The sequence below is a fragment of the Rhodococcus gordoniae genome (assembly GCF_001646655.1).
Taxonomy (GTDB): domain Bacteria; phylum Actinomycetota; class Actinomycetes; order Mycobacteriales; family Mycobacteriaceae; genus Rhodococcus; species Rhodococcus gordoniae.
The window spans coordinates 55495-269959 of the sequence record NZ_LPZN01000002.1 but is presented as its reverse complement, the minus strand read 5'-3'; the positions used below and the strand labels follow the sequence as shown (position 1 = coordinate 269959).

At 66.9% G+C, this 214465-nt stretch carries 206 protein-coding genes, 1 tRNA gene and 1 pseudogene (1 of these 208 cut by a window edge); 113 read left to right on the top strand and 95 right to left on the bottom strand.

Going from position 1 to position 214465, the window contains the following annotated elements:
• Positions 1 to 159 precede the first annotated feature (159 nt).
• The 3 genes from A8G18_RS01815 to A8G18_RS01805 all read right to left on the bottom strand — a co-directional run bounded on the left by A8G18_RS01815 (position 160) and on the right by A8G18_RS01805 (position 5029).
• Positions 160 to 609 (bottom strand): YdcF family protein, encoded by a 450-nt coding sequence (locus tag A8G18_RS01815; protein WP_342433357.1) that lies wholly within the window; start codon positions 607 to 609, stop codon positions 160 to 162.
• Positions 610 to 939: 330 nt separating this feature from the next.
• Positions 940 to 1710, bottom strand: a complete 771-nt coding sequence (locus A8G18_RS01810) for a hypothetical protein (RefSeq protein ID WP_064062508.1) — start codon at positions 1708 to 1710, stop codon at positions 940 to 942.
• A gap of 124 nt (positions 1711 to 1834) precedes the next feature.
• A complete protein-coding gene (locus A8G18_RS01805) occupies positions 1835 to 5029 on the bottom strand; it encodes a type I restriction endonuclease subunit R (protein ID WP_064062507.1) in 3195 nt (1064 codons plus the stop codon).
• A gap of 135 nt (positions 5030 to 5164) precedes the next feature.
• Between A8G18_RS01805 and A8G18_RS01800 the strand changes: the two genes are divergently transcribed.
• The 4 genes from A8G18_RS01800 to A8G18_RS01785 all read left to right on the top strand — a co-directional run bounded on the left by A8G18_RS01800 (position 5165) and on the right by A8G18_RS01785 (position 7582).
• The gene (locus A8G18_RS01800) at positions 5165 to 5653 is read left to right on the top strand and encodes a hypothetical protein (protein ID WP_084421353.1); all 489 of its coding nucleotides are present in this window, start codon (positions 5165 to 5167) and stop codon (positions 5651 to 5653) included.
• Positions 5654 to 5684: 31 nt separating this feature from the next.
• On the top strand, positions 5685 to 6317 hold the full coding sequence (locus A8G18_RS01795; protein ID WP_064062506.1) for a DUF4352 domain-containing protein: 633 nt from the start codon (positions 5685 to 5687) through the stop codon (positions 6315 to 6317).
• 88 nt (positions 6318 to 6405) lie between these two features.
• A complete protein-coding gene (locus A8G18_RS23645; RefSeq protein ID WP_064062505.1) occupies positions 6406 to 7017 on the top strand; it encodes a DUF2510 domain-containing protein in 612 nt (203 codons plus the stop codon).
• 52 nt (positions 7018 to 7069) lie between these two features.
• Complete coding sequence (locus A8G18_RS01785) at positions 7070 to 7582, top strand: DinB family protein (RefSeq protein ID WP_064062504.1); 513 nt, start codon at positions 7070 to 7072, stop codon at positions 7580 to 7582.
• A gap of 512 nt (positions 7583 to 8094) precedes the next feature.
• Here the strand turns inward: A8G18_RS01785 and A8G18_RS01780 are convergent.
• From A8G18_RS01780 to A8G18_RS01755, 5 genes are all read right to left on the bottom strand, one after another.
• The gene (locus A8G18_RS01780; RefSeq protein ID WP_064062503.1) at positions 8095 to 9267 is read right to left on the bottom strand and encodes an ATP-binding protein; all 1173 of its coding nucleotides are present in this window, start codon (positions 9265 to 9267) and stop codon (positions 8095 to 8097) included.
• Between the two features lie 814 nt (positions 9268 to 10081).
• A complete protein-coding gene (locus A8G18_RS01770; RefSeq protein WP_147290699.1) occupies positions 10082 to 10507 on the bottom strand; it encodes a DUF6508 domain-containing protein in 426 nt (141 codons plus the stop codon).
• Between the two features lie 234 nt (positions 10508 to 10741).
• Positions 10742 to 11872, bottom strand: coding sequence for a restriction endonuclease subunit S (locus tag A8G18_RS01765; RefSeq protein ID WP_167352066.1), 1131 nt, complete (start codon positions 11870 to 11872; stop codon positions 10742 to 10744).
• Positions 11869 to 13479 (bottom strand): class I SAM-dependent DNA methyltransferase, encoded by a 1611-nt coding sequence (locus tag A8G18_RS01760; protein ID WP_064062525.1) that lies wholly within the window; start codon positions 13477 to 13479, stop codon positions 11869 to 11871. The genes A8G18_RS01765 and A8G18_RS01760 overlap by 4 nt, the downstream gene beginning before the upstream one ends.
• Before the next feature lie 2 nt (positions 13480 to 13481).
• Positions 13482 to 15551, bottom strand: a complete 2070-nt coding sequence (locus A8G18_RS01755) for a hypothetical protein (protein WP_064062499.1) — start codon at positions 15549 to 15551, stop codon at positions 13482 to 13484.
• A gap of 176 nt (positions 15552 to 15727) precedes the next feature.
• Here A8G18_RS01755 and A8G18_RS01750 point away from each other — a divergent pair, with 176 nt between their 5' ends.
• The 8 genes from A8G18_RS01750 to A8G18_RS01720 all read left to right on the top strand — a co-directional run bounded on the left by A8G18_RS01750 (position 15728) and on the right by A8G18_RS01720 (position 24566).
• The gene (locus tag A8G18_RS01750) at positions 15728 to 16576 is read left to right on the top strand and encodes an RNase H family protein (RefSeq protein ID WP_064062498.1); all 849 of its coding nucleotides are present in this window, start codon (positions 15728 to 15730) and stop codon (positions 16574 to 16576) included.
• Positions 16577 to 16613: 37 nt separating this feature from the next.
• Entirely contained in the window at positions 16614 to 17072 is a 459-nt protein-coding gene (locus A8G18_RS01745) for a hypothetical protein (protein WP_064062497.1), read from the top strand.
• Positions 17073 to 17304: 232 nt separating this feature from the next.
• Entirely contained in the window at positions 17305 to 18462 is a 1158-nt protein-coding gene (locus A8G18_RS22700) for a hypothetical protein (RefSeq protein ID WP_147290700.1), read from the top strand.
• Between the two features lie 963 nt (positions 18463 to 19425).
• Positions 19426 to 20220, top strand: coding sequence for an enoyl-CoA hydratase-related protein (locus A8G18_RS01740; RefSeq protein WP_064062496.1), 795 nt, complete (start codon positions 19426 to 19428; stop codon positions 20218 to 20220).
• A 31-nt stretch (positions 20221 to 20251) separates the two neighbouring features.
• Positions 20252 to 20983 carry an SDR family NAD(P)-dependent oxidoreductase gene (locus tag A8G18_RS01735; RefSeq protein WP_064062495.1) on the top strand — a complete coding sequence of 244 codons (732 nt, stop codon included), beginning with the start codon at positions 20252 to 20254 and terminating at the stop codon, positions 20981 to 20983.
• 26 nt (positions 20984 to 21009) lie between these two features.
• Positions 21010 to 22680: a class I adenylate-forming enzyme family protein gene (locus A8G18_RS01730; RefSeq protein ID WP_064062494.1), complete on the top strand. Its 1671-nt coding sequence runs from the start codon at positions 21010 to 21012 to the stop codon at positions 22678 to 22680.
• Positions 22677 to 23825, top strand: a complete 1149-nt coding sequence (locus tag A8G18_RS01725) for an acyl-CoA dehydrogenase family protein (protein WP_064062493.1) — start codon at positions 22677 to 22679, stop codon at positions 23823 to 23825. Before A8G18_RS01730 ends, A8G18_RS01725 begins: the two co-directional genes overlap by 4 nt.
• 78 nt (positions 23826 to 23903) lie before the next feature.
• A complete protein-coding gene (locus A8G18_RS01720; protein WP_064062492.1) occupies positions 23904 to 24566 on the top strand; it encodes a TetR/AcrR family transcriptional regulator in 663 nt (220 codons plus the stop codon).
• A 51-nt stretch (positions 24567 to 24617) separates the two neighbouring features.
• On the opposite strand, the gene eutC is transcribed toward A8G18_RS01720, so the two are convergent.
• From eutC to A8G18_RS01705, 3 genes are all read right to left on the bottom strand, one after another.
• Positions 24618 to 25391: an ethanolamine ammonia-lyase subunit EutC gene (eutC, locus tag A8G18_RS01715; RefSeq protein ID WP_064062491.1), complete on the bottom strand. Its 774-nt coding sequence runs from the start codon at positions 25389 to 25391 to the stop codon at positions 24618 to 24620.
• Positions 25388 to 26800, bottom strand: coding sequence for an ethanolamine ammonia-lyase subunit EutB (locus tag A8G18_RS01710; RefSeq protein ID WP_064062490.1), 1413 nt, complete (start codon positions 26798 to 26800; stop codon positions 25388 to 25390). The genes eutC and A8G18_RS01710 overlap by 4 nt, the downstream gene beginning before the upstream one ends.
• 120 nt (positions 26801 to 26920) lie before the next feature.
• A complete protein-coding gene (locus A8G18_RS01705) occupies positions 26921 to 27787 on the bottom strand; it encodes an SGNH/GDSL hydrolase family protein (protein WP_064062489.1) in 867 nt (288 codons plus the stop codon).
• 156 nt (positions 27788 to 27943) lie between these two features.
• Between A8G18_RS01705 and A8G18_RS01700 the strand changes: the two genes are divergently transcribed.
• Complete coding sequence (locus A8G18_RS01700) at positions 27944 to 29266, top strand: serine/threonine protein kinase (protein ID WP_064062488.1); 1323 nt, start codon at positions 27944 to 27946, stop codon at positions 29264 to 29266.
• Positions 29267 to 29272: 6 nt separating this feature from the next.
• Here A8G18_RS01700 and A8G18_RS01695 read toward each other — a convergent pair whose 3' ends face one another.
• Positions 29273 to 30280 (bottom strand): LacI family DNA-binding transcriptional regulator, encoded by a 1008-nt coding sequence (locus A8G18_RS01695; RefSeq protein WP_425337682.1) that lies wholly within the window; start codon positions 30278 to 30280, stop codon positions 29273 to 29275.
• Positions 30281 to 30424: 144 nt separating this feature from the next.
• Between A8G18_RS01695 and A8G18_RS01690 the strand changes: the two genes are divergently transcribed.
• Both A8G18_RS01690 and A8G18_RS01685 read left to right on the top strand, forming a co-directional pair.
• Positions 30425 to 31612: an acyl-CoA dehydrogenase family protein gene (locus tag A8G18_RS01690; RefSeq protein WP_064062486.1), complete on the top strand. Its 1188-nt coding sequence runs from the start codon at positions 30425 to 30427 to the stop codon at positions 31610 to 31612.
• Positions 31609 to 32721: a CaiB/BaiF CoA transferase family protein gene (locus A8G18_RS01685; protein ID WP_064062485.1), complete on the top strand. Its 1113-nt coding sequence runs from the start codon at positions 31609 to 31611 to the stop codon at positions 32719 to 32721. Before A8G18_RS01690 ends, A8G18_RS01685 begins: the two co-directional genes overlap by 4 nt.
• Positions 32722 to 32734: 13 nt before the next feature.
• Here the strand turns inward: A8G18_RS01685 and A8G18_RS01680 are convergent, their stop codons facing one another.
• The 3 genes from A8G18_RS01680 to A8G18_RS01670 all read right to left on the bottom strand — a co-directional run bounded on the left by A8G18_RS01680 (position 32735) and on the right by A8G18_RS01670 (position 34606).
• Positions 32735 to 32947, bottom strand: a complete 213-nt coding sequence (locus tag A8G18_RS01680; RefSeq protein WP_064062484.1) for a DUF4287 domain-containing protein — start codon at positions 32945 to 32947, stop codon at positions 32735 to 32737.
• Between the two features lie 108 nt (positions 32948 to 33055).
• Positions 33056 to 33814: a 3-oxoacyl-ACP reductase FabG gene (fabG, locus tag A8G18_RS01675; RefSeq protein WP_064062483.1), complete on the bottom strand. Its 759-nt coding sequence runs from the start codon at positions 33812 to 33814 to the stop codon at positions 33056 to 33058.
• Between the two features lie 30 nt (positions 33815 to 33844).
• Positions 33845 to 34606 carry an SDR family NAD(P)-dependent oxidoreductase gene (locus tag A8G18_RS01670; RefSeq protein WP_016931583.1) on the bottom strand — a complete coding sequence of 254 codons (762 nt, stop codon included), beginning with the start codon at positions 34604 to 34606 and terminating at the stop codon, positions 33845 to 33847.
• Positions 34607 to 35125: 519 nt separating this feature from the next.
• Here A8G18_RS01670 and A8G18_RS01665 point away from each other — a divergent pair.
• From A8G18_RS01665 to A8G18_RS01640, 6 genes are all read left to right on the top strand, one after another.
• Positions 35126 to 36403: a PPE domain-containing protein gene (locus tag A8G18_RS01665; RefSeq protein ID WP_064062482.1), complete on the top strand. Its 1278-nt coding sequence runs from the start codon at positions 35126 to 35128 to the stop codon at positions 36401 to 36403.
• A gap of 4 nt (positions 36404 to 36407) precedes the next feature.
• A complete protein-coding gene (locus A8G18_RS01660; protein ID WP_064062481.1) occupies positions 36408 to 37142 on the top strand; it encodes an ESX secretion-associated protein EspG in 735 nt (244 codons plus the stop codon).
• Between the two features lie 49 nt (positions 37143 to 37191).
• A complete protein-coding gene (locus tag A8G18_RS01655) occupies positions 37192 to 37665 on the top strand; it encodes a DUF309 domain-containing protein (protein ID WP_064062480.1) in 474 nt (157 codons plus the stop codon).
• On the top strand, positions 37665 to 38285 hold the full coding sequence (locus tag A8G18_RS01650) for an LON peptidase substrate-binding domain-containing protein (protein WP_064062479.1): 621 nt from the start codon (positions 37665 to 37667) through the stop codon (positions 38283 to 38285). Before A8G18_RS01655 ends, A8G18_RS01650 begins: the two co-directional genes overlap by 1 nt.
• Before the next feature lie 100 nt (positions 38286 to 38385).
• Complete coding sequence (locus tag A8G18_RS01645; protein WP_064062478.1) at positions 38386 to 38868, top strand: nuclear transport factor 2 family protein; 483 nt, start codon at positions 38386 to 38388, stop codon at positions 38866 to 38868.
• Positions 38868 to 39698 carry an SDR family NAD(P)-dependent oxidoreductase gene (locus A8G18_RS01640; RefSeq protein ID WP_064062477.1) on the top strand — a complete coding sequence of 277 codons (831 nt, stop codon included), beginning with the start codon at positions 38868 to 38870 and terminating at the stop codon, positions 39696 to 39698. Before A8G18_RS01645 ends, A8G18_RS01640 begins: the two co-directional genes overlap by 1 nt.
• Here the strand turns inward: A8G18_RS01640 and A8G18_RS01635 are convergent.
• From A8G18_RS01635 to A8G18_RS01610, 6 genes are all read right to left on the bottom strand, one after another.
• The gene (locus tag A8G18_RS01635; protein WP_064062476.1) at positions 39660 to 40694 is read right to left on the bottom strand and encodes an ABC transporter ATP-binding protein; all 1035 of its coding nucleotides are present in this window, start codon (positions 40692 to 40694) and stop codon (positions 39660 to 39662) included. The two genes, A8G18_RS01640 and A8G18_RS01635, sit on opposite strands and share 39 nt — an antisense overlap.
• Positions 40691 to 41677, bottom strand: a complete 987-nt coding sequence (locus tag A8G18_RS01630; protein WP_064062475.1) for an ABC transporter ATP-binding protein — start codon at positions 41675 to 41677, stop codon at positions 40691 to 40693. Before A8G18_RS01630 ends, A8G18_RS01635 begins: the two co-directional genes overlap by 4 nt.
• A complete protein-coding gene (locus A8G18_RS01625; RefSeq protein ID WP_084421346.1) occupies positions 41674 to 42576 on the bottom strand; it encodes an ABC transporter permease in 903 nt (300 codons plus the stop codon). Before A8G18_RS01625 ends, A8G18_RS01630 begins: the two co-directional genes overlap by 4 nt.
• On the bottom strand, positions 42573 to 43520 hold the full coding sequence (locus A8G18_RS01620; RefSeq protein WP_016931573.1) for an ABC transporter permease: 948 nt from the start codon (positions 43518 to 43520) through the stop codon (positions 42573 to 42575). The genes A8G18_RS01625 and A8G18_RS01620 overlap by 4 nt, the downstream gene beginning before the upstream one ends.
• Positions 43521 to 43584: 64 nt before the next feature.
• Positions 43585 to 45123, bottom strand: a complete 1539-nt coding sequence (locus A8G18_RS01615) for an ABC transporter substrate-binding protein (RefSeq protein ID WP_064062474.1) — start codon at positions 45121 to 45123, stop codon at positions 43585 to 43587.
• 31 nt (positions 45124 to 45154) lie between these two features.
• On the bottom strand, positions 45155 to 46699 hold the full coding sequence (locus tag A8G18_RS01610) for an ABC transporter substrate-binding protein (RefSeq protein WP_064062473.1): 1545 nt from the start codon (positions 46697 to 46699) through the stop codon (positions 45155 to 45157).
• Positions 46700 to 46900: 201 nt separating this feature from the next.
• On the opposite strand from A8G18_RS01610, the gene A8G18_RS01605 reads away from it, so the two are divergent.
• Together A8G18_RS01605 and A8G18_RS01600 are read left to right on the top strand one after the other, a co-directional pair.
• Positions 46901 to 46977, top strand: a tRNA-Met gene (locus A8G18_RS01605).
• A 131-nt stretch (positions 46978 to 47108) separates the two neighbouring features.
• On the top strand, positions 47109 to 48239 hold the full coding sequence (locus A8G18_RS01600) for an AI-2E family transporter (RefSeq protein WP_064062472.1): 1131 nt from the start codon (positions 47109 to 47111) through the stop codon (positions 48237 to 48239).
• 75 nt (positions 48240 to 48314) lie between these two features.
• Here the strand turns inward: A8G18_RS01600 and A8G18_RS01595 are convergent, their stop codons facing one another.
• Together A8G18_RS01595 and A8G18_RS01590 are read right to left on the bottom strand one after the other, a co-directional pair.
• Entirely contained in the window at positions 48315 to 48962 is a 648-nt protein-coding gene (locus A8G18_RS01595; protein ID WP_016931568.1) for a CoA transferase subunit B, read from the bottom strand.
• The gene (locus A8G18_RS01590) at positions 48959 to 49705 is read right to left on the bottom strand and encodes a CoA transferase subunit A (RefSeq protein ID WP_016931567.1); all 747 of its coding nucleotides are present in this window, start codon (positions 49703 to 49705) and stop codon (positions 48959 to 48961) included. Before A8G18_RS01590 ends, A8G18_RS01595 begins: the two co-directional genes overlap by 4 nt.
• Before the next feature lie 154 nt (positions 49706 to 49859).
• Between A8G18_RS01590 and pcaB the strand changes: the two genes are divergently transcribed.
• From pcaB to A8G18_RS01570, 4 genes are read left to right on the top strand one after another with little or no spacing between them, the layout of a single operon-like run.
• A complete protein-coding gene (pcaB, locus tag A8G18_RS01585) occupies positions 49860 to 51209 on the top strand; it encodes a 3-carboxy-cis,cis-muconate cycloisomerase (protein WP_064062471.1) in 1350 nt (449 codons plus the stop codon).
• On the top strand, positions 51206 to 52375 hold the full coding sequence (gene pcaDC / locus A8G18_RS01580) for a bifunctional 3-oxoadipate enol-lactonase/4-carboxymuconolactone decarboxylase PcaDC (RefSeq protein ID WP_064062470.1): 1170 nt from the start codon (positions 51206 to 51208) through the stop codon (positions 52373 to 52375). Before pcaB ends, pcaDC begins: the two co-directional genes overlap by 4 nt.
• On the top strand, positions 52372 to 53193 hold the full coding sequence (locus A8G18_RS01575) for an IclR family transcriptional regulator domain-containing protein (protein WP_064062469.1): 822 nt from the start codon (positions 52372 to 52374) through the stop codon (positions 53191 to 53193). Before pcaDC ends, A8G18_RS01575 begins: the two co-directional genes overlap by 4 nt.
• A gap of 22 nt (positions 53194 to 53215) precedes the next feature.
• Positions 53216 to 54427 carry an acetyl-CoA C-acetyltransferase gene (locus A8G18_RS01570; RefSeq protein WP_064062468.1) on the top strand — a complete coding sequence of 404 codons (1212 nt, stop codon included), beginning with the start codon at positions 53216 to 53218 and terminating at the stop codon, positions 54425 to 54427.
• Positions 54428 to 54518: 91 nt separating this feature from the next.
• On the opposite strand, the gene A8G18_RS01565 is transcribed toward A8G18_RS01570, so the two are convergent.
• The 9 genes from A8G18_RS01565 to A8G18_RS01530 all read right to left on the bottom strand — a co-directional run bounded on the left by A8G18_RS01565 (position 54519) and on the right by A8G18_RS01530 (position 63850).
• Positions 54519 to 55550, bottom strand: a complete 1032-nt coding sequence (locus A8G18_RS01565) for an NADP-dependent oxidoreductase (protein ID WP_064062467.1) — start codon at positions 55548 to 55550, stop codon at positions 54519 to 54521.
• Positions 55551 to 55635: 85 nt separating this feature from the next.
• Complete coding sequence (locus A8G18_RS22950) at positions 55636 to 55800, bottom strand: hypothetical protein (RefSeq protein WP_165369179.1); 165 nt, start codon at positions 55798 to 55800, stop codon at positions 55636 to 55638.
• 164 nt (positions 55801 to 55964) lie between these two features.
• Positions 55965 to 58451: a glycoside hydrolase family 2 protein gene (locus tag A8G18_RS01560; protein ID WP_064062523.1), complete on the bottom strand. Its 2487-nt coding sequence runs from the start codon at positions 58449 to 58451 to the stop codon at positions 55965 to 55967.
• Between the two features lie 14 nt (positions 58452 to 58465).
• Positions 58466 to 59425, bottom strand: coding sequence for a DUF1839 family protein (locus A8G18_RS01555; protein WP_064062466.1), 960 nt, complete (start codon positions 59423 to 59425; stop codon positions 58466 to 58468).
• Positions 59422 to 60378, bottom strand: coding sequence for an amino acid--[acyl-carrier-protein] ligase (locus tag A8G18_RS01550; RefSeq protein WP_064062465.1), 957 nt, complete (start codon positions 60376 to 60378; stop codon positions 59422 to 59424). Before A8G18_RS01550 ends, A8G18_RS01555 begins: the two co-directional genes overlap by 4 nt.
• Complete coding sequence (locus tag A8G18_RS01545; protein ID WP_064062464.1) at positions 60375 to 61562, bottom strand: acyl-CoA dehydrogenase family protein; 1188 nt, start codon at positions 61560 to 61562, stop codon at positions 60375 to 60377. Before A8G18_RS01545 ends, A8G18_RS01550 begins: the two co-directional genes overlap by 4 nt.
• Positions 61559 to 61801 (bottom strand): acyl carrier protein, encoded by a 243-nt coding sequence (locus A8G18_RS01540; protein WP_016931556.1) that lies wholly within the window; start codon positions 61799 to 61801, stop codon positions 61559 to 61561. The genes A8G18_RS01545 and A8G18_RS01540 overlap by 4 nt, the downstream gene beginning before the upstream one ends.
• Positions 61798 to 62229: a holo-ACP synthase gene (gene acpS / locus A8G18_RS01535; protein ID WP_064062463.1), complete on the bottom strand. Its 432-nt coding sequence runs from the start codon at positions 62227 to 62229 to the stop codon at positions 61798 to 61800. The genes A8G18_RS01540 and acpS overlap by 4 nt, the downstream gene beginning before the upstream one ends.
• A 247-nt stretch (positions 62230 to 62476) precedes the next feature.
• Entirely contained in the window at positions 62477 to 63850 is a 1374-nt protein-coding gene (locus A8G18_RS01530) for an NAD(P)/FAD-dependent oxidoreductase (protein WP_064062462.1), read from the bottom strand.
• 155 nt (positions 63851 to 64005) lie between these two features.
• Between A8G18_RS01530 and A8G18_RS01525 the strand changes: the two genes are divergently transcribed.
• Positions 64006 to 64902 carry a LysR family transcriptional regulator gene (locus tag A8G18_RS01525; RefSeq protein WP_064062461.1) on the top strand — a complete coding sequence of 299 codons (897 nt, stop codon included), beginning with the start codon at positions 64006 to 64008 and terminating at the stop codon, positions 64900 to 64902.
• A 95-nt stretch (positions 64903 to 64997) separates the two neighbouring features.
• On the opposite strand, the gene A8G18_RS01520 is transcribed toward A8G18_RS01525, so the two are convergent.
• Positions 64998 to 67121, bottom strand: a complete 2124-nt coding sequence (locus A8G18_RS01520; protein WP_064062460.1) for an oxidoreductase — start codon at positions 67119 to 67121, stop codon at positions 64998 to 65000.
• Between the two features lie 71 nt (positions 67122 to 67192).
• Positions 67193 to 67822, bottom strand: coding sequence for a TetR/AcrR family transcriptional regulator (locus A8G18_RS01515; protein ID WP_064062459.1), 630 nt, complete (start codon positions 67820 to 67822; stop codon positions 67193 to 67195).
• A 251-nt stretch (positions 67823 to 68073) separates the two neighbouring features.
• Here A8G18_RS01515 and A8G18_RS01510 point away from each other — a divergent pair, with 251 nt between their 5' ends.
• Together A8G18_RS01510 and ygiD are read left to right on the top strand one after the other, a co-directional pair.
• The gene (locus tag A8G18_RS01510) at positions 68074 to 68913 is read left to right on the top strand and encodes an alpha/beta hydrolase (RefSeq protein WP_064062458.1); all 840 of its coding nucleotides are present in this window, start codon (positions 68074 to 68076) and stop codon (positions 68911 to 68913) included.
• Between the two features lie 20 nt (positions 68914 to 68933).
• Positions 68934 to 69775 (top strand): annotated as a pseudogene (ygiD, locus tag A8G18_RS01505) (4,5-DOPA-extradiol-dioxygenase).
• A 4-nt stretch (positions 69776 to 69779) separates the two neighbouring features.
• Here ygiD and A8G18_RS01500 read toward each other — a convergent pair.
• From A8G18_RS01500 to catA, 5 genes are all read right to left on the bottom strand, one after another.
• The gene (locus A8G18_RS01500) at positions 69780 to 70748 is read right to left on the bottom strand and encodes an alpha/beta hydrolase (RefSeq protein WP_064062457.1); all 969 of its coding nucleotides are present in this window, start codon (positions 70746 to 70748) and stop codon (positions 69780 to 69782) included.
• A 75-nt stretch (positions 70749 to 70823) separates the two neighbouring features.
• Positions 70824 to 71960, bottom strand: a complete 1137-nt coding sequence (locus A8G18_RS01495; protein ID WP_064062456.1) for an alkaline phosphatase family protein — start codon at positions 71958 to 71960, stop codon at positions 70824 to 70826.
• Positions 71961 to 71995: 35 nt separating this feature from the next.
• The gene (catC, locus tag A8G18_RS01490) at positions 71996 to 72277 is read right to left on the bottom strand and encodes a muconolactone Delta-isomerase (RefSeq protein ID WP_064062455.1); all 282 of its coding nucleotides are present in this window, start codon (positions 72275 to 72277) and stop codon (positions 71996 to 71998) included.
• A 37-nt stretch (positions 72278 to 72314) separates the two neighbouring features.
• Positions 72315 to 73442: a muconate/chloromuconate family cycloisomerase gene (locus A8G18_RS01485; protein WP_064062454.1), complete on the bottom strand. Its 1128-nt coding sequence runs from the start codon at positions 73440 to 73442 to the stop codon at positions 72315 to 72317.
• Between the two features lie 149 nt (positions 73443 to 73591).
• Positions 73592 to 74443, bottom strand: a complete 852-nt coding sequence (gene catA, locus A8G18_RS01480; protein WP_064062453.1) for a catechol 1,2-dioxygenase — start codon at positions 74441 to 74443, stop codon at positions 73592 to 73594.
• Between the two features lie 192 nt (positions 74444 to 74635).
• Between catA and A8G18_RS01475 the strand changes: the two genes are divergently transcribed.
• A complete protein-coding gene (locus tag A8G18_RS01475; protein WP_064062452.1) occupies positions 74636 to 75433 on the top strand; it encodes an IclR family transcriptional regulator domain-containing protein in 798 nt (265 codons plus the stop codon).
• Positions 75434 to 75444: 11 nt separating this feature from the next.
• On the opposite strand, the gene A8G18_RS01470 is transcribed toward A8G18_RS01475, so the two are convergent.
• A complete protein-coding gene (locus tag A8G18_RS01470) occupies positions 75445 to 76371 on the bottom strand; it encodes an AraC family transcriptional regulator (protein ID WP_425337684.1) in 927 nt (308 codons plus the stop codon).
• A gap of 245 nt (positions 76372 to 76616) precedes the next feature.
• Between A8G18_RS01470 and A8G18_RS01465 the strand changes: the two genes are divergently transcribed.
• The 3 genes from A8G18_RS01465 (at position 76617) to A8G18_RS01455 (ending at position 79422) form a co-directional block, all read left to right on the top strand.
• The gene (locus tag A8G18_RS01465; RefSeq protein ID WP_064062451.1) at positions 76617 to 77183 is read left to right on the top strand and encodes a flavin reductase family protein; all 567 of its coding nucleotides are present in this window, start codon (positions 76617 to 76619) and stop codon (positions 77181 to 77183) included.
• A gap of 35 nt (positions 77184 to 77218) precedes the next feature.
• Complete coding sequence (locus A8G18_RS01460) at positions 77219 to 78832, top strand: 4-hydroxyphenylacetate 3-hydroxylase family protein (RefSeq protein ID WP_016932773.1); 1614 nt, start codon at positions 77219 to 77221, stop codon at positions 78830 to 78832.
• A gap of 95 nt (positions 78833 to 78927) precedes the next feature.
• Positions 78928 to 79422 (top strand): hypothetical protein, encoded by a 495-nt coding sequence (locus A8G18_RS01455; RefSeq protein ID WP_064062450.1) that lies wholly within the window; start codon positions 78928 to 78930, stop codon positions 79420 to 79422.
• 76 nt (positions 79423 to 79498) lie between these two features.
• Here the strand turns inward: A8G18_RS01455 and A8G18_RS01450 are convergent, their stop codons facing one another.
• Entirely contained in the window at positions 79499 to 80422 is a 924-nt protein-coding gene (locus A8G18_RS01450; RefSeq protein ID WP_064062449.1) for an AraC family transcriptional regulator, read from the bottom strand.
• 167 nt (positions 80423 to 80589) lie between these two features.
• Between A8G18_RS01450 and A8G18_RS01445 the strand changes: the two genes are divergently transcribed.
• The 9 genes from A8G18_RS01445 to A8G18_RS01405 all read left to right on the top strand — a co-directional run bounded on the left by A8G18_RS01445 (position 80590) and on the right by A8G18_RS01405 (position 92822).
• Positions 80590 to 81801: a cytochrome P450 gene (locus tag A8G18_RS01445; RefSeq protein ID WP_016932776.1), complete on the top strand. Its 1212-nt coding sequence runs from the start codon at positions 80590 to 80592 to the stop codon at positions 81799 to 81801.
• Positions 81789 to 82793 (top strand): 2Fe-2S iron-sulfur cluster-binding protein, encoded by a 1005-nt coding sequence (locus A8G18_RS01440; RefSeq protein ID WP_064062448.1) that lies wholly within the window; start codon positions 81789 to 81791, stop codon positions 82791 to 82793. Before A8G18_RS01445 ends, A8G18_RS01440 begins: the two co-directional genes overlap by 13 nt.
• Positions 82794 to 83061: 268 nt before the next feature.
• Positions 83062 to 84435 (top strand): benzoate 1,2-dioxygenase large subunit, encoded by a 1374-nt coding sequence (gene benA, locus A8G18_RS01435; protein WP_064062447.1) that lies wholly within the window; start codon positions 83062 to 83064, stop codon positions 84433 to 84435.
• Positions 84436 to 84449: 14 nt separating this feature from the next.
• The gene (gene benB / locus A8G18_RS01430) at positions 84450 to 84953 is read left to right on the top strand and encodes a benzoate 1,2-dioxygenase small subunit (protein ID WP_064062446.1); all 504 of its coding nucleotides are present in this window, start codon (positions 84450 to 84452) and stop codon (positions 84951 to 84953) included.
• Positions 84954 to 84984: 31 nt separating this feature from the next.
• On the top strand, positions 84985 to 86604 hold the full coding sequence (gene benC, locus A8G18_RS01425; RefSeq protein ID WP_064062445.1) for a benzoate 1,2-dioxygenase electron transfer component BenC: 1620 nt from the start codon (positions 84985 to 84987) through the stop codon (positions 86602 to 86604).
• Entirely contained in the window at positions 86601 to 87398 is a 798-nt protein-coding gene (benD, locus tag A8G18_RS01420) for a benzoate diol dehydrogenase BenD (protein WP_064062444.1), read from the top strand. The genes benC and benD overlap by 4 nt, the downstream gene beginning before the upstream one ends.
• Before the next feature lie 100 nt (positions 87399 to 87498).
• On the top strand, positions 87499 to 88842 hold the full coding sequence (locus tag A8G18_RS01415) for an MFS transporter (RefSeq protein ID WP_064062443.1): 1344 nt from the start codon (positions 87499 to 87501) through the stop codon (positions 88840 to 88842).
• Complete coding sequence (locus A8G18_RS01410; RefSeq protein ID WP_064062442.1) at positions 88839 to 91568, top strand: helix-turn-helix transcriptional regulator; 2730 nt, start codon at positions 88839 to 88841, stop codon at positions 91566 to 91568. Before A8G18_RS01415 ends, A8G18_RS01410 begins: the two co-directional genes overlap by 4 nt.
• A 12-nt stretch (positions 91569 to 91580) precedes the next feature.
• Entirely contained in the window at positions 91581 to 92822 is a 1242-nt protein-coding gene (locus A8G18_RS01405; protein WP_064062441.1) for a benzoate/H(+) symporter BenE family transporter, read from the top strand.
• On the opposite strand, the gene A8G18_RS01400 is transcribed toward A8G18_RS01405, so the two are convergent.
• From A8G18_RS01400 to A8G18_RS01390, 3 genes are all read right to left on the bottom strand, one after another.
• Positions 92812 to 95211, bottom strand: coding sequence for an ATP-binding cassette domain-containing protein (locus A8G18_RS01400; protein ID WP_064062440.1), 2400 nt, complete (start codon positions 95209 to 95211; stop codon positions 92812 to 92814). The genes A8G18_RS01405 and A8G18_RS01400 overlap by 11 nt on opposite strands.
• An 82-nt stretch (positions 95212 to 95293) precedes the next feature.
• Entirely contained in the window at positions 95294 to 95704 is a 411-nt protein-coding gene (locus A8G18_RS01395) for a VOC family protein (RefSeq protein ID WP_026003156.1), read from the bottom strand.
• A 5-nt stretch (positions 95705 to 95709) separates the two neighbouring features.
• Positions 95710 to 96159: a helix-turn-helix transcriptional regulator gene (locus A8G18_RS01390; protein ID WP_064062439.1), complete on the bottom strand. Its 450-nt coding sequence runs from the start codon at positions 96157 to 96159 to the stop codon at positions 95710 to 95712.
• A 158-nt stretch (positions 96160 to 96317) separates the two neighbouring features.
• On the opposite strand from A8G18_RS01390, the gene A8G18_RS01385 reads away from it, so the two are divergent.
• The 4 genes from A8G18_RS01385 (at position 96318) to A8G18_RS01370 (ending at position 100975) form a co-directional block, all read left to right on the top strand.
• Positions 96318 to 97325, top strand: a complete 1008-nt coding sequence (locus A8G18_RS01385) for an NAD(P)H-dependent glycerol-3-phosphate dehydrogenase (protein WP_064062438.1) — start codon at positions 96318 to 96320, stop codon at positions 97323 to 97325.
• A gap of 109 nt (positions 97326 to 97434) precedes the next feature.
• Entirely contained in the window at positions 97435 to 98109 is a 675-nt protein-coding gene (locus A8G18_RS01380) for a nitroreductase (RefSeq protein WP_064062437.1), read from the top strand.
• Positions 98110 to 98277: 168 nt separating this feature from the next.
• Entirely contained in the window at positions 98278 to 99504 is a 1227-nt protein-coding gene (aztD, locus tag A8G18_RS01375) for a zinc metallochaperone AztD (RefSeq protein WP_064062436.1), read from the top strand.
• 232 nt (positions 99505 to 99736) lie between these two features.
• The gene (locus A8G18_RS01370; protein ID WP_064062435.1) at positions 99737 to 100975 is read left to right on the top strand and encodes a glycosyltransferase 87 family protein; all 1239 of its coding nucleotides are present in this window, start codon (positions 99737 to 99739) and stop codon (positions 100973 to 100975) included.
• Here A8G18_RS01370 and A8G18_RS01365 read toward each other — a convergent pair.
• Positions 100945 to 101274: a branched-chain amino acid transporter permease gene (locus A8G18_RS01365; protein WP_016933208.1), complete on the bottom strand. Its 330-nt coding sequence runs from the start codon at positions 101272 to 101274 to the stop codon at positions 100945 to 100947. The two genes, A8G18_RS01370 and A8G18_RS01365, sit on opposite strands and share 31 nt — an antisense overlap.
• Positions 101267 to 101965 carry an AzlC family ABC transporter permease gene (locus tag A8G18_RS01360; protein ID WP_064062434.1) on the bottom strand — a complete coding sequence of 233 codons (699 nt, stop codon included), beginning with the start codon at positions 101963 to 101965 and terminating at the stop codon, positions 101267 to 101269. Before A8G18_RS01360 ends, A8G18_RS01365 begins: the two co-directional genes overlap by 8 nt.
• A gap of 53 nt (positions 101966 to 102018) precedes the next feature.
• On the opposite strand from A8G18_RS01360, the gene A8G18_RS01355 reads away from it, so the two are divergent.
• Positions 102019 to 102750, top strand: coding sequence for a M50 family metallopeptidase (locus A8G18_RS01355; protein ID WP_064062433.1), 732 nt, complete (start codon positions 102019 to 102021; stop codon positions 102748 to 102750).
• On the opposite strand, the gene A8G18_RS01350 is transcribed toward A8G18_RS01355, so the two are convergent.
• Positions 102719 to 104503 (bottom strand): 2-isopropylmalate synthase, encoded by a 1785-nt coding sequence (locus A8G18_RS01350; RefSeq protein ID WP_064062432.1) that lies wholly within the window; start codon positions 104501 to 104503, stop codon positions 102719 to 102721. The genes A8G18_RS01355 and A8G18_RS01350 overlap by 32 nt on opposite strands.
• Positions 104504 to 104690: 187 nt before the next feature.
• Here A8G18_RS01350 and A8G18_RS01345 point away from each other — a divergent pair, with 187 nt between their 5' ends.
• Positions 104691 to 105362, top strand: coding sequence for a FadR/GntR family transcriptional regulator (locus A8G18_RS01345; protein ID WP_064062431.1), 672 nt, complete (start codon positions 104691 to 104693; stop codon positions 105360 to 105362).
• Between the two features lie 49 nt (positions 105363 to 105411).
• Here A8G18_RS01345 and A8G18_RS01340 read toward each other — a convergent pair whose 3' ends face one another.
• Positions 105412 to 106062 carry a cyclase family protein gene (locus A8G18_RS01340; protein ID WP_064062430.1) on the bottom strand — a complete coding sequence of 217 codons (651 nt, stop codon included), beginning with the start codon at positions 106060 to 106062 and terminating at the stop codon, positions 105412 to 105414.
• Positions 106063 to 106081: 19 nt separating this feature from the next.
• The gene (locus A8G18_RS01335; RefSeq protein ID WP_064062429.1) at positions 106082 to 106888 is read right to left on the bottom strand and encodes an acyl-CoA thioesterase domain-containing protein; all 807 of its coding nucleotides are present in this window, start codon (positions 106886 to 106888) and stop codon (positions 106082 to 106084) included.
• 41 nt (positions 106889 to 106929) lie between these two features.
• Here A8G18_RS01335 and A8G18_RS01330 point away from each other — a divergent pair, with 41 nt between their 5' ends.
• Both A8G18_RS01330 and A8G18_RS01325 read left to right on the top strand, forming a co-directional pair.
• Positions 106930 to 108024 (top strand): nucleoside hydrolase, encoded by a 1095-nt coding sequence (locus A8G18_RS01330; protein WP_064062428.1) that lies wholly within the window; start codon positions 106930 to 106932, stop codon positions 108022 to 108024.
• A gap of 38 nt (positions 108025 to 108062) precedes the next feature.
• Complete coding sequence (locus tag A8G18_RS01325; RefSeq protein WP_064062427.1) at positions 108063 to 108461, top strand: histone-like nucleoid-structuring protein Lsr2; 399 nt, start codon at positions 108063 to 108065, stop codon at positions 108459 to 108461.
• A 62-nt stretch (positions 108462 to 108523) separates the two neighbouring features.
• Here A8G18_RS01325 and A8G18_RS01320 read toward each other — a convergent pair whose 3' ends face one another.
• Positions 108524 to 109936, bottom strand: a complete 1413-nt coding sequence (locus A8G18_RS01320) for an FUSC family protein (protein WP_064062426.1) — start codon at positions 109934 to 109936, stop codon at positions 108524 to 108526.
• Between the two features lie 70 nt (positions 109937 to 110006).
• Here A8G18_RS01320 and A8G18_RS01315 point away from each other — a divergent pair, with 70 nt between their 5' ends.
• The gene (locus A8G18_RS01315; protein WP_064062425.1) at positions 110007 to 110519 is read left to right on the top strand and encodes a MarR family winged helix-turn-helix transcriptional regulator; all 513 of its coding nucleotides are present in this window, start codon (positions 110007 to 110009) and stop codon (positions 110517 to 110519) included.
• A 13-nt stretch (positions 110520 to 110532) separates the two neighbouring features.
• Here A8G18_RS01315 and A8G18_RS01310 read toward each other — a convergent pair whose 3' ends face one another.
• Both A8G18_RS01310 and A8G18_RS01305 read right to left on the bottom strand, forming a co-directional pair.
• The gene (locus A8G18_RS01310; protein WP_064062424.1) at positions 110533 to 111012 is read right to left on the bottom strand and encodes a hypothetical protein; all 480 of its coding nucleotides are present in this window, start codon (positions 111010 to 111012) and stop codon (positions 110533 to 110535) included.
• A gap of 32 nt (positions 111013 to 111044) precedes the next feature.
• Positions 111045 to 111857 carry a DUF72 domain-containing protein gene (locus tag A8G18_RS01305; protein ID WP_064062423.1) on the bottom strand — a complete coding sequence of 271 codons (813 nt, stop codon included), beginning with the start codon at positions 111855 to 111857 and terminating at the stop codon, positions 111045 to 111047.
• 98 nt (positions 111858 to 111955) lie between these two features.
• Here A8G18_RS01305 and A8G18_RS01300 point away from each other — a divergent pair, with 98 nt between their 5' ends.
• Positions 111956 to 112537, top strand: a complete 582-nt coding sequence (locus A8G18_RS01300; protein ID WP_064062422.1) for an HdeD family acid-resistance protein — start codon at positions 111956 to 111958, stop codon at positions 112535 to 112537.
• Positions 112538 to 112561: 24 nt separating this feature from the next.
• Here the strand turns inward: A8G18_RS01300 and A8G18_RS01295 are convergent, their stop codons facing one another.
• Positions 112562 to 112969, bottom strand: coding sequence for a PPOX class F420-dependent oxidoreductase (locus A8G18_RS01295; protein ID WP_064062421.1), 408 nt, complete (start codon positions 112967 to 112969; stop codon positions 112562 to 112564).
• Between the two features lie 130 nt (positions 112970 to 113099).
• On the opposite strand from A8G18_RS01295, the gene A8G18_RS01290 reads away from it, so the two are divergent.
• Entirely contained in the window at positions 113100 to 113429 is a 330-nt protein-coding gene (locus tag A8G18_RS01290; protein ID WP_026002754.1) for a GYD domain-containing protein, read from the top strand.
• A gap of 50 nt (positions 113430 to 113479) precedes the next feature.
• Here the strand turns inward: A8G18_RS01290 and A8G18_RS01285 are convergent, their stop codons facing one another.
• The 5 genes from A8G18_RS01285 to A8G18_RS01265 all read right to left on the bottom strand — a co-directional run bounded on the left by A8G18_RS01285 (position 113480) and on the right by A8G18_RS01265 (position 118665).
• Complete coding sequence (locus tag A8G18_RS01285) at positions 113480 to 115177, bottom strand: AMP-binding protein (RefSeq protein WP_064062420.1); 1698 nt, start codon at positions 115175 to 115177, stop codon at positions 113480 to 113482.
• Positions 115174 to 116049, bottom strand: a complete 876-nt coding sequence (locus A8G18_RS01280; protein ID WP_064062419.1) for an alpha/beta fold hydrolase — start codon at positions 116047 to 116049, stop codon at positions 115174 to 115176. Before A8G18_RS01280 ends, A8G18_RS01285 begins: the two co-directional genes overlap by 4 nt.
• Positions 116046 to 116786: a hypothetical protein gene (locus tag A8G18_RS01275; protein WP_064062418.1), complete on the bottom strand. Its 741-nt coding sequence runs from the start codon at positions 116784 to 116786 to the stop codon at positions 116046 to 116048. The genes A8G18_RS01280 and A8G18_RS01275 overlap by 4 nt, the downstream gene beginning before the upstream one ends.
• The gene (locus A8G18_RS01270; RefSeq protein WP_064062417.1) at positions 116783 to 117979 is read right to left on the bottom strand and encodes an acyl-CoA dehydrogenase family protein; all 1197 of its coding nucleotides are present in this window, start codon (positions 117977 to 117979) and stop codon (positions 116783 to 116785) included. Before A8G18_RS01270 ends, A8G18_RS01275 begins: the two co-directional genes overlap by 4 nt.
• A gap of 86 nt (positions 117980 to 118065) precedes the next feature.
• Positions 118066 to 118665, bottom strand: a complete 600-nt coding sequence (locus tag A8G18_RS01265; RefSeq protein WP_016931642.1) for a TetR/AcrR family transcriptional regulator — start codon at positions 118663 to 118665, stop codon at positions 118066 to 118068.
• Between the two features lie 123 nt (positions 118666 to 118788).
• Here A8G18_RS01265 and A8G18_RS01260 point away from each other — a divergent pair, with 123 nt between their 5' ends.
• The 3 genes from A8G18_RS01260 to A8G18_RS01250 are packed head-to-tail and all read left to right on the top strand — an operon-like array spanning position 118789 to position 121270.
• Positions 118789 to 119286, top strand: coding sequence for a nuclear transport factor 2 family protein (locus tag A8G18_RS01260; protein WP_064062416.1), 498 nt, complete (start codon positions 118789 to 118791; stop codon positions 119284 to 119286).
• Positions 119283 to 119657: a DUF485 domain-containing protein gene (locus A8G18_RS01255; protein WP_064062415.1), complete on the top strand. Its 375-nt coding sequence runs from the start codon at positions 119283 to 119285 to the stop codon at positions 119655 to 119657. The genes A8G18_RS01260 and A8G18_RS01255 overlap by 4 nt, the downstream gene beginning before the upstream one ends.
• A complete protein-coding gene (locus A8G18_RS01250; RefSeq protein WP_064062414.1) occupies positions 119654 to 121270 on the top strand; it encodes a solute symporter family protein in 1617 nt (538 codons plus the stop codon). Before A8G18_RS01255 ends, A8G18_RS01250 begins: the two co-directional genes overlap by 4 nt.
• Positions 121271 to 121274: 4 nt before the next feature.
• On the opposite strand, the gene A8G18_RS01245 is transcribed toward A8G18_RS01250, so the two are convergent.
• The 4 genes from A8G18_RS01245 to A8G18_RS01230 form a co-directional block, all read right to left on the bottom strand.
• Complete coding sequence (locus A8G18_RS01245; protein ID WP_064062413.1) at positions 121275 to 122618, bottom strand: phosphotransferase; 1344 nt, start codon at positions 122616 to 122618, stop codon at positions 121275 to 121277.
• A gap of 79 nt (positions 122619 to 122697) precedes the next feature.
• Complete coding sequence (locus A8G18_RS01240; RefSeq protein ID WP_006553115.1) at positions 122698 to 122880, bottom strand: hypothetical protein; 183 nt, start codon at positions 122878 to 122880, stop codon at positions 122698 to 122700.
• 42 nt (positions 122881 to 122922) lie between these two features.
• Positions 122923 to 123309 (bottom strand): VOC family protein, encoded by a 387-nt coding sequence (locus A8G18_RS01235; RefSeq protein WP_064062412.1) that lies wholly within the window; start codon positions 123307 to 123309, stop codon positions 122923 to 122925.
• 13 nt (positions 123310 to 123322) lie between these two features.
• The gene (locus A8G18_RS01230) at positions 123323 to 124081 is read right to left on the bottom strand and encodes an arsenate reductase/protein-tyrosine-phosphatase family protein (protein WP_064062411.1); all 759 of its coding nucleotides are present in this window, start codon (positions 124079 to 124081) and stop codon (positions 123323 to 123325) included.
• Positions 124082 to 124149: 68 nt separating this feature from the next.
• Between A8G18_RS01230 and A8G18_RS01225 the strand changes: the two genes are divergently transcribed.
• Positions 124150 to 125436, top strand: coding sequence for an APC family permease (locus A8G18_RS01225; protein WP_064062410.1), 1287 nt, complete (start codon positions 124150 to 124152; stop codon positions 125434 to 125436).
• A gap of 192 nt (positions 125437 to 125628) precedes the next feature.
• Here A8G18_RS01225 and A8G18_RS23290 read toward each other — a convergent pair whose 3' ends face one another.
• Both A8G18_RS23290 and A8G18_RS01215 read right to left on the bottom strand, forming a co-directional pair.
• Complete coding sequence (locus tag A8G18_RS23290; RefSeq protein ID WP_064062409.1) at positions 125629 to 126144, bottom strand: carotenoid oxygenase family protein; 516 nt, start codon at positions 126142 to 126144, stop codon at positions 125629 to 125631.
• 513 nt (positions 126145 to 126657) lie between these two features.
• Positions 126658 to 127137: a TspO/MBR family protein gene (locus A8G18_RS01215; protein ID WP_064062408.1), complete on the bottom strand. Its 480-nt coding sequence runs from the start codon at positions 127135 to 127137 to the stop codon at positions 126658 to 126660.
• A 97-nt stretch (positions 127138 to 127234) separates the two neighbouring features.
• Between A8G18_RS01215 and A8G18_RS01210 the strand changes: the two genes are divergently transcribed.
• A complete protein-coding gene (locus tag A8G18_RS01210; protein WP_064062407.1) occupies positions 127235 to 128233 on the top strand; it encodes an MBL fold metallo-hydrolase in 999 nt (332 codons plus the stop codon).
• A 7-nt stretch (positions 128234 to 128240) separates the two neighbouring features.
• Here A8G18_RS01210 and A8G18_RS01205 read toward each other — a convergent pair whose 3' ends face one another.
• Positions 128241 to 130616: an FdhF/YdeP family oxidoreductase gene (locus A8G18_RS01205; RefSeq protein ID WP_064062406.1), complete on the bottom strand. Its 2376-nt coding sequence runs from the start codon at positions 130614 to 130616 to the stop codon at positions 128241 to 128243.
• A gap of 122 nt (positions 130617 to 130738) precedes the next feature.
• Between A8G18_RS01205 and A8G18_RS01200 the strand changes: the two genes are divergently transcribed.
• Positions 130739 to 132310: an FMN-binding glutamate synthase family protein gene (locus tag A8G18_RS01200; RefSeq protein ID WP_172506065.1), complete on the top strand. Its 1572-nt coding sequence runs from the start codon at positions 130739 to 130741 to the stop codon at positions 132308 to 132310.
• A gap of 844 nt (positions 132311 to 133154) precedes the next feature.
• On the opposite strand, the gene A8G18_RS01190 is transcribed toward A8G18_RS01200, so the two are convergent.
• Together A8G18_RS01190 and A8G18_RS23285 are read right to left on the bottom strand one after the other, a co-directional pair.
• Positions 133155 to 134354 (bottom strand): cytochrome P450, encoded by a 1200-nt coding sequence (locus A8G18_RS01190; protein WP_245207757.1) that lies wholly within the window; start codon positions 134352 to 134354, stop codon positions 133155 to 133157.
• A 72-nt stretch (positions 134355 to 134426) separates the two neighbouring features.
• Positions 134427 to 134588 carry a hypothetical protein gene (locus A8G18_RS23285; RefSeq protein ID WP_245207756.1) on the bottom strand — a complete coding sequence of 54 codons (162 nt, stop codon included), beginning with the start codon at positions 134586 to 134588 and terminating at the stop codon, positions 134427 to 134429.
• Between A8G18_RS23285 and A8G18_RS01185 the strand changes: the two genes are divergently transcribed.
• Both A8G18_RS01185 and A8G18_RS23280 read left to right on the top strand, forming a co-directional pair.
• A complete protein-coding gene (locus A8G18_RS01185; RefSeq protein WP_425337683.1) occupies positions 134512 to 135342 on the top strand; it encodes a helix-turn-helix domain-containing protein in 831 nt (276 codons plus the stop codon). The genes A8G18_RS23285 and A8G18_RS01185 overlap by 77 nt on opposite strands.
• Positions 135343 to 135603: 261 nt before the next feature.
• Positions 135604 to 135951, top strand: a complete 348-nt coding sequence (locus A8G18_RS23280) for a nitroreductase family deazaflavin-dependent oxidoreductase (RefSeq protein ID WP_245207754.1) — start codon at positions 135604 to 135606, stop codon at positions 135949 to 135951.
• A 33-nt stretch (positions 135952 to 135984) separates the two neighbouring features.
• Here A8G18_RS23280 and A8G18_RS01175 read toward each other — a convergent pair whose 3' ends face one another.
• Entirely contained in the window at positions 135985 to 136629 is a 645-nt protein-coding gene (locus A8G18_RS01175; RefSeq protein ID WP_016932203.1) for a TetR/AcrR family transcriptional regulator, read from the bottom strand.
• A gap of 296 nt (positions 136630 to 136925) precedes the next feature.
• On the opposite strand from A8G18_RS01175, the gene A8G18_RS01170 reads away from it, so the two are divergent.
• On the top strand, positions 136926 to 137636 hold the full coding sequence (locus tag A8G18_RS01170; protein ID WP_084421323.1) for a hemerythrin domain-containing protein: 711 nt from the start codon (positions 136926 to 136928) through the stop codon (positions 137634 to 137636).
• Between the two features lie 94 nt (positions 137637 to 137730).
• Here A8G18_RS01170 and A8G18_RS01165 read toward each other — a convergent pair whose 3' ends face one another.
• The 3 genes from A8G18_RS01165 to A8G18_RS01155 form a co-directional block, all read right to left on the bottom strand.
• Entirely contained in the window at positions 137731 to 138390 is a 660-nt protein-coding gene (locus tag A8G18_RS01165) for a TerD family protein (protein ID WP_016932205.1), read from the bottom strand.
• Between the two features lie 122 nt (positions 138391 to 138512).
• Entirely contained in the window at positions 138513 to 139619 is a 1107-nt protein-coding gene (locus A8G18_RS01160; protein ID WP_016932206.1) for a DUF475 domain-containing protein, read from the bottom strand.
• A gap of 102 nt (positions 139620 to 139721) precedes the next feature.
• Complete coding sequence (locus A8G18_RS01155) at positions 139722 to 140297, bottom strand: TerD family protein (protein WP_064062400.1); 576 nt, start codon at positions 140295 to 140297, stop codon at positions 139722 to 139724.
• Between the two features lie 293 nt (positions 140298 to 140590).
• Here A8G18_RS01155 and A8G18_RS01150 point away from each other — a divergent pair, with 293 nt between their 5' ends.
• The 14 genes from A8G18_RS01150 to A8G18_RS01085 all read left to right on the top strand — a co-directional run bounded on the left by A8G18_RS01150 (position 140591) and on the right by A8G18_RS01085 (position 155606).
• The gene (locus A8G18_RS01150; RefSeq protein WP_064062521.1) at positions 140591 to 141712 is read left to right on the top strand and encodes a serine/threonine-protein kinase; all 1122 of its coding nucleotides are present in this window, start codon (positions 140591 to 140593) and stop codon (positions 141710 to 141712) included.
• 29 nt (positions 141713 to 141741) lie between these two features.
• On the top strand, positions 141742 to 142899 hold the full coding sequence (locus A8G18_RS01145) for an HpcH/HpaI aldolase/citrate lyase family protein (RefSeq protein WP_016932209.1): 1158 nt from the start codon (positions 141742 to 141744) through the stop codon (positions 142897 to 142899).
• Positions 142896 to 144173: a phosphoribosyltransferase family protein gene (locus A8G18_RS01140; RefSeq protein ID WP_064062399.1), complete on the top strand. Its 1278-nt coding sequence runs from the start codon at positions 142896 to 142898 to the stop codon at positions 144171 to 144173. The genes A8G18_RS01145 and A8G18_RS01140 overlap by 4 nt, the downstream gene beginning before the upstream one ends.
• Positions 144170 to 145276, top strand: coding sequence for a cysteine protease StiP family protein (locus tag A8G18_RS01135; protein ID WP_064062398.1), 1107 nt, complete (start codon positions 144170 to 144172; stop codon positions 145274 to 145276). The genes A8G18_RS01140 and A8G18_RS01135 overlap by 4 nt, the downstream gene beginning before the upstream one ends.
• A gap of 8 nt (positions 145277 to 145284) precedes the next feature.
• Positions 145285 to 146118: a hypothetical protein gene (locus A8G18_RS01130; protein WP_064062520.1), complete on the top strand. Its 834-nt coding sequence runs from the start codon at positions 145285 to 145287 to the stop codon at positions 146116 to 146118.
• A 42-nt stretch (positions 146119 to 146160) separates the two neighbouring features.
• The gene (locus tag A8G18_RS01125; protein ID WP_064062397.1) at positions 146161 to 147381 is read left to right on the top strand and encodes a TerD family protein; all 1221 of its coding nucleotides are present in this window, start codon (positions 146161 to 146163) and stop codon (positions 147379 to 147381) included.
• A 3-nt stretch (positions 147382 to 147384) separates the two neighbouring features.
• Positions 147385 to 148878, top strand: a complete 1494-nt coding sequence (locus A8G18_RS01120) for a TerD family protein (RefSeq protein WP_064062396.1) — start codon at positions 147385 to 147387, stop codon at positions 148876 to 148878.
• 153 nt (positions 148879 to 149031) lie between these two features.
• Positions 149032 to 150597 (top strand): AMP-binding protein, encoded by a 1566-nt coding sequence (locus A8G18_RS01115; protein WP_064062395.1) that lies wholly within the window; start codon positions 149032 to 149034, stop codon positions 150595 to 150597.
• Positions 150594 to 151658: an MBL fold metallo-hydrolase gene (locus A8G18_RS01110; RefSeq protein WP_064062394.1), complete on the top strand. Its 1065-nt coding sequence runs from the start codon at positions 150594 to 150596 to the stop codon at positions 151656 to 151658. The genes A8G18_RS01115 and A8G18_RS01110 overlap by 4 nt, the downstream gene beginning before the upstream one ends.
• Before the next feature lies 1 nt (position 151659).
• Positions 151660 to 152421, top strand: a complete 762-nt coding sequence (locus A8G18_RS01105) for a crotonase/enoyl-CoA hydratase family protein (protein ID WP_064062393.1) — start codon at positions 151660 to 151662, stop codon at positions 152419 to 152421.
• A gap of 2 nt (positions 152422 to 152423) precedes the next feature.
• Positions 152424 to 152618 carry a hypothetical protein gene (locus tag A8G18_RS01100; RefSeq protein WP_064062392.1) on the top strand — a complete coding sequence of 65 codons (195 nt, stop codon included), beginning with the start codon at positions 152424 to 152426 and terminating at the stop codon, positions 152616 to 152618.
• Between the two features lie 44 nt (positions 152619 to 152662).
• Positions 152663 to 153532, top strand: coding sequence for a LysR family transcriptional regulator (locus A8G18_RS01095; RefSeq protein ID WP_064062391.1), 870 nt, complete (start codon positions 152663 to 152665; stop codon positions 153530 to 153532).
• A 4-nt stretch (positions 153533 to 153536) separates the two neighbouring features.
• Positions 153537 to 154430: a LysR family transcriptional regulator gene (locus A8G18_RS01090; protein WP_064062390.1), complete on the top strand. Its 894-nt coding sequence runs from the start codon at positions 153537 to 153539 to the stop codon at positions 154428 to 154430.
• 75 nt (positions 154431 to 154505) lie between these two features.
• Positions 154506 to 155606, top strand: a complete 1101-nt coding sequence (locus A8G18_RS01085; protein ID WP_064062389.1) for a methyltransferase domain-containing protein — start codon at positions 154506 to 154508, stop codon at positions 155604 to 155606.
• A 239-nt stretch (positions 155607 to 155845) separates the two neighbouring features.
• On the opposite strand, the gene A8G18_RS01080 is transcribed toward A8G18_RS01085, so the two are convergent.
• Together A8G18_RS01080 and fabG (A8G18_RS01075) are read right to left on the bottom strand one after the other, a co-directional pair.
• Positions 155846 to 157057: an acetyl-CoA C-acetyltransferase gene (locus A8G18_RS01080; protein ID WP_064062388.1), complete on the bottom strand. Its 1212-nt coding sequence runs from the start codon at positions 157055 to 157057 to the stop codon at positions 155846 to 155848.
• 39 nt (positions 157058 to 157096) lie between these two features.
• On the bottom strand, positions 157097 to 157837 hold the full coding sequence (gene fabG / locus A8G18_RS01075; protein WP_064062387.1) for a 3-oxoacyl-ACP reductase FabG: 741 nt from the start codon (positions 157835 to 157837) through the stop codon (positions 157097 to 157099).
• 167 nt (positions 157838 to 158004) lie between these two features.
• On the opposite strand from fabG (A8G18_RS01075), the gene A8G18_RS01070 reads away from it, so the two are divergent.
• Positions 158005 to 159189, top strand: a complete 1185-nt coding sequence (locus tag A8G18_RS01070; RefSeq protein WP_064062386.1) for an acyl-CoA dehydrogenase family protein — start codon at positions 158005 to 158007, stop codon at positions 159187 to 159189.
• Between the two features lie 54 nt (positions 159190 to 159243).
• Here the strand turns inward: A8G18_RS01070 and A8G18_RS01065 are convergent, their stop codons facing one another.
• From A8G18_RS01065 to A8G18_RS01050, 4 genes are all read right to left on the bottom strand, one after another.
• On the bottom strand, positions 159244 to 160845 hold the full coding sequence (locus tag A8G18_RS01065; protein ID WP_172506129.1) for a class I adenylate-forming enzyme family protein: 1602 nt from the start codon (positions 160843 to 160845) through the stop codon (positions 159244 to 159246).
• 68 nt (positions 160846 to 160913) lie between these two features.
• On the bottom strand, positions 160914 to 161678 hold the full coding sequence (locus tag A8G18_RS01060; RefSeq protein WP_064062384.1) for an SDR family NAD(P)-dependent oxidoreductase: 765 nt from the start codon (positions 161676 to 161678) through the stop codon (positions 160914 to 160916).
• Between the two features lie 69 nt (positions 161679 to 161747).
• Positions 161748 to 162878 carry a thiolase family protein gene (locus A8G18_RS01055; protein ID WP_064062383.1) on the bottom strand — a complete coding sequence of 377 codons (1131 nt, stop codon included), beginning with the start codon at positions 162876 to 162878 and terminating at the stop codon, positions 161748 to 161750.
• A gap of 166 nt (positions 162879 to 163044) precedes the next feature.
• Positions 163045 to 164391: an MFS transporter gene (locus tag A8G18_RS01050; protein ID WP_064062382.1), complete on the bottom strand. Its 1347-nt coding sequence runs from the start codon at positions 164389 to 164391 to the stop codon at positions 163045 to 163047.
• 301 nt (positions 164392 to 164692) lie between these two features.
• Between A8G18_RS01050 and A8G18_RS01045 the strand changes: the two genes are divergently transcribed.
• From A8G18_RS01045 to A8G18_RS01005, 9 genes are all read left to right on the top strand, one after another.
• Positions 164693 to 165937: a CoA transferase gene (locus A8G18_RS01045; protein ID WP_064062381.1), complete on the top strand. Its 1245-nt coding sequence runs from the start codon at positions 164693 to 164695 to the stop codon at positions 165935 to 165937.
• Complete coding sequence (locus tag A8G18_RS01040) at positions 165934 to 167127, top strand: acyl-CoA dehydrogenase family protein (RefSeq protein ID WP_064062380.1); 1194 nt, start codon at positions 165934 to 165936, stop codon at positions 167125 to 167127. The genes A8G18_RS01045 and A8G18_RS01040 overlap by 4 nt, the downstream gene beginning before the upstream one ends.
• A 56-nt stretch (positions 167128 to 167183) precedes the next feature.
• Positions 167184 to 168341: an acyl-CoA dehydrogenase family protein gene (locus tag A8G18_RS01035; protein WP_064062379.1), complete on the top strand. Its 1158-nt coding sequence runs from the start codon at positions 167184 to 167186 to the stop codon at positions 168339 to 168341.
• An 83-nt stretch (positions 168342 to 168424) separates the two neighbouring features.
• Positions 168425 to 169045, top strand: coding sequence for an AIM24 family protein (locus A8G18_RS01030; RefSeq protein WP_064062378.1), 621 nt, complete (start codon positions 168425 to 168427; stop codon positions 169043 to 169045).
• Positions 169046 to 169051: 6 nt separating this feature from the next.
• Entirely contained in the window at positions 169052 to 169756 is a 705-nt protein-coding gene (locus A8G18_RS01025) for an AIM24 family protein (protein ID WP_064062377.1), read from the top strand.
• Positions 169753 to 170511 (top strand): AIM24 family protein, encoded by a 759-nt coding sequence (locus A8G18_RS01020; protein ID WP_064062376.1) that lies wholly within the window; start codon positions 169753 to 169755, stop codon positions 170509 to 170511. Before A8G18_RS01025 ends, A8G18_RS01020 begins: the two co-directional genes overlap by 4 nt.
• Before the next feature lie 142 nt (positions 170512 to 170653).
• Positions 170654 to 170851, top strand: a complete 198-nt coding sequence (locus tag A8G18_RS01015) for a (2Fe-2S)-binding protein (protein WP_026002802.1) — start codon at positions 170654 to 170656, stop codon at positions 170849 to 170851.
• Between the two features lie 48 nt (positions 170852 to 170899).
• Positions 170900 to 171376, top strand: coding sequence for a bacterioferritin (bfr, locus tag A8G18_RS01010; protein ID WP_016931957.1), 477 nt, complete (start codon positions 170900 to 170902; stop codon positions 171374 to 171376).
• 93 nt (positions 171377 to 171469) lie between these two features.
• Entirely contained in the window at positions 171470 to 171760 is a 291-nt protein-coding gene (locus A8G18_RS01005; protein ID WP_064062375.1) for a GNAT family N-acetyltransferase, read from the top strand.
• 76 nt (positions 171761 to 171836) lie between these two features.
• Here the strand turns inward: A8G18_RS01005 and dmpG are convergent, their stop codons facing one another.
• The 4 genes from dmpG to A8G18_RS00985 all read right to left on the bottom strand — a co-directional run bounded on the left by dmpG (position 171837) and on the right by A8G18_RS00985 (position 175510).
• Entirely contained in the window at positions 171837 to 172892 is a 1056-nt protein-coding gene (dmpG, locus tag A8G18_RS01000; RefSeq protein ID WP_064062374.1) for a 4-hydroxy-2-oxovalerate aldolase, read from the bottom strand.
• Positions 172889 to 173821: an acetaldehyde dehydrogenase (acetylating) gene (locus A8G18_RS00995; RefSeq protein WP_059384407.1), complete on the bottom strand. Its 933-nt coding sequence runs from the start codon at positions 173819 to 173821 to the stop codon at positions 172889 to 172891. Before A8G18_RS00995 ends, dmpG begins: the two co-directional genes overlap by 4 nt.
• A complete protein-coding gene (locus tag A8G18_RS00990; protein WP_064062373.1) occupies positions 173818 to 174663 on the bottom strand; it encodes a 2-keto-4-pentenoate hydratase in 846 nt (281 codons plus the stop codon). The genes A8G18_RS00995 and A8G18_RS00990 overlap by 4 nt, the downstream gene beginning before the upstream one ends.
• Before the next feature lie 91 nt (positions 174664 to 174754).
• The gene (locus A8G18_RS00985; RefSeq protein ID WP_060652563.1) at positions 174755 to 175510 is read right to left on the bottom strand and encodes an IclR family transcriptional regulator; all 756 of its coding nucleotides are present in this window, start codon (positions 175508 to 175510) and stop codon (positions 174755 to 174757) included.
• A 116-nt stretch (positions 175511 to 175626) separates the two neighbouring features.
• Here A8G18_RS00985 and A8G18_RS00980 point away from each other — a divergent pair, with 116 nt between their 5' ends.
• Positions 175627 to 176163 (top strand): DnaJ family domain-containing protein, encoded by a 537-nt coding sequence (locus A8G18_RS00980; protein WP_064062372.1) that lies wholly within the window; start codon positions 175627 to 175629, stop codon positions 176161 to 176163.
• On the opposite strand, the gene A8G18_RS00975 is transcribed toward A8G18_RS00980, so the two are convergent.
• The gene (locus A8G18_RS00975; RefSeq protein ID WP_059384403.1) at positions 176150 to 176803 is read right to left on the bottom strand and encodes a CoA transferase subunit B; all 654 of its coding nucleotides are present in this window, start codon (positions 176801 to 176803) and stop codon (positions 176150 to 176152) included. The genes A8G18_RS00980 and A8G18_RS00975 overlap by 14 nt on opposite strands.
• A 3-nt stretch (positions 176804 to 176806) precedes the next feature.
• Complete coding sequence (locus A8G18_RS00970) at positions 176807 to 177568, bottom strand: CoA transferase subunit A (protein WP_064062371.1); 762 nt, start codon at positions 177566 to 177568, stop codon at positions 176807 to 176809.
• Between the two features lie 202 nt (positions 177569 to 177770).
• Between A8G18_RS00970 and A8G18_RS00965 the strand changes: the two genes are divergently transcribed.
• Positions 177771 to 178544 (top strand): IclR family transcriptional regulator, encoded by a 774-nt coding sequence (locus A8G18_RS00965; RefSeq protein WP_064062370.1) that lies wholly within the window; start codon positions 177771 to 177773, stop codon positions 178542 to 178544.
• Between the two features lie 7 nt (positions 178545 to 178551).
• Here A8G18_RS00965 and A8G18_RS00960 read toward each other — a convergent pair whose 3' ends face one another.
• The 5 genes from A8G18_RS00960 to A8G18_RS00940 are packed head-to-tail and all read right to left on the bottom strand — an operon-like array spanning position 178552 to position 184631.
• A complete protein-coding gene (locus A8G18_RS00960) occupies positions 178552 to 179373 on the bottom strand; it encodes an HpcH/HpaI aldolase/citrate lyase family protein (protein WP_064062369.1) in 822 nt (273 codons plus the stop codon).
• Entirely contained in the window at positions 179370 to 179864 is a 495-nt protein-coding gene (locus tag A8G18_RS00955) for a MaoC family dehydratase (protein ID WP_064062368.1), read from the bottom strand. The genes A8G18_RS00960 and A8G18_RS00955 overlap by 4 nt, the downstream gene beginning before the upstream one ends.
• Positions 179861 to 181024, bottom strand: a complete 1164-nt coding sequence (locus tag A8G18_RS00950) for an acyl-CoA dehydrogenase family protein (RefSeq protein WP_059384399.1) — start codon at positions 181022 to 181024, stop codon at positions 179861 to 179863. Before A8G18_RS00950 ends, A8G18_RS00955 begins: the two co-directional genes overlap by 4 nt.
• Complete coding sequence (locus A8G18_RS00945; RefSeq protein ID WP_064062367.1) at positions 181024 to 183027, bottom strand: acetyl-CoA carboxylase biotin carboxylase subunit; 2004 nt, start codon at positions 183025 to 183027, stop codon at positions 181024 to 181026. Before A8G18_RS00945 ends, A8G18_RS00950 begins: the two co-directional genes overlap by 1 nt.
• An 8-nt stretch (positions 183028 to 183035) precedes the next feature.
• Positions 183036 to 184631, bottom strand: coding sequence for a carboxyl transferase domain-containing protein (locus tag A8G18_RS00940; RefSeq protein WP_064062366.1), 1596 nt, complete (start codon positions 184629 to 184631; stop codon positions 183036 to 183038).
• A gap of 89 nt (positions 184632 to 184720) precedes the next feature.
• On the opposite strand from A8G18_RS00940, the gene A8G18_RS00935 reads away from it, so the two are divergent.
• From A8G18_RS00935 to A8G18_RS00920, 4 genes are all read left to right on the top strand, one after another.
• Entirely contained in the window at positions 184721 to 185398 is a 678-nt protein-coding gene (locus tag A8G18_RS00935) for an SACE_7040 family transcriptional regulator (protein WP_064062365.1), read from the top strand.
• A complete protein-coding gene (locus tag A8G18_RS00930; protein ID WP_064062364.1) occupies positions 185395 to 186165 on the top strand; it encodes a thioesterase family protein in 771 nt (256 codons plus the stop codon). Before A8G18_RS00935 ends, A8G18_RS00930 begins: the two co-directional genes overlap by 4 nt.
• 318 nt (positions 186166 to 186483) lie before the next feature.
• On the top strand, positions 186484 to 188121 hold the full coding sequence (locus A8G18_RS00925) for a sensor histidine kinase (protein ID WP_064062363.1): 1638 nt from the start codon (positions 186484 to 186486) through the stop codon (positions 188119 to 188121).
• A gap of 10 nt (positions 188122 to 188131) precedes the next feature.
• On the top strand, positions 188132 to 188584 hold the full coding sequence (locus A8G18_RS00920) for a response regulator (protein WP_026003108.1): 453 nt from the start codon (positions 188132 to 188134) through the stop codon (positions 188582 to 188584).
• A 30-nt stretch (positions 188585 to 188614) separates the two neighbouring features.
• On the opposite strand, the gene A8G18_RS00915 is transcribed toward A8G18_RS00920, so the two are convergent.
• Positions 188615 to 188860: a DUF6480 family protein gene (locus A8G18_RS00915; protein WP_064062362.1), complete on the bottom strand. Its 246-nt coding sequence runs from the start codon at positions 188858 to 188860 to the stop codon at positions 188615 to 188617.
• Positions 188861 to 189087: 227 nt separating this feature from the next.
• On the opposite strand from A8G18_RS00915, the gene A8G18_RS00910 reads away from it, so the two are divergent.
• Positions 189088 to 190269 carry a zinc-dependent alcohol dehydrogenase gene (locus A8G18_RS00910; protein WP_064062361.1) on the top strand — a complete coding sequence of 394 codons (1182 nt, stop codon included), beginning with the start codon at positions 189088 to 189090 and terminating at the stop codon, positions 190267 to 190269.
• Positions 190270 to 190325: 56 nt separating this feature from the next.
• Here A8G18_RS00910 and A8G18_RS00905 read toward each other — a convergent pair whose 3' ends face one another.
• On the bottom strand, positions 190326 to 190751 hold the full coding sequence (locus tag A8G18_RS00905) for an Hsp20/alpha crystallin family protein (RefSeq protein ID WP_064062360.1): 426 nt from the start codon (positions 190749 to 190751) through the stop codon (positions 190326 to 190328).
• Positions 190752 to 190901: 150 nt separating this feature from the next.
• On the opposite strand from A8G18_RS00905, the gene A8G18_RS00900 reads away from it, so the two are divergent.
• The 9 genes from A8G18_RS00900 to A8G18_RS00860 all read left to right on the top strand — a co-directional run bounded on the left by A8G18_RS00900 (position 190902) and on the right by A8G18_RS00860 (position 199907).
• Positions 190902 to 191234 carry a MerR family transcriptional regulator gene (locus A8G18_RS00900; RefSeq protein ID WP_064062359.1) on the top strand — a complete coding sequence of 111 codons (333 nt, stop codon included), beginning with the start codon at positions 190902 to 190904 and terminating at the stop codon, positions 191232 to 191234.
• Positions 191235 to 191594: 360 nt separating this feature from the next.
• Positions 191595 to 191807: a hypothetical protein gene (locus A8G18_RS00895; RefSeq protein WP_016931738.1), complete on the top strand. Its 213-nt coding sequence runs from the start codon at positions 191595 to 191597 to the stop codon at positions 191805 to 191807.
• A gap of 111 nt (positions 191808 to 191918) precedes the next feature.
• On the top strand, positions 191919 to 192812 hold the full coding sequence (locus A8G18_RS00890; protein ID WP_064062358.1) for an AAA family ATPase: 894 nt from the start codon (positions 191919 to 191921) through the stop codon (positions 192810 to 192812).
• Positions 192809 to 193921, top strand: coding sequence for a vWA domain-containing protein (locus A8G18_RS00885; RefSeq protein WP_064062357.1), 1113 nt, complete (start codon positions 192809 to 192811; stop codon positions 193919 to 193921). Before A8G18_RS00890 ends, A8G18_RS00885 begins: the two co-directional genes overlap by 4 nt.
• Positions 193914 to 195056, top strand: a complete 1143-nt coding sequence (locus A8G18_RS00880; RefSeq protein ID WP_016931735.1) for an XdhC family protein — start codon at positions 193914 to 193916, stop codon at positions 195054 to 195056. Before A8G18_RS00885 ends, A8G18_RS00880 begins: the two co-directional genes overlap by 8 nt.
• A gap of 212 nt (positions 195057 to 195268) precedes the next feature.
• Complete coding sequence (locus A8G18_RS00875; RefSeq protein ID WP_064062356.1) at positions 195269 to 195763, top strand: (2Fe-2S)-binding protein; 495 nt, start codon at positions 195269 to 195271, stop codon at positions 195761 to 195763.
• Positions 195760 to 198159, top strand: coding sequence for a xanthine dehydrogenase family protein molybdopterin-binding subunit (locus tag A8G18_RS00870; protein ID WP_064062355.1), 2400 nt, complete (start codon positions 195760 to 195762; stop codon positions 198157 to 198159). The genes A8G18_RS00875 and A8G18_RS00870 overlap by 4 nt, the downstream gene beginning before the upstream one ends.
• Positions 198156 to 199010, top strand: a complete 855-nt coding sequence (locus A8G18_RS00865; RefSeq protein ID WP_064062354.1) for an FAD binding domain-containing protein — start codon at positions 198156 to 198158, stop codon at positions 199008 to 199010. Before A8G18_RS00870 ends, A8G18_RS00865 begins: the two co-directional genes overlap by 4 nt.
• 51 nt (positions 199011 to 199061) lie before the next feature.
• A complete protein-coding gene (locus A8G18_RS00860) occupies positions 199062 to 199907 on the top strand; it encodes an SRPBCC family protein (protein WP_064062353.1) in 846 nt (281 codons plus the stop codon).
• Positions 199908 to 199978: 71 nt separating this feature from the next.
• Here A8G18_RS00860 and A8G18_RS00855 read toward each other — a convergent pair whose 3' ends face one another.
• Positions 199979 to 200905, bottom strand: coding sequence for a LysR family transcriptional regulator (locus A8G18_RS00855; RefSeq protein ID WP_064062352.1), 927 nt, complete (start codon positions 200903 to 200905; stop codon positions 199979 to 199981).
• Positions 200906 to 201188: 283 nt separating this feature from the next.
• On the opposite strand from A8G18_RS00855, the gene A8G18_RS00850 reads away from it, so the two are divergent.
• From A8G18_RS00850 to A8G18_RS00825, 6 genes are all read left to right on the top strand, one after another.
• On the top strand, positions 201189 to 203279 hold the full coding sequence (locus A8G18_RS00850; protein WP_064062519.1) for a sensor histidine kinase: 2091 nt from the start codon (positions 201189 to 201191) through the stop codon (positions 203277 to 203279).
• A 162-nt stretch (positions 203280 to 203441) separates the two neighbouring features.
• Positions 203442 to 204353 (top strand): ABC transporter substrate-binding protein, encoded by a 912-nt coding sequence (locus tag A8G18_RS00845; RefSeq protein ID WP_064062351.1) that lies wholly within the window; start codon positions 203442 to 203444, stop codon positions 204351 to 204353.
• A gap of 16 nt (positions 204354 to 204369) precedes the next feature.
• Entirely contained in the window at positions 204370 to 205497 is a 1128-nt protein-coding gene (locus A8G18_RS00840) for an ABC transporter ATP-binding protein (RefSeq protein ID WP_064062350.1), read from the top strand.
• Positions 205494 to 206138, top strand: coding sequence for an ABC transporter permease (locus A8G18_RS00835; protein ID WP_064062349.1), 645 nt, complete (start codon positions 205494 to 205496; stop codon positions 206136 to 206138). Before A8G18_RS00840 ends, A8G18_RS00835 begins: the two co-directional genes overlap by 4 nt.
• Entirely contained in the window at positions 206135 to 206809 is a 675-nt protein-coding gene (locus A8G18_RS00830) for an ABC transporter permease (RefSeq protein WP_064062518.1), read from the top strand. The genes A8G18_RS00835 and A8G18_RS00830 overlap by 4 nt, the downstream gene beginning before the upstream one ends.
• Positions 206810 to 206910: 101 nt before the next feature.
• Positions 206911 to 207375 (top strand): hypothetical protein, encoded by a 465-nt coding sequence (locus A8G18_RS00825; RefSeq protein ID WP_064062348.1) that lies wholly within the window; start codon positions 206911 to 206913, stop codon positions 207373 to 207375.
• 119 nt (positions 207376 to 207494) lie between these two features.
• Here the strand turns inward: A8G18_RS00825 and A8G18_RS00820 are convergent, their stop codons facing one another.
• Together A8G18_RS00820 and A8G18_RS00815 are read right to left on the bottom strand one after the other, a co-directional pair.
• Positions 207495 to 208502, bottom strand: coding sequence for an alpha/beta fold hydrolase (locus A8G18_RS00820; RefSeq protein ID WP_245207753.1), 1008 nt, complete (start codon positions 208500 to 208502; stop codon positions 207495 to 207497).
• A gap of 214 nt (positions 208503 to 208716) precedes the next feature.
• On the bottom strand, positions 208717 to 209985 hold the full coding sequence (locus A8G18_RS00815; RefSeq protein ID WP_064062347.1) for a glutaminase: 1269 nt from the start codon (positions 209983 to 209985) through the stop codon (positions 208717 to 208719).
• Between the two features lie 87 nt (positions 209986 to 210072).
• Between A8G18_RS00815 and A8G18_RS00810 the strand changes: the two genes are divergently transcribed.
• Positions 210073 to 210753 carry a hypothetical protein gene (locus A8G18_RS00810; protein WP_064062346.1) on the top strand — a complete coding sequence of 227 codons (681 nt, stop codon included), beginning with the start codon at positions 210073 to 210075 and terminating at the stop codon, positions 210751 to 210753.
• Here the strand turns inward: A8G18_RS00810 and A8G18_RS00805 are convergent.
• Together A8G18_RS00805 and A8G18_RS00800 are read right to left on the bottom strand one after the other, a co-directional pair.
• The gene (locus A8G18_RS00805; protein WP_064062345.1) at positions 210746 to 211240 is read right to left on the bottom strand and encodes a hemerythrin domain-containing protein; all 495 of its coding nucleotides are present in this window, start codon (positions 211238 to 211240) and stop codon (positions 210746 to 210748) included. The genes A8G18_RS00810 and A8G18_RS00805 overlap by 8 nt on opposite strands.
• A gap of 70 nt (positions 211241 to 211310) precedes the next feature.
• Positions 211311 to 212168 carry a LysR family transcriptional regulator gene (locus A8G18_RS00800; RefSeq protein WP_064062344.1) on the bottom strand — a complete coding sequence of 286 codons (858 nt, stop codon included), beginning with the start codon at positions 212166 to 212168 and terminating at the stop codon, positions 211311 to 211313.
• An 84-nt stretch (positions 212169 to 212252) separates the two neighbouring features.
• Between A8G18_RS00800 and A8G18_RS00795 the strand changes: the two genes are divergently transcribed.
• From A8G18_RS00795 to arsB, 3 genes are all read left to right on the top strand, one after another.
• Positions 212253 to 213242, top strand: a complete 990-nt coding sequence (locus tag A8G18_RS00795; RefSeq protein ID WP_172506066.1) for a bile acid:sodium symporter family protein — start codon at positions 212253 to 212255, stop codon at positions 213240 to 213242.
• Between the two features lie 194 nt (positions 213243 to 213436).
• Entirely contained in the window at positions 213437 to 213796 is a 360-nt protein-coding gene (locus A8G18_RS00790; protein WP_064062343.1) for an ArsR/SmtB family transcription factor, read from the top strand.
• A protein-coding gene (gene arsB, locus A8G18_RS00785; RefSeq protein WP_064062342.1) for an ACR3 family arsenite efflux transporter crosses the window boundary here: on the top strand, positions 213793 to 214465 show its 5' portion. The gene runs 407 nt beyond the window's last position; only the first 673 of its 1080 coding nucleotides appear in the window; the start codon lies at positions 213793 to 213795; the stop codon falls past the right edge of the window. The genes A8G18_RS00790 and arsB overlap by 4 nt, the downstream gene beginning before the upstream one ends.

Below are 214465 nucleotides of genomic sequence, written 5' to 3'. Positions count from 1 at the left end.
CCCCCGGATGAGACGCCACTCCTACGCCCGTCCCGCCGTTCCAGAACTGATCGACTCCTTCTTCCGGGACTTACGCTGCGACGATGCCCGCGACGGGAATACGCGCGTCGACCGCCTGCCGGAAGTTGATCATCGCGCGTTCGAGGTGGTCGCGGTTCGTCACGAGTACAGCGGTTCCGGTGGAATCCCCCGTGCCACCAACCAGTCCTTCATCGCCCGCGCTTCGGTGACGCCGTTGCGCGGCACACCACCGGTGACGACGATCGGTGCTTCCGGATAGCGGTGCGCTGCACGCAAAGCCGTGTCGAGACGTTCTTCGAGCACCGGCCTGATCTTGCCGTCCTCGGTGAGTCCGGCCCCGAGCACGACGAGATGCGTACCCCTCGGATTCAGGTCGAGCATCAGCGGAAAGTGCGGCGTGAGCTTCTCGAGCTCGGTACACGCGACAATGAGTGCGTCGATGGTTCCCTGGCACAGCGGGGTGATGGACAGTACTCCGTTCACCACGGTGTCGACTGCCGGCGTCGCCGCCGCCTGCCCTGTCGATCCTCCTACTGCAGCTGTGGCCGCGACTGCCGTCGCCACCACCGTCCGTCGCACAGCTCCCATGCGAGTCCCCCTTGTCTTCTCGGATGTCGGCCGTGCCGCACTGTGCCATCTGGACGCGCGCCTGGGGGAAATCGGGACCGACGCGAGGAAGTCTCACCGCATGCCGCAGCCGGATCGATGACGTCTGACAATCGGCTTTACATCCGCACCACTGGACTATCCATGAACAACAGCGGCGATCGTTGCAAGGCGCACTATTCGTACGTGCCCATATGCCCAGGTGTGCGCACGAGCAGAACGCGAGCGCGTCGACGCAGCCCGTCGCTCGTCCCACAGTCCGACGTCAGCGCGCCCACCGAAGATCTCGCCCGCACCGGAGCAGCCGATGACCTAACACCCGCTGAATTCGTCCTCTTTCAGAACCGACAGCACTGGGTCGCCTTCACCGATCGATGCCCCCACCGAGGGAGCCTGGTCGACGACGACCCAGTTCATGTCCCAAACCTGCGTGCGTTCCTGACCGCTCGCATCGATGCTCGTGGAGTAGAACACGCCCGCAGCCTGGATGGCGTCTTGTGCCGCCTGGAGATTCATGCACACGACATTCGGCATCACCGCGGTGGACGCGACCGCCGCGACCTGCGTGGTGGAGACCTTCGTCGCGGGAGCGGTTTCCGGAGCGACGGTCCGCGCCGTGGTGGCGGCCGACGTCGTGTACTGCGTGGTGGTCGTCGGTGCGGCGCGAGGAGTCGTACTCGCGTCGTCATTCGTGGGTGAGTCCAGCCCGTCCGAGATATCGCCGATGATTCCCATGAGGACGATCAGTCCGGCGACGGCAGCGGCGATGACCACCCCGCGGCGGATCCGCGGGCGCTTCGGCGGCTCGGGCGGCGGTGCCATCACCGCCCGCACATCCCCCGCGAGGAACGCGCGGTGGCCGGCTTCGGCGCGTGCGGCGATCGCGTCCTGCTCGGCCTTGATCCGCTTGCGGCGGTCGCGCAGGGGCTTGCCGATGGCGAGATATCCCAGGCCGGCCGCGAATGCCAGGAACAGGATCGCGTCGGCCACGTTGCCGTTGAGTACTTCTACGATCGCCAGCCACAGCGTGATGGCGGCGAACATCCCCGCTACGACGCGCAGGTAGGGGACGACGAACTTCATGTTTCTCCTTCAACCCGGCACCAGGCCCCGTGTGCCGCTTTCCCGGTCGCACACGCGCTGAATGCCCTCCTGAACTGGTGTCGGAGCGTCACCCCTCGTCGTTACGGGAGGCCGTTGATGGAGGTCATGCGGCCATGGTGGGTGCGATGGCCTCCATCTGCTCGATAACGAGCTTGGTAGCACTGGTACGCCGGTCCGGCGGGTACTTGTAGCGCGCCAGCAAGCGTTTGACCTGCGACCGCAGCTTCGCCTTGACGTCTTCACGCACGCTCCAGTCCGTCTTGACGTCGCGTTGCATGATCCCGATCAGCTCGCGCGCGATCTGGGCGAGCACGTCCTCCCCCATTTCGAGGAGGGCCGCCTCGCTCTGCGCGATCGCGTCGTACAGCGACAGCTCGTGATCGCCGAGGGGCGGATCGAACCGTTGCCCGCGCTTCGCTTCGTCCTGCACTTCCTTGGCGAGCACCACCAACGCGGCGATGATCTCCGCCGAGGTCAACTGGCTGTTGGTGTACTTGTTCATGAGCTCACGGAGCTTCTGCGAGAACGCTCGCTGCCTGACCAGATTGTGACGCGAAACCTTTCGCGATTCGGAGGCGACGAGGTTGCGCAACGCTTCGATCGCCAGCGACGGGTGCTTCGCTTGCACGGTGCGTTCGAGGAAATCACCGTTCAAGTCTGCGAGCGAGGGCTTGGGCATCCCGGCAGCGTCATAGATGTCGAGCACTTCCTCCGACTCGACGGACGCCGCCATCAAGGCCCGCAGCGCACGCTTGACGTCGTCGGGCACCGCGGCGCCGTTCGCGCGTCGCTCCTCCGCGTCACGTTTCGCCATCTGCACGCGCACCTCTTCGAAGAAGCGAGCGTCGCGAGCAAGTGGTTGGACATCTTCATGGGTACTGCAGATCGCCCAGACCCGGGACAGTTGGGACGAGTACTCGCGGTATCGGGTGGCGAGTGTCTTCTCGCCTTCACCGACCTTGTTTCCCGGGTTCTGCTTGTCGCGGAGGAATGCAACGGTAGCGATGACGGTATCGAGCCACGCCCGCGGTCCCGGCGCGTTGCGATGTGCACGCCAGTCGAATCCGTGGAGCATGTTGTCGAGGATCGTCATGCAGTTCTTCACCGCATCGACGGCTTCACCGACAGGCCTGCCGAGCGGCTTGGTGTTGCGGTCGGATGCCGTGTACTCGGCCAGCGCTTCGGCGAGGTTGTCGGCGACCGGCGCGTACGCCACCAGCAGACCGTCCTGCTTACCGCGGAAGGTGCGGTTCACCCGTGCGAGGGTCTGCATCAGCAACGCCCCCTTGAGAGGACGGTCGAGGTAGAGCGTGTGCAACGGCGGGGCGTCGAACCCGGTGAGCATCATGTCCTTGACGATGACGAGTTCGAGTTCGTCGTCGATGTCCTTGAGCCGCTTCTTGATTGCAGCGCTCTCGGAATCGCGGCGGACATGGTCGCTGATCGGCGGCTGGTCGGTGGCGTCGCCGGAGTACACCACTTTGATGCGTCCGCCGGAGAGATCATCGGAGTGCCAGTCCGGGCGCAGTTCGACGATGAGCTGGTAGAGGTTCGCGCAAATCTCACGGGTCGCGCAGACGATGAGGGCCTTGCCCGGCGCGGTCGGATTGTCGTCCGATCCGACGAACTTCGCCATCTGGCTGCGCCGGTTCTCCCAGTGGGTGACGAGATCTTCCGCAAGCAGCTTCAACCGGGCCGGCGCACCGTAGACGGCGTTGATGACAGCTACCGACTTTTCGATCCGGGCGCGCTCGGTGTCGTCGAGGCCGGCGGTCACCTCGTCTGCGGACGAATCGATCTGGTCTTCGGACACTTCCTCACCGAACGAGACTTTCACGAGGCGGCTTTCGAAGTGCACCGGCACGGTTGCACCGTCCTCGACCGCTCGGGTGAGGTCGTAGATGTCGATGTAGTCGCCGAAGACGGCCCGGGTGTTGCGGTCTTCGAAGGAGATCGGCGTTCCGGTGAAGGCGATGAGCGTTGCGTGCGGCAGCGCGTCGCGCAGGTGCCGGGCGTAGCCGTCGAGATTGTCGTAGTGGCTACGGTGGGCTTCGTCGACGATGACGATGATGTTGCGTCGCGCCGACAACTGCGGGTGGCTGAGACCGGCTTCGCGCTCTTCACGGCTCTTGCCGAACTTCTGCAATGTGGTGAAGTAGATGCCACCCGTCGTGCGTCCGGACAGTTCCTGACGAAGCTCTTCACGGCGCCGAATCTGCTTGGGCCGCTCGGGAAGAAGCTGTGAGCGTGCGAAGGTCTCGTAGAGCTGGCCGTCGAGTTCGTTGCGGTCGGTGATGACCACGATCGTGGGGTTGGCGAGCCTGGGGTGGCGGATCACCTGGTTGGCGTAGAGCTCCATCTCCATGGACTTGCCGGAACCCTGAGTATGCCAGACGACTCCGGCCTTGCCCTCCGAAGCGACGGCTTCCACCGTCGATCCTACGGCCTTGGACACTGCGAAATACTGATGGGGTTTCGCGATTCGCTTGACGAGTCCGTTCTCGCTCTCGTCGAATGCCGTGTAGTTGCGGAGCAATTGGAGGAATCGTTCCTGGTTGAACAGCCCGTAGAGCGCGATGTCGAGTTGGTGATGGTCGCCGGTGGGTTCCACGGGTTTGCCGTCGTCGTCGACATTCCACGGCGAGAAGTGCTCGAACGGCGTGAACGGCGTGCCGTAGGCGGCGCCGACCCCGTCGGAAGCGAGGCTGAGCACGGCGAAACGGAAGGCGAGCGGAAACTCGCGGAGGTAGGTCCGCAACTGAGCGTGGGCATCCGTCAATCCGGCATAGGGATTGCCGGCATTCTTCAACTCCACGACAGCGACCGGCATGCCGTTCAGATACAGGACGAGGTCGAAACGTCGCTCATGGTCTCCGCGGATCACGGTCACCTGGCTGGCGACGAACCAATCGTTGGCGTCGGGATCGACGGACACCAGACGGATGGTGGGAGTCACCTGGACCCCGTTGTCGTCCGCGTACGAGACCTTCCGCAGACCCTCGGTGAGGTACTGGTGGATCTGCCGGTTCTCGGTGATGGCGTCGCTCGAACCGGCTGTGGCGACAACGGTCACGGCGTCGTCCACTGCGCTCGGAGGCAGTGCGGGGTTGAGGGTGACTATGGCAGACCGTAGGCGCGCCGGCACCAGCAGTTCGTCCCAGGTGGCGCGTTCGCCCGTGCCGGGAGCGATCTCGCTGCCCGGCATGTGGCGCCATCCGAGTTCGCCGAGGGTCTCGAGCGCCATCTGTTCCCAGACGGATTCGGTGAGTCGACCCGGGAAGTCCAGTACATCTGCCATGCACACAACTTAGAAGCTGATCAACCAGCTAGCGAGACACCCAATCGATAAAGGGGGTTATCAAGCGGAAAATCTGCTCCGCGACGGGTACGGCCGACGATCTGAACGTCCACTTCGAACGATCAGGAGATCGCCGTGACCACTCAGTTCGCTCCTGTGCCCGCCGAGTCCACCGAGCCCGAAGAGCGTGCCACGTCCCGCTTCTGGCCGGGCGTGGTGGTCGGTGTGTGCACCGCGACGGTTGTCGGCGCGCTGACCGCGGCCGGTTTCCTCATCAACGCTCGGATTTCCGCTCCGGCACTGTTCACCATCGACGGCACGATCACCCTGGTCGACGGGTCCACCTACAGCAGCACCCCCGACTTCGAATGCGAAGGTGACCGTGGCTACGACGACATTTCGTCCGCCGCTGCGGTCCGGGTATCCGACGAAACCGGAACGCTGCTCGCCAAGGGATCTCTGACCGGCAGCGTCCGTGAAGACGACTTCTGCACCTTCTTCTTCACCGTCCCCGACGTGCCGCGCGGGGCGTCGTTCTATGACGTCGAGGTCTCTCACCGCGGTTCCGTCTCGTACGACGAAGCCGAGGCCGACTCGGGTGTGCATCTCACCCTCGGCCGCTGAATTCGTTCCACTCACCGAATAGAGGTTTGCCATGACCATGCCCCACCAGCCCGGCGCTCCGGTCCCTCCCGCCGGCTACGGACCCGTCCAGCAGAAGAAACGCAAGAAGTGGCCGTGGATCGTCGGCGGACTGGTTGCCGTCTTCGTCATCGCGTCCGTGTCCGGCGGGGGTGACGACGACAAGCCCAGCACGTCTGCGAAGACGGATACGACGGCGGCTATCGAGGCCGAGGCGCCCGTCGCCGAGGACGTCGTCGAGGACGAAACCGCGACGATGAACACGCCTGTTCGCGACGGCAAGTTCGAGTTCGTCGTCAACGGGGTCGAGACCGGCATCAGCACACTCGGCGACAACCCGTACCTCGCGAAGGAAGCTCAGGGGCAGTTCGTCATCGTCACGATGACGGTCAGCAACATCTCGGATCAGCCGAAGAGCCTCAGCCCCAGCGACCAGAAACTCGTCGACGAGCAGGGACGCACCTTCGGACCCGACACCTCGGCCGCCCTGAACCTCGACTCGGATGTGCCGATCTGGGACAAGATCAACCCCGGCAACACGGTCACCATGCCGGTCGTGTTCGACATGCCGGTCGACGCAGTTCCGACGGCGATCGAGCTGCACGACTCGATGTTCTCCAACGGCGTCACCGTCTCCCTGCGGTAACTGCCTCCCCTACTGCCGGTGCGCCCGAGGAGGGGTCGGGCGCACCGGTTTTCCCCACGATTCGTTCACCGAGTAAGGACCCTGTGCAATGTCGAACGACAAGTCGCCGGCGCCGGCCGGCTGGTACCCGGACCCCCACGGCGGGCAACGATATTGGGACGGGACGACGTGGCTCGATTTCCCCGAACCCGAATCAGGCGACGACGAGACACCCGAGACGACGCGTTGGTTCCGGAAGCGGGTCGTCGTCATGACGTTGCTGGTGGTGGCACTCGCAGCTGTCGGTGGGACGGTGACGTGGAAGATCAACCACGACGCCCAGGTCGCCGCTCAGGCATCTGCGCTGGAAGAAGCGGCGAAGCGTGAAGCCGAGCGCATCGAAGCGGAACGCGCCGAGCAAGAGGCTGCCGATGCGGCGGAACGCGCTTCCCGGGCGTTGAGCGTGACGAACATCGAGGCGAGTATCGAAGAGATGGCGCTCGAGCACGTGAACAAGGGCATGTTCGACGGTCCGGTGCTCTCGGTGACGTGTTCCCCCGTCAACGGCGGCTCCACGGATAATCTCAACGAAACCACCACGGTATTCGAATGTTTCGTGGGCACCGAAGACGTCGGGGGTGGTCGGATGCGGGGTTACAAGTACCACGCGACGATGAACTGGAGCAGCGGTGAATTCACCTACGGGTTCGGGGCGCCGTAGATCGTTCACATGTCTGCTTACTCGGGCGTCGCCGGTCGTGGATGATTCGCATATGACCTCGGAAGCTCTGCCGCCGGCTACGCGCACCCTGATGAAGCAACTCGAGTTGGTCTGGCTGTTCGCCGACCAGCACGTGTTTCCCCGCATCGACGACGCGGCCACGCACTGGGAACCGTCGTCCAATTGCGTCGCCGTCCGACGGGTCGATGGCAGGCTCGTTGCCGACTGGCCCGATGAGACCGCTGAGGTCCTTCCCGAGACCACGATCGCGTGGCTGCTGTGGCATATCGAATGGTGGTGGTCGAACACCCTCACCGTGTGCCGTGGAGGGAGCCCAGTGGCGCCCGACGATCACGACTGGTCCGGTTCCGAAGGTCGCCTTCGAGCTCTGCGCGACGAATGGGCCGGGCTCCTCGAAGCCACCGATCCGGACACCGTCATCGTCGGCCTCATGCCCGATCCCAGCGCCCTCTGGGAGGTCGCCGGATGGGTCAATTTCGAACTGACGAAGAATATTTCGGAGATCAGTCAGATGTTGACACGACGAGCGAACGCGCTGTCCTGATCTTCACGGTTCGACCTACGCAGCCACGATGCCTGCGATCGGAGTACGGGCGTCGACCACCTGGCGGAAGTTGATCATCGCGCGCTGAAGGACGGATTTTGCCGTCTTCCGTGAGGCCGGCACCGAGGACGACGAGGTGCGGGCCGCGCGGATCGAGGTCGCGCATCAGTGGGAAGCGCGTGGTGAGCCGCTCCCATTCCGTACAGAGGACAATCAGTGCGTCGATTGTTCCCCGGCACAGCGGGGTGATCGATAGGGTGCCGTTCACCACGGTGTCGGGTGCGGGTGCTGCCGCGGCCAGCCCCGTCAAAACACCCAGTATCGCTGCGCTGCGACTACTGTCCGGCGCACAACTCCCCTGCGAATCCCCTCGCGATGCGATCGAATGTGGACCGTGCGGGAGTGCGCCAGCATGTTCCGTCCGGATACGGGCGGACCGAAGCCCGAGGAGATGTCATCAGAGGCAAGATCGATTATGGGTATATCTGACAACGGATGAACTGTATGACGTGTCAGTCCTCGGGTTGGCGACGAATGAAGTCGTCCATGCCTGGGACCGTGAAGCCGATCCGGCCGTGTTCCGGAGACCAGACGAGCCCCTTCTTGATGGCAGAGTCGCGAACGTCGCTGATGGCGGAAGTGGACTGACCCATCAGAGCGGCCACGGTGCCGGATCGAGGCGCCTTCTCACCAGTAGCAGCAATGGCACGCATATAACGCCGCTCGCGTTCGGTTGCGCGGTTCCACCGGGAGGGGAAGAAGCCGTTGTCGAGTGCTCGACGTCCTTCGTCTATTGCGAGAAGCGCATCGTCCTCGGTGAACGGCGTTGCCTGTGCCACTGCCCAGATTGCCTTGCCGAACTCTTGAAGGAAGTAGGGATATCCACCGCTGGCATCGACCAGAATCTCGAGGGCGGTGGAAGTAAACGCGCCACCATGGCGCTCTACCGGCAGGCGCAATGCGTCGGCTGCATCAGCATCGGTCAAGGGCCCGATGGTGCTGTACGTAAACTGCCGCTCGGCGTACGAACGCGTATCGGCCAGGACAGCAGGTAAATTGGGCAGGCCGGCTCCCACGATGAAGAACGGCCACTCGCGTTGACTCGCGCGATGCTGGACGGCGAGTAGCGCACTCAGCAGATCCCGATCGAGGTCTTGCATCTCGTCGATGAAGAGCCCGAAGGCAGTCGACCGCTTCTTCATTTCGTCACAAATCGCTTCGACCAATTCTTCGAGGTCCAGATCCAGATCTCCGGTCGCGGCGTGTCCGTCCAGCGCGATCTCCACTTTCGCGGGCCCGAGACCGATACCGAGAGTAAATCCCCGCGACAGCTCGACGAGATGATCAAGTGTCTTCTGCAGCCTGTGGCGACGACTGAAACGACGCAGTCCAGCGGCAAGCTCGTTGCCAAGTTTGGCCCGTACCGCAGCGACACCGGCTTCGTTCGGACGAGCCTCGATGCCGATCACCAGCCATCCCTGGTTCTCTGCGTGCTCGGCGAGCGTATTGAGCAACGTCGTCTTCCCGACGCCGCGCAGTCCCGACAAAATCATCCCTCGGTCGTAGTTTCGAAGCTTGCTACGCGCCACGAGAAGATCGAACTGCTCGCGCTCTGCATCACGGCCTTCAAGAGCAGGTGGTCGAAGACCCGACCCGGGTTTGAAGGGGTTCAGGGCGGGGTCCATATGGGAAATTATAGCGATCTATGGGCACCTATGGAATTTTTTCCATAGGTGCCCATAGATGCCCATAGATTCCTATAGATGGCCATAATCCTCCATAGCTCGCTGGATCGCCGGATCACCACTCTCCACCTACGACAGGCACTATGGAACACATGTTCGAGTTGACGTTGATCAACTCGCGTGGCACCATCCCTGCAACGATCTGAATACAGGTCGACCCCGGAAGGTGCGCCAACACCTGACCCGGGGTCTGGGCACAAGACAGAAGGAACCTGTCATGCACCGTAGGGTGGATTCTATCCACACGCCTATCAGAGGCGTGCACCAGCAATCGGCCGTCTCGGGCCGCTCCTTCACCTGGCCACCAGGTTCATTTCTGACGCTCTGACTGTTCGTCCTTCAACCGCCACGGTCGGAGGGCTCGAGTTGTTTCTTCCGCATCGACGTGCACGAGGGCCGTTCCGGTATCCGAGGCACATCGACGCATTCGTCGCTCGTCTCCCACAGTCCGACGTCAGCGCTCGACGCTGCGAATTTCGGGTGACATTCCTCGGATTCGAAACCGACTGGGCACCAGTATCCTTCGTCTCCGCAGCTGGTGGTGGAGCACCCGATCGTGAGGGTCGACACGAACGACCGGGTCCAGTACAAGCCGCGCGTCCTATGCGACGTGGGGCCAGAAGTGCTGGCCGAGACGGTCTATCGGGGCATGGCGACCGGGCAGCCTTGGGGAAGGGGACGACGACTCAAGGACCCGAAGGGTCTCCGATCGGTCGAGCGCAGCCGCCCGCAGGGCGCCCGCTTTTCGTTTCCGTCAGCTTGCGTTTCCGGTGGTTTCGAGCAGCCGACGTAGCAGACTTCCCATCAAGCCGTCCTCCACGTAGCTCTCGAACGCGCCGACCACATACCGATCAGCTCGAACCGATACGGTCAAGTACCGCAGGCAATCTGCTGCCGACGCATGACCGATCGGGCGCGGATCGGAAAGTTCGAGCACCGCTTTGCCTTCCCAACTGGGCCAATCGAACGGGACGATCAAGCCGCGATCGTGCAGAAAGTCCCATGCCCAACCAACCACAGACAAATCGGCCGATGCCTCGGCGGCCGCAGTGTCGTCGCGAGCACAACTGCTCGAATAGCTATCGAGGTTGGAGACGAGCGATCGCAGCTCTTCCCAATCGCGTGGAGTCATCGCGTCTATCGCCTCGATGAACGGCGCGTCATCCAGTTCAGTACCCATTGAACTCATCTTCCTTCACCACAGCTAGAACAGCGTCACCCTTGTCGATGCGGGCACCCGGCGCGGGCGACTGGTCGACGACCATCCGTCTACGATTATGTCGACGACAAGCAGTCGGTGCGGTGGGTTTCGTGCCAGAACGGAGCCATCTACCGTTTCTCTTGTTCGTGCTTATGCAACCCGCGGGGTCGCCACGATTCGTAGATCCTTTACACATATGGCGACCCAGACCCCTCATATAAGGTTTTCTACAAGCCTTTCCCTGTCTCGTACCCGTAGCTCACCTGACATGAGACGAGGTAGGAGCGCCTCCCGCAAGGAAGCCAACGTCCTGTTTTCATCCCGTAAGGAGCCGAGGTGCTTCAGCAGTGGAGCCGCATCGGCGCCCCACTCGGCCAACTTCGAATCCTCGATCTTCCTGAGGGTAAAGCCGGCAACGTCGGCGGCCGAGAGCCTCTGACGCCCCGACGTGCCGACCATGTGCTGCATAGCGGTCGCCCTGAAACGCGAGCTTGTCGTCAGGAAGAACGCCAGCTCCTTGGGTACGCCCGGTCGCGCTCTGAACACAATGTACTCAGTGGAGCCCAAGGCCACTTCCCCGTCGTCAAGAAAGTCGACGTACCCGACCTTCCGATTTTCAAGGCAAGGAGTTATTCGCGCGAGCAGGGTGTCGCCGTTCATAAACCTAGTTCCGCTCTTCGCTGGTCGCTGGTCCCAATCTGAGACCAGCATGTCGGAAGTTGGAAGATTTTTCATGTCCAGGTACGTCGGCTCGTCCGCTTGAGGTTTCGCGCACTTCGGGTTCAGTTCAAAATACGTATCCAAGCGAATTTGGTCCCCGTAGTCCTCGTCTAACTGAAGTGCGGAGAATCTTGCGGAAAGGAGTGCCTGCGCTACGTCAGCCAGCTCACGGTTCGCGGCGATCTTGTCGTCGAGGGCACCGAGGACCTCGGCGATAGCCCTTTGGTCGGCGAATGGTGGAACTAGCACTTTGAGCTTAGCAATGTAATTTCGGTTCAACATCGGCTGAACACTGCCCGAATCGAAGCCACTGAGATCCATATTCTCAAATAGATGAAATACAAATCTGGGGTGATTATCGTAAAAGTTTGCCGCGTAGAGCGTTGTATTGAGTGGCCAAAAGTCGCCGTCTGACCATGTCGGTACACCAAGGTTCGTTGCACGACCAACCACCATTCCTGGGCCTTTAATAGGACCGGAATCATGCCAGCCTGCGGCGGCACCCGCGCTTAATACTGGGTAGGGGCCTCCACGTCGTTCCCGGGCCGGAAGGTCGAACCCACGCTTCAGTTCGACGACTTCGTTGAGGTTCTTCAGTTCCCATCCGTTAGGAAGATCAATCACTGAATCCTCCCCAACTGCTCCCGCACCACAGTCTGCAACCGTGCCGACTCGTCGAATTGCTCGTACAGTTCCTTCGTCAGCCGCACGATCTTCTCTTCGATCGGCTCACCGTCGTCTTTGAGTGGCGCCGCACCCACATACCGCCCCGGGGTCAGCGCGTAGTCGGCTTCCTTGATCTCCGCCAGACTGGCCGAGTAGCAGAAGCCGGGCTCGTCGGCGTATTCACCCTTCGCCGATTCTCTCCCGCGCCACGAGTGGAACGTGTCCGCAATCTTGGCGATGTCATCATCCGACAACGCGCGCTCCGCGCGATCCACCATGTAGCCCAGGTTGCGGGCGTCGATGAACAACACCTCGCCACGACGGTCGATCGAACCCTTTACGCCGGCAGACTTGTCCTTCGCGAAGAACCACACGCACACCGGAATTCCCGTGCTGCGGAACAACTGTGTCGGAAGCGCGACCATGCACGACACCAGATCGGCCTCGACGAGCCGCGCACGGATCTCGCCCTCGCCACCGGAATTCGAGGACATCGTTCCGTTTGCCATCACCACACCGGCCGAACCACGCGCCGCGAGCTTCGAGATGATGTGCTGAATCCATGCGTAGTTCGCGTTGCCGGCCGGCGGAACACCGAACTTCCAGCGCTTGTCGTCCTCGCGACGCGACCAATCCTTGATGTTGAACGGGGGATTGGCCATCACATAGTCGGCCAGCAGATCGGGATGCAGGTCCTGCGCGAACGTATCTCCCCAACGCTCGGCGAGATTGGCGGTAATGCCATGAATCGCCAGATTCATCTTCGCCATGCGCCAGGTGCGCTCGTTGAGTTCCTGACCGTACACCGAAATGTCCGTCGGGTTGCCACCGTGATGTTCGATGAACTTCTCGGCCTGCACGAACATGCCACCCGACCCGCACGCCGGGTCGTACACGCGGCCGCTGTACGGCTCGAGCACCTCGACCAGAACGCGCACAACACCTGCGGGCGTGTAGAACTCGCCGCCGCGCTTACCTTCTGCGCGAGCGAACTTCTCCAGGAAGTATTCGTACACCTCACCGAGAAGGTCCCGCGCCTTACGCGCACCCTCACCCGTGAAGCGAGTGCCGTTGAGCAGGTCGAGGAGCTCGCCGAGACGTCGCTGGTCGACGTTGTCGCCGTTGAAAATCGTCGGCAACGTACCCTTCAACGACGGGTTCTCCGTCATCAACGCGAGCATCGCCCGGTTGATCAGCTCGCCGACGGTCAGTCCCTCGGTCTCCGCAGTCTCCTGGACACCCTTCGCGTTCTGCGCGAGGTACTCCCAGCGCGCTTCCGCGGGTACCCAGAACACGGTGGACCCCGTGTATTCGTCGCGGTCGTCGATCAGCGAGGCCACGTCCTCGTCGTCGAGTCCGTCGGCGCGCAGTTCCGCTTCGAGCTGCTGACGACGCTCGTCGAACGCATCCGACACGTACTTGAGGAACACCAGCCCGAGGATGACATCCTTGTACTGGGACGCATCCATGGAACCGCGCAACTTGTCGGCGGCCTTCCACAGTGTGTCCTTCAGTTCCTTCATGGTCGACGGTGCTGTGGCCGTCGCCCTCTTCCTCGGTGGCATCTTCACCCTTCCTCCGGGACGGACCCGTTGTGTGCCGTGACGGACAGGACTCCGCGAGTCACGCCGTCGATCATTGTGTCGGTCAGTTCGTTCACTCTGTCGAGCAGGTCCTGCGCCTCACGACGACGCGCGTCGAGATCTCGCAATACCGTGGTCATTGCGTCTACCTGATCGGAATCGAGCATCGGGATCGTCCAGTCGCGCCATCGCCGACCTCCCCGGACGGCTCCCGTTGGCTTTCGGGTGGAGGCCCGCTGCCGCAGATGCCGCGCGATCACCTCGGGCATCAAGCCCTCGGTCTCCCAGGGACGGATACGGAAGGCGCGGGCCGGGGCAAGAACGAGCGACCCACCGTCGGGATCGACCATGACACCGAAGTTCGGCGCAGTGCAGAACACGATGTCGCCCGGCTCTGTGAAGCGACTGTTCGGATACTTGGTGATGTGCGTCAAACGGTCGACGCGTCGCTCACCGAGTCGCTTCTCCCCCAGCAATTCGGCGGAACCGATCACACGCACGTTGCCGTCCGGGCGGATATCGCGGTCGTCGACGCGGTTCCCGGCGATGACCGCCAGCTTCTGGCGCGCCACCAGTTCGCCGGCGGTCGGCATCGACGAGGCAGCCGAACCGTCGTACTCGACCTTCACCTGCAGATCTCCGACGACGCGCCGCGCGTGCTCGTTCACGGTATCCACGAGTGTCATCACGCGACTCGCGACATCTGCGCCGACAGGGACTGGCCGCTCATCGCGCGGCACGACGAGACCGAGGCGGTCCGCAGCAAGCAGACCCGATGTCCGGTGCACAGCTCCGAACGCGAATGCGTGGGCGCGGACAGACTTCCAATCTCCCATCGCAGCAACAACATCGGATACGACATTGTCGATCGTCTCGTGGTCGAGGCTTCGATGACCGACGTCGGCGAGAACCGTCCAGCGATCTGCCGGAGCGGTCCGCTCGTCGGGCGCACCCAGTACCCACATCGCCATCGACATGCCGGGCTTGGTCACCATCAGCCCCTCGGGGAGCCTGACGGCGGCGCGCAGACGATCGGACCGGACGATCCCCGAACGGATTGACAATGCCTCCCGGTCACGGATCGGATCGACGAGAACACTCGCCGGCGCGATCACCACCGCTGTGTGTTCCGGCCCCATCTGAACGGTGATGTTGTCGATCTCCGTCAACACATCCACGGGCGAGTAGCCGAGTGTGGACGGCGACGGATACTGAGTGAGGAACAGCGCCGGCTGGTCCAGCGAGAAGTCTGCCCCGAACCCTTTTGCGGGGCTGGGGTGCCGGCGCCAACGGTGGATGGCCAGCCGCCGTCGCGCCAACCGGGCCGAGGTTGTATCTGCGCGACCGGTGATGACGATCGGCTCCGAGTCTTCGGAGAGATCGCGCCGCAGCGCGACCAGCAGATCGCTGCCGTCGACGGAGGGATCGACGAACGTCACGCGGTCGCTGGAAACCAACGCCGTCGCGACCCGAGTGCACAACGCCAGAGCACCCTCCGCGAGGGCGGAGTCGGCCCAGTCGGCCAACGGCAGCCGGAACCGCTGCGCGATGAGCGCTTCGAAGGCGTGCTCCGGGGTGTAGGCGGCGTCGGCCATGCGGTCGGCATGACGCGCATACGTCGAGAGATGCCTGCCGAGGTCCGACAGCTCTCGATACAAGTAGACGTCGTCGGGGTCCAAGTCGTCGGCCTCGTCGAGAATCTCGTCGTCGTCCAAGCCGATCAGCGACATGCCGACCTGCGCCTTCAGGCACAGCAACGCGGTGAGCCCGGCGAACGCGATGTCGGGATCGGCACCGGTGGGGTGTTCGAGCGCGGCGTAGACGGCGACATCCTCGGCCAGGGTGTCGTTGTTGCCGAGCCCTCGGTCGCGGAGCCAGGAAACTATGTCGTCGGCGGCGAACTTCTCTTGGCGTGCATCAACGCGTGCCGGCTGCGGGAAGGGGCGGTCGCTGTTGCTGTAGCGCTTCGCCCACATCGTCACGACCGGTCGTTTCACCCCGGCCAGGGCCGCGATGTCGCTTTTGGACAGGAGCAGGGTGGGCTCGTCACTCATGGGCGTTCGTCTCCTTCCCTTCCTGCTCCGCGGCCGATCGAGTTCCTGCCGAAATCTACGACAGGCGGCGGACACCGCCGCGCGCGGACTCGATAACCCCCATTATCACGTGATTCATCGACGGCATAGGCAACCGATTTCATGATCGTCATCGACCCCGAAACGAGGAGGACCCGATGCTCGCCGCCATTCACATCAGGCAGACCCATAGCGACGCCGGCCCGCAGATCTGCGCCGCAATCGCGACCGACGAGGACGTCGCCCTGCTCACCCGCGACGGAGACTCCGAGACCGACCGTCTGCTCCTCGGCCTCGACGCGTTCGACGCGCTGTACGCCAAGGCTCAGGCCTCCCCCGCCCGGGTCCACATCTCCGACGGCATGCTGCGTCGCACCTTGAAGAATGTCGCCGAGTCGTTCCCGGCCGTACAGTTCGTCGACACGGCCTTCGGCCCGTTCGGCGTGCTTCTCACTCGCGCATCCGCCACCATCGGGGCACACGTCGCGGCCCTGCTCGCAGCAGACGAAGCACGCCGCGAGGCGGAACTCGAAGCGCGTCCGCCGCTGGTGGTCGCGACCGACGCATCCAAAGCCCGCAATCGTCGCGGCACCGGACTCGGCTGCGTATCGAACGCCGGTGTACATCACATGCGGATGGCCTGCGACGCCCGCTCGATCCTCGAAGGCGAACTCCTCGCGATCGACATGGCCGTCGCTCGCTTCTTGCACCCCAAGCTGCACATCCTCACCGACAGCCGGCTTGCCCTCGCCTGCATCGAAGGCACCTACGAAGGCCGTCCCGAGATCGCGGACGTCGTGGAGCGCATCCGGAATCGGATCAAGGGTCGCACTGTCGAGTTCTCGTGGGTGCGCGGGCACAGCGGACACCCGCTCAACGAGGTCGCCGATCGGCTGGCGGTCGCGGCGAGGCGCTGCCACGACGCGAACGTTTCGCCGGAGGTGGCTTCGACGATCGCGAACAACATCGTCGCTTCGATGAAGAACCCGCTTCCCGAAACCGCTTGACCCGAACAAGTTCCACGAATCTCAAACAGGAGAGCCGATGAGTACTCGAGATTTCGACCAGCGTTACAACGCACATCTGATCGCGGCGCTCGCCGCAAGCGTCGGCATCATGCTCGGCAGCATCGGCCCCTGGGCAAGCTTCATGGCCTTCACCAAGAACGGCCTCGAAGGGGACGGGATGGTCACTCTGATCCTGGGAGTACTGGCGACCGTCGCGATGTTCACGCTGTTTTCCCGAGGATCGGTCGGCCGAAAGGCTATTCGGTGGGTCGCACCCGCCGTGAGTGTGGTCTGCCTCGGTATCGCAATCTACGACATCATGAACGTCTCGTCGCACACTGCCGAGTTCTTCGGAGAAACGATCGGCGTCCAGATCGGCTGGGGATTGTGGTTGGTGGTGATCTCGTCGGCAATCCTGTTCCTGACGTCGACGACCGTCGCGAAGAAACCCCGCAATCGCGATGACATCCCTCCCGGGAGCGAGGTTCGCAACTGAAAAGCGAGGCTCACAACCCGGATGGTCGACCAGCAGGGTTGTGAGCCCCACCTTCAGGTTGGCTGCCTCCCGAGAAGCTTGCTCGGACACAGCAGCACAAGTAGCGAGGCGAGTGAGAGCTACCCTGGCTTTCTTCCCAAAACGGCGTAATGTCGGCCGAAATGCACACCTGCCTGTCAACGGCAGACGCCGGTGGAGTGCATCGCCTCTTCGGGTCCTCCAAGGAGTACGCATGGCACGTAAAATCCGCCCCACTTCGAAGTCACGCAAGACTTCCCTGCCGGACCAATCCACCCGGCGGGTCCGAAACGCCGCTCGGCAGGCACCCCAGCGCACTGCTCCGTCCGGACTGGACTTTCACGAAGCACGGGCGCCGAAGGGAGCAATTGTTGCCGACACCTCCAGCTATCACTACGCCATCAAACCTGTCGCTTCCGGGTGGGAGCTGCGCATCTACGAACGAACCAACGGGTCCGGTGAAGGCCAGAATCCGGGCGGCCACGAGTTGTTCGCGTCCCACTCGAAGACGATGACCACCAAGTCTGCCTGCACAACCCTGGCCCTGGCATTTCATAATCTCGGTGACAGCTTCAACGAGTTCGCCCACGGATATCGCAGCCGATTCAGCCAAGCACTCTTCGAGGTCGAGAACCCCGGCCAGAAGACGCAGGCCCCGAGGGGTGTCAAGACTGCTTCCACGTCGCCCGCTTCTGTACCGGTGGCGACCACTGCCAGGCCGCCGAGAGACGTACCTGAGAGCAACGGTCCCCGGGCGGAGCCGACGTCGGCGCCCTCCGGCGTTTCGGTTTCCAGAGTTTCCGCCACCCGAAAGCACATCGGAACCGCGTCTCCTCGGCGACCGAGCGCCGAAGAACTCCGTAAGGCGGGCGCGATCTCCCGCAAGCGCGTCTATGTCAATCGCGACATCGGGTATTTTCACGCCTCGACACGGTGCAAGGTTGCGCGGAACGTAACTCACTGGTGCACGGCAGGCGACGCATACCGCAGCCATCTGCGACCCTGCCCACGGTGCAGCACCACTTTGGCGATCGACCTCGAGAGATACTTGGAAACGACATCTTCCGGAAGGGGAACCGAGCGACAACCACTACGCCTGATCCAGATCGGCAAGAAAGCTCCCACCGCCGAAGCGGCATCGCGCCGTCGACAGCCTCGTTCGAAGAAGGGAACGCCCGGACGTAGGACAGGTTCCCGAGGAAGCGGCGCAATCCCGTACGGAAACCCGTCGGACATCGACGACATCCGGTTCTCCCATCGGACCGCCGCGGAGTGGGGAACTTCGTCTTTCCGGCAGCACCCCGAGGAGTTCCTCGGGACCCCTACCGATGACGATCACGACTGGCGGGGAAGGAACTCGCTCTACGAGTGATCGTGGAGCGATCCACCTTCCTCGCAGCGCCGAACGAGCGTGCGTGCGCGTGCGGCTCAATAGCCGTACGCGCCGCAAAGATTCGGATCGGTGATATAGCCTTCCTCGCAACCGTGTTGGGTTTGGATGTCACCAGATGTCGGCGGTTCGCCACACAACAGACCGCAGCGATCGGCATTGATCACCGGCGTCCCGTCCGGCCAGTAGCACCCGGTGGAGTTACATGAGTAACCGCGGTCGGACGTAGTACCCGTGGGAGCTGAAGGAACAGCGTTGCGATCGGGAAACGTCACGCCGGTATACGGATTTCGGCATACCGTTCCGTCACATTCGAATGTGTTGGCTTCGCGTTCTGCCCGAAGGTAATCGTCCCCTCCGAGTTGATCGAAGCACCACTGCGAAAAAGCGCGCGTCCCATCGCTGAACAGGGCAGGCCCGGGCGTGCCTTCCAGACATTCCACGACATACGGCTCTTCGGCTACGGGTTGAGCCGGCAACTCCGTCGGTGCGGCAGGCGGTGCCGATTCCTCCGACGTCGTGGAGGCCACGCTGGTGACGGAGACGGAACTCGTCGGGCTCGCAGTAGTAGAGGTAGCGGAAGTGGACGTCGCCACCGAGGGGGGAGCCGAACTCGAAGTCGCTTGGCCGGCGCCATCTTGTCCACCAGCACTACATCCCGCTGCAAACAGGACACCTGCTGCGATCCACACGATCGGATGTCGTTTCACCATTGCTCCCTGCCCGACACGTCGACCGCGCGCCACACTCACCGAACTCATGACGAACATCGACCGATTCGGAGTTCGCGTTACCCCCGACCGAGATGCTGAGACGACCGAGCGACCGATGTGACGGTTGACACATGCAATAGGTGAATGTAGCTTCAAGAGAAATGAATAGTCATTCACTCACCGGGAATGGCCGTTCGATCAAGCCTCTACCTGCACCGATGAAGGGGATCCCATGACCGACTTCGAAGACATCACCTACGAGATCGACGGCGCAGCCGGCATCATCACGATCAACCGGCCCGAGCGCTACAACGCCTTCCGGGGCAAGACCGTCGAGGAACTGATCAAGGCATTCCGGTCGGCCTGGGCCGACAGCCGGGTCTCGGCCGTCATCCTCACCGGCGCCGGTGAGAAAGCCTTCTGCACGGGCGGCGACGTCAAGCAGCGCGCCGAGACCGGCGACTACGGCCCCACCGAGAGCGGCATGTTCGAGATCGGCTACCTCCACAAGCTGATCCGCGACATCCCCAAGCCGGTCATCGCCGCCGTCAACGGTGTCGCCGTCGGCGGCGGACACGTCCTCCACGTGCTGTGCGATCTCTCCATCGCGTCGGAGAACGCCCGATTCGGCCAGGCCGGACCCAAGGTCGGTTCGTTCGACGCCGGTTTCGGCTCCGCCTTCCTCGCCCGCGTCGTCGGTGAGAAGCGCGCCCGCGAGATGTGGTACCTGTGCCGCCAGTACGACGCCACCACCGCCGAGCGCTGGGGACTCGTCAACTGGGTTGTCCCTCAGGAGAAGCTGCTCGACGAGGCCAAGGCCGTCGCCGCCGAGATCGCCGAGAAGAGCCCCACCGCCCTCAAGTTCCTCAAGCAGTCCTTCAACGCCGACACCGACCACCAGGCCGGCCTGAGCAACCTCGCGATGTCGGCCCTCGACCTGTTCGGCAAGTCCGACGAAGGACTCGAAGGCGCGAAGGCGTTCGCGGAGAAGCGACCCGCCGACTTCGCGAAGTACGTCAAGGCCTGAGCCGAGTTACCCAGACCCGTAAGGACTTCCCATGAGTAACATCGCACTGGTCACCGGCGCCGGTTCCGGAATCGGCAAGGCCATCGCTCTCGGCTTCGCCGCGCAGGGTGATCGCGTCATCGCCGCCGATCTCGATCTCGCTGCCGCCGAGGCCACCGCCAAGGAATACCCCCAGCTGATCACGGCACTGCCGGTCGACATCTCCGACCGCGCGCAAGTCGACGAACTCCGCGACCGCACCCATGCCGAGGTAGGCGTGCCCAACGTGATCGTCAACGCCGCCGGCTGGGACCGCACCGATCAGTTCCTCAACGCCACCCCGGAGTTCGCTCAGAAGGTCGTCGCGATCAACTATCTCGGCCCGGTGAACATCTGCAGCACCTTCCTGCCCGGCATCATCGACGCCGGAAACGGTGGTCGCGTGATCAACCTCGCCAGCGATGCGGGCCGGGTCGGCAGCTCCGGCGAATCCATCTACGCGGGAGCGAAGGGCGGCGTCATCGCCCTCACCAAGTCGCTCGCCCGCGAGATGGCCCGGCACAACATCAACGTCAACTGCGTGTGCCCCGGACCCACCGACACCCCGCTGTTCCAGGCCCAGGAGGAGAAGCTCAAAGCTGCTCTCATCAAGGCCATTCCGTTTCGGCGGCTCGCGCGACCCGAGGAGGTCGCCGCACCCGTCCTGTTCTTCGCATCCGAGTCCGCATCGTTCATCACGGGCCAGGTGATCAGCGTCAGCGGCGGCCTCACCATGGCCGGCTGACCGACATCGTCAGGGGAGATCGAATCATGAGCGCGTCGTACAACGCCCGGGCCTACCGGGAGTACTTCGAGAACGACTTCACGTATCTCAACGGCTTCCGGCGCAACCTGGGACGGTACGGGAACCGCGTTGCCATTACCGATCCCGACACCGGAACCCGGTTGACCTACACCGAACTCGGCGAGCGTGTCGACCGAGTCGCCACAGGTCTGGCCGATGCAGGTGTGCAGGCCGGGGATGTCGTCGCCTATCAGCTGTTCAACAGTGTCGAGTTCGCCGAGCTGTATCTCGCCACCCAGGCGGTGGGCGCGGTGGGTTCGCCGATCAACTTCCGGCTTGCCTCCGGCGAAACCTCGTTCATCCTCGACAAGTCCGCACCCACGGTCTTCGTCTACGACACCGAGCTCACCCCGATGGTGACGGAGGCGCTGGAACGCTCGGCACACACACCGAAGGTGATCGTCGCGGTGGGCGACGGCGACCCTGTCTCCGTTCCCGGCGCCACCGTCGTGCGGTACCGGCACCTGGCGGCCGATCGGGTCGCGCTCCCGCCGCTGCACCGGACGGTGTGGGACGAGACCACCCGCCTCTACACCTCGGGCACCACCGGCATGCCGAAGGGTGTGCCGCTCAACAGCATGATCGAGATCTTCAGCGCGCACGACGTCATCATGCACTTCCCGTTGAGCCCCGAGGACAAGACGCTCAACATGACGCCGTGGTTCCACCGCGGCGGCCTGTACTCCGGAGGACCCAACCCGGTCTTCTACATCGGCGGAGAAGTGGTGCCGCTGCGCACCTTCGACGCCGACCGTGTCCTCGACCTCGTCGCCGAGCACGGCCTCACCTTCCTCATCGGAGCACCCACCAACCTCGCGATGCTCGCCGCCGCGCAGGAAGCTCGTCCGCGCGACCTGTCGTCGCTGCGCGGCATCGTCACGATGGGTGCGCCGCTCGAACGCGAAGCAGCACTGCGATACCAGCAGGTCCTCAACCCGCGGATCTTCAACGGCTACGGCAGCACCGAAGGGTTCTGGAACACCTTCCTGCGCCCCACCGATCTGCCCGAGCATGCCGGCACCGCGGGCCGGGCCTGCACCGACGACGACGTGCGCGTGGTCCACATCTACGAGGACCGACTCGCCCACCACGACGACGTCGTCGCCAAGGACGGCGAAGAGGTCGGAGAAGTGATCGTCCGCTCCCCCAAGGGTTCGAACGCCTACTTCGACTCCCCCGACCAGGAGAAGGCCAAGTTCAACAACGGATGGCTGCACATCGGCGACCTCGCCACGTGGGACGCCGGAGAGTTCGTCACCATCGTCGGACGCAAGGACGACATGCTCGTCTGCGGTGGTGAGAACGTTCATCCGGTGCAGGTCGAGGAAGCGCTCAACTCGCATCCGGGTGTGTCCGACTGCCTCGTCGTCGGCGTGCCCGACGACCGGTGGGGACGCATCGTCGTCGCGTACATCGTGGCCGGCAGCCCGGACGTCACGGCCGACGTCCTCGACGCGCACTGTCGCGAGCACCCGATGCTGTCGACCTTCAAGCGGCCGCGGGCCTATCGGTTTGTCGAGTCGCTGCCGGTCTCGGCCACCGGAAAGAAACTGCACTACAAGGCAACCCGAACGGCAGTCGACGAGTTCGCCGCAGGGTTGTTCACCGCCCCCACCGACTCGAGGATCACCCGATGAACGCACGCCTCGAATACGAGACCGAGCACCAGCAGTTCCGCGAGGTCGCCCGTGATTTCGTCCGCGACAAGATCACTCCCGTGCACGAGGACTGGGAGCACGCGAGCTGCCTCGACCGGTCGTTGTTCACCGAAGCCGGGAAGCTCGGGCTGCTCGCCTTCTCCGTCGAGGAGCAGTACGGCGGCCCAGGCGTCGACGACTTCCGGTACAACGCCATCCTCATCGACGAGGTCAACCGCGCCGGCAACGCCGCAGCAGGCATCGCGTTCTCTCTGCAGAACGACGTGGTGCTGCCATACCTGACCGAGATGACCACCGACGAACAGAAGGCACGGTGGCTGCCCGGCGTCGTCAGCGGCGAGACCGTGCTGGGTATCGCCATGACCGAACCCGGCACCGGCAGCGACCTCACCGGCATCCGCACCTCCGCGGTGCGCGACGGCGACCACTACGTCGTCAACGGAGCCAAGACCTTCATCTCCAACGGTCAGAACGGCGACCTGTTCGTCGTCGCGACCCGCACCTCCGACGACCCGCACAAGGGCCTGACGCTGCTGGTCGTCGAGGCCGACACCCCCGGCTTCTCTCGCGGGCGCAATCTCGAGAAGATCGGTCTGCACGCCCAGGACACCAGCGAGCTGACGTTCACCGACATGCGGGTGCCGGTCGCGAACCGGCTCGGCGACGAAGGCCGCGGTTTCTACCAGCTGGTACACAACCTCCCGCAAGAACGGTTGTCGCTGTCGATCGGTGCGGTCGCCGCAGCCGAGGGCGTCCTCGCGCAGACCCTCGACTACGTCCGCGAACGGAAGGCCTTCGGGAAGCCGGTGTCGAGCTTCCAGAACACCCAGTTCGTGCTCGCCGAGCTGGCCACCGAGCTCGACATCGCCCGCACCTACCTCGACGACTGCATCGCCGAACACGTCGCCGGGCAGCTCACCGCCGCCCGCGCCGCCCGCCTGAAGTGGTGGGCCACCGAACTCCAGGTGCGTGTCGCCGACCGGTGCCTGCAACTGCACGGTGGCTACGGCTACATGCGCGAATACGGCGTCGCACGCGCTTTCGTCGACGCCCGCATCCAGACGATCTACGGCGGAACCACCGAGATCATGAAGACGATCGTCGCGAAGGATCTCGGGATCTGACGACCGTCCCAGCTGCACGATTCACACCACTGAGCACTCGGTACTGTGAATCGGACCGAAAAGTGACGAGGAGCCCCTATGACCACCGACCACGATGCACTTCCCGTGGAAGAGGCCGTGCGGGCAGTTCGCACCAGTTCCCGCCGCAAGCAGGTCCTCGACGCCGCCGTGCAGGTCATGCAGCGCACCGGTTTCCACCAGATGTCCATGCAGGCGCTGGCCGACGAGGCCGGCGTCAGCGTCGGACTGATCTACAAGTACTTCGGCGGCAAGGAGGAGATCCTTCTCGCCACCATCGTCTCGATCCTCGACACCTTCCGCGACCAGATCGAACCTGCGATGGAGGCCGCCGGCGACGACCCGGTCGAACGGCTCGCCGCCGGCATCCGCCGCTACATCGAGATCGTCGACGAGAACCTCGACGCCACCGTCCTCACCTACCGGGAGAGTCGCACGCTCGACACTGCCGGTCGTGCCCGGATCAAGGAGCTGGAGGTCGAGACGTCGGCGCCGCTGCGCTCCGCCCTCGACGACGGCATCTCCGCCGGAATCATGGAGCCCATCGACGTCGACCTGATGGTGTTCGACATCCTGCTCCTCGCCCACGGGTGGGCGCTCAAGCACTGGCATTTCGGGTCCATCTACACCCTCGACGACTACATCCGCCTCCAGACCCGGCTGGTTCTCAACACGACGCTGAAGGCGGAGCGGCGCGGGGACTACGCGCACTTCCTCCGGTAACCACCGGCCTCGACCGAGGGCGGCGGAACGCGAAGTGGTCATAGGTGCGCGTTATTGCGCGCTCCCATGACCGATTCCCGCTCCGCTGTCGGTGTCGGGGTCGGTGAGTGCGGGGTCCCGCGAGGTGTCCTTCAACGCGACGCCCGACGCCCCCAACTGCCGCGCCCCGTTCACGAGGGCCGCGACGACGCGCGCCGCGTGCTCGTAGGTCATCCCACCGGGCGGGTGGATGTTCGACACGCAGTTGCGTTCGGCGTCACTACGCCCCGGCCTCGGATGGTGCGTCGAGTACACACCGACGCTGTCGGCCACCGAGAGGCCGGGGCGTTCGCCGATGATCACGAGCATCGTCGCGACACCGAGCTGCTCACCGATATGGTCACCCAGCGCAACGCGGGCCTGTGTCGCGATCACCGGCCGCGCCACCGTCAGACCCGGCAGGGCGGCGATGACCGCCGCCAGCAGGTCGGGTCCGTGGGCGTCGAGAGCCGTGGACGACAACCCGTCGCACAGCGCGATACCGAGATCGGCCTCTGTTCGCGGCAGTGTGGTTCCCTCGGCGAGCCGTCGGCCGAAGTCGGGGCGCCGCAGATACGTACTGCGATCTCCTGCTGCGCTTTCCACGATCAGCGGCTCACCGAGGCCGAGACCACGGATCCGCTGAACCAAGCCCGGCACATCGAGCGGGACGTGCACGGCGTCGCGTGCTTCGGCATGCGCCGTCACGAACTCCAGATGACGGCGTGTCGGGATACTGTTCCCGGTGCGCCCCAGCCCGATCCGTGCTTGGGTGTGCCGACGCAGCTCGTCCCACAGATCGCTCACAGGGCACCTCCGAGCGCTCGGAGGGGAGACGCGCCGACGTCCACCGGCAGGATGCGACCGACGTCGTCCGCCATGCCTTGTCTGCGTAGCCATTCCTCGAATTCCGGTGCCGGCCGTAGGTTCGCCGCCTCCCGCACGTACAGCGCGTCGTGGAACGACAGCGACTGGTAGCCGAGCATGACGTCGTCGGCTCCGGGCACGGTGATGACGAATGCTGTTCCGGCAACGGCCAACAGGGTGAGCAGGGTGTCCATGTCGTCCTGGTCGGCCTCGGCGTGATTGGTGTAGCAGACGTCCACACCCATCGGCAGGCCGAGGAGTTTGCCGCAGAACTGGTCTTCGAGACCGGCGCGGATGATCTGCTTGCCGTCGTACAGATATTCCGGTCCGATGAACCCGACGACCGTGTTGACGAGCAGCGGATCGAATTCGCGGGCAACGGCATACGCGCGTGCTTCGAGGGTCTGCTGGTCGACGGGTCTGCCTCCGGTACCGAGATGCGTACCGGACGACAACGCCGAACCCTGCCCGGTCTCGAAGTACATGACGTTGCTGCCGACGCTTCCCCGTCGCAGCGACCTGCCGGCCTCGTTGCCCTCCCGCAGCACTGCGAGGTCCACCCCGAAGCTGCGGTTGGCGCCCTCGGTGCCGGCGACCGACTGGAACACCAGGTCGACGGGCGCACCCTTCTCGATCAGATCGATGGTGGTGGTGACGTGGGTGAGCACGCACGACTGGGTGGGGATCTCGAATCGTTGCCGGATCTCGTCGAGCAGGTGCAGCAGGTCGGACACGGCGTGCGGCGAGTCGCTCGCCGGATTGATCCCGACCACGGCGTCGCCGCATCCCATCAGCAGTCCGTCGAGGACGGACGCGGCGACTCCCTGTGGATCGTCGACGGGATGGTTCGGTTGCAGACGCGTCGCGAGCCGGTCGGGCACCCCGATCGTGGTGCGGAACCCGCTGGTCACCGTCGCGGCGCGGGAGACCGCGATCAGGTCCTGGTTCCGCATGATCTTGCTTGTCGCCGCCACCATCTCCGGGGTGAGTCCCGGCGCGAGTGCCGCGAGCACGTCGGCCGAGTCCGCTCGGGCCGCGACCTCCAGGAGATGGTCGCGCAGCTCCCCGACCGTCAGGTGCGAGACCGGCGCGAAGGCCATCGCGTCATGGGTGTCGACGATCAGCCTGGTCACCTCGTCGGTCTCGTACGGGACGACCTCCTCGGTGAGGAAGGTGGTCAGCGGGAGATCCGCCAGAGCCAGCTGTGCCGCGGCACGTTCGGCGTCCGAGGTGGCGGCGCACCCGGCGAGTTCATCGCCCGAGCGGCGCGGTGAGGCCTTCCCGAGCAGGTCGACGAGGCCGTCGAACTCGTAGCCGGTTCCGCCGAGCTGTTGCCGGTAGATCGTCATCGAGGCCTCCCGCGCAGGACCGGTTCGACGAATGTGCGCACGCAGTGGAATGCAGCATTCCACCTTTTCGCCGTCGTGTCCGGCGAGTGTCGCGAACGAAACGCCGCTGGTCGTCGGTTCCTAACCCCGCTGATACCAGACGTCCGTAACCCGTTGCGCCATGTGCCGCATCCCCGCCGCTGTGGGGTGGAGGGCCTTCGCCAGCGACAGCGACTGCCGCCCCTCGTACCAGCGCTGCTCGGAGGGCGCACACGCGTCGTGCCCTTCAGCCCCGGCCATGACGTCGACGAACTCGGCACCGGCCTCGGCGGCGGACTTGGCGAGCACACGGTTCATCCGGGAGAAGAAGTTCGTCACGAACGACGCATCGGCGTCGCTGGTGGGGATGTTCGGCCAGCAACCCCGGTTGCCGAAGACACCGCCGTGCCCGACCAGCAGGACCCGTGCGCGCGGTGCACGTTGCTGAACGGCGGTGAGTGTCGCGGTGACCTTCGGTCCGAGCGCACTCAGGGCGGCGTCCATGCGCGAGACGGTGCCCGGGTCGGTGCGGCAGTGCGCGTCGCCGCCCGGAAGCTCGGTGTAGCACGCCGAGACGATCCCCGACCAGCCGACATCATTGCCACCGATGCTCAATGTGACGAGATTCGTGTCCGGGGCGAGCGAATCGATCTGCGGGGCGACCGATCCGGTCGACGTCTGCTGCGGGACGGATGTGATGTGTTCGGTGCGCGCACCCGTACAGGCGACGTTGACGAAGCCGACCGGGTGCAGCGAACCCGCGACGAGATTCGGATATCCCGCGTCGGCGCGGGCGCATCCGCTGATCATCGCCGCTGCGTCGAGGTAGGGTCCGGCGGCACGCGAGTCGCCGAGCGCGACGTAGCGAATGCCCTGCTCGCTGCCCGGGTCACTCATCGCGGATACCGGCCACACCATCGATGCAGCTGCCATGCCGGCGACGATCCCGGCTCGCACAATCGTCTTCATTCAGGCCCTCCGACAGCATGTTCTCCCGGCTTGAGATCGGCACGAATTACAAACACGTTACGAGCAGCGGGTGAAGATCCCGGATGAAGCGCGGATGCACCTCGCCCCACCAGCACATTTTGTTTACCTTCCTGTTCGAACGGCTACCGTCCACCTGTGACCGCCCACAAAGTTCTCGACGGCCGCTACGAGCTGAGCGGCCTACTCGGCGTGGGCGGGAGCGGCGAGATCCACGACGGTTGGGACACTCGCCTCCACCGGCCCGTCGCGGTCAAACTGCTCGGACGGGAGTTCGGCAGCAGACCGGACGTACGACGACGTTTCGAGGTCGAGGCCCGGGCGGCTGCGGCCCTGAACCACCCTCGCATCGTCGCCGTGTACGACACAGGCGAACACGACGGACGTCCCTACATCGTTATGGAACGGCTCCCCGGCCGCACCCTCGCCGACGACATCTCTCGCGGACCCCTGCCCGGCGATCGGGTACGCACCGTGCTCGTCAGCATTCTCGAGGCTCTCGTCGCCGCACACGACGCAGGGATCCTCCATCGGGACATCAAGCCGGCGAACGTGCTCATCACAGAGAACGGCGAGATCAAGGTCGCCGACTTCGGCATCGCCAAGAGCGTCGGCGACGACCTCACCCGCACCGGTGAACTCGTGGGGACCGTCGCCTACCTGAGCCCGGACCGCATCACCGGACATGCCGCGTCCGTGACGGACGATCTGTACGCGGTGGGGATCGTCGGTTACGAATCCCTGTGCGGGCGGAGGCCGTTCGCCGAGGACAACATCCTCGCGCTGGCACGGGCCATCACACACGACCTACCGCAGCCACTGCCCGAGCTCCGTCCGGATGTCCATCCGGGACTCGTCGCGGTGATCGAGCGGGCCATGGCACGTGAGCCTTCCGACCGATTCCGCACTGCACGCGAGATGCTCTCGGCGCTGAGGAATTCCAGCGAATACCCTGCCGCGACGTCCCGCCTGCCGGCAGGATCCGTAGCCGGCCCGACAACCACCGCACACAGATCCACGGATCGTCCTCGTGGAGTTCTCCTCGCGACGGGACTGACGCTGGTCGGAGCGCTCACCGTGGGCGGCCTCGCGCTGGGATTCGGACGGGATTCCGCCTCCCCGCCTGCCGCAACTCCGGAGACCGCCACTTCGGGCACCTCCGCGTCGCTTCCTCGACGGATACCGGCGACGACCGAGATCCCCCAGCCCACCGACTCCGGGGTCGTTCCGGCGAGCACCGCAGTCGAGACTCCGATCGTGCCCGTCCCGGAGACCGTCCCCGTCGCACCACCGACCGATTCCGTACCCACGAGGTCCGGACCGGAGTCCCGCGGGAACAGCGGACCCGGAAACAACAACGGGAACGGCAATTCCCAGGGGAACAACGGGAACAACAACGGCAACAACGGCAACAACGGCAATGGAAACGGGAACAGCGGCCGCGGTAACGGCAACGGGTGAGGTCGCTCAGCTCGATCCGCGGGCGACGAGTTCGACGGGCAGCTTCATCGATTCCGTTTCTCCGGTGCGCACGAGTTCGAGCAGACGCTCGATGGCGGTCACTCCGATATCGTGCGCGGGTGAACGGACCGTGGTGAGCGGAACCGGCAACTGTGCGACGACGGGGATGTCGTTGTAACCGACCACGACGAGATCGCCGGGGATGGACAGACCCAGGTCGCGGGCGACGCCGAGGATGCCGATCGCGATGGTGTCGCTGACCGCGAAGATCGCACGGGGGCGATCGGGGCGATCCAGCAGCGCACGCGCGGCCTCCACGCCTCCGGCGACATCGAAGCTCGACCGCACGACCCGCTCGGGCGGAAGCGACACCGAGGCGTCCTTCACGGTGTCGACGAAGCCGTCGCGACGGTCGCGGGCGGTGCTGGCGTGGTCGGGACCGGCGATGATCGCCAGGTCGTCGTAGCCGCGGTCGAGCAGGTGCCGGGCGGCCAGTGCCCCACCCCGGTAGTCGTCGCCCACCACGAACGGCAACCCTGCGTCGGCGTGCCGGGTGACCGCGAGAATCGGCAGCGACCCGAGTGCCAGCGACTCGACGAACGCGCGGCCCGGAAGGTGCAGGCTGCTCAGCAGCAGGCCGTCGACCTGCCGGCCCACGAGCAGCGCGATTGCCCGACGCTGTGCGTCGAGGTCGTCGGGAGGGCTCGACAGCAGTACCGAGTAACCCGCCTTCGTGGCGGCCTCCTCGATGCCCTGGTAGGTCGTGGCGACCACCCCGTCGGTGAGTCGCGGCATGACGACACCGAGGGTCGTCGTCTTGCGGGTGCGCAGGCTCGCCGCCCACAAATTGGGTCGATATCCCAGTTCGGCCGCGACCTCCCGCACCCGCAGGGCCGAGTCCGACCAGCCGTCGACCGGTTCGGGTTGGCGCAGCACCCGAGAGGCCGTCGAGACGTGGACGCCGGCGCGCTCGGCGATCTCCTTGAGCGTCGGGGCGCGGTCGGGACGGGGCATTCGGCTCTCCTGCTTGTCTCGCATCGAGTTCGCGTTCCGGGTTGACGAGCCCGGAACATGCCCTTAGCGTATGCCATGCAATCGTTCGTGCAAACGTTCTCGCAATCGTTCTGACAAACGTTTCCTCGACCACCGGAGAAAGCCATGTCCCACGCTCAGTCGCTGCCCCAGCTCTTCGCCCTCGACTCCCTCCTCGAGCAGGAGGAGATCGACATCCGCGACACCGTCCGCAAGTTCGGCAACGAGCGCATCCGCCCTCACGTGGCCCAGTGGTTCGAGGAAGCGAAGCTCCCGGCCCGCGAACTCGCCAAGGAGCTCGGGCAGCTGGGCGTGCTGGGCATGCACCTCGACGGTTACGGTTGCGCCGGCATGAGCGCCACCGCTTACGGCCTGGCCTGCCTCGAGCTCGAGGCCGTCGACTCCGGCATCCGCAGCCTCGTCTCCGTGCAGGGCTCGCTGGCGATGTTCTCCATCCACCACTGGGGCAGCGAGGAGCAGAAGCAGGAATGGCTCCCTCGCATGGCCGCCGGCGAGGCCATCGGCTGCTTCGGTCTGACCGAACCCGACTTCGGCTCCAACCCTGCCGGGATGCGCACCAACGCCAAGCGCGACGGTGACGACTGGATCCTCAACGGCACCAAGATGTGGATCACCAACGGCTCGATCGCCGACGTCGCCGTCGTCTGGGCACAGACCGACCTCGAAGAAGGCGCCAAGGGCATCCGCGGCTTCGTCGTCCCCACCGATACCCCCGGCTTCTCCGCACCGGAGATCCACGCCAAGCTGTCGCTGCGCGCCTCGGTCACCTCGGAGCTCGTCCTCGACGACGTGCGTCTGCCCGCCTCGGCGATGATGCCGAAGGCCGAGGGGCTGCGCGGACCACTCACCTCGCTCGGCGAGGCCCGCTTCGGTATCGTCTTCGGTGCGATCGGCGCGGCCCGCGATTGCCTGGAGACCGCGATCGACTACGCCCGGTCGCGCGAGGTGTTCGACAAGCCGCTCGCCGGCTACCAGCTCACCCAGGCCAAGATCGCCGACATGGCGCTCGAGGTCGGCAAGGGCCACCTGCTCGCCTACCACCTCGGCCGCATCAAGGACCGCGGCGAGATCGCCCCGGAGCAGGTCAGCCTCGGCAAGCTCAACAACGTGCGCGAGGCCATCGCCATCGCCCGCGAGTGCCGGACCATCCTCGGCGCCAACGGAATCACGCTCGAGTACCCCGTCATCCGTCACGCCAACAATCTCGAATCGGTGCTGACCTACGAGGGCACCTCCGAGGTCCACCAGCTGACCATCGGCAAGGCGCTGACCGGTGAGGCGGCCTTCCGGTGACCGCCGTTCCCGGTGCGCTCGAGGGGCTGGTGATCGCCGACTTCGGTCGCGTGCTCGCCGGCCCGTACGCCACCATGCTGCTCGGCGACCTCGGGGCAGAGGTCGTCAAAATCGAACGCCCCGGCTTCGGGGACGACACCCGGCACTGGGGTCCGCCCTGGGTGGGCGAGGAGTCCACCTACTTCCTCGGCGTCAACCGCAACAAGAAGTCGGTGGCCATCGATCTGACCACCGAAGGCGGACTCCACCAGGCCCGGGATCTCGTGCTCCGTGCCGACGTCGTCGTCGAGAACTTCCTGCCCGGCACGATGACCCGGCTCGGACTCGGCTACGAGCAGGTCCGGGAACTCAACCCCGGCATCGTCTACGCGTCGATCACCGGCTTCGGCGGACACAACGATCTGCCCGGTTACGACCTGCTCATCCAGGCCGTCGGCGGCTTGATGAGCATCACCGGACCCGACCCGGCGACACCCACGAAGGTCGGTGTCGCCGTCGTCGACGTCATCACCGGAATGCACGCTGCGGTGGGCATTCTCGCCGCACTGCGGCACCGCGACCGCACCGGGGAAGGACAGCGGGTCGAGGTGAACCTGCTGTCGTCCCTGCTGTCGGCGCTGGCGAACCAGTCGTCCGGCTACGTCGCGGCGGGTGTGGTGCCGAAGGCCATGGGCAATCGTCATCCGAGCATCGCGCCCTACGAGGTGTTCCACACCGCCGACCGGCCGTTCGTCCTCGCCGTCGGCAACGATCGTCAGTTCGCTTCGCTGGCCGAGGTCCTCGGAGCTCCGGAACTCGCCTCCGACGACCGGTTCACCACCAACACCGCCCGCGTAGCGAACCGAGAGGAATTGACGAAGATCGTCGACGAGTTGCTCTCGGCCGAGACGGCCGACGTGTGGTTCGACGCACTGACCGCCGCCCGAGTGCCGTGTGGTCCGCTCAACGACATCGCCGACGCGGTCGCGCTCGCCGAACGACTCGGCCTGTCGCCGGTGGTGTCGATCGACGATCCCGAGCGGGACGCTCCGCTGCGCCAGATCGCCAACCCGATCCGGCTCAGCGCCACCCCCGCGACCTACCGCACGCCACCCCCACGGTTGCCGTAGACGGACGCTCTCGTCAGTCGGGCCTCTGTTCCTTCAGAGTGTGCGCGACGAGAGCGTTGGCGTGCCCGTGGCCCATCCCGTGGTCCTCTTCGAGCCAGTTCACCAGCTCCATGTGCTTGCCGAGATCCGACGCGCGGATCATGGTCTTCCACTCCTCGATCGGGCGCCCGTACTTCTGCTCGATCGACGGGAAATACGACTCGGGTCCCTTGACCTTCTCGCTCATGCCGGAAGGCTAGCCGGGGCGACCGACAAGTTCCGTCCGATCCGCTGAAAACGACCGCGGCGCCGCAGTCCCGGATGGGACGCGGCGCCGCGGAGGTACGGAAGTGGATCAGGCCTTCGGGCCACCGGCCACGTAGATGACCTGACCGGACACGAAGCCCGCGCCCTCGGACGCGAGGAACGATGCGGTGTGGGCGATGTCGTCGACCTCGCCGATGCGGCCGACCGGGATGTCGGCCGCGACGTTCGACTTGAAGTCGTCGAACGACACGCCGAGACGCTCGGCGGTCGCGGCGGTCATCTCGGTGGCGATGAAGCCCGGCGCGATGGCGTTGGCGGTGACACCGAACTTGCCCAGCTCGATCGCGAGGGTCTTGGTGAAACCCTGCATGCCGGCCTTGGCTGCGGAGTAGTTGACCTGGCCGCGGTTACCGAGGGCCGACGTGCTCGAGAGGTTGACGATGCGGCCGAACTTGGCGTCGACCATGTAGCCCTGGACGGCACGCGTCATGAGGAAGGCGCCACGCAGGTGCACGTTCATGACGGCGTCCCAGTCGTCGACGGTCATCTTGAACAGCAGGTTGTCGCGGGTGATGCCGGCATTGTTGATCAGGACGGTGGGTTCGCCGAGTTCGGTGGCGACCTTCTCGACGGCAGCGGCGACGGACTTCTCGTCGGAGACGTCGGCTCCCACGGCGAGCGCCTTGCCCCCGGCGGACTCGATGGCCGAAACGGTGTCTTCACAGGCGGATTCGTCGAGGTCGAGGACGGCGACCCGGTACCCGTCGCCGGCGAGACGCTTCGCGACGGCTGCGCCGATACCGCGTGCGGCTCCGGTGACGATGGCAGTGCGGGGTTGTGTGCTCATAGCGTTCCTCCGTAGGGATGGGTGGTGCCGTCAGGTGATGGTGAGTCCGCCGTCCACGGCGATGGTCTGACCGGTGACGTAAGCGGCGGCGTCGGACGCCAACCACACGGCGGTAGCTGCGATCTCCTCGGCATCCCCCGTCCGGCCGAGAATGATCCGCTGCTTCATGGAATCGAGGTATCCGGGCTGGTACTCGTCGGTCATCTCGGTGCGGAAGAAGCCCGGCGCGATGGCGTTGACGCGGATCCCCTTCCTCGCTCCCCACTGCTGCGCCAGGTCGCGCGTGAGGCCGATGACGCCCGCCTTGCTGGCCGAGTACGCGGCCTGCGGCAGACCTGCCGTGGTGAGACCGAGAACCGACGAGATGTTGACGATCGCGCCACCGGGTTGCATCACCCGGGCGACGGCCTGTGCCGCCCAATACGATCCGTTGAGATTGATGTCGATGACCTGCCGGAACTGCTCGGGGGTCTCCTTGGTGGCGGGGACGGCCGTGCCGATCCCCGCATTGTTGATGAGGATGTCGACCCGACCGAGCTGTTCGACGGCCTGATCGACCATGCGCTGGGCCTGTTCGGGATCGGCGATGTCGGTCTCGACCGTGACGGCCTGCCGTCCGGCTTCGCGGACCAGCTCGGCGGTCTTCTCGAGTCGGTCGACCCGGCGTGCGGCGAGCACGACGTCGGCTCCCGCCTCGGCCAGCCCTCGGGCGAACGCGACACCGAGGCCCGAAGAGGCACCGGTGACGACGGCAACGCGGCCGTCGAGACGGAAGCGGTCGAGCACGGACATACGTCATCTCCTCGCTGTGACGGGGCCTACAGGAACTGTACAGCCGACGGTCATCTCATCCACCAAACAGCCTGTATCCAATTTTGTTGAACAACACTGCATTTCAGAGCCAGATCCTATTCTTCTCCTCGGCGGATCCTATGCTGCCGCGAACGCTGCAGCGCGGAGAGGACTCCGCGTCGCACCCACCGTTACCAAGTCGATAAGCACTGGCTTACTTCTAAGCGCTTGCTTATCGTGCGATGCCGTAGCGGGCTTGTCAACAGCAGCCGGACAGGAGCGGAAGACCTTCGTGAGCGATGCATGGGACGATGTCGTCGGCGGATCCGAGGCCCTCGGGCCGTTACGACGACGCTGCGATGATCAGCGCCCCGTATGCCGATCCTGCCCTGCGCCTGGTGGGTGCCGTGCGTTAGCATCGTCGCCACCATCGGATCGGGGGGATCTACGTGGGCAGGGGGATATCGCGCCGCCGTCGGCTCCTCGAGACGCGAGAGCATCTGAGGGGAGCTGTCGTCCATGTCCATCAATGACAACGTCGTCGACCGACTGTCGGTGTCGCTCGGGGTCGACGCCCCGGCCCCCGATTCCGTCGCCCGCCGGCAGTCCAATTACGACACACTGGCCGCACGCATCGACGTGGGCGTCGATCCCGAGTACATCGCGGCGTTCGAGAACTTCCACGGCATGGAGCACGCCGACATCCACCGGTTGTCCCAGAGCATCAACCCCGTCGCGATGACCACCCTGGCCACCGAATGGGCCGAGCTCGGAAAGGGTTTCAGTCTCACGGTCGCGTGGGGCACGCTGATGATCCGCAAGCTCGTCTCCCAGCACTGGGAGGGTGCGGCGGCCGACGCTGCCATGGACGCGACCGTGCGATTCGGCGAATCCGCACAGCAACTGTCCGATGCCGCACGCGCGACGTCCGAGAAGCTCCGCATCGCCGCCGACGTCGGTGAGCGGGTGCGATCGTCCGTCCCCCCGCCCTCGGCGAACACGTCGTCGCTCCTGTACGCGCTCGATCCCGTCGCGGGTGCCGCCGCGGCCCGGCAGGAGGAGGCCGCTCGCGCCCAGGCCGTGCGGGTGATGGAGGCGCTCTACAAGCCGTACTACCGCGATTCCGGCTCGGCGGTCCCGGTACTGCCCTCGCCGTATGCCGCCACCACGAGTCGAGCAAACGAGGGCTTCGTTCCCCAGAGCTACGGCACGTCGGCGATCGGCGGCACCCAGGCGGCGGGTGGCGCGGCGGGGGCCCCGAGTGGGAACGGAGGAGGTCCGGACGGGCCGGCACCTGCGGAGGCGGAGAACCGTACGCCCGCGGAGACTCCCGGAGAAGACCCGGACGCACGCGCGAACAACTCCGATTCCGCCGGTGGAGCAGGTTCGAACGATCCTGCGGCGACCACTCCTGCGGCCACCTCCCCGACTGCGAGCGGCGCCCCAGGAAACCCGACAGGTCACTCGTACGGTTCTCCGTCCGCCGGGGCGGGTGGAGGTGTCGGGGGTGGTCTACCGGGTGGCGGCTCGGCCGGCGGGGCGTCACCTACGGCCGGTCCCTCCCCGCTCGTCGCGGGAGCCGCACCCACCGGCGGTGTGGCCGGTCAACCCGGTGCTGCCGCGACCCGTGGCGCAGGCGCTCGCCCGTTCGGGATGATGCCGGGAATGGTCCCGCCCGCCTCGTCCCGCGGCGACGAGCAGGACAAACGCGTGGCGAGTTATCTCGTCACCAGCGACAACGGGAACGAACTGATCGGGTCGTTGCCCGACACCGCCCCGCCGGTTCTGGGGGCCTGAGGCTGTGGACCGGCACCTCACACCCGACCGATTCCTGGCCTCCTGGACCGCCGCGGGCGGCGACGAGTTCCCCTTCCCGCTGCGCTACCGAACCTCGGTCCTGTGGGAGGACGAGCACGCCGCGAACCTGCAGGCCGCCCGAGCGTGGCGGAACGAGACACCCGACCCTGCCCTCGACGACGCGATGCGCATCCTGCTGACCGGCCGGATTGCGGTGGAGGTCTACGGTCGTTCGACGGATCCGGCATGCGAGGTCTTCGTCCGCGCCGCCGCGACCGGCGAGCAGGCCGTCCTCGCCCGTCAGGCTCCCGTCGCAGGCGATATCCGCATCACCACGACCACCGACCTCGCGGGCGCGATCGTCGGGGAACTGCCGGTCGTGGCCGCGGGCCGCGAACCGGCACGCACCGCGCCGAGCCGCGAGGTGCTCGAACCATCCGAAGCCGGAGCAGTCCGCCGTCCGGCGAGTGGCACGCACGCAGAGTCGTTGCGCCGGTTGCTGCGTCGCGAACGCTCGGCCACCGGCAGCATCCGCATCCTGCGGTACGCGCATCCGGGGTACACACCCGTCGCCGACATCGGCTGGTTCGACGTCGTGGACGACGGCCGGTATCTCTTCCACCCCGGTACCGATCTCCGTGTCGCCCCGGGCACCGTCGACGCATTCGTCCGGGAACTGTCGACGCAACTGTCCAGGCTGTCCCCCGAAGGTCGGAACGGCGTCCTCCGGCCGTACTGAGCGTCGTTCGGACCCCTCACCGAACAGGCCTGTCGTCTAGGCTGGCGACATGACGGACCGGGACCGCACACCCGACGGCAGGCCGCAGAACGCGCGTCCGCGCGACGCCCTGGGGCGCCCGCTGCCGCCGGGCGAAGAAGGCGTCGAACGCATTCCCGACGATATCGACCTCGATGTCGAGGAGACCATCGCCGAAGGTCAGCGTCTCCTCGATCACGGTTTCCCTTTCCACGCGCACGAGGTCTTCGAGGCGATGTGGAAGAAGGCACCGCCCGAAGAACGTCCCCTCTGGCAGGGTCTCGCCCAGCTCGCCGTCGGTTTGACCCATCTGCTCCGGGGCAACCCGACGGGGGCCGCGTCACTGTTGAAGCAGGGGCAGGCCCGGGTGCGGCACTACGAGGACGAACCGCCGTACCGGCTCGACATCGACGGTCTCTCGAGCTGGGCCGATCATCTGCTCACCGAGATCGCTCGCGACGAAACCGTTCCCGCTCCCCCGACCCCGCGCCTGAGGATGCCCTGATGCCGATACTTCCCATGTTCCCGCTCGGCACCGCCCTGCTCCCCGGATCCGACCTGCCGCTACGCATCTTCGAACCGAGATATCTGCAACTCGTCCAGGACTGCGCGGCCTCGCCGGACGGCCCTCGCTTCGGTGTCGTCCTCATCGCCCGGGGACACGAGGTGGGCGGAGGCGAACAGCGACACGATGTCGGTACCGTCGCACGGATCGTGGTCGACGACGAGGTCGGTGCAGGTCGTCGTGAACTCGAATGCATTGCAGAGGAACGCATTCGCGTCACCCGATGGCTTCCCGACGATCCCTACCCGCGCGCGGAGGTGGAGCCCTGGCCCGACACCGATTCGGGGCCGGTGGATTTCGCCGCGATCACCGGACCGATGGGCCGGCTGTACGGGGTACTCGATCGCCTCACCGACGGCCGGGCCCCGCTACCTCCCGCCACCACCGAGCTGCCGGACGATCCCGGCGCGCGACTGTTCGCCCTCGCCCGGTACGTGCCGATGGGGGAAGCGGACCGTTATGCAGTGCTCGCCGCACCCGGCCCGGCCGAACGCATGGCGGTGCTGCTCGAAGCGATATCCACCGCAGTCGATCTCGCGGAATGGAAGCTGAAGGGCTGAGATATCAGGCCGTCCGGTCAACGGGAACACGCCTCCTGTGACCACCCGGTTGCGGGCTAGGGTCCGTGGCACTGCTCGTTCCCGACCGGAAGGCACACCGATGGACACCGTCGAGCAAAGGCTGGCCCGGCTCGAAGCCCTCGAAGAGATCAGGATGCTCAAGCATCGCTACTTCCGGGCGTGCGACGCCAAGGACCCGGAAGCGATGCGCGGATGCTTCGTCGCAGGGCGCGCCGACATCTACTACGGACCCGCGCTGGGCAGCTTCGACGACGCCGACGCCCTGATCGACATCTACTCACGCATCGCCCTCGAACGGCTCGACGACCGTTACGTCGTGCTCGACATGCATCACGGCATGCATCCGAGCATCCACCTCACCGGACCCGGTACCGCCACCGGCGCCTGGACGCTGCGGTTCCGGCAAGTGGATCTGCGCGCCCGCACCGAACGGGTCACCGCGCTCGACTACGACGACGACTACGTGGTCGAGAACGGCACATGGAAGATCTCCCGCTGCCACGTGAAGGTCCTGTGGTCGATCCAGCGGGCCCTCACCGACGACGTGGAAGTGGTGCAGTGATGGCAGAAGCAAAGGTGGCGCTGATCACCGGCGCGAGTCGCAGTGTCGGCAAGGGCATCGCGTGCGCTCTCGGTTCCGACGGTTGGACCGTCTACGTCACCGCCCGTGGCCCGGTCGACGTCGACGGTCCGCTCGACCACACCGCGGCGGAGATCACCGCCCGCGGCGGACGAGGCATCGCGGTGCAGTGCGATCACCGCGACGACGCGCAGATCCACGACCTGTTCCGCCGGATCGCCGACGAACAGGACTCCCGGCTCGATCTGCTCGTCAACAACGTGTGGGCGTCACCGCCGGGCTTCGCGGGGTTCTCCGAACCGTTCTGGAAGCGTCCGATCAGCGACTGGGACAGCCTGATCGACGTCGGGCTCCGCGCACACTATGTGGCCTCCGTCGAAGCCGCACAGCTGATGGTGCCGCGCGGCGACGGGATGATCGTCAACATCTCGTCGTTCGGTACGCGCGGTTATCTGCACTCGGTTCTCTACGGCATGTCGAAGGCCGGCCTGGACAAGATGGCCGCCGACATGGCCGTCGAACTCCGCGGAACGGGGGTCACCACCCTGTCGCTGTGGCCGGGCCTGGTGAAGAACGAAGCCATGCTCGCCCGTGGCATCGACAACTTCGAGGGCTTCTCGTTGGCCGATGCCGAAACCCCCGAGTTCATCGGGCGGGTGATCGTCGCTCTCACAACCGATCCCGAGGTGAACGCACGCAGCGGCCGCACCCTCGTCACCGCCGAGGCCGCCCTCGATTACGGCATCGTCGATGTCGGAGGCAACCAACCCGCTTCACACCGGGAGATCTTCGGGGGCGGGCCGCTGTTCTGATGTGTGCAGGTGGCAGGCCACCCGGCCGCCACCTGCCACTTCGGTGACCGCAGGTCGCACCTCCCGGCACACCGGCATGACCAGCGGGCAGCGAGTGCTGAACGCGCAACCGGTCGGCGGGTTCGCCGGATCGGGCAGCTCCCCGTCCAGACGGATGCGTTCGCGGCGGCGCTGGCGCGCCGGATCCGGAACGGGGACCGCGGACAGCAGAGCCTGCGTGTAGGGATGGGCCGGTTCGGTGAACAGGCGCTCCGTCGGTCCCCACTCGACGATCCGTCCCAGATACATCACGGCCGTGGTGTGGGCGATGTGACGCACCACCGCCAGATCGTGCGCAATGAACAGGTAGGCGATGCCCAGCTCCGCGGAAAGCTGCTCGAGCAGAGCGATGACCTGGTTCTGCGTCGAGACATCGAGTGCGCTGACGGCCTCGTCCGCGACCACCAGTTTCGGTTCCACCGCGATGGCCCGCGCGATCGCGATGCGCTGACGTTGCCCACCGGAGAACTCGTACGGATACCGGTCGGCGTGCTCGGCGCGCAATCCGACCTGTTCGAGCAACCGGCCGACCTTGCGCCGGCGTTCGTCCTCGGTGAGATCGGTATGCACCTGCAGGGGTTCGGCGATCGCATCCCCGACGGTGTGCGACGGATCCAACGACGAATACGGGTCCTGGAACACCATCTGCATATGACGTCTCGCGCTGCGCAGTTCGCTTCTGTCCAGCGCGGTCACGTCGACACCGTCGAGCACCACCGAACCCTCGGCGACATCGACGAGTCGCAGGATTCCCCGAGCCGTCGTCGACTTGCCCGAACCCGATTCACCGACCAGAGCGAACGTCTCGCCGGGGAAGATGTCGAAGTCGACCTCGTCCACGGCACGCACCACCTGCTTGCGACGCGACATCCGCCCCCCGACGGGGAACTCCACGCGCAGCCCACGAACCGTCAGCAGTGGCTGCCTGGTCTCGATGTCGACGAGTTCGGCGGTCATCGGTTTCCCTCCAGCATCAGATCGTTCACCCGTGCGCAACGCGAGACGCGCTCGTTCCCCAGCGCATGAAGCGGTATCACCGTGTCGCATTCGTCGAGATGGTGCGCGCAGCGCGGCCCGAAGCGGCAACCCGCCGGCATCGTGCCGGGTGCGGGCGGGGAGCCGGGAATGGTGTGCAGGTCGCTGCGACCGTCGATGGTCGGAACCGACCGCAACAGGCCTTGGGTGTACGGATGTTTCGGAGCTGCGAAGAGTTCCTCGGTGCGGGCCTTCTCGACCACCTGCCCGGCGTACATGACGACCACCTCCGTGCACAGGTCGGCCACCACCCCGAGATCGTGGGTCACGAACAACACACCCATGTCGAACCGCTCGGCCATGTCCCGGATCAGGTCCAGCACCTGAGCCTGGATCGTGACGTCGAGCGCGGTGGTGGGCTCGTCGGCGATGAGGAGGGACGGTTCGCACGCGAGCGCCATCGCGATCATGACCCGCTGTCGCATGCCCCCGGAGAACTCGTGCGGGTACTGACGTACCCGGCGGGCCGCATTCGGAATCCCGACGAGGTCGAGTACCTCGACGGCGCGCGCCAGCGCGGCCTTCCGGTTCACGCGTCGGTGCCGCCGCACCACCTCGGAGATCTGGTCGCCGACCGTGAAGACCGGGTTCAGGCTCGTCATCGGTTCCTGGAAGATCATCGCGATGTCGTTGCCGCGCACGTCGGCGAGTTCGCGGTCCGGCATCGCCAGCAGGTCGCGCCCACGGAACCGGATGTTTCCGGAGACGGTGCGGGACTGGTTCGCCGGCAACAATCGGAGGACCGACGAGCAGGTGACGGATTTCCCCGAGCCGGATTCGCCGACGAGACCGACGAGTTCACCGGCCGCCACATCGAAGGAGACGTCCTGCAGGACCGATGTCCAGCCGGAACCGGTCGCGAATTCGACTCCGAGGCCGTCGACGCGCAGCAATGGTTCGGTCATCGTTCGCTCCGGTTCTCGCGGCCCACCGAATCACGGATTCCGTCGCCGAGGGTGTTGCAGGCCAGTACGGCCAGGATAATCGTCAGGGCGGGAATCACCACCGGCCAGGCCGTGTAGTTCCATGCTTCACGCCCCTCCGCGAGCATGCGGCCCCAGCTCGCCTCCGGTGGCTGGACACCCAATCCCAGGAAGCTGAGTGACGACTCTGCGAGCAGAGCGAAACCGCACGCCAAGCTGATCTGAACGATCAACGGAGACAACGTGTGCGGAAGGACATGCATACGAACGATCCGTGTGGTCGGGGTTCCGATACTGCGCGAGGCCTCGATGAAGGTGCTCTCGCGTACTCCGATGACGGCTCCACGTACCACGCGGAAGAATCTGGGGCCGAACACGATTCCGATCGCGATCATCGCATTGGTGAGATTGGTACCCATCACGCCGACGATGGCCATCGCCAGCAGCAGCGGCGGGAAGCTCAGGAAGGCATCGGCGACACGGGAGAGGATCGTGTCCCACCAGCCGCCGAGAAAGCCCGCCATCAGGGCGGGCACGACCCCGATGAGCAGTCCGACGGACACCGAGATGATCGCGGCGGAGACCGCGACGCGCGCACCGTACAGCAACCGGGACAGTGTGTCTCGACCCAGATTGTCCGTACCGAGCAGGTATCCGTCCGACAGCGGAGGCAGGCGACGCGCGGTCAGGTCCTGGACGATCGGGTCGTACGGTGCGATCAGCGGGGCGAGCAATCCGAGGACGGCGATCAGCAGGAGGAAGACGGCCGCCACGACGGCTCCGGGACGATTCCGGAACCGCCGCAGGAATCTGCGGCGTGGAGATTCGCCGGTGGCCACGGTCGTGTTCTCCACCGGCGTGGAGACGGTGTGGTCGCTCATGCGGCGCTCCTTGTTCTCGGATTGAGGTAGCCGTAGGAGATGTCGACGAGCAGGCTCATGATCACGGTGGCGAAGACGCCGAAGATCACGACTCCCTGGATCGCGGGCAGGTCGCCGGAAAGCACCGCCTGCACCGCGAAATCTCCGAGGCCTTTCAGTCCGAAGACGGATTCGATGACGGCCGTGCCACCGAGCAGGAAGGCGATCTGCATGCCCAGGACCGTTGCCGTCGGGATGAAGGCGTTCTTCAGGGCATGCTTCCACAGGACGCTGCGCCGGCTCAGGCCCTTGGCGGTGGCGGTGCGGACGTAGTCCTGCTGCATCACCTCGATCATGGAGCCGCGCAACTGGCGGGCGATCTCGGCCGCCGCGGCCAGTCCCAGTGCGACGGCAGGCAGCAACAGGTGACTGAGCCACGGCCACACTCCCTTGGCGAGGGGGGTGTAGCCGGTGGCCGGCAGGACGCGCAGGGTCAGCGAGAAGACGAGCACGAGGAGCAGACCCAGGACGAAGTTCGGCGTGGCGACTCCGAGCGTCGATCCCACGCCGGTGGCACGATCCTGCCAGCTACCGGGCCGGCTGCCCCCGACGATGCCGGCCGGGATCCCGACGAGCAGCGCCACGACCACGGCCACCATCGCCAGCGAGAACGTCACCGGCAGGCGGTCGACGATCATGTCCAGCACGGGCGCCTGATAGGTGAAGCTCGTACCGAGGTCGCCGCGAACGACTCCGAACAGGAAATCGAAGTACTGCACGAGGACCGGCTGGTCGAGGCCGAGTTCCTCGCGGACCGCCTCGATCTGCTGAGGCGTCGCCGACTCCCCGGCGATCCGGTGTGCCGGATCGCCGGGGATCAGGAAGATCAGACCGAATGTGATGGCGGTGGCGATCATCAACAGCGGGACGATCGCCAGCAGGCGCTGACCGATAATCCGAAACATTCTGCACTCCCTGTGGTTTCACGGATCCGTGACGATCACGGTCATGAGACCGTGCGACTGCCTGTCAGGGGGCGGCCACGCCGACACCACGCCACTCGTCGACCACCCGGTTGGGTTCGTAACCCACCAGCCTGTCCGAGGCGACGGCACCCAACTCGGCGAACGCGATCGGCAGCATTGCCGCATAGTTCATCACCACGGCGTTCACTTCACCGAGGCGCACCGCGCGTTCTGCGGGGTCGGTGGCGCGGTTGGCCGCTTCCATGGCCTCCCGGAAACCGGGGATCGCATCGTGGGACGGGTTCTGAGGGGAATCCTGACCGTAGAACGAGGTCAGCAGCAGGGAGGGATCGGCGCGGCCGACGAGCGTGGTGAGGATGGCATCGAGCTCTCCCCGGTTGAAGGCGGGGTTGAGGTCCGTCGGCGTCATGGAGCGGATCTCCATGGTGATTCCGACCCGTGCGAGTTGCTCCTGCAGGATCTGCCCGATCATCTGGTTCTCGGGAAGGTTGGACACACCCGCCACGAAGGAGAATCCGTTCGGGACACCCGCGGTGTCGAGCAGGTGCTTCGCCTTGTCGGGGTCGAATGCGTACTGATCGTCGAGGTCGTCGTTGTGGGCGAAATATCCCGCGGGGAAGTTCTGGCTCGCGGGTTCACCGTGCCCTTCGAGTGCGGTCTCCACCACCGACTCCCGGTCCACGGCATGGGCCAGGGCCTGACGCACTTCGAGCTTGCCGAACTCGCTCCGGGTCCGATTCAGGTTGAGAACGTAGTTGTTGAGGCTGGTCTGCACATTCGTCTGCAGTCCCTGCTGCTCGGCAGGGTCGAGCGACATCGGCGTCGCCATCGCCGCGTCGAGCTGGTCGGAGGCGACGGCATTCACACGGGTCTGCGGATCGGTCATGACGACCCACTCGAAGTGCTCTGCCTGCAACGCTTCCTGATCCCAGTAGTCGTCGCGGGCGACGAAACTGTACTGAGCCCCCGGCTGGGATTCGGTCACCGTGTACCGGCCGGCTCCCGCCGGTTGGAGTACGAGCGCCGCATTCTTGTCCGGGCTTCCGAAAGCGTTGGGGTTGACGATCATTCCCGGCAGGTCCGACAGCGTGAGCACGAGCTGTCCGCCCGGTCCGTTCAGTCGGAGCACCACGGTGTGTGCGTCGGACGCCTCGACCGATTCGACGCCGGCGAGCATCGCGGCCGTGATCGAGTCGGGTTCCAGCGCGCGACGGAGATTCGCCACCACGGCAGGCGCATCGAGCGGTGTGCCGTCCGAGAAGGTCACGCCCTGACGCAGCTTCAGGGTCAGCGTGGATCCGTCCTCGGAGAACTCCCAGGATTCGGCGAGTCCGGGCACCGGATCGGCGTTCCGGTCGCGATGCACCAAACGGTCGTAGACGAGATTCAGCATGGTCGAATCGCTGGTGATCCGAGTCTTGTGCGGATCGAAGGACGACGCACCGTATGTCGTGGCATAACGCAGGGGTACCTGCGGGTCGATCTCCGCGGTGCTGTCGGTTGCAGCCGACGTCCCACAGCCGGCGAGCAGAAGCGCGGCGGCGAACGCGGCGACGACCGAGGTCAACGATTTACGAGACATGAGATTCCTTCGTTTCTGGAGCGGTCGACGGTCAGGACGCGGCGATGCCGACGCCACGCCATTCGTCGATCAACAGGTTCGTTTCGTATCCGACGACCCGATCGGTGAGCGTCGATCCGAGTTCGAAGAAGACCAAGGGCACAGCAAGGACGTTGTCCGAGACGGTCTTCGAGACCTCTCCGAGCCTGTCCCCCCGAACCTGCAGGTCGGTCTCACGGTTGGCGGCGTCCAGCGCCTCCCGGAAGCCCGGTGCAGTGGTGCGGGAAGGGTTCTGCGGTGAATTCTCCCCGAAGAGCGCGGACAGCAGCAGCGCCGGATCGGAACGGCCGGTGAAGGTGGTGAGAAAGGCATCGGCGTCCCCCCGGTAGAAGGTCGGCGATGCATCCGACGGGGGCAGCGGCTCGAGCTTCATGTCGATGCCGACCTGTGCGAGTTGCTGCTGCACGATCTGCGCCACCTGCACGTTCTCGGGGAGATTCAGCAGGATCGCAGTGAACGAGAATCCGTTCGGCAGCCCCGCATCGGCCAGCAGCTGCCGCGCCTTCTCGGGATCGTATCGGTAGTCGTCGGCGAGATCCGGGTCGTACGCGAAGTAGTCCTTCGGGAAGTTCTGCGTCGCCGCTTCGGCGTGGCCCTCCATCGCCGTGTCCGCGATGGCCTGACGGTCGATTGCGTGTGCGATGGCCTTGCGTACCTCGAGCTTGCCGAACTCGCTGCGGGTCCGGTTGAAATTCAGCGCCATGTGGTCGAGCCGAAGTGCGGTCTCCACTCGAAGGCCCTGCTGTTCGGCGGCGTCGATCATCAGGGGTGTGGTGATGGCGACGTCGATGTCTCCGGCCGACACCGCGCTGAGACGCGCTTGCGGATCGGTCATCACCGTCCAGACGAAGGTGTCGGTGCCGATCGCCTCCGGGTCCCAGTAGTCCGCCCTGGCGGTGAACTCGTACTCGGCGCCCGGTCGGGACGCCGCAAGGACGTACCGTCCCGCACCTGCGGGCGTGAGCGCGAGTCGTGCGTCCTTGTCCGGGTTTCCGAAGGCTCCGGGATCGACGATCATTCCGGCAAGATCCGACAGCGCCAGCACGTACTGAGCACCCGGACCGTCGAAGCTCACCACGACCGTGCGGTCGTCCGATGCGGCGACCCCACTCACACCCGCCAGCATCGGCGCCGTGATCGAGTCCGGCTCGAGCGCACGTCGGAGATTGGCGACGACGGCGTCGGCGTCGAGGACGGCGCCACCGGAGAAGGTCAACCCCTCCCGCAGGTGGAGGGTCAACGACCTCTCGTCGATCTCCCACGCTTCGGCGAGTCCGGGCACCGGCTGCCCGGCTGCGTCACGGTGGACGAGGCGGTCGTAGACCATGTTGAGCATGGTGGCGTCGCTGGTGATCCGCGTCTTGTGCGGATCGAACGACGAGACTCCGAAGACGGTGGCATAGTGCAGCGGCACGGCAGGATCGGCGACCCCGGAGTTCTCGGTGGGAGTCGAACCGCACGCGGTGAGCAGGACTGCACAGGCTCCGATCGCCGCTCCCCACAAGCGGATCGGCGACCTCCTCGACACAACAGCCATGCCGCCCCTCTCTCGAAAATGTTCGTACAGACCGGTTTCGGGCAGCCGTACCACGGCTGCCCGATTACCGACCGAACCTATGAGTCTGTGACGCGTCACACTCTGCAGGTCCCGCTGATCGAGATCGGCAAGCACGGGGACGTTCTACGGACGAGGGGTGGTCAACGCGCCCTCGGAAGTCGTGTATGGTTGGACATGCAACGCGGGGTGGAGCAGCTCGGTAGCTCGCTGGGCTCATAACCCAGAGGTCGCAGGTTCGAATCCTGTCCCCGCTACCACCGACCGGCCCGGACTCACACGAGTCCGGGCCGGTTCTTTTGTGGATGCTCCTCGGTCTCGGTACGGCTCCCCCCGGCCGCGCTCACCGAGTAGATTTCGCGGCAGAGTCTCTGCAGAGCGGGAGGGTGGGATGGCCAAGCGCGCGACCGTCGCCGATCGACCACGGACTCCCCGTTGGCTCCGGCCCACGATCGTCGGTGTGCTGCTGGCCGTCGCCTTCTATCAGATGTCGGGCTGGCTGTTCCACAATCTGAAAGGCTTCCTCGGCCTGTTGTTCCTGGCATGGTTGTTCAGCATCACCATCGAACCGATCGTCGATCGGCTCGAACGGTTCGGGATGCGTCGCGGTGCCGGCACCGGCCTGGTGTTGTTCTCCCTGATCGCACTCACCATCGGGTTCTTCGCGGTGTTCGGCACGCTCCTGTTCGACCAGATCGCCCAGTTGCTCACCACACTTCCGGATGCGCTCACACGCCTCACCGATTGGGCGAACCGCACTTTCGACACGAATTTCAAGACCGGGGACGAGCTGCTCAAGATCACGCCCGACACGCTCCGTGATCTGGCGCAACGGTTCACGCCCGGTGTGCTCGGCGTCCTCAGCACCCTGGTCGGTGCCCTGTTCCAGATCCTGACGCTGCTGTTGTTCGTCTTCTACATGTCTGCGGAGGGGCCGCAGATGCGGCGGACGATCGCGAGCTGGTTCCCCGCCCGGCAACAGCAGTTGATCGCGAACGTGTGGGAGACCTCGGTGGAGAAGGCCGGCGGTTACGTCGTCTCCCGGCTGATCCTCGCCGCCGCCTCGTCGATCTTCACGGGAATCTTCTTCCTGATCATCGGCGTTCCGTACTGGCTTCCGCTCGCGATCTGGACCGGGGTGGTCTCGCAGTTCATCCCGACCATCGGTACCTATCTCGCAATCGGTCTCCCCGCGCTCATCGCCGCGGTGCAGCAACCGCTCGACGGCGTGTGGGTGATCGCCTTCGGCACGATCTACCAGCAGGTCGAGAACTACGTGCTGCACCCACGCATCACGGCCCGCACCGTATCGATCCACCCGGCGGTGGCATTCGGTTCGGTGATCGTCGGTGCCACCCTGTTCGGCCCGGTGGGCGCTCTGGTGTCCGTGCCGGTGGTCGCGATCCTGCAGGCGCTCGTCGAGTCCTTCGGGCACCGCTACGAATTGATCCCGGAGGTGGGCGGGGAGGAGCCGGACCCGGACAGCCCCGACCTCACGGCCGACAGTGACGACTACGACTGAGAAGCGAGACGGGGCCGGTCGCACGATCTCCTCGCGCCCGGCCCCGCCGTCGTTGTCCGGTCGGACGATGTCCGATCAGACGATGAGCTTCGCCGCGGTCGCAGCGACGACGTCGTCGGTGCTCACACCGGGCGCCGTCTCGACGAGCTTCAGTCCCTCCTCGGTGACGTCGATGACCGCGAGGTCGGTGATGATGCGCTGCACGCACCCACGACCGGTGAGCGGCAGAACGCACTCCTCGAGGATCTTCGGGTCGCCCTTCTTGGTGACGTGATCCATCATCACGATGACGCGCTCGGCGCCGTGGACGAGGTCCATCGCGCCGCCCATGCCCTTGACCATCGCGCCGGGCACCATCCAGTTGGCGATGTCGCCCTTGGCGGAGACCTGCATCGCGCCCAGGACCGCGACGTCGATCCGGCCGCCACGGATCATGCCGAACGACTGTGCCGAGTCGAAGTACGACGCACCGGGGATCGCGGTGATCGTCTCTTTACCGGCATTGATGAGCTCGGGATCGAGTTCGTCCTCGGTCGGGTACGGGCCGACGCCGAGTACACCGTTCTCCGAGTGCAGGATGACCTCGACGCCGGGCTCGAGGTAGTTCGGCACCAGGGTGGGCATGCCGATTCCGAGGTTGACGTACTGGCCGTCCTCGAGTTCCTCGGCGACGCGTGCCGCCATCTCCTCGCGGGTCAGCCCCTTCTTCGTTGCCTGTGTCATGAGCGCACCGTCCGGTTCTCGATGCCGACCTCGACGGGGCCGACGTGTACGACACGCTGCACGTGGATGCCGGGCGTGTGGATTTCGTTGGGGTCGAGTTCGCCGGGTTCGACGAGGTGCTCGACCTGCGCGATCGTGATGCGGCCCGAGGCGGCGGCCGGCGGGTTGAAGTTGCGGGCGCTCGCGCGGTAGACGAGGTTGCCGTGGCGGTCGCCCTTCCAGGCGTGCACGAGCGCGTAGTCGGCGACGATGCCGCGTTCGAGCACGTAGGTCTCGCCGTCGAACTCGCGGGTCTCCTTCGGCTTCGACGCGAGGGCGATACCGCCGTGCCCGTCGTAGCGCAGCGGCAGTCCGCCTTCCTCGACGGCCGTGCCGACCCCGGCGGGCGTGAAGAAGGCGGGGATGCCCGCGCCACCGGCGCGCAGGCGTTCGGCGAGCGTGCCCTGCGGGGTGAGCTCGACTTCGAGTTCGCCGGCGAGGTACTGGCGCGCGAACTCCTTGTTGGAGCCGACGTACGACGAGATGGTGCGGCGGATGCGCCCCTTCTCGAGCAGCAGACCGAGCCCGAAGCCGTCGGTACCGCAGTTGTTGCTGACGGTCTCGAGGTCGGTGGCGCCCTGTTCGAGCACTGCATCGATGAGTATCTCGGGGATGCCGACCAGGCCGAACCCTCCGACAGCGATCGTGACGCCGTCGGGGATGTCGGCTACGGCCTCGGCGGCGGAGGCAACGACTTTGTCCATGTGTGCCACGATACCCTCATGTGTACGTCATGTGAACTACCGTCCGCAATGCGAACACATACGCGTAGGATCGTTGCGGGTGCACAACGGCGGCACTAACCTGTTCGCATAGCGTCCATCCGTCCACATCGCGAACATTTCGGATCGGAGGTCCGTGTCTTCCTCATCCCCCGGCGCCGGCTACCGGGGCCCGCTGTTCGACCCCGTCTTCGGCGCGGACGAACTCGGTGCCGCCCTGTCGGACCGCGCGTGGATCGGCGCCCTACTCGACGTGGAGGTCGCGCTGACCCGTGCGGCAGCTGCACTCGGCCGCATCGAGGACGCCGACGCCGACGCCGTCGCGACAGCGGCCGCGTCGCTCGCCGGTGATCTCGATCCCGCCGACCTCGGACGACGATCCGCGGCGGGCGGCAATGCCGTCATCCCCCTGGTTTCGTTGCTGCGGGAGCGAGCCGATGCTCCCGCGCGGGCCGTGCACGTCGGCGCGACCAGCCAGGACGTCCTCGACACCGCGCTGATGCTGCTCGCCCACCGCGCGGGCGCCATCGTCGTGGCGAATCTGCGCTCCGCGGCCGACGGCGCAGCCCGTCTGGCCGCCACGCACCGTGAGACGCCGATGGTCGCGCGCACCCTCGGCCAGCAGGCGCTGCCCACCACCTTCGGTGCTCTCGCGGCCGGCTGGCTCCTGTCCCTGGACGACGCCGTCACCGAACTCGGCCGCGCCCTGTCCGTCCTGCCCGCGCAGTACGGCGGGGCCGCAGGCACGCTCGCCGCCGTCCATCCCGACGGCTTCGCGTTCGCCGACACCGTCGCCGACCTGCTCGGACTCGCACGTCCCGTCGCCCCGTGGCACACCGCACGTACTCCGATCACCACCCTTGCGGGCGCACTCGGCGTCGCCGCGGGTACGGTCGCGAAGCCCGCCACCGATGTCGTGCTCATGGCGAGCACCGAGTTCGGCGAGGTGAGCGAGGATGCGCCCGGCGGGTCGTCGGCCATGCCGCACAAGCGCAATCCCGTCGCGGCCGTCACCGCGCGTGCCGCCGCCCGGCGCGTACCCGGTCTCGTCTCGACGATCCTGTCGTCGACCGACCACGAGTTCCAGCGCGCCGCCGGCGCCTGGCACGCCGAATGGGAGACGCTCGGCGACATCCTGCGCCTCACCGGCGGTGCCGCGCACCAACTCTCGGTGAGCCTGAACGGGCTGCACGTCCACACCGACGCGCTCGACCGCAATCTCGCGCTCACCGGCGGAGCGATCCTCGCCGAGAAGGTCACTGCCGCACTCGCCGAACACACCGACGACGCACGCTCGATCGTCACCGATGCGGCGGTCGCCGGCAGGCGGCTCGACGAGGACCCCGTCGTCACAACACATCTCGATCCGCAGAACGTGCGCGAACTTCTCGACCCCACACGCTATCTCGGTCATGCCGCCGACATCGTCGATCGCGTTCTCACCCGCCACGACACCACGAACCGAACCACAGGAGGTACCCGATGACCGTCATGCTCAACTACGAACAGTACGGCGACCCCACGAAGCCGACCGTCCTGTTCCTCGGTTCGCTGGGTTCGGACCTGTCGATGTGGGCACCGCAGATCCACTCCCTGTCGCCCGACTGGAACGTCGTCGCGGCCGACCATCGCGGACACGGCCCCTCCCCCGCGCCGTCCGGCCCCTACACGATCGAGGAGCTCGCCGGCGACGTCGTCGCCCTGCTCGACTCGCTCGGACTCGACGCCGTGCACTACGTCGGCCTGTCGCTCGGCGGTGCCGTCGGACAGTGGCTCGCCGCGCATCACCCCGAACGCGTGCGCACACTGACGCTGCTGTGCACCTCGCCGGCCTTCCAGCCCGCCCAGCCCTGGTACGACCGGGCCGCGTCCGTCCGCAACGACGGCCTTGCCTCGATCGCCGACTCCATCGTCTCGCGATGGTTCACTCCCGAACTGGCCGAGCACGATCCGGATCTGGTCACCCGCCACGTCGAGATGGTGAAGGGCACCACCGACGAGGGCTACGCCGCATGCTGCGAGGCGCTGGCGACCTGGGACGGCCGTCCCGACCTCGCGCGGATCGTCGCGCCCACCCTGGTGATCGCCGGCGAGCAGGATCCCGCCACCCCGCCGTCGACGATGCAACAGCTGGCCGACGGAATCGCCGACTCCGCCTTCCACGTCGTCTCCCCCGGCGCGCACCTCGCCAACGTGGAGCAGGCGGGACGGATCACAAAGCTCATCCGCGAACACATCTCGTGCGCCACTCCATCCGCCGCGCACCGCACCGCGGTGTTCGAGGAGGGACTGCGGGTGCGCCGTTCCGTCCTCGGTGACGCCCACGTCGACCGGTCCATCGAGTCGACCACCGAATTCACCCGGCCCTTCCAGGATTTCATCACCCGCACGGCATGGGGCGACATCTGGGCACGTCCGGGCCTCGACCACCGCACCCGCCGCCTGCTCACCCTCGCGATCCTCACCGCGGTCGGCAACGAGCACGAACTCGACATGCACATCCGCGCCGCCCTCCGCGCGGGGATCGATCCCGACGACCTCGTCGAGGTGTTCCTGCACACCGCGGTCTACGCGGGAGTCCCCAACAGCAACCGCGCGTTCGCGCTCGGCAAGCAGGCACTCGCCGACACCGAGGGAGGCACGGGGTCGTGAGCACTCCCGACGTCACCACTCCCGAGGTCGCTCGCGAGAACCCGGGAGCGTCAACCGATTACGTGCAGTCGCTGGCCCGTGGCCTGTCGGTCATCAAAGCCTTCGGTGCGCATACCCAGCGGCAGTCGCTCTCGGACGTCGCCCGCGCGACCGGCCTCACCCGCGCCACCGCCCGCCGATTCCTGTTGACGCTCATCGAACTCGGCTACGTCCACACCGACGGTTCCCAGTTCTGGCTCACCCCACGGGTGCTCGAACTCGGATACAGCTATCTGTCCGCGCTGACGCTTCCGGAGGTTGCGCGGCCGCATCTCGAATCGCTCGCCGAGAAGGTCAAGGAATCGACCTCGGTGTCGGTGCTCGACGGAGACGACGTCGTCTACGTCGCGCGAGTCCCTGTCAGCCGCATCATGACCGTCACCATCACGCTCGGCACCCGCTTCCCCGCCTACGCGACCTCCATGGGACGAGTGCTGCTCGCCGGCCTGACCGACGACGAGTTCGAGGCCTATCTCGCCCGCGCCGATCTCGCACCCATCACCGGCAACACCGTCACCACCGCCGAGGAGCTGCGCGCCGAGATCGCCACGGTACGTCGCAACGGATACTGCGTGGTCGACCAGGAACTCGAAGAAGGCCTGCGATCACTTGCCGCACCGATCCGCGACGCGTCGGGAACCGTTGTGGCGTCGGTGAACCTGTCGACCCACGCCGCCCGCTACCGGATGGAGATCGTGCACGGCGAACTCGTCCCGGCGCTGCTCGCCACCGCCGAGGCGATCTCCACGGATCTCGCCCGCACCCAGACCCACCAGTGAACAACCCCGATCGAGGTACATCATGACCGACGTAGTGATCTGCGAACCCCTGCGCACCCCGGTGGGCCGGTTCGGTGGTGTTCTGAAGGACATCGCCCCCGAGGATCTTGCAGCCACCCTCATCCGCGAACTCGTCACCCGCACCGGCATCACCGGCTCCGACATCGACGACGTCCTCCTCGGCCAGGCCTCCCCGAACGGTGAAGCCCCGGCCCTCGGCCGCGTCGCCGCCCTCAACGCCGGTCTCGGCGTGGACGTTCCGGGCCTGCAGGTCGACCGCCGCTGCGGCTCGGGTCTGCAGGCGGTCCTGCAGGCCGTCATGCAGGTCCACACCGGCGGCAGCGACCTGATCCTCGCCGGCGGCGCCGAGTCCATGAGCCAGGCCGAGTTCTACGCGACCGGCATGCGCTGGGGCGTCAAGGGCGAAGCCGTCGCACTGTCCGATCGCCTCGCCCGCGCTCGCGTCACCGCCGGTGGCCGCGACTTCCCGGTGCCCGGCGGCATGATCGAGACCGCCGAGCACCTGCGCGCCGAGTTCTCCATCAGTCGTGAGGACCAGGACGCGCTTGCCGTGCAGTCGCACCAGCGCGCCGTCGCCGCGCAGAAGAACGGCGTGTTCGCGCAGGAGATCGTGCCCGTCACGGTGCCGCAGCGCAAGGGCGATCCGCTGGTCGTCGACACCGACGAACACCCCCGCGCCGACACCTCGATGGAGTCCCTCGCCAAACTGCGCCCGATCCGCGGCAAGGTCGATCCCGAGTCGACCGTCACCGCGGGCAACGCCAGCGGCCAGAACGACGGTGCCGCTCTCGCGATCGTCACCACCGCCGAGAAGGCCGCCGCGCTGGGTCTGCGTCCACTGGCCCGCCTCGCGAGCTGGGCGGTGGCCGGTGTGCCGCCGCGCACCATGGGTATCGGCCCGGTGCCCGCCACCGAGAAAGCCCTCGGCCGGCTCGGACTCACGCTCGCCGACATGGACGTCATCGAACTCAACGAGGCGTTCGCCGCACAGGCCTTGGCGGTCACCCGCTCGTGGGGCATCGAGGCCGACGACCCGCGCCTGAATCCCAACGGCTCCGGCATCTCGCTCGGACACCCGGTGGGCGCGACCGGCGGACGCATCCTCGCCACACTGCTGCGCGAACTCGACCGCCGTGAGGGTCGCTACGGACTCGAGACGATGTGCATCGGCGGTGGCCAGGGGCTCGCCGCTGTATTCGAGCGCATCGCCTGACGGCGAGTGACGGTATTCGACCGTAGCGCCCGACGTTCCCCGCACGGTGCTCGCGACGCGATCCTCCGTCGCGAGCACCGTACGGTGTCCGTCACTCCGGCGCGACCCGCACGAGCATCTTCCCGAAGTTCTTCCCTTCGAGCATGCCGATGAACGCCTCCGGGGCGTTCTCGAGTCCGTCGACGATGTCCTCGCGGTACTCGAGCTTCCCGTCTCGGACCCACGCCGAGACCTCACGCAGGAAATCGCCGTACATCTCCTTGACGAATTCGCTCTGGATGAACCCGCGGATCGTGAGGCTCTTGGTGAGAATCGAGTTGAACAGTCCCGGAAGACGGTCCTTGCGGTTCAGATCTGCACCGTTGTACTGCGCGACCAGACCGCACACCGGAATTCGCGCGTAGGTGTTGAGCAACGGCCACACCGCCTCCTGCACCGGTCCGCCCACATTCTCGAAGTAGACGTCGATGCCGTCGGGAACCGCCTCGGCCAGCGTGTCGGCGAAGTTCGGGTCGCGGTGGTCGATCGCCGCGTCGAAACCGAACTCCTCGATCAGCGCGCGGCACTTCTCCTGCCCACCTGCGATACCGACCGCGCGCGCCCCTTTCAGCTTCGCGATCTGCCCCACGGCAGATCCCACCGGCCCGGTGGCGGCAGCGACGACGACGGTCTCGCCCTCCTTCGGCTGCCCGATCTTCAGAAGTCCGGAATAGGCTGTGAAACCGGGCATTCCGAGCACACCCACGGCAGTGGATATCGGTGCGGCCCGCGGATCGAGTTTGCGTACCGCGGAACCGTCGAGGACGGCGTGCGACTGCCAGCCGGCACCTGCGAGGACGTAGTCGCCCGGCTCGAGTCCGTCGTACCGCGATTCGACGACCTGGCCCACCGTTCCGGCGACCATCACGTCCCCGAGTTCGACGTGCGCGGCATACGACTTCGCGGTGCTCATGCGGCCGCGCATGTACGGGTCGAGGGACAGGTAGACGACGCGCAGGAGGATCTGACCGTCGTCGACCTCGGGCAGATCCACCGTCTCGAAGCGAAAGTTGTCGGCGGTGGGTGCCCCCTCCGGACGCGAGGCGAGAACGATGCGGGTGCTCTGACTCGTGGTTTCACTCATGCCGACAGTGTGCCGCACGCGGAGGCGTCCTGAACGCCGCGCGGGCACCCCGGCAGGCACGATCTCGCGCCGGAGGGGTGTGGGGTCAGGCGCTGCGCTGCACCTCACCGCGAGGCACCTGATAGTTCGAGAACAGCTGCGAGTGGATGACCTCGGTGAAGGACGGTCCGTCCTGCTCGACCCGGGCAGGACGGCGAGTGGACGAAGCGGTGTGCGAGGCACCCATCTGCGATGTGGAGCGGATCGCCATGTCGATCTCCTCTCGGAAGGCGGGGAGAGGTGGCCACCGGCACCGTACAGAAGGTGCAAATCGGGTGAGCGACCCCTTGGGAGATACATATACCCCGTCCATGCCCGATATGCACCTGTCGCTTTCGGCGTACCTCGCACCGGTCCGTCGGAGGCCCTCGGGAGCTACCTGCGGACCTCGTGACCGTCCGAGGCGGGAAGTACACGGATCGGTGCGCTCGTGGCCGAGTTCAACGCCCCCACCCGGCCACTCAGGGCCGAGTCCGGATCCCAGGCCCGCACGGCGATCGTACGAGAACCTCCGGGAGGCAGGTGGAACCACGAATCCTGCAGGTCACCACCGGTGACATCAAGATGAACGTAGTGCGCGGCGGCCTCGGTTCGCACCTGCACGCTCCAGCCGTCCGGGACCGGTCGAGCGGTCGCGTCCAGCCCGGTTCCACGCTCGACGGCCCGTGCCGGACCACCCACGAGATGCACGGACTCCGACAACACCGCACCGGCGTGATCCACCAGCCGTGCGGTGGCAGTCTCGAATGTGCGCGGCCCGAATCGATACGCAAAATTGACATCGGTGAAGCCGCCTGTCAGCGCAGCCCACGAGAACACCCGGGTTTCGTGCGGATCGAGACACAACGGCAGCGACACGTCCACCGGCACGGCACCCGACGGGGTGTGGGCCTGCACCTGCAGCGTGACGTCGAGGACGTCGGCGGTGTCGTTGATCGCGTCCACACGCAGACCGTCGAGGCCGTCGTCGGTGAGAAGCACGGTGACGGGCGCGAACACCCGGGCCAGCACCCACCACGGTGCCTTCGGGTTCCCGTCGGCGTCGAGCACACCCCATCCGGCACCCGGTTGCAGGTCGCGGGCGGACAGGATCAGGGCGCCGCGACATCCCGATCCGGCTCGTCGCCAGTACTGCAGCACCTCGGTGTACGCCTCGCACATCGCCGCCCGCCCGAGCGCGAGATACCGGGCGGGATCGGCCCACCGCACCTCGGAGGGGTCGACCCCGAAGATCGTGCGCACATAATGGTCTCGCACGTCCTCGAAGTCCCAGGGGGCGCCGTTGTCGCGTGGCACAGCCGCCTTCCACCGCGGATGGTGACCGGCAACATTCACGCTGCCGAACTCGGCTTCGATCGCGGTGTCGGACGGCGGAATCGAGAACGCGAGGCATTCGGCGGCGAAGCGGACGCCGGCGACACGTACGTCACCGATCGGACGGCGGTATCCCCCGACACCGAAGTAGTGCGCCACACCCGAACCGACCGCGATCGGAAGCGTGTCGCTGCCCGGGGGCGCGGACGGCGACGAGGACACCCACACCGCACCCGGCCACTCACGGTCGACGATCTCGGGCAACCAGTCGTCGAGTGCCGCAATCGGCACGCCGGTCAGACCCAGCATGGCCGGTTGCTGTTCGGTCTCGCTCCCCCCGCACAGCACGACGAGAGCCGGATTCCCCGCACACCGGCGCGACAGTGCGCGCACCTCGCCCTCGAGCAGCGAGCGGACGTGCGGGTCGTCGGGCGGGTCTGTCGTGGCGAGCATGACGTCCTGCCACACCATGATGCCCAGTTCCGCACACGCCGAGTAGAACTCGTCGTCCTCGTAGACCAGGGTGCCCGGGATACGGATCGTGTCCACGCCTGCGGACACACAGCGTTCGAGGATGCGTCGGGTGCCGGCCGGGTCGTTCAGCGCGATGGGGTCGGTCGGTGTCCACACCAGCCCGCGGCAGAAGACGTCGACGTCGTTGACCCGCAGGCCGAAGCCATCGCCGGGAACCTGCTCCACCGAGCGGAAACCGATGCGGCCCAGTTCGATCCGATGCCCGTTCAGAAGAACATGCGCCGCATACAGGTTCGGGTCGCCGTAGGTGTGCGGCCACCACCGTCTCACCTCGGGGAGCGTCACCTGCATCCGCACGTGTGCCGTACCGTCGGATCCGTAGTCGGGCCGTGCGTGCGCCGTCGCGCCTTCGATGTCGACGACCGCCTCGGAGACGACGGCGCCGGCCAGGACGAGATCGATATCGGCGATCCCCTCGGATCCGTGCAGAGCCGTCCGTATCGCACATTCCAGCACGACCGGTTCGCCGGAGCCGACGAGACGCACGGGACGCCACGGACCGACCGGTGCCGGGGCTCCGCCGTAGACCGGGGCACGCCCGAGCATCGTGGTGCGGAACCACCGCAGTCCCTGGGCCGATACGAGCGACGAACGCCAGCGTCCGCGCGGCCTGCGCTCACGGAGTGCGGCGTCGAGCGAGGCGCACCGGATGGCGATCCGCGTCGTCGACGACAGGTGGTCGAGAACGACGGTGAACGGCACGAACATCGATTCCGATGTGGCGACGAGCGTACCGTCGACCCAGACGTCCGCGAGGGTCGCGAGCCCGTCGAAGGTCAGGTACCACGGTCCGTGGCCGGACACCTCGACGTCGGTGACGAACCACCAGTCGCTGCTGTCGGGTGACGACGCCCGGGCCGCCGCGGCGCCGTCGGCATCCCGGATCGCGCCCGCGGCCGTGCCGGGTATGCGGACCGGTAACCAACGACCGTCCTGTGGGAGTTCGTCGGGATGGACCACCGTCCCGGAATCGACTCCGAGGCAACGCCACCGGGCGTCGTGCAGCAGATCCATGTGCGCCGGACCCGTCATCGCACGCCGGCGGCGCGGACGACGGTCGCCATGGCGTCCCCCCAGGCTTCGGCCATCGCGACCAGCTGATCACCGGGCTCGACATCGCGGCCGCGCGCCGCGCGGGCCATGCGGAACTGCACGCTCTTCGCACCCTCGGCGACCGCGCGGAATCCGTCGGCCGCGGCCGCCGCACCGGGGTAGCCGCGACCGTCCATGTAGAGGCTCACGTCGGCGGCGAGTTCGGCGGTCGCGCCGCATTGACGGAGCACCCCGAACGTCCACGGATGGAAGACGTCCATCCCGCCGGTGCGGATCCGGTCGACGTCCGCAAGAACCCGGGTTCCGAGTTCGCGCACCGGGTTCGAACCGGCACGCATACGCAGGTGCCGCAGGAGCACCGTGTCGAACGCATCGCACTGCGGCTGCGACGCCTCGACCCGCACCTGCTCGAGATAGGGCGGCCAGGTGGGTACCGGCTCGTCGAGACCGAACACTCCGCGGAAGTCCTCACCGGTGAGGATGTGATAGCCGCTGTTGTGGAAGTACTCGAGCGTCTCGGCATCCCGGTCGATGAGGTTGGGCACGATCGTGGTCTTGGAACGACTCTCCCGGTATCCGGTGCCCTCGGTGTCGGGCAACCAGTAGGCGTCCACCTCGACCGTGGACAGCAGACCGGCGGCGGCATTGTCCTCGAGGTGGTCCACCGGACGGCGCCACACGTTCATCTCCGCGACGTCGACCCCGTAGAGCGACATCAGGTCTTCGGGGCGGAACTTGAGGAAGGTCCACTGGGCGCCGTCGAACCGGGCCGAGAACGCGCACGCCGCCGCGGGGACCGGATCGTGGCCGAGCGCATGCAGCACCTCGACCCACAGGTCGACGTAACAGTTGGTCTCGGTCCAGATCCTGTCGGCGGCGTGCACGAAATGCGGTGAGTATCCGCCGACGCGGACGTCGATGAGCCGATCGCTCACGGGAACAGCCTGTCGCGCACCGGAACGGGCCAACGGTCGACGTCGAGTCCGTGGGTCCGCAACAACGCCAGGGCAATGCGCTCCATACCGAATCCGACGCACGCGCTGTGTGCGACTTCGCCGTCGGCCGTGCGGATCTCGAACGTCTCGCCGAAGTGCTCACGATGGCAGTTGCAGGAGACCACGGCGGTGCCCTCGTCGAGGTCGCCGTAGAGACGGACGGTCAGTTCGGTCTTGAGGTTCTCGGTGCGCTGGCTGACGGCCAGCATGCGTCCGGCCCGTCCGAAGAACGGATCGTTGGCGGGCACGGCGCTCGCGTCGAGACCGAGCGAGTCGAGCACCTCGAGTCCTCGCTGGATCCAGGAATCACGATGCTGCGCAGCATCGTTCTCGGTGCCGATGCGCACGAACTCGTGCATGCGGAATGCCTGCATGCGGGCGGGATCGACGGCGGGTTCGTGCCGGAAGCAGTAACCCAGAACATCGAGCAGTTCGCCGCCCTCACGCAGCGTGCCGGTGTACCGCGAGTAGGCGGGATGGCATGCGGCGGAGACCAGCACGGTGTCGGCGGGTTCGAGCCACGGGTCCCACGCCTCGCCGCGCGAGCGGGCGGCCAGCAGTGCGGCGTGCTCGGCGTTGCTGCCCGCGAAGGTGTTCACCGCTCCCGTCAGGTGCGGGAACGAGGCGATGTAGTCGGTCCGCTCGAAGCTAGTCCTCGGGAAGACCGGCGGGAAGCGCAATCGCGTCGCCGCCCGGCCCGGACCTGCCGCGACCACCACTCGGTCGATGCCGTCCACGATGTCCTCGAAGACACCCGAACGTCCGTAGAGGCCGGGAACACCGGTCTCCACGAGCAGTTCGGCCCCGAGCAACTGTTGCTGGAAGTCGAGGCGGGCGCGCTCGAGTTCGGACAGTTCGTCGGTGGCAGTGCTGGTCGTGGCCGGACTGGTCACAGAGTCCCCCGGTAGGCGATCGACATCTGGGCCGAGTTGTTCATGATGCGGTCGTTGTTGACCATCACGGCGGCACCGTGCGCGTCGCGCAGGTGACGGCCGAGCGAGTACTGCGAATCCTCGCGGTATCCGGCGATACCGCAGACGAGCATCGCGCGGTTCACCAGATCCACGACGAGGGTGGACGCGGTGACCTTGAGGTTGTTCATGGCGAGCGAGAAACCCATGCCCGACATCGATTCGTCCTGTGCCGACGCCGCGGCGTCGAACCGGGCGGCGGACGCGGCGACGAGATCGGCGAACTGCTGGTGCACGGCGGCCGCTTCGGCGAGTCGCAGCGCACCGGGCGGGGTGACACCCGGGCTGCGGCGGGCCGCCGACCGCACGAACGAACGGGCCTTCTCCATCGTCGCGTCGGCGATGCCGAGCCACACCGCCGACCACACACTGTGCGAAACGGGAAGCATGGTGCGCGACGAGATCTCGGCATAGGACGCACCTACCACGAGATCGGCGGACGTCGTGCCGGTGAGGACGAATCCGGGACTGCATGTGCCCCGCAACCCCAGGGTGTCCCAGCTTCCGGTGGGCTCGAGGGTCACGCCGTCGCGTCGGCACACGACGAGCGCCTGGTCGCTCGGCGGGCTGTCGGCGGTGCGGCGCGCGGTCACCAGGATCGCATCGGCGTACTCGCCGTACGAGATGACCGGCGCGTTCTTGGTGAGCGAGACCGTCTCTCCGTCCCGAGTGAGGGCGCAGACGCTGCTGCGCACGTCGCCACCGGTGCCGAGTTCGGTGGTCGCCGAAGCGATCAGGTAGTCCTTCGCCACCGCCTCGGCGACGAAGGCCGCCACGCCCGGGGTGGAGTGACGCACGAGCGACAGGATCTGCGTCTGGTGCATCGCGAAGATCATCGCGGTCGAGGCGCAGTACCGGCCGAGGATGCGTGCGACGGCGCACAGCTCACCCAGCGACGCTCCCTCCCCGCCCTGTTCGACGGGGACAGCGCAGTTCAGGAGCTTGTAGGCGCGCAGCGCGTCGACGGCCTCGTGTGGAAATCGTCCCTCCCGATCCACCTCGGCCGCCGCGGGTCCGGCGCTCTCGCGTCCGACGATCTCGGCACGCGCGAGCAAGGACAGCTCGGTGTTCTCCGATACGGTGAGCGGCGCGGACACGGAGGTCACGCGACGCCCAGTTCCGTCAACGCCGACCGGATGGCTCCGACGCTCGCGAACGTGCTCTTGCGCAGCAGTTCGTCGGGGAACTCCACGTCGAAGGCGTCCTCGAGGGCGAGCATCACGTTCACGCTGGCGTGCGACGTCAGGCCGAGTTCGTAGAGGTCGGCGGTGGAGTCGAGCACCGTGCTGTCGACCGACAGCTTCGCGTGCGCACCGAGGACCTTGCGGATCACCTGCTCCGTCATGGATGTTCTCCAGTTTCTGCTTCTTCGACGCGGGTCGCCACGACCGTCGCGATGGCATATTCGGGCTCGTGAGAAATCGAGACCTGAATGTCGGTCACCTGTTCATCTCGCGCCAGGGCAGCCGCGTTACCGGCCAGTAGGACGGTGCATCCGCCCCAGTCCGCGCGGCGGATCTCGATGGCTCGCCACGGCACCGCGCGGTCGCGGGGACGCAGGACCTTCATCACGGCTTCCTTCGCGGCGAACCGCGCCGCGAGCCGTTGTGCGCGACCCGGGCCGGTGCATATCTCCAGCTCGTGGAGGGTGAACACACGCTGCAGGTAGCGGTCGCCGAAGCGGTCGATGCTCGACGCGATGTCGCGGACCGTGACGACATCGCAGCCGACGCGTGTCGTCGCGACGCAGGGGCCGCTGCCATCGTCGTTCATGGGTCACTCCTCGGGATGCGCTGCACACGGTAACCGCAGGCCGGCCGAGATACACCATCCGAACACCTCTGGCCCGCAGGAAATCCCGGAAATCACCCCGACTTTCACCCGGAGTGCCCGTCGAGCACCGGCAGTTCGCGCGGTGAGCCGGGGTTCGCCACCGCTACACGCCGCGTCGGTCCCGGCTCGGCGCGTCGACGGCGAAAGGCCCCGACCGGATGGTCGGGGCCTTTCGGTGATCGGAGAACTATGCGGACGCCGGCACGGCTTCCTTGTCGCCCGGCCGCTCGTCCTTCGTCTCCGTCGCTTCGTTCTCGGCGGTAGGCACCGGCGCGGCGCCCTGCGCGTAGTAGAAGTGCGGGCGGCGGTGTCCGAGGAAGGAACCGCACCACGACAGGACCGCGATATAGCGGTTGCGGAAGCCGACCAGGTAGACGAGGTGGACGGCGAGCCACAGGACCCACGCGATGAAGCCGGTGAGTTCGATCTTCCCGACCCGCGTGATGGCGCGGAATCGGTTGATGATCGCCATGCTGCCCTTGTCCTTGTACTGGAACGGAGTGCCCATCGCGACCTTGCCGATGATCATCTTCGCCACGTGGCGGCCACCTTGCATTGCGAACGGCGACTGCGCCGGCAGGTTGTCGAGAGTGACCATGTCGCCGATCGCGAAGATGTCGTCGCTGCGGCCGACGGTGAAGTCCGGGTCGACGAGCAGGCGTCCGCCGCGGACCGTCTCGCAGCCGGTGCGCTCGGCGAGCACGTCGGCGAAGTCGTTGGCCTGGATACCGGCCGACCAGATGATGGTCTCCGCGGTGAGGCGGCGGGTCTCCTCGGTCGTGGGCGTGGTGAGCGTGGCCCCGTGCTCGTCGATGTCGGTGACCATCGTCCCGAGAACGACGTCGACGCCGCTCTTCTCGAGCGATTCCTTGGAGTACTCGCTGAGCTTGCCGCCGAACGGGGGCAGCACCTTGTCGGCGCCCTCGACGAGCGTGACGGTGACGTCCTCCGCGCGGATGTTGCCGATGGACTCGGCGAAGTAGCGCTGCGCCAGCTCCTTGATCTGTCCCGCGAGCTCGACTCCCGTCGGGCCGGCGCCCACGACGATGAAGCTGAGCAGATTCTTCCGACGTTCCGGATCGGTGGTGACGTGTGCTTCCTCGAAGCACCGCACGATCTGACGGCGAAGCCGCTCCGCGTCCTCGACCGTCTTCAGCGCGTACGTCAGGTCGGCGAACTCGTCGCGTCCGAAGTACGCCTGACGCGCGCCGGTCGCGGCGACGAGGTACTTGTAGCCGAGGCGCAGACGCTGACCGCCGGCTTCGTAGACGACCGTGTTCTCTTCGGGCAGGACATCGACGACCCGGCCCAGACGGACGTCGGCCTGGGGGTACTCGGCGAGGATCGCACGCACGGAAGGAGCGATCTCACCGGGCGAGAGAACCCCGGTGGCGACCTGGTAGAGCAGCGGCTGGAACAGGTGCTCGGTGGTCTCCGAGATCAGTACGAAAGGCGTGCCGGCCTTGGCGAGCTTCTTGGCGGTGGCCAATGCTCCGAAGCCGGAGCCGACGATGACCACGTCCGTCCGATCGATCCGGGTCGCTGTGTCCGCACCGTCCATGCTGTCGTAAACCTCCGCGTGCTGGTGTCATCTCCGTTGATGTATGACTCCCAACGTAGGTACGAAGGACCCTTGTTATCCACTAACCTGGGATATTCGAAAAACTGTTATCTGTTCTGCTCATAAATACAGGTGGCCTGTCCTCGGGAGGAGCCATGGATTTCCGTCAGCTGCGCTACTTCTTCGCCGTCGGTGAGGAGGGCAGCTTCTCTCGTGCCGCCCAGCGTTGTTTCATCTCGCAGTCGGCGATCAGCCATCAGATCGCGAAGCTCGAACACGAACTCGGCGCCACCCTGTTCGACCGCACCACTCGTTCGGTCGAGCTCACCCCCGCCGGCCGGCGCCTGATGCCGATCGCCGCCGAGGTGCTCGGCCTCGAAGCGAAGGCCCTCGAGGTCGGCCGCGAGCCGCGGGAGAGCATCCGGATCACCGCGAACATGAGCTTCGCATCGCAGAGTCTCGACGCGATCTCCAGCGTCCGGGAACGTCATCCCCAGATCGACGTGGAGTTCGTCATCAAGGACTTCACCGACCGCGTCAATGCGGTCGCGTCCGGGGAAGCCGACCTCGCGCTGATCCGCGGCGACGTCGACCGGCCGGGTCTGGAAGCGGTGCGCCTCGGCATCGAGGAACTCGTGATCGTCACGTCGAGCGAGCACCCACTGTCGGCGTTCTCGACCGTCGACCTCGGCGATCTCGCCCACTATCCGTTGCTGCTGCCGCCGCGGGCCAACCAGGTGCTGTTGCACCGTGTCGTGGAGGACGCTTTCGTGGAGGTCGGACGCCGCGTGCGTCTCGGACCCCCGATCGCCCGCGACCACACGGCGACGCTCGAGGTGCTCACCAATCCGCGGGCGTGGACCGTGCTCTACGCCGGGACGGCGGCCGGCACCCCTCGCAAGGGGCTGAAGTTCATGCGCGAGATCCACCATCGGCTGCAGGTGCCGGTGTGCGGGGTGGTGCAGAGGAACGCGAACCCGAACCCCGAACTCGAATTCCTCATGCGGGCGCTCGCGCATTCGATCGTGCCGCCCACCGACAGCGCGCCGTGACCCGATCCTCCCCACGGCCCGGAGGAATCGGAGAGTGAGGCGGTCATCGGTGCGCGCGTTTCCGCGCACCGATGATCGCCTCACTCGTCCGCCCCCTACAGCGTGGTGGCAACCTGCCACGCCGAGTGCATTGCGCCTTCGATGTAATCGACCGAACCGGCGTCACCGACGACCCGGACGTCGACGCCCGAGCCGGTCAGTTCATCCGCCAGAGGAGCGGCCGCCGACACCCCCGTGGCAACGATCACCATCGATGCCCGCACCGAATGCGTTTCTCCGCCTGCGACGAACTCGACGGTCCTGCGGGTGATGCGCTTCAGGGTGGCATTGCGGTGGATGTCGACGCCGACGTCGCGGGCATGTTTGACCGCCGTCCACCGGCGCGGCATCGCCATGGGCACACCGAGCTGACCGCCCTCGGCGACAAGGGTCACGCGGCTGCCGCGCTCGGCGAGGAACTCGGCCAGCTCGAGGCCCACGAGAGAACCGCCGACCACGACGACGTTGCGGGTCATCGGCAGGAACTTGAGGAACTTGGTGCTCAGGAACCGGATCCTGTCCGGGCTCTTCGTGATCCCCAGCGCACCCCCGAGCCGCCCCATCACACGCAGCAGAGGGGACTGGCCGGAGACGTCACCGGATCCGGTCATGAGAGCGCGCATGGTGTCGCCGGTGTGTACGTGCGGGAGATTGCCGCCCGGGACGTCGGGCCGGTCGCGGACGGCGCCGGTCGCGACGACGACGACGTCGGGCGAGAGCGCCCGGACGGTCGTGGCGGTGGCGGTGGTACCGAGCCGGACGTCGACGCCGAGGCGGGCGACCTCACTCTTCAACCAGTTCAGCAGCCGTTCGTTGTCGGGGGTGGTCAGCGTGGAGAACCACAGGGTGCCACCGAGCCGGTCGGTCTTCTCGAGCACGGTGACCCGGTGCCCGCGTTCGGCGGCGATGCGCGCGGACTCGAGACCGCCGGGGCCGGATCCGACGACCACGACATGCTTGCGGGTCTCCGTTTTCGGGAACGGCAGCAGGGTCTCGTTACCGAGCGCCGGATTGACGGCGCACAACGGGGTGTCGTCCCAGAAATTCTCCTGGACGCACACGTAGCAGTTGATGCAGGGGCGAATCCGCTCGGGCGTACCGGCTTCGAGCTTGTTCACCACTTCCGGATCGGCCAGGAGCTGACGACCCATCGCGACGAAGTCCGTGCGTCCTTCGGCGATCATCTTCTCTCCGACCTCGGGGAGCATACGGCCGACGGTGATGATCGGGACCGACACCGCGCGCTTGATCACGGCAGCGTTGTCGGTGTAGAAACCGACCTTGTTCGGCAGCGGGCCGTCGGTGAAGTTCGCGAACGCGTTGAGCGCCGTACCCGTCACATGGATGGCGTCGGCACCGGCCTGTTCGAGCAATACCGCTGCGGCAGCTGCCTCGTCGGGTGCCATGCCGTCCGATTCGCCGTACTCCTGCCCGGCCAGACGGACGATCACCGCGAGGCTGTCCCCGACCTCGTCCTTGACGGCGCGCACGACCTCACAGGCGAGTCGTGCCCGGTTCTCGAGCGAGCCGCCGTATTCGTCGGTGCGCTGGTTCGAGTAGCGGCTGAGGAACCCGCCGAGCACATAGTTGTGAGCACAGTGGATCTCCACCGCGTCACCGCCTGCCGCCTTCACCCGGGTGGCCGCCTCGGCGAACATCCTGACGAGCCACGCCAGATCCTCGTGGGTGGCTTCGTGATAGGTCGACGTCTTGCCCCCTTGGATGGCGGCCATCTTCTTCAGTTCCGCCGGGGTGCAGTCGATCATGGCGCTCATGTCGCTCGGCGGCCGGGGCTGCGAGGGAACCAGCATAGGGCGGTCTTCGAGCGTGTCGATCCGCGCGACCCTGCCGTGATGGGTCATCTGGACACACAGCTTGCTTCCGGCCGCGTGGACGGCGTCGGCGAGGGCCGCGAGACCGGGAATGAATCGGTCCTCGGACAGGCCGGGTTCCTTCTCGCTGGCGCAGCCGAGCGGATAGGCGACCGCGCAGCAGCCGGTGATGATCATGCCGGTACCACCGGCGGCGCGCGCGGCGAAGTGGTCGATGTCGGGCTGGTGGATCTCACCGTCCTCGCACAGGTTCATGTCCATCGCCGCGAGCACCACTCGGTTGTCGAGGGTGATCGGGCCGATGGTGCCGGCGGAGAGGAGGTGGGAATAGGACCGGGTGTCGTTCATAAGGAAAGCAGCTCCTGGAAATGGCCGAGAGAGATCTCTCGAATGGCATGAGAATGTGTTGTGCAGCAGGTCTATACGCGATGGGCGTTCCTCGGAAGTGTGTTTCGGCCCGCATCCCGGCGGGGTCGGACGAGAGCCTGCAGGGCGGCACCGTAGCGGTCGACGATGTCGTCGATGGGCGCGGCGAGCAGCCACGGGCTTTCCACGACGTACAGGGCGGTCATCAACCCCGCGAGCTGTGCTGCCAGCAGATGAGCGCGCAACTCGGCGTCGTCGCCGTCGAGACGCGGCGCCAAGGGGGTGATGATCATCTGTTCGATGGCGTCCTGCAGGTGCTCGCGGACGGCGGGGCGGTCCGACGCGCGTACGAGTGCGGCGTAGACGGCACCGGATTCGTCGGTCTGCCGGGCGCGGGTGCGCCGGACGACGAAGTCGACCAGCGCTCTGCCCAATCCGTCGAGTGGCCCCCCGATGACCTCGAGGAACGCGTCGGACATCGTCATCGTCCGCACGAACAACTTTTCCTTGGATCCGAAATAGCGAATGACCAGCGCGGGATCGACACCGGCGTGGCGCGCGATATCCCGGACGCCGGTGGCGGCGAAGCCCTGCTCGGTGAACAATTCCTCGGCCGCTTTCTCCACGGCAGCACGGTTGTGGGCGGTACCGGTACGGGCACCCTGCTCGATTTCGCCAGACATCCTCGTCCTCACCTGTAGTTCCGCCAGTTCAGTCAACGGCGTTGACGAGACCATGTCAACAGTGTTGACCGTCTCACCGTCACAGAAACCGGGCTCACCGATGAAGGTGCACGTCGCATCCGGCGTGAGCACGATGACCGTCCTCGTACGCACCTACGGATGCACCCGTCGCCGACCGCACTCGGACCGTTCGGCCGGCCCTCGTGCAAGGATGCGAGGAGCAGTAGTCGACGAGGCCGCAGGAGGCGCTCATGGAGCACACCGAATCGTCGTTCACCGGCGGCGGGGCGATCCCGATCGTGTACGACGTGTGGTCGCCGGAGGCCCCTACGGGCGTGCTGATCCTCAGCCACGGACTGGGCGAGCACGCCCGTCGCTACGACCACGTCGTCGAACGGCTCACCGACCTCGGCCTGGTCGTGTATTCGCCCGACCACCGCGGTCACGGACGGTCGGGCGGCAAGCGTGTACACGCACGCGAGATGCGCGAGTTCACCGAGGATCTCGACACCCTGATCGACCTTGCGCTCCACGAGCATCCCGGACTGCCGGTGTTCATGCTCGGGCACTCCATGGGGGGTGCCATCGCACTCGCCTACGCGTTCGACCATCAGGACAGGCTCACCGCGCTCCTGTTGTCCGGACCGGCCGTGATCGTCACGTCGGGAACACCGAAGCCGGTCGTGGAGATCGGGAAGCTGATCGGACGTTTCCTGCCCGGTGTGCCGGTGCAGAAGCTCGACAGCACGGCGGTGTCGCGCGATCCCGCCGTGGTCGCGGCGTACGACGCCGATCCGCTCGTGCACCACGGTCTCGTGCCCGCCGGGCTCGCGCGAGTGCTGGTGCTCAACGAGCAGAGCCTCGAGCGGCGCCTTCCGAGCCTGACCCTGCCCTTGCTCGTCATGCACGGCACCGAGGACACCCTCGCCGATCCGGCCGGGGCGCAACTCATCGCCGACCGTGCCGGTTCGGAGGATCTGACGCTGAAGTTGTACGACGGGTTGTTCCACGAAATATTCAACGAACCGGAGAAGGACCGCGTGCTCGACGACCTGACGGCCTGGTTGAAGGCCCGGCTCGCCGGCCGATAGGAGAACTCGTGCCGACACGCATGCCGGTCGCCTTCCTCGGCCACGGCAGTCCGCTCAACGCGCTCGAATCGAACCGCTACACGCAGGCATGGGCGGCATTCGGACGTTCCGTTCCGACTCCCCGCGCGATCCTGGCGATCTCCGCGCACTGGTACATCAACGCCACTGCTGTGACGTCGATGCGATCGCCCCGCACGATCCACGATTCTTCGGGTTCCCGCAGGATCTGTTCGACGTGGAGTATCCGGCTCCGGGTGCTCCGGAACTGGCGGAGGAGATCGCCGATCTCGTGCACCCGACGTGGGTGGGCGCCGACATCGATTCGTGGGGCATCGACCACGGCACCTGGTCGGTGCTCACCCATGCTTTCCCGAATGCGGATATCCCGGTGGTGCAACTCGGCCTCAATGCCTACAAACCGCTCGACTATCACGTGGATCTCGGCGCTCGCCTCGCCGCATTGCGCGACCGTGGGGTGTTGATCGTCGCGAGCGGCAACGTCGTCCACAACCTCGGGGCGTTGGATCCGCGGCGACCGGGGACGGGATTCGACTGGGCGCACCGATTCGACGAGGACGTCCTCGCCATCCTTCGGGACCGTCCCGGAGACGCGGCTGCGCTGCACGAGCACGCCGACTATCGCAAGGCCGTGCCCACCCCGGACCATTTCCTGCCGCTGCTGTACGTCGCGGGTCTCACCGCCGAGTCCGGGGAACAGCCGGCCACTCTCGTCGACGGGGTCGAATACGGATCGTTGTCGATGACGTCGTATGCCCTCGGAACGGACTGCCCGTCCACCGACGGTGACGGGCACGGGGCCGGATTACCCGAGACCCCGGAACCATCCGACACCAACCTGTGAGCGTTCAGGCAGCGTCGTCCACTGCCACGATCGCGCGCCGTGCGAACCGGGTACTGAGTCCGATCAGCTCCATGGCCTCGGGAAGCGCGCGGGCCAGGACCGGCCACGCGTGGATCTGCCCGCGCCACAGATGTGTCTCCACCGACCGACCTGCCGACGCGAGATGCTCGGTCATGATCTCCACGTCCGGCCTGGTCAGCTCGTATTCGGCCGCGCACATGAACATCGGGGGGAACAGCGCGGGATCGGCGTCGACGGGGTTCATCTCGCCCTCGATCGCTTCTTCTCCGGCGAACCAGCGCGGACGGATCTTCCCGAGGGCCTTGATGGGTAGGTAGGCGTCCCTCGCCATGTACTTCGGATCGTGCTTGTCGAGATCGAGGTTGAGCAGCGGCGAGTAACCGATCACCGCTGCCGGTCGCGGGATGCCGCGACGCGCGGCGAGCTCGGCGACCTTCGCCGCGAGATAACCACCGGCCGAATCGCCCCCGACGACGATGCGGGTGGGGTCGTCGGCCACCTCGAGCAGTGCGGTGTACGCGTTCATCGCGTCCTGCACCGAACCTGCGATCGGCACCGCGGGCACCTGCCGGTAATCCATCGAGTACACCGGTGCGCCGGAGTCCAGGGCCAGTTGCACGCACAGCTGACGGTGGGTGGACGGGCCGCAGAAGATGAAACCGCCGCCGTGGAAGTAGAGGATGGTGGCGTCCTCGAGCGGGTCGTCGACCGGCTTCGGGGAGATGATCCGCTCACCGGGCACTCCACCGAGTTCGGTCTGCGTGACGTGCACGGCACGCGGGGTGGGCGTGATCCTGTCGACCACCCACGACAGCCGGCCGAGCACGGCGATTCCGAAGTCGTTGCTCGGCCAGAGGCTCAGGATCGGCTTGAAGAGGATCCGGACCACCCACAGGAGGATCAGCGCGACCCTACTGCTGCGGTCGTGCCAGGTCACCGCATCGGTACGCATGTGCACACACTATGTGACCGATACGGTTCGGGCATCGAGAGTTCCGACACCCGCGAGTCCCGGCAGGGATACCGGTCACCCGATCCGCAGCAGCGGCACGAGCAGTTCCTCGTCGGTCAACGCCCCGTGCTGCCCGGGCAGGTTGGACATGACCTGCTCCCCGTCGCTGCGGATCACCGTCGATTCGCCTCGTCCGACGGCCACGATGTCGCCGATCCGCCTGGCCAGCGACGGATCGGGATCGGATCCGAACAGGCACGCCGCGAACGCGTCGTCGCGGGTGCCGACCCACGCGTGGTCGCCGAGTTCGTTGCGCCAGCGTTCGAGGACCCGGCCGACGTGGTCGGTATAGATGTGGCGACATCGCGGCTCGCCGGCAATGACGGTGACGTCCTCACCCAGACCCGGTGTGTGGTCGAAGTCGATGCGACGGCCGCGGGAGGCGTCGACCATGCCGTGGTCGGCGGTGACGAGCAGACGGGTGCCGTCCGGCAGCGCCCCGGCGAGCTGTTCGACGAAACGGTCGACCACCGTGAGCTGCGCGAGCCACGCTGCGGATTCCGGCCCGTAGACGTGCCCGAGCGTGTCGACCTCCCCGATGTAGCAATAGACGAGACTGCGGCCGCCCGTGCGCACCGCGGCGGCGACCTGGGCGAGCAGATCGCCGTAGGCGGAGACCCCGACGAAGTTGCCGCCGCGCAGCACGGCCCGGGTGAGACCGCTCCCTTCGAAGGCCTTCGGCACGACGGTCGTGACGGTCAGCCCGGCCTCGCGGCCGCGTTCGAACACCGTCCGGTGGGGCTGCACGGTCTCCGGAACGAGGTCGTCGCGCTGGTCGATCGCGGTTCCGGCGAGGGTCCAGCGCAGCCAGTTCACCGGAGCTTCGATCTCGTCGACATACGACTGGTAGCCGGTGATGCCGTGGAGACCGGACGGCAGCCCGGTCCCGAGGGAAGCGAGGCTGACCGCTGTGGTCGTGGGGAAACCGGCACGCATCGGGCTCCCCGGCGCCTGTGTCAGGTACGGGGCTGCTTTCGTGTTGCGCTGCAGCAGTTCCCATCCCATTCCGTCGACGAGCAGGACGACGGTGTGGTCGGCCGGGGCCAGGTCGAGTCGATTGCTCTCACCGGCGACCCCCGCCGACGAGAGCACCGAGGGCATCAGGTCGGCGAGGGTCGGCTCGGCGTAGACGTCGCGCAGGGGCAGGCTCATATTCCGAGTATGAGCCACGGCCGTGCGCGCGGGTGTCACTTGATGTCGGACCCGTGCTTCGTCAGCGGCATGATCTCGATGTTCATGTAGGGGAACAGCGGCAGGTTCCACAGGATCTCGTGCAGCTCGTCCGCCGACTCGACGTCGAAGATCGAGATGTTGCTGTACTGGCCGACGATCCGCCAGATCTCGCGCCACTTGCCCTGGCGCTGCAGATCCTGACTGTAGGCCTTCTCCTTGGCGACGGTCTCGGCGCGCACGTCGGGGTCGAGATCACGGGGGATGTCGACATCCATCCGAACGTGGAACAGTGCCATGATATTTCTCCTTCTTCTGTTCTGGCGAAAATGCGGATCAGGAGCGCGCGTACTTCTTCACGACGTCCATGTCGAGGTCGACGCCGAGACCCGGCCCCTCGGGCAGGTGCACCTGACCCTCGGAGTAGTCGAGCGGCTTCTGCAGAAGTTCGACGGCGAACAGCTGCGGACCGAACAGTTCGGTGCCGTAGTCGATCCCCGGTTCGGCGCAGGCGAAGTGGATGGACGCCGCGGTGCCGATGGGTCCTTCGATGGAGGTCGCGCCGTGGCAGCGCAGACCTGCCGCCTTCGCGACGGCGACGACCTGCTTGCTACGCTGCAGCCCACCGCACTTGGTGGTCTTGAGGGCGACGACATCGGCGGCGCCCAGCTTGGCCACTTCGTACGCGTCGTGCGGAGTCTGTACGGATTCGTCGGCCATCACGGGCGCCGAGACGCGGCGGTTGATCTCGGCGAGAACATCGAGTTGGTCTGCGGGAGTCGGCTGTTCGATGAGCTCGACACCACCGTCGACGAGTTGCGGGACGTGGCGCAACGCGGTGAAGCGGTCCCAGCGGGCATTGACGTCGATGCTGAATCCGACCTCGCCGCCGAACGCTTCCACGATCTTGACGACGCGGCCGGTGTCGACCGCCGGGTCGAGCGCACCCATCTTGAGCTTGAAGGAGAAGTTCAGGCGCTGCTCGCGCTTGTGTGTGACCTCTTCGACGATCTCCTCGAGTGGAGCCGCGCCGAGCGCCCAGCGCACGTCGACGCCGGTGCGGAAGGCACCGCCGAGCAGCGACGAGACCGGCACACCCAGTGCACGACCCCAGGCGTCGTGCATCGCGACGTCCACGGCGGCCTTCGCGAAACGCGCGTTGGCGACGATGCGCTCGATATCGACCATGACGCCGCTGATTTCGTCGACGCCGCGCCCGATGATGTAAGGACCGATGTAGCGGTCGACGATCTGCTGCATCGTCTCGACCGACTCGCCGCCCCACCACGGTCCGCCCGGCACGACGCCCTCACCGTAACCGGTGACGCCACTTTCGGTGGTCACCGCGACGAGCAGGATCGGCTGCGCCTCCGAGGTGGTGGTGGCGAACTTGTGGGGCCGGATCAACGGCACATCGATGATCGTCGTGGTGACGGATGCGATCTTCAGATCGGGATCGGACATCGGAATTGCTCACAATCGGGTCGGGGTGTGACAGGGGGTACGTCGCCGGTGTATTCAGCATGAATGCCGGTGCCCCAGAGGGACACCGGCATTCACGATGCGAACCGCGCTCTCGTTCGGATGTGATCAGGCCGCATCCGCGGTCCGGATCACGCTTCCGGGTCGAGCACGAAGTTGTAGGTCACCTCGGCGATGCCGTCGGCGTTGGGCTGCGGATCCAGGATGAGCTCGGGCTTGACGGCCGTCGCGACATCGTCCTCGACCCACTCGCCACCCTGGAAGTACAGCTGGGTGGTGATGGCGCGCTTGCCGGGAGCCTTCACCATCAGGTGCAGGTGGGCGGGGCGCCACGGGTGTCCGCCGTAGGACTTGATGAACCAGCCGGTCGGGCCGTCGGACGGGATCTGGTAGGGAGCCGGCTTGAGCGTGGTGATCTCGAAGTTGCCGTTCTCGTCCACCTCGACGGTGCCGCGCAGGTTCCACTCGGGGATGCCGGGGGCGAACTGCGAGTAGAAGCCCTCTTCGTCCGCGTGCCACAGCTCGACGGTGGCGCCGGGCAGACCGTTGCCCTCGAGGTCGGTGACCTGGCCCTTGAAGACCAGCGGCGGCGCGACCTTGTCCTTCTCGCGCATCGGCATGGTGCACTTCGACGGGAGCTTGGGGCTGTCCGGGACGTAGTAGGGGCCTTCGATGGAGCCCTTGGTGCCGGTGAAGCCCTTGCGGTTGTAGTGCATTTTCTCGATCTCGTGCTCGAGGAAGACGTCGAGCCACAGCGGCCACTCGCCGTATTCACCCACGTCGATGAGCCACTGCTTGAGCACGCGGTACTCGTCGTAGGTCACCTGGTGCTTGTCGACGATACCGGCGAGAGCGTCCAGCAGGTCCTTGTAGATCGCCGACGCGCGCTCGACCGAGGTGTCGGACGTGACCCGCTCGGACTTGAACTTGTCGGTCGCAGCGTTGCCGGACCCGTGGGCAGTGGGGTTCTCCATGGTGGTCATGGCTCTCCTCGTGAAGGACTGAACTATCGGGAAGTGTGGGGCCGGTGCGACACGGGGGCTGCGGTGATCACCGGTCTGTACGCTGTGCGTACTTGTGTATCGCAGTGCGTACACCACATACTGTGCGTGGTGTCACACAGCTTGTCAACACCGGATCGGGCACCATCGACGAGTACGCAGGTAGGAGGCAGGATGCCGAGCATCGACCTAGGTAATGGTCCTAGCAACGACCGGGACTTCATTCAGAGCATCGAGCGTGGTTTTGCGGTATTGCACGCCTTCGACGACAAGGACCCGAATCCCACCCTCGCCGAACTCGCCGCCAAGACCGATCTGTCCAGGCCTGCGGTTCGACGTATCCTGCTGACCCTGCAGAAACTCGGATACGTCACCTCGCAGGGGACGCGATGGTCGCTCACCCCGCGCGTACTCAGCATCGGCCAGCACTACACCGCGTCCCACACCCTCGTGGACTCGGCGCTACCGAAACTGGTCGAGATCGCCGAACACACCAACGAATCGGCGTCGCTCGGCGTGCTCGACGGTACCGAGGTCGTCTACGCCGCGCGCGTTCCGGTCCGCAGGATCATGAGTATCAACGTCTCCGTCGGCACCCGTGTCCCCGCCTATGCCACCTCGATGGGCCGGGCACTCCTGGCCTGGTCCCCACGCGAACTGGTCGACCACATACTCGACCGGACACAGTTCGAGCGACTCACGAGCGCAACCATCGACAACCCGGACGACCTGCGTACCGAACTCGCCCACGTGCGCAGCCGGGGATACGCCCTCACCGCCGCGGAACTCGAAGAAGGACTCATCACGATCGCCGCGCCCGTCTTCGACCCCTCGGGCCACGCGGTCGGAGTGCTCGCATGTTCGACGTCGACCGGCCGGCACACCCTCGAGTCGTTCCGCGATCTCACCGCGAAACGGGTGGTGGACTGCGCGGAGCGGCTCAGCAGCGAACTCGGCTACCGCCACCACTGAGGACGCCCACCTCATCCCCGCAAGGTGGTCGACGGTGGCACCCCGTACTTGCGCTTGTAGGCCGCCGCGAACCGCCCGGTATGGGTGATGCCCCACTCGAGAGCCACATCGGTGACCGACAACTCCGCCGCGTCGCCCATGGTGAGTGCTTCGTGGATACGCTCGAGGCGCAGGTCGAGAAGGTAGTCGCGAGGACACACCCCGAGATATTCGCGAAAGCCCTCCTGCAGGCGCCGCACACTGACCCCGGCCACCTCGGCCATGTCGGCGGTGGTCCACGCCGAAGCGGGGTCCTCGTGCAGGCGGTCGAGAACCCGCTTGATGATGCGCGGACGCGCACCCCCGGTCGGATCCGCGTCCTCGGGCATGACCGCGAGGATGAACGACGTAGTCAGAGTACCCGACAGCTGCTCCGCGACAAGCGCATTCCCCCAGAGCGATTGGTCTGCCCCGAGTTGCTCCACGACCGAACGCAACAGCGTCATCCAGCTCTGCCCCGCCTGGGTCGTCAGATCGACCTGGTCCGGAAGACGCAGATCGGGGCGAGCGAGGACGCGCGCCATCTCGCGCTGCAGGTAGTCGCGCTCGAGCTTGATCCCGACGACCTCACAGTCGTTCGTCCACTTCTGCTCCGGCGCGGCGGTGTCGGGACGGAAGACGGCGCCGTGGCCGACCGGCGACACCACCTCGTCGCCCGCGGTGATGAGACCAGACAGCGGAATGTTCACCGCATACGCACCGGGATGATCGCTTCTGATCGACACCGCCGCGCCCCAGCGGATGCGCGCGAGACGGATGGGCCCGAGCGGCAGCGTACGGAGCCGGAGCGACGGCGCGACGTCGTCGAGGGGGCTCAATTCGTGCTCGAAATACGCATTCGAGACGGCTTCTTCCACCTCTTCCCACTCGGCGGGCCTCGGAGTCGGCTCCACTGCCATCGGCTCCTCACCTTCGTTCCGGCTCGTCATCGACGTTCCGACCTGCACATCCACACGATCCGAACGCATGCGACCCAGTGTGATGCGGAACACCGTCCCAGGCAAACAAGGACCTAGGACCTACTCGTCGCGCTAGGTGGATAGTGACCGCGCTCACCGGATCGCACAAGCCTCTCGACCTCCATATGGTCTGTGTCACAGCGCATCGAACCCCACCCCTTCGCACCGGACAGGAGGACGCAATCATGGATCAGCGCATACTCCGCAACATCTTCGGACAGTTCGCCAGCGGCGTCACCGTCATCACCTGCGCGAACAGTGACGGGGAGCCTCACGGCGCGACCGTCACCGCGTTCACGGCCATCTCACTCGAGCCGCGCCTGTGCCAGGTCACCCTGACCCGCACGTCGAAGGCCTGCGGATTCCTGTCCGACGCGCCGTTCGCCGTCAACATCCTCGCCGCCGACCAGCTCGGCACCGCGATGCACTTCGCCGGACGGCCACAGTCGCCCGAACCCGTCTGGGAGCAGGGACCGACCGCCCCTGTCCTCGCCGGCACGGCCGCGACCCTGTCGTGCACTCCGTGGCGGGAGTACGACGGTGGCGACCACGTCATCTACATCGGCGAGATCGTCGACGCGACCTTCGACGAGACCGCCGACCCGCTTCTCTTCTACCGCAGCACCTTCCACGAACTCGGCGCTCCGAGTGCCTCCACCGCGTGGAACGGCTCGCTGGACGACCCGCACAGCGGATGGTTCGACTCCCAGACCCGCTTCGTGCCGTTCCACCTCGCCGCAGCCCGCGCCTGAACGTCTTCCACTCCCCCCGGACAAGGAGAAATCCCATGACCACCACCGAACCCCGGCCCTCGGAAACCCTCGACCGTTCCAAGGTGAACGTCGCCGCGGACTCCCCGGCCAACCAGCAGACGAACTTCGCCTCCCGTCCCATGACCGGCGACGAGTACATCGCTTCGATCGACGACGGTCGCGAGATCTACCTGCACGGTGAGCGCGTCAAGGACTTCACCAACCATCCGGCCTTCCGTAACTCGATCCGGATGACCGCACGTCTCTACGACGCCCTGCACACCGGCGAGCACGTCAACACCCTCACCACCCCGACCGACACCGGCAACGGCGGCGTGACCATGCCGTTCTTCCGGACCCCGAAGTCCGCCGACGACCTGCGGGCCGACCGCGACGCCATCGCCACCTGGGCGCGGCTGACCTACGGCTGGATGGGCCGCAGCCCCGACTACAAGGCGTCCTTCCTCGGCACGCTCGGCGCGAACGACGAGTTCTACTCGCCCTTCCAGGACAACGCGAAGCGCTGGTACCGCGAGTCGCAGGAGAAGGTCCTGTACTGGAACCACGCGATCATCAACCCGCCGGTCGACCGTCAGCTGCCGCCGGACCAGGTCGGCGACGTATTCATGAAGGTCGAGAAGGAGACCGATGCCGGCCTCATCGTCTCCGGCGCCAAGGTCGTCGCGACCGGCTCGGCCATCACGAACTACAACTTCATCGCCCACTACGGCCTGCCGATCAAGAAGAAGGAATTCGCGCTGATCTGCACGGTGCCGATGGACGCACCCGGCATCAAGCTCATCTCGCGCGCCTCCTACTCGCAGAATGCGAACGTCGTCGGTTCGCCGTTCGACTACCCGCTGTCGTCGCGGATGGACGAGAACGACGCGATCTTCATCTTCGACAAGGTGCTCGTGCCCTGGGAGAACGTCTTCATGTACGGAGACGTCGAGAAGATCAACAACTTCCTCGGTGGCTCCGGCTTCCTCCAGCGCTTCACGCTGCAGGGCTGCACGCGACTCGCCGTCAAGCTCGACTTCATCGCCGGTCTGCTCATGAAGGCCCTCGACGCCACCGGCGCCGGCGGATTCCGCGGCGTGCAGACCCGTGTCGGTGAGGTGATCGGCTGGCGCAACCTGTTCTGGTCGCTCACCGACTCCATGGTCAACAACCCGGAGCCGTGGATCGACGGCACCGTCATCCCCAAGCTCGAATACGGCCTCACCTATCGCATGTTCGCGATGCAGGGCTACCCGCGCATCAAGGAGATCATCGAGCAGGATGTCGCCTCGGGCCTGATCTACCTGCCCTCGTCCGCCGCCGACTTCAAGAACCCGGACGTGCGCCCGTACCTCGACAAGTACGTCCGCGGCTCCGACGGCATCCAGGCGGTCGACCGCGTGAAGGTCATGAAGGCACTGTGGGATTCGATCGGCTCCGAGTTCGGTGGCCGCCACGAACTGTACGAGCGGAACTACGCCGGCAACCACGAGAACGTCAAGGCCGAACTGCTGTTCGCCGCCGAGAGCCGCGGCGACGTCGCCTCCATGAAGGGCTTCGCGGAGCAGTTCATGAGCGAGTACGACCTCGACGGCTGGACCGTGCCCGACCTGATCGGCAACGCCGACGTCAGCGCGTACTACAAGTAGAAACCCGCACTCCGCGCGCGGGCGGATGATCTCCGTTCCCCCTGCCCGCCCGCGCGCGGTCCCACCACCATTCATCCCGCGAAGGAGCGTCCGAGATGACCACGACTGCTTCGAACTCCGTATCCCATCCCCCTGTACCGGAATTCGACGCCGTGGTCCTCGGACGCTCCTTCGCTTCTCAACGGGTGGCGGCCCGCTTGCGCGACGAATTGCGGTTGTCGATCCACGAGATCGGCACCGCGAGTCTCGTCCGCTACGACGACATCGACCACAGATGGGAGATCCTCATCGGCGACACTGTCGTCACCAGAGCGAAGTTCGTCGTCGACGGACACGGCGGTCTCGCGGTCCTGGGCCGCGAGGACAGCACGACCAACCGGCGAACCGTGACAGTGAACGGTTTCCCGAATCTGTTCCGTCCCATCGTCACTACGCACACGGATCCCATCGGGTACACGGTGTCGTGCATCGAGTACATGCGCAGCAACGGTCTGGACTATGTCGAGCGACGGCTGCGGACGCCGGTCGCGGACGACGACTTCCCCGAGCTGTCGTTCGATCGGCCTATGCCGATCCTCTGGTTCGGCTGAGCCGTCCGAGAGGGCACCGAGCGGGTGACGACAACGAAGTCGTCGCCCGCTCGCGTACGTTCGCTCTCCCCGCTGCTCAGCCACGCAGGACTTCGGCGGGAGCGACACCGTACCGCTTCCGGAAGGCCGCGGCGAAGCGCCCCGGGTGGCCGAAGCCCCATCGGAACGCTACGTCCGCCACCGTGATTCCCCCTGCCGCGAGGTCTGCGTGCGCCCGATCCAATCTGATGTCGAGCAGGCATGCGGACGGGCTGCTTCCCACGTACTCGGAGAACGCCTCCTGGAGCCGCCGCACACTCGTTCCGGCGATCTCCGCCATGTCGGCCGCCGTCCAGGCACGGCCCGGATCCTCCCGCAGAGCGTTCAACACCCGGCGCACCATCCCCGGACGCGGTGCCGGTGACAGCCCGTCGGCCGGCGCGACCGCCAGGACGAAGGCGGTGGTGACCGCTCCCGCGAGCTGAGCCGACACCAGAGGGTTCGTCAAGACGTGCGTGGCGCCGGTGAGCTGGTCGCTCAGTGATGCCACCAGCCCGTGCCATTCCTGCGCGGAACCCTTCAAGTCGATCCGATCGGGCAGCTCGAGTCGTGACCGTAACGGGCCACCGAGGATCCGGTCCGCTTCGCGTTCGAGGTGCTCGCGGTCGAATTTGATTCCCAGGACGGAACATTCCGCATCCCAGCGGGTGATGAGCGAGGGAGTGTCGGCGCGGAAGACCGTCGCGGAGCCCGGTTGGGAGACGACGACTCCCGACCGGCCCCGCGATTCCAGACGTCCACTCAAGGGGATGTTCACCTCGTAGGCACCGGGATAGTCGCATTCGATCGCGACGTCCGCTCCCCAGCTCATCCGGCCGATGGTCACACCACCGAGATCGGCCGACACGAGTTCGAGTCCGGGCCGATCCGTCGTCCCCAGGCCTGTGAGGCGGTGCGGGAAGTAGACATCCGCCACCGCACGGGAAGCCTCGTCCCAATCCTCGATCTCGGGCACACTCACGCTTTCGAGACTAACCACTACGGAGACCTGGATCACATAGTCGCGCGATCCGTCCGGAAGCCGCGCAATGTGCATCGACCTTCGGCCCGGTTGCGCCATATGGTCCACGTCACACACATCGAGGGCCCCTTCCCGGGGACCGCAGTTCCCACCGCGTAGGAGATCGAATGACCAGCACCCTCTCGTGGCTCGACGAGGTCACGATGGAACAGCTCGAGCGCAACCCGTATCCCGTCTACGAGCGTCTTCGCGCCGAGGCGCCGGTGGCCTTCGTCCCTGTTCTCGGCGCCTACGTCGCCTCCACGATGGAGGCCTGCCGTGAGGTCGCGACCGGCGACGACTTCGACGGCATCATCACGCCGGCGGGTGGGCGCACCTTCGGCCATCCCGCGATCATCGGCGTCAACGGCGACATCCACCGGGACCTGCGATCCATGGTCGAACCTGCACTCCAGCCCGCCGAAGTGGACCGGTGGGTCGAGGATCTCGTCCGTCCCATCGCGCAACGCTACGTCGAGGCGTTCGAAGCCGACGGCACGGCGGATCTCGTCGCCCAGTACTGCGAGCCGGTGAGCGTGCGCGCCCTCGGCGACCTGCTCGGGCTGAAGGACGTCTCCTCGGACACGCTGCGCGAGTGGTTCCACAAGTTGTCGGATTCGTTCACCAACGCGGCGGTGGACGAGAACGGAAACTTCACCGGCCAGGAGCGTTTCGACGAAGGCGACCGGGCCAAGGAGGAGATCCGATCGGTCGTCGATCCGCTCATCGACCATTGGATCGAGCACCCCGACGACAGCGCCATCTCGCACTGGTTGCACGACGGCATGCCCGAGGGGAAGACACGCGACCGCGACTACATCTACCCCACGCTGTACGTCTTCCTGCTGGGAGCGATGCAGGAGCCGGGTCACGCGATGAGTTCGACGCTGGCGGGTCTGTTCACCCGCCCGGAGCAGTTCGAAGCGGTCGTCGACGAACCGTCGCTGATCCCCCGTGCGATCTCCGAAGGGATGCGCTGGACTGCACCGATCTGGTCGGGAACGGCGCGTATCGCCAAGCGGGACAGCATCGTCTCGGGAATCGAGATCGCCGAGGGTTCGGTGGTGATGCTGTCGTACGGATCGGCGAACCACGATATCGACATCTTCGATGCACCGAGCCGATACGACATGACGCGTCCGCCGCTTCCGCATCTCGCCTTCGGTGCCGGCAAGCATGCCTGTGCGGGCATCTACTTCGCGAACAACGTCAGCCGCATCGGTCTGGAAGAGCTGCTCGAGACGATTCCCAATCTCGAACGCGATACCTCCGAGGACGTCGAGTTCTGGGGCTGGGGCTTCCGTGGACCGAAGGCTCTGCACGCCCGATGGGAGATCTGACCGTGACGTACACACTGACCGCCGGCACCCGCACAGTGCCGTGCGAACCCGGCCAGACGGTGCTCGACGCGTTCCTGCGCAGCGGGCAGTGGATGCCCAACTCGTGCAATCAGGGCACGTGCGGTACCTGCAAGATCAGGATTCACAGCGGCGAGGTGGATCATCGGAACTCACCCGAGCAGACGCTCACACCCGACGAGCGTGCCGCCGGTTACGCACTGGCGTGTCAGACCACACCGTGCAGCGACGCCGTCCTGAACACCCCTGCCGGGCAGGACACGACCGGCACGCACACGCTGCGCGACCTCGCGGCGACCGTCATCGAGGTCCGGGACATCGCCGCCGAGACCCGCAGGGTCCTGCTCACCGCCGACGAGCCGCTCGAATTCTCGGCCGGGCAGTACGTCGAGCTCACGGTGCCCGGGACCTCCGTTCGTCGCCGGTACTCCCTGGCCAACCCACCCTCGGAGCCGAAACTGCTCGAACTGCACGTCCGGCGGCAGCCGGGTGGGATCGCGAGCGATTGGATCTTCGGAAGCATCGAGGTGGGTGAACGCGTGGAGATCACTGGTCCCTACGGCGACTTCACGTTCGATGCCGAGAGTGCCGGACCGATGGCGCTCCTCGGCGGCGGTACCGGCCTCGCCCCGCTCAAGGGCATCGTCCGGCATGCACTCGTCCTGAATCCCGATCGGGAGGTCCTGCTCTACCACGGGGTCCGCACCTGCGCCGATGTGTACGACGCCGACTTCTTCCGCGAACTCGAGGCACGCCATCCAGGCTTCCGGTACGTCACCTGCGTGAGCCGGGAGACCGGCGGCGACCGGGAGGGCTACGTCACCGACGCGTTCGTGGAGGACGTCTCGTCCGCGAAGGAGTTCACCGGTTACATCTGCGGATCCGACGCATTCGTGGAAGCATCGGTCAAGTCGTTCAAACGGCGCCGCATGTCGCCGCGGCGTATCCGACGGGAACGATTCACCGCCGGCTGAATCAGGAATTCGGCAGCGCCGCCCGTGTGGTCACGGGCGGCGTTCGCTTGTCGAGGGTCTTCCGACCCGGTTCCCAGGGGTCCTAGGTATCCCTAGGCATTTACCCGGTGTGACTGTGGACACAGGCTGTCATCGTGGATGTATTGCCGGACACCCCGCGGCCGGGCAGGACCGGACGACACACTCGTCCGCCGCACTTTCCGCCCGCGTCGGCCGCGTCGGACCCAGCCCGTCCGTCCCGGAACGAAGCCGATACCTGGAGGATCTCATGACCGACACCGTGGAACACGTGCGCGCTCGACTGGACGGCGCTCTGATCGAGGACCCGACCACCGGGCGGTACCAGATCCGCCGTGACGTCTTCACCGACGAAGAGATCTTCGAACTCGAGATGAAGTACATCTTCGAGGGCAACTGGGTGTACCTCGCGCACGAGAGCCAGATCCCCGAGGTCGGCGACTACTTCACGACGAACATCGGGCGGCAGCCGGTCGTCATCAGCCGCGACAAGGAAGGCGAGCTGCACTGCCTGATCAACGCGTGCAGCCACCGTGGCGCGATGCTGTGCCGTCGCAAGACCGACAACCGCACCACCTTCACCTGCCCCTTCCACGGCTGGACGTTCCGTAACAACGGCAAGCTGCTGAAGGTCAAGGATCCCCGCGACGCCGGCTACCCCGAGCAGTTCAACACCGACGGCAGCCACGACCTGCGGAAGGTCGCTCGTTTCGAGAGCTACCGCGGTTTCCTGTTCGGCAGCCTCAATCCCGACGTCAAGTCGCTCGAGGATCACCTCGGCGACACCACGAAGATGATCGACATGCTGGTCGACCAATCGCCCGAGGGCCTCGAGGTGCTGCGCGGTTCGTCCACCTACACCTACGACGGCAATTGGAAGCTGCAGGCGGAGAACGGTGCCGACGGCTACCACGTCTCGGCCACCCACTGGAACTACGCCGCGACCACCGCGCGCCGCACCGCCGGTGAGTCCACCAACGAGACCAAGGCGATGGACGCCGGCACGTGGGGCAAGCAGGGTGGCGGTTACTACTCGTTCGATCACGGCCACCTGCTGCTGTGGATGTGGTGGGGCAACCCCGAGGATCGCCCGCTGTACCCGCGCAGGGAGGAGCTGGCGAAGGAGTTCGGCGAGAAGAAGGCCGAGTTCATGGTCGGTGCGTCGCGCAACCTGTGCCTGTACCCGAACGTGTACATCATGGATCAGTTCTCCTCGCAGATCCGGCACTTCCGCCCGATCTCCGTGGACAAGACCGAGGTGACGATCTACTGCATCGCGCCGAAGGGCGAGAGCCCCGAGTCCCGCGCCAACCGGATCCGTCAGTACGAGGACTTCTTCAACGCGACCGGCATGGCCACCCCGGACGATCTCGAGGAGTTCCGCTCCTGCCAGAAGACCTACCTCGCGACGGCCGCGCCCTGGAACGACATGAGTCGCGGCGCAACCCACATCCTCAACGGACCAGACGAGGTCGCGAAGGATCTCGGGATGACGAAGGTGCTGTCGAGCGGTGTCAAGACCGAGGACGAAGGCCTGTACCCGATCCAGCACGGCTACTGGCTCGAAGTGATGCGCGACGCCATCGCATCCGAGAGCTCCGCCGCCGACCCCTCCGCGCTCTGAGAGGACTCCAGATCATGACTGCTGTACGCGAATTCACGCAGACCGACATCGAACAGTTCCTCTACCGCGAGGCCCGGCTGCTCGACGACCGCGAGTTCGAGAAGTGGCTCGAGTGCTACCACCCCGACGCCGAGTACTGGATGCCGGCCTGGGACGACGCCGGTGCTCTCACCGAGAACCCGCAGACCGAGATCTCGCTGATCTACTACCCGAATCGCGGTGGCCTCGAGGACCGGGTGTTCCGCATCCGCACCGACCGTTCGTCGGCGACCTCGTTGCCCGAACCCCGTACGGGACACAACATCACCAACGTCGAGATCCTCGAGCGTCGCGGCACCGAGATCGACCTGCGGCACAACTGGTTCTCGTTGTACTTCCGCTACAACACCACCGACACCTACTTCGGAACCACCTTCCTCACCCTCGACGTCTCGGGCGCACAGCCGGTGATCAAGAAGAAGAAGATCGTCCTCAAGAACGACTACATCCACCACATCGTCGACGTCTACGTCGTCTAGTCCGACCCCATCACGAAAGGAGGCACGTGCCATGGCGTACCAGGTGGCATTGAGCTTCGAGGACGGGGTCACCCGCTTCATCAAGGTCAACCCCAACGAGACCGTTGCCGACGCCTCGTACAAGGCCCGCATCAACATTCCGCTGGACTGCCGTGACGGCGCGTGCGGAACATGCAAGGCCTTCTGCGAATCGGGCAGCTACGACGGTGGCGACTACATCGAGGACGCTCTCACCGACGAAGAGGCCGAGCAGGGTTACTGCCTGCCGTGCCAGATGATGCCGGAATCCGACCTCGTGGTGCAGATCGCGAGCACCTCCGATGTCGCGAAGACCGCGGCTGCGTCGTACACCGCGACCATTACGGACCTGCGCCGTTTCTCCGAGAGCGTCGTCGGGTTCACCGTCGAGATCGACAACCGCGACGACCTGGTGTTCCTGCCCGGCCAGTACGTCAACATCGGCGTGCCCGGCAGCGACGACGGCACCGGTAGGCCCGCGACCCGCTCGTACTCGTTCAGCACCGGTCCGAACGAGAGTTCGCTCGCGTTCCTGGTGAAGATCACCGAGGGCGGTCTGATGTCCGAGTATCTGCGCGACCGCGCGCAGGTCGGCGACACCCTCGAGTTCACCGGCCCGTTCGGCAGTTTCTTCCTGCGCGAGCGCAAACGCCCGTCGCTGCTGCTCGCCGGCGGCACCGGCCTGGCGCCGCTGCTGTCGATCCTGTCGAAGATCGAGACCGACGGCTCCGACCACCCGGTACACCTGATCTACGGCGTCACCTTCGATCACGACCTCGTCGAACTCGACAAGCTCGAGGAGTACACGAAGAAGCTTCCGAACTTCACGTTCGACTACTGCGTGGCCGACGAGTCGTCGTCCGCTCCCAACAAGGGATACGTGACGGGCCTGTTCGAGCCGTCGCACCTCAACGACGGGGATGTCGACATCTACCTGTGCGGTCCGCCGCCGATGGTGGAGGCAGTGCGTAACCACCTGTCGGACAACGGCATCAATCCGACGAACTTCTACTTCGAGAAGTTCAACACGTCCGCGACCCCGGGCGGGGCGACCGCCCCGGTGGCGACGGACGCGGAGAAGGCCGCTGCCGAGAAGGCTGCCGCCGAGACCGGCCGTCCGGTGGTGCTCGAGAACCCCGAGCCCGGCAACTACGAGATCGGCGAGGAGCACCCTCCCGTCGCCGAATCGGACGAGCAGTTCGATGCCCGCATGGCTCTCGAACTCGGCGTCGTCGAACTGACGATCGGCCGGCTCACCCCCGAGCAGCTCGTCGAGTTCCGGATCCTCGCCGAGGCGTCCGGCGCTTCGGTCGAGGGTGAGCACTTCACCGACGCCGCAGCGTTCACCGACACCAACGCGGCCTTCCACGAGTTCCTCTTCCGCTGCTGCACCAACCCGGTCCTGCTCGAGGCCTACGACAAGCTCGAGGTGACCCGGCTGATGAAGCAGGTCCTGCGCGACGCGCAGTGGGTGGAGGAGCACATCGTCGACGAGCACATGAAGATCGTCGAGGCGTTCGAGAAGGGCGACAAGAACGCAGCGCGCGATCTGATCGTCGTCCATTCCCAGCACGCCAAGGAGACGATGCGCCGGGCGATCGCCAGCGGTGCCACGGCCGGTGCCTCCTCATGACCGACACGAAGATCTTTCCCGGCCGGTTCGACGGCCGGTGCCTGACGATCACGGGCGCCGCGCAGGGCATCGGCCTCGAGGTCGCGACGCGGATCGCCGCCGAGGGTGGTGAGGTCGTGCTCGTCGACCGCGCGGAACTCGTGCACGAGGTGGCCGAGCAACTCCGTGAGTCCGGCGGCAGGGCCCACTCGGTGACGGCGGATCTGGAGACCTTCGAAGGGGCCGAGGAAGCGATCTCGTACGCGATCCAGACCACCGGCCGCATCGACGTGCTCATCAACGTCGTCGGTGGAACGATCTGGGCGAAGCCGTACGAGCACTACGCGCCGGAGGAGATCGAGAAGGAGATCCGGCGTTCGCTGTTCCCCACCCTGTGGACGTGCCGCGCGGTCGCGCCGCACCTGATCGAGCGACATGCAGGGACGATCGTGAACGTCTCGTCGGTGGCGACCCGCGGCGTCAACCGCGTCCCGTATTCGGCGGCGAAGGGCGGAGTCAACGCGATCACCGCGTCGCTCGCTCTCGAGCTGGCACCCTACGGCGTTCGCGTGGTGGCGACCGCGCCCGGCGGCACCGTCGCGCCGGAACGACGGATCGCTCGCGGTCCGTCCCCGCAGTCGGCGCAGGAGAAGGGCTGGTACCAGCAGATCGTGGACCAGACCGTCGACTCCTCCCTGCTCAAGCGGTACGGCACGCTCGAGGAGCAGGCCGCCGCGATCTGTTTCCTGGCCTCCGAGGAGGCCTCCTACATCACCGGCACGGTTCTTCCCGTCGCCGGCGGCGATCTGGGCTGACCGCCCCTCGTTCGGCCTCACCGGAGACACCGATCCCTCCGGTGAGGCCACTTTTCTCCCCGAATCAGCTTGTGACTCCCCTTACAGACCGGAGTAACCCATGATCCATGCCACGCAGACCTGGGCCAGTCCACAACATCGGCGCAGCGTCATCTGGATCGTCGCGCTCGCGACCCTCGCGATCATCTTCGACGGCTACGACCTCGTCGTGTACGGCACCGTCCTCCCCACGCTGATGGCCGACCCCACTCAGCTCGGCGAGATCTCCGCCCAGCAGGGCGGTGCACTCGGCTCCTACGCCCTCATAGGCGTCATGGTCGGCGCACTGACGACGGGAGCCTTCGGCGACCGAGTCGGTCGGCGGAAGATGATGCTGATCAACATCGTCTGGTTCTCGATCGGCATGGGCGCCGCCGCCTTCGCCACGAGCATCCCGATGTTCGGTGCGCTCCGCTTCTTCACCGGCATCGGGGTCGGAGGCCTGGTCGCCACCGCCGGCGCCGTGGTCGCCGAGTTCGCTCCGCCCGGTAAGCGCAACCTCTTCAACGCCATCGTCTACAGCGGTGTCCCCGCCGGTGGTGTCCTGGCCTCGCTGCTCGCCATCCTGCTGCGCGACGCCATCGGCTGGCGCGGGCTGTTCCTCATCGGCGCGCTGCCCCTCGTCATCCTGCTTCCGCTGGCGCTGATCAAGCTTCCCGAGTCGCCCGCCTGGCTGCAGTCGCGGGGACGATCCGACGAGGCACAGCAGGTGTGCGCGAAGTTCGGTTTCCCATTGCCGTCCGCGGCACCTGTCGCTCCCACCGAGAAGATCGGGTTCGCAGCACTCGCCACCCGCAAGTACGCGCTCGGTACGGGCCTGCTCGGCATGATGAGCTTCGCCGGCCTGCTGCTCACCTACGGGCTCAACACGTGGCTGCCCAAGATCATGGCCGACGCCGGTTACAACGCCAACGGATCGCTCGCCTTCCTGCTCGTCCTCAACGGCGGCGCCATCCTCGGTGGCCTGCTCGCCTCGAAGATCGCCGACGGCCGGGGACCGCAGTCCGTCATCGTCACCACCTTCTTCCTCGCGGCCGTGGCCCTGGTGCTGCTGACCCTCGGCTTCCCGCTGCCGGTGCTGCTCACCGCCGTCGCGATCGCCGGTACGGGCACGATCGGCACCCAGGTGCTCATCTACGGTTTCGTGTCCAACTACTACGACACCCCGGCCCGCGCCGCCGGCGTGGCATGGTGCGCCGGTTTCGGCCGCCTCGGCGGCATCGTCGGCCCGGTCATCGGCGGACTGCTGATCGGTGCGGGCTTCGCGAACAACGTGAACTTCTACATCTTCGCGGGGATCGCGCTCGCCGGCGGTCTTGTCACCTGGTTCGTCCCCCGTCCCGCCGGCATCGTCTCGACGGTCCGCAGTTCCGACCGTTCCGCGCCGACTACCGTGGACGTGTGACGGGCAACACTGTGCTGATCGGCCGGAACTCCGAGTTGATGCAACTCGAACGCCTCCTCGACGAAGCCCGCGCGGGGGTCCCCTCGCTCGTCCTCGTCGAGGGGGCGTCCGGCGTCGGAAAATCTTCCCTCGTCTCGCATTTCGTCGCTCGCCACGACGACCTGGCCGTCCATGACGCATCCGGCGCGCCCTGGGAGGCCGGACATCCCTGGTCCGTGCTCGAACAGCTTCTCGGCGACACCGTCGTCGCGGGCGACCCGGTGGAAGCGGCCCGCACTCTCCTCGATCGGATCGACGATGTGACCGTGATCGTCGTGGACGACGCGCACTACGCGGACGTCGAGTCGTTGCAGTCGCTGTCCTCCTCGATACGGCGAGCGCACGGACGCCCCCTTCTCATGATCTGGATCGTGCCCGACGTGCTTCCCGACGATGTCGCCGAGGCGACCGCGCGCCTTCTCTCGAACAATCATCGCGTGGACACGATCCACGTCGGTCCGCTGACCCCACCGGATGTCGCGCAGCTCGCCCTACATCGCATCGGTGTCGATCTGTCCGCGTGGACGGCTCGTCGTCTGCAGGAGCACACTCTCGGAAATCCCCGCTCGGTCCTGCAACTCCTCGACGAGATCCCCCGCGACGAATGGTATCGGTGGCAGGCGCGCTTCCCGGCCCCTCGGCAACACTCCGGGAGGGTGGCCCGCATCCTCGCTCGATGTTCACCGGACACGCGTGCCCTCGTCGAATCGGTTGCCGTCCTGGACACTGCCGCCACGCGGGGATCCATCGAATCACTCACACTCGTCGCAGAACTCGCCGAGATCGGCGACACCACCGGACCACTCGACGAAGCGCACCGACTCGGTCTGCTCACGATGCGCGAACAACGAGGCGTGGTGTCGTTGTCGTTCCCCGACCCCATGACCCGTGCCGCCGTGGCCGACGAGATCGGTCCGGCACGCTGGCACAGTCTGCACGAGCGGGCCGCCTCGATCGTCGACGACGAAGGCGCCCGGCTGTTCCACCTCGTGTCCGCGACGCCCACCGGTAACGAGGAACTCGCCGCCCGCCTCGACTCCTATGCCCGGCGCTGCGCCGCCGACGGCGCCTGGTCCCAGGCAGCCGAAGCGCTGATCACTTCCAGCCGCATCACCCTCGACCGAGAATTGCGGACTCGCAGGATGATTCGCGGTGTCGACGCACTGACCGGCGCGGCGGATCTCCCTCAGGCCCAGACGTTCGTTCCCGAAATCGAGAGCGTGCCGAGCGGGCCGATGCGCAATGCCGTGCTGGGTTATCTCGCGATCCAGAAGGGGCGGGCCGCGGAAGCCCATCATCTGCTCACCGAAGCATGGTCGATGCTCGACGACCCGGAGTCCGACCCTGTACTCGCTGCGACGATCTCCCAGCGAATGGTGCTGCACTCGCTGGCACGACTGCGCGGCGACGACCTCGTCCTGTGGGCCGATCGCGCCTCGCACACCCTCCCCGAGACAACTCCTCCAGTGGTGGAGTCGCGAGCCATCCGGGGCCTCGGACTGGCGATGACCGGACGGGTCGACGAAGCGGTCGAATCGTATTCGGCTCTGTCCGACGCCATCCGGCTCGGGGCGCAGAGCCAGCGCATCCGCATGGCCGAGGGATGGCTCGCACTCGCGCTCGACCAGCCCGATCTCGCGCGCACGGAACTCGAAGCCGCAGAGCCGACCACCTTGCGCGGGGGGTCGCTGCGGATCTCCTTGTGGGCACAGGCGTGGCTCGCCCGAACGCAGTTCGCCCTGGGCGCATGGTCCGACGCTCTCCGCACCGTGGACCGTGCCGCGGCACAACTCGAGGCGACGCAACTCGATCTGCTCCGACCGCTCGTGCACTGGACCGGGGCCCAGGTCCACGCGTTGCGCGGGAATTGGGGTGCAGCAAGAGAGCACGCCCATCGGGCTCGCGCCGGAACCGGTGACTACTCGCTGATGCTCGTACCCGCCTGCCTGTGTCTGGCGCAGTGCGCCGAAGTGGTCTCCGACTACACGAGTGTCCTGCGCTACCTTCAGCCGATCGTCACCATGCGCGGCCGGGGTGCGATCGACGAACCCGGGCACTGGCCGTGGCCGGACTTGTACGGTAACGCCCTCGTGGTCACCGGACGGGTGGACGAGGCGGACGAATTCCTGCGTCCACACGAGGAACTCGCCGCCGAGCGCGAGCACCGGTCCGCCAGGGCACGGCTGGGCTATGTACGCGGCCGAATTCTCGGCGCACGTGGCGACATCGACGCTGCCCGTGACGCCTTCGAGAGCGCCCTCGACGAGATCGACACGCTGCCACTGCCCTACGACCGCGCGCGCATCAACTTCGCGTACGGCCAGACGATGCGCCGGGCGGGGCGCCGCCGCGACGCCGACGCGGTGATCCGCACCGCCCGTGAACTGTACTCGTCGCTCGGTGCCGTCTCGTACGTCGAACGCTGCGACCGGGAACTCAAGGCCGGCGGTCTTCGTACCGGTGACAATGAGGCAGACTCCCTGCGTTCGGATTTCACGACCCTCACCCCGCAGGAACGCGCTGTGGCCACACTCGTCGCGTCGGGCCGCACCAACAAGGAGGTCGCCGGTGAGCTGTTCCTGTCCGTCAAGACTGTGCAGTACCACCTGACCCGCGTGTATTCGAAATTCGGCATCCGCTCGCGCAGCGAGCTCGCCGCGAAGTTCCGACAACAGGATCGAGGTTGACCATTGACCGCCGTGGACGATCGCCCCACCGCCGAGACCGACCTGTACGAACGTCCCGTACGTCCCGTCGTCGGGCCGCGCGGCATACTCCGGGATCTCGGTCCGCGATACGCCGCGAACGGTCTGATCGGCCTCATCTTCTCGTGCACGGGCCCGGTCGCGGTGATTCTCGCGGCCGGCGCCGCCGGTGGGTTGAGCGCGCCGCAACTGGCGTCGTGGATCTTCGGGGTGTTCGTACTCAACGGCCTGCTCACGATCGTGATGAGCATCGCCTACCGGCAACCCCTGGGGTTCTTCTGGACGATCCCGGGCACGGTGCTCGTCGGCGGGTCGCTGACGCACCTGAGTTGGGCGGAGGTGGTCGGCGCGTTCTTCGTGACCGCTGCCCTCGTGACGGTGCTGGGGGCCTCGGGACTGGTCCGCCGGGTGATGGAGGCCCTGCCGATGCCGATCGTCATGGCGATGGTCGCGGGTGTGTTCCTGAAGTTCGGTATCGATCTGGTGGCGGCGCTCGGTTCCGACGTCGCGATCGCCGCCCCGATGGTGATCGTCTTTCTCCTGCTCAGTTCCGTTGCCGTTCTGGGTAAGTGGATGCCGCCGATCCTCGGCGCGCTCCTCGCCGGGGTGTGCGCGGTCGCGTTGTCGGGCCGGTTCTCACCGTCGGGGACCGACAGCGCGGTGTTCGCCGCACCGGTGTTCACCGCCCCGCAGTTCACGTGGTCGGCGATCCTCGAACTCGTCGTGCCGCTCGCCATCACCGTGCTGGTCGTGCAGAACGGGCAGGGCATCGCGGTGCTGCGTTCGGCCGGCCACAACCCGCCCGTCAACGTCTCGGCGATCGTGTGCGGGCTGTGGTCCTTCCCCGCCGCCTGCGTCGGTGCCGTGTCGACCTGCCTGACCGGGCCGACCAACGCGCTGCTCGTGTCGTCGGGCGAACGGTCCCGTCAGTACACCGCGGCGATCACGTGCGGGACGCTGGCGATCGTCTTCGGACTGTTCGCACCGTTGTTCGTCCGGTGGATGATCGCCGCGCCCGCCTCGTTCGTCGCGACCCTCGGCGGCCTGGCGATGCTCAAGGCGTTGCAGGGCGCCTTCGTGGCCGGATTCGCGAGCAAGCACACCATGGGTGCGCTCGTCGCGTTCGTGGTCACCGCCTCGAACATCACCGTCTGGAACATCGGCGCAGCCTTCTGGGGGCTCGTCGCGGGTGTGGCCGTGTCGTGGCTGATGGAGCGTCCGGACTTCAGCCGCTGACCCCGACCCCGACGTACTCGGCGAGGTGCTCGCCGGTGAGCGTCGACCGCTGCTCCACCAATTCGGCGGGGGTGCCCTCGAAGACGACGCGTCCACCGTCGTGGCCGGCGCCGGGACCGAGGTCGATGATCCGGTCGGCGTGGGCCATCACGGCCTGGTGATGTTCGATGACGATCACCGACTTCCCGGACTCGACGAGCCGGTCGAGCAGGCCGAGCAACTGTTCGACGTCGGCGAGGTGCAGGCCCGTGGTGGGTTCGTCGAGGACGTAGATCTCACCCTTCTCGGCCATGGCCGTGGCCAGTTTGAGCCGCTGCCGTTCACCTCCCGACAGGGTGGTCAGGGGCTGGCCCAGCCGCAGATAGCCGAGCCCGACATCGGACAGTCGCTGCAGGATCTTCGACGCTGCAGGTGTGCGCGCCTCGCCCTCGGCGAAGTACTCCTGCGCCTGCGCCACGGACATGCCGAGCACCTCGGCGATGTTCTGTCCCGCCAGGGTGTACTCGAGCACGGCGGCCTGGAAACGCTTGCCCTCGCAGTCCTCGCACACCGATTCGACGGTGGCCATCACTCCGAGGTCGGTGTAGACGACACCGGCACCGTTGCAGGTCGGGCAGGCGCCCTCGGAGTTGGAACTGAACAGGGCCGGCTTGACGCCGTTGGCCTTCGCGAACGCTTTGCGGACAGGTTCGAGCAGACCCGTGTAGGTCGCGGGATTGCTGCGACGCGAACCCTTGATGGGGCTCTGGTCGATCGTGACCACCCCGTGGCGGTCGGCCACCGAGCCGTGGATCAGCGAGCTCTTGCCCGACCCGGCCACGCCGGTCACCACGACGAGCACGCCGAGGGGGATGTCGACGTCGACGTTCTGCAGGTTGTGCGTGTCGGCGCCGCGGACCTCCAAGGCGCCGTTCGGGGTGCGCACCGTCGGTTTCAGCGACGCCCGGTCATCGAGGTGGCGACCGGTGAGGGTGTCGGCACGACGTAGTTCGTCGACGGTGCCCTCGAAGACCACCTGTCCGCCCTCGGTGCCGGCGCGGGGACCGAGATCGACGATGTGGTCGGCGATCGTGATGGCCTCGGGCTTGTGTTCGACGACGAGCACGGTGTTGCCCTTGTCGCGCAGCTGCAACAGCAGGTTGTTCATCCGCGCGATGTCGTGCGGATGCATGCCGATCGTCGGTTCGTCGAACACGTACGTGATATCGGTCAGCGACGATCCGAGATGGCGGATCATCTTGATGCGCTGCGATTCTCCACCGGAGAGCGTGCCGGTGGGGCGATCCAGCGACAGATATCCCAGCCCGATCTCCGCGAAGGAGCCGAGCAGATGCCGGAGGCTCTTCAGAAGCGGAGCGACCTGCGGAAGATCCAGTCCTCGAACCCATTCGGCGAGATCGCTGATCTGCATCGCGCACACGTCCGCGATGCTCCTGCCGTCGATCTTCGACGACCGGGCTTCGGGAGCGAGGCGCGTACCGTCGCAGTCCGGGCACGTGGAGAAGACGACCGCCTTCTCGACGAACGCGCGGATGTGCGGCTGCATCGCATCGAGATCCTTGGACAGGAACGACTTCTGGATCTTCGGTATCAACCCTTCGAAGGTGACGTTGATGCCTTCGACCTTGACCTTGGTGGGTTCCTTGTACAGCAGGTCGTGGAGTTGCCGCTCGGTGAACTTCGCGATCGGCTTGTCGGGGTCGAAGAAGCCGCACCCACGGTAGATCCGGCCGTACCAGCCGTCCATGCTGTAGCCGGGGATCTTCAGGGCGCCTTCGTCGAGAGAGAGACCGTCGTCGTAGAGCACGGTCAGGTCGAAATCGGATACCGACCCCTTACCCTCGCAGCGCGGGCACATGCCGCCGAGCCGGTTGAAGGTCACCTTCTCGGCCTGGGTCTTCCCCGCGCCCCGCTCCACCGTCACCGCGCCGCTCGCCCGCACCGACGGCACGTTGAACGAATAGGCGTTGGGCGGACCGATGTGCGGCTGCGCGACCCGGCTGAACAGGATGCGCAGCATCGCGTTGGCATCGGTGGCGGTGCCGACCGTCGAGCGCGGGTTCGATCCCATGCGCTCCTGTCCGACGATGATCGCCGCGGTGATGCCGTCGAGCACGTCGACGTCCGGGCGGGCCAGGGTCGGCATGAAACCCTGCACGAACGCGCTGTACGTCTCGTTGATCAACCGCTGGGATTCTGCGGCGATGGTGCTGAACACCAGCGAGCTCTTCCCCGAGCCGGACACACCGGTGAACACGGTGAGCCGCCGCTTCGGGATCTCCACGCTGATGTCGCGGAGATTGTTCACCCGTGCTCCGTGTACCCGGATCGCGTCGTGGGTGTCGGCGACGTGCTCTTCGTGTGCCGGTGCGTCCTTCGTCGAGGTCATGATCGAAGACTCCAGTGTTCGTATCGGTACGGACTCGGAAACGAATACAACGATCGGAGAGTAGGACCGATCGTCGGATCGGTCAGCGCAATTGCTGGATGCGGACCATGTTGCCCGCGGGATCGCGGAGAGCGCAGTCGCGGACGCCGTACGGCTGGTCGGTGGGTTCCTGGACGATCTCGGTGTCGCCGGCCTGCAACTGCTCGAACGCCGTGTCGAGATCCTTCGTGGCGAGGATGATCGACGCGAAGGTGCCCTTGGCCATCATCTCGGCGATGGTGGCGTTCTCCTCCTCCGTGATGCCGGGGTCGGCGTCCGGCGGGTACAGCACCAGGGACGTACCGGGAGTGTCGCTGCGTCCGAGCGTGATCCAGCGCTTCCCGGCGTAGCCGACGTCGTTGAGGACCTCGAAGCCGAGCAGATCGCGGTAGAACGCGAGGGACGCCTCGGGATCGGTGTGCGGAAGGAATGTCTGGTGAATGGTGATGTCCATGTCGATCACGGTAGGACCGGCGGACCCGTCCGCGCTTCTCGATTCCTGATCGGTCTGGTGACATTCCTGGCCACGCACGACGGGATCCCGTTCGTCTCCTCGGATGCCTGTGTGCGGTAGACGCTCGGAGGCACACCGACGAGTTCCGTGAACCGGGTGCTGAAGGTACCGAGCGACGAGCACCCCACCTCGAAACACACCTCGGTCACGGTGAGGTCGCCGCGTCGCAGCAGGGTCATGGCCCGCTCGATGCGCCGGGTCATGAGATACGAATAGGGCGACTCGCCGTATGCGCTGCGGAACCTGCGGCTGAGATGTCCGGCCGACATGTTCACGCCCCGCGCGAGCGCCTCCACATCGAGGGGCTGCGCGTACTCGCGATCGATGCGATCGCGGACGCGGCGCAGCAACGCGAGGTCGCGCAGACGCTGATCGGTGACGGGTCTACCGGGCACGCTCCGATCGTGCCACGTGGCGGCGTCACAATCCGTTCCTCGTGGGAGTCCACAGACGATTCACCCCGTGAGGACCACGGAAGCACAAACACGACCCGGCGAACCCGGAAAACTGACAACCTGTCCCTACCTGCTCATGTACGGACGAAAGGTCACCGATGGCTCGTGCGGTTCGCGTCGTCGTTCTCGGATCCGGGTCGTGGGGCACCACGCTCGCCTCCCTGTCCGCGCGGAACACTCCGACGACACTGTGGGCGCGGAACGACGACACGGCCCGTGAGATCGACACCGAGCACCGCAACCGCCGGTATTTCGGTGAACGCCCTCTGCCGCAGAGCCTGCGCGCAACCTCCGATCTGGCCGCGGCCGCGCGCGAAGCAGACGTCCTGGTCGTCGGTGTCCCGTCGCATGCGATGCGCAAGACGCTCGAACAGGTCACGGACGAGGTGCGAGCGTGGGTACCGGTCGTCTCCCTCGTCAAGGGTCTCGAGCCGGGCACGCGACTCCGGCCCACCGAGGTGATCACCGAATGCCTGCCGGGGCATCCCGTCGGGTTACTCGCCGGGCCGAACATCGCCGGGGAGATCGCCGACGGGATGGCCGCCGCGGCGGTGGTCGCGATGCAGGACGAGGCAGTGGGAGCCGCACTGCAACCCCTCTTCGCCACGTCGCTGTTCCGCGTCTACCGCAACACCGACGTGCTGGGCTGCGAACTGGGCGGAATCCTCAAGAACATCGTGGCGATCGCGGCCGGAATGGCCGAAGGGCTCAGCGTCGGCGACAACACCCGGGCGATGGTCCTCTCCCGCGGACTGGCGGAGATGACGCGGCTCGGGGAAGCCATGGGCGCGGACCCGCGTACGTTCGCCGGGCTCACGGGCATGGGAGATCTGATCGCGACGTGCACGAGCCCGTCGTCGAGGAACCGCAGGATCGGAGAGGCGCTGGCGCGCGGACTCGGCATCGACGAGGCCGTCGAGGCACTGGGGCAGGTCGCCGAGGGAGTGAAGACCGCGCCGACGGTCATGGAACTCGCACACGAGTACGGGGTGGAGATGCCCATCGCGGCCGAGGTCGCGGCGGTGGTGACGGGGAAGAGCACGCCGACCGACGCGTACCGGGGCTTGCGTCGCGTCGCTCCCGGCCATGAGGAGGACATCGTCTGACCCTTTGTTCGACGTTCCCGGGCAGGTGCCGGAAAGCCGAACGAAGAGCTGCCTCCCTCTCCCACAGGCTGAGCGAACGCTAATTGAAATGTTGTGCCATCGTGGTGCCATGACTTCTGCCGCCGACACGCTGTCGTCCCTCCTCGACACTCGTTTCAGCTGCCGCGCGTTCCTGGCCGAGCGGGTCCCGCGCGAGGACATCGAACGCATGCTGCTCATGGGGCAGCGCACGGCGTCCTGGTGCAATTCGCAACCGTGGCAGACCCACATCGTCAGCGGCGAGACCACCGACCGCCTGCGCGAGGCCGTCTACGCGCAGGCGACCTCCGGCAATCCGGATCCCGACATCCCGGGGCCCGCCGAATACCGTGGCGCGTACGCCGAACGTCGACGCGGTGCCGGCTATGCCCTGTACAACGCGCTCGGTATCGCCCGCGACGACTACCAGCGCCGCACCGAGCAGATGCTCGAGAACTACCGCTTCTTCGGCGCGCCGCACGTCGCGATCATCACCACCGACAAGGCCCTCGGCGTATACGGGGCGGTCGACTGCGGTGGGTACGTCTCGACGCTGCTGCTCGCCGCCGAATCGCTCGGCATCGCCGCCGTTCCGCAGGCTGCCGTCGCAATGACCTCCACCGCGCTGCGACGCGAACTGAACATCGACGACGACCGCGACATCGTCTGCGCCATCTCGTTCGGCTACGCCGACGAGGCGCATCCGGCCAATGCGTGTCGCACGGATCGCGCCACGCTCGACGAGACCATCGAGTGGCACGACTGATCCCGGTCGTTCCGGCCGCAGGTCGCGCCCGCGGCTGAAACCGTGGTCGTTGTCGATGTTTCGGTGAATTCTCGACGACAACTGCAACCTCGGCGCCTGCCGGGTCCATGCACGCATGCGCATTCCAGACTTTGACATTCATTTTCGATAGCGGTTATTCCTTTCTGCATGACAACGCTCTCCCGCTACGGCGGCGCCGCCCTCACCGCCGTCGCTGCAACCTTCGCTGCCGCATGCACCGGCACGACAGAGGCCGACACCCCCGAGACGCCCACATCCACCGCCGCCGCGGAGGTGGCGAGCGCCGAACCACGCCTCGTCGTCACCTACGACGGCGGCGTCCTCGTCGTCGACGAAGAAGACCTCACCGTCGTCGGCGACTTCGCACTCGACGGCTTCAACCGACTCTCCCCCGCCGGCGACGGACGGCACGTGCTGATCTCCACCGAGGGCGGATTCCGCGTCCTCGACACCGGTAGCTGGACGGAGGCGCACGGCGACCACGGCCACCACTACTCCGGAGCGCCCGCTCTCACCGGCCTGACGTTCACCGCGGAGAAGCCCGGACACGTCGTGCCGCATGCCGGGGTCACCGCGCTGTTCGACGACGGCACCGGACGCATCGACGTCTTCGACCCCGCCGACCTCGCCTCGGCGACCGAACTCCCGACCCTCGACAGCCGCACGCTCCCCGAGGCCCACCACGGCGTGGCCGTCCCGATGCCCGACGGCGGCATGCTCGTCACCCTCGGCGACTCCGAGAAGCGGACGGGGGTGGCACTGCTCGACGAGAACGGCACCGAGATCGCGCGCACCGACGAGTGCCCCGGCGTCCACGGTGAGACGGTCGCGGCCGACGGGGGCGTCACCTTCGGATGCGAGGACGGCACGGTCATCTTCCGCGACGGATCGTTCACCAAGGCGCCGGTGCCCGACCCGTACGGCCGGATCGGGAACCAGGCGGGAAGCGAGGACTCGACCATCGTCCTCGGCGACTACAAGATCGATCCCGACGCGGAACTCGAACGCCCCGAACGCGTCGCGCTCGTGGACACCCGAACCGCGTCGGTGCGCCTCGTCGACCTCGGCACGAGTTACACCTTCCGCTCACTCGGTCGCGGGCCGGCGGGTGAAGCACTCGTCCTCGGCACCGACGGCAACCTTCACGTGATCGATCCCGGGTCCGGGGAGATCGTCCGGCGGATCGAGGTACTCGAGCCGTGGACCGAACCCGACGAGTGGCAGGCACCCCGGCCCGCACTCGAGGTGCGCGACGGGACGGCGTTCGTCACCGATCCCACCACCGACTCGCTGCACGCGGTGGATGTGACCTCCGGGGAGATTCGCTCGGCCGAACTGCCGCGCACCCCGAACGAGATCAGCAGCGTCGACTGACTCCGCTACGGAAGTATTCGGCTTTCCGATGCAAGGGCCGGAAAGCCGAATACTCTCCTCGCGAACAGACGGCCGAGGCCTTCCCGCACTGTGATCCACCTCACCCGGCAAGCGTGCGAAACGGAAATCTCCGTCAAAACGGCTGGGGAGGCATTGTTCTCGTCGCCCGATCCCGAAGACAACGATTGTGTAACGTGGCGACGCACCTGTTTCCGACCGGGAGGTATCGCCCGTGCTGTCGACCGAAGTCCGTTCCCGACCTGTTCGATCCCTGCTGATCGCCATCGGTCTGACGGTCTCGGCGCTGGCAGTCGCGGGATACATGCGCGACGCGGTGAACGAGTACCTCATGGATCTCGACGTCTTCCGCGATGCCGGCTGGGCCTTCCTGCATCACACCCCCCTGTACACGGAGGGCTTCTTCAGTCATTCCGGCTTCCGGTTCATCTACCCACCCTTCGCGGCGTTCCTGTTCGCGCCGATGGCGCTGGTGGGCAGCACCGCACTGCAGGTGTTGTGGACGGCAGGGCTCATCGCTCTCGTGTGGTGGGTGCTCAGGGTCGTCTACCGGCGACTCGACATGTCCCAGCCGAGTCTGATCGCCGCCGCGTCGCTCGGGCCGGTGCTGTGGCTCGAGCCGTTCCGCTCCAACTTCACGTTCGGCCAGATCAACATCGTGCTCATGGCGCTCGTGGTCGCCGATCTGCTCGGCGTGATCCCGAAGCGCTTCCGCGGTGTCGGTATCGCGCTGGCCGCCGCGATCAAGGTGACCCCGGCCGCCTTCGGTCTGATCTTCCTGCTGCGCCGCGACTGGCCGTCGGCATTCCGCGCGTTGGGTGCCTTCGCCGCGACCGTCGCGTTCGGTTACTGGTTGCGCCCCGATTCGACCGTCTACTTCTGGACGACGGAGTTCTTCGCGACCGACCGTGCCGGCGACCCGTCGTTCTTCCGCAATCAGGCCCTCACCGGTCTCATCGCCCGCTTCGACTTCTCCGACGGCACCGCCAAGGCACTGTGGCTGGCCGGTGCGCTGATCATCGTGGCCGGTACCGCGTGGGCCGCCTACCGCTTCCTGCGGGCCGACGAGCCGGTGGTCGCGGTGGCCCTGGTGGGCCTGGCGTCGCTGCTCGCCGCTCCGATCGCCGTCACCCACCACTGGGTGTACGCCCTGTTCCTCGTGCCGCTGCTGATCGCGCCGGCCTACCGCCGCTGGTGGCCGGTGCTGCTGCCCGCCACCGTGGTCTTCCTCATCGGACCCAACCACCTGCTGCGTGAAGCGTCCTCGGGTGGCTGGGTCGAGCAGCTTCTCCTCGAAGTCCTCGGGACCTCGCAGTGCCTGGCCGCGATCGCGGTGTTCGTCGCCGCGATGGTCGCCGCGCGCCATCGTCGCCCCGGCGCCGAGAACGCCGTCGAGCGCGAGGAGACCGTCGCCGCGCCGGTTCAGGTCCAGAACGCCGACGCGACGAGATAGAGACCCGTCCCGACAACGGTGCTCAGCGCGGCGTTGCGTCGCCACAGATGCACCGCGATCGTGCCCGCGAGACCGACGCTCGCGGGTAGCCAGGTCGACTCCCCCACGTCACGCAGTGTGTACATCACCAGGATCACCATGACGCCCGCGGGCATCGTACGGCCCAGGAAATCGACGAAGGCGGAGTTCTTCAGCGCCGACAACGCGAGGAACGGCGCCGCGCGCAACGCGACCGTCACGACGAACATCACCGCCAGAGCGCCGAGGACGTATCCGGCGCCGGGCACCGACTCAGGCACGGGCCACCTTGTTCCGGTAGACGAACCGCACGAACAGGCACACCACGAACAACCCGAGCCCGACGACGAGCATCTGGCTTTTCGCGACCAGCAATGCGACGAGACCGCAGACCAGCGCGAGCACCGGCGCCGGCACGTCGCGGTTGGCGCGGAAGGCATCGATCGCAAGCACCGCGAACAGTGCCGTGAGGGCGAACTCGAGTCCGGCGAGCCCGTCGGGGAGCACTGCCCCGATCAACGCGCCGATCGTGCCCGACACGACCCACATCAGCTGGCAGAGCACCTGGACCGTGAGGATGCGGGTACCCGAGAGCGGCTCACGTGCCTTGGGGGCGACGATCGCGTACGACTCGTCGGTGAGCGCATAGACGCCGTAGAGACGCCCGAGCCGGCTGCGGATGCGGTGCAGCGGGAACGACAGGCCGTAGAAGACGTGCCGGAAGTTCACCAGCAGCGTCGCCGCGGCGACCGAGGCGAGCGGCGTGACCGCCGCGATCAGACCGATCGCGAGGAACTCCATCGACCCCGCGTATATGACGGTGGAGAAGATCGGCGCCCACCACCATTCGAACCCGCCCTGGGTGAGAACCACACCGAACGCGAGCCCCAGCGGGATCAGTCCCAGCCCGACGGCCCAGGAGTCCTGGATACCCGCGCGGATCTCGAGGGTACGGCGGTCGGGCATGCTCATCAGGCTATCGCCGGGCCGGAAGTCTCGGCGCCCGGCCCGGAGGAAGGTGATCTGTGTCCACCTCGTTCACGGAGGTCGTGTCCTCCGCCTGGCAGGCCGTGTCGACCGTCGACCAGCCCGCTCCGACGATGGTCGTCGTCGGAACGGCGATCGTCGCACTCGTGCTCGTCACCGTTCGGCCGCTGTGGCTGAAGACCCGCCATGTCGTCACGCAGGCGCACGAGGGGTCGCACGCGCTGGTCGCGGCGCTCGTGGGCCGAAAGCTGTCGGGCATCCGTCTGCACAGCGACACCTCGGGGGTGATGGTGTCGTCCGGCAACCCGCGAGGCCCCGGCATGGTCGCGACCACCTTCGCCGGGTACACCGGTCCGGCCGTGCTGGGATTCGCGGCGGCGACGCTGCTGACCCTGGATCGGCCCGCCGCGGTGCTGTGGTCGATCCTCGCCGCGCTCGCCGTCCTGTTGCTGCTGATCCGCAATCTGTACGGATTCGTCTCGGTGGTGATCGCGGGTGCGCTCGTCGGTGCGGCCGCCTATCTCGGGGACCCGATCGTCCGGTACACCGCGGCGTACCTGATCACATGGGTCCTGCTCCTCGGCGCGACCCGCCCGGTCCTCGAACTCGCCCGCACCCATTCGCGCGGTCGTGGCCGGGGTTCGGACGCCGACCAGTTGCGCGGACTCACCCGCGTGCCGGCGGCCGTATGGATCGCGCTGTTCGCGATCGTCACGGCGGGTACCGCCTTCTACGGCGTCACACGGATCGTGGTGACCCAGCTGTCCTGAGTGGCCTCGGGATGCGGGCGGCAGCACGGACGACCGCGTGCAGGCTCGCGGTGAGCACGGAGCGGTGACGCCCCGCTGCCCACCGTGTGTCGTCGCCGCTGCGGAATTCGATCAGGGTGAGTGCGTCGGTGCCGACGCTGCTCTGATGGAGGCCGAGCACCTCGATATCGATGCCGAGACGGGCGAGAGCGTCGGTCGATGCTTCGACGGGACCCACGCCCTCGTGGACACTGCGGTGTTCGGTGCCGCCGACACCCAGCGTGATCGTGGTGCCCGCGTCGGTCACGTCGAAGGCGCGCAGCACCGGTGCACCCGGGACGTCCGGCCGTGCGAGATATGCGGCGTCGAAGATCTCCCACAATTCGGTCGCAGTGACCTCCCCGCCACTGGTGTCGGTGTGGTCTTGCACGTGGCGAGTGAAGTCGATCTGGAGCCGACGCGGCATTTCGATGCCGTATTCGCTCTCGAGCAGGTAGGCGACCCCGCCCTTACCGGATTGCGAATTGACACGGATCACCGCGTCGTAGGTACGTCCTATGTCGGCGGGATCGATCGGCAGATATGGTACTCGCCAATCGATCTCGGACTCGGGACGGCCCTCGGCGACGGCGCGTGCCCGGTGCTCGGCGAACCCTTTCCTGATCGCGTCCTGATGAGTGCCGCTGAAGGCGGTGTGCACCAGGTCGCCGACATACGGGTGCCTCGGGTGGATCTCGATGCGATTGCAGTATTCGACGGTGCGGCGGATCTCGTCGATGTCGGAGAAATCGATCATCGGATCGATGCCCTGTGCGTGGAGGTTCAGTGCGAGTGTCGCAATGTCGACGTTGCCGGTGCGTTCCCCGTTGCCGAACACGCACCCTTCGACCCGCTGCGCCCCGGCGAGGACGGCGAGTTCGGCGCACGCGATACCTGTGCCGCGATCGTTGTGCGGGTGCACGGACAGGATCACCGCGTCGCGTCGCGCCAGGTTGGTGTGCATGTACTCGATCTGGTCGGCATAGACGTTCGGGGTCGCGATCTCGACGGTGGCCGGAAGATTCACGATCACCGGCCGTTCGGGGGTCGCGTCCCACAACTCGGTGATCGCGTCGCACACCTCGAGCGCGTAGTCGGGTTCGGTGAGGTTGAAGACCTCGGGTGAGAACTCGAACCGCACGTTCGGCAGGTCGCCGGCCAGTTCCAGGACGTCGCGGCCACCGGCGACGATCAGTTCCGTCAGCGCGGTACGGTCGCGGTCGAGGACGACCTCGCGCCAGGTGGGAGCGGTCGCGGTGTACATGTGGACGACGACCTCGTTGCGGACACCCCGGACGGATTCCACCGTCCGCTCGATGAGGTCGCGACGTGCCGGGGTGAACACCACGATGGTGACGTCCGGCGGCGCGATGTCGGTCTCGACGATCAGGCACACGAAGTCGAAGTCGGTCTGCGAGGCGGACGGGTAACCGACCTCGATCTCCTTGTATCCCATCGCGACCATCAGCTCGAAGAAGCGGCGTTTGCGGCCGGGATCCATCGGTTCGGCCAGTGCCTGGTTGCCGTCGCGCAGGTCCACCGGCACCCACAGCGGGGCCGCGGTCAGGCGTTGTGTGGGCCAGTTCCGTTGCGTCAGTGGAACCTCCACGCGGGAGTACACGTCGCGGTAGCGATGTGAGGACATGGCGGAGTGCCGCTGCCTGTTCCAGACGGGGGCGTCGGCAGGAACCGGACCGGCAGGAGTGGAGATACGCGGGAACGTGCTGGTGCTCATCGGAGAAGTCCTTCGTCGATCGTCGTTACGAGGGACCGGCGCGTGTTCGACTCCACGACGGGGAGCCGGTCCGGCTAGGCCCCGCCGTGGCGGCGAAGGAGAAGGAACGCGAAGGAGCGCATGCCCCGAAGGCTAACATAACTCCTCAGACAAGTAGAGGAGTAGGCGATTCTGCGATGATGGAACCATGACCGTCGTCCGCCGCGAGCCTCTCGCCGACCAGGCCGCCGAACTGCTCCTCGAGCGCATCCGATCCGGAGAATGGCCGCTCGGCGCCAAGCTGCCCGGCGAGACGACGCTGGCTCCGCAGCTCGGCGTCGGCCGCTCCACCGTCCGCGAAGCGATCCGTCAGCTCGCCGGACGCGGCATCCTGACCACCCGGCAGGGCGCCGGCGTGTTCGTCACCGCTCTCGACGCACCCGAGAACTGGACGCGCACGGTCGCGCGCGCCGACATCCTCGCCGTGATCGAGGCCCGCATCGCCGTCGAGGTCGAGGCCTCGGCCCTTGCCGCCGCGCGCCGCACCCCCGCCGAACTGCGGGCATTGAAGAAGTCACTGCGGGAACGCGAAACCCATCGCACGGCCATCGAGGAACACGTCGACACCGACATCGTCTTCCACCGCACCATCGTGATCGCCGCACACAACCCGATCCTTCTCGACCTGTTCGACGGCTTCACACCCCGTAACCGTCACGCCATGATCGAAATGCTCCGCACGCGCGGCACCCACGGGGACGACGCCGACCACGATACCCACCGACGCATCTACGACGCCATCGCGGACCGTGACGGGGTGACCGCCGCCGCCGTCACCCGCGACCACTTGTCCTCGCTCACGACGGCACTCGGCCGATAGCCGGGCCGGTTTTCTGCGGACGGTTCTCGACCTCCCGGGTGCGGGACGGTCACTTCTCGATCTGCATCGCGACCGCCCGCACCGGGGCCCCGTCGACGCCGGCGAACGGGATCGGCAACAAGGACACGAGCGGATCCGCGAAGTCGATCGCGTCGAGATTGCGCAGGTTCTCGCAGATGATCGCGCCCGCCTCGGCAAGCACGTGATGCGCCGCGAGCGTCTCGTCACCCGTAGGGTCCACGCTCGGCGCGTCGATCCCGAGGGTGCGGACCCCGCGGTCGAGCAACCACCGGCACGCGTCGACGCTCATGGCCGGATGGTCGAAATACCGATCGGTGCCGAAATACCGCGACCAGCCGGTGAGGACCAGCGCGATGTCGCCGGGACCGATCGTGCACCGGCCCCACATGTCGGCGGTGACAAGCGAACCGGCGTCGACACCAGCGCGCACATCGAGCACCACACCGCGTCCGACGAGGACATCCGGCGGTACCGCGTCGATCGCGGCGCCGCCGCTGCGCACGTGCCGGGGCGCGTCGACGTGGGTGCCGGTCTGCGATCCCATGTCGATGCGCATCAGGTCGAATCCGTCGGTCTCGACGGTGGCGTGCGGTGTGAACGTCGGTGCCGGATCCCCGGGATAGACCTGGATGTCCGGGGAGATCACGTGGGTCAGGTCGACGATCCGCCGTACGCGCATGACATCACTCCTGTTCGGATCAGCCGAAATCGACCTGCCGTTGCGCATTCGCGAGCGCCGTGACCACACCGGTGCCGAACGCGCCGAGACGGTCGAACAACACCGCCGTGCCGACCGCGATGCCCTCGCTGCTGATGTGGTTGTCGGCCTCGATACCGACCTCCGGTCCTTCCGGCAGACGGGACAGTGCCAGGGTGACATCGGAATTGATGTAGCCGACACCCTTGTCCGACCAGTTGGTCACGAACGACGTACCCTCACCGACGGTCGCGGTGTTGACGAACGGCGACAGCTCCTCGCCGACGATGATCGACAGCTGCCGCGACCACAGGCGCTTGCGATCGGAGTTCTGGTGTTCCGACCGCACCCGCGTCCATCCCGGGCCGTCGCTGCCGTACCACGACGAGTACTCGAGCGGTCCCGGCTGTGTCTCCGGCGAACCGGGCGGAGGCGTCGGGGACTCACCACGCATCCACACCGATCCGGGCGGCGGTGCCGACTTACGGAGGAAGGTGAGCGTCGCGCGCGCCGACACCTCACCGCCCTGCATCAGGTTCGCGTCGGCGACGCGGATGCGGTTGCCGTCGCGCACCCGGGTGGTGGTGAAGGTGATCGGCTCGTTGCGCACCGGCCTGAAGAGATCGAGCGTGAACCGGGACGGGACGAAACCATCGACGGCATGGTGGATCTCGAGCTCACGCGCCACCAGGCCACTCACACACGGCCCGTTGAGCATCGTGTCCGACCACGGACTGGTCGCGTACTTCGTCGGCAGGTAGACACCGTCGTCCTCGGTGAAATAACCGCGGTTCTTACGCTCGTGCATTCGAAAATTCTCCCAGCACCGGACGCGGCGCGCTCATCGGGATGCCCCAAGATGGGATCGTGCACGTACACGAACCCGATGTTCCGGTCACCCGTACCCGCCTGATCGTCGACGTCGACACCGGCATCGACGACGCCCTCGCCCTGCTCTATCTCGTCGCGAGCCCGGAAGCCGAGATCGTCGCCGCCCTGTGCACGGCGGGGAACGTGCCGGTGGACCAGGTCACCGCCAACACTCTGTCGTGGCTCGAGGTGTGCGGCCGGCCGGACATCGAAGTGGCTGCCGGATCGCAGGTTCCGTTGGTCGCGCCGCTGATGACCACCGAGGACACCCACGGTCCGCAGGGGATCGGGTACGCGGAACTTCCCGCTGCGTCGCGCTCGCGGTCGTCGCGATCGGCCGCGCAGGCATGGGTCGATCTCACCCGCGAGCATCCGGGCGAGCTCACCGGGCTCGTCACCGGTCCGCTCACCAATCTCGCGCTCGCCCTGCGTATCGACCCCGGGCTGCCGACGCGGTTGCGTCGCCTCGTGATCATGGGTGGATGTTTCCACCATCCGGGTAATACGACACCGACCTCGGAATGGAACGTCGCGGTGGATCCGGAGGCCGCCAAGGTCGTGTTCGACGCCTTCTCGATCGCGCCTCCGGACCGGCGGCCGATCGTGTGCCCGCTCGACGTCACCGAGTCGATCGAGATGTACCCCGAGCATGTCGCGCGGATCGGGGACGTCGTCGGGGTGCCCCGCTCCGGGGAACTCTCCCCGGACGCCCCGCGCGGTACGCGATCGACGGCCGATGTCCCTCTCGTCCGCCACATCTCCGACGCATTGCGGTTCTACATGGAGTTCCATCGTGATCAGGGCCTGGGCTTCCTCGCGCACGTGCACGACCCGTTCGCCGCGGCGGTCGCGCTGGGCGCGGTTCCCTACACCTCCCGGCCCGCGACGGTCGACGTCGAACTCGACGGGCGGCTCACCCGGGGTACGACGGTCGCCGATCTGTCCGGTATGTGGCAGAGGACGCCGAACGCGGTTATCGTGGCGGGCACCCGCCCGGCCGAGTTCTTCGATCATTTCGTCGAGCGAGTGGGATCGTACATTCGCGATTTGAGCCTACCCCCGAGTAAGAACTAGCGTCGACAGCGCACAGTTCGGGGACAAGGAGATAAAACGTGGCACAGAAAGTGCGCGTCCAATATTTCGACGATATCGACGGCCAACCGATCATGGACGGCCTGGCGCAGTCGTTCCGCATCACGGTCGACGACGACGAGTACGAAATCGACCTGCGGCCGGCGAACGCAGACAAGTTCCTGGCGGTACTCCGCCCGTGGCTTCACGAGAAGGCACCTGCGAAGCCCGCGTCGACCACCCGCACCATCACGCCGAAGACGACGGCAGCACGAGCCCGCACACGGACGGCGGGAACCCACAAGGCGATTCCGCCCACTCGGTCGCCGGAGCAACTGGCCGCGATCCGACACTGGGCTCGTAACAAGGGTTACGACGTCAGCTCGCGCGGCCGGATCCCGCGGCACATCCTCGAGCGGTTCGAAGCCGCCCACTCCTGAGCATCACCCCGCCGCTTTCCGGCAGCAGGCCATGAGCACCACCGACGACCGGTGCCGTCTCGTCACGCGACGAGATGGTGCCGGTCGTCGCGTCGGATGGTCACCGCAGCGACGATCACGCCCACGACCACGCCGATGACGGTGTCGACGACCCGGTTGACGGCGAGGCCCGGACCCGCGTGCTGCCCGAGACCGGTGAGCAGCAACGCCATCGTCGTGACCCCGACGGAGGCGAGCCCGTAGTTCCGGGTCACCGTGAGTTCGGTGAGCGTCTGGAACAGCACGGCGGCCGCGACCACCGGCCAGTAGCCCGGATCGAGCACGAGCAGCACGGCAGCGATCATCGCACCGCCGACATTTCCGATCAGACGCTGGATGCCGCGCTGAACGGTGTTGCGGTAGTTCAGTCCTTGCAGCGCCGCCAGGGCACCCATCGCAGCCCACAACGGATGGTCGAGCCCGATCAGTGCGGCGAGCGACGCGGCGAGCAACGACGCCACGAAGATCCGGGCCGCTCCGATCAGCACGAGGCGGTCGAGCAGACGACCACATCCTTCACGGACGAAGCCGGGCGGCGTCGGCAGCACCGGCCGACCCTCGACATCGACGCGTGGAATCTCGATGTCGCGCCGTGCTTTCCGAAGTTCCGACTCGAATCGGGTGAAGTCGTCGCGGCGCGCGCGGAAGGTGTCGTGCGGTCCGCTGTCGAGCACCGTCTCGGCCGCGTCGAGCAGGGCGACCAGTTCGTGGACATGGGCGTCCGGACGCCGCGGAGCGTTGAGTGCGACGGTCTCGCGCGCCTTCCGGATGCTCTGCCGCGCTACGGGAACGGCTTCCGCACCGCGAGTTTCGACGGCGGAGACCGCCGCGAGGGCACGCGCGACCGCGAGACGAGCGGGCGTGTGGGGATGGGAGAGCGCGGGCAGCATCGCCACGACGTATCCGAGCAGCGCACCGATCGCCGCAGCGGCGGTGACCAGGCCCGCATCTCCCCATCCGTCGGAGAAACCGGCGGCGCCGGCGGCCGCGAAGATGAGGATCACCGGGCCGGGGCCCATGAGGGAGAAGGCCGTGAACACCCAGTACGCGACGGCCGAACCCACTGAGAGCACGACGATCTGCACCCACAGTGGAGCACCCATCGCGCCGAGCGCAGCACCGAACGCGGTGTACCCGACGATGCCGAGACCGACCCACGGAAGTCGCACCGCGAGACGCCGATACGGCTCGTATCTCAGGAAGGCACTCGTGAGTGCGCCGAGGGCGGCGAAACCGGCCACCTGCGCGTAACCGAGCAGACCACCGCCGACGAGAGCGAGCATCGTCGCGAACCCCACACGGAGCGCGACGGCCACGGTCGGGTCGCCGTGACGCACCTCGAGGGCGTCCTTCCACGCACTCACCGACAGTGGATGCGCGAGCGCTCCCCGGGCGTGACGGAGCTGAGGGCGGTCGTCGAGTCGGCGGTCGAGCATCCGTTCACCCTATTACTTCACCAGTAAAATATCTATGAAATTGTTTGTCCGCTGCCGTTAGACTTGCCACATGCCCTCCGAGACACCCCAGTCCGATTACGTCGATCGCGTACGTCTCGGATGGACCGCTCACTACCCCGACCTCGACCTCCGCCCCATCGACGTGATCGGCCGCATCACCCGCATCGGGTCGCTCGCACTCACCTGTTTCGATCGGGAACTCGAACCGAGCGGCATCAGCCGCAGCGAGTTCGAGGTGCTCAGCGCGCTCGCCCGCAGCGACCATCCGTTACGTGCCAGCGAGGTCACCTCGATCACGGGCATCTCCGGTGCGTCCACCACGAAGCACACCGAGCGACTCGCCACACTCGGTCTCGTCGAACGCACACGACTCGAGCGCGACGGCCGCGTCGTGCTGCTCACCCTCACCGACGAAGGCCGCGCACTGGTCGAGGCAGAGTTCCCCCGGCGACTGGCACGCGAGAAACAGATGCTCGAAGGGCTCGGCGACGACGAACTGCAGACCCTGTCCGACCTGTTGCGCAGAGTCGTCCGCAACGTCGAGAACCACTACCCGAACTGAACCCCGACGACGGTCAGGGCATCTCGTGCGTCTCGGCCCGTTCGATCTCGCTCACGGCGCGGCGCAGGTACGCCTCGGGAGCCACGCGGCGCGCAGCGACGAGGTCGGCCACCACGAGCAACCCGGCCGCCAGATACTGCTCGGGACGGATCCTCGGACGTCCGGCGTCGGGATCGGACACACCGAGCGCACCCGTGAGCACGGCGACGACGGCATCGGGTTCGAGCGACGGCACCCATCGCAGTCCGGAGCGGACGGAGCGTTCGAGCACCGCCTGCACGTCCGCACCGGCCAGTCCGTCGGGATGCAGTTCTTCGAGCAACTCCCGGACCATGCCCGCGTGCACGGCCGTGACCTGCTCGTAGGGCAGGTCCGCCAGCACCGCGACCGCCTCGTCGAAGGGCTCGGCCGACTCGCTGCGGACGGCGGCGAGCGCATCGGCGGTGGCCGCCGCGATCTCCCGCGGCGTTCTCGGCCAGTGGTCGGGCCACACAGCGATCTCCTGTCCTCCTCGTGGACGCCCGGTCACAGGCGTTCCTGCAACGCGAGCGCGTCGTGCGGGGCACAGCCTTTCATGTCGTTGTCGAAGTAGACGTAGACGTCCCTGCCGTCGCCCAGCCACCCGCGGATCCTCTCGGCCCACACGTCGAGAACCTCGGCGGTGTACCCGCTCGCGTACAACTCCTTGTCTCCGTGCATCCGCACATAGACGAAATCGCTCGTGACCTCGGTGAGGAACGGGAACTTTCCGGCCGTGTCGGCGACGACGAGCCCGATGTCGTGCGTACGCAGCAACTCCACGGCCTCCGGGCTCGCGAGGTCGGGGTGCCGCACCTCGACGGCATGACGCAGCGGACGCTCGGCGTCCACCTCCACCCACACCCGGTCGTCGGCGAGCTTGTCGGTGTGGCGACGGGCGAGTTCGGCCGCGGCCGTCGTGGTCCGCGGCAACCGGGCGAAGAACTCCGCGAGCCTGTCCTCCTCGAAACCGAGGGTCGGCGGGAGCTGCCACAGCACCGGTCCGAGTTTCGGGCCGAGCGCGAGCACACCGGAGGCGAAGAAGTTCGCGAGTGCGTCGTCGACACCCGAGAGCCGTTTCATGTGGGTGACGAACCGCCCGCCCTTGACGGCGAAGACGAAGTCGTCCGGTGCGGCGTCCCGCCACGCGAGATAACTGCTCGGGCGCTGCAGCGAGTAGAAGGAGCCGTTGATCTCGATCGATCCGAACCGGTGGGCGGCGTATTCGAGTTCGCGGCGCTGAACGAGCCCTTCCGGGTAGAAGTCTCCTCGCCAGCCCGGATAGCGCCATCCCGATATCCCGATCCTCACCCCGGCCACGTTCCCGAGCGTAACCTCGGGTTCGATTCGGCACGCGCAGCAGAACAACCGCGCTTATCCTCTGGGCTACAAGATCACATCACACGCCAGGAGCCGTCATGTCCACGAGCTCGGTTTCTTCCAACGATCCGTTCCGATCACTGCTGAAGCAGATCTGGTGGGTGGTGCTGCTGCGCGGCATCCTCGCCGTTCTCTTCGGTGTCGTCGCCCTCGTCTGGCCCGGCATCACCGTCTGGGCTCTGGTGGTCGTCTTCGCGGCCTACGCCATCATCGACGGCATCGTGCTGGTCGTCCAGTCGATCCGCGACAAGCCCGAGGGCTGGGGCTGGTGGCTCGCCATGGGCGTCGTCTCCGTCCTCGCCGGTCTCGTCGCGCTGTTCTGGCCCGGCATCACCGCACTCGCACTGCTGTACATCATCGCGTTCTACGCCATCCTGTTCGGCATCACCGGCATCGTCGGTGGCCTCCGCTTCCGGAAGGTCCCCGGCTCCGGGTGGGTGTGGTCGGTGCTCGCGGGCGTCGTCGCCGTCCTGTTCGGCATCGTGCTGCTGATCTTCCCCGGCGAGGGCATCCTGAGTCTGATCGTTCTGCTCGGCATCTACGCGATCATGTTCGGCGTGCTGCTCATCATCCTGGCGTTCCAGGTGCGCAGCGTCGCGAAGAAGGCCGGCGTCCTCTGACCACCGGCCTTCCGCCGTCCCGCCTCAGGCATCACGCAGACGACCCCATGCGTGCCAACGATCGATCTCGATCCACGCGTTCACGCGCTTGCCGTCCCGCGCGTGGTACGGCTTGCCCGTGTAGTGACGAGCGATCCGGTCGATGTCCTCCAGGGACGGATCGTCGGCGAATTCGACGACCCGTCCCTGGATGCTCACATGCGTGACCCAATCCTGCGGATCCATCGCCGACACACTGACCCGCGGATCGTTCCGCAGGTATTCGAGGCGCTTGCGCCCGGAGTCCATGTTGACGAGGATGCGGCCGTCCTCGACGACGTACCAGGTCGGAACGGAGACCGGCTGCCCATCCGGGCGCAGGGAACTGATCGTGGCGTAGTTGGGCTGCGCGAGGAATTCTGCGACGGCCTCGGGCATCGGTCGTTTCGGCACGGCACTCCCTTTCGATGCGGCGGATGCGCTCTTCCGTATCGAGACTATGCCTCGATTACCGGCGAAACCGTCCGCAACGACGCGAGGTGGACCGACCATGGAGGTCGACATCCCCGAGAAGGAGACGATCATGCCGCGATATCTCTGGCAGGTGAACTACACCGCGGACGGCGCCCGCGGTCTGCTCACGGACGGTGGCACGTCCCGGCGCGACGCCATCGTCCGGATGGTCGAAAGCGTGGGTGGGACGGTCGATTCGGTGCACTTCGCACTCGGCGGCCACGACCTGTACGTGCTCGGCGAAGTGCCCGACGAGATCGCGGCCGCGACACTCGAGCTCCGCACCATCGCATCCGGTGCCGCGCGGTCCACGCCGATCGCCCTGCTCACGCCCGAACAGGTCGACGAGGCCGCGCGGCGCGAGGCGAGCTACCGGACACCGGGGAGCTCGGACAGCTGATCGCTCGCCTCCGTCGGCCCGGATCCACCCGGTACCGGCACGGGGGTCGTTCAGACGCTTCGGAAGTCGCGCTCGCTACCGGCCCACTCCCGGGCCCATTCGCGCAGCTCGACGGCACGGATCTTGGAACCGTTACCGCCGACCGTCGTGGGCATCCGCTCGATGATGTGGATCGCCGTGGGCACCTTGAACGCTGCGAGGGTCTCGCGGCACCACGCCTTCAACGCGTCGGCGGTGGTGCCGGCCGGAGCGTCGGGTGTCGGCACGACGAAGCCGACCGCCTCCGTGTAGCCGCCCTCACCGGTCAGACCGACGACCTTGGCGGTGCCCACGCCCGGGTGTTCGGCCAGCCGCACCTCGATTTCGGCGGGGTCGACGAGGAAGCCACGCAGGCGCAGCACGTCGCCCATCCGGCAGACGTAGCGATAACCTCCGTCACCGAGATCGACCGCGAGGTCGCCGCTGCGGAACCATCCGTCCGCGGTGAACGCGCGCGCCGCAGCGTCGGGGTTGCCGAGATAAGCGTCGACGACGTTCGGACCGCGGAACTGCAACTCGCCTTGTTCTCCGGCCGGCAGGACCCGGTCGTCGTACGGATCGGCGACCCGCAGTTCGATCGCGGTGTCGACCGCGCGACCGCCACCGTTCCATCGCACCGACTCCGGATCGTCGGCGTTCCACAGCATCGCGAGGGCGAACACTTCCGACGAGCCGAACACACCGGAGGTGTGGGTGCCGAACTCGTCGCGCAACCAGCGGGCGATCTCGTGGGAGCGGCCGAGGAAGTCGGCGATGCCCACCCAGCGCAGCGACGACAGGTCGACGCCGTCACCCTCGTGCCAGGCGTCGTAGAGGCGGCCGAACAGGTCGTCGGCGCCCACCGCATGGGTGACCTTCACCTCCCGCATGCGGCGCAGCACGGCCGCCGGGTCGAAGACGGTCTCCATGAGCAGTGCTCCACCACCGGCGAGGGCAGCCATCGCGGTGCTGAAACCGAATACCCCCGAGACGGGAAGCACGCACAGCGCGACATCACCGTCGGTGACCTTCATGACCGCGGCGTCGGCGCGACCGTGGCGGACGATCGCGCTGTCGCGGTGCGCGGCCAGCTTGGGCACGCCGGTGGAACCGGACGTCGTGAACGCCACTGCGATCCGGTCCTCGGGATCGTCGTCGGCACCCGCCGGGGTGAGCGTCGCGGTGTCGGGCGTCTCGGGCGCCGTCGCACCACGGGTGTCGCCGCTACCCGCGATCCAGGCCCCTCCACCGAGGTCGAAATCGGCCGGGGACGCCGACGCGTTCGCCGGTCCGGGCACCACCGCGACCACCGGGGTGTCCACCTCGGACACGGACTCCGCGGCCTCCGTGAACCGGCCGAACAGGTCGAGTCCGTGGAAGGCGGCCGGCACCGCGACGACGGCAGGTCGCGCCGCGGTGAGGATGTGGGCGACCTCGCGGGTGTTGTAACGGGTGTTGACGCCGATGACGTGCGCACCGAGCGCGGAGGCCGCGAACTGCCACACGAGGGCATCGGACCAGTTCGGCAGCATCACGGCGACGCATCGACCGGCGCTCAGGCCGATCTGTTCGAGTTCGCCTCGCACGGCTGCGACGCGGTCGCGGAACTCTCCGCGACTGCGGGCCACCGCCGCGTCGTCGACGATGTCGTAGACGATCGGTGCGTCCGGATTCGCGGCGGCGAGCCCGTCGAGCATGGCAGGCAGGGTGTCGAGTCGGGTGGTGGTCACAGCGCTGCCTCCTCGGGGATGCCGGCCCGGCGCAGCTCACCGATCCAGGTGTCGGCGAGTGCGGCGAAGTCGTCGATCTCCTCCATCGGATAGTGCCCGATGCCGGCCAGTGCCGTGAAGCGGGCTTGTCCGGGAAGAACGTCGTTGATCGCGTCCGCGGCCTGTGCCACAGCATCGGGGTCGATCCACGGGTCGTCGACACCGGCGACGAGGTGGATCGGTGCGGCCACCTGGTCGAGCCGGTCGCGCACATCGTGGGTTCCCCACCCGATGAGATCCGACGACGAGATCTCCGGATCCTCCCGCTTGTGCATGAGCGCGATCGTGTGCGCCTTCGATTCCGGGACCGAACGGCCCACGGATGCAAGAGTTCCCAGATAGGTGCGCTCGGAACGCGCCGGACCGGCGACGTCCTCGAGTTCGCGGCGCAATCCGGCGACGTTGACACGCCCCGGGCCGGCCTCGGCTTCCATGGCCACGGCGCCGGACAGCGGACGGTCCGGGCGGGTCGCGAGCTCGAGGGTGAGCTTGCCGCCGATCGAGCAGCCCATGACGAACGGCCGGTCGATGCCGAGCGCGTCGAGCATCGCGCACAGCCAGTCGCCGTAGGCGACGAGACTCGTGACGGGACCACCGGGGGCGGGTTCGGAGCGGCCGTGCCCGGGCAGATCGGGTACCACGACGCGGTAACCGCGTTCGGCGAGCGCGCGAGCGACATGACGCCACTGCACCCCGCTCTGGCCGGCGGTGTGAAGGCACAGGACCGTGGGCAGTTCCGTCGCGTCGACCCCGTTGCCGGAATGCGCGTCGGGCGTGACGATCTCGACGAAGCCGAGCGCTCCGCCGATCTCCAGGTAGCGGGCCTCGATCATGAGCGGGCCTTCCGGGCGAGGGCACGGGCGTGCCCGATGATCGTGTTGAGCGGCTTGGTCAGGCGCAGGTACTCGTATCCGTCTCCGGTGGACGAGAACTCACCGCGGATGGCGCGGCGCATGAAGTCGTTCTCCTCGGACAGGACGAGGCCGGCCCAGGCGTGGTCGGGTGCGACGAAGGTGAACGTCGCGCCGTGCGGGGTGCGCCGGGTGACGTCGACGATGCGGCCCTTGTAGATGCGCAGGTGCAGTTCGGTCTCGCCGCTGCGCAACCCGATGGTGCCGTCCCAGGTGGACAGCGCCGCGGTGAATTCCCGATCCTCGGAGAGACTCTCGGCCAGCAAGCCGCCCCAGGCGGGAGTGCAGAAGTCCAACTCGGGAACCGTCGGCAGTTCGTCGCCGAAGGACCAGGTCTCGGTTCCGGATTCGCGCACCGTACCGGTGGCGTCCACGAGCCGGACGAAGCGGCGTACCGTCCGGCCGGACACGCGGGTGAGCACGGCGTCCGCCGAGACGACGTCCGATGCGGAGACCGGATCATGTGCGTGCCAGTCGAATCCGGACGGAACGCCACCCGGCACGGGTGGGACGAGCGACGCGACGGCGAGGGCACCGAGGACGGGTGAGCCGGTCGGCGCGACGGAACCGGCGGCGGTCAGGACGTCGGCCACGGCACGAGGTTCGGAGGTGACCCGGTCTCCCACGGTGAGCGGTCGGGTGGTGGTGTGTGCGCTCATACCGATTCGGGCCTTCCCAGGAGTTCGTCGGAGATGATCCGCATCTGGATCTCGCTGGTGCCCTCGAAGATCTTCGTCAGACGCGCGTCGCGCCAGTGGCGCTCGACCTGGAAGTCGGTGGTGTAACCGGCACCGCCGTGGATCTGCACGGCTTCGCTGGTGACCTGCTCGGCCATCTCGGTGGCGACGAGCTTGCACATCGACGCCTCGAGCGAACAGCGGCGGCCGGTGTCGATGTCGGTGGCCACCGAATACATCAGCTGGCGCGCGGCCTCGATGTCGGCGGCCATCTTCGCGATCTTGAAGCGCAGGTGCTGGAAGTCGCCGATGGGACGGCCGAACTGCCGCCGGGTGTGCACGTACTCGATGGAATCCTCGAGCGCGGCGCGGGCGAGACCGATGGCGCGGGCGGCGGTGTGGGCACGGCCCACTTCGAGACCGGAGACGGCGAGATAGAAGCCCTTGCCCTCCTCGCCGAGCATCGTGTCGGCCGGGATGCGGAAGTCGTCGAACGACAGCTCCCAGGTGCTCCAGCCGAAGTAGCCGATCTTGCGGACCTTGGTGCCCGAGATGCCCTCGGGGAACACGCCGCGTTCCTTCTCGACGAGGAAGGCGCTGATCCCGCGGTGTGGCTTGGCCGGATCCTTGTTCGGATCGGTGCGGGCGAAGAGCACGAGATAGTCGGCCTCGTCGGCGTAGGTGCACCACATCTTGGTGCCGTTGACGACCCAGTCGTCGCCGTCGCGCACGGCGCGGCACGAGATGTTGGCGACGTCGGATCCGGCCTCGGCCTCCGACAGCGCGTATGCACCGAGATACTCACCGCGCGCGACCTTGGGCAGCAGCGCCGCCTCCTGTTCGGGCGTGAAGCCGCCGCCCATGCCGTTGCCGCGGGCGAGCAGACCCGAGACGCTCATCCAGGACCGCGAGAGTTCCTCGGCGACGAGGCAGTACTCGAACACTCCGAGTCCGAGACCGCCGTGCTCCTCGGGGATCATGATCCCGAAGAAGCCGATCTCGGCCATCTCCTTCTTGAGGGAGTCGGGGATCGTGCCCTGGACGGGGTCGAGCTCGTTGGCGACGGGCAGCACCTTCGTCATCGCGAAGTCGCGGGCGAGGTCGCGGATCGCGAGTCGTTCCTCGGTGAGATAGCGCGGCGAGTCGGTACGCGGTTGCGAGGGGCGGTGGGTCATGGGGGTGCACTCCTTCGATGGACCGGAGTAGGTCATTAACGCTTGTTCACCCCAGTACAGCACGGCACCCCGAGCCCGTCAACGGCTCAGCGCGAATATCCGACCAGATTGAGCGCGTATCCGGCGAAGTCGTCGGCGACCTCCTGGGCCGTGAGCGGACCGTCCTCCCGGAACCACAGGGGGATGCCGGCGCACATCGTCAGCACCGCGGTGACGCCCTGATGCACCCGCTCGAGGGAGAAGATCCCTTGGGACACACCGTCTTCTGCGATGTCGACGAACAACTGTTCCTGCGCGTCGCGGGAACCGACCACGCGCGTGCGGTCGAGCCGGCCGAGATAGCGCAACTCGGAGTTCGCCACCAGGCACGCACGCGGATTCCGCGCGGTGTACAGCGCGTGGGCGGCCACGGCCGCGCGCCACCGCTCGGCGGGATCGTCGCCGACCTTCCGCAGAGCGTTGCGGGTCGCCGTGAACTGCTCGTCGCTCGCGCGACGCAGAATCTCCACGAGCAGTTCCGACTTGTTCTCGAAATGGTTGTAGACGTTGGCAGCGCTGCAACCTGCGGAGTTGGCGATGTTGCGCATCGTCGCGCCGTGAAAGCCACACTCGTAGAACTCGTCGAGTGCGGTCTCGAGAATCCGTTCGCGAATGGACGAGGACGTACCGTTCGACCGGCTGTTCATCCCTGCACAGTAAGCACGAGGGGCGCCGACCAGCAACAACCTTCCCGTTGACGCAGATCTTCGCGCTTGTTATGGTCCAGATCACATGAACGGTCGTTAATAACGGACTTCGGAGGATCTTCTGTGTCCAACCCCCAGCTCGAACCCTCCCTTCTCGAACGCATCACCCGTCTCGAAGACCTCGAGGCGATCCGCCGGCTCGACGCGCAGTACTGCCGCCACCTCGACGACGGCAACTGGGATGCCCTGATGGATCTGTTCACCGACGACGGCGAATTCGACGGTCTGTCCCATCCCCGGGGCAAGGCGGAGATGCGCTCCTTCTTCGCAGGACTGGCCGACGGCGGCCTGACCTCCTTCTGGCACTTCATCACGAACCTCGAGATCGACCTCGACGGTGACCGCGCCACGGTGCGTTCGTTCCTGTGGCAGCCGTGCGTCACCGACGGCGCCCCGGCCATCGCAGCCGGGCGCTACAACGATCAGCTCGTCAAGATCGGCGGTCGCTGGCTCTACAAGGTCAAGCAGGTGCGTTTCCACTTCTTCGGCCCGCTCGAGGCCGGCTGGGACGAGAACCTCTTCGCGCTCGACAGCGCCCGCGGTGCGGCGGTGCGGGCATGACCGACACCGTCGCCGGCGACAACGCGACATCCCCGAAGGACGAGCTCGTCTGGACGAGGATGCTCCACCTTCCCGAAGTCGCGGAACTGCGTCGCCGCCGCAGTCGGGTCACGAACACCCTCGGCGGTATCACCGTCGTGCTGTTCGCGACCTTCCTGATCGCGTTCATCGGATTCCCCGAGCGGCTGGGAACCAATTCCGTCTTCGGCATCCCGCTGTCGCTGTGGGTCGTGTTCTCACAGTTCGCAGGCACCTGGGTGCTGGTCTGGGCGTACTTCCGCCTCTCCCGCACCTATATCGGACCCGCCGTCGACGACGCCGTCGCGGCCGTCGAGCAGAACCGTCCCGCATCCGAGGAGATCGAATCATGAGCGGCGACGCCGACCATCTCGCCATCGCGATCTGCAGCGCCGTCATCTCGCTGACCCTGTGGGTGACCTTCGCTGCGTCCCGACGAGCAAAGAGCGCCGACGGCTTCTTCGCCGCCGGTCGCTCGATCTCGAGCTGGCAGAACGGATTCGCCATCGCCGGCGAGTTCATCTCCGCCGGCAGCTTCCTCGGCACCACCGGCCTGATCTTCTCGAAGGGCGTCGACGGAACGGTCATCCTGTTCACGTCCGTCATCTCGTTCCTGCCGGTCCTGTTCCTCCTCGCGGAGAAGATGCGCAATCTCGGCAAGTACACCCTCGCCGACGTCCTCGTCTTCCGGACCGACTCCCGCAATGTGCGGGTCGCGGTCGCGCTGAGCACCATCGCCACCGGCACCTTCGTGCTGCTCGCCCAGCTCGTCGCCGCGGGCGTGCTCCTCGAATCCGTCTCCGGCATCCCGTTCTGGCTGTCGGTGGTCGTCGCCGGATCGCTCATGGGCGTCTATGTCTTCGTCGGCGGCATGCTTGCCACCACCTGGGTGCAGGTCATCAAGTCGACGATCCTGTCGGTGCTCGCGATCATCGTGTGCTTCGGCATTCTGGCGCAGTTCGGCTTCGCCTTCCCGAAGGTCCTCGATGCAGCCACAGACAACGCCGTGGCAGGTGACGCGATCCTGTCGCCCGGTCTGATCTTCGGGCAGACGAGCGCGATCAACCTCGTCTCCTACGCTCTCGCATTCGCCCTGGGCACCGCAGGCATGGCACACATCCTCATCCGGTTCTTCACCGTTCCCGAGGCCACCACGGCACGTCGTTCGCTCGGCTGGACCGTCGCACTGTGCAGCCTGTTCTACCTGGTCGTCATCGTGATGGGCTTCGGCGCCGCGGCACTGCTCGGCCCGGACGGAACGGACCTCGTCGGCCCGGGCGGAAATCTCGCCGCACCGGTCCTCGTCACCGAACTCGGTGGTGGCGTGGGCACCGTCGGTGGATCGGTGGCCCTGGCGCTGGTCGCGGCCGTGGCATTCGCGTCCATCGTCGCGGTCGTCGCCGGTGTCGTGATCTCCGCGGCGGGCACCTTCGCCCGCGACGTGTGGCCCGCCCTCACCCGGAAGGAACCGATCGAGCACCTCGATGCGGACGACCAGGCCCGAGAAGACGACGCGCAGGCCCGCATCGCCCGCTACGGAGCGGTGACCTTCAGCGTCATCGCGATCGGCCTGGCCATGCTCATCGGTGACGACACCAACATCACCTTCTTCATGGGCATGGCGTTCATGGTGGCCGGCAGCGCGCACCTGCCCGCCCTCGTGCTGAGCCTGAACTGGCGGCGGTTCAATGCCACCGGCGCGGTGTGGGGTGTGCTCACCGGCCTCGTCTCGACGATCGTGAGCCTGATGTTCACCGAAGCGCTGTGGATGGGCAGCGGTCCCGCTCCCCTGACCATCCAGCTTCCGGTGATCGTCACCATGCCGCTCGGCATCGCCGCCTGCGTGATCGGTTCGATCGTCGGCGAGAAGCGTCGGGGACGTGGCCGCCTCGAGGACGAGAAGTTCGCCGAGATGCTCGTACGCGCGGAGACCGGCATCGGCGCGGAGGCCGCCGGCACGCACTGATCCGTCATCGATATTTCGGGTTCGCAACCTTCAGCCGGTTCGCGGCGAACCCCCTGATCACCTCGGCGACCTGCGGGTCGTCGAGGTGATCTCGTCCTGCCCGCACTCCCAGGGCGAGCTCCGTCTCCGAGCGGTAGCCGAGACCGGCGAGCCGCACCCGGTAGGTCTCCCGCACCGCCGGCGCGACGGCGGCCTCCCGCGCGGCGATGCCGAGTACGTGCGCCGCGACCCTGCTGCGGTACCGGGTCTTCGCGTCGGCACCCGACCCGACTTCCAGCACGAATTCCCGGACGGCGTCGAGCAACTCCTCCACAGGCGGCGTCCCGAGGAGATCCGCAACAGGAGCGGTTTCCGCGTCGTCGTAGGGAGGAACGCCGAGCAGATCCAGCAGATCGTGTTCGCACTCGGCGACGCGGCGACCGATGGCCAGCAGTTCGAGGGTGTTGTCGCCTCCCGACGACGCCGCGGCGGCCTGCATCCGGCAGATCACCGCCCACCGCAGCGATCCGTAGACCTCCCACCACCGAACGACGTCGGGATCGGGGTTCTGTCCCGATTCGTCGGCGTAACCGCGGAACAGGTCGTCGCGGGACCCGAACCCACCGACAGGGTGGGGTGACCCGAAACGCCACGCCCTGGTGCACAGCCAGCCGAGGTCCTCCATCGGATCACCGACGTGCGCCAGTTCCCAGTCGAGTACCCCGTGCACCCCGACCGGGTCGACGAGCAGATTGCCGTTGCGGAAGTCGCCGTGGACGAATGTCTTTCCGGTTGCCGCTGGGCGATTACCGGTCAGCCAGGCGAACGCCGCCTCGAGTGCCGGCACGGGCGCTCCGGTGGCGACGTACTCGTCGAGCAGGAAGGTCAGCGGGTCGTACTCGGGGAGGTTCGGTACGGCCCCGATGTCCATGCGGTGGATCTTCGCCAGGATGCGCCCGAGTTCGTAGGGCAGCGTGGCCCGGACGTCGGCCAGATTCTCGTCGCGCAACAATTTCTGCGGGAGCGCCTCACCGGGCACCCGTGACATCACGAGATAGGCGCCGATTCCGGGGCGCGGCTCGTCGCCACTGCGGTCGATGATGTCGGGCACGGGCACCCCGACGCGCGCCGCTTCGTCGAACGACGCCGCTTCCATCGCGATCCGGTGGGTGTCCTCGCGACCCGGCGGATCGCGGCGCAGGATCAACTCCCGGACGGTGCCGGTGTCCGACGCCGCGGTGAACGCCCACGTCTCCCGGCTCGCACCCCCGGTGAGCCGCTCGATGCGCCGCAGCGTCCACGTACCGCCGAGAACCGACGAAAGACGCTTCGCCAGTTCGTCTTTCAATTCACCGCTGACGCCGCCCACCGGGACCTCCCTGTTCGGTTTCCTGCGGTGGATACTCCCACGGTGATCCGCGGTGTGCGAGTACTTCGGCCGTGGAGGGTCAGGCCGCGAACCCCACCGCGCCGATCACCGGGATGATCGTCATGAAGACGATGGCGAGCGCGAACAGCGTGATCGTGATCTTCTTGTCCCAGCGTGATCGCGTCCCCGTCGCGGCGAGCATGAAGAAGACGAACCCCACGCAGATGGATCCGATACCGATGACGACGGGTGTTTCCAGCATGCCTCCATCATCACCCATCGCGGGTCGGCGCTTCGGGGTCGGTCATCTGTCGGCCGCCGGCTGGAACAGTTCGATCGGATTGCCGGCGGGGTCGGCGAGCAGGATCTGACGACCGCCCGGACCGGTCACCACATCGCTTCGGAGTTCTATGCCGGCACCACGCAGGCGAGCGATCTCGGCGTCGAGGTCGTCGACGACGAGGTGGATCCGGTTACGGCCCGGACCGGCGAACTCCTCGGGGGTGGCGCGGGCCCCGGAACTCGCCGGCCCGGACAGCAGCAGCCGCAGCGAACCCCTGATCACATCGGCGAAAGCGGGCGCGGGGTAGGTGAGCACGGTGAAGCCGAGATAACGGGTGTAGAAGGCGACGGCCGCGGGCACGTCGTCGACGAGGTATCGGACGCTGACGTATTCGTCGGTAGTGGTCATCGGTTGCTCCTGGTCATGTTGTGACGGCATGGGTCTCGCACAGATATCGGATGCGGGTGTCGATCTCGGCCGCGATGACACGGAAGGCCGGATAGGTCTCTTCGTCGGCACCGCCGGCCGCCGCCGGGTCGGGGATACTCCAGTGGATCCGGCGAGTCTCGCCGTCGAATTCGGGGCATACCTCGCGGGCCTTGTCGCACAAGGTGATCACCGTGCCGAACCGGCGGCCGGCGAGGCTGTCGAGGTGGCGGGGATGTCGGTCGGCGATGTCGATCCCGAATTCTTCTCGCAGCACCCGCACCGTGTTCGGGTGCATGTTCCGTTTCGGGCAGGTGCCTGCGCTGGTCGTGTCGACGGTCCCGCCGGTGCGCTGCCGGAGCAGAGCTTCTGCGATTGCGGAGCGCGCACTGTTGCCTGTGCACACGAACAGCACCGGTGAGGGCGTCTCGGATGTGAACGTCACAGGCGGGCGGTTGCACCCCAACCCCGGATGCAGTGCGGCACCTACGCCGGCCAGCATCTCGGTGCACCGGTCGAGGTCGAGGTGGTAGTAGCTGTCGCGGCCGTCGAAGCTGCTGCGGGAAGCCCGCACCAGCCCGCCGTCGCGGAGCAGGCGGAGGTGATAGGAGACGAGGTTCTGCGGCTCCCCGACCAGTGACACCATCTCCCGGACCCGATAGTCGCCGCCGGACAGCGCCGCGAGCAGCTGCCACCGCACCGGGTGGGCGGCCAACTGCACGAAGGCCGGGACAGGTTGACGCACCGACTCCATCACCCGATGATAGCACCAGATACATCAAATCATTTTGATTCAATTTGGATGCGCGCGAAGGAGCCGTGATGTCGGAGACGACAGGGACGGGCACGCCCGAGGGGTTGCAACGGCGCCTCGGGGCGGCCGACGCAGTCGTGATCGGCCTCGGATCGATGCTCGGGGCGGGGATCTTCGTGGCCCTGGCGCCCGCAGCCGGAGCTGCGGGGTCGGGCCTGCTGATCGGGCTCGCGGTGGCGGCAATCGTGGCGTACTGCAATGCGTCCTCGTCGGGACGGCTGGCGGCACGGTACCCGGTCTCCGGTGGCACATATGTGTACGGACGCGAACGGCTCGGCGAGTTCTGGGGATATCTGGCAGGCTGGTGTTTCGTGGTCGGCAAGACCGCCTCGTGCGCGGCCATGGCGTTGACCGTCGGCCTCTACATTTGGCCCGAGCAGGCGCACGCGGTTGCGGTCGCCGCGGTCGTGTTGCTCACGGCGGTGAACTATCGCGGTGTCCAGAAGTCGGCACTGGCGACCCGGATCATCGTGGCGATCGTGCTGGCCGTACTCGCCGCGGTGGTTGTCGCAGGGTCTACCTCCGGCTCCACCGAGGTGACCCGACTCGGGTTCGGCACCGACATCACCGTGGGCGGGGTGCTGCAGGCGGGCGGGTTGTTGTTCTTCGCCTTCGCCGGGTACGCGCGGATCGCCACCCTCGGCGAGGAGGTACGCGAACCGGCGCGCACGATACCGCGCGCGATCTCGATGGCACTGGGCGTCACCCTGCTCGTCTATCTGGCGGTCGCTTCGGTCGCGCTGCTGGTACTGGGCCCTCGCACGCTGGCCGAAGCGACTGCACCGTTGTCGAGTGTGGTGACCGCGGCCGGGGTCGAGTGGTTGGAGCCGGTGGTGCGCGCCGGGGCCGTCGTTGCCGCTCTGGGTTCACTGCTCGCCCTGGTGCTGGGAGTGTCGCGCACCACCTTCGCGATGGCACGGGACCGGCATCTGCCGCACGCGCTGGCCGCGGTGCACCCCCGGTTCGCGGTGCCACATCGAGCCGAACTCGCTGTCGGAGTGATCGTCGCGGTCGTCGCCGCAACCGCAGATGTCCGTGCCGCGATCGGATTCTCGTCGTTCGGGGTGCTGGTCTACTACGCCGTCGCCAACGCCTCCGCCTGGACGCTTCCGGGCGGCGGGCGACGCGGACGCATCATCGCTTCACTCGGGCTGGCCGGATGCCTGACCCTGGCGTTCACGCTGCCCGGCTCATCGGTGCTCACCGGTACGGCCGTGATCGCAGTGGGCGCGCTGATCTACGCCACACGTCGGCGCTTCAGGTCCCAGCCGGAACCGGTTGAACCGCAACGGTAGATCCGTCAGAAATGAGATGCCCATCGGCCTACCGCCGGTCGGAGGTAGCGCCACTGTCGGGCCGAAACGCGCCGTGGGAGGTCATCGGCACGTAGTGCTGCAGGATCACCGCCGCGACCGGTCCGTCGCCCGGTCGGTCGGCGCGCAGGACGAGAAGCCTGCTGCCCCTGCGCGCAGGCTGGTGTTCGAGCGTCAGCGATCAGCCGCCGCCCTCGGCGTCGCTGCCGGTGCGAACAGAGGTTCACAGACGGTGGTGCCGGCCTCGGCCGTGTACCGGTTCGTCGTGCCCGTACGGTGATCGATCATGGTGACCGAGTCGGGATCCCCTCCCGGGACCGATGCCGACGCGGTGTAGCTGTAGCGATGCTCGGTGGTGGCGAACCGCGGGTCGAGTCGAGGGAATTCGCATCCGTGATCGTCGAGCGCGGTGGCGGTGATGCGGCGGGCCCTGCGGTCGACGGTCAGCCGAGTGAGCGTGCCGCCGAAGGCCGGTCCGGCATCGCCCCAATAGTTGCGCAGGTGACCGTTCCACCCTTCCCAGCCGCCGGCCGGATCGTGCGCGACGAGTTCGACGACGGTGCGATCGCCGGCCTCGTGGGCGTTGGTGACGTGAAAGTGGAACAGCGCGTCGTGTTCGAAGGTCGCCGGGTCACCACCGTCCCGCGACACCAGGACGATGGTGGTGCCGAGTTCCGGTCGGTACGACAACGCATCGTCGAAGGGCGCAACCCCAGTGCAACCGGGACGGGATTCCGAACCAGCAAGGGTCCCAGCACGAACACCATGTGCCGATCGGTCAGCGCGAAGTCGTGGACGAATCCGAGCTCGGGAATCGGGATCGTCGCGGGCCCGTACAGCCGACCACCACGGTCCAACCATCTATCGCCGGTACGCATCGAAGGGCCATCTGCTGGGCGTCATCGTGAACCACGAGCTCGACACTCTCGAACAACTTGTCCTCGGTCGCCTGCGATTCGCCGACGAACCGTGGCTCATCCGCTCCGAAGGGGCAGCACACTGGTCGACATCGTCACCGAGCGGGCACTGAAGCACATCACCGGCCCACCCCTGGCTGCGCACCTCGGGCCGACCCCGGAGACAGCAGTGGAATTCATGGTGGGCGTGGTCTTCAGCCAGTTGCTCTCCCCCGCCCGGCACATGACCCACGCCGACGTCGCCGCGTATGTCACGAACGCGATCTACCGTCCTGACTCACGCGGATCAGCGGTTGAGCTGCGCGATCCGTCCGGTCAGCAGCGTAGCGAACGCCGTCCACGCCGAGTACGGAGCCAGCGCGGCACCCGCAGCCGGATTCGCCGCGGCCGTCCGGCGGGTCAGATCTGCGGTGCTGGCGGCGAGCAGTGCGGCCACCACAGTGGCAGGCATCAGCCGATGCCACTTGAAGAACACCCACGACCACGACGCGTTGAGGACGAGATTCGTGGCGAGCGCAGCGATGTAATTGCGACGTCCCGTGTCGTCGTCGGCCTCGGTGTACTCGTCGATCGCGGCGGCCGAGGTCACTGCGATATCGGCATACAGCGCGGTCCACACGATCGGAAACGCTACGGCCGGGGGCTGGAAACCCGGCTTGCGCAGCTTGCGGTACCACCGGGAGTTCGTGTCCTGGGAGGCGATCGATCCGACGAGCGCGGTGGTCGTCGTAGCAGCGGCGGTCGCGAGCACGGTGCTGAGTCTCATGTCGTATCGGCTCCTGTCGAGGACGGTTGCCCGTGGGCTACCCGAGCCGAACATCCGGGAAACGGACGTCGGTAGGGTGGCGGGCGGGAAGGACGATATGAGCGGGTTACAGCAGGTCGGTGACGGTGTCTGGGCGTTCGTGCGCACACCGGGCGGTTGGGGCGAGGCCAACACGGGACTGATCGTCTCCCCGGGATCGGCATCGCTGGTCGTCGATACGGTGTGGGATGTCGAGTGGGCGCGACGTATCGCCGAGGTGCAGACACCGCTCGTCGCCGATGCTCCGATCACCGATGTCGTGAACACGCACAGCGACGGCGACCACTGGTGGGGCAACGACACGCTGCCATCCGACACACGGATCATCACCAGCGCCGCCGCACTGGACGCCATGCGCGAAGATCTTCCACCGCGCGCCCTCACGGTGCTTGCGGGCACGGGCTCGCTGATCCGGCGGCTGCCGGGACCGATCGGCGCGGCAGGTGCCTACATGGCGCGCGTCCGCGGCGACGCCCGCTTTCCCCGTCGCACACCCCGGATGCCCGACACCACTTTCACGACCTCGCTGTCTCTGGAGATCGGTGGTCGCGTGGTCGAACTCGAGCAGCTCGGGCCGTGCCACACGGCCGGCGACCTCGTCGCCCGTGTCCCCGACGCCGGCGTGGTCTTCACCGGCGACCTGCTGTTCATCGGTTCGACTCCGATCCTGTGGCACGGCCCGCTCGACAACTGGTTGTCGGCGCTCGACCGTCTGCTCGGCTGGGACGCCGCGGTGTACGTGCCCGGACACGGACCGACCTGCGGTGCGGCGGAGATCCGAGCACTGCGCGACTACTGGCTGTGGCTGCGCGACGCCGCCCACGATCATTACCGGGCCGGACTCACTCCGCTCGAGACAGCGCGGATGCTCGTGCGCACGAGAGACTTCGATGCGTGGCGTCACTGGGAGTCGCCGGAGCGCATCGCGTTGAGCCTGAGCACCCTGTTCGACCAGTGGAACGGCAACCCACCGGCGCCGCCCACCGTGAGGCGACGCGCTGCGGCCTTCGTGACGGCCGAGACCCTGCTGCGCGAAGGCACATTCGAGGCGTCCTGACCGCCGGTCAGGACAGGTGCTTCGGCTCCGGGGTCGTCTTGTGCGACCAGTCCGACCCGACGGGCGCGGTTCCGAGCACGTCCGGGCATTCGTCGTCGCGATTTCCGGCGGGCGTCAGGGAGATCACGATCGACTTGTAGGTGGGGCAGTTGCTCTTCAGCGCAGTCGAATCGAGCGGGACGAGAGGGTTGGTCTCCGGATAGTAGGTGGCCGCACTTCCCCGCGGCAGGTCGTACTCGACGATCCGGAACCTCGTGGCGCACCGTTCGCGGTCGTCGCCGTCCCATCGTGTGAACAGGTCGACGAAGTCTCCGTCGTCGAAACCCAGTGCGGCGATGTCGTCCCGGTGCATGAACACGACGCGACGGCCGCCCTCGATCCCGCGGTAGCGGTCGCTGAGGCCGTAGATGGTGGTGTTGAACTGGTCGTGACTGCGCATCGTCTGCAGCAGCAGATGCCCCGGCGGGACCTGAACCACCTCCACCGGCGAAACGGCGAATTCCGCCTTACCCGAATCGGTCTCGAAGCTTCGGGTATCGCGGGGCGGATGCGGCAGGATGAACCCTCCCGGACGCCGGACATTGACCTCGTAGCCTTCACAACCCGGGACGACGCGGGAGATGCGCGAGCGGATGTTCGCGTAGTCGTCGCGCATCGCCTTCCAGTCGATCCCGTAGCGGTCGCCGAGCGTGGCCTCGGCGATGCCGGTGATGATCGCGACCTCCGAACGCACGTGCCCACCGGGCGGCTTCAGCGGCCCCCGCGAGGCGTGGACGGCACACGTCGTGTCCTCGACCGACACGAACTGCGGTCCCGAGGCCTGGACGTCCTTGTCGGTACGCCCGAGCGTCGGGAGGATCAATGCTGTTCTGCCGCAGACCAGATGGGAGCGGTTGGGTTTCGTCGAGATGTGCACCGTCATGTCGATGCCTGCCATCGCCTCGGCGGTGACGGCGGTGTCCGGCGCCGCCTGCACGAAGTTGCCGCCGAGGCCGAGGAAGAACCGCACCTTGCCGTCGCGCATCGCCTTGATCGAATCGACCGTGTCGTAACCGTTCTCACGAGGAGGATCGAAGCCGAACTCCTTCTCGATCGCGTCGAGGAAACTCTGCGGTGCGCGTTCCCAGATCCCCATCGTGCGGTCGCCCTGAACGTTCGAATGACCACGCACCGGCATCAACCCCGCGCCGCGCTTGCCGATGTTGCCCTGCGCGAACGCGAGGTTGCAGATCTCCTTGATGGTCGCGACCGCGTTGCGGTGCTGAGTGATCCCCATGGACCAGCAGAAGACCGTCGCCTTCGAGCGGCGCACCATCTGCGCGGCCTCGGTGATCTGCTGACGCGACAGGCCGGTCGCGGCGACCACCTCGTCCCAGTCGATGTCCCGGACGTGTTCGACCCATTCGTCGAATCCCCGGGTGTGGCTCTGCACGAAGTCGTGGTCGAGCGCGTCCCATTCGACGAGCAGCGACCCGAACGCCTGCAGCAGCGCGAGGTCGCCATTCACCTTGATCGACAGATGCAGGTCGGACAGATCCGTTCCCCGACCGAGCACGCCGCGCGGTGTCTGCGGGTTCCGGAAGTTGACCAGCCCCGCTTCGCGCAGCGGGTTGATCGTCAGGATCTTCGCGCCGTTCTGCTTGGCCTCTTCGAGTGCGGTGAGCATGCGCGGGTGGTTGGTGCCGGGGTTCTGTCCCTGCAGGATGATCAGCTCGGCGTGGTGCACATCGTCGAGCGTGACGCTGGCCTTGCCGATGCCGATCGACTCCTGCAGCGCGATGCTCGTGGACTCGTGGCACATGTTCGAGCAGTCGGGCAGGTTGTTCGTCCCGAACGCCCGCGCGAACAGCTGGTACACGAAGGCCGCTTCGTTCGATGCCCGTCCGGACGTGTAGAAGGTGGCCTGATCGGGGCTGTCCAGCGACTTCAGCTGTTCACCGATGAGGGTGAAGGCCTCGTCCCACTCGATCGGGGTGTAGTGCGTGGCGCCGGGCCGCTTGACCATCGGATGCGTGATGCGGCCCTGCTTGCCGAGCCACAGCTCGCTGTGCCCGGCCAGTTCCGCGATGCTGTACCGCGCGAAGAACCCGGGGTCGGCGCGTCGCGTGGTGCCCTCCTCAGCGACGGCCTTGGCACCGTTCTCGCAGAACTCGGCGATCTTGCGATGACCGGGGTCGGGATCGGGCCACGCGCAGCTCGGGCAGTCGAACCCTTCGGCCTGGTTCAACTCGAGCAGTGTCTCGGCGGAACGCATCAGTCCCATCTGCTCGAGGGATCGCTTCACCGCCACGGCGACGCCGGTGACACCCGCTGCGGCCTTCTTCCGGTCTCCGACCTCGAGGTCGCCTTCGTCGTAGTCGGACCGCCGGTCACGGTTCAGCATCCGATCACCTCTCCCCACGCACGGTTTGCCGAGGAGTACCCCGGTCCGGTGCCTGCCGAAACGGGCCGGCGATTACGCCCGGACCCGCATCGCGCAACCCCATCCGGACGTACTCTCGGGAAATGGGACGGTCGAAAATGCTCGGAATCCCGGCCGCTGCGGCGGCCGCTGTCGGTGCCTACGATCTTGTGCAGAAGCGACATTCGCTGCTACGCAACTTCCCGATTCTCGGGCATGGCCGCTATCTGCTGGAGTCGCTGGGACCCGAACTGCGGCAGTACATCACGACGAACAACAACGAGGAACGGCCGTTCAACCGCGATCAGCGCCGATGGATATACGCTTCGTCGAAGAACGTCACCAACACCTTCGGATTCGGCAGCGACAACGACATCGAGTACACCGACGGGTACACGATCATCAAGCACCGCACGTTCTCGGACCTGCCGCCGTCGAGTGCACCTCACGGGGGCGAAAAGGTGTCGATCCCGTCCGCGAAGGTGCTCGGCGCTGCCCGGGGACGTGCCCGCGCCTTCCGTCCCGAGTCGTTCGTCAACATCTCGGCGATGAGCTTCGGCTCGCTGTCCGGTGCCGCCGTGGAAGCACTCAACCGGGGTGCCGGGGCGGCCGGATGCCTGCAGAACACCGGTGAAGGCGGCCTGACGACGTACCACCGCAACGGTGGAGAGTTGATCTTCCAGATCGGCACCGGCTATTTCGGTTGCCGCGACGAGGACGGACACTTCGACCTCGCACGATTGAAGCGGGTCGTCGAATCGGCACCCGTGCGTGCCCTGGAGATCAAACTCAGTCAGGGCGCCAAGCCCGGACTGGGCGGATTGCTACCCGGAGCCAAGGTCACCCCGGAGATCGCCGAGGTCCGTGGAATCCCCGTCGGCAAGGACTGCGTGAGCCCGTCGCGCCACACGGAATTCCACGACATCGACGGTCTGCTCGATTGGGTCGAACTGCTCGCAGCCGAAACGGGACTTCCCGTGGGGATCAAGTCCGCCGTGGGCGACACGACCTTCTGGGACGAACTCACACGCCAGATGAGCGAGACCGACCGCGGAGTCGACTTCGTCACCGTCGACGGCGGCGAAGGTGGAACCGGCGCTGCGCCTTTGGTGTTCGCCGACGCCGTATCGCTTCCGTTCCGCAGCGGCTTCGCGCGGGTCTACACGACATTCGCCGAGGCCGGCCTGACCGACGACGTCACCTTCATCGGCGCCGGCAAACTCGGCCTGCCCGACAACGCGGTGGTGGCGATGGCACTCGGATGCGACATGGTCAACGTCGCCCGCGAACCGATGTTCTCGATCGGATGCATCCAGGCGCAGAAATGCCATACCGACCGGTGCCCCACCGGAGTGGCGACGCAGAACCGTTGGCTCACCCGAGGACTCGACGTCCCGACCAAGGCCGACCGCGTCGCCGACTACATCGAAGCCCTCCGCCGCGACGTATTCAAGATCGCGCAGGCGACGGGTGTGGCGCATCCCGGCCTCATCACCGTCGACGACATCGAGATCGCCGACGGCAATCGACGCGCCGTCACCCTGCGGGAGCTGTACGGCTACCGGGACGGGTGGGGGCTGCCCTCGCAGGCCGACCGCGAGGAGATCACCCGGCTGATGACCGTGGAGGCCGTGACGACGCCGGGTGGGACCGAGAGGTCGACGGCTACGTCGTAGTCATGTACGGGTCAGTGGTGTCGAGCGAGAAGACCTACCGATGAGTACTCGTTACGTCGACATGTTCGAACTCGGCGCCATCGCAGCCGCCTTCATCGGCGGTGCCACAGTCTTCGGTCGCCGCTTGTACCGGTAGCAGCCCTGTCGATCGTCGGATCACAGGCGGTCTGTTCGACCTGGTTGCCGGATCCAACCAGCGCGACGGCGCGAACGCGGACCTCGGGAGAACAGGAACGAAGCATGGCCGGAACCTTTCAGAAGGGTCCTCGACTCATCACCGGATTCGGAAACCCGACTATGGGGCATCGCCCCCGAGCGAGCGGGCCGGTCGGCGGACGACGACGTCCGAAGTGGTCTGCTCAACGCCCACCTCACCGCACAGTAGCCGAGAGTCCCTGCCCGATCGGGCTCACGCCGTCGATCGAGTCGAGTCGGTCCTTCACGAACACCTCCGGGAGTGTTCATGGTGCCTGTACATCCCGCCTCCAGTCGCACCGTCCAACGATCGCCGTCGCCATCGCGATGACCCGCTCCCGTCCGGTCCTGCTCGCAGACCTACTCACCTCCGGTCTTCCATCGGTCCGAATGGCCGACCATGTGCTGCGCCGGACATCCACAACGACGGCCGGGCTCGGCAGGTCTACCGCGCCGATGTCGTACTTTCCCTCATCCGGCTTCCTCGAGAAACCGAACTCGCTCTCGAAGCAGATGGACACTGGGAAGCAGAGGGAATTGCGGTCGGCACGGCGACCCTTGTCGACCGGGAAGGTGATTTCGGGGTGTGCACCGTGCCGGGTTCGGCGAACGAGCCACGATCCTGAGCGGAGCGCTTCTTGGATCGTTGTCAGCTGTCCCATTCGACCGTGAGCCTGTTCGGGCCCCGGAGCGCGACACCGACCTGGCTCGTGACCATGGCGTCGCCTTCGGCCCCGTATTGCAGGCGCAGTCCGGGCAGTCGCTCGAACAGCGCTGTCAGCGCCGTTTCGAGCTCTGCGAGCGCGAGCCAATTGCCGGCACAGCTGTGGGGTCCATGTCCGAAGGACAACAGGGCGGGCGCGCGACGGGTGATGTCGAACGTATGTGGGTTCGGATACACGAGCGGATCCCGGTTCGCTGCGTTGATCGAGAAGATCACCGGGGTTCGGGCCGGGATACCGATCCCGTTCCACGTGGTCGCAGTGGGGCACAGCCGAGGAAGCAGACCTACCGGTGGTTCCCACCGAAGCCCTTCCCATACTGCCCAGATCGCATGTTCGCGGATCTCGGACCGTAGGATGGCGAGTTGCTCGGGATGGGTGAGCAACGCGGACAGTATGTTGCCGAGCCCCAGCATGGTCGTATCCGCTCCTGCCGGGAAGAGCAAACGTAAAAAGGAGAGAACTTCCTCGTCGTCGAGCCTCTCACCTTCCAGGTCCGCGCTGACCAGCACCGAGATCAAGTCGTCCCCAGGACTGTGGCGACGTTCGGCGACGAGTGGCCTGACGGCATCGGTGAAATCGTGCGAGGCACGCATGGCGGCCTCGGGATCGAAGGGAAAGTGGAACAGGTCGTGCGCCCACCGGTGCACGGTCGCCTCATCGTCGACCGGAAGTCCCATCAGCCTGCTGATCAGCAGTACCGCGTAGCGGGTGGTGAATTCGGTTACCAGGTCCGCCTCACCGTTCGAGGCGAACCGATCGATGAGTTCATGTGCGAGAGGCTCGAGCAACGGTGCCACATACTCCGCGACCTGCCTGCGACGAAACGGAGGCAGGATGAGCGTTCGGTTCTTCCGGTGCTCCGCGCCCGCCATACACTGCAGCGTCTTTCCGAGCACCGGGCCGGTGGTCATCGGATAGATGGCCGACGCGGGGAACGTCGATTCGTCCTTGAATGCCGCGGAAACGAGCTCGTCGGTCAGCAACAGGATTGCTTTGGCCCCGGCGAACGGAACGACGGCGTATGCCTCAGCGGTGCGGAGGTCCTCGAGAACGGTGTGGAGTCGAGGATGGTCCTCGAAGGCGAAGTCGACCTCGTCGAAGTCGACATCGGGTAAGTCTGCCACTGCTGACACTGTTCACTCCTCACACGACCATCGCAATACGAATATTCATATAGACTTCTACATATTTCCGTATCACTTGATCGTAGGAGCAAGTCCTTTGAGCGACAAGAGTTCATGGCGAAGTCCCTCCCCGCCGACGGACAGGGTGGTCTCGATCATCGAACTCCTCGCCTCCCACGAGGGGCCCGCCAGCGCCGCAGAACTGGCCGACACATTGGGCTTGAACAGGTCCACAGCAGGAGCGATCCTGAGCGTCCTCCACCGTCGAGGCTGGGTCGTTCGCCTGCCAGATTTGCGGTACATCCTCGGCCCAGGAATCGCGGCAGTCGCCGAGCGGGTCCACTTCTCGTACCCGCTCCCCACCGGAGCATCCGAATGCCTCGACTCTCTCGCCGAACGGGTCCGGTGCGGTGCCGCACTCGGCGCAATCACAAACGGACGACTCGTGTTCGTCGCACTGGCCGGCGCACTCGGGCACCTGCCGGCAGGCATCGAGGTGGGAGTGCACCTACCGCTGCACGCGCCCGCCGGCGCATCGGTCATCGCCTTCACCGACCGCACCGACCGAGAACGCTGGCTCGACACCGCCCCACAAGACCGCAGGAAGCCGCTCTCCACAGCACTGGAACAGATCACCCGCACCGGCGTGGCAGTGTGGGGAGCCGATGAAGCCGACATCGGTCGCATCGAAGTCCTCGTCAAGGTGGCAACCCGTTTGTCCCTCACTGCCGTCGACCAGCGACTGCGCGAACAGGTGCAGGAATTGATCGCCGAAACCGGCGCCTACCCCTATCCACAGCACATCCTGGAATCCGACACTTCACTCCCGGTGAGCTATCTGTCGGCACCGGTCACAGATCGGGATGGAAACCCACAATGGGAGTTACAGATCGGCCCTCTACGACCGGCAGTCACCCGGCACGAGCGTGAGACCTACATCCGCGAACTGCTCGCGACGGCCACCGAGCTGTCACGACGCAGTCCGTAGTTCACCCGGCAACGAAGGTCACATCACCACTACCCGTCAATGATGATGGGTTGATCGATCGAGGCGAGAAACACCCAGGGGTCGTCGGCGGCAACTCGGTCACCGAGCGTCCGCGCCGATGTGTATTCGTTGCCGAACTCCTCCCGCCACAACACCCGCCGGCTCCGTGCATGAACGGCGCGCCGGCGAGCAGACGCGGTCCGTGCTGTTGTGCCGAGCAACGAGCGATCCGAACATCGCCTCCGCATACGCCGGACTGTCGTGCAGGTACGACGCCAGGTGATCATGCGGCGAGTCCACCGGTCCGGCCGCATCGGCACGTATCCCGAGTCCGCGGGCGGTCAGGTACGTCGCGAACCGTTCGACGCGATCCGCCGGTTCGGCGAAGGTCCCTCCCATCCGGCCTGGTACTACAACCTCACTACCGCGGGACGGGCAGAGGTCGAGATCGGTACCGAGACCTTCGAGGTCAGGGTAGAAGAGATCACCGGCGCAGAGCGCGACCGCCTCTATGCCGAGCAGACCCGCCGCTATCCCGGTTTCGCCGAGTACGAGAAGAAGACGCGCGGAGTGCGTACTATTCCGGTCCTCGCTCTCCACCGAAGCTGATTCCCTCCGGACCGAGGACTTCCTCGAAGCCCCTCATCCCTGCGGGCAGAGGGAGGCAATGACTGTGCGCGCCAACCAGTCCGCGTACCGGTCCAGTGCCCACCCCCGTTCGAGGACCAACGCTTCGTAGGTGTTGATCATCAGGTAGTTCCACAGCACATCGCGAACCTCGTCGAGTTCGATGTCGTCGCGGAGTTGCCCCGTCGCCATCAGATGCGCGCCGACCATTGTCGCTGCGGCCGAACCTTCTTCGCTCAGTTGCTGCCAGACCGGGTCGAGCGAGTCGTCCACGTGCCGTCCGTCGCGAATGAGGATCTGAACCTTGGCCGAACGGTGCTGCCGATGTGCCAGGGCGTGGGTGAACATGTCGATCTTGCGACGCACATCCGGTTCGGCGAGCATCGCCTGCTGTTCCGGACGCTCGGCAACCGATATCGGCTCGTCGTCACCGGCGATCACGACATCGAAGACCGCCTTGGCCAGAGCCGCCTTACTGCCGAAACTCTTGTACAAGCCCTTCACCGAGACACCCGCGCGGTTGGCGACCGCGGCGAGGGTGGTGGCCCGGAAACCGTCGCGTTCGAACAGTTCCTGGGCGGCCACGACCACGGCGCGACGTCGCACTCGGGCCTGCGCCTGCCTGCCGGACGCATCGTACGGCCTCTTGACTTCGGCCATTCCCGCTCCGATAATTCGAGTACAACCTGATTGAACTGAATGTATCAGGTTCACTCCAGCACAGCGTGCCATCAGATCCCGGAGTCGCCGAGGTCGTGATGCAGCAAGTTCCCCCGTGCCGTGCACGCTTCGGTGCGACCGCGCGGCACACACCGATCATCAGAGAACGTGTCGACCTCCCGGATAGACGTAATCCATTGGTTACCGAACAAATCCGTTCATCACCGCTCGACGCGTACGACGAACAGGAGAGGGCCGTGAACATCGATCGACATGAGCCCGCCGATACACGAAGCATGGGAATCGTCCACAGCGCCCTGCGGCGCGACCTGGAACGAATCCGGATGACGCTGCAGACCGAACCGTATCCGAAGGGGAAACGTCGACTCGCGCTCGCCGATCACGTCGTGTGGCTCATGCACGCCCTACGTCTGCATCACAGCGCGGAGGATGCCGGACTGTGGCCCCTGATCCGTGCGAAGAATCCCTCTGCGGGGGCTCTGCTCGTTCGTATGGAGTCCGACCACCGTCGGATCGCCCCCGCGATGATCGCCCTGGAAGGCGCCGGCCGAGCATACGGTCGGGACGCGTCTACACGGACACGCGTACTCGACACCCTGGCCGAACTGAACGAGGTCCTGTTGCCCCATCTGCAGCGTGAGGAACTGGAGATGATGCCGGTCGTCGCCGCGACCATCACCGCATCCGAATACCGCGACGTCGAGAACGAGTACTTCGTGAAGCCGAAGGGCGTCGTCGAACTGGGGGCCGAAGCACCGTGGATCGTCGATGGCGCGACCACGGAAGATCGCGACGTGATCCTTCACGTCGTCCCTGCTGTGCCCCGCTTCGTCATCATGCAGACATTCGGCCGGATCTACCGGCGCAAGGTCGCGCGGTTGTGGGAGGACGGACCGGCGGCCGCTGTACCGCCGATCAAGGTCACTGCACCTCGCGGTGAAGCAAGAACGATCAGGGAGTTCGAGAGCCGACATCTCGCCCCGTAGGAGCGGCACACGTCGTAACCACCGAGATCCCGCCGGCACGCGCCGACGGGATCTCCTGTGCCCCGCTCCTTCGACCGGGAAATCCGCAGTAGAGCTACTTACGCCCCGCCTGCCACTGCATGCCCCACCCGAAGGCGCGGTCGAGGTCGGACTGGCTGCCGTCGATGTACTGGACGAGGCGTTCGACGGTGATGCCCTGCCCGGTGTTCTGCAGCATCGCGATCGCGCAGATCCGCGCGCCGTTGTTGGGCGAGTCCAGGCGAACCTCGATCTGCGGGCCGGACGGCGGGGTGAGGGTGACGACGCCGTCCACGGCGGCCCAGTTGGGGGCACCCTCGTAGATCATCGCGAAGATCAGCACGCGCTTGAACAGTTCGGGACGTTCGAGGTTGACGGACATGTTCTCGCCGCCGGTGCTCGAACCGGTGCGGTCGTCGCCGTCGAGGTGGATGTAGGGCGCGGTGTTCAGCGCGCCGAAGCTGTTGCCGAGGGCCTGAATGACGCCCTTGGAACCGTCGGCGAGTTCGAAGAGGCAACCGAGGTCGAGGTCCACGCCACCGCTCGCGCCGGTGAGCTTCGCGAGGAAGCCCTTCTTCTGCTCACCGCGCGACCAGTTGAGGTTCACCCGCGTCACACCTCGGCCCGATCCGGCCTTGGAGAGGCTGACGGTGGGTGATTCCTTGGTGAGGTTGATCTTGCTCAGGTTGATGCCGCCGGCGTTCTGCTCGGGCTTCTTGTTGTAGTCGATGGCCATGTCGAGCCTTTCGTGGGAGTGGCTGCGCGAATGCGCGTGTGATACGGAAAAGCGATGGGAGCCCCCGATCCGAGATGTCGGATCGGGGGCTCCCATCGGCATGTGATTCGAACTGTCGAAGATCAGGGGATGGTGGTCTTCACAGCATCTTCGCCTTCCCGCGCCGCGATCTTGCGGTTGCGGTAGATGCTCGAGGCGAACGCCGCACCGATCAGGGCGACACCGACCAGGCCGGTGACGACCTCCGGCACGTGCGTACCGATCGAGTACAGCAGGATCAGTGCCAGCGCACCGATGGCCCAGTGGGCACCGTGCTCGAGGTACACGTAGTCGGACAGCGTGCCCTTGCGCACCAGGAAGATGGTGATCGAGCGGACGAACATCGCGCCGATGAAGCCGAGGCCCAGGGCGATGATGATCGGGTCGGACGTGATGGCGAAGGCGCCGATGACACCGTCGAACGAGAACGACGCGTCGAGCACCTCGAGGTAGAGGAACAGGAAGAAGCCGGCCTTACCGGTGGCCTTGGCGAGGCCGCTCGGGCCGCCGCCGGTCTCTTCGCCTTCCTCGGGGATGTGGAACATCTCGCCGAGTCCGTTGACCGCGATGTAGGTGATCATGCCGAGTGCGCCGGCGATCATGACGGTCGAGACCTTGTCGTCCGGGGCGATGACGGTGGCGGTGATGAGCAGCAGCACCGTCGCGACGACAACCTCGAGTTGCTCGAGCTTGCCGGCCTTCGCGAGGGGACGCTCGAGCCATTCGAGCCACTTGATCTCGCGGTCTTCGAGGATGAAGTGCAGGAACAGCATCAGCAGGAACATGCCGCCGAACGCTGCGATCTGCGGATGCGCGTCGGTGATCAGGGTCTCGTAGCTGGGGCTGCCGTCCGGGAAGTAGGCGGCGCCGTCGGCCGGCGGGTTGAGCGCCAGGTCCAGTGCCGCGATGGGACCGAGCCCGGACGCGATCCACACGATCGCGAGGGGGAAGATCAGACGCATACCGAAGACGGCGATGAGGATGCCGATGGTGAGGAAGATCTTCTGCCAGAACTCGCTCATCCGCCGCAGCACGGTGGCGTTGATGACCGCATTGTCGAACGACAACGAGACCTCGAGGATGCCGAGGATCACGCAGAGGAACAGAGCTTGTGGGCCGCCGTAGAGGAACGCCACCACCAGAGAGACAACGGTGACGACCATCGACGGACCGAATATTCGCAGAACCACGAAGCGTGGCCTTTCTAATCGGAATCAGGGCGTTGCAGGGTGGTTACTGCAGATCGGTTCCGGCTTCGGTGCGGCGACCGAAGCCGGAACCGGAGCGACGAACTAGACGTTGACGCCGTAGTCGCGAGCGATGCCCGCGAGGCCGGACGCGTAGCCCTGGCCGATGGCACGGAACTTCCACTCCGCACCGTTGCGGTACAGCTCGCCGAACACCATGGCGGTCTCGGTCGAGGCGTCCTCGGTCAGGTCGTAGCGAGCGAGTTCGTTGCCGTTCGCGCGGTCGACGACGCGGATGTACGCGTTGCGGACCTGGCCGAACGACTGGCTGCGGGCGTCGGCATCGTAGATCGAGACCGGGAAGAAGATGCTCTCGATGTTCGCCGGGGTGGCGGCGAGGTCGACATTGATGATCTCGTCGTCGCCTTCGCCCTCACCGGTGCGGTTGTCGCCGACGTGCTCGATCGCGCCGTCGGGCGACTTGAGGTTGTTGAAGAAGACGAAGTGCTGGTCGGAGACGACCTTCTTGTCCGCCCCGGTCGCGATGGCGCTGGCGTCGAGGTCGAAGTCGGTGCCGGTGGTGGTGCGAACGTCCCAGCCCAGGCCGACGGACACTGCCGTCAGGTTCGGAGCTTCCTTGGTGAGGGAGACGTTTCCGCCCTTGGTCAAGCTGACGCCCATGCGGGGTCCTTTCGATCGTTCCAACGGTCGACGTACCGGTGTAGGGCACGCGCGGTGTGCGTGTCTCCCCACACTAGTTGTTGTCGTGGGGTACGCCCATATCCACTATGCCCGGTCCCGTGCAGTGATTCCCCGAGACGTACGGACCACGGTTCCGACCGGCGGAAAGGCGACGCGTCGGCCGGGTGGACGTGCGCCCAGTACCATTCGGTTCTGTGGCGAGCCGATGGACGCGCCGCCTGTTCGGCGGGGAATATGCGGAAGATCCCGTGGCTCGTCGTGCACACGATGCGATGGTCGCGGCGTTCCTCGACATGGACAAGCGCCAGTCCGTCATCGAGACCGGTGTCGCCGCGTCCCACGAGTTCGAACCCGAACGGCATCTGCTCCGTGAGTGGGATCCGATCCGGCAGGTGTGTTATCGCGCCGGGGAGACGTATCTTCAGCTGGCAGTGACGGATCCGGACCGACCGCTCGCTCCTGCGCCCGCCTACGAGCAGGCGTTGCACCAGATTTCCGAAGCAATACGAACACTTGATGAATTCTTCGGAAACAATCAGGGTCACCTCGAGCACATGACGGCCGTGGCGAACACCGTGCCCGAGCTCGCGCACCGGATACGCACCGAAGCGCAGGGCGTTCTCGCCGCGACGCAGCAACCCGACTTCGTGGCCTTTGCTCACTATCCATCGGTGCGCGCGGCCACCGACGCACTCGAGAAGGCGCTGAACAGTCTCGATGCGGCGCACGGAGTGGGCGCGACCCGCACGGCCGCCCTTCGGGTCGAAGAAGCGACGGCGGTCCTCCGCACCGCGCTCGCGCAGGCTCCGGGCCGCCGCGACGAGGCCGCACGCACCCTCGCCTCGGTCACCACCCGGCTCGGAGCAGTCCGGACACGAGCCGAGGGCCTCGCGCCCGCTTTCTCCGCGCTGCTCAGGGAGTTCAACGCCGCCAGTTCCGCGGATCTGTCCGGCAACGAGACGCGGGCGCGAGAGCTTCTCGCTCGCGCGGAAGACCAGCTCACGCACGCTCGCGCGGCAGCGAAGGAGGGCAGGCCCGAGGACGCGCTCGCGCTGGTTGCGGCGATCCGCGCCGAACTGTCCCGCGCCGAAGAACTGGTCGACGCCGTGACCTCACGACTCGCGACCCTGCGCTCCGTCCGACAGAATCCGGGGGCCAAGGTCGACGAGGTACGGTTCCGTCTCCGTGACGCACAACACCTGGCAGTGCAACGCGGACTGGCCGCAGAATGGGGTTCCGTCCTCGACTCGCAGTTGAGCCGGATCGACAGGGCCGTCGACGCACTCACCGGTGTGCACCCCGACTACTGGGCCTACGTCAGAGATTTGGATGCGGTGTCGACCTTCATCGCAGGAGTGGTCGATCGAATGAGAGGACGGACCGAGAACGTATGAGGGGGGCCACGCTTACCGAAGTGCGCGCCATGCAGCACTTCCGGCATCTCGACGGCGCGACGTCGGAGGAATTGTTCCTGCACCGTCCCGAGCCGTTCGGGCACGGCGACAACCGCGACCGTCTGGCGACCGCTCTCGGTGCCACGCTGTATGTACCCGCCACGCGCGGTGATCTCGTCGCGACGATCACCAGGCGCGGCGCCGAAGGCGTGACCTCGATGGTGCTCGACCTCGAGGACGCCGTCGCCGACGACGAAGTCGAGCAGGGCCTGCGGAACGCCGTCGCGACCCTCGACGCCCTCGCCGCGAACGGACCGTCGACGATGATGTTGTTCGTTCGTGTGCGCACCGCCGACGGCATCGAGCGGGTGGCGTCCATGCTCGGCGCCGGCAAGACCGTGCTCACCGGATTCGTGGTGCCGAAGTTCACCGCACGCACCGGTCCCGCCTTCCTCGAGGCGGTCGCCGCGGCATCGGCCCTGCTCGGCCGCCATCTCTATGCGATGCCCGTCATCGAATCGGCGGAGGTCGTGCATCGCGAGACCCGGGACGACGAGTTGCGTGCGATCTCCGGGATTCTCGCCGAACACCGCGACCGCATCCTTGCCGTCCGGCTCGGGGCGACCGACATGTGTGCCACCTTCGGGATCCGGCGCGACCGCGACCTGACGATCTACGACGTGCGGGTCGTCGTCGATGTGATCGCCGATGTGGTGAACCATCTCGGACGGACCGACGGAACGGGTTTCGTCATCACCGGACCCGTCTGGGAGTATTTCGCCGACCACGAGCGCATGTTTCGGCCGATGCTGCGTTCGACACCGTTCGAGGAACAGGATGCCGTGCTGTTCCGCCAGCAACTCGTCAGCCGCGATCTCGACGGCCTGCTGCGCGAGATCGCCCTCGACCGGGCCAACGGGATCCAGGGCAAGACGGTCATCCACCCGTCGCATGTCGCTGCGGTGCACGCCTTGTCGGCCGTCACGCACGAGGAGTACCACGATGCGACCGACATCCTCGATCGCGACACCGGGGGTGTGCAGGCATCGGGATACGGCAACAAGATGAACGAACGCCGCCCGCACCGCACCTGGGCCGAGCAGACCCTGGTGCGCGCGTCGGTGTTCGGTGTCACGCGCAAGGGGATCACCTTCGTCGACCTGCTGACGGCGCTGGTGGACCGATGACCTACCTGCTCGATACTCCTTGGGCCACAGCAGAGCTCGGCCTTGCGTTCCAACACGTCGACTCGTCGTGCGGATACACCGTGCCCGAACTCGTCCGGCCGGGACTGCGACGCAATCCGCGTCGAGCACACCTGCTGGTCTCCACGGTGCTCGGTAAGCACATCCCCACGGAGCCCGCGGTGGTCCGCGGTGCCGGCCACCGTCTCGGCGAGCTCGTCGCCGAGCTGCTGGGCGACGCGTCGTCCGATGCGGTCGTTCTCGGGTTCGCCGAGACGGCAACGGGTCTGGGACACTGCGTGGCCGACGCCCTCGCCGCGACGCGGCGGCGTGTCCCCGGAGCGGAGGTGCTCACCGGTTTCGAGGAAGGGCACTCGCACGCCACCTTCCACCTGCTCCAACCGACCTCCGGCGCGCTGTTCGCCAACCCTGCGCCGCTCGTTCTCGTGGACGACGAGATCTCGACGGGAGCAACGGCTCTCGACGCGATCCGCGCACTGCACCGCGACCGTCCTCGCGGTCGGTACGTGCTCGCCTCCCTCGTCGACATGCGTTCGGAGCAGGACCGCCTCCGGACCGAGGAGGTCGCAGCGGAACTCGGCGCGACCATCGAACACGTGAGCCTGGCGAGTGGATACTCCGTCGTGCCCGACGATCTCGTCGCGCGGGTCGCGTCGTTGCCCGAACCTGCCCTCAATCCGGAGGGTGATCGACGCGGCGACGTCCGGTTCGTTCGTGCGCCCTGGCCCTCGCACGTGCCGGACGGTGGCCGGCACGGGATGTTGCGAACCGACGCAGAGGGATTCGACACGGCTCTGGCAACGCTCGCCGACACGATCACCGATGTGCGGGACGCACAGCGACCTGCCGTCGTCATCGGACACGAGGAACTGATGTACCTTCCGCTCCGGCTGGCCGACACACTCACCGAACGCGGCACGCCCACGCGGTTCCAGACCACGACCCGATCCCCCGCCTACGTGATGGACATCGACGGATATCCGCTGCGTCGCGGATTCCGCTTCACCGCACCCGAACACATCGACACCGAGTTCGAGAACGAGGTGCCGCGCTATCTCTACAACGCGCAGTGGCCCACCCCGACCGAGGTCCGGCCCGAGCTGATCCTCGTGATCGATTCGCCCGCCGACACCGACCGCCTCCACGCACCGGGAGGTGTTCTCGACGTGCTCACCGCAGCCGGCGAGGACGTCCTCGTCGCGGTCGTGCCCGCAACCGATCCGACGGTGCTGCGCACCCACAGGGAGATTTCATGACCGTGCCGCTCACCGGACCCGAGTTCGGCTCCTACGCACCCGACGAGGTGACGTGGCTGCTCGAGGACCTCTCCCACGTCGACCTCGAGGGCGACATCGCCGAACGCGAGGCACGGATCCAGGCGGGTCTCGCGCACTACGCCGAGTCCCTGCCGATCGAGTACCAGCCCGACGCCGCCTATCGCGAACTGTTCGACAAGGCACTGGCCACGACAGCCGGCCGGTTGGCGCATGCGGTGGGCACGGTCACCGAACTGCTTCTCGCCGAACGCGGGACGGACCTGACCCTCGTGTCGCTCGCGCGGGCGGGCACCCCCATCGGCATCCTGATCCGCCGGTGGGCGTTGCGTCGGCACGGCCTGTCGCTGCCGCACTACACGGCATCGATCGTTCGCGGGCGCGGAATCGACTGCGCTGCCCTGGATTACGTTACCGAGCGACACGACCCCGAATCCGTCGTCTTCGTCGACGGCTGGACCGGTAAGGGGGCGATCGCACGCGAACTGTCCGCCGCCCTCGCCGAATACGCCGCGCGCGGTGGCCCCGGCCTGTCCGACGATCTCGCCGTGCTCGCGGACCCCGGCCACTGCGTACGCACCTACGGCACGCGCGACGACTTCCTCATCGCCTCGGCCTGCCTGAACTCCACCGTCTCCGGCTTGGTGTCACGGACGGTCCTCAACGACACGCTGATCGGCCCCGGCGAGTTCCACGGGGCGAAGTTCTACTCCGAGCTGGCTTCCGACGACGTGTCGAATCACTTGCTCGACGCTGTGACCGCGGAGTTCGACACGTGCGGGGACGTCGACTCGGCCGCACGGGCGGTGCTCGATTCCGACCGCACGCCCACCTGGGCCGGCTGGGAGTCCGTCGAACGAGTACGGGCACAGTACGGAATCTCGAGCGTCAACTTCGTCAAACCCGGTGTCGGGGAGACGACTCGTGTGCTGTTGCGCCGCGTTCCCTGGAAGGTGCTGGTGCGCGACATCACGTCGGACGAACACGCCCACATCCGCATGCTCGCGGCTGCCCGGAACGTCCCCGTCGAGGAGGTCCCCGACCTCGCCTACTCCTGTATGGGACTGATCAAGGACCTGCCGTGAACACCCCTGTGCCTGCACTGGTCGCCACCGACCTCGACCGCACCCTCATCTATTCGCGCGCCGCGATGACCGGCGACCAGTTCGCCACGCAGGACCTGCTGTGTGTCGAGTACTACGAGGGTGCACCGCTGTCGTACGTCACCGACGGCGCAGCCCGACAACTACGTGCCCTCGCCGACGAGGCGGCGGTGGTACCGACGACCACGCGCACACCCGAACAGTTCCGCCGCATCGACCTCCCCGGCGGCCCGTGGCGGTACGCCATCGCGAGCAACGGTGGGTCGATCCTCGAGGACGGACATCTCGACCCACTCTGGCGCAGAACCGTGGAGTCGGCGGTACGTGAGGGGGGTGCGAGCCTCGACGAGATCACGACCGAACTGCGCAGTCGCATCTCCGAGGACTGGGTGTCGAAGTTCCGCATCGCCGACGAGTTGTTCTGCTATCTCGTCGTCGACGTCGCAGCGCAACCTGCCGGATTCCTCGACGACTGGCACGACTGGTGTTCGGCGCGGGGCTGGAACGCGTCGCAGCAGGGCCGCAAGATCTACACGATGCCGAACAGCGTGTGCAAGAGCCGCGCGGTGGCGGAGGTGCGCCGCAGGCTCCGAGATCGGGGGGTGCTCACGGACGATGCGCCCGTCCTGGCCGCGGGCGACGGCGCGCTCGACGCGGAGATGCTCAAGGCCGCGGATGCCGCGATCCGGCCTCGTCACGGCGAACTCGAACTGATGGACTGGTGCCACCCGACGGTGTCGGTGACCGGCGCTGCGGGCGTCACGGCCGGGGAGGAGATCCTCGCCTGGTTCGCCCGATCCGCTCGTCTTCCGGCCGCTTCGTAGAGTAGAAGGCGCCCGGTCACCGACACAGTGAGGACACATCTCTTGCCGACTCCGCTCTCCAAGGGTCAGAACGGACCGATCACCGCGTCCGACGTCGTCGTCTCGCTCGAGCTGACCACCCCTGCCGATCTGTCCGCACTGCTCGTCAAGGCCGACGGCAAGGTGCGTTCCGACGCCGACTTCGTCTTCTTCAACCAGCCCACGGGACCGGGCGTGCGCCTCGTTTCCGGGGCGCCCGGTCAGGCCGCGTCGCTCGCCGTGTCGCTCGCGCAGGTGCCCGCCGACATCGATCAGGTGCGCGCCGTGATCACTCTCGACGACGCGTCGAGCAACTTCGGCCGGTTCGCGCCGCCCACCGCGCGGGTGTCCGACAGCAGTGGAACCGTGCTGTACGAGTACCGGATCGACGGACTGAGCAGCGAATCCATCGTCATCGCGCTGGAGCTGTACCGGCGTCAGGGTGCGTGGAAGGTCCGCGCCGTGGGGCAGGGATATGCGGGCGGATTCGCGGCGCTGGTGACCGACCACGGCGTCAGCGTCGACGACGCTCCCGCTCAGCCGGCGGCCGCACCGCAGCCCGTCGCTGCCACGCCCCCTCCGCCGGTGCAGCCGACCCCGCCTCCGGCACACACCCCGCCTCCGGCACAGCCTGCACAGCCCGCCGAGGTCAGTCTGACGAAGAACCGTCCGGTGAGCCTGGTGAAGGGTCAGAAAGTCACCCTGCGCAAGGACGGCGGCGTCGCGCTGACCTTCCTGCGCATGGGTCTCGGCTGGGATCCGGTCGAGAAGCGCGGCCTGTTCGGCAATCGCTCCGCCGACATCGACCTCGACGCCTCGGCCGTGATGTTCGCCGACAACCAGATCGCCGACGTCGTGTACTACGGCCAGCTGCAGTCGAAGGACGGATCGGTCCGGCACCAGGGCGACAATCTCACCGGTGCCGGCGAGGGCGACGACGAGGTCATGCTCGTCGACCTCACCCGCGTCCCCGTCCACGTCACCACGGTGATGTTCATCGTGACCTCCTACAAGGGCCACACCTTCGAGCAGGTGCAGAACGCATTCTGCCGCCTCGTCGACGGCACGATCGACACCGAGCTCGCCCGCTACACGCTGCAGGGCGGCATGCCGTTCACGGGGATGGTGATGGCGAAGGTCTACCGCCAGGGCAGCGAGTGGAAGCTGCAGGCCATCGGTGAGGGCATACAGGCGAAGCATCCCGGTGAGGCCGCGCCGCAACTGGGCCGGTTCCTGGTCTCGTAGCCCGTGGGCGAGCGTTTCACAGCGGGACAGAATGCCCCGCTGGCGACCAGCACGGTCCGTGTCACGGCGTCCGCCGCCGTCCCGCTGGACGTGTGCGCGTTCGTCGTGGACGACCACCTGCAGGTCGGTTCCTCCGACGATGTCGTGTTCTGCAACCGATCGAGGACGACAGGCGTCCGGCTCGAGGACGGGGTGATCGTCGTCGACGTCGACGCCGTCCGTCCCGGCGCACGTGTGCTGTGCGCGGTCGGCTGCGAACGACCCGCTGCGGTGTCGACCTCCCTGTCCGATGCGGCCGGCACGGTACTCGCGACGTTTCACGTGGAACCCGGGGCCGCCGGCGAGACGGCTTTGCTGTGCTGGGAGATCTACCGCCGTAACGGCGTGTGGAAGGTGCGCGCCCTCGGCCAGGGTTACACCGGCGGACTCGTCGAGATGTTCACCGCCCACGGGGTCGACGCGGACGACTCCCCGGAGAAGACCTCCGACTCGGAAACGGCGCCCGCCCCGGCCGTCGGACTCGAGCCGCTCGAACTGCTGTGGCGGATCTTCGAGGACGCCGCGCGTTCGGCGGCCGCATGCACGTCGAGCCTCGAGTTCGCCCGGCTGCGACTCGACGACGAACTCTCGGCGGCGGTAACCGACCCCGCCCGCCGTACCGGCCCCGAGGCCGAGCGGTCGAGACAACGTGCGCAACAGCGCTACGACGAACTCGTGGACGCCGCCGAAACACGCTACCGGAACGACAGTGCAGTGCTGGCTGCGGAACTGCTCGCCGTCGATGCGGCCCTGCCGCCGGCTCTCGCCTCCTGGAGCTCTCCCGCCTGGATCCGATCCCTCACGCCGAGCGACGGTGTGCGCGTAGGTGATGTGGCGGCGGATCGCGGGCTGTTGCATATTCCGTTGTGCCTGCCGGCGCCGCTCGTCCGTCCCTTGTGGCTCGAGGGCGAACCCACCGAACTCGCTCCCGTCGTCTCGTCTCTGGTCGTGCGGCTGCTCGCCGCTCGGCCCGGCACACTGTTGCACCTCGTCGATCCCGGGCGGACCCTGCCCGAACTCGAACCTCTCACCGCAGCGAGATTCGCCGGGCCGCCCGTTCACGAGCGGGCACAGGTCCCGGCGAAGCTCCGGGGCCTGGCCGATGCCGCAGAGTTGGACGCGCTCGCGCAACAGGTCGACGGAGGGCTGCCGGTGTCGCCGGTGCTCGTCGTCCTCGCCGGGTTCCCGTACGGCTACGAGCACGACGACCTGCTGCAGATCGTCCGGATCACGAGAGCCGGTGGTGACGGCCGTATCTCGATCGTCCTCGCGGGCGATCCACCGGACGACGACGATCCGGTCGTGCAGATCCTTCGGGGCGAAGCCCAGCACCTGCCCGCGGACGGACAACTGACCGATCCGTGGACGGAAGGCCGTTGGGCGTTCACACCCGACAGCCTGCCCGCAGAGACCGAGCATCTGCGCGGCGCGCTGGGCGGAAACTCTCTGCAGGAGTGATCGGCGGTCCCCGAGTTCGATCGTTCCGGACCATAGGTTTGTCCTAACGTTTCGTGCGGCCGCAGGTCTTTGTGGCAGTAGTCACTCTCGTGATCGACTGGACCGGCGCGGGCGGCATGTCCGCGCGTCGGCCGTGTCGATCAGGAGCGTGATGTGAGCAGGTTGCACCTTCCCAACCGAATTCGGCAGCTGGCAGTAGAGCATCCGGATCGCGCGGCGGTCAGCTCCGGCAGCACGACACTCACCTGTTCCGAGTTCGACGCCCTCACCAACCGGGTCGCCTCGGCGCTCACGACGGTTCCGGTCACCTCCAGGCGCGTGGGCGCACTGCTGCGCATGGGCCTTCCCGGTGCGGCCTCGTTCGTCGGTTGCGCCAAGGCCGGTCTGGTGTTCACTCCGCTCAACTGGCGCCTGAGTCCAGGCGAGATCGCCGACATCGCCGGCGACGCGCAGCTCGACGTGTTGATCGTCGAGGACGAGTTCGCCGTCTCCGCGCGCGCCGCCGGCGAGGGGCTGCCCGGTGTGCAGATCGTCGTGGTCGGTGACGCGTCCTCTGTTCCCGGCGCACGGTCGTGGGACGACTTCGTCGCCTCAGGCGACGGCATCGACCCCGGTTTCGGTGACGACCCGCGGACCGAAGTGCTGCAGCTCTACACTTCGGGCACCACCGGACGCCCCAAAGGCGTTGTGGCGACGCATCACAACCTGTTCAACGAACCACAGAGCTTCGCGCTGTACGAATTCACCGAGGACTCGGTCTCACTCGACGCGCTACCTCTGTTCCACATCGCCGGCGTCGGGTGGATGAGCACGTCGCTCTCCGCCGGACTGCATCTGGTGCTGCTCGGCGAGATGCGCCCGGATGCGGTGGCGGCCGCCATCTCCGAACACGGCATCACCCATGCCTTCCTCGTGCCATCGGTGATCAACATGCTCGTCGAGATGCCCGACCTGTCGGACTACGATCTGTCGAGCCTGCACCTCGTCGCCTACGGCGCCTCCCCCATCACGCCCACGCACCTCGCCCGCGCCATGGACACCCTCGGTTGCCGGTTCGTGCAACGCTACGGAATGACCGAGACGATGGGCGCTCTCACCGCGCTGCGTGCCGACGACCACGACCCGCACGGTCCGCGCTCCTACCTCCTTCGCTCGGCCGGCACCGGACTGCCGGGCATGGAGGTCCAGATCCGCGACCTCGCCACCGGTGAACCGCTCCCCCAGGGCGAAACCGGCGAGATCGTGAGCCGGTCACGCAACAACACGCCGGGTTATTGGCGGCGCGAGGCCGAGAACGCCGAGCTGTTCACCGAGGACGGTTTCCTGCGCACAGGAGATGCCGGGCACATCGACGAGGACGGCTACCTGTTCGTCACCGACCGCGTGAAGGACATGATCATCTCCGGCGGGGAGAACGTCTACCCGATCGAGGTCGAATCGGTCATCTCCGAACACCCTTCCGTCGCCGAGGTCGCGGTGGTGGGAGTCCCGGACGACCGCTGGGGCGAAGCCGTGACCGCCGTCGTGCGGGTCGCGCCCGGAGCCGAGGCACCGACCGAGGCCGAACTCCTCGAGTTCACCCTCGAACGTCTGGCGTCGTACAAGAAGCCCCGGCACATCCACTTCGTCGACGAACTGCCCCGCAACGCGAGCGGCAAGGTCCTCAAGCGCACACTGCGCGACGAGTTCGCTCCCGCACGGGAAGGAACGACGCCATGATCGTCACCGAGGATCTCGGTACCGTCCAGCGTGAAGCGTGGGCGGCCGGCGTACTGCCACCGGTCGAAGAGGTACGGCCCGGACTGTGGTCGATCCCGGTCCCGATGCCGAAGAACCCGCTGCGGTACGTGCTGTCCTACGCGCTCGCCCTCGACGACGGCCTCGCCCTGATCGACCTCGGTATGGACACCGAGGAGTCGTGGGATGCCCTCGTGGCCGGTGTCGCCGGGACCGGCCATCACATCACCGACGTGCGCTACGCCGCGATCACCCACCTGCATCCCGACCATTTCGGCCTGGCACCCCGGTTGAAGGAGACGACCGGCGCCGTCATCGCGATGCACGCCGCCGACGCCGCCGCCCTCGGGCACTTCACACCGGAGGACGTCGCCGCCGACGAGGAAGCGTGGCGCGTGGATCTCACCGGGCTGGGTGCTCCACCCGAGGTCGTCGAGGCGGCCCGCTTCGAACTCGTACGTTTCCCGGAAGGGAAGAGCGCAGATATTGTTCTCGCACAAGGTGATCGGCTGGACGTTCCCGGATGGAACATCGAGGCGGTGTGGACCCCCGGCCACACGCCCGGACACCTCGCGTTCGTCGACCGCGACCGCGACCTGCTGTTCAGCGGCGACCACATGCTTCCGCGCATCAGTCCCAACATCTCCTCGGGCCCCGGCGAACTGGTCGACCCGTTGCACCGCTACCTGTTGTCGTTGCACGCGACGACGGCACTGCCCGACTGCGAGGTACTGCCCGCCCACGAGTACCGGTTCCGCGGAATCACCGAGCGCGCACGCCAACTCATGGATCACCACGAGGTCCGCCTCGACGAGATCCGCGAGACCGTCGCGGCCCGTCCCGAATCGACCGCATGGGAGATCACGACCCGCGTCACATGGTCGCGCCCCATCGACGTGATGACCCCGCGACTGCAGCGACTCGCCGTCCGCGAAACCCAGGCTCACCTCATCGTCCTCGCCGACCGAGGCGACATCCGTTCCGACGGTGGAACTCCCGCCCGCTGGACTCTCTCCGCTCCGACCCGTACGAAGGAAAACTGACATGAGCGTTGTCCTCACCGAATTCGCCGACGGCGTCGCGGTGTTCACCCTCAACCGCCCCGAGGCCAAGAACGCCGTGAACCTCGAGGTGTCGGAGGCACTGGCCGCGGCCATCGACGAGTTCGAGGTACGCCCCGACCTGACCATCGGCATCCTCACCGGTGCCGGCGGAACATTCTGCGCCGGGATGGACCTGAAGGCGTTCGCGCGCGGCGAGAAGCCGTCGATCCCCGGCCGCGGCTTCGGCGGCATCACCGAGGCACCGCCGAGCAAGCCGCTCATCGCCGCCGTCGAAGGCTGGGCCCTGGCCGGTGGATGCGAACTCGCGCTCTCCGCCGACCTGATCGTCGCGTCGCGCGACGCGAAATTCGGCATCCCCGAGGTCAAGCGCGGACTCGCCGCGGCGGCCGGTGGCCTGCTGCGTCTGCCCAAGATCCTGCCCTACCCCCTCGCGATGGAGCTGGCCATCACCGGTGATCCGCTCACCGCCGAGGTCGCCCATCACCACGGTCTGGTCAACCGCGTCACCGAACCCGGTGAAGCACTGACGGTGGCAAAGGAACTCGCCGCTCGCGTCGCAGCGAACGGCCCCCTCGCGGTGAAGGCGACCAAACAGGTCGTCGCGATGGCCGCCGGCTACACCGACCCCGACGCCTTCGTCGCGCAACGCACGTTCATCGATCCGGTCTTCGCCTCGGCCGACGCCAAGGAAGGCGCCCGGGCGTTCGCCGAGAAGCGCGCTCCGGTCTGGAAGGGCGAGTAGACATGTCGGACGTGCTGGTCGCACCGACGTTCGGAGCGACCCGGAACGACGACTCCGTCCGCGCGCGCCGAGGATGCCTACGCCCGGGGCCGGTGACCGAACTCGTCGAACCCGACGCGCTCCAGGTGAACATGTCGGCGCGGATGCTCGAGCAGGGCCACCGGAGGATGGCGGGTGCCGGTGGCACCCCTTCCTGACGGTTCGGTCCGGGGCGATTGAGGCCGTCGCCTACGATAATCGGGTGGACTTGCACCTCGTGACCTATTTCGTGGCCGTCGTCGACCACGGCGGGATCACGAAGGCTGCTCAGGCTCTTTATATTTCGCAGCCGTCGTTGTCACAGGCCATCCGCACCCTCGAACGGCGCCTCGACACCACCCTGTTCGACCGCACCGGTCGGCGGCTCACCCTCACCGAGGACGGTCGCGTCCTCGACGTCGCCGCGCGCCGGATCCTCGCCGACGTCGAACGGGCGAAACAGAAGGTCGCGGCGGTGCGCGATCTCGAAGCGGGCCGCGTCGAGCTCGTCACCTACGCCACGTTCTCGATCCATCCGGTCATCGAATTCGTCCAGCGCTTCCGCGCGCGCTATCCCAACCTGACCGTGCGGGTGAACGACGCGGAAGGACCGCCCGGGGTGCACGCGGCGTTGCGCCGCGGCGAGGCGGAGATCGGCATCACCGATCTGTCGGTCGAGCACGCCGGCATGATCACCATCCCGATTCTCGAGCAGGAGATGGTGCTCGCCCTGCATCCCGACCTCGCCACCGATGTGCCCGACCCGGTCACCCGAGCCCAGGTCCGCGACTTCCCACTCGTCCTCGACCTCGGCTCCCGTGCGAGCGCGGCGCGCACCGGCGAACTGCTGGGGGCACAGAACGTCGTCGTCGACTGCGCCAACCAGGCAGCTCTGTGGCAGTTCGTCGAGCGGGGCACCGCCGGAACGGTCGTTCCGCGTCGCGTCGCCGAGAAGCAGATCCCCGGTGCGGTCGTCCGATCGCTGGACCCGCCCCTCCGGCGGCCCATCGGGTTGGTGGTGCGTCCCGGGGATCTCTCCCCCGCTGCCGCCGCGTTCGTGGAGACCACTACCGCCGCCCCGTGGGAAGCGTGACGACATGGAGTTCCGTCAGGTCGAGTATTTCCTCGCCGTCGTGGAGAACGACGGCATCAACGGCGCGGCCGCCGAGCTCGGGGTCGCCCAGCCCACCGTTTCCCAGGCGCTGCGCAGTCTCGAACGCGAGCTCGGAGTGCGGCTGTTCCATCGCATCGGACGCGGCATGGTGCTCACCGCAGCGGGTAAGGCTCTCATCGGTCCGAGCCGGCAGATCCTGCGCGATGTGAACGCCGTCGAAGAACTGCTCACCGTGTCCACGACGGAAGTGACCGGCCGCCTGGATCTCATGGTGTTCCCCGCCCTCGCGACCGGACCGATCGTCGACCTGGTCTCCGAGTTCCGGCGCCGCCACCCCAAGGTCACCGCGCGACTCGGCGACCTGCGGACCGAGGAATCCACCGCGTCGGTCATCCACGACGGTCACTGCGAATTCGTCGTCACCCACCTGCCCGTCGAGGACGAGGTGGGGCTCGAGATCATCGAACTCGGCCAGACCGAATACTGGCTCGCCTATCCGCCCGGCACCGATCTGCCACCCGGACCGCTGTCGTTGGCCGAACTCCCCGACATTCCGATGGTGTTCGTGCCGCGCGGCGGCGGTTCGGTGAGCGACGCGATCGACTACGCGATGCGACGGGCCGAGGTACGGCGACCCATCTCGGTGCTCACCGACCATCGCGAAGCCCGCCTGCCGATGGTGCTCGCAGGCCTGGGCGGGTCGTTCGTCGAACGTTCTCTCGCCGAGTCGGTGCAGGACATCGCGGTGGTCCGCCCGTGTGAGCCGACCTTCGCGCAGTCGTACGGAATGGTGTTCGACCCGGTGTCACTGTCGAGGGCGGGACGCGCATTCGTCGACTTCGTGGGAGCGTCCGGGGAGACCGTCCCGGACGAGTGAGTCCGCCGGGCGGTGACATCCGGGGATCGGGGCGCGACGATAAGTGGGTACGACGCCCATTTCCGCCCTCGGGAGATGATCCGTATGTCCACTTCGACGAGTTCGCCGCTCCACCTCGACTCCGCCGACGGCTTCGCGCAGCGCGTCCTCGATTCCGTCCTCGGCACCATGGACACCCTGTCGATCCTGATCGGCGACCGTCTCGGCTGGTATCGCAGCCTCGCCGACGACGGACCTGCCACCGCCGACGAACTGGCCGCACGCACCGGAACCCATCCGCGGTACGTCCGTGAGTGGCTCGAACAGCAGGCCGTCACCGGTCTGCTCGACGTCGACGACGGTGATCCACCGCGTTTCGGTCTCTCTCCGGCCGGCCGCGACGTACTCACCGATCCGCACAGCCTCACGTACATGGCGCCGCTCGCCCGGATGATCGTCGGTGCGACGATGCAACTGCCCGGCCTGCTCGAGGCGTACCGGGACGGCGGTGGGGTGAGTTGGAGCCGGTTCGGCCGCGACGTGTGCGAATCGCAGGCCGACGCGAACAGACCGTTGTTCGAGCAGGTGTTGCCCGACGCTCTACGCTCGGTGCCCGAGATCGACCGGGTGCTCGGTGAAACCGGTGCGCGGATCGCCGACATCGGATGCGGCGGAGGATGGTCCACGATCACGATCGCGCGGACCTATCCGGATGCGAAGGTGTTCGGCTTCGACATCGATGCGCCGTCGGTCGAACTCGCCCGATCGAACCTCGCGGAGAACGACGATGTGGCGCAACGGGTCACGTTCACGCAGTGCGATGCGTCCGAACTCCCGGAAGGAAACTTCCGTGCGGCCTTCGCATTCGAGTGCGTCCACGACATGCCGCGGCCGGTCGAGGTGCTGGCTGCCGTACGGCGTTCACTCGCACCCGGCGGCATCATGATCGTCATGGACGAAGCAGTCGCCGACACCTTCACCGCACCCGGCGACGACGTCGAACGGCTCATGTACGGCTACAGCCTCACCATCTGCCTCCCCGACGGCATGAGCCACACACCGAGCGCCGCGACAGGCACGGTCATGCGGCCCGATACCCTGCGCCGCTATGCGCTCGACGCCGGTTTCACGGAGGTCGACGTGCTGCCCATCGAGGACTTCGGGTTCTTCCGCTTCTACCTCCTCCGCACCGGATAGCAGCGCCCGCCGGAACGCCGGCAGCGAATGTCACGCGTCCCGAGAACGGTTCGTCGAAGCCGATCACGCGCCGAGCATGCCGGGCGCGACTCGCCTCCGGACGCCGCGTCGAGGGTCGGTTGTGGACAACTCGACGTCCTCCCCAGGCCGGTCATCTGCGACGAAAGAAGTTCGGGGAGGCTGTGTCCGGGTTCTTCGAGAGAACCGGACGCAACCTCCCCGAACCGGGAACCGACTGCTTACGCGACGCGCTCGAAGATCGCGGCCAGCCCCTGGCCGCCACCGATGCACATGGTTTCGAGGCCGTAGCGGGCCTCGCGACGCTGCAGCTCGCGGGCGAGGGTGGCGAGCATGCGTCCGCCGGTCGCGCCCACCGGGTGGCCGAGCGAGATGCCGGAGCCGTGGACGTTGGTGCGCTCGAAGTCGGCCTTGCCGAATTTCCACTCGCGGGTCACGGCGAGGGCCTGCGCGGCGAATGCCTCGTTGAGCTCGATGAGATCGACATCCGCGAGGGTGATCCCGGCCCTGGCGAGGGCGACCTCGGTGGCCGGTACGGGTCCGATGCCCATGACCTTGGGCTCGACACCGGCGACACCCCAGGAGACGAACCGCACCAGCGGGGTCAGGCCCAGCTCGGCGGCCTTCTCCGGGGTGGTGACGATCGCCATGGAGGCGGCGTCGTTCTGGCCGCTGGCGTTGCCGGCGGTGACGGTGGCCTCGGGGTCCTGCCTACCCATGATCGGCTTCAGCTGGGCCAGGGTCTCCAGGCTGATGTCCGGGCGCGGGTGCTCGTCGGTGTCGATGACCTCGTCGCCCCTACGGCTGCTGACCGTGACGGGGATGATCTCCTCGGCGAGGATCCCGTTCTTCTGGGCGTGGACGGCACGCAGGTGTGAGTTCAGGGCCAGCTCGTCCTGTTCGTCGCGGGAGATCGAGTACTCGCGACGCAAGTTCTCGGCGGTCTCGATCATGCCGCCGGGAACCGGGTAGAAGCGGCCGCCGGCGGTCGAGCGGGCACGGACCAGACCGTCGTGCATCTGCACACCGGTGCGGGCGCCACCCCAGCGGATGTCGGTGGAGTAGAACGCCGCGTTGCTCATCGACTCGGTACCACCGGCGACGACGAGATCGTGGTCGCCGTTACCGACCTGGAAGGCGGCCTGGACGACGGCCTGCAGCCCCGAACCGCAACGACGATCGATGTGCATGCCGGGCACCGTGATCGGCAGACCGGCGTCGAGGGCCACGACGCGGCCGATGGCCGGGGCCTCGCTGTTGCCGTTGCAGTGACCGAGGATGACGTCCTGAACCTGTTCGGGGGCAACACCGGTGCGCTCGAGCAGGCCCTTCAGCGCCGCGACACCGAGGTCGACTGCGGTGAGGGACTTGAACATTCCACCGTAGCGGCCGATCGGGGTACGGACCGGCTCGCAGATGACAACTTCGCGCATGATGACCTTTCGAAAGTGAACGGGTGACGGGGTGGACCGTCACATGAAGCGGCCGCCGGTGACCTCGAGGACGGTGCCGGTCATGTAGGAGGACATATCGGATGCGAGGAACAGTGCGACGGAGGCAATCTCGTCGACCTCGCCGGGACGGCCCATCGGGATCTCGCTCATCTTCTGATCCCATGCCTTCTGCGGCATCGCCTCGGTCATCGCCGATCGGATCAGGCCGGGCTGGATCGCGTTGACCCGCACGCCGTGGTGCGCCATCTCCTTGGCGGCGGCCTTGGTCAGGCCGACGATGCCCGCCTTGGCGGCGGAGTAGTTGGTCTGGCCGACCATGCCGACCTTGCCGGACAGCGAGGAGATGTTGACGATCGCGCCGCGCTTGGCCTCACGCATGATCGCGGAGGCCTTGCGGGTGCCGTGCCAGGTGCCCTTCAGGTGTACCGAGACGACCAGGTCGAAGTCTTCTTCGGTCATCGTGCGCATCGTGGCGTCGCGGGTGATACCGGCGTTGTTGACCACCACGTCGAGCGAACCGAAACCGTCGACGGCCTCGGCGAGGAGGGTGTCCCAGTCGGCGGACTCGACGACGTCGGCGCGCACCGCGCGGGCCACGTCGCGGCCGCCGAGCTTCTCCGCAGCGGCGTTCGCGGCGTCGAGATCGAGGTCGCCGATCACGACACGAGCGCCGGCGTCGACGAACTCCTGCGCGATGGCGAAGCCGATTCCCTGAGCGCCACCGGTGATCACGGCGGTACGGTTCTCCAACAGAGACATCCGAGATTCCTTTCGATGGGGCACGCGACGGCCCCCGAATATGTCGATGTTTCCGAATATAACGGCGAACCGGCCGGTAGAGCGGCCCTCATCCATCGAGAATGCCTATACGGGAATGGCGCCATTCGTATTGGACACCTCCCGGCGACCACACGAAGGTTGTAGACATGACACTCTCCATCCCGTCCCCCGAGGTCGACGAAGACGACTTCCGCGAGATCCTCGCGCAGACCCGCGCGTTCGTGCGCAACGTGGTCGTGCCGCGCGAGCAGGAGATCGCCGAGACCGATGCGGTTCCCGAGGACATCCGCCAGGCCGCGAAGGACATGGGTCTGTTCGGCTACGCCATCCCGCAGCAGTGGGGCGGCCTCGGTCTGAATCTGCAGCAGGACGCGGAACTCGCGATGGAGCTGGGCTACACCACCTTGTCGCTGCGCTCGATGTTCGGCACCAACAACGGCATCGCCGGTCAGGTGCTCGTCAACTTCGGCACCGACGAGCAGAAGGAGCAGTGGCTCGAGGGCATCGCGTCCGGCGACGTCGTGGCCTCCTTCGCCCTGACGGAACCGGGCGCCGGCTCGAACCCGTCGGGTCTGCGCACCAAGGCCGTGCGCGACGGCGACGACTGGGTGATCACCGGTGAGAAGCGGTTCATCACCAACGCTCCGCTTGCGAACCTGTTCGTCGTGTTCGCCCGCACCCGACCGGCCGACGAGAACGGCACCGGCATCGCCGTCTTCCTCGTCCCCGCCGACACCCCCGGCGTTCGGGTGGGCAACAAGGACGCCAAGATGGGCCAGGAAGGTGCCTGGACCGCAGACGTGCACTTCGACGACGTACGCGTGCCGAACTCCGCGCTCGTCGGGGGCAGCGAGGACGTCGGGTACAAGGCCGCGATGGTCTCCCTCGCCCGCGGCCGCGTGCACATCGCCGCGCTGTCTGTCGGGCAGGCCCAGCGCGCCCTCGACGAGTCCGTCACCTACGCCGCGACCGCCACGCAGGGCGGCAACCCCATCGGCAACTTCCAGTTGGTGCAGGCGATGATCGCCGACCAGCAGACCGGCGTCATGGCCGGCCGCGCCCTCGTCCGCGACGCTGCCAAGGCGTGGGTCGAGGAGACCGACCGCCGTATCGCGCCGTCGGTGGCGAAGCTGTACTGCACCGAGATGGTCGGCAAGGTCGCCGATCTCGCGGTGCAGATCCACGGTGGCACCGGTTACATGCGTGAGGTGCCGGTCGAGCGGATCTATCGCGACGTGCGTCTGCTGCGTCTGTACGAGGGCACCAGCGAGATCCAGCGCCTGATCATCGGAGGCGGCCTCGTGAAGCAGGAGCAGAAGAAGAACTCCTGACGCAGATACGAACACGCCCCCGGCATTCGATGCCGGGGGCATGTTCGGGCGGTGTCAGGAAACCGTCAGGCGCGAACGCAGATCCGTCTTGAGGATCTTGCCCGCAGCGGAGGTCGGAAGGGCCTCGACCATCACTACCTCGCGAATCTTCTTGTAGGGCACGACACGTTCGGCGACGAACGCCTTCAGCTCCTCCTCGTCGACATCCTCGCCGGCAATCGGGACGACGAAGGCGACGGGCTCCTGGCCCACGGCACCGACGTCACGACCCACCACCGCGGCGGTGGACACCTTCGGGTGCGTCACCAGAATCTCCTCGAGCTCACGTGGATACACGTTGTAGCCCTTGTAGATCAACATGTCCTTCGCCCGGTCGGCGATGAACACGTAACCGTCGGCGTCCACGTAGGCGATGTCGCCGGTCGCGAGCCAGCCGTCGACGTACTGCTCGGCTGTGATGTCCGGATGCCCGAGGTAACCGCCGGTGACCTGGGGGCCACGCACCCACAGTTCTCCCCGCTCGTCCGGCCCGAGGACGACCGACGGGTCGCCCTGCGCGCGAATCTGCACCTCGGTGTCGAAGATCGGCAGTCCGACGCTGCCGAGGCGGTATTCGGTGCCGACGACGAGCGGCATCGCCGTGACCACACACGTGCCCTCGGTCAGCCCGTACCCCTCGGCGATACGCGCATTGGGGAATGCGCGCTCGAGACTTTCGAGGGTCACGTGGTCGATCGGCGCCGCACCGGACGCGACAACCCGCACGGTCGACAGATCCCGGACAGCGACATCGGGGTGCTCGGCGAGCGCATGCCACATGGCGGGACTGCCCGTGATGTAACTGGCTTCGTACTGCTCGATCAGAGCGAGCATGTGCCCCGGCTCGAACCGTCCGGCAAGTACCTGGGTCAGGCCGCAGGCGAGGAGGAACGACGTGTTGATCAACGCGTGTGCGTGGAACAGCGGGGATACCACGATCGTGGCCCCGTGGGCCGGGACGACGCCGGCAACGTCCAGATCGTCGATCGGTTCGAGCGAGATCCGCCCGTCGACGTCGGCGACCAGCTGATGGCCGGCTCGCCACGCACACATCTGGGTGACGTTTCCGACGACGTTGCGCTGCAGTACCCGCACTCCCTTCGAAACGCCGGTCGTGCCACCGGTATACGCGATGTGCGCAATGTCGTCCGGGCCGGTGACGACCGGCTCGAATGTCGTGGGGCGTTCTTCCAGTGCATCACCGAAATGCACGGCACGGGAGCCGTTCACCGCCTCGTCGGAGACGACTGCGATCAAGCGCACACTCGTCCCCTCCGCGGCTCGGAGCAAGGTGTCGAGTTGCGCGGCACCGGTGACCGCCGCGACCGCGGAGGTCTCCTCGATCTGGCGCCGCAGACCGGGTTCGGGCTGGAGCGGATTGACCAGCGTGACCGCCGCCCCCACCCGGAGCGCGCCGTAGTAGGCGATGTGGAACTCGACGCAGTTGCCCAGGTGCAGGAGAACGACGTCGCGGGCTCGCACCCCGGCCTCGTGGAGCACGCTCGCGAACTGCGCCGACCGTGCGTCGAGGTCGTTGTAGGTGAGGACCCGGTCGCCGTCGATCACTGCCGGCCGGTCGCCGTAGACGGCGGCGAGGCTCGGCGCCCACACCGCCATCGTCGTCGCCGGGTACGACAGCCTTCGCTGTGCGAGATCGGAAGCCGAAGTCACGGTCGACGCCCGGCTCAACGCGGTGCCATACGGATGGCGCCGTCGAGGCGGATGGTCTCACCGTTGAGGTAGCCGTTCTCGAGGATGTCGGTCGCGAGGCGGCCGAACTCGTCGGGCCTGCCCAGACGGGACGGGTTGGGCACCGTCGCCTCGAGCGACTTGCGGACGTCGTCGCGTAGACGGGCGAGCAGCGGGGTGTCCATGATGCCCGGGGCGATGGTGTTGACGCGGATGCCCTTGCTGGCGAGGTCGCGTGCGGCGACGATCGTCATGCCGACGATGCCGGCCTTGGATGCCGAGTAATTGATCTGGCCGATCTGGCCCTCGAAGGCCGCGACGGAGGCGGTCATGACGACGGCGCCGCGCTCGTCCTCGATGAGGTCGAGCTCGGCCATGCGCTCGGCGCCGAGACGCAGCGCGTTGAACGAGCCGATGAGGTTGAGGCGGATCACGAACTCGAAATCCTCGAGCGAACCGGCCTTGCCCTCCTTGTCGAGGACACGCATCTTGCGTCCGGCACCGGCGCAGTGCACGACACCGCGCAGACCGCCGCGCTCGTGCGCGACATCCAGTGCTGCCGCGAACTGCTCCGAATCGGTCACGTCGCCGGGGGCGAAGACGGCGCCGTCGCCGAGTTCCTTCGCGATCTCCTCACCGTTCGAGCCGGGGAGGTCGATGAGAGTGACGTTGCCACCGGTCGCCAGGACGCGACGTGCGGTGGCGAGGCCGAGACCGGATGCTCCGCCGGTGACGGCGACGGACAGACCTTTGAGTTCCATTGTGCTTCCTTCGAGTTCGTAGCAGCTGGGTGACGAAGTGGAATCAGAACGGCTCGGAGAGCTTTCGAATCAGAGCACTTCGAGGATGGTGGCGTTGGCCATGCCGCCGGCTTCGCACATCGACTGCAGCCCGTAACGGATGCCGTTGTCGCGCATGTGGTGCACGAGGCGGGTCATGAGGATGGCACCGGATCCGCCGAGCGGGTGACCGACACCGATCGCGCCGCCGAGTGGGTTGAGGCGGTCGGGCTTCGCGCCGGTCTCGACCTGCCATGCGAGCGGCACCGGTGCGAACGCCTCGTTGATCTCGAAGGCGCCGATGTCGTCGATGGACAGGCCGGAACGCTTCAGTGCCTTCTCGGTGGCGGGGATCGGGCCGGTGAGCATGACGACCGGGTCGTCGGCGGCGACGACGGCGGTGTGGATGCGGGCGAGCGGGGTCCAGCCTTGTGCCGCAGCGTATTCGCTGGTGGTGATGAGCAGGGCGCCGGCGCCGTCGGAGATCTGCGAGGAGTTGCCGGCGTGGATCACCCCGTCCTCCTTGAAGACGGTCCTGAGCTCGGCGAGTGACTCGAGGCTTCCGCCGCGGCGGACGCCCTCGTCGGTGGCGAAGTCGCCGACCGGGGCGATCTGTCCGGTGAACGCGCCCGCGTCGGTGGCGGCCGCGGACAGCTCGTGCGAGCGCAGCGAGAATTCGTCGAGCTGCGTGCGGGAGAAACCCCACTTCTCCGCGATCATCTCCGCCCCGATGCCCTGGCTGAAGCCCGCAACCTCGAAACGGTCGAGCACGTTCTGCGGGAAGGGCCGACCGTCCTTGCCGGCGCTGCCCATCGGCACGCGGCTCATGGACTCGACACCACCGGCGATCACGACGTCGTTCTGACCGGAGATGACGGTCGCGGCGGCGAAGGACACGGCCTGCTGGCTCGATCCGCACGCGCGGTTGATCGTGGTGGCGGGCACGGTGACCGGCCATCCGGCCGCGAACACGGCGCTGCGCGACACGATTCCGGCCTGGTCGCCGACCTGGCTCACGCAACCCCACTGGACGTCGTCGATCGTGGCGGGGTCGAGGCCGGTCCGCTCGGCCAGCACGGTCAGCACGTGTGCGGACAGGTTGACGGGGTGGATCTCGGACAGTGCACCACCGCGACGTCCGATGGGAGAACGGACGGCGTCGACGATCACGGCATCGCGCATGCGAATCGGTCCTTTGCTGTTGCGGGACACGGCTGCCGGGCAACCGTGATGGGAAACGACGACCGGCCGGGTGGTGGTCCTCACAGTCGAGGAGACCATGCACCCGGCCGGTAGGGGAAAGTCTTTCGGCGGAAGCTTCCGTTAGGTGGAAGCTATGCCGAACTGGTCAGGCCGCGGCCCGGATGATCTTGCGATCGCGCTCCGGGTTCGCGAGGAACAGGACCAGGATCGCGGCGAGCGCACCGAGTGCACCGATGACCTGGAAGGCCGTTGCGTAACCCTCCGCCGCAGTGGCGGCGTTGTCGACGAGGACACCCGTGCCGTAGGGGGCGACCAGACCGCCGACGGCCATCAGCGCGAGGAAGACCCCCATCGTGCCCGCGGTCTGCTGCGGCGGGCACAGCTCGGAGATCGCGGCGTTGATGAGCGGGAACGCGATGGCACCGAATCCGTAACCGATGGAGACGACTGCGACGGCGAGACCCGGCGTGCCGATCGAGGGGAGGAAGACCAGGATGGCACCGCAGATGAGCACGCCGACGGCGGGCACGATGATGCGGACGACCCGCGAACGGTAACCCTTGGCGCTGAGACGGTCGGTGACCGTGCCCGAGCTGATCATGAGGAACAGTCCGATGATGGACGGCAGGGCGAACATCGAGCCGGCCTGCAGAGCGCTGTAGCCGAGACCGACCTCGAAGTAGGACGGCAGCCAGGTCAGGACGACGGTGGTCAACGCGTAGACGACCATGATCAGGATCGCACAGCTGAGGAAGGTGCGGGTGAGGAAGATCCTGCGCCACGGCACGGACGGTTCGGTCTGCACGGCGGAGGCGGCGGTCGCGGCGCCCTTGACGGCCTTGCTGGTGTAAGGGCCTTCCTTCCAGCCGAGGAGCCAGCAGCCCATCCAGACCGCACCGAGGATCGACAGCGAGATCAGCGCGGCACGCCATCCCCACTCGACGGTGATGAAGGTCAGGACGGGAGCGAGGGCGATCTTGGCAACCGAGGCGGAACCGGCCAGGAAGGCGCCGGGCAGGCCACGCTTGGCCGGCGGGTGCCACGAGTACGCGGCGGTGTGCATGAGTGCCGAACTCGGTCCTTCGGCGAGACCGAGCAGCATGCGGGTGACCACCAGCATCGCGAAGCTCGCGCTGACGACGAGCGGCAGCATGACCACCGACCAGATCAGGCCGAGGGCCAGCAGGGCCCAGCGGAGGGTCATGTACTTGTTCAGCGGCCCGGCGAAGAATCCGCCGACGGTGAATGTGACGAAGAACAGCGAACCGACCAGGCCGATCTGGGAGGAGCTCATGCCGAGCTCACGCGCCAGAGGCTGGGCGATGATGCCGAGGACGGCCTTGTCGGCGTAGTTGACGACGTAGAGGAAGATGACCAGGCCGGTCATGCTCCACGCGCGACCGGGGGTCACGAGAGGTGTCGAGCCGGTCGCCGGCCGGCCGGGTCCGTCGGCGGTGGCCGACTTGTCGTGCGCGATTTCGCCTGTGGTCACTGAGAGTCCCTTCAGAACTCGAGCGGGATGGCCGACTTGCGAACAATCTGCATGTCGCTGTCGGAAGAACGTCACGCCTGGCGTCTGCATGTATTGAACGTGAGCCAGGTCACCCGACACAAAGAGCGGAAGATGAACGAATCGATCACTGAAACCTATGACCCCTCACCGGGCGGATTCGGTCCGCATCGAGTATTGGTCTGCGCTAACCGAGCGATAGCCGATCGGCGCTGTTCCCGGCGGCAGAACCTGGGCATGCTGACTGTGCCCGAAACAATCTGCGACGACGAGCGAGCCCAGCATGAATTCCACCGCTTCCACCGACGAGCTGCCCTCGTCCACTGCACCCCTCGCGGGAGTGCGCGTGGTCGAGGTGTCCAGCTTCGTGGCCGCACCCCTGTGCGGCATGACCCTGGCCGCGCTCGGCGCCGACGTGATCCGGGTCGACCCGATCGGCGGTGCCGCCGACTACCGTCGCTGGCCGGTCACCGACGACAACGAGTCGATCTACTGGGCCGGCCTGAACAAGGGCAAGCGATCTTTCGCAGCGGATTTCCGTAATCCGGACGCGCAGAAGCTGATCCGCGACCTGATCATCGATGCCGGCGTGCTGGTCACCAACGCTGCCGGTCGCTCGTGGCTCGACTACGACGAGCTCGCCACGATTCGCCCCGACCTGATCCACGTGCAGGTCCTCGGTCGCGCCGACGGCACCGGTGCCGTCGACTACACCGTCAACGCCGCCGCCGGTTTCCCGCAGGTCACCGGCGCCGAGAACGTCTCGACCCCGGTCAACCACGTGCTGCCCGCCTGGGACGTCTCGTGCGGCCTGTACGCTGCCCTGTCGGTCGCCTCGGCCGTCTATCGACGCGAGATCACCGGCGCCGGAACGAAGGTCGTGCTTCCGCTCGAGGACGTCGCGTTCGCGACCGTCGGCAATCTCGGCTACATCGCCGAGGCCCAGCTCGCCCGTCCCGTCCGGGAGAAGGTCGGCAACTCCGTCTACGGCACCTACGGCGCCGACTTCGCCACCAGCGACGGCGCACGCTTCATGATCGTCGCGCTCACGCCACGGCACTTCCGCGATCTCACCGGGCTCACCGGCACCGCCGACGCCGTGGCCGCCCTCGAATCCGCACTGGGCGTGAACTTCCGCGACGAGGGCACCCGGTTCGAACACCGTCACGTGCTGAACAGCCTGTTCGGCGCCTGGTTCGCCCGTCACACCGCCGACGAGGTCGAGAAGACCCTGGCCGGCACCTCTATCCTGCACGAGCGCTACCGCACCTTCGCCGAGCTCGCCGCCGACCCGCGCGTGACCGACAACCCGATGTTCCACAAGCTCGACCAGCCGCGCATCGGCAGCTACCACGCACCGAGCACCCCGATGTCCTTCGACGGCCGGTACCCCGAGGTCCGTCCCGCACCGGCCAACGGCGACGACACCGCCGAGGTGCTCACCGAACATCTCGGGCTGACCGACGACGAGGTCGACGCCCTCGCAGCATCCGGCACCATCCGCATCTCCCCGAAAGAGCACGCATGACCCGCCTCGCCCAGACCCTCGGTCTGACGGAATTGCAGTCCGAGATCCTCGACACGGTCCGCACCTTCGTCGACCGCGAGATCATCCCGAACGCTCAGGAACTCGAGCACTCGGACACCTACCCGCAGGCCATCGTCGACCGGATGCGCGATATGGGTCTGTTCGGGCTGATGATCCCCGAGGAGTACGGCGGACTCGGCGAGTCGCTGCTGACCTACGCGCTGTGCGTCGAAGAACTCGCCCGCGGCTGGATGAGCGTCTCGGGTGTCGTCAACACGCACTTCATCGTCGCGTACATGATCCGCCGGCACGGCACCGAAGCGCAGAAGCAGTACTATCTGCCGCGCATGGCCACCGGCGAGGTCCGCGGCGCGTTCTCGATGTCCGAGCCCGAACTCGGCTCCGACGTCGCCGCGATCCGCACCAAGGCCGAGCGCGACGCCGACGGCGACTACGTCATCAACGGCCAGAAGATGTGGCTGACCAACGGCGGTAGCTCCACCCTCGTCGCAGCGCTGGTCAAGACCGAGGAAGGCTCCGACAAGGCGCACAAGAACCTCACGGCGTTCCTCGTCGAGAAGCCCGCCGGCTTCGGTGAGGTCGTCCCGGGCGTCACCATCCCCGGCAAGATCGACAAGATGGGGTACAAGGGCATCGACACCACCGAACTCGTCTTCGACAACTACAAGGCATCGGCCGATTCGATTCTCGGCGGTGAGCCCGGCAAGGGCTTCTTCCAGATGATGGACGGCGTCGAGATCGGCCGCGTCAACGTCTCGGCCCGTGCCTGCGGTGTCGCGATCCGTGCCTTCGAGCTCGCCGCGCGGTACGCCCAGCAGCGCACCACCTTCGGTAAACCCATCGCCCAGCACCAGGCGATCTCGTTCTCCCTCGCGGAGATGGCCACCAAGGTCGAGGCGGCCCACCTGATGATGGTCAACGCCGCCCGCCTGAAGGACTCGGGTGAGCGCAACGACGTCGCCGCCGGCATGGCGAAGTACCTCACCAGCGAGTACTGCTCCGAGGTCACCCAGGCCAGTTTCCGCATCCACGGCGGCTACGGCTACTCCAAGGAGTACGAGATCGAACGTCTCATGCGCGAGGCTCCCTTCCTGCTGATCGGTGAGGGCACCAGCGAGATCCAGAAGACCATCATCGGCAAGGGCATCCTCCGCAGCTACGCACTGTAATAGATTGCGCCGCAATTGGATCGGTTTCCATACCTATACATCCGGAAGGACAACGCGTGAAGCGTACGGTATTCGACGAGGATCACGAGGCGTTCCGGCAGACGGTGCGCGACTTCATCGCCAAGGAAGTCACTCCCGTCTACCACGAGTGGGAAGACGCCGGCCACCCGCCGCGCACGTTCTACAACCGCCTCGGCGAACTGGGCATCCTCGGAATCCAGGCGCCCGAGGAGTTCGGTGGCGGCGGCGAGTCGTCACTCAAGTTCAACGTTGTCGTCGCCGAGGAAACCTCCGCTGCCGGTGTGACGTTCGGCTCGTACTCGGTGCACTCGAACCTGATCCTGCCGTACCTCATGGAGAACGCCACCGACGAACAGAAGCAACGGTGGATCCCCGGATTCGCTTCGGGCGAGCTGATGTTCGCGATCGCAATGACCGAGCCCGGCACCGGTTCCGACCTCGCCAACATCGCGACCACCGCGAAGCTGTCGGAGGACGGCAGCCACTACGTCGTCAACGGCGCGAAGACGTTCATCACGGGCGGTGCCCTCGCCGATCGCATCCTCGTGGTGTGCCGGACGACTCCGTTCGATCCCGACAACCGTCGCGGTGGCCTGTCGATCCTGGTCGTCGACACCACCTCCGAAGGTTTCTCCGTCGGACGCAAGCTCGACAAGATCGGCCTCAAGGCCTCCGACACCGCCGAACTGTCGTTCGACGACGTGAAGGTGCCCGTCACCGATCTGCTCGGCAAGGAGGGTGAGGCCTTCTCGTACCTGACGCAGAACCTCGCCCAGGAACGCCTGACGATCGCGTTCGGTGCTGCCGCCACCGCCGCGGCCGCCATCCAGCACGCGATTGCATACACCAAGGAGCGCAAGGTTTTCGGAAAGCCCGTCGCCTCGTTCCAGAATTCCAAGTTCGTGCTCGCCGAGTGCTCGACGGAACTGCAGGCGATGCAGATCATGGTCGACAACGCGATCGAGCTCAACGACCGCGGTGAGCTGTCGGTGGCCGACGCGGCCCGCGCGAAGCTGTTCTCGACCGAGGCGGCCGGCCGCATCATCGACAAGTGCCTGCAACTGCACGGTGGGTACGGATACATCACCGAATACCCCATCGCGCGCCTGTACGCGGACACCCGTGTCAGCCGCATCTACGGCGGCACCAGCGAGGTCATGAAGACGATCATCGCCAAGGATCTCGGCCTGTAGGTCTGCTGAATCATTTCGGTGGAGTGGACCCCGCGACCCGGGGTCCACTCCACCGAAGTCTTTTCCGGCTATCGTCTTGCCCCATGCAACTGCTCGTGAAATCGAAACGGGTCATCGAGGCTCGGCTCAGTAGTTCCGCGGTCCGGGCACTCTCCGGGTCGATGGTGGCCTACGAGGGACAGATCACTTTCAAGTCCGCCGGGTTCGGCGGTGGCGAAGGCGTTCTCGCCGGTCTGCGGCAACGCGCGACCGGCGAGGGCCTGTCCCTCATGGAATGCGCCGGCACGGGCGTCGTGTATCTCGCGCACCAGGCGCAGGACGTCACGATCCTGGAGTTGAACAACGAGACCCTGCAGGTCGAATCCGAGCAGCTGCTCGCCCTGAGCGGAAACCTGAACACCAACGTCACCTTCGCGGGCCTGCGTGGCGGCATGAGCGGGCAGGGGCTGTTCACCACCACCGTCACCGGCACCGGACAGGTCGCGTTGCTGTCGGCCGGGGGTCCGCTCATCCATCTCGAGGTGTCGCCACAGTATCCGCTCGTCGTCGATCCCGACGCCTTCGTGTGTGCGAAAGGCCAACTCTCGCAGTCGTTCGTCACCGACGTGTCGTGGCGCTCGGCCATCGGTCAGGGCAGCGGCGAGGCCTTCTCCCTGAAATGGGACGGCGTGGGCGTCGTCTCCATCCAGCCGGCGGAACGGTAGGAACAGATGAGCTTCACGAAGATCAACGGCAAGGTCGTCCGTGTCGACCTGCGGCAGTCCGGTCCCGTCGTGGCGCGGCGCGGCGCGATGCTGTTCTACACCGGCAACGTGCGGTTCTCCCCTCACGGCATTCCCGGCGGGGCCGGGGGTGCGCCCGGCCTCGGCGGACTCGCCGGCATGGCGGGGCGCATGCTGCAGGGCGAGCACGAGGCCACGATGCTCGCGCAGGGCGACGGTGTCGTGCACTACGGCTTCCGCGGACTGGAGACGCACATCGTCGACATGTCCGCCGGCGGGGAACTGCGCGTGGAGGCCTCCCGCCTGCTCGCTCACACACCCGGACTGCAGTCCGCCGTCGTCTCGGTGGCCGCGGCTTCCGGTGGCGGCGGTGGCGGTGGGGGTCTGTTCGGTGCGCTGCGGGGCGCGGCCACCGGCGCGATGACCGGCACGGGCATGTTCACCACCCAGCTGACCGGCCAGGGTGCGGCGGTGCTGCTCGCCCACGGCGGAGTGTTCGAGCTGCAGGTGGGGGGCCCGACTCCGGTGGTCGTCGACCCGCAGGCGTTCGTGGCGTCCTACGGCCCGGTCCGCACCGAGCTGAAGTCCTCGATGAGCTGGCGGAACGTCGGGCGCACCGGCGGGGAGGCCATGCAACTCGAGTGCACCGGTCAGGGAATCGTCTACGTGCAGGCATCGGAGGAGAAACTGTGAGTACCGTCCTGAATCCCTCGAGCTTCACGGGCAGCGACAACGTGCCCGGTAACTCGTACGCCTACTGCATCGACCTGCAGTCGCCGTGGTTCCTGTCGAAGGGCGCGATGATCGCCTACTACGGGCAGATGCAGTTCTCGGCGCTCACCCACGGTTTGCAGGGCGGCCTGCTGCAGATGGTGGCGCAGCAGTTCTCGGCGCCGCTCTACCTCGGCGATTACGTCGTCGCCGAGGGCTTCGGGAAGCTGATCCTCGGCGACCGCGGTTACGACATCAACTCCTACGACCTCGACGACGGCAACCTCACCATCCGTCAGGCGAACCTGCTCGCGTTCGAGCCGGGCCTGTCGTTGAACCAGTCGATCGTGCCGGGCTTCCTCACCCTGATCGGCACGGGCCGGTTCCTCGCGTCGTCGAACGGCCCGGTGATGTTCGCCGAACCGCCACTGCGGGTGGATCCGGAGGCGCTGGTCGGATGGGCCGACTGTCCGTCCCCCAGCCACCACTACGACGAATCGTGGATCACAGGCTTCGTCTCTGCCGGGGCGCGCCGTTTCGGGGTGCAGTCGGGCGAGGAGCGGCAGTTCGATTTCACCGGTGCGGGCACCGTCCTGATCCAGTCCAGCGAGAAGGTCCTCGACGATTCACCGCTGGTGCGCACGATCGAGAACCAGATCCCGGGCCTCACGTCGCCGGGACTACAGCGGATCAACCAGGTGGTGTCGCAACAGATGCAACAACAGCAACAGCTGTGACACACCCTGGCGGGGAACTGGGCACAACACCGATCCGCACCCCTCGTTCTGTGACTACGCTCACAAGCTAGGCTAGCCTAAGCCGGTGTAAGGTTTGGACTACCTAAGTGAGTGTTCCCTCGGTCGCAGAAAGGTGGCTCTGATGATCGTCTGCAGTTGCCACGCTCTTACCCACCACCACATCGAGGCCGAGGTGGCCGCGGGCGCACGATGCACCCGCGAGGTGAGTGCCAAGTGCCGCGCCGGCACCGATTGCGGCAGCTGCGTCCGGAACATCTCGGCGATCATCCGGCAGGCACGCGGGCGGAATGAGACCATCGAACTCGAGACCGCCGTGTAGCCAGCCCCTACCCGGCGGTAAACCTGATGGTTCACCCCGGGAGGTGCCATGAAGGGCGACAAGAAGGTCATCGAGTTGCTCAACGAACAACTCACCGCCGAGCTCACCGCGATCAACCAGTACTTCCTGCATTCGAAGATGCAGGACAACCGCGGATGGGCGAAACTCGCGAAGCACACCCGCGACGAGTCGTTCGACGAGATGCGTCACGCCGAGAGACTCACCGATCGGATCCTGTATCTCGACGGGCTCCCCAACTACCAGCGCCTCGGGGCGTTGCGTCTGGGCCAGACCGTCAAGGAGATGCTCGAGGCCGACCTGCAGGTGGAGATCGAGGCCCGCGACCGGCTCCGGAAGGGATCGGAGTACATGCGCTCGGTCAGCGACATCACCTCGGCCAACATCTTCGAGGAGATCCTCGCCGACGAGGAGGAACACATCGACTACCTCGAAACCCAGCTCGATCTGATCGAGCAGCTCGGTGAGCCGTTGTACCTCGCTCAGCACATCTCTCCGCCGGAATAACCCGGCACGACGGAACGGGCCGCGGCACTGCGCCGCGGCCCGTTTCTCTATGCTGTGGGACACACCAGCCCGTCGTCGGTGGAGAGGAAGACCATGAGCGATTCGTCCGTGACCGTGGTGCACAACGCCGAGAAGCAACGTTACGAAGTCCGGGACGACGACGCCGTCATCGGGTACACGCAGTACCACCCCGACGACGACGGTCGCCTCGTCTTCGACCACACCGAGATCGACAAGGGCTACTCCGGGCAGGGACTCGGGGGCACACTCGTCGGTTTCGCTCTCGACGACGTCCGCGAACGCGGCAAGCGCATCGTCGCGATCTGCTCGTACGTCGACAAGTTCGTCACCGAACACCCCGACTACCAGGATCTGACTACCTAGACATGCACGCGGGCGCGGCACGACCGGGTGGGTCGTGCCGCGCCCGACGCAGCTGTTCCGGTCGGATGCGACCGGATCAGTGTCCTGCGCGATTGCGCAGGTCGAGTGCGACGTCGGTGATCATGTCCTCCTGACCACCGACGAGCCCGCGGCGGCCGATCTCGACGAGGATGTCGCGGGTGTCGAGACCGTAGATGCTCGCGGCAGTCTCGGCGTGACGCAGGAAGCTCGAGTACACGCCGGCGTAGCCGAGGGTGAGGGTCTCGCGGTCGACCTGCACCGGACGGTCCTGCAACGGACGCACGAGATCGTCGGCGGCGTCCTGCAGCCCGAACAGATCACAGGAGTGCTTCCAGCCGAGCAGGTCGGCGACGGCGACGAACGGCTCGATCGGGCAGTTACCGGCGCCGGCACCGTGTCCGGCCAGCGATGCGTCGACGCGGATGACGCCTTCCTCGACGGCACACACGGAGTTGGCGACCGACAGCGACAGGTTCTGGTGCGCGTGGATGCCGATCTGCGTGGTCTCGTTCAGGACCTCACGGTAGGCACGCACACGCTCGCGGACACCGTCCATCGTCAGGCGTCCGCCGGAATCGGTGACGTAGACGCAGTCGGCGCCGTAGGACTCCATGAGCTTCGCCTGGCGGGCGAGCTCCTCGGACGGGGCCATGTGCGACATCATCAGGAAGCCGGACACGTCCATGCCCAGCTCCTTCGCCGCGGCGATGTGCTGCGCGGAGACGTCGGCCTCGGTGCAGTGCGTCGCGATGCGCACCGACCGCACGCCGATCTCGTAGGCACGCTTCAGCTCGTGGACGGTTCCGATACCGGGCAGGAGCAGCGTGGTGAGCGTGGCCGAATTGATCGCTCCGGCAGCGGCTTCGAGCCACTCCCAGTCGGTGTTGCTACCGGGACCGTAGGTCAGCGAGTGACCGGCGAGACCGTCGCCGTGGGAGACCTCGATGGCATCCACACCGGCACGGTCGAGCGCACCGGCGATCTTCGCGACGTCCTGCGGCGTGATGCGGTGACGGATGGCGTGCATGCCGTCGCGCAGGGTCACGTCCTGGATGTACAGAGCCGTTCCGTCGCTTGCGAATTCGCGAGTCGTCGTCGTTGCCGCGGTCATGCCGTCACCTGATCCTTCTTGCGTGCCGCCACGGCGCGTGCGACCTGCAGCGCCGCGGAGGTCATGATGTCGAGATTGCCCGCGTACTCGGGCAGGTAGTGCGCTGCGCCCTTGACCTCGAGGAACACCGCGACCTTCCACAGGGGGCCGGTGTGGTCGGTGAGCGTCTCCATGGGCTCGGTGACCTCGGTGAACTGCACCTCCTGCTTGAGGGTGTAACCGGGCACGTATTCCTGGACCTTCGCGACCATCGCCTCGACGGACGCGACGATCTCGTCCTTGCGGTCCTCACCGACGAGAGCAAGCACGGTGTCGCGCATGATCATCGGCGGCTCGGCCGGGTTGAGGATGATGATCGCCTTGCCGCGCGTGGCGCCACCGATCTTTTCGATGGCCTGCGAGGTGGTCTCGGTGAACTCGTCGATGTTGGCGCGGGTACCGGGGCCGGCCGACTTCGAGGAGATCGAGGCGACGATCTCGGCCCAGTGCACCTTGGTTACCTGCGAGATGGCCGCGACGATCGGGATGGTGGCCTGACCACCGCAGGTGACCATGTTGACGTTCGGGGCGTCGAGGTGCTCGGTGAGGTTCACCGGCGGCACCGTGTACGGGCCGATCGCGGCCGGCGTCAGGTCGATGAGCATCTTCCCGTGCGGGCGCAGGACCTTCTCGTTGTACTCGTGGGCCTTCGCCGAGGTCGCGTCGAAGACGATCTCGATCTCGTCGAAGCGCGGGTGCTCGACGAGCCCTTCGACACCGGTCGAGATGGCATCGATGCCGAGGCGCTTCGCCCGTGCGAGGCCGTCGGATTCGGGATCGATGCCGACGAGGGCGACGGTCTCGAGTTCGGCGTCGGCCAGTCGCTTGATCTTGATGAGCAGGTCGGTGCCGATGTTGCCCGACCCGATGATGGCAACCTTGGTGGTCATGAGTTCTCCTGTGCGGTGGAGCTTTCGGAAGAGAAACGCGCGGTGACGGTGCCGAGCGAAGAGATCTCGGTGCGGACCGTGACGCCGGGCGGCGCCGGAACCATCGGGCCGAGTGCCCCCGACAGCACGACCTGCCCTGCGCGCAGGGGCTGCCCGAACTCGCGTGCCGTGCGTGCGAGCCACAGCAGGGCGTTCAGCGGATCGCCGAGGCAGGCTGCGCCGTTGCCCTCGGAGACGAGCTCGTCGTCGACGTACATCCGCATGGTGGCGTCGATCGGCTCGAACTCGTCGAGAGTGAGCGTCTGCGAGCCGAGCACGTACAGGCCGCTGGATGCGTTGTCCGCGACCGTATCCGTGATCTTGATGTCCCAGCCGGCGACGCGGCTGTCGACGATCTCGAGAGCGGCGACCGCGTGGCCGACGGCGGCGCGGACGGTCGCGAGATCGAGATCGTCCGAATCGAGGTCGGCGGAGAGGACGAACGCAATCTCGGCCTCGGCCTTCGGCTGCAGCAGGCGCTCGCTGGGCACCTCGTCCAGAGCGGTGACGTCCATGTCCTCGAAGAGGACACCGAAGTCGGGGCGGTCGACACCGAGCTGCTGCTGCACCGCCGGGGAGGTCAGGCCGATCTTGCGTCCGACGATGCGGGCACCTTCGGCGAGCCGGCGGTCGGTGAGCTGCTGCTGCACCGCGTATGCCAGGTCGATGTCGGTCTCCCCGAGCAGGTCGCGGACCGGACCGCACGGTGTGGAGCTGCGTGTGGCCTCGATGAGACGGTCGGCCGCCGCACCGGCGATGCGGGTGCGATCCGTCGCTGATGTGGTGTTGGAGCTGGTAGTCATCACGTCCTCGTCGTTCGATGGATTACGACCATCGTGGCGGCGAGGTCCGCCCCCGTACAGGGGGTCGTTCCGGTGAGTGGAACGTGCGCGCTCAGAGGTTGCGGATGGCCTCGCGCCGGGCGTGGGTGGCGGCGATGCCCGCGGCGGCGGCCTTCACCGCGCCCTCGTGCTTCTCCGGACGGAACCGGGTGACGGGACCGGTGACGCTCACGGCCGCGATGGGGCGCTCGTCCGCATCGAGGATCGGAGCGGCCACGCAGGCGAGACCGACCGCGGACTCCTCGAATTCGAACGCCACCCCGCGCTCGAGCACGGTCGCGAGATTCGCCCCGAGCCGTCCGGGGGTCGTGATGGTGCGGGGAGTCTTGCGCGCCAACCCGGCCTCGACCACCTCGGCCAGCAGCTCCGGTGGAGAGAACGCGAGAAGCGCCTTGCCGATCCCGGTGCAGTACATGGGCATTCGACCACCGATCCGGGACGGCGTGGACGCGGGGCGATGTCCGCCGATCTTCGAGACGTAGACGACCTCGACACCTTCGGGGACACCGAGGTGCACGGTCTCGTGGGTGCGTTCGTAGAGGTCCTCCATGAACGGGATGGCGACCTCGACCAGTCCCCGCTCGAGGGAGGCGCGCAGACCCAGTTCGAAGAGCTGACCGCTCAGGCGGTAGCCCGCGGGGTCTTTGTCGAGCAGCCGGACGGCGACGAGATCGGTGACGACGCGGTGCAGCGTCCCCTTCGGCAGACCGGTGCGTCGGCCCAGTTCGGCGAGGGTGAGAACGTGGTCGTCGGCGGTGAACGCCCACAGCACGGTGACGACCTTGCCGAGCACCGTGTTGGTGTCCACCCCGTCGCCCGGCGGGCGGGCATGCACCGGCGACTCGCGCTGTCCTTCCACGTGGCTCAGGTTAGGACACCTCGCACCACACGCGGGACACGCGCCCGCGCTGGCATCCTGGATGTGTGACCGAGCGCAAGCGGTGGGATCTGACGTTCGAGACATGGATCGAACGTCAGATCCGCGTGGCGCAGGACCGGGGTGATTTCGACGATCTGCCCGGTTACGGCAAACCCATCCCCGATCACGGCGACGACGAGCTGTGGTGGGTGAAGAGTTATCTGGCGCGCGAGGGACTGTCGACGGAGGCGCTGCTGCCGCCCGAACTGCAGTTGCGGCGCGAGATCGAGCGGCTGCCCGACACGGTCGGCTCGGCGCCCAGCGAGAAGGTGGTGCGCGAGATCGTCTCCGATCTCAACCGGCGGATCGCCGACTGTCTGCGTTTCCCGAGCGGCCTGCCCGTACCGATCCACAAGGTCGACGCCGAGGAGATGGTGGAGGTGTGGAGGGTCGAGCGGGCACGTCGTCGCGAGGAGGCCCGCACGGCCCTGAACTCGACGCGACCCCGGCTCGAGACGGAGTCCGAGACCGGGGTCGCGCGGAGAAGGTGGATCTTCCGGTGGTTCCGCAGGCGGAACCGGCCGGTCGTCAGGGAAGGGTGAGCGGTGCTCCGGTCGCAGCGCGCACCTGCTCCTCGGTGACGCCCGGGGCGCACTCGGTCAGGACGAGGCCGTCGGCGGTCACATCGATCACCGCGAGGTTGGTGATGATGCGCTGCACCACGCCCTCACCGGTGAGCGGCAGCGAGCACTCCGAGACGATCTTCGGGTTGCCCTGCTTGTCGGTGTGCTCCATGAGCACGATGACCTTGCGGGCACCGTGGACGAGATCCATCGCCCCGCCCATGCCCTTGACCATCTTGCCGGGCACCATCCAGTTGGCCAGATCGCCGGTGGCCGAGACCTCCATGCCACCGAGCACCGCGGTGTCGATGTGGCCGCCGCGGATCATGCCGAAGCTCAGCGCCGAGTCGAAGAAGGCAGCGCCGGGGTTGACCGTCACGGTCTCCTTGCCGGCGTTGATCAGGTCGGGATCGACCGAATCCTCGGTGGGGTACGGCCCGGTGCCCAGGATGCCGTTCTCACTGTGCAGGGTCACGTGCACACCCTCGGGCAGGTAATTGGGGATCAGCGTCGGCAGGCCGATACCGAGGTTGACGTACTCCCCCGGCGAGAGTTCCTGCGCGGCACGCGCGGCCATCTGCGTGCGCGTCCACCCCTGTGTCTCGACAGCTGTGGTCATCTTCTACGCTCCCTTCGCGGCGCTGACGGTGCGCTTTTCGATCTGCTTGTCCTGGACACCGGTGTGCACGACCCGGTTCACGAAGATTCCCGGCAGGTGCACCTCGCCCGGATCGATCTCGCCCGGCTCGACGAGTTCTTCGACCTGGGCGATGCACACGCGACCGGCCATCGCGGCGAGCGGGTTGAAGTTCATCGCGGCCTTGTTGAACACCAGGTTGCCCTCGGTGTCGCCCTTGAGGGCGTGCACGAGCGAGAAGTCGGCGGTGATGGACTCCTCGAGCACGTACCGCTTGCCGCGGAACTCGCGGATCTCCTTCGCCGGTGACGCCACGGCGATCGAACCGTCGGCGTTGTACTTCCACGGCAGTCCGCCCTGCGAGATGGGCGTGCCGACACCGGCGGGGGTGAAGAAGGCGGGGATGCCCGCGCCGCCGGCGCGGAGCTTCTCGGCGAGAGTGCCCTGCGGAGTCAGCTCCACCTCGAGCTCACCCGAGAGGTACTGCCGGGCGAATTCCTTGTTCTCCCCGACGTACGATGCGGTGACCCGGCGGATGCGCTTGCTGCCCAGCAGGATTCCGAGTCCGTGGCCGTCGACGCCGCAGTTGTTGGAGAACACCTCGAGGTCGGTGGCCCCGGTGTCGGCGATGGCCTGGATCAGGATGTCGGGGATACCGCACAGTCCGAATCCGCCCACCGCGAGCGTCGCACCGTCACGGATGTCGGCGACGGCCTCCGCCGCCGTCTCGAACACTTTCGTTGCCAACTCTCACCTCTCGGGTTCCGGGGGAGCCGCCGGGGCCCCGCTGGACGGATCACGTCCACTGGATGAACGCGGTCACATTCTCGGCTTCTACTAAAGATCCTGCAGTTGGCGAACACAAGGTCCTGCCGGAATCTCTCTGAAATTGGTCGTTCATCGAACGGAGACGCTCTATGCGTTCATTGAGTGGACGTAGAATCGAGACATGTCGTCCGATGCACGGGGTCAACTGGTCACGCGGATCGCCGCCCTGCTGCGCACCGTCTCGTCGCACGAACCGGAAGGGGTGACGACCTCGGAGGTCGCCCGCACGACCGACCTCGCCCGGCCTACGGTGCACCGGCTGCTCAGCTCACTCGCCGACGAGGGGCTCGTCGACCGGGATCCGGCGTCGGGACGCTGGGCCCTCGGACCCGAGCTCTACCTGCTGGGATCGCTCGCCTCCGCGCGCTACGACATCACCGATCTCGCGGGTGACGTGCTGCGCGATCTGGCGCGCGCGACCGGCGAGAGCGTCTTCCTCTCCGCGCGGCGGGGCGACGAGACGGTCTGTCTGGCGATGGAGGAGGGCAGCTTCCCGCTGCGTTCGCACGTGCTCCACATCGGGATCCGGTTCCCGCTCGGGGTGGCGTCGGCGGGGCTGGCGATCCTCGCGCACATGCCCGATCAGGAGATCGAGGCGTATCTGTCGCGGGTGGATCTCACGGAGGACTGGGGGCCGGACCATGCGCGACCCGCACTGGAGAAGCGGATCGAGGCGACACGATTGGCCGGCTACGCCGTCAATCCGGCGCTGATCGTCGAGGGCAGTTGGGGAATGGGCGCCGCGGTGTTCGATCACCGCGGCGCCCCGACCTGGGCGTTGAGTCTTACCGGCGTGGAGAGCCGGTTCCGGCCCGATCGTGTGCCCGAACTCGGTGAGGCGCTGCTCGACAGCGCCCACCGTCTCACTCAGTTGTTGCGTCACCGTCCCCGGTGACGCGCGGTCATGCCGAGGCGGCAGCCGACGCGCGCTGCAGCACGCGCTCGGCGTGACGCAGCACCGGAGCGTCGACCATCTTCCCTTCGAAATCGAAGACGCCGCGCTCCGATTCGGCGGCCTCGAGGACGCGCCGCGCCCACGCCTCCTCCTCGGGGGTGGGCGCGTACGCCCGGCGGACGACGTCGACCTGGCTCGGATGGATCGACACCTTGATGTCGAATCCGACCGCCACGGCGTCGAGGGCCTCCTCGTGGAGACCGTCGGTGTCCTTGATATCCAGGTACACCGAGTCGAGCGCCCAGCGGGCGTGACCCTTCGCGGCGAGCAGGGTCACCGACCGGGCGTGCTGCGCCACCGCGCGGTACGTCCCGTCGGCGCGACGGCTCGCGTTGCCTCCGAGTCCGGCTACGAGATCCTCGGCACCCCACATCATTCCGAGGGTGTTCTCGGCGACGGCGATGTCCTCCACCGCGAGCACCCCGAGCGGCGACTCGATGAGCGCGACCACCTCGAGCGGTGCGAGCGAGCGCACCTCGTCGCCGCTCTCGCACTTGGGCAGCATGACCCGCGTGTACGACGTGCGGCGCAGCGCCTCGAGATCGGCCTCGTGGTCGGCCGTGCCCACCGGGTTGACCCGCACCACGGTGCGTTCGGGGTCGAGCGGCGTGGCGATCAGCGCCTCACGGGCCGCCTGCTTGTCGGCCGGTGCGACGGCATCCTCGAGGTCGAGGATCACCACGTCGGAACGCTCGGTGGCCTTGGCGTAGCGCTCCGGACGATCGGCGGGACAGAAAAGCCATGCGGGGCCGGGGAGTTCCCAGGTCATGTCGAGGGCCTCTTCTGGACGAGGGTCTTGCGCACGGCGACGGCGACGACATCGCCGTGCTGGTTGCGACCGGTGTGTTCGAGGGTGACGATGCCCTCCCCCGGCCGGCTCTTCGACTCGCGCTTGTCGACGATCTTCGTCTCGGCGTAGAGCGTGTCGCCGTGGAAGAGCGGCTTGGGGAAGGAGATCTCGGAGAACCCGAGGTTCGCGACGATCGTGCCCTGCGTGAGCTGGGCGACCGACAGTCCCACGATCGTCGAGAGCGTGAACATCGAATTGACCAGACGCTCACCGAAACTGGTCTCGGCAGCGTAGGCGGCGTCGAGGTGCAGCGCCTGCGTGTTCATCGTCTGCGTCGTGAACAGCGTGTTGTCGGCCTCGGTGATCGTCCGGCCGGGGCGGTGCTCGTAGATCGCGCCGAGTTCGAATTCCTCGAACCACAGGCCGCGCTGGACGATCCGCTTCTCCACGGTGGTGTCGGTCTCGCTCACAGTCCCAGCTCCCGTCCGATGAGCATGAGCTGCACCTCGGTGGTGCCCTCACCGATCTCCAGGATCTTGCTGTCGCGGTAGTGGCGCGCCACGGCGTACTCGTTCATGAAGCCGTAGCCGCCGTGGATCTGCGTCGCGTCGCGCGCGTTGTCCATCGCGGCCTCGGACGCGACGAGCTTGGCGACCGCGGCCTGCTTCTTGAACGGCTTGCCGGCGAGCATCGCGGCGGCGGCGTCGTAGTAGGCGGTGCGTGCGGCGTGCGCACGTGCCTCCATGCGGGCGATCTTGAAGGCGATGGCCTGGTTGTTGCCGATCGGGCTGCCGAAGGCCTCGCGCTCCTTGGCGTACTTCACCGATTCGTCGACGCAACCCTGCGCGGCTCCGGTCGACAGCGCGGCGATCGCGATGCGGCCCTCGTCGAGGATGCGCAGGAAGTTGGCGTAGCCGCGGCCCCGCTCGCCGAGGAGGTTCTCCTCGGGCACCCGCACGTCGGCGAAGGTGAGCGGATGCGTGTCGGAGGCATTCCAGCCGACCTTGTTGTAGGCGGGTTCGGCGGTGAAGCCCGGCGTGGAGGTCGGCACGAGGATCGTGGAGATCTCCTTCTTGCCGTTCTCCCGCACACCGGTGACGGCGGTGACGGTCACGAGCGAGGTGATGTCGGTGCCGGAGTTGGTGATGAACTGCTTGTTGCCGTTGATGATCCACTCGCCGTTCTCGAGCTTGGCGGTGGTCTTCGTGCCTCCGGCGTCGCTGCCCGCACCCGGCTCGGTGAGACCGAAGGCAGCGAGGTTGCGACCGCTCGCGAGCTGCGGCAGCCACTCCTCCTTCTGCTTCTCGTTGCCGAATCGGTAGATCGGCATCGCACCGAGCGAGACACCGGCCTCGAGGGTGATGGCGACGGACTGGTCGACCTTGCCGAGTTCCTCGAGCGCGAGGCACAGCGCGAAGTAGTCGCCGCCCATGCCGCCGTACTCCTCGGGGAACGGCAGACCGAACAGGCCCATCTCGGCCATGCCCTGCACGACCTCGTAGGGGAACGAGTGCTCGGCGTCGTGCTTGGCGGCGACCGGCGCGACCACCGTGCGGGCGAAGTCGGCGACCGTCTTGCGCAGCTGCTCGTACTCGTCGGGAAGTTGACCCGTAGCAAGGTATTCCGTCATCACTGTGCCTCTTCCGTGTCGGCGTGCGGGGTGACTCGCACGAGAAGTTGATCGACCTTGACCTGCTCACCGGCGGCCGCGAACAGTTCGACGGTGCCGTCGATGGGGGCGGTGAGCGAATGTTCCATCTTCATGGCCTCGACGACGACGAGCGTCTGCCCGGCCGTGACGGTGTCGCCGGAGGCGACGGACACCGCGATGACGGCGCCGGGCATCGGGCTGGTGATGTCGGCGTCGCCGGCGTGCGCGTCGTCGCCACGCACCGATGCCTCGCGCACCTCGCGGACGGCGACGCTGCCGTGGCCGTCGGAAAGCCAGACCGCACCGTCGGATTCGCCGACGCGGTAGCTGTGACGCCGGCCGTCGAGCACGACCGCCAGATCGGAACCGTGCAGCACGGCGCTGAACCGGTAGGTCTCGCCGTCCTCGACCTCGGCGACACCGGCCGCCGGGCTTCCGGTCAGGCGCACGTGTGCGGTGCGGTCGCCGGAGGTGAGCCGCGACGTGACGGGCCGGTGGGCACCGACGCGCCATCCGTCGGGCACTGCCCACGGATCGGTGGTGTCGCCCGCCCAGCGGTCGAGCCACCGCAGGATCGCCGCGGCGACGAGCGTGGAATCGGCGGTCGTGGGGGCGGTGTAGTCGCCGACCCGGCGGTCGAGGAGTCCGGTGTCGAGCGCACCGGCCACGACGTCGTCGTCGGCGAGCAGGAACCGCACGAAGTCGACGTTGGTGACGACGCCGAGCACGGCGGTCTGTGCGAGCGCCCGGTCGAGGCGTCGCAGCGCGCCGGCGCGGTCGTCGGCGTGGGCGATGACCTTGGCGAGCATCGGGTCGTAGTCGCTGCCGACCACGGTGCCGGCACGGATACCGGAGTCGACGCGCACACCGGGGCCGGTGGGTTCGACGACGTCAGCGATCTCACCACCGGTCGGGAGGAAGCCGCGGGCCGGATCCTCGGCGTAGACGCGGGCCTCGATCGCGTGGCCGGTGAGGGTGATGTCGTCCTGGGTGAAGCCGAGCGGCTCGCCCGCGGCGATGCGCACCTGCCACTCGACGAGATCGAGGCCGGTGACCATCTCGGTGACCGGATGCTCGACCTGCAGTCGGGTGTTCATCTCCATGAAGAAGAACTCGTCCGGCTTGTCGGCGGAGACGATGAACTCGACGGTGCCGGCGCCGGTGTAGTCGACGCTGCGCGCGGTGTTGCACGCGGCCTCACCGATGCGGGCGCGGGTGGCCTCGTCGAGCAGCGGCGAGGGCGCTTCCTCGATGACCTTCTGGTGCCGTCGCTGGAGGCTACACTCGCGCTCGCCGAGGTGGACGACGTTGCCGTGCGCGTCGGCGAGGACCTGGACCTCGATGTGCCGGGGGCGCTGGACGAACCGCTCGAGGAAGAGGGTGTCGTCACCGAATGCCGATGCCGCTTCGCGACGGGCGGATTCGAGCGCGGCGGGCAGATCCTTCGGGTCCTCGACGAGGCGCATGCCCTTGCCGCCACCACCGGCGGACGGCTTGACGAGCACGGGGTAGCCGACTTCCTCGGCGCCCGCGATCAGTTCGTCGTCGCTCAGTCCGGGCCGGGAGATTCCGGGCACGACGGGAACGCCGAACTCCGACACCGCGGCCTTGGCGGTGATCTTGTCGCCCATGGTCTCGATCGCGTGGGCGGACGGACCGAGAAAGGCGATACCGGCGGTGGCGCATGCGGCGGCGAAAGCCGAGTTCTCCGAGAGGAATCCGTAGCCGGGATGGATGCCCTGCGCGCCGGTGGCGAGCGCCGCGTCGATGACCTTGTCGATCACCAGGTAGCTCTCGCGCGCCGCCGCGGGTCCGAGCAGCACCGCGGTGTCGGCCTCCTGCACGTGCCGGGCGTCGCGGTCGGCCTCGCTGAACACGGCGACCGAGCGGATGCCCATCGCCTTCAGGGTGCGGATGACGCGCACCGCGATCTCGCCGCGGTTGGCGACCAACACCGTGTCGATCCGAGTCGTATCAGTCATGGGTGCACTCACATCCGGAAGACGCCGTAGGAGACCGGCTCGAGCGGGGCGTTGGCGCACACCGACAGTGCCAGTCCGAGGACTTTTCTGGTGTCTGCGGGATCGATGATGCCGTCGTCCCACAGGCGCGCGGTCGAGTAGTAGGGATTGCCCTGTTCCTCGTACTGGGCGCGGATCGGAGCCTTGAACTCCTCCTCCTGCTCGGCCGTCCAGGGCTTGCCCGAGGCGTCGAGCTGGTCGGAGCGCACCGTGGCCAGCACCGAGGCGGCCTGCTCGCCGCCCATGACGGAGATGCGGGCGTTCGGCCACATCCACAGGAAGCGAGGCGAATACGCGCGACCGCACATCGAGTAGTTGCCCGCACCGTACGAGCCACCGATGACGACGGTCAGCTTCGGCACCCGCGCGCACGCGACCGCGGTGACCATCTTCGCGCCGTGCTTGGCGATGCCACCGGCCTCGTAGTCGCGGCCGACCATGAAGCCGGAGATGTTCTGCAGGAACACCAGCGGGATCGACCGCTTGTCGCACAGTTCGATGAAATGCGCGCCCTTGACGGCGGATTCGCCGAAGAGCACCCCGTTGTTCGCGACGATGCCGACCGGGTGGCCGTGGATACGCGCGAAGCCGGTGACGAGGGTCTTGCCGTACTCGGCCTTGAACTCGTGGAAGGAGGAGCCGTCGACCACGCGGGTGATGACCTCGTGCACATCGTAGGGGATGCGCGGATCGGTGGGCACCACGTCGTACAGCTCGGCGGGGTCGGCCTCGGGCTCGGTGGTGGGTTCGACGTCCCACGGGCGCGGAGTGCGCGGACCGAAGGTGGAGACGATGTCGCGCACGATGCGCAGCGCGTCGCGGTCGTCCTCGGCCAGGTGGTCGGTGACGCCCGAGACCTTCGAGTGCAGGTCGCCGCCGCCGAGTTCCTCCGCGGTGACGACCTCACCGGTCGCGGCCTTCACCAGCGGCGGGCCGCCGAGGAAGATGGTGCCCTGGTTGCGGACGATGACGGCCTCGTCGCTCATCGCGGGGACGTAGGCACCGCCGGCGGTGCACGAGCCCAGGACCGCGGCGATCTGCGGAATTCCCTTGGCGCTCATGGTGGCCTGGTTGTAGAAGATGCGGCCGAAGTGCTCGCGGTCGGGGAAGACCTCGTCCTGCCGCGGCAGGAAGGCGCCACCCGAGTCGACGAGGTACAGGCACGGCAGGTTGTTCTGCAGTGCGACTTCCTGTGCCCGCAGGTGCTTCTTGACCGTGATCGGGTAGTAGGTGCCGCCCTTGACGGTGGCGTCGTTGGCGACGATCACGCACTCACGGCCGGCGACGCGGCCGATTCCGGCGATCATGCCGGCGCCGGGGCACTCGTCGTCGTACATGCCGCTCGCCGCGAGGGGTGACAGCTCGAGGAACGGACTGCCGGTGTCGAGCAGTTCGTCCACGCGGTCGCGGGGAAGCAGTTTGCCCCGTGCGACGTGCCGCTCCCGTGATTTCTCACTACCACCCCGCGCCGCGGCAGCGAGCTTGTCCCGGAGCTCTCCGACCAGCTGTTCGTGCTGGTCGCGGCTGGTTGTCGAGGCCGTCTCAGCGGTCGTCACGAACACCATCCTCGGTAGATCGAATAATCGTCATTAACTGAAATCCAGGTTAGTTATGATTAACCGAGTTGTCCAGACCACACCGAGCGGAGATTTTCATGACCCAGTCCGCGATCGACGTCTCGACCGCCTCGGGACGCCCGACGCGGCGTAGCCTCGCCAAGGCGGAACGCCGACGCGACCTCCTGCGTGCCGCAGCGCACCTGATCGCCGAACGCGGATTCCCCGGGGTCCGCCTCGAGGATCTCGGTGCCGCCGTGGGTATCAGCGGACCCGCCGTGTACCGGCACTTCCCCAACAAGGACGCCCTGCTCGTCGAGATCCTCGTCGAGATCAGCCGCCGCCTGCTCGCAGGTGGCACGCAGGTCGCCGAGACGAATCCCGAACCGCGCGGCGCCCTCGAGGGCCTGGTCGACTTCCATCTCGACTTCGCCTTGGGCGAGCCCGACCTCATCCGCGTGCAGGACCGCGAGTTCGCGTCCCTCCCCGACGAGGCACAGCGGGAGGTGCGGGTGACCCAGCGTCGTTACGTCGAGATCTGGGTCGGCGTACTGCGCCGCATCGACCCGGTACTGCCCGAATCCGATGCACGCACGATGGCGCACGCGACCTTCGGGCTCATCAACTCCACACCGCACAGCGCCGACCCGCGCTCCCCGGAGAGCACTCGCGCGGTGTTGCGACGCATGGCCCTGTCGGCCCTCACCGCGACCCCCTCGGCATTCCCGGCAGACACAGCATCCCCGGCCGACACGGCCCGAACGGAGACCGCATGAGCTATTTCGAACGACTCGGTCCGACATCCTTCCGCGCCACCGAGCACGTCGGCGGGGCGTGGAACGAAGCCGAACAGCACATCGCTCCCGCCCTCGGTCTGATCGCCCACGTCATCGAATGCGACCGCGACACCCGACGCGACGACGGACTGGTGATCGGGCGCCTGTCGTACGACATCCTCGGCACCGTGCCGGTCGGTTCCGTCGTCACGACCGTCGAGGTCCTGCGTCCCGGTCGCACCATCGAACTCGTCGAGGCCACCCTGGCCCACGACGGGCGCGCGATCGTGCGCGCCCGGGCGTGGCTGATGCAGACCCGGACCACCGCGGAGATCGCCGGCACCGTTCTGCAGTCGATCCCGTCGCCCGAGGACAGCGAACCCTGGGATCCGACGACCCTGTGGCCGGGAGGATTCATCGACTCCGTCGAGGTGCGTCGCACCTCGTCCGGTCCCGGACGGGCCTCCTTCTGGGTGCGCACGCCGCTCGCGCTCGTGGACGGCGAGAAGGTCAGCGGTCTCGCCGCCACGGCCGGTCTGTTCGACATCGCCAACGGCATGGCGGTGCGCGCCGACCCGAGTAAGGTCGCCTTCCCCAATCTCGATCTCACCGCGCACCTGTTCACCGAACCGCGCGGGGAATGGGTCGGTTTCGACACGTCGGTCTCGTTCGGTGCCGACGGCATCGGTCTGACGAGCACGGTGCTGCACGACACCACCGGCCCGATCGGCACGATGTCCCAGATCCTCACGGTGCGACCGATCTGATCGATCGCACCGAGTTCGGCTCCCGAGGGCGCGGCCGAGGACGCGAGCTGCCGGTACCCGAGCGACCCTGGAGCCGTTCCGGCGCCCGGGAGTTTTCCGAGCCCATGGCTGGCTCCGGAGGCGCCGCACCGGTGGGTTACAGTTCGCTCCTGGGTTCAGCAGGCAGCCCGTCCAAACGTGTGTTCGCAGACCGAAAGGTCCGGTCCGCACCGCCGTCGGGATTCCTCGCCTTCGGCGTGAATCGGGCACGGACCGGGAAGCTGGGGTGGATGTGATCGGTATCGTGCGTTCCGCCGAGGTCGGAGCGACGGTGCAGCGATGAGGGATCCTTCGGTTCCCGAACCGCGTATCGAGCGGTTCTCGTCGCGGCTGGTCGTGCAGAGCTGGTTCCAGGTCGCGTTCGCGGTCCTCGCGGTCTTCGCCGTCCTCGGCTCGATCGTGGGCGGAATCTTCATCCAGCGCACCGTGCAGATCACCGACGAGGTGACCGGGCGGATCCAGCCCGCGATGACGGAGGCCTACCGGCTGCAGAGCTCACTGCTCGATCAGCAGACCGCAGTCCGCGGGTATGCGCTCACGACCGACCCGATCTTCCTCGGGCCGTATCGCGCCGGCCGGGCCGATCAGCAGGTCGCCCTCGATCGCCTCCGTGAACTCCTCGCCGACCATCCCGAGCTCCTCGCCGACATCGACTCCATCGACGCCACCGCCCGGCAGTGGCAGACGCAATATGCAGAGCCGATCATCGCCACAGTCGTGCCCGGGCAGCCGCGCCCCGTCGATGCGAACCTGGCCGAGGAGGACCGGCTGACCTTCGGTGAGATCCGGTCGATGTTCGTCCAGGAGAACAGCGCGCTCTCCCGTGTGCTCGAAGAGAACCTCGACGATCTCGTGCAGTCCCGGACGATCCGCAACTCGGTCCTGATCGCCATGGTGATCACGTTCATCCTCACCGGCCTCGCGATGGTGGCCCTCGTCCACAATCTCGTCGCCGTGCCGCTCAGCAAACTCCGCAACGCCAGTCGCCGGGTCGCGCTCGAGGAGAACTTCTACCAGCACATCTATCCGCAGGGACCGAAGGACATCCGGGCACTGGCCCTCGACGTCGAGACGATGCGCGGTCGTATCGCCGATGCGCTGTCGGATTCCCGCAAGCAACAGACCCTGTTGGCCAGACAAGCGGAGGATCTCGACGCCCAGGCCGAGGAACTACGACGTTCCAACGCCGAACTCGAGCAGTTCGCCTATGTCGCATCGCACGACCTGCAGGAGCCACTCCGGAAGGTCGCGTCCTTCTGCCAGCTCCTCGAGAAGCGCTACGGGGACGTCCTCGACGATCGTGGCCGGCAGTACGTCGAATACGCCGTGGACGGTGCGAAGCGCATGCAGGTCCTGATCAGCGATCTGCTCGCTTTCTCGCGGGTCGGGCGCGTGCACGATGCCTACGTCCGGGTGGACCTCGGGCGACCGCTCGACAAGGCGTTGTTCAATCTCTCGGCGTCGATCGAGGAGTCGCAGGCTCGGATCGAACGACCCGACTCACTGCCCGAACTGACGGGCGACCCGACACTGCTGACGATGTTGTGGCAGAACCTGCTCGGCAATGCGATCAAGTTCCGGCATCCCGATCGCACCCCCGTCATCCGGATCGAGTGCGAGAAGGTCGAGGACGAGTCGAGCTCGCAGTGGCAGTTCTGCGTAATCGACAACGGCCTCGGGATCGACAGCGAATACGCGGAGAAGGTGTTCGTGATCTTCCAGCGCCTCCATCCCCGCGAGGACTATCAGGGCACCGGTATCGGATTGGCATTGTGCAAGAAAATCGTCGAGTATCACGCGGGAAGAATCTGGATCGACACCGAGTACAGCGATACTCACCCCGAGGGCACTCGAATCTGCTTCACCCTCGGAACCGCACCACTACCCGGCGAGCAGAAGCACGGGACCACCGCATGAGGAGCATTACGTGACCTATCCCGCTGCCCGTCCGGTGGACGTCCTGCTGGTCGAGGACGATCCGGGCGACGAGCTCATGACCCGCGAAGCATTCGAGGACAACAAGATCGGCAATGCCCTCCACGTCGTCCACGATGGGGAGGAAGCCCTCGACTTCCTGTACCGACGGGGTGCCCACGAGAACGCTCCGCGCCCGGACCTGATCCTGCTCGACCTCAACCTGCCGAAATACGACGGCCGGCAGGTCCTGACGAAGATCAAGTCCGATCCCGAACTGTCCGACATCCCCATCGTGGTACTCACGACCTCCTCGGCCGAGGAGGACATCCTGCGCAGCTACAAGCTGCACGCCAACGCATACGTCACCAAGCCGGTCGATCTCGACCAGTTCATCGGTGCCGTGAAGCAGATCGACGAGTTCTTCGTGCAGGTCGTGCGGTTACCGCGCCGCGGACGTCCCTGAGATCGTCCCGGGCGCTCGCCGAGCGAACCGTCAGGCGAGGATGCCGAAGATCGCGGCCACGAAGATGATCACGATCACCGCGACGGCGAGAAGCGTGAGCCACCCGCTGATGGGGAATCGCTTTCTCGTGTCCGGTTCCGGAGCGGACAGCCCGGACGTCGTCCCCGAGTCCGGGGGCGTCGATCCGGGTGCCACGCCGCCACCGGGCTCGAGATCCGGGGTGCGCGAAGGTTCGGGATCCTGGCTTCCGTGGTGTTCGGGGTCCGAAGTGGTCACCTGACCTCCTCCTGTGCGGCTGCGCTCCCGCAAGAGCGGCCACAGACATGTGTCGCGGTGATTCGGTTCTGTGGCGACATACCTCTCCTCCGGCACGCGCAAACATGTGCGGCGTGGCAGGGACCCACTCGCGGGCAGCGTTTGCCCGCGCCGAGCGCGGGTAGGCATCGGGAGACACATGCCGGGCACGGCCCGACATTCCTTCACCCGAGGAGGCGAGGAGCGACATGAAGGCAGTGACATGGCAGGGCCGCCGCAACGTCAGCGTCGACACGGTGCCCGACCCGACGATCCAGGAGGCCGGTGACGCCGTCATCCGCGTCACCACCACGAACATCTGCGGCTCCGACCTGCACCTGTACGAGGTGTTGGGAGCCTTCATGACTCCCGGCGACATCCTCGGCCATGAGCCGATGGGCATCGTCGAGGAGGTGGGTTCCGGAGTCACGAAGCTGAAGCCCGGCGATCGGGTGGTGATCCCCTTCCAGGTGTGCTGCGGTCAGTGCTTCATGTGTTCCCACGGACTGCACTCGCAGTGCGAGACCACGCAGGTCCGGGAGGAGGGTACGGGTGCCGCCCTGTTCGGCTACTCGAAGCTCTACGGCAGCGTGCCGGGCGGGCAGGCCGAGTACCTGCGGGTACCTCACGCCGATGCCACCCACATCAAGGTCCCCGAAGGTCCGGCGGACGATCGCTTCGTCTACCTCTCCGACGTGCTGCCCACCGCATGGCAGGCCGTCGAATACGCGGAGATCCCCGACGGGGGCAGCGTGACGGTGCTCGGCCTCGGCCCCATCGGGGAGATGGCCGCCCGCATCGCCGCACACAAGGGCGCCCGGGTGATCGGGGTGGATCTCGTTCCCGAACGGCTCGCCCGGGCGGCGTCTCGCGGCATCGAGGTCGTCGATCTCCGTGAGGTCGACGACAACCCGGGCGACATGATCCGCGACATGACGAACGGGCGCGGCACCGATTCGGTGATCGACGCGGTGGGCATGGAAGCGCACGGCTCCCCCGTTGCGAAGCTCGCCCAGAGCGTTGCGGGCCTCCTGCCGTCGGCGATCGCCGAGCCGTTCATGGAGAAGGCCGGCCTCGATCGTCTCCACGCGCTGTACACCGCGATCGACGTCGTGCGACGTGGTGGCGCGATCTCGCTGAGCGGCGTGTACGGCGGGGCGGCGGACCCGATGCCGATGCTCACCCTGTTCGACAAGCAGATCCGTCTCCGTATGGGGCAGGCGAACGTGTTGAACTGGGTTCCGGAGATCCTGCCGCTGCTGACCGACGAGGATCCGCTGGGGGTCGACGACTTCGCCACCCACCGCCTCCCGCTCGACGACGCACCGCGCGCGTACGAGATCTTCCAGAAGAAGCAGGACGGCGCAATCAAGATCGGCCTCAAACCGTAAGCGGAGCAACAGGAACCGGGCCCGGGATGATCCCGGGCCCGGTTCGTCGCAGTGACTCAGTTCTCGATCGCGGTCTGTCCGTTGCCTTCCGCGTCGATCACGGAGATCTTGCGCGGCTTCGCCTTCTCCGCGACCGGAATCGTCACGCGCAGAACACCACCCCGATATTGTGCTTCGATTCGATCGGTGTCCAGGGTGTCGCCGAGGAACAACCGACGGGTGAAGACGCCTCGCGGCCTCTCGGTCGAGATGAACTCCTTGTCCCGGTCGACTTCCGGGCGTTCGGCGCGAACGGTGAGCACGTTGCGCTCGACATCGAGTTCGATCGACCCGGCGTCGACGCCGGGGAGATCGAACTCCGCGACGAAACGGTCGCCCTCCCGCCATGCGTCGAGCGGCATCACCGCGGGACGGGCCATGGTGCCGAGCACCTGCTGCGCGAGACGATCGACGTCGCGGAACGGGTCGGTGCGCATCAACATCGGTCTGTCACCTCCGACTGTCCGGCCGTTCGTGACGGCCACACTCCGTCAATTATCTGTGCCAGTTGACACAGATTTATTATGGCGCTGCTGATACACTTCGGTCAAGGCTTTGGTCAGCTGCGGCCCCACGGCCCACCGGAGGAGACGATGACGCACGATCCTTTTCTGCGCGCCCAGCGCGGGGTCTACGGGATCTCCGTGGCCGCCGAACTCTCGGGACTCGACCCACAGACCCTGCGCCTGTACGAACGCCGGGGCCTGCTCAATCCTGCCCGTACAGCGGGTGGAACGCGTCGCTACAGCGAGAACGATCTCGAGACCGTGCAACGGATCGTCGAGCTCGTGGCATCGGGTGTCAATATCGCCGGCGTCGCCCGGATCCTCGAACTCGAAGCAAGCAATGCGGCGCTGCAGGCGGACAACACACGTCTGCGTTCCGCACTCGACGGCGGCCCACCTCCCCTACCGGGAGGGTCGTAGGTCTTCGGTCTCCGCGCGACGAACAGCGGAGATACCGGAAAACGGACCCGGAACGCGCAAAGGAGGCTAGCATCGAAGAACGCCTCACAGGTGCGTAGGTGTGTGTCCGACGAACGGACGCGCCGATAGCAATAAGGGGTGACCTCAGTGCGTAATGCACATTCCGATTCACCGAGCGCCGAAAACGGACGTGAAGACACCGCGTCCCGGTCGCATTCCATCGCAGACGACACGATTCGCTGGCCTGATCCCAGCCCACTCGACGCATGGTGGGCCCGTGTCATGGGAAAGTCCGTTCCCTGACCGGACCGACACCCCCGCAGGCAGTTCCGACCGATTCGACCACACCGAGGTGGACACATGATGCCGCGCCGCGACCCGCTTGCCGGTGACCGGTGGGTCTTCCGTTGCGATCATTGCGATCACTGCTACCGCACTGCCGCACGGAGTCGACTGCAGGCCGAACTCCACGCCCAGGTGAACGGCTGGGCCACCGGGCCGACCACGCTGTGCCCCGGATGCGCCACCCTGTTCGTCGACGGGGCAACACAGCTCGCGCACACCGACGGCTGAACCGGCCGCCCGATCGTCCCGACGGCTGAGCCGTCCGATCGTCCCGACGGCTGAGCCGTTCGATCGTGGCAGTCGCCGGTCCGGAGGCGGGTGAGCATCTAGGCTCGCCTCATGGCCGGCGACGCGACACGCATCGATTCACCCGAGAAGCTCTCGGCTGCGCTCGACACGACGGGTTATCTCGCCGACGACGGACTGGCGACCGTCGTCTTCCTCGCGATGCGCATGGGCCGCCCGCTCTTCTGCGAAGGCGAACCCGGCACCGGGAAGACCTCGCTCGCAGCGGCACTCGCCCGGGCCCTGGGCCTTCCGATGATCCGTCTGCAGTGCCACGAGGGCATCGACGCCTCGCAGGCCCTCTACGACTGGGATTTTCCCCGGCAGCTGCTCCACCTACGGTCGCTCGAGGCGGCGAGCGACGGTGCGCTCGACGCGGACACCGCCGAACGTTCCCTGTACACGGAGCGCTATCTCCTCGTCCGCCCGTTGCTGCGAGCACTCACCGAATCACCGTGCGTGCTGCTCGTCGACGAGATCGACCGTGCCGACGACGAGTTCGAGGCATTTCTGCTCCAGTTGCTCGACGAGAACGCCGTGACGATCCCCGAACTCGGTGAGGTCCGTGCCGAGGTCCCACCTCTGGTGGTGCTCACCTCCAACCGGACCCGCGAGGTGCACGATGCACTCAAACGCCGCTGTCTGTACCACTGGGTGGAGCATCCCGATCTCGAACGCGAGGTCGCGATCCTGCAGCGGCGGCTACCGGGACTGGGGCGCCCGCTCGCCGAGCAGATCGCCCGCGCGGTGCAGTTGCTCCGCGGACAGGAACTTCTCAAACCGCCCGGTATCGCCGAATCCCTCGACTGGGCACGCGCACTGCTCGCCCTCGATCGCGACGCCCTCGACGCGGCGACGGCCGCGGCGACACTCGGCGCGGTCCTGAAGTACCGCGAGGACATCGACCGTGTCACCCGAACCGGTCTCGACCTGTCGAGGGCGGGGTGACGACCGCCGCCGGCCCGGTCGTCGGCCTCGCAGGTTTCGGCCGCGCCCTCGCCGCCGCCGGTCTGCCCGTCGCTCTCGACGCGACCGCCACCTATCTCGACGCCCTGGGACACGTCGACGTCGGGGATCCCGTCCAGGTCTATTGGGCGGGTCGCGCCACGCTGTGCCGCACACCGGACGATACGGCCCGCTACGACGCGGCCTTCGTCCACTGGTTCGGCGACACCGTCCCGACCGGTTCGCGGACCCACGGGCAGCGCACCCGCACCGCGCGGATCGCCGCGTTGTCCCGAGGCGAGGGCGCCGACGGCGACTCCGGGGACGAGGCACCACGACTGCAGGTCGCGGCGGACGACACCGATGTCCTCCGTCATCGCGACGTGGCCGAACTGACGACCGCCGAACGCGCTCATCTCGCCGAACTGCTCGCGCGGTTGCAGCCCCGTCCGCCGACACGTCGGGCACTGCGTTCGAAGCCTTCCCGGCGCGGACCGGTGGATCCGCGGCACACCCTGCGCGACATGCTGGCGAGCGGAGGCGAACCCGTCCGGCCACGGCACCGTGCGCGGGCGACCCGAACGCGCCGGGTGGTGTTGCTCATCGACGTGTCCGGGTCGATGAGTCCCTACGCCGACGCGCTGCTGCGGTTGGCGCACGTCGTCACACGTGCCGCCCCGTCGTCCACCGAGGTGTTCTCCCTCGGCACGCGGCTGACCCGCCTGTCGCGGGCGCTGAGAGCCCGCGACCCGGACGTCGCGCTCGCCGGGACCGCACGAGCGGTACCCGACTGGGCCGGCGGGACACGCCTCGGCGACACTCTCCACGCCTTCCTGGACCGTTGGGGGCGTAGGGGTTTCGCGCGGGGTGCGGTGGTCGTGATCTTCTCCGACGGCTGGGAACGCGGCGACGCCTCACTGCTCGGGGAGCAGATGGCGCAGCTGCACCGCCTCGCGCACCGCGTGCTGTGGGTGAACCCGCACGCCGGCGGCGAGGGCTACGAACCGATCCAGTCGGGTATCTCCGCGGCGCTGCCGCACATCGATCGTCTGCTCGCGGGACACAGCCTCGCGACACTGGAAGAACTTCTCGAGGAGGTTCGGCGTGCGTGAAATTCTGGACGAACTCGACCGGCGATACCGGGCCGGGGAGACCGTCGCGGTGGGCACCGTGGTCTCCACCTTCCGGTCGGCACCGCGGGGCCCGGGTGCATCGATGCTGGTCGCCCAGGACGGGACCGTCACCGGCAGTGTCTCGGGCGGATGCGTCGAGGGCGATGTCTACGAACTCGGCCGATCGATCATCGCGAGCGGGCAGCCGGTGCTGCAGCGCTACGGGGTCTCCGACGACGACGCGTTCTCCGTCGGCCTCACGTGCGGCGGCATCATCGACGTCTTCGTCGAACGGATCGATGCGGACTCCTTTCCCGCCTTCACCGACCTGCTCGGCTCCGTCCGGGCGGGCGAGCCCGTCGCTCTCGCGACCGTCACCGCCCATCCCGACCCGGCGGTGCGGGGGCGGCGGATGGTCGTGTGGCGCGACCGCGCGGACGGGCAGCTCGCCTCGTCACGCATGCACGACGCCGTCGTCGACGACGCGCGCGGCCTGCTCGAGGCCGGACGTTCGGGCACCCTGCACTACGGCACGGACGGTGAACGTCGTGGTGAGGGAATGTCGGTGTTCGTCAACGTTTTCCAGCCCCCGCCCCGGTTGATCGTGTTCGGGGCGATCGACTTCGCGTCGGCGATGGCCCGGCTCGGTTCGTTCCTGGGTTACACGGTGACCGTGTGCGACGCGCGCGGGGTGTTCGCCACCGAAGCCCGCTTCCCCGGTGCCCACGAGGTGATCGTGGACTGGCCGCACCGTTATCTCGCGGCCGAGGCCGAAGCGGGTCGCGTGGATGCCCGCACCGTCATCACGGTTCTCACCCACGATCCGAAGTTCGACGTGCCGCTCCTCGAGGTCGCGCTGCGGCTCGACGTGGCGTACGTCGGCGCGATGGGTTCGCGCCGCACCCACGACGACCGCATGGAGCGCCTGCGGGAGACGGACCTGACCGAGGAGGAACTGGGACGCCTGTCGTCGCCGATCGGTCTGGACCTCGGTGCCCGCACCCCCGAGGAGACCGCCGTGTCCATCGCCGCCGAGATCATCGCGCTGCGATGGGGCGGGGGCGGCGGCCGGCTCGCGGAGACACGCGGACCGATCCACATCCACGAGGAGCACATCGGCGTTCGGAAGTCCTGAGCGCCCTCGTCGATCGCGAAGCTCTGGGCGGTGACGGAGCCGGACTCCTCCAGGCTTGTCCTCGAGGCGGCGGTCATGCAGTTCCTCGGGGCAGGTTCCGCCTCCGATCGGCGCGAAGGCGATTTCGGCGATTCGGGTCCTTCCTGTGCGCGATATGCAGCAGAGTGTCAGTGATCTGTATCACTGCGTCACGTGAGGTACTTGGAGGACCCATGCGCATCACTGTCACCGTAGACGGAACGCAGTACACGGACGACGTGGAACCGCGACTGCTTCTCGTCCACTACCTCAGAGATCGACTCGGGAAGGTGGGCACGGTGGTCGGTTGCGACACGAGCAACTGCGGTGCCTGCACCGTGTTGTTCGACGACCGCAGCGTCAAGTCGTGCTCGGTGCTCGCGGTGCAGACCGACGGGCACTCCGTCACCACCGTCGAAGGGCTCGCCGAGGACGGCAACCTGCATCCGGTCCAGGAAGCGTTCCGCGAGAAGCACGCACTGCAATGCGGCTTCTGTACGCCCGGGATGATCATGGCGACCATCGACCTGCTCTCCGAGAACTCCGATCCGAACGACGAGGACGTACGGCACGGTCTCGAAGGAAATCTGTGCCGCTGCACCGGATACCAGAACATCGTGGCCGCCGCGCGTGACGCCGCGCAGCGGCTGCGCGAGAACCCGGCAGCTACCGAGGAGGCCGCACGATGACGAGCACCGTGGATCCGACCACCGACGAGGGCGCCGGCGACTCCGAACTCGGCCGGGCGCGCCGCCGCAAGGAGGACGAGCACCTCATCACCGGCCGCACGCGCTGGACCGACAACATCGTGCTCCCCGGGATGCTGCACGCCGCGATCCTGCGCAGCCCGGTCGCGCACGCCCGCATCACCGCCCTCGACGTCTCCGAGGCTCGCGGCAAGCCGGGGGTCGTCGCCGTCTACACGGGCGCCGACCTCGCCGAGGAGCAGGGCAGCCTGCCGTGCGCGTGGCCGATCACCGAGGACATGAAGACCCCGAACGCCCCCGCCCTCGCCGTCGACACCGTGCGCTTCGCGGGTGAGGCCGTCGCAGTCGTGGTGGCCCGCAGCGCATACGAGGCCCACGACGCCCTCGATGCCATCGACGTCGACTACGAGGACCTGCCCGTGGTCCTCGACCTCGAGACCGCGGCACGAGACGACGACCTCGTCCATCCCGATCTCGGCACCAACGTCAGCGCGACGTGGGTGTTCGACTCGGCCGAGGCCGGCAGCGGCGGCGACGTCGAGGACGCGATCCGCGATGCGGAGGTCGTCGTCGAACGAACCTTCCGGCAGCAGCGGCTCATCCCGGCCTTCATGGAACCGCGTTCGGTCGTCGTCGATCCCACCGCCTCACAGATCACCATGTGGTCGGCCACTCAGGTGCCGCACATCCTGAGATTGATGCTCGCGATGACACTCGGCCTCCCCGAGCACAAACTGCGCGTGATCGCCCCCGACGTCGGCGGTGGTTTCGGTGGCAAGCTGCAGGTCACGCCGGAGGAAGTGCTCACCCTCCTCATCGCGCGTCGCCTGCACAAGCCCGTCAAGTACACCGAGACGCGCAGCGAGTCGATGCTCGCCGCGCATCACGGACGCGACCAGGTCCAGAAGCTCACCCTCGCCGCCCGCCGCGACGGCACCGTCACGGGCCTGAAGGTGGAACTGCTCGCCGACATGGGCGCCTATCTGCGGCTGGTGACGCCGGGTGTACCGATCCTCGGCGCGTTCATGTTCACCGGCATCTACAAGTTCGGCTCCTATCGCTTCGCGTGCACCAACGTGTTCACCGACAAGGTGCCCACCGACGCCTACCGCGGCGCCGGCCGTCCCGAGGCCACCTTCGCGATCGAACGCATCATGGACGAGCTCGCCGTCGAATTGTCCATGGACCCCCTCGAGCTCCGTGAGAAGAACTGGATCAAGCACGAGGAGTTCCCGTTCGATACGGTCGCGGGTCTGACCTACGACTCGGGCAACTACGAGGCCGCGACCGCCAAGGCGCGAGAGTTGTTCGACTACGACGCATTACGACGTGAGCAGGCCGAACGGCGCGAACGCGACGACCCGGTCCAGCTCGGTCTCGGTGTCTCCACGTTCACGGAGATGTGCGGCCTGGCCCCGTCGCGGGTGCTCGGTTCGCTCTCCTACGGTGCCGGCGGGTGGGAGCACGCCGCGATCCGTATGCTGCCGACCGGCAAGGTCGAGGTCGTCACCGGTGCGTCCGCGCACGGCCAGGGCCACGAGACGGCGTGGAGTCAGATCGTCGCCGACCGGCTCGGAATCCCGTTCGACGACATCGAGATCCTGCACGGCGACACGCAGAGCTCACCGCGTGGTCTCGACACCTACGGCTCCCGGTCGCTCGCGGTGGGCGGCATCGCGGTCGTCAAGGCCGCCGAGAAGGTGGTGGCCAAGGCCCGGCCGATCGCCGCGCATCTGCTCGAATGCTCCGAGGACGACCTGGATTTCGAGGCCGGGCAGTTCCGCGTCAAGGGAACGTCGAAGTCCGTCGGGCTCACCGACGTCGCGCTCGCGGTGTTCGCCGCGCACGACCTGCCGGACGGCGTCGAACCGAATCTCGACTCCGAGGCGACCTACGACCCCGACAACTTCTCGTTCCCGCACGGCACCCATCTGTGCGCGATCGAGGTCGACACCGAGACGGGACACGCGCGCATTCGCAAGTACGTGTGTGTGGACGATGTCGGCCACGTCGTGAACCCGCTCATCGTCGAAGGTCAGGTGCACGGCGGACTCGCCCAGGGCATCGCCCAGGCCCTCTACGAGGAGGCGGTGCACGACGAGTCCGGTACCTTGCTGAGTTCGTCGTTCGCCGAATATCTGTTGCCCACGGCGGTGGATCTGCCGCCCTTCGTCACCGATCGTACCGATACCCCCGCACCGGGTAATCCGTTGGGTGTCAAGGGAGTCGGCGAGGCGGGCACCATCGCTTCCACGCCGGCGGTCGTCAATGCCGTACTCGACGCGGTACGGCCGTTCGGCGTCACCGACGTCGAGATGCCCTGTACACCGATGCGGATATGGCATGCTCTCCGCGACGCCCGAGGAGGCACGAAATGATTCCGGCCCCGTTCGACTACGTCGCTCCGTCCAACGTCGACGAAGCAGTCGCCGCGCTGGCGGAGGCCGGTGAGGATGCGAAGGTCATCGCCGGTGGGCAGAGCCTGATGCCCGTCCTGCGCCTGCGGATGGCGGCACCGACGGTGCTCGTCGACCTCGGCAGGATCCCCGAACTGCGCGGCATCCGCGACGACGGCGACGCGCTGGTGATCGGCGCGACCACCACTCACCACGACGTGTTGCACGACCAGCTCGTCGCGGAGCACGCACGGCTGCTGGCCGAGGCGACGGCAACCGTCGCCGACCCCCAGATCCGGCATCGCGGCACGTTCGGCGGGTCGCTCGTGCACGCCGATCCGGCCGGGGACCTCGCCGCACCCGCCGTGGCGCTCGAGGCGACCTTCACCGTGGCCGGACCGTCCGGTCGTCGTACCATCGCGACGGACGACTTCTTCCAGGACTACTTCACGACCGCCGTCGAACCCGGGGAGATCCTCGTCGAGGTCCGGATTCCCAAGCACACGGGCTGGTCGGCGCGCTACGAGAAGTTCCATCGCGCAGCTCAGCAGTGGTCCATCGTCGGCGTCGCGGCGACCCTCGAAGCGTCGGGCGGCACCATCGAGCGGGCCAGGATCGCCCTCACGAACATGGCGGCCGTCCCGGTCCGGGCACGCAGCGTCGAGGAATCGCTGGTCGGCAAGCCTGCGACGGCCGAGACGATCCACGCCGCCGCCGAGCGCGCCACCGAGGGCACGGCTCCCATGACCGACGGAAATGCCGACGCCGAGTATCGGAGCCACCTCGCCCGGGTACTCACCCGACGAGCGATCACCACTGCCTCCGGGGTCTAGGCGTTCCGCAGAACGTCCTGCTCCCGGAACCACTTGTTCGGAAAGGACCCCATGCAACTCGAACACACACTGTCCGTTCCCGCACCGGTCGAGGAGGTGTGGACCGCCCTGCTGAATCCGGAGAAGGTCGCGCCGTGCATGCCCGGCGCGACGCTCACCGGCGTCGACGGCGACACCTTCACCGGGACCGTCAAGGTGAAACTCGGACCGGTGGCGCTCACGTTCAAGGGCACCGGCGTGTACGTGGAGAAGGACGAGAACGCCCGCCGGGCGGTCATCGAGGCCAATGCGAAGGACACCCGGGGCAACGGCACGGTGGCCGCGACGATCACGGTCGTCCTCACCGGCGACGGCGACCGCACCGACGGCACCGTGAAGACCGACATGAAGATCACCGGCAAACCTGCCCAGTTCGGGCGGGGAATGATCTCGGATGTCGGCGGCAAGATCCTCGAGCAGTTCGCGGACTGCCTGTCGAAGAAGCTCGGGCCCGAGGCGGCGGCCCCCGCCGGGACGACCGCCGAGGCAGCCGAGTCGCAGCCCAACGAATCCGTGCCGGCGAGCCCGCCACTCACCACCGCGGGCTCGGGAGACGAGGCGCCCGGCGGCGCATTCGTCGGGCCCGGCGCCGGGGACGGCGACTCCGCGCAGGCGCGGCCGAACGAGTCGGTGCCACCCAGCCCGGTGAGCGCCTCCCCGGCACCGGCGATGACGCCGGCACCTCCCACGCCGTCGACGATTCCCTCCCCGGCCGCACCCTCGCAGCCCGAGGCCGAACCGCTCGACCTCATGCAGTACGCGAAGGGATCGGTCGTGACGCGGGTCGCGCCGGTGGGAGTGATCGCGATTCTCGTCGTGGTCATCGCGGTGATACTTCAGCGTCGATCGGGACGCTGACCTCGCCGGATCCACTCGAACGCTGCGGATCGGACCCCGTCGAACGGACCGGTCCGCAGCGTTCGTCGTGGTCAGCCCGCCTGAGCTGCGACGCGCCGGCGCTCGACCACCGGGTCCAGTTGCGCTCGGAGCCAGGTGTGCGCGGGATCCGCATCACGTTCGGCGTGCCATACGGCGAATTCGCGCAGGGGCGGCAACGGGAAGGTCGGTTCGAGAATGCGCAGGGACGCCGCTTCTGCGAGGTGCCGGGCCATGCGCTCGGGGAGGAACGTGATCAGGCGTGTGTTCTCCAGTGCATACGGGAGAACCGCCAGGTTGCCGCTGGTCGCGCCGACCCGCGCCACCACACCGGCACGCAGTAACGCTCGACCGAGGTTGGTGTCCTCGGAGTACGGCGCATAGGACAGCAGTGGGTACCGACCGAGCACTTCGCGCGTGAGCTTCGTGCCGGTGTACGGGTGCCCGGACCACACCGCCCCGACGAATCTGTCGGACAGCACGACCCTCTTCCTGCAGTTCTCGAACTCCGGGGATTCGAGGACGTATTCCGGCAGGACGGCCAGGTCGATCTCGAATCGACGGAAGGCATCGAGTCCGGCGCCGTTGAGCGGCAGCAGATCGAAACGGATATCGGCCGGGGTGCTCCCCCGGACCAGCAGGCGCAGGAGGGTGATCTCTGCGTAGTCGCCGGTCATGATGGTGAAGGTGCGCGAATCCGTCGCGGGGTCGAAACCGGGTGCGGTCAGCACCGAACGTTCGAGGGTTCGCAACACCTCGCGGAGCGGTTCGACGATCGCCTGGGCCCGCGCGGTGAGCCGCAGCGTGCGGCCGCTCTTGACGAGGAGCGGATCGTCGAATTGCTTGCGCAAGCGTGCAAGAGCCGTACTCGTCGCGGGCTGCGACATGTTCAGGCGACGGGCCGCACGGGTCACATTGCGTTCGGAGAGCAGGACATCGAGTACGACGAGCAGGTTGAGATCGACCCGTCGCAGATCCATGTGCCCCCCTGACATCGAAACCCGGCGGAACGGGAAATTCCGGCGGCATCGTAACGCACGACCGTGATGTATACGCAAGGTCGGATACCAGCTATCGGACTTGGACAGTGATCTTGTGAGCGCCACGACGTACTACCTACTCTGACCCCCGTCCTGACGGCAGCGAACCGTGATTCGCCCTGGCCCGAATTGCGAAGGCGACGCTCTTCCTCGCCGAAGTCCGTTTCGGCGGCCGCCGACTCAGGCATGCAGAGAGGTTCGGGGGCAGAACATCGTGGGTCTCATGAGGCAATTCCGGCGCCACACACCGGAGAACTGGCGTCTGTGGCGCAGGATGACCGTGGTCGTCGCCGTCCCCATCGTCGCCGCCACCCTGTACGGCTCGCTCCGCGTGTACGACCTGTACCAGGAGAACGACGCCTACAGCGCCGCTGCCGAGAACGTCTCGATCCTGCCGACCCTCGCCGATTACGCCACCAGCGTCACCGGTGCCGCCGCGGCGACGATCCTGTCCCTCCCCGTCGACAACGGCGCCCAGGTCGCCCGCGAATCCGCTGCGACCCTGCGCGATCACATCGACGGCAAGGATCTCGATCCGCAGATCGCCGCGATGATCAACCGCATGCTCGCCGAAGGCGAGAGCCTGCTCGACAGCGCATCGTCGGGAACACTCGCGCCGACCGTGGCCAGCGAACGCGCCGAAGGATTCGTCAGCCGCGCCCAGGCCGCCTACCGCGCCATCACGACCACCACCGACGATCTCACCGTCCAGCGCGAGAGCGCGACACTCCTCGATCTGTGGGACACCCAGTGGTCCCTGCTCGACCAGGTCCTCGCGTACTCCGCGCTCAGCACGGGAACCGACGGCGCCCTGCTCATGTGGAACAACGCACTCGGCGTCGAGTCCGCGCGACTGGCCGTCCTTCGCGACACCTTCGTCGAGAACGACGCCGCCGACGCCGCCCGGGTCGACGGCCTCATGTCCCAGCTCCAGAACCGCCGCAGCATCACGGCCAACCTCGACAACGACGAAGGCAACGTCGCCGCCCTGCGCGGGTCGATCTTCGAGAGTCTCATGGTCTACCAGGAGGAGGTCTCCGGTTCCGCGACCCGCGCGGTGGCCGTCCTCGACGATCTCGCGGCCGGAGCGCGCACCGAGGCTCTCAAGAACGCCATCGGTGTCGCGATCATCCTCCTGCTCGCCCTCACCCTGGCGATCGTGATCGCGATGTCGCTCGTGCGGCCGCTGCGCCGACTGCGCGACGACACCCTGCGCACCGCCGAACAGGACCTTCCTGCCGCCTTGGCCGCGATCAAGGACGGCGCCGAAATCGAGTCCGTCACACTCGATCCGGTTCGCGTCCGCACCCGCGAGGAGATCGGTGAGGTCGCGCGCGCCGTCGACAACATGAAAGAGGGTGCCCTGCGTCTGGCCGGCGAACAGGCCCAGTTGCGACGGCAGGTGAACGAGATGCTCGAGACTCTCGCCCGCCGCAACAAGACACTCGTGGAACAGCAGCTGGCGCTTATCGATTCGCTCGAACACGAGGAACGCGACCCGATGCGTCTGCAGAACCTGTTCGCACTCGACCACCTCGCCGCCCGCATGCGGCGCACGGGCGACTCGCTGCTCGTCCTCGCCGGCACCCGCCAACGCCTGGGCCGGGTCCCCGACACACGGCTCGTCGATGTCCTGCGCGCCTCCGTCTCGCAGGTCGAGAACTACCAGCGCGTGAACATCGGCAATGCACCGGAAGGCAGTCTGGTCGGCAGCGCAGTCACCGACGTCGTCCACATGATCGCCGAACTCCTCGACAACGCACTGCGTGCCTCACCACCCGAGAGCAACGTGGCGTTCGCGTTCTCGCGCGCCGTCGACGGCGGTCTTCTCCTCGAGATCGCCGACCGCGGAATCGGTATTCCCGCAGACGAACTCCTCGAGATCAACATGCGACTCGGTTCGGCCGGCGAAGCCGGATCCGGTGCCGCACGCCGAATGGGCCTGTTCGTGGTCGCGCGCCTCGCCGATCGGCACAACATCACGGTGCGGCTGCGTCCGACCTTCGACTCGACCTCCGACGCCGGCATCACCGCGAGCATCTACCTGCCGACCAGCCTGCTCAAGGGAACCGGCAGGAACTACGACGATCCGTACCGGATCGATCGGCCGCGCCGCCTGCCCGACCCTACTCCGGAGCGCACCGAGCAGTACCGCACCGAGCAGTATCACGCCGACCCGGTGTCCGTGTCGCAGCCGACGGCCGGGAACCGGCAGCCCGCGCCCGCACACGTTCTCGCGACACCCGGGACGAGCCCGGGCATCCGACGCGGTCGACTGCACGAACGACGGGTTCCCGGCGGCGCGGGACAGTGACAGGCAGTCTGCCGTCCCGGCTCGTGAACGGCATCCTCACCCCCGCCGACTCGGAGCGCGCGAGTGACGACCGGTGACCCACTCGTGCGACAAATCCGGCACGGTGGGTATCCGGCGGGATAGAGTCGGACCTCGACCGTGCCGTATCCGAGGGAGCAACCCGTGAAACGCTTCGCGCGCACCACAGCACTTCTCGCCGTGTCCGCATTCGCCCTGGCGGCCTGCTCCGGTGGCGGGGACGACGATCCCCTCGCCGGGGATTCGGCGGACGGCGGCGCGATCGTCGTCGGTTCGGCGAACTTCCCCGAGAACGTCCTGCTCGCGGAGATCTACTCGCAGGCGCTCGAGAGCGCAGGGTCCGAGGTCACCCGACAGTTCAACATCGGCAGCCGCGAGATCTACTACGACCAGGTCGCATCGGGTGCCATCACGCTCGTTCCGGAGTACAACGGCGCGCTTCTCGCGCGGGTCGATCCCGACAGCACGGCCACCACGACCGAGGATGTCGATGCGGCTCTGTCCGAAGCTCTTCCGGACGGGCTCGAGATCCTGGCCTCCGCTCCCGGTGAGAACAAGGATGCCCTGGTCGTCACCGAGGAGACGGCGCAGCGGTACAACCTGACGAGTATCGCCGATCTCGCACCGGTCGCGGGCGAGCTCGCCCTCGGGGGTCCCCCGGAGTTCGAGACCCGGCAGCAGGGTGTCGTGGGTCTGCGCGAGGTGTACGGAGTCGAGTTCCGCGAGTTCGTGCCCACCGACACGGGTGGCCCCATCACCATCCGGGCGCTCTCGGACGGCACCGTGCAGGCCGCGAACATCTTCACCACCGACCCGTCGTTGAGCACCGAACCTTTTGTGGCACTGGAGGACCCGAAGTCGGTGTTCGGAGCCCAGAACGTCACCCCGCTGGTGCATCGCGCCGATCTCGACGACGACGACGTCGCAAAGATCGATGCCGTGTCCGAGAAGCTCACCACCGACACCCTCGTCGTACTGGTCGGACAGGTGGTCACCGACGGCCGCGACATCGACGTCGTCGCCGAGGAATGGCTGCAGCAGAACGATCTGAACTGACGGAAATCGGTGCCGCGTGATCACATTCGACAACGTCGAGAAGCGTTATCCCGACGGGACCGTCGCGGTCGACGGACTCTCGCTCGAGGTCCCGACGGGTACCCTGACGGTGTTCGTCGGGCCGTCGGGGTGCGGGAAGACCACCTCGCTACGCATGATCAACCGGATGGTCGAACCCACGGGCGGGCGTGTGCTCGTCGAGGGCCGCGACGTCCTCGACGAGGATCCCCGGATCCTGCGCCGCGGCATCGGATACGTCATCCAGCACGCCGGGCTGTTCCCCCACCGCACGGTGGTCGACAACGTCGCCACCGTGCCCCGGTTGCTCGGTGCGAGCCGTAAGGAGGCCCGCGCCACAGCGATGGACGTGCTCATGCGGGTCGGACTCGGAAAGGAACTGGCGCAACGCTATCCGTCGCAGCTCTCCGGTGGGCAGCAGCAGCGTGTCGGCGTGGCACGCGCATTGGCGGCCGATCCCCCGATCCTGTTGATGGACGAGCCGTTCTCCGCGGTCGATCCCGTGGTCCGCAAGGACCTGCAGGACGAACTCCTGCGCCTGCAGTCGGTGCTGGCCAAGACCATCGTGCTCGTCACCCACGACATCGACGAGGCGATCAAGCTCGGCGATCGCGTGGCCGTCCTGCGGCCCGGCGGAGTGCTCGCCCAGTACGCGACGCCGGAGGAGCTTCTCACTGCTCCCGCCGACGACTTCGTCGCCGGCTTCCTCGGCGTCGATCGCGGGGTGCGGCTCATGTCGTTCTTCTCGTCCGCCGACCTGCCCTTGCGCACGGATCCGATCGTCACCCGGGACGACGCCGAACCCGTCGTCGGCGACGGTCGCTGGACCCTCGTCGTCGACGACGAGAGGCATCCGGCAGGGTGGCTCGACGGCAGCGCCCGCGACGGAAATGCCGATACGGAATTCGTCCCGGTAGGAAGAGCATTCGTTCCCGGACGCGATCCACTGCGCGTCGTACTCGACGCGGCGGTGCTCTCACCGTCGGGTCATGCCGTGGCGGTGGACGACGACGGCCGCGTGCTCGGGGTGATCAGCGGCGAAGAGGTGGCGGCGGCGGCCCGCGCGGCCCACGACGGCCGGCAGTCCGGTGCCGCACCTCGGCTCGAGATGCGGAAATCGCCGTGAGCCTGCGCATTCCCGGTTACCTCGGGACGTTCTGGGAACTGCTCGGCGATCATCTCGTCATGGCGCTCGGCGCGTCGCTGCTCGGCCTGGTCATCGCGTTGCCCCTGGGCCTGGCGTGTGTGCGGTGGCCGCGGGTGTATGCGCCGGTGCTCACGGTCTGCAGCGTTCTGTATTCCATTCCGTCGCTTGCCTTCTTCGTTCTGCTCATCGCGTTCACCGGGATCAGCCGGACCACGGTGATCCTTCCGCTCGCCGTCTACGCACTGGCGGGACTCGTCCCCAATGTCGTCGACGGGTTGCGCGCCGTACCGGACAGTGTGCGCCAGTCGGCGGTGGCGATGGGGTTCTCGACACCCCGCCGGCTGCTCACCGTCGACCTGCCGTTGGCGATCCCCGCGGTCATTGCCGGGCTGCGTGTGGCCACGGTAGCGAACATCAGCATGGTGAGCGTCGGGGCGCTGATCGGCATGGGAGCCTTCGGTGCGCTGTTCACCGCGTCGGTCCAACTCGACCGGCTCGATCTGGCGATCATCGGCATCGTCGCGACCGTCGTGATGGCGCTGGTCGTCGACGCGGTGCTCGTACTCGTCCAGCGCCTCACCACTCCGTGGATGCGTGGCCCCTCGAGAGCGCGCCGATGACGACGCTGCTGCACTACCTCGCCGAGTACTTCGGTGACGCCGCGAACTGGTCGGGTGCTTCCGGGATCCCGACGCGACTGGCCCAGCACTTCGGGTACACGCTGCTCGCGTTCGTGATCTCCGTTCTCCTCGCGTTGCCTGTCGGCCTGTGGACAGGGCACACGGGTCGCGGCGGTGTGCTCGTATCCCTCACGGCGAACGCCGCACGCGCTCTCCCCACCTACGGCCTGCTCGTGTTGCTCGTGGTGCTGTACGGGATCGGACTGGTACCGGTGCTGGTGCCGCTCGTGGCACTCGCGATCCCGCCCATCCTGCTGAACTCCTACGAAGGGATCCGCGGGGTCGACCCGGCGCTGACCGATGCCGCCCGAGGGATGGGGATGACCTCGTCCCAGATCCTCCTGCGGGCCCAACTACCGGTCGCACTGCCGCTCGTGCTCGTCGGTATGCGTACCGCCGCCGTCCAGATCGTCGCGACCGCGACCATCGCCGCGGCGGTGAGTTTCGGTGGAGTGGGAAGACCGATCGTGGACGGTCTCGCACGCAGCGACTATGCACTGGTCGTGGGCGGTGCCGCTCTCGCCGGGATCTGCTCGTTGCTGGTGCTCGCGATCTTCGCCGTCCTCGGTCGGCTGCTCGTCTCGCCCGGCGTCCGCGCCTCACGGGACTAGCCTCGGACGGCCTCCGACGCCTTGGGCGGCCCGGAAACCTGTCGGTGGCCCGGAGCACACTACGAGTAGAGACGAAGTCCTATCGAGGAGGCGCAGGTGCGATGTATGCGCAACGCGAAACCTACTTCGGCTGGACGTCTCGGCGCGTACCTCTGTACGCCGCCGCGCAGCTCCCGGCTACATCGGCCGCACCCGGTTCGAGCACCCCTTCCGACGACGAGAGCGTTCCCTCGGGTGTGACGCTCGACCGGCTCCTGCCCGAGTCCCTGCTGCACGGCCGTCTGGTCGCGTATCACGACGCAGGCGAGGACAGGGACTACGTGGCCGTGACGGTCGGTGCGGTCGCGGGTGAGACCGATGTGCCGGTACGGGTTGCCGCGGAGGAGATGCTCGTGCTGTCCGCGGCCCGCAGCGTGGCGAACGGGATCCTCGTCGGCACGGAGGACGACGATCTCGACGAGCTGGAGGTCGACCGTCAGCTCCGCTTCGGCGGGCCGGTTCGCGACCTGCTGGAATACATCGGCGCGAGGTCGGTCGTCGTCGATTGGAGCCGTGCCGTCGCGTGACGCGGCCGCAACTCCGTTATCGCGGATGTGTGACGCGCCGATACAGACATCTGCAACGACTCGGCTTTCAGTGGTACCGTCATGAGCGTCCCCGTGACCAAACCGTAACAATTCGGGGACTATCGCAGCCCTGGATCGGGTACCCGATTGCTCGGGTTCCGCCGGGAGGTGACCGGAGGTGGCGATGCCGGACTGGTAACTACGCCCGTCGGGGGCAGCCCGGCATCGCCACTTCCGCCTCGGTCGACCGTAACTCGGTTCTCCGAGACCGACACAGCAGCGCTCATCGCCGCCAGAGCCGCCGGCGCCTCGACCGCGAGGAGATGACCCGCGTCGGGAATCGCCACGAAATGCGCTCCCATGTCGTCGGCCAGCTTGTTCAGCGCGTCGACCTGTACGAGGGGATCCTTGACGCCCACGACCACCTCGACCGGATGCCCGCGCCAGCGACGCAGTACGGCTCGATCGAGGCGGGGCAGGTTCGTCAGCGACGTGCAGTACGCACCCACGCGGCAGGACCACCGCAGAGTCTGCTCGTCGGGCCGGTAATCGCAGCCCGCGAGTGCCCGGAGGTAGCGCTCGGTGTTCTCGAGATTGGGCTCGTTGCGCCACTGCAAGCCGGGGATGAGGGCGCGGTGCCACCGGACGCGCGGAACGAGTCCCAGCGGCGCGGCGATCACCAGCTTCTCGATCCTGTCGAGATCCTCCACCGCGGCCGCCACCGACGCCGACCAGCCGAGACCGATCACGGGAACCCGCTCGACGCCGAGTGCGTCGAGGACCTCGACGAGCCAGTGGCCGTAGACGGCGTGGATGCGACTGTCGGGCCGGCTGCCCGCACTCGCACCGGGCAGACCCGGGACGTCCACGAGCACGACCCGGTGCTGCTCGCCGAACTGCTCGGCCAGCAGACGCAGCCCAGCCGCCGGAAGGTCGCCGCCCGCGAGCACCACGACCGGGGGTGCCGTCGCAGGACCCGTGGTGAGCACGTACGTCTCCCCCAGCGAGGTACGGGCGACGTGCTCCTTCACGGGACGCTTCCAATAGGTCAGCAGTCCTGCACACGCATGGTGGATCACGCTGTCGTCTCCGGGGCAGCGGTAGGGCGAACGTGTGAGCAACGCCATCATCCTCCTGCCCGGACGTTTCCGGGGACGAGGGATTCACGGGTGAACGGCATGAGTGGATCTTCTTTCGTGGGGTACGACCGTCTTTCGCCGACCAGCCTCCGGCACACCGCAGGACACCGTAGCCCAGTCTTCGGCAGGAACGCCACCCGTGGTTCCCGAGAACTCCACAGGCGCCACTCGGGTCACTCTCGTGCCGAATGCCCCGTCATCCCTATGTCTCCAGGTCCTCCCAGGTGGCGTGGACCTGCGGCCGGAAACCGTGACCGGTGTCGGGCTCGGGCAGATGTCCCTCGGGGTCCACGACGACGACCTCCACCCCGTCGCCATGGAGCCGACCGATCATCTCCAGCAACAGACGTCGGCCCACGGGCAGCACCGTGCGGACGAGCGACAGGTCGAAGACCACGCGCTTCGTCTCCACCGGCTCGTCGACGACCGCCGTCACGAGCCCTTCGGCACTGGTGAACTGGAGGTCGCCCTGCAACTCCAGGAGTGTGAGAGCCTCCTCATCCTCACCGATCACATGCCGTCTGCGCAACACCGAGTGCGAAACCATCGGCGCGTCCATCAGATGCAGATTCATATCGCGGGACAGACGGCCGAAGGCCGCGACGCCCTGCACGCTGGTCCCGTGATCGTCGAGCCGCGGCGAGTAGGCCGCAATACCCAACTGTCCCGGTAGGATTCCTATGATTCCTCCGGACACACCGCTCTTGGCCGGGATGCCGACGGTGGAGAGCCAGTCCCCTGCCGCGTCGTACATCCCACAGGTCGCCATCACCGACAGCACCTGACGCACGACATCGCGGGAGAGAACCTCCTCACACGTCACGGGTTGCACGCCGCCCGCCGCGAGTGTCGCGGCCATCATGGCGAGGTCCTTGGTGGTGACCGTCACGGAGCACTGCCGGATGTATCCCTCGACGATCTCGTCGGGATCGTCCTCGAACACTTCGTATCCGCGAAGAAGGTTGGCGATAGCCACATTTCGGTAGGAGTTGCCGAGTTCCGACGCAGCGACCTTCTCGTCGATCACCAGCTCACGACCCGCCAGGGACGACAGCAGGCAGCGGATGTCCTCCACCGAGTCCTCGGGCCGGCGACCGTCGAGCACCAGAGCGTGAGCGGCGAGCGCGCCCGCGTTGATCATCGGATTCAGCGGGCGTCCCGTGTTGCGTTCGAGCGAGACCTCGTTGAACGCCTCACCGGACGGCTCGACGTCGATCACGTCGAGCACGGCGCCGAATCCCCTTTGCTGCAGTGCGAGACCGTAGACGAAGGGCTTCGAGACGGACTGGATCGTGAACTCGGTGTCGTCGTCACCCACGGAGTACATCGCGCCCTCGGCAGTCACCAGGGTGAGAGCGAACCGGTCCGGATCGGCCCTCGCCAGTTCCGGGATGTAATCGGCGAGTGCCCCGGAACTGTCGGCACATCCTCGGAGCACTTCGGTCAGGTAATCCGGCAACGGTGAACGCATATCCTTCATCGTGACCGAATCGGGCCCCGCACGGGCGCGGAGTGACGAACGCGATTGAACCGCCCGGCGGAAGGGTATGCGACCGTCATGACTGCCCTGTCGTCGGTGCTGTCCGTGCCGTTCAGAGTGGGATCCGCGCTGCGCGGAGCACGCGTGTTCCACCCGCGCGGCGCGACCTTCGAAGGGGTCGCCGATCTCGGGCCCTGGTGGCCCTTGCAGATCCCTCGCCCCACCCCTGTGATCGCGCGGGTGTCGCGGGGCATCGGCACACCCGACGGAATGCCGGATGTGCTCGGCCTCGCGCTGCGTTTTCCTCTGAAGACCGGCCCCTGGGACGTCCTGTTCGCCTCGGCGTACCTGCCCGGCCGGGTGACGCTGCTGCCGGCCCGCTCGTGGTCGAGGGCCCGCTACAGCACTCTCATGGCCTACCGGACCGATGCCGACCCGACGCCGCGGTGGATCACTGCCGTTCCGCGAGGACGGCATCCGTCCTCGACCACCTCCGTCGAGGCACTCGAGATCCCACTCGAGTTCTCCCTGCTGGTGGGTTCGGCCCGGGGATCGCTGGAACCGGCCGGTCGCCTGACACTGAGCCGCCGGCTGCCCGAGAAGGATTCCGAGCAACCCTCCTTCGATCCCACCGTCCACTGCCCCGGATTCGTCGATCCGTGGCCGGGATGGCTCGCCGAGACGCGGCGCGACGCCTACCGGGCGAGCCGGGCCGGACGAGGCGCCTCCCTCGCCCGGCCGCAGCACACCGTCAACTGATCACCGCATCGATCGTCTTCTTCAGCGCGGACGGCTGCGCCGGTGAGCGCGGGGCATCCTCTTTCATCTCGAGCATGCGGGCACCGATGTCCTGCAGCTGTTTACGGCCCAGAGCTTCGCGCACCCTGGGGAACCACTCGTCCTCCTCCTCGTCGATGTGGTGCTCGACGTTCTCGATCAGGACCGTCGTCTTCGCATCGAAACGCTCTGCGTCCGGCTTCATTCCGGCCAATTCGACGATGAGCACATCAGCGACGTGGTGCTCCTCGTAGGATTCCAGGATGTCGTCTTCGAGATCGGGGAGCAGGGAGCGCACCTCGGGGTACATGCATTCGTTCTCGAGATAGGTGTGCACGGTGAGGGCTTCGATGATCCTGTCGACGATCTTGCCCTTCTCCTTCTCCCCCTCCGCCTTCCGGAAGTCGCGGAAGAGCTTCTTGATTTCCTTGTGATCTTCCTTCAGCAACACGATCGCGTCTGTGGACACGGTTCCTCCTGCGGCGTGAGCACTGCTACCCCCAGCGGGCGTGGCACAGGAATACCCATCCGGGACAACATCACACGCGCACGCGATCCGCATTCGCCAGGATCGCCGAGCGCAGTGCCGCCTCCGGACCGGTGAGAACGGACCGGCGCGCGACGAGCACGAACTCGATGTCACCGGCGTCGGGGAGCAACCGCTGAGGATCGCGTACCGGAACGAGGCCGGGCGGAGGGAGCCGCTCGGCGTGCAGCACCACACCCAGCCCGGCGAGCGCGGCAGCGCGCAGACCGTTGAGACTGTCGGTCGTGCACGCCACGCGGACGCCGCGTCCACTGCGCTGAAGGACCTCGAGGGCGATGTCGCGTGTCAGGGCCGGGGGCGGATAGGACACCAGCGGTGTGGGCTCGTCCGGGTCGAGGACGTAATCGGGGGCGGAGAGGAAGACGAGGCGCTCGCGGAGGATCATCTCACCGTGGCGGCTGCCCGGTCGGCGCTTGCCGAAGACCAGATCGAGTTCGTTGTCGTCGAGCCGGCGCTGCAGATCCTCGCTCAGATCCACGGTGAGTTCGAGATCGATGCGGGGATGACTGCGACGGAACTCGGCGAGGATCGAGGGAAGCTCGTAGAGCACCAGATCCTCGGAGACCCCGAAGCGCAGCCGGCCACTGAGCGGCGACTCCGAGAAGTGCCGGCGGGCGGCATCGTGGCGATCGAGGATCTCGCGGGCGAAGGCGACCATGTCGGCCCCGTCGGCCGTGAGTTCGACGTTGTGCGTGTCGCGGACGAAGAGGCGGCGCCCGATCTCCTTCTCGAGTCGTGCGACGTGCTGACTGACCGTCGACTGCCGCAGGCCGAGCCGCTGGGCGGCCGCGGTGAAGCCGCGCTCCCGCTCGACGGCGAGGAAGCTCCGTAGATGCACCGGATCGAACACGACCCCATTTCATCACGAATCGCGATTACAGAAAACGCGGTGACCGTCTTCTGTAATGACCTCCGGCTGCCGTACCGTCGATTCGTGCTCTCCAAGATCCCCGTGCTCGGACGGCTCGACCCGTTCCTGCTCGCCATCCTCGCCACCGTCGCCGTCGCTGCTCTGCTGCCCGCCGACGGGGTCGTACTCGACGGTGTGAACTGGGCCGCCAAGATCGCCATCGGGTTGCTGTTCTTCCTGTACGGCGCGCGCCTGTCCACGCGGGAGGCCATCGAGGGTCTCGGGCACTGGCGTCTGCACCTGACGATCCTCGCCACGACCTTCGTCGTCTTCCCGCTGCTCGGCCTGGCCGCCAAGGTGCTCGTGCCGTCGATCCTGAGCGACCCGCTCTATCTCGGCGTCCTGTACCTGTGCCTGCTGCCGTCCACGGTGCAGTCGGCCATCGCACTCGTCTCGGTGGCGCGCGGCAACATCCCGGGCTCGATCGTCTCGGCCAGCGCCTCGAGCCTGATCGGTATCTTCGCGACGCCGCTGCTGGTCGCGCTGACGATGTCCACGCAGGGCGTTCGCTTCAGCGGCTCGGCCGTGCTCGACATCGTGCTGATGCTGCTCGTGCCGTTCGTCGCAGGTCAGCTCCTGCGGCGCTGGATCGGCGGCTGGGTGAAGACCCACGGCAAGCCGCTCAAGCTCGTCGACCGCGGATCGATCATGCTGGTCGTGTACGTGGCCTTCAGCCGGGGCATGAACGAGGGCATCTGGTCGATGATCTCGGTCGGTCGCCTGTTCGCCCTCGTCGGTGTGTGCGCGGTGCTGCTCGCAATCGTGCTCGCACTCACCTGGTATTCGTCGCGCGGACTGGGTTTCGAGCATCAGGACCGTGTCGCGATCCTCTTCTGCGGTTCCACCAAGTCCCTCGCCACCGGTCTGCCCATGGCGATCGTGCTCTTCCCCGGCCAGCCCATCGGCCTGATCGTGCTGCCACTCATGCTGTTCCACCAGATGCAGCTCCTGGTGTGTGCGGTCCTCGCCGGGCGGTTGGCGAAGAAGACACCGGAAAGCCTCGCAACCGTGTGACAGAGCACCTGTCCGACATGAGGATGCGACGAGACGACGGCCGCCCCCTCGAACGACGCTGTGTCCGAGCCGGTGGAGCCGGAGGTCATCCGGCACGAGGTCGAGCCCCGTTGCGCCGGCCGGCGCAACGGTGTGGCCGGACGGCTTCACCCTCCGGATCCGTATGCAGATTCGACATCTGTCAATATAGACACATGTCGAATCAAGACCTCGCGGGTGACGACGTGTGCGGCTCTCCACTCGTGCGCGAACCCGTGACGGGGGTCCGCGCCGCCGACCTCGCCCGGATGTTCAAGGCCCTCGGCGATCCGGTGCGCCTGCGGTTGCTGTCGCTGGTCGCGAGCCATGCCGGCGGTGAGGCGTGCGTATGCGACATCTCGGGCTCGTTCGATCTGTCCCAACCGACGATCTCGCACCACCTCAGAGTTCTGCGCGAGGCGGGCCTGCTCGAGTGCGAGCGTCGCGGAACGTGGGTGTACTACTGGGTGGTTCCGGCCGCACTACGACAACTCTCCGATGTGCTCGTGACCGAATCGGCCGAGGTACCCGCATGAGGGAGCGCACCGCTGTGGACACCCCCGTCATGGGCAGGATGTCGACACTCGATCGCTTCCTTCCCGTCTGGATCGGCACCGCCATCGTCGTCGGCCTGCTGCTCGGGCGCACGGTTCCCGGACTCGGAGAAACCTTGGGCTTCATCGAGATCGACGGAATCTCGCTGCCGATCGCCCTCGGTCTTCTGATCATGATGTATCCGGTGCTGGCGAAGGTGCGCTACGACCGTCTCGACACGGTCACCGGCGACCGCACCCTGTTGATCTCGTCGCTGATCCTCAACTGGATCGTCGGTCCCGCACTGATGTTCGCGCTCGCGTGGCTGATGTTGCCGGATCTGCCCGAATACCGCACCGGTCTGATCATCGTCGGCCTCGCGCGCTGCATCGCGATGGTGATCATCTGGAACGACCTCGCGTGCGGCGACCGGGAAGCCGCAGCCGTGCTGGTCGCGATCAACTCGGTCTTCCAGGTGATCATGTTCGCCGCCCTCGGCTGGTTCTACCTGGCGGTGCTGCCCGGATGGCTCGGCCTCGAGCAGACCGGTCTCGACGTCTCCCCGTGGCAGATCGCGAAATCCGTGCTGATCTTCCTCGGGATCCCGCTGGTCGCCGGTTTCCTCACTCGTCGATTCGGCGAGAAGGCCAAGGGCCGCAGCTGGTACGAGC

Bases quoted from the DNA above. Each gene is read 5' to 3' on its own strand.
- A8G18_RS01440 (WP_064062448.1), top strand. From the start codon at position 81,789: ATGGGAGATCTGACCGTGACGTACACACTGACCGCCGGCACCCGCACA.
- A8G18_RS01665 (WP_064062482.1), top strand. From the start codon at position 35,126: ATGTCCATCAATGACAACGTCGTCGACCGACTGTCGGTGTCGCTCGGG.
- A8G18_RS01385 (WP_064062438.1), top strand. From the start codon at position 96,318: ATGGCTCGTGCGGTTCGCGTCGTCGTTCTCGGATCCGGGTCGTGGGGC.
- A8G18_RS00790 (WP_064062343.1), top strand. From the start codon at position 213,437: ATGTCGAATCAAGACCTCGCGGGTGACGACGTGTGCGGCTCTCCACTC.
- A8G18_RS01670 (WP_016931583.1), bottom strand. From the start codon at position 34,606: ATGTCCGTGCTCGACCGCTTCCGTCTCGACGGCCGCGTTGCCGTCGTC.
- A8G18_RS01235 (WP_064062412.1), bottom strand. From the start codon at position 123,309: ATGACCACTACCGACGAATACGTCAGCGTCCGATACCTCGTCGACGAC.
- fabG (WP_064062387.1), bottom strand. From the start codon at position 157,837: ATGTCTCTGTTGGAGAACCGTACCGCCGTGATCACCGGTGGCGCTCAG.
- A8G18_RS00925 (WP_064062363.1), top strand. From the start codon at position 186,484: ATGAGGGATCCTTCGGTTCCCGAACCGCGTATCGAGCGGTTCTCGTCG.
- A8G18_RS01060 (WP_064062384.1), bottom strand. From the start codon at position 161,678: ATGGAACTCAAAGGTCTGTCCGTCGCCGTCACCGGCGGAGCATCCGGT.
- A8G18_RS01740 (WP_064062496.1), top strand. From the start codon at position 19,426: ATGACCGACTTCGAAGACATCACCTACGAGATCGACGGCGCAGCCGGC.
- A8G18_RS00930 (WP_064062364.1), top strand. From the start codon at position 185,395: ATGAGCTATTTCGAACGACTCGGTCCGACATCCTTCCGCGCCACCGAG.
- A8G18_RS01795 (WP_064062506.1), top strand. From the start codon at position 5,685: ATGACCATGCCCCACCAGCCCGGCGCTCCGGTCCCTCCCGCCGGCTAC.
- A8G18_RS01105 (WP_064062393.1), top strand. From the start codon at position 151,660: ATGAGCGTTGTCCTCACCGAATTCGCCGACGGCGTCGCGGTGTTCACC.
- A8G18_RS00975 (WP_059384403.1), bottom strand. From the start codon at position 176,803: ATGACCACAGCTGTCGAGACACAGGGGTGGACGCGCACGCAGATGGCC.
- pcaDC (WP_064062470.1), top strand. From the start codon at position 51,206: ATGACCGTCATGCTCAACTACGAACAGTACGGCGACCCCACGAAGCCG.
- A8G18_RS01275 (WP_064062418.1), bottom strand. From the start codon at position 116,786: ATGAGCGCACACACCACCACCCGACCGCTCACCGTGGGAGACCGGGTC.
- catA (WP_064062453.1), bottom strand. From the start codon at position 74,443: ATGACCACCATGGAGAACCCCACTGCCCACGGGTCCGGCAACGCTGCG.
- A8G18_RS01680 (WP_064062484.1), bottom strand. From the start codon at position 32,947: ATGAGCGAGAAGGTCAAGGGACCCGAGTCGTATTTCCCGTCGATCGAG.
- fabG (WP_064062483.1), bottom strand. From the start codon at position 33,814: ATGAGCACACAACCCCGCACTGCCATCGTCACCGGAGCCGCACGCGGT.
- A8G18_RS00830 (WP_064062518.1), top strand. From the start codon at position 206,135: ATGACGACGCTGCTGCACTACCTCGCCGAGTACTTCGGTGACGCCGCG.
- A8G18_RS01455 (WP_064062450.1), top strand. From the start codon at position 78,928: ATGACCACGACTGCTTCGAACTCCGTATCCCATCCCCCTGTACCGGAA.
- A8G18_RS01145 (WP_016932209.1), top strand. From the start codon at position 141,742: ATGCAGCACTTCCGGCATCTCGACGGCGCGACGTCGGAGGAATTGTTC.
- A8G18_RS01730 (WP_064062494.1), top strand. From the start codon at position 21,010: ATGAGCGCGTCGTACAACGCCCGGGCCTACCGGGAGTACTTCGAGAAC.
- A8G18_RS01415 (WP_064062443.1), top strand. From the start codon at position 87,499: ATGATCCATGCCACGCAGACCTGGGCCAGTCCACAACATCGGCGCAGC.
- A8G18_RS01595 (WP_016931568.1), bottom strand. From the start codon at position 48,962: ATGACACAGGCAACGAAGAAGGGGCTGACCCGCGAGGAGATGGCGGCA.
- A8G18_RS00890 (WP_064062358.1), top strand. From the start codon at position 191,919: ATGGCCGGCGACGCGACACGCATCGATTCACCCGAGAAGCTCTCGGCT.
- A8G18_RS01270 (WP_064062417.1), bottom strand. From the start codon at position 117,979: ATGACCCACCGCCCCTCGCAACCGCGTACCGACTCGCCGCGCTATCTC.
- A8G18_RS01445 (WP_016932776.1), top strand. From the start codon at position 80,590: ATGACCAGCACCCTCTCGTGGCTCGACGAGGTCACGATGGAACAGCTC.
- A8G18_RS01100 (WP_064062392.1), top strand. From the start codon at position 152,424: ATGTCGGACGTGCTGGTCGCACCGACGTTCGGAGCGACCCGGAACGAC.
- A8G18_RS00990 (WP_064062373.1), bottom strand. From the start codon at position 174,663: ATGACTACCAGCTCCAACACCACATCAGCGACGGATCGCACCCGCATC.
- A8G18_RS01710 (WP_064062490.1), bottom strand. From the start codon at position 26,800: ATGACGATCTACCGGCAACAGCTCGGCGGAACCGGCTACGAGTTCGAC.
- A8G18_RS01360 (WP_064062434.1), bottom strand. From the start codon at position 101,965: ATGAGCATGCCCGACCGCCGTACCCTCGAGATCCGCGCGGGTATCCAG.
- A8G18_RS01065 (WP_172506129.1), bottom strand. From the start codon at position 160,845: ATGGCGGTGTGGGCGCCGAGCCTCGCCGCCGTCTACGGCGACCGGCCG.
- A8G18_RS00810 (WP_064062346.1), top strand. From the start codon at position 210,073: ATGACTGCCCTGTCGTCGGTGCTGTCCGTGCCGTTCAGAGTGGGATCC.
- A8G18_RS01645 (WP_064062478.1), top strand. From the start codon at position 38,386: ATGGACACCGTCGAGCAAAGGCTGGCCCGGCTCGAAGCCCTCGAAGAG.
- A8G18_RS01810 (WP_064062508.1), bottom strand. From the start codon at position 1,710: ATGAAGTTCGTCGTCCCCTACCTGCGCGTCGTAGCGGGGATGTTCGCC.
- A8G18_RS01695 (WP_425337682.1), bottom strand. From the start codon at position 30,280: ATGCCCCGTCCCGACCGCGCCCCGACGCTCAAGGAGATCGCCGAGCGC.
- A8G18_RS01525 (WP_064062461.1), top strand. From the start codon at position 64,006: ATGGATTTCCGTCAGCTGCGCTACTTCTTCGCCGTCGGTGAGGAGGGC.
- benA (WP_064062447.1), top strand. From the start codon at position 83,062: ATGACCGACACCGTGGAACACGTGCGCGCTCGACTGGACGGCGCTCTG.
- A8G18_RS01735 (WP_064062495.1), top strand. From the start codon at position 20,252: ATGAGTAACATCGCACTGGTCACCGGCGCCGGTTCCGGAATCGGCAAG.
- A8G18_RS01240 (WP_006553115.1), bottom strand. From the start codon at position 122,880: ATGCTGGAAACACCCGTCGTCATCGGTATCGGATCCATCTGCGTGGGG.
- A8G18_RS00870 (WP_064062355.1), top strand. From the start codon at position 195,760: ATGACGAGCACCGTGGATCCGACCACCGACGAGGGCGCCGGCGACTCC.
- A8G18_RS01215 (WP_064062408.1), bottom strand. From the start codon at position 127,137: ATGAGACTCAGCACCGTGCTCGCGACCGCCGCTGCTACGACGACCACC.
- A8G18_RS01255 (WP_064062415.1), top strand. From the start codon at position 119,283: ATGACCGACACCGTCGCCGGCGACAACGCGACATCCCCGAAGGACGAG.
- A8G18_RS01335 (WP_064062429.1), bottom strand. From the start codon at position 106,888: ATGCACGAGCGTAAGAACCGCGGTTATTTCACCGAGGACGACGGTGTC.
- A8G18_RS00900 (WP_064062359.1), top strand. From the start codon at position 190,902: ATGACGCACGATCCTTTTCTGCGCGCCCAGCGCGGGGTCTACGGGATC.
- A8G18_RS00945 (WP_064062367.1), bottom strand. From the start codon at position 183,027: ATGACTGATACGACTCGGATCGACACGGTGTTGGTCGCCAACCGCGGC.
- A8G18_RS01785 (WP_064062504.1), top strand. From the start codon at position 7,070: ATGACCTCGGAAGCTCTGCCGCCGGCTACGCGCACCCTGATGAAGCAA.
- A8G18_RS01330 (WP_064062428.1), top strand. From the start codon at position 106,930: ATGCCCCAAGATGGGATCGTGCACGTACACGAACCCGATGTTCCGGTC.
- A8G18_RS01500 (WP_064062457.1), bottom strand. From the start codon at position 70,748: ATGCGTACCGATGCGGTGACCTGGCACGACCGCAGCAGTAGGGTCGCG.
- A8G18_RS00940 (WP_064062366.1), bottom strand. From the start codon at position 184,631: ATGGTGTTCGTGACGACCGCTGAGACGGCCTCGACAACCAGCCGCGAC.
- A8G18_RS01625 (WP_084421346.1), bottom strand. From the start codon at position 42,576: ATGAGCGACCACACCGTCTCCACGCCGGTGGAGAACACGACCGTGGCC.
- A8G18_RS01140 (WP_064062399.1), top strand. From the start codon at position 142,896: ATGACCTACCTGCTCGATACTCCTTGGGCCACAGCAGAGCTCGGCCTT.
- A8G18_RS22950 (WP_165369179.1), bottom strand. From the start codon at position 55,800: ATGGCGATCCGCTCCACATCGCAGATGGGTGCCTCGCACACCGCTTCG.
- A8G18_RS01540 (WP_016931556.1), bottom strand. From the start codon at position 61,801: ATGACGGAGCAGGTGATCCGCAAGGTCCTCGGTGCGCACGCGAAGCTG.
- A8G18_RS01080 (WP_064062388.1), bottom strand. From the start codon at position 157,057: ATGCGCGAAGTTGTCATCTGCGAGCCGGTCCGTACCCCGATCGGCCGC.
- A8G18_RS01515 (WP_064062459.1), bottom strand. From the start codon at position 67,822: ATGTCTGGCGAAATCGAGCAGGGTGCCCGTACCGGTACCGCCCACAAC.
- A8G18_RS01300 (WP_064062422.1), top strand. From the start codon at position 111,956: ATGTCCACGAGCTCGGTTTCTTCCAACGATCCGTTCCGATCACTGCTG.
- benD (WP_064062444.1), top strand. From the start codon at position 86,601: ATGACCGACACGAAGATCTTTCCCGGCCGGTTCGACGGCCGGTGCCTG.
- A8G18_RS01030 (WP_064062378.1), top strand. From the start codon at position 168,425: ATGCAACTGCTCGTGAAATCGAAACGGGTCATCGAGGCTCGGCTCAGT.
- A8G18_RS00860 (WP_064062353.1), top strand. From the start codon at position 199,062: ATGCAACTCGAACACACACTGTCCGTTCCCGCACCGGTCGAGGAGGTG.
- A8G18_RS01210 (WP_064062407.1), top strand. From the start codon at position 127,235: ATGAGCGGGTTACAGCAGGTCGGTGACGGTGTCTGGGCGTTCGTGCGC.
- A8G18_RS01640 (WP_064062477.1), top strand. From the start codon at position 38,868: ATGGCAGAAGCAAAGGTGGCGCTGATCACCGGCGCGAGTCGCAGTGTC.
- A8G18_RS01280 (WP_064062419.1), bottom strand. From the start codon at position 116,049: ATGATCGAGGCCCGCTACCTGGAGATCGGCGGAGCGCTCGGCTTCGTC.
- A8G18_RS01745 (WP_064062497.1), top strand. From the start codon at position 16,614: ATGAGTACTCGAGATTTCGACCAGCGTTACAACGCACATCTGATCGCG.
- A8G18_RS00875 (WP_064062356.1), top strand. From the start codon at position 195,269: ATGCGCATCACTGTCACCGTAGACGGAACGCAGTACACGGACGACGTG.
- A8G18_RS01565 (WP_064062467.1), bottom strand. From the start codon at position 55,550: ATGAGTGAAACCACGAGTCAGAGCACCCGCATCGTTCTCGCCTCGCGT.
- A8G18_RS01600 (WP_064062472.1), top strand. From the start codon at position 47,109: ATGGCCAAGCGCGCGACCGTCGCCGATCGACCACGGACTCCCCGTTGG.
- A8G18_RS01815 (WP_342433357.1), bottom strand. From the start codon at position 609: ATGGGAGCTGTGCGACGGACGGTGGTGGCGACGGCAGTCGCGGCCACA.
- A8G18_RS01460 (WP_016932773.1), top strand. From the start codon at position 77,219: ATGACCACCACCGAACCCCGGCCCTCGGAAACCCTCGACCGTTCCAAG.
- A8G18_RS01040 (WP_064062380.1), top strand. From the start codon at position 165,934: ATGACCCGCCTCGCCCAGACCCTCGGTCTGACGGAATTGCAGTCCGAG.
- A8G18_RS01530 (WP_064062462.1), bottom strand. From the start codon at position 63,850: ATGGACGGTGCGGACACAGCGACCCGGATCGATCGGACGGACGTGGTC.
- A8G18_RS01170 (WP_084421323.1), top strand. From the start codon at position 136,926: ATGGGAATCGTCCACAGCGCCCTGCGGCGCGACCTGGAACGAATCCGG.
- A8G18_RS00865 (WP_064062354.1), top strand. From the start codon at position 198,156: ATGATTCCGGCCCCGTTCGACTACGTCGCTCCGTCCAACGTCGACGAA.
- A8G18_RS01205 (WP_064062406.1), bottom strand. From the start codon at position 130,616: ATGCTGAACCGTGACCGGCGGTCCGACTACGACGAAGGCGACCTCGAG.
- A8G18_RS01630 (WP_064062475.1), bottom strand. From the start codon at position 41,677: ATGACCGAACCATTGCTGCGCGTCGACGGCCTCGGAGTCGAATTCGCG.
- A8G18_RS01070 (WP_064062386.1), top strand. From the start codon at position 158,005: ATGACACTCTCCATCCCGTCCCCCGAGGTCGACGAAGACGACTTCCGC.
- A8G18_RS00935 (WP_064062365.1), top strand. From the start codon at position 184,721: ATGACCCAGTCCGCGATCGACGTCTCGACCGCCTCGGGACGCCCGACG.
- A8G18_RS01350 (WP_064062432.1), bottom strand. From the start codon at position 104,503: ATGAGCACCAGCACGTTCCCGCGTATCTCCACTCCTGCCGGTCCGGTT.
- A8G18_RS01175 (WP_016932203.1), bottom strand. From the start codon at position 136,629: ATGGCCGAAGTCAAGAGGCCGTACGATGCGTCCGGCAGGCAGGCGCAG.
- A8G18_RS01090 (WP_064062390.1), top strand. From the start codon at position 153,537: ATGGAGTTCCGTCAGGTCGAGTATTTCCTCGCCGTCGTGGAGAACGAC.
- A8G18_RS01520 (WP_064062460.1), bottom strand. From the start codon at position 67,121: ATGAACGACACCCGGTCCTATTCCCACCTCCTCTCCGCCGGCACCATC.
- A8G18_RS00965 (WP_064062370.1), top strand. From the start codon at position 177,771: ATGTCGTCCGATGCACGGGGTCAACTGGTCACGCGGATCGCCGCCCTG.
- A8G18_RS01025 (WP_064062377.1), top strand. From the start codon at position 169,052: ATGAGCTTCACGAAGATCAACGGCAAGGTCGTCCGTGTCGACCTGCGG.
- A8G18_RS01400 (WP_064062440.1), bottom strand. From the start codon at position 95,211: ATGACCTCGACGAAGGACGCACCGGCACACGAAGAGCACGTCGCCGAC.
- dmpG (WP_064062374.1), bottom strand. From the start codon at position 172,892: ATGACCGCGGCAACGACGACGACTCGCGAATTCGCAAGCGACGGAACG.
- A8G18_RS01045 (WP_064062381.1), top strand. From the start codon at position 164,693: ATGAATTCCACCGCTTCCACCGACGAGCTGCCCTCGTCCACTGCACCC.
- A8G18_RS01770 (WP_147290699.1), bottom strand. From the start codon at position 10,507: ATGGGTACTGAACTGGATGACGCGCCGTTCATCGAGGCGATAGACGCG.
- benB (WP_064062446.1), top strand. From the start codon at position 84,450: ATGACTGCTGTACGCGAATTCACGCAGACCGACATCGAACAGTTCCTC.
- A8G18_RS01620 (WP_016931573.1), bottom strand. From the start codon at position 43,520: ATGTTTCGGATTATCGGTCAGCGCCTGCTGGCGATCGTCCCGCTGTTG.
- A8G18_RS01495 (WP_064062456.1), bottom strand. From the start codon at position 71,960: ATGAGCCTGCCCCTGCGCGACGTCTACGCCGAGCCGACCCTCGCCGAC.
- A8G18_RS00905 (WP_064062360.1), bottom strand. From the start codon at position 190,751: ATGTTGATGCGCACCGACCCGTTCCGCGACGTCGATCGTCTCGCGCAG.
- A8G18_RS00960 (WP_064062369.1), bottom strand. From the start codon at position 179,373: ATGACCTGGGAACTCCCCGGCCCCGCATGGCTTTTCTGTCCCGCCGAT.
- A8G18_RS01805 (WP_064062507.1), bottom strand. From the start codon at position 5,029: ATGGCAGATGTACTGGACTTCCCGGGTCGACTCACCGAATCCGTCTGG.
- A8G18_RS01380 (WP_064062437.1), top strand. From the start codon at position 97,435: ATGACTTCTGCCGCCGACACGCTGTCGTCCCTCCTCGACACTCGTTTC.
- A8G18_RS01465 (WP_064062451.1), top strand. From the start codon at position 76,617: ATGGATCAGCGCATACTCCGCAACATCTTCGGACAGTTCGCCAGCGGC.
- A8G18_RS01655 (WP_064062480.1), top strand. From the start codon at position 37,192: ATGACGGACCGGGACCGCACACCCGACGGCAGGCCGCAGAACGCGCGT.
- A8G18_RS01635 (WP_064062476.1), bottom strand. From the start codon at position 40,694: ATGACCGCCGAACTCGTCGACATCGAGACCAGGCAGCCACTGCTGACG.
- A8G18_RS01165 (WP_016932205.1), bottom strand. From the start codon at position 138,390: ATGGCCATCGACTACAACAAGAAGCCCGAGCAGAACGCCGGCGGCATC.
- A8G18_RS01055 (WP_064062383.1), bottom strand. From the start codon at position 162,878: ATGCGCGATGCCGTGATCGTCGACGCCGTCCGTTCTCCCATCGGACGT.
- A8G18_RS00820 (WP_245207753.1), bottom strand. From the start codon at position 208,502: ATGGCGTTGCTCACACGTTCGCCCTACCGCTGCCCCGGAGACGACAGC.
- A8G18_RS01755 (WP_064062499.1), bottom strand. From the start codon at position 15,551: ATGAGTGACGAGCCCACCCTGCTCCTGTCCAAAAGCGACATCGCGGCC.
- A8G18_RS01560 (WP_064062523.1), bottom strand. From the start codon at position 58,451: ATGGATCTGCTGCACGACGCCCGGTGGCGTTGCCTCGGAGTCGATTCC.
- A8G18_RS00850 (WP_064062519.1), top strand. From the start codon at position 201,189: ATGAGGCAATTCCGGCGCCACACACCGGAGAACTGGCGTCTGTGGCGC.
- A8G18_RS01650 (WP_064062479.1), top strand. From the start codon at position 37,665: ATGCCGATACTTCCCATGTTCCCGCTCGGCACCGCCCTGCTCCCCGGA.
- A8G18_RS01290 (WP_026002754.1), top strand. From the start codon at position 113,100: ATGCCGCGATATCTCTGGCAGGTGAACTACACCGCGGACGGCGCCCGC.
- A8G18_RS00895 (WP_016931738.1), top strand. From the start codon at position 191,595: ATGATGCCGCGCCGCGACCCGCTTGCCGGTGACCGGTGGGTCTTCCGT.
- A8G18_RS01250 (WP_064062414.1), top strand. From the start codon at position 119,654: ATGAGCGGCGACGCCGACCATCTCGCCATCGCGATCTGCAGCGCCGTC.
- A8G18_RS01345 (WP_064062431.1), top strand. From the start codon at position 104,691: ATGACCGTCGTCCGCCGCGAGCCTCTCGCCGACCAGGCCGCCGAACTG.
- A8G18_RS00910 (WP_064062361.1), top strand. From the start codon at position 189,088: ATGAAGGCAGTGACATGGCAGGGCCGCCGCAACGTCAGCGTCGACACG.
- catC (WP_064062455.1), bottom strand. From the start codon at position 72,277: ATGGCACTGTTCCACGTTCGGATGGATGTCGACATCCCCCGTGATCTC.
- A8G18_RS01760 (WP_064062525.1), bottom strand. From the start codon at position 13,479: ATGCCACCGAGGAAGAGGGCGACGGCCACAGCACCGTCGACCATGAAG.
- aztD (WP_064062436.1), top strand. From the start codon at position 98,278: ATGACAACGCTCTCCCGCTACGGCGGCGCCGCCCTCACCGCCGTCGCT.
- A8G18_RS01200 (WP_172506065.1), top strand. From the start codon at position 130,739: ATGGGACGGTCGAAAATGCTCGGAATCCCGGCCGCTGCGGCGGCCGCT.
- A8G18_RS01320 (WP_064062426.1), bottom strand. From the start codon at position 109,936: ATGCTCGACCGCCGACTCGACGACCGCCCTCAGCTCCGTCACGCCCGG.
- A8G18_RS01150 (WP_064062521.1), top strand. From the start codon at position 140,591: ATGGTCGCGGCGTTCCTCGACATGGACAAGCGCCAGTCCGTCATCGAG.
- A8G18_RS00995 (WP_059384407.1), bottom strand. From the start codon at position 173,821: ATGACCACCAAGGTTGCCATCATCGGGTCGGGCAACATCGGCACCGAC.
- A8G18_RS01015 (WP_026002802.1), top strand. From the start codon at position 170,654: ATGATCGTCTGCAGTTGCCACGCTCTTACCCACCACCACATCGAGGCC.
- A8G18_RS01230 (WP_064062411.1), bottom strand. From the start codon at position 124,081: ATGGAGTCGGTGCGTCAACCTGTCCCGGCCTTCGTGCAGTTGGCCGCC.
- A8G18_RS01135 (WP_064062398.1), top strand. From the start codon at position 144,170: ATGACCGTGCCGCTCACCGGACCCGAGTTCGGCTCCTACGCACCCGAC.
- A8G18_RS00815 (WP_064062347.1), bottom strand. From the start codon at position 209,985: ATGCGTTCACCGTTGCCGGATTACCTGACCGAAGTGCTCCGAGGATGT.
- A8G18_RS01395 (WP_026003156.1), bottom strand. From the start codon at position 95,704: ATGGACATCACCATTCACCAGACATTCCTTCCGCACACCGATCCCGAG.
- A8G18_RS01265 (WP_016931642.1), bottom strand. From the start codon at position 118,665: ATGAACAGCCGGTCGAACGGTACGTCCTCGTCCATTCGCGAACGGATT.
- A8G18_RS01590 (WP_016931567.1), bottom strand. From the start codon at position 49,705: ATGGACAAAGTCGTTGCCTCCGCCGCCGAGGCCGTAGCCGACATCCCC.
- A8G18_RS01340 (WP_064062430.1), bottom strand. From the start codon at position 106,062: ATGCGCGTACGGCGGATCGTCGACCTGACCCACGTGATCTCCCCGGAC.
- A8G18_RS00855 (WP_064062352.1), bottom strand. From the start codon at position 200,905: ATGGATCTGCGACGGGTCGATCTCAACCTGCTCGTCGTACTCGATGTC.
- A8G18_RS01615 (WP_064062474.1), bottom strand. From the start codon at position 45,123: ATGTCTCGTAAATCGTTGACCTCGGTCGTCGCCGCGTTCGCCGCCGCG.
- A8G18_RS01155 (WP_064062400.1), bottom strand. From the start codon at position 140,297: ATGGGCGTCAGCTTGACCAAGGGCGGAAACGTCTCCCTCACCAAGGAA.
- A8G18_RS01005 (WP_064062375.1), top strand. From the start codon at position 171,470: ATGAGCGATTCGTCCGTGACCGTGGTGCACAACGCCGAGAAGCAACGT.
- A8G18_RS01085 (WP_064062389.1), top strand. From the start codon at position 154,506: ATGATCCGTATGTCCACTTCGACGAGTTCGCCGCTCCACCTCGACTCC.
- A8G18_RS01485 (WP_064062454.1), bottom strand. From the start codon at position 73,442: ATGTCCGATCCCGATCTGAAGATCGCATCCGTCACCACGACGATCATC.
- A8G18_RS01780 (WP_064062503.1), bottom strand. From the start codon at position 9,267: ATGGACCCCGCCCTGAACCCCTTCAAACCCGGGTCGGGTCTTCGACCA.
- A8G18_RS01725 (WP_064062493.1), top strand. From the start codon at position 22,677: ATGAACGCACGCCTCGAATACGAGACCGAGCACCAGCAGTTCCGCGAG.
- A8G18_RS01720 (WP_064062492.1), top strand. From the start codon at position 23,904: ATGACCACCGACCACGATGCACTTCCCGTGGAAGAGGCCGTGCGGGCA.
- A8G18_RS01570 (WP_064062468.1), top strand. From the start codon at position 53,216: ATGACCGACGTAGTGATCTGCGAACCCCTGCGCACCCCGGTGGGCCGG.
- A8G18_RS01610 (WP_064062473.1), bottom strand. From the start codon at position 46,699: ATGGCTGTTGTGTCGAGGAGGTCGCCGATCCGCTTGTGGGGAGCGGCG.
- A8G18_RS00950 (WP_059384399.1), bottom strand. From the start codon at position 181,024: ATGACGGAATACCTTGCTACGGGTCAACTTCCCGACGAGTACGAGCAG.
- A8G18_RS01510 (WP_064062458.1), top strand. From the start codon at position 68,074: ATGGAGCACACCGAATCGTCGTTCACCGGCGGCGGGGCGATCCCGATC.
- A8G18_RS00825 (WP_064062348.1), top strand. From the start codon at position 206,911: ATGTATGCGCAACGCGAAACCTACTTCGGCTGGACGTCTCGGCGCGTA.
- A8G18_RS22700 (WP_147290700.1), top strand. From the start codon at position 17,305: ATGGCACGTAAAATCCGCCCCACTTCGAAGTCACGCAAGACTTCCCTG.
- A8G18_RS01225 (WP_064062410.1), top strand. From the start codon at position 124,150: ATGTCGGAGACGACAGGGACGGGCACGCCCGAGGGGTTGCAACGGCGC.
- A8G18_RS01315 (WP_064062425.1), top strand. From the start codon at position 110,007: ATGCCCTCCGAGACACCCCAGTCCGATTACGTCGATCGCGTACGTCTC.
- A8G18_RS01110 (WP_064062394.1), top strand. From the start codon at position 150,594: ATGATCGTCACCGAGGATCTCGGTACCGTCCAGCGTGAAGCGTGGGCG.
- benC (WP_064062445.1), top strand. From the start codon at position 84,985: ATGGCGTACCAGGTGGCATTGAGCTTCGAGGACGGGGTCACCCGCTTC.
- A8G18_RS23645 (WP_064062505.1), top strand. From the start codon at position 6,406: ATGTCGAACGACAAGTCGCCGGCGCCGGCCGGCTGGTACCCGGACCCC.
- bfr (WP_016931957.1), top strand. From the start codon at position 170,900: ATGAAGGGCGACAAGAAGGTCATCGAGTTGCTCAACGAACAACTCACC.
- acpS (WP_064062463.1), bottom strand. From the start codon at position 62,229: ATGAACGACGATGGCAGCGGCCCCTGCGTCGCGACGACACGCGTCGGC.
- A8G18_RS01475 (WP_064062452.1), top strand. From the start codon at position 74,636: ATGCCGAGCATCGACCTAGGTAATGGTCCTAGCAACGACCGGGACTTC.
- A8G18_RS01470 (WP_425337684.1), bottom strand. From the start codon at position 76,371: ATGGCAGTGGAGCCGACTCCGAGGCCCGCCGAGTGGGAAGAGGTGGAA.
- A8G18_RS01750 (WP_064062498.1), top strand. From the start codon at position 15,728: ATGCTCGCCGCCATTCACATCAGGCAGACCCATAGCGACGCCGGCCCG.
- A8G18_RS01690 (WP_064062486.1), top strand. From the start codon at position 30,425: ATGTCCCACGCTCAGTCGCTGCCCCAGCTCTTCGCCCTCGACTCCCTC.
- A8G18_RS01705 (WP_064062489.1), bottom strand. From the start codon at position 27,787: ATGAAGACGATTGTGCGAGCCGGGATCGTCGCCGGCATGGCAGCTGCA.